The sequence below is a fragment of the Chryseobacterium oranimense genome, from assembly GCF_900129755.1.
GTDB lineage: Bacteria > Bacteroidota > Bacteroidia > Flavobacteriales > Weeksellaceae > Chryseobacterium > Chryseobacterium oranimense.
The window spans coordinates 171,412-382,532 of record NZ_FQWT01000005.1 but is presented as its reverse complement, the minus strand read 5'-3'; the positions used below and the strand labels follow the sequence as shown (position 1 = coordinate 382,532).

Sequence of the window (211,121 nt, the reverse complement as noted above, 5' to 3'; positions counted from 1 at the left end):
GATTGATCAGGAATATTTTGAACTTGGAAAAACAAGGATTGAAAAACTACAGCCATTGCAACCTGAATTGTTTAGGTAGCGGGGTTTTTAATTTAGGGAGTATGGCATGTAACTGTAAAAACATAGACTTTGGATCTGAAGAAAATTTTGCTCAGCAAATAATGGTTGATATTCCATCGCATATGGAAGGGTATAAACAAGCCAGGTTTAAAGAAGGGCTATCTGATAAAATATGCATTGATCCATGTATCATTGATGAGGTTAAAGAGCTATGGAGTTTGGGTATCGAAACACATGGATGCTGCTGCGGACATAATAAGACTGAGTCTTTTGTAAATGTTCATGAAAAGGATATTGAAAAAATGTTGAGTCTTGGATATGTTCAAAACCATCCAGACAAAAGCAGAAAAGACACATTTAGATTAAAATCAGTTTGATATGGCAGAGGGATTGACAGGGAGCGCGGTTAATGAATTGGAGGTTTCGGAAAGAGAGTATGAAAGCCGAATTCGAGCAATTAAAAACCTGGAAAAAATGAAGAAGATAGAGAGCACGTGGTGTCGTGTTGGGGTGTGTTTGTTGAGAGGAAGTATATTAACGACTTTTAAACCGAAGAAGAATGGCAAGACCGTCAGAATATGATTTTGAACTTTGTAAAAAGATTTGTGATGAAGTTGCAAACGGTGAAAACATTATTTCTGTTTTAAAAGAATCGACTTATCCTTCATGGTCCACTTTCAGACGTTGGAAAAACGAGAATGATGAATTACGAACATTGTATGTAAACTCGCAGCAAGATAAGGGTATAGCATTGGAAAATGAAATTGATGATGTAATGCAGTCTTTAAAAGCTGGGGAAATGGAGGCATCAGTTGGTAACGTTCTTATCCAAACATTGAAATGGAAAATGGCTAAGTTCTACCCTAAAATGTTCGGAGATAAAGTTGATGTAACAACGGACGGAGAAAAGATCTCACAAGTAACAATATTCCAGTTGCCGGATAATGGCAGAAAGTAATCATAATATTATAAGACCGCAAGAAGGTTACCAATTAGATTTTGCAAGTACTTCAGCAGATATTTGTATAGGCGGAGGAGCTGCTGGAGTTGGTAAAACCTTTTCATTATTATTAGAGCCTATAAGGCATAAGGATGTGCCAGGGTTTGGTTCTGTTATTTTTAGGCGTACTAACCCCCAGATTAGAAATGAAGGAGGTTTGTGGGATACTTCTGAAGGGCTTTACAATCTATTAGGCGCAAATCCGAAGCAAAGCACATTGGAGTGGGACTTTGGCCAGTCTAAACTTAAATTTTCACATTTAGAACACGAGAAGAATATATACGATTGGCAAGGGTCACAGATTCCTTTTATTGGATTTGATGAGCTTACCCACTTTACTAAGAAAATGTTCTTCTATTTGCTTACTCGTAATCGTTCTGTTTGCGGTGTAAATCCCTATGTAAGAGCAACGTGTAATCCTGATCCTGATAGTTGGGTTGCTGAATTTATATCTTGGTGGATTGATCAAGAAACAGGCTTTGCAATACCGGAAAGGCGAGGCGTGTTAAGGTATTTAATTGTTGACGGTGATAATTACATTTGGGGAGATAGTAAAGAGGAAGTTATTGAAAAAGGATGGCATATACTTGAGGAAGTTGTGAATAGATCTGGTATAGATCCAAATGAGTTCGTTAAATCTGTTACTTTCATAGGTGGAAGTATTTACGATAACAAAGAGTTATTGAAAGAGAATCCGGCTTACTTAGGTAACTTGTTAGCCCAGGATAAAGATGTGCAGGCGGCGTTACTACATTCTAACTGGAAGGTTGTTTTATCTGACAATGATATATACAACTATCATTCATTCTTAGGAATGTTCAACAATGTTTATGATATTCCACATGACGAACGATATATTACCGCTGATATTGCCTTAGAAGGATCGGATAAGTTTTTAATAGGCTGTTGGTATGGGCGAGAATTAATGGACGCTTCAGTAATTGATAAGTCTAATGGCAAAGAGGTTATCGATGCCATCATTTCGATGGCGAAAAACCATAGGGTTCAGAATAAGCATATATGCTACGATAATGACGGTGTTGGAGGTTTTGTTGAAGGGTTTATTCAAGGTGCTATTCCGTTTCACAATGGAGGAACGCCTTTGCCTAATCCAGAATTAACAAGAGAAGATCCAGAATTTAATAAACCTGAAAAATATGAGCATCTAAAAGCACAATGTTATTACAGATCCGGCAAGAATGTTGATAAAGGTTTGTACAAGATAAACGAAAGGGTTGCTAATATGATGTATGATGATAAAATGACCATTAGGCAGCGTTTTTTACACGAAAGAAAGGCAATTAAAAAGGATAAACTAGATCAGGATAAAAAGCTATGCATAATCAAGAAAGGAGAAATGAAAACAAAACTAAATGGACAGTCGCCCGACTTAATGGATATGTTCATGATGCGCGAAAGATTTGATCTTGGTGAAAAGCCTGATGATGTGTTTGTTTTTTAAAAGCATAATTTTCACTATATTAGAGATAAATGAAGTTAGGAAATGGCGAAGGAAAGTTTTTGGGGTAGGCTATGGGGAAACGTAATTGGAACTGCTAAAACGTTTGAAAATGCATTTAATAAGGCATTTTTGCAATTCATGGGTGGACAGGCTGCACAATACGATTATAAAGATTCCACATACTTAGAAAAAGGGTATGGTATTAATCCGGATGTCTTCTCTGTAGTAACGCAAATGTGCGACAAAACAAAAGCAGTTCCTTACGCTGTTAAGAAGGTCAAAGACAAGCAATCACTTTCAAAATTATCCTCATTACGCAATGCAACAAATGGCAACTATTCCACCAAACAATTAGCGAACAAATTCATACTAGAATCAAAGGCATACGAAGATAAGGAAATGCCTTTCCCTCTTGAAAAGCCAAATCCAAATCAAACATGGGGAGATATTCACGCTTTATATAAGCTTTTCCTAAAAATGACGGGTAACTTCTACCTATATATGGTATGGCCTGAAAATGGAGCGAATTCAGGTGTTCCTAAACTTGTTTATGTACTTCCTTCGCATAAAATAAAAATAGTACTTAAAAAGGATGCGGATTTAATTTACGATGAAGACCCGATTGATTATTACATGTTACGTGATGGTGAACAAAACTTAACATTTCCTGCTGAGCAAGTTATTCACATTAAAACTCCCAATCCATTCTTTGACATGCAAGGCGGGCACCTGTATGGATTGTCACCTATTAGAGCATTATTACGAAATATCGAATCATCAAATGAGGCGCTGAATAATAATGTAAAAACACTTAAAAATTCAGGTGTTTTTGGGTTCTTTTCTGGGAAGGATAGCGCAATGACTCCAGACCAAGCAATGCAATTAAAGCAAAGGCTAGTTGATATGGACATGGATGCCGGAAGGCTCGCAAAGATAGCCGGGTTATCTGTACCTATTGAATTTACGAAACTATCGGTAGACACAAAGGATATGCTGCCTTTTGATTATCTAAAATATGATCAAAAAGCAATATGTAATGTGTTGGGTTGGTCTGATGCTTTATTGAATAATGATGATGGTGGCAAGTATGACAAGCAAAAGGAAGAGCGAAAACGGGTTATTACTGATAACATTCAGCCTGATCTTATTCTTTTTGATCAAGCAATGACAGAAAGATTCATCAGAAGGTTTAAAGGTTATGAAAACGCTGTTTTGGAACATGACATTAGTGAGTTGCCAGAAATGCAAGAAGACTACAAAATAATGCTCGAATGGATGGAGAAGGCTTACTACACGCCTAATGAAATTAGAGCAGCAACTAAAGCTGAAACATTAGATATTGATGGTATGAATGTGCCTTGGATTGATGGGGGTAAAAAACGCATTGATGATGTGGGTATAACCGCTTCAGACGTGCAAAAATCTTATGAATACTTAAAAAATGATATAGTATGAAACTAAAAGACGTCAAAATAAACGCAGAAGATCTGCTTAATTTTATCAATAACAATTTTTCTTTTGAAGAACCAACTGTAGATAGTGAAGGACTTAGAGTAGAATTTTTTTACAAAGTAAGACTATCTGATTTTATGGATTTTGTTGTTAAACAGGCTAAAATAGAAAAAGAAAATAATGATGATAACGTAATTGTTTTAGGCGAAACTAAATTCGGGGAAGTTATACAAGGAGAAAAAAAAGAAAATGAAGTAACCTTCAGAATTAAAAACAGTGATTTGATTGAATCGCTGGATACAGTGAAGATAAAAAACAATATTCCAAGACATAGAAACCCACCTAATCCACCTGCTTAATAATGTCAGATAACATTTATCAATCGTTTATTCAGCATCATAACGCTTATGAAGCTAAAGCACTTAAACAGATAATAATTGCAATTAAAGATTTTTTTTCAAATATTCCTTTCAAAAATTTGAACTTTGAAAATGCAAAAAATATTATTCTGCTTAATGGGGATGAAGATTTATTTATAAAAACAATCTTCAAAATCCATTATAAGACTGGTATGGCGTATGGTAGATACATATACAGTCAATTTAAAAAAGAAAATCCAATACAGATAAAAAAATATAAACCATTACCCTTTTTTAATGAAGCATTTCAAAGTTATATTCTTTCATATTTTAATCTATATGCTGGGACGGACATAAGGTCTATACCTGAAAGCCTGGCTGATAATGTGGTAAGAGAAATAAGTAACGGAACATTTGAAAATGAAACAATTGAAGAAATGCAAAAAAGGATTTATAGGACCATAAATAAACCTGACTTTTATATGTGGCAAGCTTTAAGAATTGCAAGAACCGAAGTTTCAGCGGCTATGAACTATTCAAAAGAAATTGCCGGGAATGTTTCCGGAGTTTTGTTTGATAAAGTTTGGATTGGAAGGAATGATGGAAGAGAAAGGGCTTCCCATATTGCGATGAATGGAAAAAAAGTATCTAAAGATGAAGAATTTGAAGTTGGAGGGTATAAAATGAAATATCCATGTGATCGATCAAGCGGAGTTCCAGCCAGGGAAATAATTAATTGTAGATGTACTTACGGATTTGAAGCCAAAAGAGACGAGTTTGGAAGATTAATTTTTACTGATTAAGTTATTTTCATTAGGAAAATTTGCATTTATCCAGTGGTATCCAAATTCATATAGATTAGCATGTAGATCAGGATCGCCAACTGAAGTATCTTCACCATATGCTTGGCCAATTATTTGAAAATAACCATCATCTTCTATAATTTCTGCAAACAAACTAGTCTCCTTTAATATTTTTAAAGACTCTTTCATGCTTGATACAACATTTTCATCATTATGTCTGTTAGTAAAATAAATATACAATTCCATAAAGTAAATTTACAAAAAAGAGTAATGTAATCAAAATAAAATCACTATATTAGAGATAATGACGAGGAAAAATGAAGGGGATTTTAGAAACTAAAAACACAGGGACCATAAAAGATGTCGATGCAACAAATCGAATCGTAACAGGTTACCTTTCTTCTTTCGGAAATGTTGACTATGACAATGACATTATAGTTAAAGGCGCTTTCAGGAAATCGATCAATGAAAGGTTTAATGATATTTTCTTCTTATATCAACATGATTGGTCTAAACCTCTTGGTAAATTCAATAAACTTGAAGAGGACGAAAAAGGGCTCTACTTTGAAGCCGAAATTGTTGAAACATCTTATGGTAAAGATCAGATTCTTTTATATGAAACTGGATTAGTTGCAGAGCATTCAATTGGCTACCAAGTTATTAAAGACGAATGGGACTCGACTAAGCAGATAAGAACCATTAAAGAGCTTAAGTTATACGAGGGGTCCGCCGTTACTTTAGGAGCAAATTCTGAAACTCCATTTACAGGATTCAAATCGCATACTCAACAAAAAGACACTATTTCAAAAATAGTCACATTAATGAAAAATGGCAATTTAACTGATGACACTTTCATTCAGTTAGAATTAGCCTTAAAAATGCTTCAATCTGAAGCCTACGAATTAGGAAAAACTGAAAACACTCAAAGTAAAGATGAGCCGTCCGCAGACACTCAAATGAAAGCTTATGAGCCGTTATTTAATACTATGTTAAATTTTAAAATCAAGTAAATGACAGAATTAGAAACAAAAATGCAGGAGGGGCTTGAAGCAATTAAAAAACAGGTCTCAGAATTTGAAAAATCTGCGGGCGAAAACACAGCGAAGCAGATTAAAGATGCTATTGATCAGAAAATGGCTGATCTTCAAAAGCAAATTGAAGACGGATTAAAAGCCTCAGACAATTCACAAGAAGTTAAAGACTCTTTGGAAAAAATGCAGGATCATCTTGACAAGTTGGATATTAAGCTTCAGAAATCCGGGGCTTCAAAAGGTATTGTAAAAACAATGGACGAAGAGGTAAAGGCTAAATTTGAAGAAAAAGCTGTTCAGGATGCTATTGCAGAGTTAAAAAATAACAGAGCTTCCTCAGTTCCATTTGAAGTAAAAGCGCCTACGACTATGGTTTTAGGAAGTTATACCGGAAACGCATTAACTACCGAAATTGACCGTGTTATTTCTGCAGCACCTAACAGAATGCCTTTGTTTAGAAATATCGTGAATGTTTCTACAATTAGAGGTAACAAGGTTACTTGGGTAAACAAAGAAGCACAAGAAGGTACGGCCGGAATGACAGCGGAAGGGGCTAAAAAGTCTCAAATCAGCTGGACATATACTGAAGAAAGCGCAGACGTTAAAAAGATCACCGCTTTCGTTAAAGTATCAAAAGAAGCACTTGACGATCTTGATTTCTTAAGATCTGAAATTAACACCGATCTTAGGGAGGCTATCGAAATTAAGCTTGACGAGCAAATTTCTGATGGTGATGGAGTTGGCCAAAATCTTAAAGGTATTTTACAATATGCTCCATCGTTCACAGTTACCGGAACTTCTTTTGCTACAGCTGTATTCAATGCTAATAGGCTTGATGTTCTTAGAACGGCAGTTGCTTTGGTTAAAAAGAACAGATTCAATCCTAATTACATTGTGATCAGTCCTATGGATGCCGCCTTAATGGACCTTGAAAAAGGAACAGATGGGCATTATATTTTACCTCCATTCGTTACCGCTGACGGGCAAAGAATTGCCGGAACTTTAGTTATCGAAAATGAGGCGATTGAGGAAGGTTCATTCCTGGTTGGAGATTTTACAAAATCTAACCTACGAATCCGTGAAGAAATCAATATTAATTTAGGTTATGAGAATGATGACTTTACGAAAAACTTGGTGACAATTCTTGCAGAGATGAGAGCTGTGCATTACATCAAAAAACATCATATTCCTGCTTTCTTGCAAGGGACATTTGCTGCAGCGATTACCGCAATCAATAAACCGGAAACAGTTTAATGCTTTTTTCATATTTACAATTTTCCACACCTGTTAAGGGTGTGGTTTTTATTTGAAATTAAACTGAAAATCACTATATTAGATATAAACCTAAAAAGAATTAAGATGAAGATAAAAATAATTCAGCCTGTATCAGACAGAAATGATCAGTCTAAAATGTATGAAGTGGGAACGGAACTTGATTTAGGAGCAGAGAGAAATAAGGCAGCTGTGAATAAAAGAGTGGCGGTTTGGGTTGACAATAAATCGAATGAAAAAGTATCAATTCCAACTGATAAAAAGAAAAAGGTATCTAAAGCCGGATCAGTGATTATTGAAACTAAAAAATCTGAATAATGCCTTTATTTTGCACACAAATGCAGGTTGTCAATCAACAAACAAAGGATTTAGTTTGGATTGATGGCATGAGGATAGAAGCGCCAACATGGGAACTTGCTCAGGAAATAATTGATAAAGAAAACTATCATTATCTGGAAATAACAGGTCAATTGGTAGCAGAAATACCTTGTAAAAAAGGAAGTTTTGAACCTGACTGGAAGAATGCAATAGATTACGATAAATTAAATCAAAATTAATGGCTAACAGTTACAATCATATATTGTCAGTTGATGATGTCAAGAGATATTTAAGACTGGAACCTGAATTCATTGATGATGACCAGGATCTTGAAAGAATGATAGCATCAGCTTTTGGGTATATCGAAAAGCAAACACAGCACATTTTTAAACCACAGGATAAAACTTATATAAAAGACTATTCAAATTACGTAAATATCTATGATCATCCAATTAATACAACTAATTTTCCAGATAGTGAAGTTCCTTTGTATTATCCTGGTTTTGTCAGGTTTTGCGGAATTGATTCTGTCACAGTAAATGTTGGGTATGTATCTAAAGAAAATGCTCCATCTGAATTGATCGATTGTGCTCTTCAAATGATCAAGGTTTGGTACTATGAAGCAGAAAAGATCACCAATACAACTTTACTACCGGAAAATGTAAAACAGATTATAGATACTAATAGACGATTTATAGCATGTTAGCAAGGGAATACAACAGGTTGATTGAGATATGGAATAAAACACATGTTCCTGACGGATTCGGAGGATATTTACCTTCAGATGTATTTGTAAAAAAGGTTTATGCTAAAATAACCACTAGTGCGGGTAATAAGTTTGTTAATTTCGGAATAGAAAATTTTGTGAATCCGGTTATATTTTCAGTAAGGGGCAAAAAGAATGATGTTAATTACACAGAAAACCATTTCGTAAAATATCAAGGGAAAGAATTCTTTATAAAGGGCATTGAACATAAAGGACTCGAACAAATGGAGTTAAATTTATTATGCGATGAGGGTTAGGGGTTTAAGAGAAACGCTTGCTAAACTTAATCAATTTGGAGAGCAAGGGAAGAACCGAATAAAACAAATAACTGCAATTACCGGACAAGAAATTGCTACAAATGCAGCACAAAATATATCAAGCTATTCAGATGTAGATTTAAATGGAACTATTTCGCAATCTATCAATGCTGTTCCAGATGAAAACGGATATAAATCAGTAATATCTGTAAATCAAGTTCCAATGGGAGCTTATATTGAATTTGGAACAGGAACTTTTGTAGAAGTATCAGATGAATGGAAAGACTTGGCCTGGCAATTCTATGTGAACGGCCGAGGACAATTACATCCACATCCTTATTTATATCCTGCATTCAATCAGGGAAGAGAAAGATATAAGGCTGACTTAGACAATGCGCTAGATAATTTAGTTAGACAATTTAATTCCAGATAAGCTTCAATTTTGAGGCTTTTTTTATTTCAAATATTAACGTAATCCATTTTAATTCATTATATTAGAGATAATGAGGTTGTGATTATGAAGAATCCTGATAAATGGATTAGAAAATTCTTTAGTGAGAGGCTCTCCAATATGGTAGTTAACGGATTTACTGTTAAACTATACGATACCACTACACCCAATAATGACAGTTTTTTAATAGTACTTTCCACGCAAAGCGGAAGGGATAATTGGCAAACAAAATGTTCAGTTGATAAACTGAGAGACATTAACATAGACATCATCACCAGGTTTAAGGGTAATGTTGGGAGTAGAGCTTTATTAGATGATATTGTTGAGGAGGTCTTACAAAGGACCGAAGAAATCAAAATTGAAAACTTTGTGTTACAATATTTTAATATCTCATTTCCTTTAGATATTAATCAATCAACCGCAACGGAGACGATTTACAGAAAAATAATTAAATATTCATTAAAACTTAAAGAAGATGGCAGGTGAAAAATCACTATTAGGCGCGAATGAAATTCTTTTCATTTATGGACCTATCAAAGATGCAGCAGGAACAACGGTAGCAGCAAATTACTTCCCGGTAGGTTGCCTGACTACAAATGAATTAACAAAGACTGTTGAAATGCAGGACGGAACCATTACTAAATGTAACGCTTCTCCCGATCCAACCTACGGAAGAAAATCTTACCAGATTACTTTTGAGGCAGTTGCAATTGAAGCAGATGGAATGAAGGCTAGTTATGACGCGGTGTCCGATGCAATGGATGATGCTCATGAAAACAAAAAACCGATTTTCTGGAAAATTGAAACCACTCAATCAGATGGCACAAAAGAAACGAAATTTGGAAAAGGTTTCTTATCAGATCTTTCCAGGACGGCCCCTGTAGAAGGTGAAATTACATTTTCTGGAACAATTCAAGGTAGTGGGGAAATTTCTAATACAGATTTACACGTATAATTATGAATCACACTGTTTTAACCTTTAACGAGGTTCAATATAAGGCTAAATTCGGGTTAACTGTAATTGGACAGACAATTAAAGATTTGAATACTGATTTAACTTCATTTTTCAATGAATTTGCAAATAATGCACCTTTGGTAGCACCTGTTCTAATTTTTAACTCACTTAAAAAAGGCAATCCCGAAGTTGAATTTACTTTAGAACAAGTAGAGGATATGATCGATGAAGATGGAGGTCTTGCATCACCTCAATTAAAAAAATTCCTAGAAGGATTTACGGCATCCATAAAAGTTGATGTGGAGCCGGGAAAGCAGAAGAAAGCTCCAGTAAAGAAAAAATAAATTTTGACATAGATATTCTTTCATTTGCCATCGAGGAACTCGGGTGTATTTCTTTGGAATATGCAGAAGATATGACATGGAGAGAATATCAGTTAAGATTATTGGGCTTTAAAAGAAGGAATAAAGATAAATGGATACATACACGGGAAGTAGCCTATATGGTTTACCTGAATATTCCGGAAAAAGGGAAAAAAGTTTCGAAAGAACAATTTATGCCTTTGGAAGATTTAAGGATTAGAAAATCTGCGGGTATTTCAGAAAGAGGGAAGGAGTTATACATGAAGGCGATTAATGAAGCGGTAAATGGCGGACGAATTAAGGATTGAGATTGGCGCGGATCCTTCACAGCTGGGAAGTGACCTGAATAGGGCCCAGGGAATGCTGCAGAATTTTGTAAGGCAGGCTGAAAGGATTGGAGAGATTGGTAATAAAATTTCTGACTTAGGTCAGAAGTTGACCATGTACGTAACCCTACCAATCGCAGGTTTAGCTGCAGCTTCCGTTAAAGCTTATGGCGATATTGAAGCCTTGCAAAAAGGGTTAGAGGCTGTAATGGGGAGTGCGGCAAGGGCTTCTGGGGAATTTGCTAAACTAAGAGAAGTTGCTAAACTTCCGGGGCTTGGATTAAAAGAGGCAGCGCAAGGGTCTGTTGCCCTTCAATCTGCGGGATTTTCAGCAGGTAAGGCAAGACAGGCATTGCTTTCTTTTGGCAATGCTTTAGCAACAGTCGGCAAAGGGGCTAACGAAATGAACTTTGTTATCCTAGCGCTCACACAACTACAAAATAAAACAACAGGATTTGGCCAAGATCTAAGGCAGCTAATGGAACAACTGCCTCAATTAAGAGGTGCATTAGAGTCAGCTTTTGGAACTTCAGATTCAGAGGCAATTGCAAAGACCGGAGCAACTGGCGCAGAAGTTGTGAATAAACTTATTCTTGAATTTGCCAAGCTACCTAAGGTAACCGGGGGTATCAAAAATGCATTTGAAAATTTAAAGGATTCAATATTTATCAATCTTTCTCGTATTGGAGATGCGATAAATAAGAACTTTAATATTTCAAATATTATTGAAAAGGTTACTAATGCTATTGATAAATTAGTTTCTGCATTTGAAGACTTAAGCCCTGGAATGCAAAAAGCAATTTTAATTATTACGGGAATAATTGCTGTTATTGGACCCCTTATTGTGCTTCTTGGATCAATAATGACCATTCTACCTGTTTTGGTTGCTGGGTTCTCAGCATTAGGCACCGTATTAACAGTTTTATTCACTGTTTTAGGTCCCGAATTAGTTTTATTAGCAGCATTAGGGGTCGCTATTTATAAATATGCTACTGCAGCTGAAACTGCCGCTGAAAGACAGGAAAAATGGACGAAATCACTAGATAAAGCTAAGTCATCTGCACAGGCGGAAATATCCTCTCTTGATCAACTTTATTCTAAGACTCAAAATGTTAAACTTTCAATAGAAGAAAGGAAAAAGGCTGTTGATGATTTGCAAAAACAGTACCCACATTATTTCCAAAATATTAATGATGAAATTATACTTACTGGCAAGGCTACAGGTTCATATAATGAGCTTAGAAAAGCTATTTTTAGAGCATCGACAGCTAGGGCGGCGCAGGCTGAATTAGATAGGAGAGAAGACGGCCGTTTAAAGGAAGAGTTAGCCGTTAGAGAAAAAATAAATGCAGCATTAAAAGTTTATTCAAACCCCAGTTACAAAAATCTTAAGGAATTTAATAGACTTGTCGGTAACTTAAATGTTTCGGAACATATGGTCATTGGCGACAAGTCTATTTTAGAGCAAATGTACGCTTCTCCTGAAGAAATAAAGAAGGCAGCTTCATTAGTTGTTTTTAAATATGTTAAAGAATTAAAAAGTAACTCAAATAAATTCGCTGCAGAAAATAAACCTCTTCTTGATATATTCAAAGCTGGGTCTAATGACATAAGCAATCTTGAAAAAGAAGGTGTTGTAGCAGGGAAATCAGTAGGTAAAGGTTGGAAAGAAGGTTTAGAGGAAAAACTTAAGGGGTTACAGGCGGCCTTAGATAAGGCACCAACTAAAGCTGCAGCTGCTAAAATTGCCGCTCAAATAGCAGCTGTTAAAAAAGAAATTGATTCTATCAACCCTGAAAAAGAATCAGAAAAACAATTAGCAGAAATATTTCCAATAGGTAGTATAAATGATCTTGAAAAAAGAGCACAACTTCTACAAACTGCTATTGATAATGGTGCGAAAGGGCTTGTTAAAATACGTACAACTGATAAATATGGCAGTGAAACTGATAAAAAAGGTAACCCTTACTTAACGGGAGAAGTATTAAGTACAGAACAGGCGTATAAGCGCTTACAAGATCTGAACAAAAAAATAAAGGATCTTCAATATAAATCTTTCCAAGAGAGGAGTGATGAACTTGGCAAACAATGGGCTGATTTTGAACAAATTTCCCAATCATTCGGAAATGATATTGGGAAAAAGCAATATGGTGAGCTTATTAAAGGTTCTAAAAACTATCTGGAATATCTTCAAAAAGAAAAAGATATTTTACTTCAAAAATCAGAAGTAGGAATATTATCTGATGAAGACAAGGACAATATAATTTTCCTAGAAAACAAAATCAATAGCTTGGCCGGAATAAAAAGTCCGTTAGAAAAGTTTCAACAAGATATTGAAAATGCTCTTTCAAGAATGCCCGACTTAGGTGACAAGCTTGCATATTTGAATGATATTTCAAACAAGGAGTTTTCAAAATCAGGAAATAGCAACGCCTTCCTTGATCGTTATCGATTTATTAATGAACAAAATCAAAAGTTTTTACAACAACAGAGAGATTATTATAATGAATTTCTAAAGGATAAGGTAAGCTATGAGGATAATAAAGTACTTGTAGAAAAGAAGTATGCAGATATAACTGATAAAATAAATTCAGACAATGCATTAAGTATTGAACAAAAAGCCAGATACATCAAAGAAGCTCTTAAAGCGAAGGGAAAAGAAATTGCCGATGGTGCTACTGAGATTGTTAAGAATTTTAATGATGAATTCAAAAACCTAGGACAAAATTCTTTTGCTTCAGGACTTACAAATATGTTTTCATCAATTGGTGAAGCAATTGCAAATGGAGGAAATGTAATCGGGGCAGTTGGTAACGGACTGTTGAAAATGTTTGCAGGATTTCTGTCTGATATGGGAGCATTACTGATTAAATACGGAACCTTAGCTATAATGAAAGGTACCCTAGATGAAATTATCAAAACAGGAGGTTATCAGGCTATTGCGGCAGGTATAGCAGCAATTGCTGTCGGTGCTGCCTTGTCAATTGCCGGAAGTGCTATTGGATCAAAAGCCAATTCAAACATGAGCGGATCGGGCGGATCAGTGTCAACCGCAACAGGAGCAAACTATTCAGGTAATACATATAGTTCAAATTATACAACAGGTGGTTCTTCCGGTGGTGAAGTAGTTTTCAGGCTTGCAGGAAGTGATTTAGTGGGAGTGCTAAATAGGGAAATAGCAAAAGGGAACAGACTAAATACTAACTAGAATGGCAAATAAGAGACTCACATTTAACAGGTCATCTATATCTCTAACTTATAATCGATTTACGTCAAGCACAACTGGTGACAACACGTTTGTAGGATACTTAATTGATGGACTTGATCCTGTTACGTCTCAAATTGACTATTATTGTGATCCAATTATTATCATTGGTCCCAATCCATCTGATAGCTCGGACACTGTATTCGTTTATGTTGATGCGGTATCTTTGCCGGTAGGTAACTATGAATATGTTATTACAGCTAAAGCCTTTGATGATACCGTGTCAAAAGATATAAAATTATATTTAAAGGTTATAGATGAAAATACAATTCCTGAGGAAGATAGACCTTATAATTTAAAATATTGGTTTGAAAACGAAGTCTCCCCCGAAGTTAAATATAGATGTGAAATTAAAGAAAGAGGTTATGAAGGTCAAAGTACTGAAATTAATGGAACTGCTGAACATAAATATCAGGAAAAAACAGACCACTTTCAGCCGCTTGTTGCGTCAAGTATTGAACTTAAGCTTTTGGCAGATTCTGGCCTAACCTTACAAGATCTATATTCAGAAGATGAGAAGAATTACAAGGTATTTCTTTTTAGAAATGAGCAGTTAATTTTTGTCGGATTTCTTAAACCCGATGGTATTTGGGAAGATTACGTTTACGATCGCTGGGAATTAAGTATTGATGCTTATGACGGATTATCTACATTAAAAGACATGTCATTTTCCAATGAAAACGGAATGTCGTTTATCGGAAAACAAAATGGGCTAAGTATAATTAAGAATTGTTTGAAAAAGACAGGGCTTGATTTACCTATAAATGTTAATTGCGAAATAGAATACGATGGATTTATAGGGGATATTGCTGAGAGTACAATATTTGAAGGGGCATTTTTCAATATGGAAAGATATTTCCAGGATGCAAAAGAGCCTATGGATTGTGAAAGCGTACTAAAATCTATCATTCAGATCTTTAATTGTACTGTAATGCAGATGCATGGTGAGTGGTTTATCTATCGATCCATAGACACCAAGGAAAACATGTTTTTTACAAGATATGTGAATGGCGCATTCTCTGATTATAATGTTTGGCATCCAGAAATAACAATAGGAAGCCAAATTAATAATTTTGATGTATTTCATTGTAATTCAAATCAGAGAAAAAGCATTTCTCCAAGCGTACAGGCCTATAGAATTTCTTATGAATATGGCGGAGCAAACGCTATATTCAGGAATCCGGAACTTAAGCTTGAAGGAGCAGGATTAGACATTCCGGGATGGGTTGTAGATAATTTGGATGGGCGAGTCGTAAGAAATGAAGATGGATTTGGAGTGGATTCACAAACAAATTGGTTTAACGATGAAATACCAACCCTTTTGAGGCTGGCTCAAGACATTGATATTAGCCAAGGGGCAATATTTAAGCTAATGATAAGATATTCCAACGTGAATCAAAATTCTGTGGGAATAAGGTACTCTGTAGCCGTTGGAAATCAGTGGCTTAATGAAGACGGTAGTTGGTCAACTGCAGGTGGTTCAATATTTGTCAATAACTCAATTGGCACTTACAACCCTCCATACCATGAATACATGGGTAAAGGTGAAGCGGTTGTAGAAGCCTCAATAAAAGCCCCTATAAGCGGCAAGTTAAACATTATCATTTACCGGGACGTTCACCGATTAGGAGGCGGTAGGTTTAAAGTTCATAGTATTTCTTTGACTGGGACAAGTGAAGGTGATGTAAAAGGACGGGTTTACACAGCTCAACGCAAAAAGAAATTATCGACCGTGACAAAATCGGACATTACAGTTTATAATGGCGATAGTGTCTCAGATTTGTTTGTAGGGACAATTTATAAAGATAATGGAGAAACCCCAACAGATAAATGGCACCGTAAAGGCATGGTAGAAACAAAGGAAATATTGGAGATAAATGCCGAAGACAATATTAGAATAGCCCCTCGTCCAATGATTATTTTTGAGGGTGATATTTATGGGTACATACCATACTTAAGCTTGATAAGCTATGATAATATTAGTGGAAATTTCCTTCCGATGAATTACACACTCAATACTTCAGACAATACAATAAGGTTAGTGAGCAGGGAATTTTCAAGTACGAATTTAGATAGCTCAGATTTCTATGTAGACATCAAAGATAACTATGGAAATGAGACAAAAGTAACAATTGTTTAGCTGATTTTCACTATATTAGAGAAAAGGGGTTGTATGGAGCAGATTAAGGGAGAAGAAAACCTTTTTTATATTAAAAAAAATAATGCATGGGTGCCAGTCGCGTGCCTTACAGCTAGTCCTATATCTGAAGAATCAGAGACGATAAAAACCACTACACGGGATAATGAAGGTTGGAATACTGATTATCCAACTAACCAAAGTTATTCAATACAACTTTCCGGAATTATGATCAAGGATGATCTTGACAGTGGAAATAATATAATCTCATACCGCGAACTTAGATCGTACAAAAGGAATAAAATACTGATAGACTGGATGAGAAAAACACTGTCCGGCTGGTATGTTGATTCTGGAAAAGGACATGTTACCTCAATATCAGATTCAGATACAGCAGGTGATTTCATTTCTTTTAACGCAACGATTATAGGCTATGGTAAACCAGATGAAGCGAATGAACGAATTAGGGTGCTTGGGGAAGGTCCAAATACGATAATGGGAGATAAAGACTACGAAATTATTAAAACAGATTAAAATGGGGGTGAATCCAGATTTATTAGTAATAAAAAAGCCAAGTGAATTAGATATTGCAGCAGCTTTTGATCCAGGCAATTTTTTATTTGCTGGAGATGATGACAAATTGAGGAAAATACCAGCAGATGTTTTCTATCCGCTGTTAAACAATGTTGCAAAGCCTATTTCTCCGGCTGACTCAACACCAACATCCGTGGGGTGGTATAAACCACAGGTCAGCTCTGAAGATCCCGGTACAAACTATCCGAATGCTGGAAATCTTAAATCAAAAAGTGGATTTGATACATTATTTTTCTTTGATGGTACCAACTGGATTAAAGCAGAAGTCGCGTTGCCAGGTGTAAACAATGCAACAGATATAGAGTTCAGGAATAAAGTAGATGATAAATCTTTTTCCCCTAAACAATTATTTGATGAAGTAATAGGAGAATTTACATTTGGAGGGACAGTGCAAGATCTTGTAATGAATTTACCTGCTGGGTTTGACATTAATAATGCAAATACAGCAGATTTACCAGGTGCGGCACGGTTTACATACGATCCTAACTTATATAGTGATTTTGAATATTTTACATCAATGGACGTGAAATTTATAACCACGGGAACTATTAATATATACGTCTATTCAAAAACAGATCTAAATACACCGTATCAAACTATCCCGGTAAATGTGACTTCTGTAGGTGTGCAGAATGTACCTTTTTCATCACCAATTGATGCCAGTCAATATCTAATATTCATTTCTGCGGGTGTAGGATATTACGTATTAACAGGCGCAACATCTGCAAGAAACTTATATGCAGGCTCGCTAGGAACCGTTAATGATGTGTTAATAGGTGTCATATTTCGAGGAACAAAAACTATAGGTGAGTCTACCAAGAAAATAATCGATCAAATTAACGAATTAAGAGAATTAAATTTTGATTTTAATAATACTCTTTATCAAAGATCTAATGGTGAAATCGATTCAATTATTTCTGAAAGTGGTTCCAGTACATTCTCAATTGGATCGAATGGATTAACCATTTCTTCCTCTGGGGTTGGCAATGGTGTTATTATTAACAAGCAATATAATTTAGGGCAAAGGTTTATTGAGTTAAAAGTGAAATTTTCTTCGAATACAAAATTTTACATCGGCACACAATATTCTGAAAATAATGTAGGTAAAGCGTTTTCAATAATTGATAGTGTTGCAAAAACTATAACAATTTATAATATCGATTCGACATCATCAGTTGCTACAACCACCACTTTTACCTTTGATATTATTGATGGCAGAGAGTATGTTTTAAGATTATATAAATTAAATAACCTTACTAAAGTTGAGTTTATTGATCCTTTCACTGGAAATAAATCGTCAGCACAAGTGTCGCAATTAGGGCAATTCGACAAATATAAATTCGGATTTGTATCTTCAACAGCAAGTCCTGTAATTTCTTCAATTGCCGTAAAATCAATTATTACAGAACGCCCGTTTATAGGGTTTTATGGGGATTCAATAACAGAAGGAAATACGGTTGGTACATCAGCAAATACGCCATACTATAAGGACCGATTTGCAAACTTGATAGGTTCAAAATTAAATAAGTCTTATTATGTAAGTGGACGTAGTGCAGGAACAATTGATGGTGTTTTATCAAGGGTCCAAAATGAATTACCCTACTTACGACCAAAATATGTTTTTATAACAATTGGCACCAACGGAGGCAATACAGACGCTAAATTAAATCAATTAGTTGAATTCTGTGAATCATACGACTGTAAAGTAATATTGAATTTAATTCCATTATATGATAGTTCTACTGCATCTAAAAACTCAATGATTCAAACTGTCGTTGACGCTCGAAAATTATTATCGGTTAAAATGAATGTTGCAACATCTGTTAACGCTGATGGCGTTACGAAAGATAATGCACTTTTCGCTAATGAGTCGGGGGTTTATATACATCCAAATGTAGCAGGAAATCAAAAGATATATGAAAGATCTTTGATAGATATAGCAGAAGTTTATCAAGATGTTGGTATATACTAATTACCAAGCTCTATCATATTGATTCTTGATAATTGCACTATTAACAATAGAATTAAGCTTGTTTTTAAACTTTATTTTCAATTTTAATTTTAAATTTTCATCACTTGTCCCATCAATATCAATTTCAATTTGCTCTAACTCAGATGTATAACAACCTTCTTCCAATGCTAATTTCTTTAACCTTTGAATATTTCGATTAATGTTTTTAGAAGACGTTGGATTTAGGGTTTCTATGATGTTTTTAAAAAAGTTTTTCATAGGAAAGTTTTTGTAAAAGTAATAAAAATAAAATGATAAAGAATTTATAAAAAATGCAAAATCCTACTAATATAAAAGAATACGGAAATTGGATCTGGGAAATGATCCAGAAGGTCTTTGCATTTTTTATGAAACCATTGGGAGGTATTATGATGGTTCTTGTCACTGTAATTGGTGCTGCTATTTATGGAGATTATAAGAGCCAAACCGGTTATGACCAAGGCATGAAAAATCAGAAAGTAGCTGACAGTATCTATATCAAACAGCTTTCAGAAGTCAATAAAGAATTGAGGTTCGATAAGAAAGAGCTGCAATCAAAAATTGACACTATAAAAAATATAGACTGTATTGAAGAAAACAAAAAAGCCTTTGAGTATGTCGAAAACATGAAGTCATACTTTGAAAAAGAAAATCAGTCTCGGAATCAAAGGTTAAAAAGTGTCAGTCATGAAAATAGAGCCATTAGAAATGAGAATAAAACGTTAGAAAAATTAATTCCTAAAACCCAAAAGCAATGAAAAATTTGATTTTAATATTAGTCAGTTGTTTTGCTTTTGCACAAGAACCGCAAAAGCCAGACACTTCCAAATTGTCTGAAAAAGTTAAAGAAACTATCATAAAAATTGAAGCTGAAAAGATTAAAGCAGAGACTCTGGATAAAAAAATTTCAGAAGCAGAAAAAGAAAACGAGCAATTGAAAAGCAAAAGATCAACTCTTTACTCAAAACTAAAGCATTTTTTTAATGAATATTTTGGACCGGGAGAGTTTAGAAATAATGTTTCTTCAAATTCAAAAGCAGTAAAGGAAGAAAACAGAAACGATCCAGTTGAAGAAATAGAAGTGTATGATGGACAGGACACGATCCGGGCGGGATGGCTGTACCGGCTTTTCCATAAAAATGACTTTGTAATACGTAGATATAAAATAATTGACAATGAAAAAGTTTACCTGGATTAGCTTGATAATCCTTTTTATTTTTAGCTGCGGATCCAGGAAAAAGCAAATGACAAAGGAGTCGAATTCGACCACTTTAGAAAGCAAAGAGTCTGGAGCTCAAAATACGACTTTAAATAGTAAAACTGAATCATTTACTGATCTTTCTCAGTTGCTTTCCGATAAGAGCCTTAAAATAACCTCAAATGGCTCTCCATATCAATTGCAATATGGTAATTTAATTTTTTCAGGTAGTGCAGATGTAGAATTCAAAGATAAGCAAGAGGAAACAAAATTTAAATACAAATATTTCAACCATACTACATATGTCACGGAAACAAAATACGTCCGTAAAATTAGATACGAGACACAAAGGATTTATAGAGTGGTTGATGTAGATCGTAAAGGATTGACGTTTGGAGGCGTTATTTGGATTGTCATTGTTTCTTTGGTTGCCGGCGCTGTATTATGGGAAATTCTTAAAAAATATCTTCCTAATTGGAGATTAAATTTATTTAACAATAAAAATTCTAAAAATGACTAAAGAAATTATAAACCTTACAAAACAAGTTTCGTCGGAATTCGATTTTGACTACCGGGTTATGCTTGCGTTTATTGAAGTTGAAACTGGAGGAAAAGGATTTGATCCAATTACCGGTAAAATAATGATACAATTCGAACCTGCCTGGTTCCGAAAAAAGGCACCATATGCACCGTCAGGAAAATGGAATTTAAATAAAGTTGAAGTTCAGTCTAAGGAATGGCCAGCTTTCAATGATGCTTTCGCAAAAGATCCGGATGCTGCCATGGAAAGTACATCTATAGGCCTGGGCCAGGTTATGGGATTTCATTATAAACGACTTGGATTTGCTACGGTTGGGGAAATGTGGGATCATGCGAAAGAATCTTTGGAGAACCAAATTTGGCAGATTGCAAAATTCATTGACACTGACAGGAATTTAAAGCAGGCAATAATAAATAAGGACTGGTTTACAATCGCTAAAATTTATAACGGTTCCGGATTCATGGAAATCGCCAGAAAGTACGGCCGGGAACCTTACAATATAAGCATGAAAAAAGCTTACGAGAAATATTCGTCTAACTAAACAAATGAGATGTATTTATCTATCCCCACGAGCTGGGGATATTTTTTTTGTGGATAACTTTTTAATGCGTCAAGTTCTGTCGTAATGCGGGTTTTGCTTTGTCCGGAGAAAATTTAACACCACATTGATACTTTTTGGTTCAAAATGTATATAACTTTGCGATATGAAAACGATCGGAAATTTAGAGTTATTTAATTTGGAAAGTATTGAGCCTTTGATTTTACAGCCTTTTAGAGAGACATTAAAGGCCGGAGGTTATCAAGCTTTTCCGAGTGCTGCTTTAGATTTCCCGGATGGAGAGATTGATTTTTTAAAACTATTGGTCAAAGATCCTGATACGACATTTCCGGGAAGAATTTCTGGAGACTCATTAAAGGATATTGGAATTCTAAGTGAAGATTGGTGTTTGATTCAAAAGGGGATTGAAGCCCGACCTAATGATTTGGTGGCTGCTATAATCCAGGATGAATTTTTTATCAAAAGATATAAGCCAAGATACAAAGAAGATAATAGTTTAAAAGAGCTGAAGCTTCAATCAGCGAATGTTGAATATTCAGATTTTGACATTAACGATGAAACAGAATTTTTTCTTTGGGGTGTTGTTACATGGACATTTAGAAATTGGAGGAAACTATGATAGCTTTAATAGATGGGAATAACTTTTACGCTTCCTGTGAACGCATCTTCAATTATGCATGGAGAGGCCGACCCGTTGTTGTACTATCGAATAATGATGGGTGCGCAATTGCCCGGAGCAATGAAGCTAAAGCCTTGGGGATTCCAATGGGAGAACCATACTTTAAACTAAAACATTTTGAAAAAACGCATGGTCTTGTCGTGTGCTCAGCCAATTTTGTTCTGTATGGAGACATAAGTAATAGGGTCGTGAATATAGTTAGGCGATATTGTAATGATATTGAGGTGTATTCAATTGATGAATCTTTTCTTTTTCTTGATGGGTACAATAACCAATACCAGAGAATGGTTGATTTGCGAAGAGATGTTCTGAATGGGCTTGACCTTCCAACAAGTATTGGAATGGCTCCAAGTAAAACACTGGCAAAAGTAGCCAATAAAATAGCTAAAAAATTTCCAGAAAAAACAGGATCGGTTTACATGATCGATTCTCAGAAAAAAATTGAGGCTGCGCTGAAATGGTTTCCTTTGGAAGACATTTGGGGAATTGGCCGAAGGTACTATGAAAGATTTAAAAATTATGGCGCTCATACCGCTTGGGATTTTGCACAGCTTCCTGAAGACTTTCTCCGTGACGAAATGGGAATTCTTGGTGTCAGGATGAAAAAGGAGCTGTTGGGTGAACCACAATATCAAATGAGTATTCCGGAGCCAAAGAAAAACATAGCAACAACCAGGACGTTTGACCGGGGACGCGCTGAATACGGCTACGTGCATGAGCGTGTTTCAACATTCGCTTCAGAATGTGCCCGGAAACTACGTGAACAGAGATCGTGCTGTAAACATGTGACCGTCTTTGTCATGACAGATCGTTTTAAATTAGATCAGCCTCAATACAGCAATTCATTCACGGTTACACTTCCGAATCCAAGTAATTCATCCATTGAGATTTCAAAGTATGCTAAAATAGCTCTGGATAAAATATTTATTGATGGTCCCAAATATAGAAAGGCAGGTGTGATCACAGGTACATTTGTTCCGGAAACGGAAAGGATGACGAGTATGTTTGATATTGACTACCATGAAAAGCATACTCCAATCATGGATGCTATGGACTTAATGAACAGTAGACTCGGAAAACAAAAGGTTAAACTAGCCTCAATGGACGTGCAGACAACCTGGAAAATGGATCAAAAACATCTTTCGCCAAAATACACTTCAAGCTTCAATGAATCAATTATTTTGCGTGCATAAATGAAATTGTACAGTTTTTGTATCTTTTGCATGTAAAATATTAACTATGTGTTATAACGTTGACGCAAAATATACAAAGAAGGATTTAGAGGACACCTTTAATGTTGAAGCAAATTTCAATACCTGGAATGGAGAAAAAATACTTTCAGGATTTAGAGCAAAGGGAACAGTTGAAAAACCTCTGCCGATAATAACAGATGAAAATCCAGATGCTGCAGTTATTGGAGATTGGGGATTACTACCGTTATTTAGTAAGGATAGATCATTTCAGTCTAAAACCCTTAATGCAGTGATTGAAGAGCTGGATATTAAAAATAGTTATAAGAATAGCATCAATAAAAGATGTTTGGTTTTGGTAAATGGTTTCTATGAATGGCGTTCTCTGGATAAGTTTGGTAATCCAGATCCAGAAGGAAAAATCAAGCAATTACATAGGATTCGTCTGAACAATAATGATAAACCATTTGCATTAGCGGGAATTTACAATGTATGGAATGATATTGTTACTTTTTCAATATGCACAACAAAAGCTAATACATTAATGGCAGAAATTCACAATTCAAAAAAAAGAATGCCGGTAGTATTAAATGAAAGAGATCATCAAAACTGGCTATTCAATGAAGACTATATGCACTTTTATCATCCTACCTATAACGTAGATTTAATATTTGAAAACCTGGAACCTAATAAAACACCAAATACTTTATTCTAATGGAAAATATACTTGAAATCCTTTCAAATTACCTGGAAGCAGACCCGGAAGACTTGGAGTGCTTTTATGATGATTCAATGGAACTCATCCGGGGAGCAGCAACACATAAGAATATTGAATTTGATGGTTACTTCCGTGAAAGGTGGGAAATATCCGCAGATACAGTTTTTGAGTTTGATGAAGAGTACTTTGAAAATAAAGATCGAAGAGACTTGTATGTGTTTTTGTCTGCCTTAGTAGATAAGGACATTTACTCGTATCTTGAATATGCCTGGCCATTTACTCAAAACGAAAAATTAACTGAAGTAATCATAAAAGATAAAATACAGCAACTAAAAGAAAAAGGCGTGAGGTTCTAAGTCACGCCTATAATGAATCAATAATTTCTTTATGCACTTTGTCTTTAACGTGATAGGGAAATTTACCCTCATAGATAGAATGTGTGTCATTCTGCGAGTGTCCGGTAAGCTCCTTTACTATATCCCTGTTTAAATAAAGCTCCTTACTGCCAATGTTAATAAATGTATATCTAGGACTTTTAGAATCTACATAAGATTCAATTCCTAACTTTTTAAATTTCTTCCGGATTTCCCTAACGTATTTATCCCTATAGGGTTTGTAAGAAAACTTATGTATTGGTGTAAGGTAGTCTGAATCAGGATCTTCAAAATAATTGATAATTTCCTTAGCTTCTTCAAAAATGCTGTTATCTATTAATTCATTTGTTCCGCCCTTAAACCGAATGAACTTTATTCTGTTATTTTTGATGTCACTTTTCTTTAATGAGGCAATGTCTATAAAATCTAATCCTCCTAAATAAAAGCACAACATGAAATATCGGTAAAAATCATGGTCGATAGGATTAGACTTTAATATTTTCATTTCGTCAATAGTAAGATACTTATCCTTTGTTTTGCCTGTAGTCTCCATAATACCCTCAAATGGGTTTGAAAAGGATTCTGGAGTATATAGCCCTCTTTTAATCGCCTGCTTATATACGGCTCTTAAATTAGCTAAATATGAATTAATTCCACCTGGACTACATGTTTTACTTTTGGATAGCTTAAATTGATATAGGAAATTATAATTTATTTCTGAAAACATCAGTTCCTCTTTATAAGCCTTAAATACACTCAAATTGTTGCTATATTTTCCTGCGGTGCCACCTGTGTTTAAATCTGTTTTTGACCTGTTTTCGCGATGTACTTCAAGTTCCTTAATACGCTCTTCCCAAAAATCATAAATACTATCAGAATTACCTAGTAGATAATTTTCTATTTGTTGGCTTGTTTTAGATTCTCGAGAATTTAGAAGTTTTAGAATCTTCCTTCTGTTTTCATAAAGAAAATCAGATATAGCAGTATAAAGCGGATGACTCTTTTTAGGCTCTTCTTTGATGAAATCCCAATCTTTGGCGAGGGAAGAATATTGAGTAAAGGGATATTTCCTGTCTTTAGAAGATACGTAGATGTAAAGTCTCAAAGGATGCCCCTCTTTTTTAGTAATAGTTTTATCTAAATAGAATCGGATTTTCATGGTTAAATTTATTATGTAAAAATTATGTAAAAACGCACTATTTTATACCTAATTTGTATATAATAAAATTATGAAAATATAATTTATGAACAAAGATGAATAATTGTTTAAATAAGAAAAGCGCTGAAAACCAGCGCTTTAATTTGCAGAGAGGAAGGGATTCGAACCCTCGATACAGTTACCCGTATACTACCTTTCCAGGGTAGCTCCTTCAACCACTCGGACACCTCTCTATTTGAGATTGCAAAAATAGGCTAATTTCTGGAATCTGCAAATTATTCTTTAAAATTACTCAGTTATTTCTCCACAAAGACTTTTGGTGAAGTTCTCGGCAAAGGTTCCGGAGTAGTTCGGATTGTCGATCAGGTGCATGGCTTTACTGATCGCACTTTCTGCCGTCATGTCTTTCCCGCTGATAGCGCCTATTCTCGAGAAAATATTACTGTTTTCATACTTTCCGAACGAGATACCTCCTGATATACACTGACTTACCACTACGATTTCAGTTCCGTTGTTTCTGATCTCCTGCAGCGTTTCCTGTGTTTTTTCACTGCTGAAAATGGTTCCTGAACCGAAAACCTGAAGAATAAGAACCTTCATTTTTGGGATTTCTTTAAAATGGCTCAGGTGCATTCCCGGAAAAATTCTCCAGAACAGAATATCTTCGGAAATATGTTCATCTACATGAAATTGTATTTCCGGATCACAACGATAAAGATTTTCCTTGATAATATTTAAGTGAACCCCGGACTGTCCCAGTATAGGGTAGTTGGGACTGGCGTAAGCGTCAAAATACTCGGCAGAATATTTCAGCGTTCTGTTTCCTCTTAATAGCTTATATTCAAAATAAATGGCCACTTCCTGGATAACGGCCTCATCGTTTTCATAAAGACTGGCATAATAAAGGCTTGTCAGAAGATTTTCCTTTGCATCCGTCCTCAGGTCACCGATCGGCAGCTGTGAACCTGTCATGATCACCGGTTTTCTCAAACCTTTTAGCATAAAGCTTAAAGCAGAAGCGGTATAAGACATTGTATCTGTCCCGTGAAGAATCAGAAAACCGTCGTAAAGCTCATAATTTTTCAGGATATAATTGGCGATCACCTTCCATTCCTCGGGTCCCATATCAGAAGAGTCCAGTGGTTTTGCGAAAGGATGTACGAATACTTCGCATTCCATTAGTTTCATCTCGGGCATTTTTTCGAAAATATTTCCAAAATCAAATGCGCGGAGGCTTCCGGTTTCATAATCTTTTTCCATACCAATGGTTCCTCCGGTATAAATAAGCAGGACTTTTCGTTTCATGAATTATTTTTTAGCAAGAAATTGAGCCTCGTTCAGGTTCATAATCCAAAATTACGTTAATTTGCAAAGATTTGAAAATGAATGGAAGATTTAGAGCAAACTTTTGAATATTTAAAGCAGTTTCTGACAGAGGAAAGATTGGCAAAGATTGAGCATTTTGCACCGGAAAGTTCGGATTTTGTGCTTCCTGTTGTAGAAGATATTTATCAGTTCAGGAATGCTGCAGCCATTGTGCGTTCTGTGGAGGCTTGTGGTTTTCATAAAGTGGTCGCTTTGCAGGAAGAATATAGTTTTGAACCCAATCTTCGTGTTACCAAAGGAGCTGATACATGGGTTGAGGTAGAAAAACTTCCCAGAAATATGGAGTCTTTTCAGAAAATCAAAGACAGAGGCTACAAAATAGTCGTTGTTTCATTAGAAAACAATGCGAAAATGTTGCCTGAATATGAAATTACCGAGCCGATTGCTTTGGTTTTCGGAACTGAAATGGAAGGCGTTTCCCAGGAGATTCTGGATTTTGCAGATGAAACATTGGCCATTCCTATGTATGGCTTTACAAGGAGTTTCAATGTATCTGTTGCCGCTTCCATCTGTATGTATGAATTAAAGCAAAAGCTGATAAAATCGGATATCAATTACAAGCTTGATGAGGAAAAATTATTGAGAATGAAGATCCGCTGGGCTGTAAACTCTATACGAAGCGGGGAGCAGATTTTCGACAAATACCTTAAAGATCACAACCTATCCATATGAACAGAATATTTCCTTTGATCCTGATCGTTTTATGCAGCTGCATTAAAAAAACAGAGCCGAAGGAAGAATCTATTGTTAATGAGCCTGCTCCGGTACAACAGGTAGAAAATGTACCGGCTGAGGACACGGCATCAGTTCCTTTTTCCCAATCTGTGAAAGGAAACGGATTTACCTATACACTTAAAGGATTGAAGAGTCCGGACGGCGAAATCAGTTTTAAGTCAATCAGTATATTCAATAAAAATAAGCTGCATCAGAAAATTATTGTAGATACCATCTCTGTTCTGAATGAAAGAGAAGTAATTTTTAATATTGATAATGATGCTAATTTTGACGGCTATAATGATATAGAACTGATCAACTGGGCCGGAAATTATGCTTCATCTTCAAGCTTTTGGTTATATAATCAGAAAAGCAGGAAATATGATCACTACAAACCTTTGGACACCATCCAGAATATTGGGTTTGATCGGAAAAGAAAAGAAATCACTTCATCCTATCATGTAGGTCCTGTTAATACCTACAGTAAAACTTACCAATGGGAAAAGGATAAACTTCTGATGATGAGCGCCCATATTATTGAAGAAGGAGATGAAATCCATATGTACCGGAAAAATGGGAAAATGGTTGTAGAATAATTCCTGATTCAGTTTCTGGCTTCATCTTCCATTTTCTGGACCTTGCATCTATCCTTTTATCATCTTAAAATAATTCCACGCCGCCACAAATACACCGGCCGTTTCCGTTCTCAGCCTTTGATTTCCAAGAGAAACAGCCTTTATATGGCTTTCGGATAAAAACTGGATTTCCTTTTCCGAAAAATCTCCTTCAGGACCAATTAAAAAAGTGATTTGTTCCATTGAAGGAATAGTATTCAGATCAATCCTTTCAAGATTTTCATGGCAATGGGCTACAAAAGTATGTTCTGCCACAATATTTTTTAAGAAATCAGTCAGCTTTAGCATATCATTGATTACCGGAAAATGAAATCTTAAGCTCTGTTTGGAAGCAGCGATAGCCTGTTTTCTGATTTTATCAATATTAATATTCTTACGCTCAGTTTTTTCCGTAATAATGATACTGATCTCTGATATACCCATTTCTACGGCTTTTTCTACAAAAAACTCGATCCTGTCTATATTTTTTGTAGGTGCAATGGCAATATGAAGTTTAGGATTAAAATCCGGAGCATTTCTTTTGATTTCAGAAACTTCCAGACCGGCTTTCTTTCCTTCAATTATTAATTTTCCGGAAGCAACATTTCCTTTACCGTCTGTTACATGAATGTCCTCACCATTCTTCATCCGAAGAACCTTTACAATATGCTGCTGCTCTTCATCATTGATCGTTACCTGATTTCCCTCAATTTCTCCGTAAAAAAGTTTCATATTTAAATATTTAGAATCTGCCTGAATCTTATTGATAAGTGAGCATTAAAAGTAAGTTTCATTCTCGCTTAAAAATGCCACACCAGTTTTTATTGTGCTGTAAATATCGCCATCACAATCTCTGTATGAACATGTATAAATTTCTTCAATCCATTTGTTATTCAAGAAAATTAAATTCAGATATTCGTTTTTTCTTAAATTATTTTTGATGGACAGATAATCTCCTTCTTTCGGTTCATACTCAAAACTAAAAACATTCTCTGAGTTGATTTTCTCAATAATTTCTTCTTTAATATTCTGAACATACCCTATCTCTGAACTTGCCGGAAAATAATCGGCGGAATGCTCTGAAAATTCATTTTTACCCGTTATTGTTTCTAATATCCAGTAATATTTTGAATTCTTCTTAGAGTGTTTGCCTAGTATTTTTTCTTCTAACAATATTTTCATAAATCGTATTTCGCCGTAGCCGTTGTTCTCAGATCTGTAAATTCACCTCTTTCAAACTTTAACTGAGCCACCATTGCAATCATTGCAGCATTATCCGTTGTGTATTCGAATTTTGGAATGTAAATGTTCCATCCCAGTTTTTCATGGTTATTCTGCATAGCTGTTCTCAAAGCAGAATTGGCAGAAACTCCTCCGGCAATGGCAACTTCTTTTATGTTTAATTCTGCGGCTGCTTTTTCAAGTTTGGCCATTAAAATTTCAATGATGGCTTTTTGAACAGAAGCACACAGATCGTTCAGGTTTTCTTTGATGAAATCCGGATTCTTTTTAACTTCTTTCTGGATAAAATAAAGAACGGAAGTTTTGATTCCGCTGAAAGAATAGTCGTAATTCTCCATTTTAGGCTTGTTGAACTTGAAAGCATCAGGATTGCCTTCCTTAGCCAGGCGGTCTATAATAGGTCCGGCAGGATAGTCCAGGTCAAATACTTTTCCTATTTTGTCAAAAGCTTCTCCTGCGGCATCATCAATTGTTTTCCCGATAATTTCCATATCAAAATAATCTTTGACCAGTACAATCATTGTATGCCCTCCGCTTACCGTAAGACACAGAAAAGGGAATTTTGGCGGCATAGGATTTGCATCGTCAATGAAATGGGCTAAAATGTGGGCCTGGAGATGGTTTACCTCAATTAGCGGAACATTTAAACTCATTGCCAAAGACTTAGCAAATGACGTTCCTACAAGCAGGGATCCTAAAAGTCCGGGACCACGTGTAAATCCTATAGCAGAAATAGCATTTTGTTGTATATTTGCTTTAGTAAGAGATTTTTCAACAACGGGGATTATATTTTGCTGATGCGCGCGCGATGCCAGTTCCGGAACCACACCGCCATATTCTTTGTGGATGGCCTGATTCGCAGCAATGTTAGACAGAATACAGTTTCCCTTGATGATAGCTGCTGAGGTGTCGTCGCAGGACGATTCAATACCTAAAATTATAGAGTCGCTCATAATAATGGCAAAGTTAGAGAATAATAACGAGAATGAGAATAAAAAATCAGTAGCTGAGAACTTAAGTGATCAGGTACAGAAGACTGTTGAAGATGTAGAAGGAGCTGTAAAGGAGACAGTTAAGGAAGCATCCGAACTTGCTTCAGATGCCATTCATCATCCCGTAGAAACTGCTGAAGAATTTGGAAAGCAGGCTGTAAAAGATGTCACCAGCTATTCCTGGTGGGCACGCCTTCTCCTGATCCTTTTCTGGCTGGGAGTTATTCTTGTTGGAGGAGTACTGACCGCCATTAATCTTCCGGCTACCAAACAATGGGCGGCAGATCAGGCGCTTCAGATTGTCAACAGAGACTTTAAATCCGGAATGTCTACCGAAAGCGTTGAAGTGGATTATTTCGGAGATGTAACTATAAAAGGATTAAAAATTAAGGATTACAAAGGCCTTGATTTTATCAAAGCTAAAGAGTTTCGTGCCAATTCAGACTGGATGTCTCTTGCTTATAATGCCATTTCTGGAAACAGCAATTCCCTGAGCTTTAATTCCCTTACCCTTGTTAATGCCGATGTAAAAGTAATTACTTACAAAGGCGACAGTATTTCCAATTTTATCAGATTTACACAGCTCTTCGACAGCGGTAAGAAAAGAGACCCGAATAAACCGCCTTTCCAGCTGGATTCCCGGGTACAGATTATTGATTCGAAGGTTTCCATCATCAGCCAGAACTCTCCCGGAGAACCGGGCAAATGGCTTACTGCAACAAATTTTAATTTAAAAGCACCTAATGTAAAGGTGAACGGAGCCAATATATCGGCACTGATCAATAATATGTCCTTCGTTACCACCAGATGGGGGAAATCTCATTTGGTAGATACTTTTTCTACGGAACTTTCTTTAACCCATGAATTTCTGTCTTTAAAAGATCTTACTTTAAATACAGATCATTCACTGCTTCAGGGAAATATCAAATTTAATCTTCATGACGGATCATGGTCGGATTTTGCGGATCGTGTGCGCTGGGACATGGAAATTCAGCAGGGAAGCCAGCTGAGTGGATATGATATCAGTTACTTTGTGACGAACTGGGATAATTTTAAGCCATTTAACCTGGCCGGAAAAATGACCGGTCCTCTGAATAAATTTCATTTGGAAAACTTCCTCATCAGGAATCCGGATGTTAATATTGCAACCAAAACAATGAAGGTGGACAGACTGCTGAAAGGAAATTTCGCTATTGAAACCAATGACCTTTCTACTGATTTTACCTACAAAGATCTTAAAGCAATGATGCCATCATTTATTTCCAAAAAGATGAAGAACTTTGCTGATGATTTTGGAAAGCTGAAATACAACGGTGCTGCAAGGGTGACTCCTGAGCAGGTGTATGTTTCAAATGGAAACCTGATGACAGGAATAGGGCAGGCGAAGATCTCCAAACTTTCACTTACTCAATATAGTACGGCAATACCCAAATATTCGGGATATCTGGAAGTAAAGGACCTGAACACTTCTGTAATTACTAAAAATAAAAGTGTTGGCCTGATTTCAGGTAAATTTGATCTTAACGGACAAAGCTTTGACGTTAATACCATGCGTCTCACCACCAAATCCCAGATCAGCAGCATCGAAATAATGGATAAAGTGATCAATAACCTCTATCTGGATGGGTTATTGGATCATAAAAAATATAACGGACTCATCACCGTCAATGATGAACAGGCGAAAGCTACGATCAAAGGCCTTATTGATTTCAGTACTTCAAAAGTCAATATGAATGTGAATGCAGATGTCAGTTCGCTGAATCTGAACTACTTTACCAATAAACCGGGAAGCCAGATCGTAAGCGGGCAGGTAGAAGGCAAAATGTCTATGTCCAATATCAATGATCTTACCCTGGATGTAGATGCTAATAACCTGCATTTTGCTACGGCTACCCAGAAATATATTATTCCTAATGCGAAGCTGAAAACTTTTGTAGAAGCAGGAGGACGTGTCATTGATGTCGATGCGCCGGGTGCTGCAAGCGGGAAGATATCGGGAAGATATAACCTTGCTGATCTTGCAGGAATGATGGAGAACGGAATCGGAAGAATCCTGGTAGGACCTCCGCCGAGAAAATTATACAGAGGGCAGAGCTTTAAAATGAACTTTGATGTTCAGCAGGGCGTTGTGAATTATTTTCTTCCTGATCTCAAGCTTCCGCAAGGTGCTGTTATAGAAGGAGAATATAATGGCGATTCCAATGACCTGATCCTGAATCTGGATGCCAATTCTTTGAAATACATTATGACGAAGAAAGAGGAAATTACAGATGCGGATAAAGCCTTGGCAGCAGCCAATCCTGACTATAAAATCAATGACAGGAATAATGTTTCCAGAGACAGCGCAATGATCGACAGTGTTATGGTAAGGATTAATACGGCCAATCTTAACGAACAGCTGTATGCAAGAATCAGCAAGCTTCAATACAATAATAATATCATTAAAGATTTTGAGCTGAAAGGGAAAAACGAAAACAATACAGCCCTTCATCTTGCTACTACCTTCAAACACGGAAGCCCGGACGATGACTTGAATGACAATCTTAAGGCATATGCCATTAATGTGGATCAGTCTACCAATGCAGCCGGGGATTATGTTTTCAGATTTGAACCTACAGAAGTTAAATTCAATCAAGTGACCTGGGCTATAGATACCAGTCCTGAACTGGATCATTCCATTACCTACAGGAAAAATGCAGGTGATTTTGATATCCGGAACCTTCGGATATATTCAGATAAAAGTGCCTTGTTTATCAAAGAAGCACAGTTCAAATCGGCCAAAGATTTTTATGTAGATGCGGATATTGAAGAATTTGCCATTGAAAAGCTTCTTGAAATGCAGTCCGGAGGAAATCCTATGGGTATAAAGGGTCTGGCGAACGGAAGTGTAAAGATCAAAATGGATAAGAGCACTCTGCAGCCACTTGTAGATCTTACCGTAGATAACATCATCATGAACGGGAACCAGATGGGAGATCTTACTATTTCTGCAACCAACAGCTTCTCTCTGAATGTTTATGATGTTGATGTAAAAGTGGCTTCGGCAGGGGTCCTTGGAAATAATAACCTGCATCTGACGGGTACGGTAAATAACAACACAGCTTCTCCTACGATTGATCTTACTGCGGAAATGCGTGATTTCGATCTTGCTTTTACCCAACAGTTTGTACAGGCTATTTTTGGGAACATCAGAGGAAAAGCGACCGGCGATCTGAAAATCAACGGGAAATTAAGCGATCTTGATTACAGCGGCGATATTGCCCTGAAAGGTTTCGGTCTGAAGCTTCTTTTTACCGGGGTGGATTATTCATTTGATGATACGGTGGTTCCGCTTTCCCGCGGACTTGCGCTCCTTAATAATATTGAAGTTCATGACGGAAGATCGAATTCCAAAGGAACGATTTCCGGAGCAATACAATTTGAGACGATCTCTTCAATGGGGGTCAACCTGATTATGCGGGCAGATAATCTCCTGATGCTGAACACTACTCAGAAAGATTACGACCTGTTCTGGGGAAGAGTATATGGGCAGGGAGATCTCTATGTGGACGGGCCGGTTTCAGGGCTCAGCATCACCACACCTAATATGAAAGCTCTGAACGGAAGTAATTTTACCTTTAATTCCAGCTCAACATCCAATGTAGAAGAATTTAAAATGCTGAGGTTCCTGAAAGAAGGAAAAGACGGGCTTATCACTCTGGAAGAAAAGAAAAAGACAGGGGCCAATATGCATATCGACTTCAGTCTTGATGTAGATAAAGGAACTACGGTAAATGTTCTTGTAGGGGATGATGTAGGAAATATTACGGTAAAAGGAACAGCGGACAGGCTGAGGTTCCAGATGGGAAGACAGGGTGCAATTGCTATGAACGGAACCTATAGGGTAGATAGCGGGACCTTTGTTTCCAAAGCCATTCTTAATAAAACCTTCCAGATTGAAAAAAACAGCAGCATCAGATGGGATGGGGATGCCATGAAGCCGGCACTGGATATCACTGCCAATTATGTAAGAATGGTATCCAATGCGGGGGAATATCTGAGTATGGGTAAACTGCAGCCTATCAGTGTATTGTTGCAGGCCAATATTACCCAGTCACTGGTAGACCCGAAAATCGATCTTAATGTGACGGCCCTTGATGTTTCCAGCCAGGTAAGAGAAACATTGGCCGCCAAAATGAGTCAGGAAGGAGAAAAAGTCCTTCAGTTCGGTTCTGTACTCTTATTGAGTTCCTTTAATGTATCCAATAGCGGAGGGGTAGATTTTGACGTGGCGGGAGTAGCGGAATCTTCCGGCTACAATATGCTTCTGAAACAGCTGGGATCTGTGTTGAATACTATGAGTAACGAATTCCAGATCGATTTGAATTATGTAAAAGGTGATCAGAACTCCAATACCGGTGACCGCGCCAATGCAGGGGTAAGCGTAGCTCTTTCTCCAAGGGTGAATATTAAAACCGGACTTGGAATTCCGCTGACGAAAACTGAAGGTACCCAAACCAATTATCTTTCCGGTGAAGGATCAATTGAATATGACGTTTCTAAAAAGAACGACGGAAGTCTTATTTTAAGAGGTTACTCCAAACCTACCAATATCGGAATGGTGAGTACGAATGGTTCTGCAAATCAAGCTTATGGTGGGGGTGTAGTATGGAGTAAAAGCTTTAATTCTCTATTTAAAAAGAGGAAAAAAGATAAAAAGCAGCCTGAAGCCAAGACAGAAATAAAAACAGATTCTACAAAATCAGCAGGTAAATAATCGTAATATTTTAATGATTTTTATCATCCGTGTTAATTATTGTTAATATTTAATATAATTTTTTTAGTTAAATTATTTTTTATAAATTTGCAACAAATACATAGATTTTTTAAGAAAATTGTAATTTAACTAATATGAACTATCAACTGGACGAAATAGACAAGAAGATTCTTGATTTCTTAGTCGAAAACACAAGAATGCCTTTTACTGAAATTGCAAAGCAGATGGATGTTTCTGCTGGAACAATTCACGTAAGAGTGAAAAAAATGGAGGATGCAGGTATTATTTTGGGATCATCTCTTAATATCGATTATGGCAAGCTGGACTATCACTTTACAGCTTTCATTGGGATCCTTTTGACAAAATCAAACCGTACTCAGGAAGTGCTTAAAGAGCTATCTACACTTCCAAACGTAATCGAAGCAAGCGTTATTTCAGGGAAATATAACATTTTCTGTAAAGTAAGAGCGAAGAATACGGATGATGCGAAGAGAATTATTTATCAGATAGATGACATTCAAGATGTAATGAGAACCGAAAGTATGATCTCTATGGAGGAGTACTTGAGCGACAAAAACAGATTGATCAACGCTATTTCTATATAATTCAAATTTTAAACGAAGATTATATTAAAGAACTTATGAATTTACTCATAAGTTCTTTATTTTTGTACCTATGGAAGAATACAGTTACTTTGACGAGGATCCAAAGAAAGGATGGGGCTTTATTTTAGCATTTGCATCACTGATGCTTTTCACCATTATGGGGCTGGGAATTGATATTGATGAATATCTTCAGCACGAGTATCTTCAGATCCCGAGATGGTATTTCTTCGCTATTTTTTCCATTGATGCCCTGATGATCATCGGGCTGGTCCTGATGTTTTTCTACAGGAAAATCGGAATCTTTATGTTTCCGTCGCTATTGGTTCTGCATTTCTTTATGCACAATTATTATCTGTCTACATTTCTGTATACGGATGTAACCAATCTTTTCCTTTTTACAGGATTTGGCATGCTGGCCATTATCCCGAAATGGAAGTTCTTCAGATAGTTTAATGCTTTTGCTGTAAAGGATTTTTACTTCCTGCTTTCCATTTCCCCGTATACGGATTGTAGCCGCATTTCAAAGGTTTGGAGATATCCAGTCCTTCACTGTTTTTATGGTTGTTCTCTGTAAAGGCCCTGCAGTCTGTGCAGATATACCTGAATTCACAGTCGCGGCAGATTTCTATTTTATCCTTGGTGAGATTCCAGTATTTTCTGAATCCCGGATTTGTTAAGGCATCTTCAAGGCTGATATTATTGATATTGCCAAAATTTTCAACCATTAAAGGGCAGTTTTTGATATTACCGTTTACGTCTATCCCTATCTTTTTGTGGAGACAGGAATTATGGTGAAGAGCTTCTGAAACTTTCTGGGAATTGGTATTGAAATACTTTAGATTTACTTTTCCGCACGACGAAATTTTCAGATCTTCAGAACTGAACTGTACATGAAATCTGAACTTATCCCCGGATGTAAAAGGAGTCTTGGCGCAGCTGTAGAATACCAGGCCATAGATTCTTTTTAGTGTTTGATTAAGATGATTAATGAAGTTTTCATCTACATCATCATGGTAAGGTGAAAATATTTCAATACCGTTTAAAACAGAACCGGTAAATTGTAACTCAATATCCTGAAATTCCCTAAGGCTAAGTTTTTTATGGGAATAAATCACTAAGTGCTTTACTCCAAGGTGTTCCACAGACTGTTTTATAGTGTCTAAAACTGAAAGATTATTGATCTCGATGAAAATATTAGTGATTTCATTCGGCTCATGGTATTCATAGGAAATTGGCGGAAAATTCCTGTCCCAGTCTCCTTCGGAAATAAAGCCATATTCTTTTTCAAGCAGCAGCTCTATATATTCATAGATGAATTCCCTGGATTCTGCATCATAATTTTCCAGAATATTTTCGATGGGTTTTGTCCTCAATTCCTCTATAATTTCATAAAATTCCAAAGAATATAATTCTGAAATATTCCTCTGAAGGTCGGAGATCAGTATGCGGCTGGCTCCTTTGGTAACCATGATGTTACTGAACAGATTAAAGTAAGTCATATTAATCTCGTAAGCTGTTTTAAAGGTTTTTCCCTCACATGGTATTCAGTCTGGTATTTTTCGGAGGGTACGGAATATACCATGCTGCTATGGATTTTACTTACGTTCTTTGTTTTGAAGATTTCAATGTATTTAAATGTAAGCGGCAGCTTGTTTTTTTCTTTGTATAGCTTTTTCATAGATATTCAGCTATTTTTTGTTCCAGCGAATAATTGCAGGTATGGGACATTCCCAGAAATTGCCCGATTGGGTTGATTTCCAGGAAATAATATTGATCTCCTTTTTTTATAAAGTCAAGTGATCCGCAGTTCAGATCAAAACAGTTCATCAGTTGCTGTATTTTTGCCTCAATGTGAGGTGGAAGGATATATGGGACGTTGCGGTTAGGCCTTGTCTTGTTGTATTTTCTGAAATCCACTTTGGTTTGTTCGTCGTTCTGGGAAAATATGGCCATAGACCAGCATTGGCCGTTTAAATAAAAAGTTCTTATTTCAAAATCTTTTTCGATCTTCTCCTGAAAGAAAGTGATGAAGAAGTCTCCTTCTTCATGTTCATCAACCACCGATGTATACATAAAGCCGCCTTTGTTTTTCCTGATTTCCTCCAGCATTACATTTCCGTTGATGGTCTTTATAATTGTATTTCCGATTTCTACGTCACAGGTATTTTCTGCCAGATAATAATCAGGAACATCGAATCCGAGCTCTTTTGCTTTGTCAAGTACAAGAAGTTTGTTAATATGGGCATTGCTTTCCTTATTGATGTGCCTTCTGGATTCAAGGTTTTTTCTCACGTAGTCTTCAAGCCAGTGCTGGGTTTCATTCATGTTCAGATTGATGGCTGTATGGGTATATTTTAGCCGTTTAAAGAACAGTCCGCCTCTTCTGTACCAGACACTTGTTATTTCATCAAGAAAAAAAATACTGCGGGCGCTTTGGAGTACAATTCTTTTTTGCTGAACTTTTATTTCAAATACTTCATCTTCATGTACACGGTGGAATTTCTTTCCCATTGCAATTAACTCTTTAATCACTTCAGTAGTTGTGATTTCATTATTTTGAGAGATAATCAGGATCATGGCTAATGGTGGTTTATTTTTCTCTGAAAGTCTTTTATCATTTTAGAAGATAGCTTTAATGAAGGAAAACCTACTGCTTTCCGGTTTTTATCTATCCTTGCAGAATCAGCAGTATCAAAATTCACATCATAATGTGAATGTATGCCGTAAACAGGCTCCAGATTATGTATGTACTGGTATTTGTCAACCATTTCTATATAATCTCTCGGAGGGCATTCACCGGATTTTACATATTCCAGCAGTTTTGTTTTGAAATACTCATAATGTTCTGTCCCTGACATATGATTGAGGAGAATAAGCATAGGCATGAACTGTTCATTACTTCCATAAAGCCCTATTTTTTGTTTTGAAGGGAAACCATAATTTTTGATCGCCCAGATCAGTAATTCGGCATTTTTCCTGTCATTAATGACTACTTGTGAGCCTAAGCGTTTATTTTGCTGATCACGTTCAAAAGCAATGCTGAAAGAATCTATCAGTGTTTTATTTAAGCTTCTTTTCCATTGGATGACTTTTTGCTCAACAGTGATACTGTCGATTCCATACTTTTTATAGAGTTTGAAGAAATCCCGGTCTTCTCTTTTGTATTTCCAGTTGGGTGCGGACTGTACTATAAGCTTATCCAGACTTTTTATGCCGCCAAATTTTTTATGGAACCGGTCTGCATACCTGATGTAGGTTTCGTATTCTTCCAGTCTTTCATTCTGTACAGGGGGATATTTTCTGAACAGCTTTTTATATCGTTTAATGGTGGCTAAAGTATCTTTATCAATCCTATGGGTACTGTCAATGGCATATACTTTATGATAATAGTCTATATAGTTAAGCTTTTTACTTTGACATGAAAATAGAAATAAGACAATTAGCATGGTAAAAAATATATTTCTATAGTTCATCGGGATAAAATTTATCATTAAACAGAGGGGGAAAGTCCCCCTCAAATTAGTCAATTTTTAAAGTGGCTACTTTTACACCATCATCATACAGAACCGTATCTCCTGTATTACCAGGTTCACCACTTGGGCCTGATTCTGATGTTGTTCTGGTGTTAGTTTCAGGAAGTCTTCCGCCAATAATATTGGCAGGGTTGTTCATCTTTTTGTTTTCTAATGAAGAAAAGTCTTTCTTCATACCTTGAAGTTTTTTCATAATTTGATTATTTTTTTATTTAAAAATATTTGTTGTCATATAAACCCTGACATGGGTTTTAGGATTCTTTATTCTATCCCATACTGTACACATATAAGCAGAATACCAAATCTCAATCAACGTTGATGGTTTCAAAACTATAAATAATTACATCACTTAATAGTGATAAAATTTGTAATTATTTTGTGATTTTTTTGTCAGTTTTTTCTGCTTTTGTAGGGGTTTGTACAGTAAAATGAAGATTTAATTTAAATCATATAAGTTCAGAAAGCATGAAAAGATATTGCTCCGTATAAAGTAAAATATCAATCAAAAATATAATACAATATAAAATTTCTATTGTACAATAAAATTTTAATTCAAAATTCAAAACGGCTGAAATATCAGTTACATCTCTACTTTTCGGGCAATTTTATAATGTGTATGAAACTTTAAATTATAGTGCAAAAAATATAATAAAAGGGTAAAAGTGTACAAATCAATAAAGCTTCACTCATCTTAAAAAAAACAGAGTTTAGAGAGTTTTTCAAAAAAATACTAAAAATATCGGAGGTTTTAAATCCATCTTTTATAAGAATAGTTTCAAGTGGTACTGCAAGAATTCCCCTCCTCCGGAGGGGTGGCAAATCGAAGATTTGACGGGGTGGTTCAAAACATTATTAAGTGGTATCTATTTTTCGCCTATTTTTGCATACCATTAAAAAATTACAGATTATTTATTATGAAAACTTATCAATTTTACAAAGAAGAAGGAAACCTTTTTATTTTCAAAAACCAACCCATATTTAGTTCGGTATTAGCAATTATTATGCTCGTTATTGCCGGAGTATCTTACAAGTATAATTTTCCTTTAATGGGGTGGTTTTTAGTGGCTCTGGCAATACTTATTATCGCTAATTTTTTTGCAAAAAAGTTTGTTATTGATCCTCAGCAGCAGACCATTACATGTAAACCCAGTGTTTTTGTTGCTGCAAAGACCTATTCTTTTCAGGATTTTACCAATTTTGAAGTTTTGGCGATGAAATATCTTGGTTTCATTACGACCAACGTATTTCTGAATATTCATTTTGAGGTAAATGGGAAAGAAGCAAAATTTATGATAGGACAAACTCTTACTCATAAAGGCATACAGAAAATGGTGAATGAAACTGAAGATATCATGAGATTAAATGAAAACATACGATGAATACTACAGACCAGTATAAATTCGAGGACAATGGCAACGAAATAAGCTTTATGCCTAATTACAGCTTTCTGCGTACCTTAAAATGGTGGCTTGCCGCTGGTATTCTTACCGTTCCCTTAATCTACTATTTCAGGAATATACTCTCTGAAAATGCTTTTATCATTATTTTTTCTATATGGGTAGTGTATATGGGATATTTTCTGGTAGACTTAGTTTTTAGAGTTCCTGTAAAATATATTTTTGACAAGCGGGAAAAGTGTATTTACAGAAAGTTATTTTTCACCCAAAAAATTATGGACTTTGAAGAGATGACCTATTTCATTAATGAAGACAGTGGAGGATACTACTATGTGATCGGGAAAAAAAGAAATCAGTTTGTTAAAAACTACAGGATCAGTAATTATTTCTCAGGTTCTAAAGCATCCCGGATAAAAGAAGAAGGATTCCTGGAGAACATATTGTACCCGCTTCTTAATGCAATTAATATTCCCATCAATAGATCTCAAGAATAATCTTAGCCTATTATAGGTTATAAACGTCACTATTGGTACTGCGAAATTCTCCTCCTCGGAGGGGTGGCAAATCGAAGATTTTAACGGGGTGGTTAAAAAACTCGGGCGGTTTCGAAGAAACCGCCCGAGCCTATATTATAAAGTGTATCTTAGTTCGCTAAAATTCTCTTCACAGCCTCTTTTACAGCAGCTGCATCGATCTTGTATTTTTTCATCAGTTCCGCAGGGGTAGCAGATTCTCCGAAAGTATCATTTACGGCTACAAATTCCTGTCTTGTAGGTCTTTTTCTTGCAAGCATTCCTGCAACAGATTCACCTAAACCGCCAAGATAGTTGTGCTCTTCAGCAGTAACTATTTTACCTGTTTTTTCAACAGATTTAAGGATGATCTCTTCATCCAGAGGTTTAATGGTGTGGATATTGATCACCTCACAAGAAATTCCTTCTTTTTCAAGCTCGTCAGCAGCTACAAGAGATTCCCATACAAGGTGTCCTGTTGCAACAATCGTTACATCGGTACCCTCCTGAAGAAGAATTCCTTTTCCGATCTCGAAAGGCATGTCTTCCGGTATGAATACAGGAACGGTAGGTCTTCCGAATCTTAAATATACAGGGCCTTCAAAATCAGCAATAGCAAGAGTTGCCGCTTTGGTCTGGTTATAGTCACAAGGGTTGATTACCGTCATTCCAGGAAGCATTTTCATCATCCCGATATCTTCTAGTACCTGGTGGGTAGCTCCGTCTTCCCCTAAAGTAAGTCCGGCGTGAGATGCGCAGATCTTTACGTTTTTCCCTGAATAGGCAATAGACTGACGGATTTGGTCATATACTCTTGAAGTAGAGAAATTGGCGAAAGTTCCTGTAAAAGGAATCTTTCCTGTGATGCTTAAACCTGCGGCAATTCCCATCATGTTCGCTTCTGCAATACCAATCTGGAAGAATCTTTCAGGAGCTTTTTCGATGAATTTTTCCATTTTCAAAGAACCGATAAGGTCTGCACAAAGTGCTACTACATTAGGATTTTTGTCTGCAAGTTCTGCTAATCCGGCTCCGAATCCTGAACGCGTATCCTTTTTTTCTGTATATGTATATTTCATTATTAACTTAAAGATTTAAAAGATTTTAAAATTACTGATTACCAATTACTGATTACTCATCATTAATAGTCAGCAGGAGCTTCCAGATATAGTTGTTTGAATGCCGTTTCAAGCTGCTCATCATTTGGAGCTTTTCCATGCCATGCGTGGGATCCCATCATATAATCTACACCATAACCCATTTCTGTATGAAGTAGGATTACCACAGGCTTTCCTTTTCCTGTTTCAGTTTTTGCCTTCTCCAGGATGGCAATAACAGCTTCAAGGTCGTTACCGTTTTTCTCTTCCAAAACAGTCCATCCGAATGCTTCAAGTTTAGCATGTAAATTTCCTAAACTCAATACATCATCAGTATCTCCGTCGATCTGGCGTCCGTTATAGTCGATTGTTGAAATAATATTGTCAACTTTCTTAGCGGCAGCATACATGAAGGCTTCCCAAACCTGACCTTCCTGAAGTTCCCCGTCTCCGTGAAGCGTGTAAACAATAGATGAGTCACCATCCAGTTTTTTACCCTGAGCTACCCCAAGAGCTACAGAAAGTCCCTGACCTAAAGATCCTGAAGCGATTCTGATTCCCGGAAGACCTTCGTGTGTCGTTGGGTGTCCCTGAAGTCTTGAATTCAGTTTTCGGAAGGTTCTCAGCTCGTCTACCGGAAAGAAATTAAATCTTGCTAAAGTAGAGTAGTAAACCGGCGAAATATGCCCGTTTGAAAGATAAAAATGATCTTCATTTTTGCCCTCCATGGTGAAAGGAAGACTGTAGTTCATTACTTTTCCGTAAAGTGCCGTAAAAAATTCCGTACAACCTAAGCTTCCGCCCGGATGTCCTGAATTTACAGCGTGGACCATTCTTAAAATGTCTCTTCTGATTTGTGTAGTAAGAGATTTCAGCTCTTCGATACTTTTACTCATTATATCTGATTTATTTGCACGCGAATTTACAATTTTTTAGCGGCTTATGGAAATGTAAAAATCCGGATTATGGGTCCGGATTTAGAATTATTTAGTAAAAATGCTGATTTTAACAGCCTTCGTTCAGGTATACTGAAATTTCTGTAATAATATTGTTGACAAATTTAAAGGAAAGCTGGGTTCCTGCATCAAGATCTTCCAGAGTAAAATATCCGGTATCTTTAAGACGTTTTTCACCCTTTTCATCCCACGCCGGATGTACGGTAAAACTTGGATGATTCCTATAAGCATTAATCAGGTCATCTTTGGTGTTCCCGATTCCGATCCCGCTTTTGGTTTTGAATTTTTTACTGGTAGTGGTTAAACCCATAACACTTGCCACATTGGGTTTGGCTTCGCTTATGTAGCTTTCATAAAGATCGATCTGGATCAGTTCTCCGTTATATTTAATGTTGTTTTTAATGGTTCCGTCCGTTATCTTCAGTTTTGTACCTGCTACTTTTTCAGCCTCAGCCCTTTCCATAAAGATCTTGTAGGGCCCGATTCTCAAGGTAGAAACCTCAAAATCCTGTGCATTCATAAAACCGAACGCCAAAATGAATACGAAAAGTGAAATAATTTTTTTCATGGTTAATAAATAAGTTGAATTGAATTTGTTTGATTTTATTTTTTTCCTGCTGCTTTATTGATAGCATTTTTGATCAATGGTTCCATAATCGCATATCCAGCAGGAGTAGGGTGGATGCCATCCTTGGCAAGACCTTCACGCATACCGCCCTTTGCATCACGCATAGCTGTGTTATAATCTACGAAAATCAGTTTGTTGCTTTGGGCATACTGTTTTAATTTACTGTTTAAAGCGTCCACTTTCTGAGGGACATCGGTTATTTCTTTACGCCACGGGAATGCAGCTGCAGGAAGTACAGAGGCGATGATTACTTTTATCCCGTTACTTTTGGCGATATCGGCCATTGCCTTGATATTATTAAAAGTAAAATCAGGGTTATAAATTCCTGTATTTTCAGCAATATCGTTGGTGCCTGCATTGATGACAACCAGTCTTGGTTTTAAAGCGACAACATCATTTTGAAAACGCAGCAGCATCTGTGAAGTGGTTTGCCCGCTGATGCCTCTGCCTGTATAGTTATTTTCAGAGAAAAATTCCGGATGGCTTTTTACCCAGCCTTCTGTAATGGAATTGCCCATAAAGACCACATCCACTTTTTTCTTTGAATTTAAAATAACGGTATTATCATCTTTGTATCTGGCAAGATTAGCAAAATCGACTGCACTTTGAGCATTTACAAATTCACCGAAAAGTAAACCGATGATAAGGAAAACGGATAACTTCATATAAAATATTGTTTGTGGTTACAGGTGCCGGAAAAGCACGCTTCTGCAAAAATACAATGAAACCAATGACCTTCACAAAAAATAAATTAACTTTTGTAAAGATGATTATATTTTAGGAATGTTCATTCAATAGAAACGGGCTAAAGCCCGTTTAAATGAGTATTATTTCTTTCTGATCAGCCAAAGTCCTATGAACGTTAGTAATCCATTGATGATCAGCAGCTCCAGTCCGATTTTAAAATCTCCGAATAAATTTTGCTGGTATTTATCAATGAAAAATGAAATCACAGGTGCGGCAATACATACATACGGAACCAGGTTGTCGCGGACTTTGTATTTTGTGAAAATTCCAAAAGCGAAAAGTCCCAGCAATGGCCCGTAAGTGAATCCGGCAAGCTTAAGGATCAATCCAATCATGGAATTATCATTGATGATCTTAAAAATAACCACCATAATCAGGAAAGAAAGGGCCACGATAAGGTGTATTCTTTTCCTGAATTTTTCCTTTTTGGAATCGTCCCAGTCTTTCTTATCCTTCATCCCGAAAATATCAATGCATATGGAAGAGGTAAGGGCAGTCATGGCACCGTCCGCACTTGGGAATAAGGCTGATATTAAAGCAATAATGAAGATAATGGAAATAAAGCCCGGCATATGGTTTAATGCAACATCAGGGAAAAGCTGATCTCCTGAGCTTGTTACATGTTCCTGAGCCCCGTACAGGTGAAGAAGTCCTCCCATATAAAGGAATAATGAAATGACTCCAAGAAGAATGAAGCCCAGAGTCACCATATTTTTCTGTGAATCTTTCAGTTTGGTTACGGATAAGCTTTTCTGCATCATTTCCTGATCGATTCCCGTCATGGTAATGGTAATAAAAGCTCCTGCCAGGATTTGTTTAATGAAGAAACTCTTCTGGTTAGGATCAAAGTCAAAAATTTTGGTATAGCCTTTTGCCTGCATGGCTGTGAAACTTTCTCCGAAGCTTAACCCTAAATGATTCAGCATATATACTGTACAGATGATCAGTCCTAACAGCATACACGAAGTCTGTAAAGTATCTGTCCATACAATTGTTTTTACACCACCTTCATAGGTATAAAGGATGATCATGGCCAAAATAATCAGTGTAGTTACTATAAACGGAACTCCCAGACTGTCCAGAATGGAAATCTGAAGGATATTCACCACCAGATATAATCTTGCTGTAGCGCCTACCAACCTTGAAACAATGAAAATCCATGCTCCCGATTTATAGGAAAGCTGGCCCATTCTCTGCTGAAGATAACCGTAAATGGAGGTCAGTTTCAAACGGTAGTATAAAGGAAGAAGAACATATGCCACCACAATATACCCGATAAGATAGCCCAATGTGATCTGCAGATAGGCAAATTTGTCATTTCCTACAGCTCCCGGAACACTTACGAACGTTACCCCCGAAAGCGAGGTTCCGATCATTCCGAAAGCTACCAGCATCCAGTTACTCTTACGGTTTCCGATGAAGAAACTCTCATTATCACTTCCTTTTCCTGTTCTGTAGGCTACCCAAAGCAGTAATGCGAAGTAGACGATAATAATAGACAGTAATATAACTGGAGACATAGTTTTTCAATTAAAATTTTACAAATATAGTTTTTTTATGTTCTGATAAGAAAGAAAAAGCCTTTCAGAATAAAACATCCGAAAGGCCTGTATCTTGAGGGCAAAATCATCATCAGTTGACTAGAACATCCTGTAATTCTTCACTTTTCTGAAAGCTTGCTTTGGCAAACGGGCAAAGCGGAATGATTTTTTTATGGTTCTTCCTGGCAAATTCCACTGCTGCCAGAAGCATTTCTTTTCCTACACCTTTGCCGTTGTAGGCTTCTTCCACCTCCGTGTGGTCTATAATAAATCTTTCTTCTCCGGCCCAGGTATACGTCATCATTCCTGCGCGTGTTCCATCTATGAAAGCTTCAAAACTTCCGTGTTTTTCGTCGTTGTTTTGCTTTACTTCGGTCATATTATGAAAATTTGGTTAGTATTTCTATATCGTTGGTTAATATTTTGTGTACCGGGCAGGCATCTGCAATAGTGTGGAGCCTTTTCAGCTGCTCATCATCCAGAAGACCTTCAAAGCTTATTTCTCTTTTAAAAACAGCTCTTTTGGTTAGAGGATAATTTTCAAGCTCAACTTCTACGTTGATGTTTTCCACATCCCATTCCTTTCTTTCAATATACATCCTTAAAGTGGCTGCAGTACAGCTTGCCAGAGAGGTTGCCAGGATTTCCAGTGGATTGAAACCTTTATTCTGACCGCCTTTATCAATAGGCTCATCGGTGATAAGCTTGTTTTCGCCGGCTGTTACCTCAGTATAATATTTTGTTTTTCCTAAGCTTGCTTTTACGGTTACCGCCATTATTTTTGTGTATTGAATTTATAACTTAATGCTCCTGACGGGCACTGGTCTATCTGGTTTTTTAGTTCTTCAGGGCTTGCATTTTCGGCTTTTATCCAGGGTCTGTCTTTAGGATTGTAGACTTTGGGAAGCATTTTTACGCAAACAGCCGAGTGGATGCACTTCTGTGGCTGCCAGATAACCGTAATATTGCCGTTGGGATATTCGTGTGTTTCCATATTAATTTTCTTTTAGGGATTTTTCGATTCTTCTGTCCGGAATCAGCCATATGAGAGCCACGAGATAATAAAAACCTATGGCAATATAGGGATAAAAAAATGAAATAGCGATTCCAAGGACATAAAATACGATCGAGATATATTCTTTAAATTTTGAATGTATAGCTTCTTTCAGCTTTGAATTTTCACCTTCGCACTTAATAATCAGGTTTTCTAAAATGGTATAGGCCACTGCGGACATAATCACACAGATTCCGTAGGCTGCCACCGGATTACTTGCAAAATGCGTTGTTCCTATCCATTCTGTAGCAACAGGCATTAAAGAAAGCCAGAACAGCAGGTGGAGGTTAGCCCAGAGAATGCTTCCGTTTATTTTTTTTACTGCCTGAAACAGGTGATGATGATTATTCCAATAGATTCCCACATAGATAAAACTGAAAATATAAGCGAGGAATTTTGGGAAAAGAGGTCTGAGGCTGGCCCAGCTGTTTCCTTCCGGAACCTTCAGTTCAAGAACCATAATGGTAATGATGATGGCTAAAACACCATCACTGAAAGCTTCCAGTCTCCCCTTAGTCATTGGTTTTAACCTCGTTTTTAAAATTTTCTATCTTGTCTTTAAGATCTTTAAGCATATCAGGATTGATGACACCAGCCTCGAGATCAAAATTTTCATAGAATTTAGGCAGTGAAAAGGTCTCTTTGACGTCTGCCGCAAACTGCGGGAAAAAAGTCTTTGCCGTATTCATCACATTACCGCCGCCGTATCCTCCGGGTGAAGTGCTCATCAGGAACATAGGCTTATTTTGAAAAACTTTCACATTGATCCTTGACGACCAGTCGAAGACATTTTTAAAGGCGGAGCTGTAAGACCTGTTGTGTTCCGCAAGAGAGCATATGATCACATCACATTCTTCAATCTGCTTTAAAAAGTTATGGGCTTCGTCCGGGAAACCTTTCTTTTCAAGATCTACAGAGAAAACTGGCATCGTAAAATCATTAAGGTCGATCAGGTTGATTTCTTCATCCTGGAAATCTTTCAGAACAAATTTTACAAGTTCCCTGTTGATGGAAGTAGAAGATGTGCTTCCTGCAAATGCTAATATTTTCATGGTTTATCTTTCTGTGCTAACGGTTATTTTCTATTTAAAACGGCCTTCGGAAGCGGAACATATTCTTTTTCGTCGCCGGGAACCAAAGGAAAAGCATCGTGGTTCTGGTCATTCCAGTTCACTTTGGCCTGGTCGATCAGTTCCTTGTCTGAATTTACAAAATTCCAGAATATAAAACGCTCCTCGTCAAAAGGCTCTCCACCGAAAAGATACACCGTACCATTTTCGCTCATGTCGAATTCACATAGTTTTGTGTCTTTGGCAATCATTAACTGCTTTGAACCATAAGTATTTCCTTCTGTTGAAACCGTACCGTCCAGCACATACATGGCTGCTTCTCCATAAAGATCTTTCCCGATGCTTATTTTCTTTGCCTCTTTGGTTTTGATCTCAATAAAAAATAATTTGCTGTGAACAGGAACCGCAGATTGTCTTCCGAATGCTTCACCCGCAATCAGTTTATACTGAATTCCATCTTCTTCCCACACCGGAATTTCATCTGCTTCAATATGGTGGAAAGTAGGCTCAGTCTGTTCCAGATGCTTTGGAAGACCTACCCAGATCTGGAATCCGTGGAGTCTTTTATCGCTGTGTCTTAAATATTCAGGAGTTCTTTCCGAATGCACAACGCCCTTTCCGGCAGTCATCCAGTTAACGGCTCCCGGTTTTATTTCAACAGCACTTCCTATGCTGTCTCTGTGAAAAATAGATCCTTCTAAAAGGTAAGTGAGAGTTGATAATCCGATATGGGGATGCGGGGGAACATCAAGGTTCTGATAATCTTTCAGTTCAGAAGGCCCCATATGGTCGATAAATACAAATGGTCCGACTGCTCTTTTTTCACGGAAGGGAAGAAGTCTACCCACCAGGAAATTTCCTATATCTGCTGCTTTTTCCTCTATGATAAGTCCGATATTTGACATAATAAATTAAGTGTTTAAATTTAGATTAATGAAAATAGATTTTTAGTTTGTGGTTACAGTTTATCGTACCCTTCAAATCTTTCATCAACGATACGTTTCCACTCCGGATGTCTTTTAATGTAAGCAAAGACATAGGGACAGAACGGAAGAAGCTTTTTCTCATTTTCTTCAATATAAGCCAGAGTTTTTTCCACGACAGCAACGGCTGCTCCCGTACCTGCCAGTTCGGGAGCAGCTTCGGTATGTACCAGAGCAATCTGGTGGCCCATTTCACGGTAGTCAATAAAGGCGAAATGTCCGTCGATTTCTATTTCAAATCTTTTTCCTGTTTTTACAAGAGGAATATTTTCAAATTCAGGTTTCATAATTCTTTCTGTATAATCAATTAGCTGGCGGATTGCAAAGACACAAAATTTAAATCCATTTCTTTGCAGCTCACCAAACACAAGTATATAAAGTTAATAAAAAAGGAATAATTTAAGATTAAGATAAATTTAAATCTCTTAATCTTCCAGATAGCCGAACTTTCCGGTATTAAAATCTTCAAAGGCCTGCATAATTTCCTCTCTCGTATTCATTACGAAAGGTCCGTGAGGATAGATAGGTTCGTTAATTGGCTCTCCGCTGATGATCAGTACTATTGAATCTTCATGAGCTTCAATACTGAAAGTTTCCCCTTCATTTCTGAATAGGACGAAATGATCTGACGCTGCTTTTTGTTCCCCATTTACAGTAATGCTCCCTTCAATAACCAATGCAGCGGTATTAAAATGAGCAGGGAAACTGAATTCAGCTTTTCCGCCGGCTTTTAATTTTGCATTCATCATGTTCAGGGGGGTAAAAGTGTATGCAGGTCCTTTTTGTCCATTATATTCTCCTGCAATGATTTCCACAAAACCATTATCACCAAGATCAACGCGTTTCATAGCTGAATTTTCTATGGCCTGGTATTTCGGGCAGCTCATTTTATCTTTTGCAGGAAGGTTGACCCATAACTGGACCATCTGGAAAATACCGCCTTTTTTAGACCATTCGGTTTCATGATATTCTTTATGAAGAACTCCTTTGGCTGCCGTCATCCACTGTACATCTCCTTCTCCTATGATCCCGCCGCCGCCGGCACTGTCATGATGTTCTACTTTACCCTGATAAGCTATAGTGACGGTTTCAAAACCTCTGTGAGGATGTACTCCTACACCACGCGGCCTTTCTGAACCATTGAAATGGAATTTCGAATTGTAATCAAGCATAATGAACGGGTCCATTCTTTTCATGTCCAAACCTTGCACGCCCGGGATAAAATTATGAACTCTAAAACCGTCCCCCACAAAATGTGCAGGTTTCGGTGATACCACGATTTCTACTTTTTTCGCTGTCATAATATGAATTTTATATAACAAAAATACTGAAGTGGAAAATCGGGGACATTGATCTGTGTTAAGTTCGTAAAGATGAAAGATGAAAGATGAAAAGGCGAAAGGGCTAAACGGTGAACCCTATGGCGAAGCAAATTTGCTGTTTCGCCTCTTCGCTTTTTCAGCCATCTTTGACTAATCCTCTTTTGATTTCATATTCTTTCCGTCCGAAATATGGAGCCTTCTGAAAACAAAACCGGATATAATCGTCAGTATTCCTACAGTAAGAAAAGTATAGCGGAAGGCGTTGTGGCTCTCCCCCTTGATAAGTTCAGAGCTTTCAAACAATTTTAAAACAATCAGTCCGAAAGCAATCCCGAACCCGATAGCCAGCTGCTGATTGACTGATAGCAGGGAATTCCCGCTACTGGTTTGAAAGTTTCTGAGATCTGCAATGGAAATGGTATTCATTGAGGTAAACTGGATAGAGTTGAAAAATCCTAATACGGCAATAATAGGAACAAACCAGTATAGAGAAGTATGGATATCGGGAATAGCAAGCATGCAGATCAGGGTTCCGATAATGAAGGTATTGACCATTAAGGTTTGACGGTAGCCATATTTATTCAAAATTTTTATAACGGATGATTTTCCGAAGATCGCGGTAAGAGCCATAGGAGCAATGATCCATCCTGAAGTCACTGCCGACTGCTTATAAGCAATCTGGATCATCAGGGGAAGCAGTAAAGGAACAGAACTGATTCCTAAACGTGTGGCAAGGTTCCCGACGATTCCTACCCGGAAAGTTCTTACCTGAAACAGGTCTAAGGGGAAAATAGGATTTCCGCCTCTTCTGGCATGTTTGTAATAATAGTACAGAAATAAAAATCCCAGGATGAATACAACAAGGACCGGGGTGATATTCTGAATATCTCCGAAAAGTTCCAGTGAAATGGAAAGCAGAAGTGATGCGGCAGCAAAGATTAAAAATCCTTTCAGGTCAAAATCGACATCGGTGGATTTGTAATCGGGCATATATTTTAAGCCAAGGATAATTCCTAGAAAACCAATAGGAATGTTAATCAGGAAAATCCAGTGCCATGAAAGATAGTCCACCATATATCCTCCGACCAGCGGACCAAGTACAGGGCCGATGAGGGCAGGAATAATGGCAAAGTTCATAGCTTTAAGCAATTCGTTCTTATCAAAAGTTTTAATGAGTGCCAATTTTCCGACAGGCGTCATTAAACTTCCTCCAACCCCTTGAATAACTCTGGAAATAACAAGGTGGGTAAGATTTTGTGACATGGAGCAGAACAGGGAACCTATGCTGAAAAGCACCAGTGAAAAAATAAATACCTTTTTTGTTCCAAACCGGTCTGCCAGAAAACCGCTTGCAGGCATAAAGACTGCCAGGGTAAGAACGTAGCTGATAATGGCATTCTGCATATTGAGCGGAGATTCATTCAGGTCCTTTGCAATGGAAGGCAGGGAAGTGTTCAGGATGGTGGAATCCAGCATCTGCATAAAAATAGCAGTGGCAAGGATAAGCGGAAGTATTTTTTTTACTGAGGTCTGTTGCGGGCTTGTTTCTATCATTCGATGCAGACTGGAAGTGTCTTTGCTTCCAGATTTTTTTTATTGAAATCGGCTTCCGTGTGAAGCGCTTTAATCCTTAGATAAAGAATTTCATATAAAATTAAAAAAGTCCTGTGAATTTTCACAGGACTTTTTTAATTATTTTTTTGTTTTTTCGACTCCTTTCCACTCGTCACCGGCTTTTCTGTACTGGCTTAAAATGAAAGTTTTGAAATCTTTTGTTTTGTATTCGATATTATCGGTGTTTTGTTCGAACGGCATGATGTAATAGTAATCTACGTCTGTTTTGTCCGATTTGTTTCCTTTTTTTACAGAAGGAACATATTTGGAAAACTTATAGTTGGGAAGATACTGTTTTAATCTTGTATAAAAAGCTTTGTCTTCTTTTTCATCAGGAATGATATCTACAATTTTGAAATCGTCTTTTTTCTTATCGATCCACAGGTAGTAGGTTTTTTCTTCCCCTAAGTTTCTGTTTAAAGAATTGAAGGCGAATAATTCTTTTGGAACCAGTTCTTTGATCTTTTCGGGATCTACTTTAGTATAGTACTGTCCTTTAGACGGATCCACATAGGTTTCAAGGTTGTACATCAACACTGAATTATTCTCGAATTTTTTATTTTTAAAATACTGATTTAAAGATAATTCTGCAGTTGCTCTGAGCTCTTTTCCTCTTTCATCAAGTTTTTTGGTAGGATTCTGAGGATTTACTTTTTTCACAAACTCATATAAAACGACAGGCTTTACATCTTTCAGGTGAGGATACGTTTTAAGCTGTTCTGCTTTTACCAGCCAGTAATACTGCTGATAATAGTCGTCCTTATCTACATCTTTCACACTTTTGTAAGACAAGGCAAGCTTTTTTGAATTTAAGTATTTGCCATATTTTCCCTGTCCAAAAGCAAAACTGATGGATAATAAGGCAAACAAAACAGTAAGATTTCTTCTCATTTTTTTATAATTGATATTTTCGTTGTCCAAATATAATTATTTCTTAGATATTATTTTTGATTGTCGGTTAAATTATATTGATATTATTAACGTTATTCAAAAGAAAATCCTGTATTTCTACAGGATTGATAATTTTATGATTAAAAATAGAAGATGAGATGAGTAATGGTGAATAATTTAACTGTCAACCTACATCCAGCAACATAGATCAGATCCTAAAACCCTTTAACTCTCAACCTTAAACCCGAACCACGCATCACGAAACTCTTTACTCGTAACTCGTCTCATGTACTTTCACTGCTCTTCCGCTCGGATCATTCATCTTTTTGAAAGCCTCATCCCATTCCAGAGCGATAGGAGTGGAGCAGGCTACTGAAGGAACTGAAGGAACGGTTGCTGCCGCTGTTTCACTTGGAAAATGTTCTTCGAAAATGGTTCTGTATCTGTATTCCTCTTTGTTCTGAGGAGTGTTCAGAGGGAATCTGAATCTTGCATTGGCCATCATTTCGTCAGTAACTTCTTTTTCAGCAACTTCTTTTAAGGTATCGATCCAGGAATATCCTACACCGTCTGAGAATTGTTCTTTCTGTCTCCAGACAATGGATTCGGGAAGAATGTCCTCAAAAGCTTTTCTTAATACCCACTTTTCTATTTTTCCTTCTGAAGCACTGATCATTTTGTCTTTTGGGTTTACCTTCATGGCAATATCCATGAATTCTTTGTCCAGGAAAGGAACTCTGCCTTCAATTCCCCAGCTCATCAGTGCCTTGTTAGCTCTTAAGCAGTCATAAAGGTGTAACTTGCTTAGTTTTCTTACCGTTTCATCATGGAATTCTTTTGCACTAGGAGCTTTGTGGAAATACAGATAGCCTCCGAATAATTCATCTGAACCTTCTCCGGACAGTACCATTTTGATTCCCATGGATTTGATTACTCTTGCCAGAAGATACATAGGAGTGGAAGCCCTGATGGTCGTCACATCATAAGTTTCCAGATGATAAATAACGTCTCTCACTGCATCCAGTCCTTCCTGAACGGTAAAATTAACTTCATGGTGTACAGATCCGATATGGTCTGCTGCCTTTCTTGCTGCTGCCAGGTCTGGAGATCCTACCAAACCCACTGCAAAACTGTGAAGTCTTGGGTACCATGCTTCCTGGGTGTCACCGCTTTCCACTCTCTGTCGTGCAAATTTTGCCGTAACTGCTGAAATAACGGATGAATCCAGACCTCCGGAAAGAAGGACACCATAAGGAACATCGCTCATCAGCTGTCTGTGAACAGCATCTTCAAGGCCCTTTCTTATTTTTGATATATCGGTGTCGTTATCTTTTACGTTGTCAAAGCTTTCCCAGTCTCTTTTGTACCATTGCTGAAGTTCTGTTCCGTCAGGGCTGTATACAAAATGTCCGGGAAGGAATGTTTCAATGGTTTTGCAAACACCTTCCAGTGCTTTCAGTTCGGAAGCAACATAATAGTTGCCGTTTTTGTCCCACCCCTGGTAAAGAGGGCAGATTCCCATATGGTCACGGGCAATCAGATAGATCCCGTTTTCTATATCATAAAGCGCAAATGCGAAAATTCCGTTAAGCTTTTCAATGAAATTCTTTCCATATTTTCTATACAGGGCCAGGATTACTTCACAGTCCGACTGGGTCTGAAATTCGAAATCCGGAAATTCTTCTTTTAATTCTCTGTGATTGTAGATTTCTCCGTTCACTGCAAGCACCACTTTTCCGTCTTTGGTAAATAAAGGCTGCTTTCCTGAAGTAGGATCTACAATGGCAAGCCTTTCATGAGAAAATACAACTTTGTCATCCTGATATACACCGCTCCAGTCCGGACCACGGTGACGGATTTTTTTTGACATTTCTAAAACCTGAGGTCTTAGTATTTCGGTCTTTTGTTTGGCGTCAAACAAACATACGATTCCACACATATTGTTACTTATTTGAAGCAAAATTAGTTTTGATGTTTAAAAATAACAATAAAAAATAAATAAAAGTTAAAAATTTTAATCAATTAAATTATTTAAATGAAAAATATTAACTTTTTGCATCAATTAGGCTGTGTTTAATTGATTTTTTTCGCTGAAGAAAAGTAATGTTATATCCTATACAAAATTAAAATGAAATAATTATTAATATATGGTAATTTATTATATGAATTTTAGCCCTTACTTTGTGGCTCGAAATAATTTTTTTTCATCATTTGTGTTTTTACCTTCTTGCAATTCTCTTTGCAAGAAGGTTTTGTTTTATTGGTACCCAAGCAAAAGGCCTGAAACATTCCAGGAGCTGAAACTTGTGCCTTCTGATGCTCCCTGAGGGATCTTTATCTGTATCGTATGCTTTCCGGATTTCAGATCTCCGAGCGGAATAAAGTCAGGATTTGTAACGGTACCGGGACACCAGTTTGATCTGCTGAGGTCTGATGAAGAGAGTCCGTCCGGGAAATTCCCCGATGCAGGATTGTAAAGTCTGTAAGAACCACAATCTGATCTCCACGGAACAAAAGAAAATGTCATTTTTCCGTCTAAGAAAATGGAATTGGTCTTCGGAACAAACTCATCCCCGTTTTCCCAGCCTCCGTGTCCGGTAGTAATATATCTCAGCTGAGCATTTTTTATATCTTTTTTTAAGGTAAACTCTACAAAAAGCCCTTTGTCCTTATCAAACATGGTAGAGTAGTCCTGCCCGGCCATTTCCATGATGTTCAAAGTATTGAATAAAGGAATGGCAACGTTGTTTTTATGAACGGTCTGGTCACTTTTATGAATAGTGATTTCAAGGCTTACTTTATGACCCCCTTTATCATAATTCCCGATAAAAGTGCCTATCCATAGCTCTTTTTCAGAGAGAGAAGGTTTTAATTCTGTGATATCCTGACGGTACGGACTTATGGTTTGCCAGTCTTTTCCCTTCAGTTGAATATGATTGAACTTCTGAATTCCAAAAGCAGTAAAAAATCTCATCATTTCTACCGCAGGACTATAATTTTCAGTGGCTGCTACTCCAAAATACTGTTTTCCGTTTCCGTTCTCGTAAACAGGAAGTGTTTTGGCTCCTTTTTCAAGTCCGTCAAAGAAAGACGAAGCTTTATCCTGTGGAATAAAAAATACGGTTCCTGTTCTGTCGTAAGCATCACCGTTGGATTGCTGCTTTATTTCAGCAAATATATTTTCGCCTTCTTTTATGGCAGGAAATTTTATTTTCTTAAGGATGATTGTTCCGTTGGCGAATCTTTTAATGTGTTCATCCGATTTCGATTCATCTGAAAAATTGATGGTTTCATTTTCAAAAACTTTCAACGTAGTGAAACGGCTTTTCCATAGAAGATCTTTGTATCCCAATAAATCTGTAGATTGTATTGAGCCAGTTAAAATACGGTCAATATCCGTTTTCTTTATTTTTTTGATTGAGCTTGCAGTAACCAGGGAATTTTTATTTCTTTCTACTTCCAGGACAAATCCTAAATTCTGTCCTAAAACAGATGGTCCGCCTGTAATTTTCAGGTCGTTGGTATACCAGATCTCAATTGTATTTGAATTGATCTTGGTAACCGCTTTTTTACAATTATAGCCCAGAATTTTTTTCGTTTCATTCGTTAGCTCAAAGTTTTGCTTTCCCACTGATTCTGCATCCGGAGAGGAAATAATTTCTCCCGGTTTCAGAAATGCATACGAAACAATGGTGTTGGAAGGCTTTTCTACTTTGGTGATCTCAAACGGATAATCACTTTTCTGTTCCCTGATCGTATTGTTCAGAATAAAATTTTCTTTTGCATCGGCCCATACCAGAGTAGGAGGCTGCTCGGTAAGAACTTTTCCGTTATAAGAACTGGTATACTGAACTTCATAAGTTTGCGCATATGAAAGATAACAAATGAGTAGAGCTATGAAGTTAAAAAGAGTTCTTTTGTACATAATAAAAGTTTTCCGCAGATGATTTATTTCCTGATGATGCCTGAAATGACTTACACTATTCTATAAGTAGGGATTTGCGATGCAGATGTTACAAATAATTTATGAATATGGATAAAATTCATATTCAATAAAAAAGCTGCCCTGGAATAAGGCAGCTGTATATTTTAGTGGTTTCAGATCATTAAGAAACTCTTTCGATCAATGCCATATAGAATCCATCGTAGCCTTGACTTGGCATTACTTTGTCTTCTTTAATGAATTTAAAACCTGTATTGTTTTTCAAAAACTCTTCTACCTGTAAATTGTTTTCAGAGGGTAGGATAGAACATGTAGCATACACCATTTTTCCGCCTACTTTAAGCATTTTGGAATAATCCTGAAGAATCTGCTGCTGTTCTTTCTTTATCCTGTCGATAAAATCCTGGTCAATCTTCCATTTACTGTCCGGATTTCTTTTCAAAACACCAAGTCCTGAACATGGGGCGTCAATCAGAAGTCGGTCTACTTTATCATGAAGACGTTTGATTACTTTATTGTCCGTGATCATACGGGTTTCAATATTGTGGGCTCCCGCTCTTTTTGCACGGCGTTTCAGTTCGGCAAGTTTCCATTCGAAGATATCTAAAGCTACAATCTGGCCTTTATTTCCCATCAAAGCAGCCAAATGCAGTGTTTTTCCGCCCGCTCCGGCACATGCGTCCACTACTCTCTGACCTTCTTTTACGTCAAGAAAATATCCGATCTTCTGGGAAGAAGCATCCTGAACTTCAAATAATCCTTCTTTGAAAGCTGTGGTAAGAAACACGTTTTTCTTTTCTTCAAGCTGTACAGCATCCGGATAGTTTCTTACAGTGTAAGCCACCACACCTTCGTCTGAAAGGTCAGAAATAAGTTCTTTGGGTGTTGTTTTCAGGCTGTTGGCTCTTAATACGGTAGGAGCCTGCTCGTTTAAAGCGTGCATTTCCTTTTCCCAGCCAGGACCTAATTCTTTTTCCAAAGTTTCGGCCAGCCATTCAGGAATGGAGTGTTCAATAGCTTTCGTAGGAACGGTATTCTTTTTAAGTTTGGTAAGGATATCTGCGATTTTAATTCCGTCAAATTCCTCAAACTTTTTGTAATTGGTTTTGCTCCAAAGAAGATAGGCGATGATCAGCTTATAAATGTTGTCAGGTTTTACGCCTTCACCCATATAATATTCAAGACGTTTTTTCCAGCGGATGATATTATAGAAAATCTCAGAAACAACGGCTCTGTCCTGGCTTCCCCATTTTTTATGAGCTTTTAAAAGTCTTTCGATCACCTTATCGGCGTATTTGTTTTTCTCGAAAAATGTTTCTTGTAAAGCATCGTGAATTCCGATTGCCAGGTTTCTGTGAATAAGTTCCATAAAATTTGCTTCGCTGTTTGAATCTGCAAAGGTACAAATTATAGTTGAGAGTTGAATCGGGATTCGGGATTCGGGATTCGGGATAGGAGGTTAGTGTTTCGGGTTTTAGAAGTGGGAGAGTTTGAGGGTTTTAGAGTTTGAGAGACTTGATTTATGTTGCCAGATGCTGGTTGGCAGTTAAATTGTTGAGGAAACGGTCTGAAATCTGAAATCTCACATCTGAAGTCTTGATTCTTGGTTCTTGCCTCTTTAATCTTAGTTTCTACATCAGGCTTCTAACTCTGATCCAAAAATCTTACCTTTGCAAAAATCAAAAATATGAGTGATACTGTACTTTGTCCGAAATGCGGCTCCGAATTTACTTACCCAACCGATAATATGATGACCTGTTCTCAGTGCTTCTATGAATGGAGCCCGGAGGAAACAGCTGCTGAAACAGCAAATGAAGGGAAGATACTGGATTCAAACGGGAATGAGCTTCAGGATGGAGATTCTGTAGTGGTTATCAAAGATCTTCCTGTGAAAGGAGCACCAAAACCTGTAAAAGCGGGAACAAAAGTTAAAAATATCCGTCTGAGACCGGAGAGCGACCATAATATCGACTGTAAAATTGATGGTTTCGGATCTATGGCTTTAAAATCAGAATTTGTGAAGAAAGCTTAAGGCCGGAAAATAAAAAAAGGAAAGAATTGGACAGTGTAATCTTTCAAAAGACTTAATTGCAGGGAGGTGCTAATGTCCGTCTTTAAGGCAGAAAGAGAATTAACCAAAAATTTCCTTATGCTGTGGAAATACAAATGTAAGAAAAAGTTTCAAAACGCTTCTTAGATTTGTATTTTTTTTATCCACATATTAACAATAACTATAAGGGAATGTATAAGTTACAGGTTGCTGAAGGGCGAAACAGCAAAAAGGTAAAATGGCTTGAGAGAGTCACTGTAAGGAGAAGAAAGCTAATAAGCTAAGAAAATTAATTGTCTTTTTTCTCTATCGCGATTTTGTTCTTCTGCTGTTTTGCATTACCCAAACGATACTTTAATATTTCCCTCTACTTTAGCATCTGTGTAAACAACAAGTTCTTTATTCCTTACTTTAATCTTGTTCCAGTAATGATTTCCGGCAAACCTGCTTTCCAGAAGTTCAGCTTCAGTTCCGTTGTCTGAAATTTTGATATCTTTAGGATAATAGGAAAATTTAGGAAGCTGGAATTTTGTTTTTTCCTCTTCACTGAATATATTCACTTCTCCAAAAAGTTTGGCAACGTAAGTATTATAAGGACTTTTATAGGTTTCCTCCGGGCTGTCATTCTGGATCAGCCTTCCTTCTTTCAGAATAACAATCTGGTCAAGCCACGGCATAATGTCCTGCAGCTCATGGGTAGAAATGATCAGGGAAATCCGGTGCTGCTTTACATATCTGAAGAGTCTTTCCCTAAGTTCTATTTTTCTGGGAAAATCGAGATTGCTGAAAGGTTCATCCAGAATAAGAAGTTTAGGAAGTACAGATAGAGCCCGGGCAATGGCAACGCGCTGCTGCTGTCCTCCGCTTAGATATTTGGGCAGCACGTGGGCGAATTCCTGAAGGCCCACCACTTCCAGAAGCTCCATAACGGTTGCTTTTTTCTGTGCTAGATTAATATTAGAAATGAATTTCCCTACATTTTCAGCCACGGTGGCATATGGCATCAGATCAAAGTTCTGGGCGACCAGTTTCATCTCAGCTTCCCCGGGAACGAGATTTCCTTTGGGGCCTAAAAGCCGGGTTCCGTTAAAAATAATTTCACCGCTTTGCCAGTCCAGCAGTCCATAAATCAGATTGAGCAATGTAGATTTTCCACAGCCGCTTTCTCCTGCAAGTGCAATGATCCTGCCTTCCTCAAAACTCAGGTTAAGGTTCTGAAACAGGGGCTTATCTTTGGTGTGGGAAAAATATAAATTGTTTATTTCTAAAAGCATAATACAAATGTAAGGTTTTTAGGAAAAAATAAAATTTTTTATTATATTAGCGGAAGTAATAAAAATATATCAAAAATGAGAAAAAAACTGTTTTCTTTAGCTATTCCTGCTTTATTTGTAGCAGCTGTGATGGTTTCTTGTAAAAAAGACAAACCGGTGACCAGCGAAAGCAACGAAGTGACGACTACAAAAGACGGGAACCAGTACACACTGGATACATTGAACAGTAAAGTGGAGTGGAAGGGATATAAAATATTCAAGTCTGAAAGTACAAGCCATTTCGGAACCATCAAATTCGAAAGTGGTGATGTGACGGTAAAAGACGGAAAGCTTGAAAGCGGAAAATTTGTAGCGGATATGAACTCTCTGACGTCTGTAGACCTTAAAGATGATGCCGAGCAGTTAGGAAAACTTAACGGCCACCTTAAGAGCGGTGATTTTTTTGAAGTGGAAAAATTCCCTACAGCTTCTTTTGAAATTACTAAAGTAACACCTTCTGCGGAAGGAGATTATAATACGCTTCTTGATGGAAATTTAACGATCAAGGGGATCTCAAAGCCGGTTCAGTTTAAAGCCAATGTTTCTGTGAAGGACGGTGAAGTGAGTGTGGCTACTGAACCTAAGGATATTAAAAGAGAAGAGTTTGGCGTAAAGTTCCAGGCTCCTGCTGAAAACGGTGTGATTAAGGATGAGGTAACTCTTCAGATCAACGTTAAAGCTTTGGAAAAGAAATAATTTTTTTATTTAAGTGAAATAAGTGATTGAAGTCTGCCTCCCGTAAAGGGGCAGATTTTTTTATCACGGATTCATTATTAAACTTAAAAAACGTATTTTTGCAAAACATTTTGAAAGGGTAAAACAATGATAGAAAAGATAGAAGAACTACTTACCGAAGTAAACAGCTTCCATGCTACATCTAAAGAGGAAATTGAAAACTTCCGGATTAAGTATAATGGTAAAAAAGGTGTTCTGAATGATTTTTTTGAAAAATTTAAAGAAGTTCCAAACGACCAGAAGAAAGAATTCGGACAAAAGATTAATTCTTTAAAACAGGCTGTTGCTATAAAGCTGGAGGATCTGAAAGATGCTTCCCAGTCTGCTGTTGTTACTGAAAAAGAAGACCTTACAAGACCTGCTTTTCCATTGGATCTTGGGTCCAGACACCCGATCAATCTGGTGAAAAACAGGATCATTGAAATTTTTAAATCCATAGGTTTCGCGGTTGCAGACGGTCCGGAAATAGAGGACGACTGGCATAACTTTACGGCACTTAATCTTCCTGAATACCATCCGGCAAGAGATATGCAGGATACATTCTTTATTGAACAGAATCCGGATATCCTTCTTAGAACGCATACCTCTTCTGTACAGATCCGTTATATGGAAGAAAACCAGCCGCCGATCAGAATTCTTTCCCCGGGAAGAGTGTTCAGAAATGAGGCTATTTCTTCACGTTCACACTGTATCTTCCATCAGATTGAAGGATTGTATATTGATGAGAATGTAAGCTTTGCAGATCTGAAGCAAACGATCCAGTTCTTTACAACCGAGCTTTTCGGAAAGTCGAAGATCAGAATGAGGCCTTCTTATTTCCCGTTCACAGAACCTAGTGCTGAAATTGATGTCTATTGGGGATTAAACTCTGAAACCGATTACAGAATCACTAAAGGAACAGGATGGCTGGAGATCATGGGATGCGGAATGGTAGATCCTGCCGTTCTGAAAAATGTAAACATTGACTCTGAAAAATATTCAGGATATGCTTTCGGAATGGGTATTGAAAGAATTACCATGCTGCTTTACCAGATGAGCGATATCAGAATGTTCTTCGAAAATGATATCAGAACTTTGGAACAGTTTAAAACATTATAAAAATCAAACCTCCGGAATTTCCGGAGGTTTTTTGTTTTTAATTACTGACCTAAGAAACAAAACGTAATTAAAAACGATTGTATTGAAAATTACAACGTGTACTTAATAAATATTTAGATTTTACTATCAGGCTGAGTGGATTTGAAGTATTGTATACTATTGTCTTGCCTGCTGTTATTAATAAGACAATCAAAAATCATGATCTATTACATTCTCGAAATAAAAAAGCCGGCAAAAATTTTTTTGCCGGCTTTTTATACATTAAAAAGACTGATAGTCTTACTTATACTTTAAAGGATATTTTACATTTTTAATATCATCAATACTTGCTTTCAGGGAGCCTACGGCCAATTCCGCTTTAAGTAGCATAGGAATATGATTGGCGTCGTTGGTCACCCACATCGTTACTCCTTCTTTTTCCTTGAAAACCCTTCCGCTTTTCACAGACGGGATAATCTTTAAACAGTTGATGGTTCCGAATTTTGTCTTTAAATCTTCTGTTCCCGTCACTTTCAGCTGAAACGGAAACATTTCATCATCAATCCAGACATTCATATTGATCACCGTTCCCACCTTCAGTTCACTTGTACTTTTGCTTCTTAAATAATAAAAGCATGAAAGCATATCCTGAACCCCTTTTACTGATTTAATGACCTTTGAACCGTTGGCGGGCGTCTTTTTATCAGTTAAGATCAGCGTATTGTTACTATGGTTAAAAACCGTCTCGAAATGCTGCCTGTAACTTCCTTCACGCACATTTCTCACATAAAAACTCGGCAGTCCTGTTTCTGTATTGATGAAACTTTCATATAAATCTTCTACTTTAAAGAAAGCTTTTACGGCACCTGTAGTCTGGCCCGTGCCTTTCACATACAGATGGGGAGCTCCCATATAATTGGTTTTCTTTGCGGTAAGATTGGCGGTTCCGGCATTCAGTATTCCGTAATGGATTCTGAATGTAATAGATTCACCGTCAGCAATATTGTCGATCTGAGCATGGCCTAAAAGGAACATGAATATTGCAAAAAGATTTAAAATTTTCTTCATGGTATGACATTTAACAAAAACATTGCCAAATTTAAGATTCTTAAGTATTTACAAGGATTTGACAAATCTCAGGTTTTTATTTAGAATCAATTAAATATGCTTCGCATTAAAATTAGTAAATTTGCACTTACATGTATAATTAAATTATCTTTTTATTATGATAACCACTGATATATTGATCATAGGAGCCGGACCTACCGGGCTTTTTGCTGTTTTTGAAGCAGGTTTACTGAAAATGAAGTGCCATATTATCGATGCGCTTCCACAGCCGGGAGGACAGTTAGCAGAGCTTTATCCTAAAAAACCTATTTTCGATATTCCGGGATATCCTTCAGTGAATGCCGGAGAATTAGTGGATAATTTAATGGAACAGATTAAGCAGTTCCAGCCTGGATTTACTTTGGGAGAAACTGCAGTTTCTTACACAAAAGTAGATGATGAGTGGTTTGAAGTAGTGACCAACAAAGGAACGGTTCACAGATGTAAGGCAATTGCCATTGCCGGTGGACTGGGAACTTTTGAACCAAGAAAGCCTACTTTCGAAAATGTTGCTGATTATGAGGAGAAAGGTCTTGAATATTTCGTAAAAGAACCTGAACATTTCAGAAATAAAAAAGTAGTGATTGCCGGAGGAGGAGATTCTGCACTGGACTGGAGTGTTTTCCTTTCCAACGTTGCAAGTGAAGTGACTTTGATCCACAGAAGAAATGAATTCAGAGGTGCTTTGGATTCAGTGGAAAAAGTTCAGGATCTTAAGAATGAAGGTAAAATTAAATTAATTACCCCTGCTGAAGTTACCGGAATTAAAGGTGACGGAAAAGTGGAAGCGATCACGGTACAGATCGAAGGGCAGGAAGCTTATGATATTGAAACGGATTATTTTATTCCTTTATTCGGACTGACTCCAAAATTGGGTGAGATCGGAAACTGGGGATTAAATATCGAGAAAAATGCCATCGTAGTGAACAATGCATTGGATTATCAAACCAATATTGACGGAATTTACGCGATTGGAGATATCAATACTTATCCCGGAAAATTAAAACTGATCCTTTGTGGTTTCCATGAAGCAACGTTAATGTGTCAGAGTGTTTACAACAGGCTGAATCCAGGGAAGAAATTTGTACTGAAATATACGACCGTAAGCGGGGTAGACGGATTTGACGGAAGCCGTAAGGAAGCGGAAAAAGCAGTTGTGAAAAAAATTGACTAATTTTGCGCTATTATGTCAGATATCAATATTAAGATCACCGACCGGGAAGGGGTAACCCATGATGTTGTAGCACCTACAGATATGTCTATGAACCTGATGGAGATCATCCGTTCTTATGAATTGGCGGAAGAGGGAACGATCGGGGTATGCGGAGGAATGGCGATGTGCGCCTCATGCCAGGTATATGTGATCAATGATCCGGGCCTTGAGCCGATGGGCGATGAAGAAGATGCTATGCTGGGAGAAGCTTTCCATGTTCAAGAGAACAGCAGGCTGGGATGCCAGCTGCATATGATGGATGAAATGGAAGGTCTGGAAGTGGAGATTGCTCCTTATCCTTAGAAAATATTTTTTAATCGTAATAAGAAACCCGTCCGAAATCCGGACGGGTTTGTTTTTTTTATTAACTATTCTATTATCAATAATACAGCGCTTTATATTTCCTCCTTAGAAATCCATTTCCCAACAGTAGGAGCCTGATAATTTCTCATTTTATCCAAAAGTTCGTTAATACTGTCACTTATCAAAAGCATGTCACGATTTATCTGCTTTAGAAATCCTTTATCAACCATCGTTTGAACCAGATTGATCAGATCATCATAAAATCCATCGATGTTTAAAATTCCGATTGGTTTTGTATGAAGTCCAAGCTGTGCCCAGGTGATCATTTCAAAGAATTCTTCCAGAGTTCCGTAGCCGCCGGGAAGAACAATAACGCCGTCACAGAGATCATTCATTTTTGTTTTTCTTTCATGCATGGTTTCTACGATGATAAGTTCGGTAAGATTTTTATGGGCAATTTCTTTAGATTGCAGAAAGTGGGGAAGAACTCCTGTCACTTTTCCGCCTTCATTTAAAGCTCCATCTGCCACAGCTCCCATTAAGCCTACATCTGCGCCGCCATATATAAGCTGAATGTTTTGTTTGGCTAATGTTTTTCCAAGCAAGGTTGCCTGCTCTTTATAAATATCGTCCGAGCCGAAGCTTGAACCGCAGAATACTGTAATATTTTTCATCATCATTTATAGTATACTTTTTCAAAAAGACCGGGATAATTTTCAACTAAACCTGAATCATCAACGGAAATCTGGGCTTTAAAGTTTTTGGGAATATTCTCATAGATATACCCGGACTTACCTATTTTGGTGTATTGTTGCTTGACAGGTATGATTTTGTCCTCTAAAATGTTGATATAGATAACATTTATTTCACTGGATTGCCCTTCAGGTAAATTTAAATTGTTGATAGGTAATGTATTGGTGAAAGGAGTTAATGAAATATCAATGTATTTGAAATCTGAAAATTCGGGACGGTCGGTATCATTAATGTTCCAACTGTTCCCGTTCTTTAGTCCTTTAAGATTGGATTTTTTTCCATTGACTTCATATTCAACGGTGAAATTTTGAACAAGCCAGTTTTTGTCGATCGTTATCTGATAACTAACAAAATAGGCTGTATTTTCAAAAGAACCGATAATTTTTGAGATAACCACATAATTTTCTCTATTTTCAATCAGATTGAAATATTCTAGAGAATGATAGAGTATACCTTTCCAAATTATCGGATCCATTGAGTGTTATTTTTAATTTTTAACAGGAATATTCGCTAAAATATCCTTAGTAAAGCTCCAGAACTTCTGTGCAGAAGGAATATTAGCTTTCTCATCAGGAGAGTGTGCCCCTCTGATGGTAGGGCCGAAGCTTACCATCTCCATTGCAGGATAATTAGCTCCGATAATCCCACATTCCAGGCCTGCATGACATGCTACTACATGAGGTTTCTCGCCAAATTTTTCTGTGTAGATCTTTTCCATCAGCTGTACGATCTCAGAACCCGGTTTTGGTTTCCAGCCCGGATAAGAACCGCTGAATTCAACGTTCATTCCTGCCAGTTCTGCAACGGATTTTAATTGTTCCGCAACAGAATATTTGGATGAATCTACAGATGATCTGGTAAGGTTTAAAATTTTAAGCTCACCGCCCTTCAATTCTACTCTGGCTACGTTGTTGGATGCTTCTACAAGGTCTTTCACATCGGGACTCATTCTGTAAACACCATTATGAAGGGCTTTTAAAGTCAGAATAACCTTTCTTGAGTCTTCTTCAGAAATTGCTTTGTCAGAAGTCGTTGAATTTTCGATATTGATCTGTAAACCAGGCTCAACAGAAGCAAATTCTTCAAGAATTTCTTTTTTCAGAACAGTAACTTCTTCAATGAACTCCTGGGAATTTCTCACAGAGATAATTGCTACACCTTCTCTTGGAATAGCATTCCTCAATCCGCCGCTGTCTACAGAGATCAATTGAATATTCTGTTTGGCCAAGCCACTGTAGAAAAGTCTTCCCAGTATAATATTGGCATTTCCGAAGCCTTTATGGATATCCATTCCCGAATGTCCTCCCTGAAGGCCTTTTACCTCAAGTCTTACAATCTGTCCTTTTACATCTTCTGTTCCGTAATTTTGGGTAATGGTTACGTCTACACCACCTGCACAGCCGATATCGATCTCATCGTCTTCTTCGGTGTCAAGATTTAATAAGATTTCTCCCGTAAGCTGTCCCGGCTTTAAACCTAAGGCGCCTGTCATCCCCGTTTCTTCGTCTATTGTGAAAAGAGCTTCCATAGCCGGATGAGGGATATCTGAACTTTCAAGGATAGACATGATGGTGGCTACTCCTAAACCGTTATCGGCCCCCAAAGTGGTTCCTTTTGCCTTTACCCAGTCTCCGTCAACCTCCATTTTGATTCCTTCGGTTTCGAAATCAAAGTTTACATCATTATTCTTCTGGCATACCATATCCAGATGCGACTGAAGGACAACGGATTTACGGTTTTCCATTCCGGGAGTAGCAGGTTTCTTGATGATTACATTTCCTACCTGATCTACAGTTGTTTCCAATCCCAGATTTTCACCAAATTCTTTGATGAAGGCAATCACCCTTTCTTCTTTTTTAGACGGTCTTGGAACTGCATTTAATTTGGAAAAATTCTTCCAGATTATCTGCGGTTCTATGTTAGATAATTCCATGAAATTTTATTTTTATCAAAATTACAAAATAAAAAATGCTTCCGTGAATCCGGAAGCATTTTTTATAAATAGGAGGAAGGTAATTTATTTTTTTACCCTTTTGTTTTTCTAGCATCCGCATTCTCCATAAATAGGCAATGTTTCCACAGTACCATCCGGTTTTTCAATCGTCAGTGTACCTTCAAATAATAAAGCTTCTTCGTTTTTTATTTTTTTGCCTTTTACAGAAATTTTGTAGTCGTTGCTTTCAATTTCTTTTGTCAGCTCCTCATCTACTTCCATGTCGCTTGATGAAATAAGGTTCATAGCCAATCTTTTGCCGTCAAGCTTCATATAGGCAGTTTTTCCGGCATCGTCGGCATAGATGTATTTCTCTGCTTCAAAATCCGCTTTATTTCTGGCAAAATAGCAGGAACACTCTTTAATCTCTTTTGGAAAAGGGATAATGTCTACCTGTATTTTTCCTGATGCTGTTTCTGCTTTTGCTGAATCCTTAACGACGGTTAAAGAATCTGCAGAAGTGGAACTTTGAATGGTTTCCTTATCTTTTTTACATGCGGTTAAAAGAAACGCTGAAAAGAAAATGATTAAATATTTCATTGTCTGTGTGGTTTTATTTTTTTTAGCCTCTGGCTCTTTCCAGAAGGACCATCATCAATAAAGATAAGATCACTAAACTCTCGTCTTCGTCATCAATATCGATCATTCTGTCAAGCTGGAATCTTCTTCCGAAGAATGAAGGCATTTTTTTCATTTTAAAATAAGCTTTTCCGTCAACTCCCGTTACGGTGTAAGATGGATTCAGGAAATAGCCTGTAAACATTCCGATCAAAGGAATTTCCCCTACGAAACTATCCCAGAATCTTACCCATGCACTGTCTTCCTGAACTTTGAATTTCGGCTGGTCATTCGAATCAAGGATATCATAGCTTGCCTTCCAAAGCGAGCGCATTCCTTTTCTGGCCAATCTACCGTAGTTTTTGTTGTCAGTAAGGTCATTCAGAGAATAAGACGCATTGAAATCGATCCATTGGTTGGCTTTAATTCTGAAAAGTTCCTTAGATTTACTTTCATCATTGAAAACAATAACATCTTCCTTCAGCTTGAACATTTTCTGACGAACGTAGGCCACATAGTTTCCGTTTCTGTCAGTAATATTGAAGTCACTTGCTAAAGTTGAGATTTTGAATTTGAAATCCAGAGGATAATTTAGATTTTTAAGTACCATTTAGTTTATTTTTTTCATATTAGAACCCCAAAGATAAAGGTTTTTTTAGAATCTCGAGTCAAGAGCCAGGAGCCAGGAGTCAAGATTTTAGATATCAGCTGTTAGATTTCATACATGAGAGTGAGGGTAATGGTGACTTCGGGAGCAGATGTTCATTGCAAATTCAATTTCCGAATTGAGAACAGCTTCAAACTTTCTTATCTTATAACAAAGTCTTATTTCGAATCCTGTATTCCGCATCCTGAAACTTGCAACTCAAATCCCGAAATCCATAACCCGAAACCCAGTCTTACCACACGAATTCTCAACAATATTCCTTATTTTTGTATCTATGGATTATCCTAGTAAAGTTTTGGCAAAAGCAGTAGACGAAATTTCGGGGCTGCCGGGCATCGGAAGAAAAACAGCCTTAAGGCTGGCGTTGCATCTTTTGAAACAGCCGAGTTCCAGAGCGGTAATTCTTGGAAACTCTTTAATCAATCTTGTTAACGAAATAAAATATTGTAAGGAATGTCATAATTTTTCGGATTTTGATGTCTGTGAAATCTGCAGTAATGAGAAAAGAAACGGTGAGCTGATCTGCATTGTTGAAGATGTACGTGATGTCATTGCTATTGAAAATACAGGAAAGTTTACCGGGAAATACCTGATCCTGGGCGGGAAAATATCTCCGATGGAAGGAATTGGTCCCAACCAGCTGAATATTCCAAGCATTGAAAGAAAACTGAATGAAGGTGGCGTGAAGGAGTTTATTTTTGCATTAAGTGCCACAATGGAGGGAGATACAACAGCATATTATATCTATAAAAAATTTAAGAATTTTAATGTTACTTTTTCAAGTATCGCCAGGGGAATTGCAGTAGGTGATGAGCTGGAATATGCAGATGAGGTGTCTTTGGGAAGATCAATTATCAACAGGTTACCGTACAACGAAAAGGATTAATATGAAGCTGTCCATCATCATTGTCAATTATAATGTGACCAGGTTGCTGAAAAACTGCCTCCTGTCCATTCAAAAATATACGGAAGGAGAAGATTATGAAGTCATTGTGATTGATAATGCTTCTACGGATGATTCCTGGGGTGATCTTATTCCTGAATTTCCTAAAGTCCGTTTTATCTCTTCGGAACATAACGACGGTTTTGCGATTGCCAATAATAAGGCAGTAAAAACAGCAACGGGAGAATATATTCTTCTTTTAAATCCTGATACCGAACTGGAAGGATTCTATATGAAAGATATTCTGGATTTTGCAGATTCAAAGCAGGATTTCGGATGTCTCGGGATAATGATGCATGATGCAGAAGGAAATTTCCTGCCGGAAAGCAAACGTTCTGTTCCTGATATGTTCAATTCTTTTGAGAAGCTGTTTACCAATTTTAAAAGAAGCAATTCAAAATCTTATTACAGAAGCGATATTGATGAACATGCAGTTGCTGAAGTAGATGTAGTTACCGGAGCTTTTTTACTGATAAAAAAAGAGGTTTACGAAAAAGCTGGAGGTCTTGATGAGAGCTATTTTATGTACGGGGAAGATATTGACCTTTGCTATACGCTGCTAAGAAACGGCTATAAAAACTATTACTACGGGAAAGCTTCCCTTCTTCACCATAAAGGTGAAAGCACTGTTAAAGATGAAGTTTATCTCGAACGTTTCTATGGGGCAATGCAGATCTTTATTGATAAATATTATAAAGAGTCCAGGCCCATGCAGTATTCATTTTTGAAAGCAGGTCTAAAGCTTCGCCACAAAATAGAGAAGATCAAGTTAAAATAAAAAAGCAGTTCAATTTGAACTGCTTTTTGTTTATATAAATAAATCTGTTATTATTTTGCCGGAGCTACAGGTGTCTGAGCCGGAGCAGTAGTAGTTGCTGCCGGAGTCGTTTGCTTAGCCGGAGCCGTAGTTTCTTTCTTTACAGGCTGTTGTTGCGTTGGAGCTGCTGTAGCAGGCTTACCGGTGATCACAACGCTTATAAGGATAAGGACGATAATTACTGCGCCCAGAGTCCATGTTGCTTTTTCCATGAAATCATTGGTTCTCTGTACCCCAAACTGTGCAGATGATGCACCTCCGAAAGTACTGGAAAGGCCTCCTCCCTTAGGATTTTGAGCCATAACGATGATTACCAATAAAACGCTGGCAATCATAATAAGAACCATCAATAGTGTAAATATAGTATCCATTAATTCTGATATCTTTTTGAATGGGCAAATTTAATCTTTTTTTATCGAATGACAAAGAAGATAGAAGAAATGTTGTTAAAAATAAAAACGGCAGCGTGAGCTACCGTTTTTTTATATAAAAGAATTCTTATTTAAAATCGGAATCTTTAGCCTGGTTCACTTCGTATGATTTTACATTCATTACCATGTCCATTCCCATTTGAGTAATAGAGATGGTATATGGCATTTTCACACCGCTTACATCTTTATAATCAGAGAAAGTGGTAGGGATGGTTATTTCCTGTCCCTGTGCTTTTGCCGTTCTGGTTTCTCCTGTTTTCAGTCCTGTGGCTACACTGTAATAATAAGTAGTATTATTCCCTTTTACAACATAAGAGTCTTCACCACCTATTTTCTCGATGCCTGCTACTTTATAGTCTGAAGATTTGGCGAAACCTAACTCTTCGAACAGCTCGGTATTTTTCTGCTTTTCAACAATCTGTTCAGGTTTCATAGGCGTTTTTTGGCCCATTTGTTCGGAGTATCCGTCTTTTCCATCGAAAACCTGCTTCTGAACCACCTGTCCCATTGCAGTAACTGACGTTAATTCTTTTCCGCCCTGAGCTTTTATGATTCTAAAATCAATATTCTGTCCCTGCATAGACATGGAAGCATTCATCGTGTAAGAAGAAATTTTGGCAACGTTTGCTTTTCCTCCGATTGCATTGATGTATTTATCAGCAATAGAAGCTACGCTTACTGCAGCATCTACTTTTTGTGCCGTTGGTTTTGCCACCGGATTGGCTTCCTTGTCATAATATTTTACAGGATAACCCAGCTTTTCAAGTCCTGCAGAAATGTCAGACGCTTTACCTGCAATGAAAATTCTGCTTTGGTTGGGCAAAATAGTAGTCTTCACAGCATTGGAAATGTCTGCAGCAGTTACTTTATCAATTGACTTTAAATAATTGGTATAGAAATCAGAAGGAAGATCCTGAACCTTTTGGTTTAAAGCAAATTTCGCAATTGTTTCCGGCTTTTCCAGGGACATGATGAAAGAACCTTTCAGTTTAGCCTTGGCATTTTCCAGTTCTTCAGGTTTTACAGTAGAAATAGCATTAAGCTCATTCATGAATTCCTTAACCGCTTTATCTGTAACCTCATTTCTTACACTGGCATCAGCAGAGAAATCGGAAGAATATTTACCCGCATTCATACTGGAATAAGCGCCGTAAGTAAACCCGTTCTTCTCACGAAGGTTCATGAAAAGTCTTGCTTCACCGCCTCCGCCTAAGATGTAGTTGGCCATTGTAGCAGCAAAATAGTTCGGATCTTTCATTTTAAGATTATTCAGGTTGTTTACTGAAACCACAGACTGTACAGCCGAAGGAACATCTACGATATTAATTTCCGTTTTGGCAAGATTGGAAGCAGGTTCCAGTGCAGTAGCAGGAGTATTGGCTTTTTTCCATCCGCTGAAAGCTTTTTCTACCAGTGGTTTTATCTTGTCAAATTTCACATCACCCACAATGACCAAATAAGCATTGTCCGGAGCGTAATATTTTTTATAAACGTTTTGTACGTCAGCCAACTGGATCTTGTTGATGGTTTCCACGGTTTCAAATTCACCTCTTGCGGTGTTTTTACCGTACATTAATGCATTGGAAACTTTAGAAGCAATAGAAGAAGCATTTTTTTCTTCAGATTTTAATCCTTCTATGGCTCTTTCTTTGGAATTTTGGATTTCTTCAGCAGAGAATTTAGGATTAATGATCGCATCGGCCATTAAGCTTAATACTTCAGGGAAATATTTTGAAAGAGCGTTGGCAAAAGCACCATTGGAAGAAAAATTAAGATTTGCTCCCAGATAATCCACTTTTTTGTTGAAATCTTCTTTACTAAGGTTGGTTGTTCCGTTTTCGAACTGTTCAGCCATGATAGAGCTTACTCCGGCTACACTTCCTTCAAGAAAAGGAGGTCTGTCCATCGAAAGGGTAGTGTTTACTCTTGGTAGTTTATTATTTTCTACCACCATTACGGTAAGGCCGTTGCTCAGCTGGAAAGTTTTTGGTTTTGCAATATTGATCGCAGGGGTAGGCCCCGGCTTCGGCATTGCATTAATGTCAATTTTTTGTGCTGAAACCGTTCCTGCGAATAAAAACGCTGCAGCTATATATGTTAATTGCTTTTTCATTTGTAAAAATTTAATTTTTAATAACCATCTTTTAAACCTGAAGTTTTTAAATGATTACTTTTTTTCAGGAACGTAATTAATGATGATCCTTTGGTTGGAATTCAGATATTTCTTGGCGGCATTCTGCAGATCCTGTCTTGTGATCGATCTGTAGATATCAATTTCCTTATTGATCAGGTTAGTATCACCCATCAATACATGATTCGTTGCCAATGAAGCGGCAATTCCCTGGATGCTTGAGTTGGCATTGACAAACTGGTTTTCATTCTGGTTCTGAAGCTTCTGATAATCTTCCTCAGAGATCAGAGTGGTCTGCAGTTTTTTTATTTCAGCATCGATGTCAGATTGTAAAGTCTGTTTCGTAGTCTGTCCCATCGGGATGGCGAAGAAAGCAAAAATACTGTAATCTTCAAGCCCCTGGTTGAAAGCCTGTACAGCCAGTGCTTTTTTGTCCTGGTCTACTAATTTTTTATATAAAACCGAAGACTTACCGTTGCTCAGATAAGAGGAAAGCATGTCAAGAACATACGCATCCTTTTCTTTATTAGCCGGAGTTCTGTATGCGAAAATATAGGCAGGAAGCTGAATGTTCGGGTCTGTAGCCGTTACTTCTTTTTCCTGGGTGATAGGAGCGTCTTTCGGGAAATCTTTAGGATAAAGTGTTCCTTTCGGAATGGCTCCGTAATATTCCTGGATCCATTTTTTAGTCTGCTCAGGCTTGATATCTCCTGCAACCACTAATGTAGCATTGTTCGGAACGTAATATTTTTTATAGAAAGCCTGGAATTCTTCCAGCTTTGCCGAATTCAGATCCTCCATAGAACCGATCGTAGGCCAGTTGTACGGGTGATTCGTAAATAAATTTTTCTGAATGGTAGGGAAAAGGTTTCCGTAAGGCTGATTATCCATTCTTAACCTTTTCTCTTCTTTTACAACCTCTCTCTGAGTATCTACTCCTATCTGATTGATCACCGCATGACGCATTCTTTCAGATTCCATCCAAAGGCCAAGCTGCTCGTTGTTGGAAGGGAAAGTTTCGTAGTAATACGTTCTGTCATTCGTTGTGTTTGCGTTATTTTGTCCTCCGTTGGAAGATACGATCTTGAACCAGTCACCTCTCTTGATATTAGGTGTGCCTTCAAAAAGAAGGTGTTCGAAGAAGTGGGCAAATCCTGTTCTTCCTTTTACTTCATCTTTGGCACCTACGTGGTACATAACTCCGGTAGTGACTACCGGTGCAGAATTGTCCTGATGAAGAATGACGTGAAGACCGTTTGGAAGGTCATATTCTTCGAATTTTATTTGCTGTGCATTCAGAATCATTCCGAAGAAAGAGGCCGCTGCAGCAGTAAGAAGTCGCTTTTTCATAAAGTAGAAATTGTTTTGGAACAATTAGTAGAGAAAATATGTTAATTGTTACACTTAAAAGGTAATTTTGAAGAAAAAAATACAAATAGAATTGGAATTTCAAAATGGCAGCATCGCAATGAAACCTTTATGCGTTTTTATATTTTCATCTTTCTTTTTCATGGGATTTTCACAGAGTCTCAAAGATACTGCCAGATGCCATAATATGCAGATAGCGGACAGTGTTTTGTACCGGAAACTTAAGGCAGAATCTGAAGATGTTAATTACAAAAAACTTACACAGAGAATTATAAATGATATAGATGTAAGTAAAATTCCGTTTGATAACCTGATCATTAATTATCATGATAAGGTAACAAGGAATCCTTTTGATAATGAACCTTGTGAATGCTGTTTTGAACGGCTTTCAGACAGTCCTGTTTACAATGACAAAGTTTTCTGGACAAAAAAGAATATAGAAGCTATTGCAAGGATATTAAAGAAAAATATCATTCCTAAAAATGGATTGATCAACAAATTTATCTATGATCTGCCTAACTTAAAACCTACCTCAATCTATGAAAGACAGCCTGCACTCAATCAATTAGTAGTTGCAACAAGGAAACAAAAGAAAGGAACCTATCAAAAAATTAATATTATTGGGACTAAAAGATATATTGACGAAGAAAGTTTTTTTTATTTTCCTTACAAAAATGAAAATCTGATATTAAATTCCACCTCTACTGATACGGGTACCATGGAAAATTTTAATACTTTGGAATTGCTGTTTACCAATGAACCAGGCAGAAAAATTACTGTAGAATTCATATATAATGAACACTATGAAGGAAGTACCTATAAAACCTATGAGTATAAAAATAAAGCTTGGCAGCTTATAAACAAATCTCCTGATAGCAATTAAAATGAAGAAAACAATACTGTTTATATTTTTTAATTTGTCTTTTTTGTCCTCTCTTACAGCCCAGGAATACAAAAATGATTCTATATTTAAAAAATGCATAAAAGAATTCAGTAAAAGGCTTTGTCTTTCTGATGAAGACGGTGATGAAATTCTCTTCTATCTGGATAAATGTTCTAAGGAATATGGGCAGGAAGAGAATGAGGGATGTCCGTGGCCGGATACAGATGGTGACGGAATATTGGACAAGGATGACCAATGTCCTACGATTAAAGGTTTTGAAGAATTTAATGGCTGTCCTAAACCTTATAAGCCGGATTGCAATGCGAGGAGAATAAGTGACAGCCTGAAAATGACAAACCTCAGAGCTGACCATAAAAATATTGATAAGATTTATAATTTACTCAGCAAAAGGATTCTTGATCCTATTAAAAAGTATCATCTAAACAGTATTACGCTTTATACCAGTTTGATCAACTGGGATATTCACTGTGATTTGCCGGGATGCTGCCCGGACTGGAAAAATATGCCATCTAATTATTTAAGTTCAAAGTTTTGGAATAAAACAGCGTTAGAGAATTTTTATAGCCGGAAAGAAATTAATGCCATATTGTTTTCCACCAAATTTGTTCCGGATATCATGCCTGAGTTTAAAGAATTTGCAGAGCCTTCCCTGTATTCGTTCATCATGAAATACTACAAAAAAGATAACCCAAGACTGGCTATTTCTAAAGGTTTAGATGAAAAATCAGTTGTTGTTACAGTAAGAATTGAATTTCATGATCCGTATAAACTTAAGATTTTTCTCTCTGATGGCAATAGGTTTTCAACCGATACGACCTATGAATACGACGGAAAGAAATGGAATATAAATTAATGAATTTCCAAAAATTTGAATTGTCCTCCGAATACATTAATTTTGTGTTTCCAAATTTTTTTGCAGTATGGATTATCTGAAAGGACTCAATGAATCACAATATGAAGCCGTTACCTCTCTACAGGGACCATTAATGGTTCTTGCTGGCGCCGGTTCCGGAAAAACGCGGGTGCTTACCATGCGTATTGCCCACCTGATCCACAACGGAGTGGATCCTTTCAATATCCTGGCATTAACCTTTACCAATAAAGCGGCCCGCGAAATGAAAGAGCGTATCGCAAAAGTGGTAGGAGAGAGCAATGCAAGAAGCTTATGGATGGGAACCTTCCACTCGGTGTTTGCAAGAATCCTGAGGATTGAAGGCCATTACCTTGGATATCCTTCCAATTTTACCATCTATGACCAGCAGGATGCACTGAACGTTATCAGGAAAGTGATCAAGGATATGAATATCGATGCTGATCTTTACAAACCTAAAAAAGTTCAGGCAAGGATTTCCACTTACAAAAATAACCTGATCACGGTAAAAGCTTATTTCAACAATCCCGAGCTGATGGAGGCAGATGAAAAGGCAAACATGAAATTCATCGGCAAGATCTACCAGAAATATGTGGAAGAATGTTTCAAAAACGGAGCGATGGATTTCGATGATTTGCTGTTGAAAACCAATGAGTTGCTGACCCGGTTTCCTGAAGTGCTGGCCAAATATCAGGACAGATTCAGGTATATCATGGTGGATGAGTACCAGGATACTAACCATTCTCAGTACCTTATTGTTAAAGCTCTGGCTTCAAAATTTGAAAATATATGCGTGGTGGGAGATGATGCACAGTCTATCTATTCATTCCGTGGTGCCAATATTTACAATATCTTAAACTTCAAGAAAGATTATCCTGAGGCTTTAACGGTTTCTCTGGAGCAGAATTACCGTTCAACCCAGAATATCGTTAATGCTGCCAATGTGGTTATTGCCAAAAACCTTCAGCAGTTTAAAAAAAATGTATTCAGTGATAATGAAGAAGGAGATAAAATCAAGATTTACCGTTCCCTTTCCGATGCTGATGAAGCCAATTTCGTAGCCGGAAATATCTGGGAGCTTAGGAATACCGAGCAGAGAAAATACAGTGATTTTGCTATTTTATACAGGACAAACTCACAGACCAGGGCATTTGAAGATGCGCTGAGACGTAAAAATATCCCTTATAAAGTATACGGAGGGCTTTCCTTCTACCAAAGAAAAGAAGTGAAGGACCTCATTGCTTACCTGCGTCTTCTGGTCAATGAAAATGACTCAGAAGCGCTGATGAGAATCATTAATTATCCTGCAAGAGGAATCGGGGAAACTACACAGAATAAGCTGATCGTTTTTGCAGACGCTCAGAATATTGCTGTTTCAAAAGTACTCAGCAATTTACCGATGTATGCTCCTCAGCTAGGTCTTAATAATGGTGTTTTAAATAAGCTGAATGACTTCTGGTCTATGATCAAAGCCTTTCAGGTATTGTTGAAAACTGATACAGCATACAGTGTTGCGATGGAAGTGGCTAAACGAAGCGGACTGATTAAATTTTTAAAAGACGATCAGACCCCGGAAGGAATTTCCCGTGTAGAAAACGTCCAGGAATTAATGAACTCCATGCAGGGGTTCATTGAAGAGCAGATGCAGTTGGAAGACGGAGACCCAAGCCTGCCGAACTTCCTTGAGAATATTGCACTTTCTGCGGATACCCAGGATAAAAATACAGATGAAGATATGGTTTCATTAATGACCATTCACCTGTCGAAAGGTCTTGAATTCCCGGTAGTACATCTTGTAGGTCTTGAGGAAAATCTTTTCCCGAGCTTTATGAGCTCAGCAACAAGGGAAGACCTGGAAGAAGAAAGACGTCTTTTCTACGTAGCACTGACAAGAGCTGAAAAGAAAGTGTTTTTCTCTTATGCGGTTTCACGTTTCCAGTGGGGGAAAATCACTGATGCAGAACCTTCAAGATTCTTAAGCGAAATAGATGACGAGTATATTGAATTCCTGAATCCTGCTATGGAAAAGAGGTTCATCAATAATGCCGGGATCAAATCCAATATTTTTGATGATCATCCTTCCGAACAGAAAGCATTCAGAAAGGTTGAAAAGAAAACTATTGACAGAGGAGATACTTCAAAACCGGCACCGGAAGTCAGAAAACTGAAGCCTGTAAGCACCGCTAAAATTATCAACCCTAGTGGAGCCTCTTCTCAGGATATTGAAGTGGGTGATAAGGTAAGGCATGACCGTTTCGGAATCGGAGAGGTTTCTTTCCTGGATGGTACGGATCCGCAGAACATCAAAGCAAAAGTAATTTTCATTCATGAAGGGGAGAAAAACCTTATCTTAAAATACGCCAAGCTTACGAAAATATAAAGCGATCAGTTGCATAGACTGATGATAATATTTAAAACGGATTCTATTTTTAGGATCCGTTTTTTAATTGCAGAGTTTTTTAACGCAAAGTTTCAATTTCAGCCCCTGTTATCTTAAGGAAAGCAAAGATGAATGGCTCTGCCATTGATTAAGCTGCTGGGTAATTCGGTCGCTTAATCGATCAACCGCAGATTGATCTCTTCTTTGCATTCTTAAGATTTTTACTATTAAAATTAAACTTTGCGTTAAAAAAAATGCATGTTTAAAACAATACATTTTCTAAAATTAGCATTCATCAAAATATTATAAAACTTTACCATTCAATGTTCAATAGAAGAAGACTATTATCATTTTTTGCAAAACAAAAGTCTATTGATTTTGTAGACTAATAAATTTGCTATACATTTGCCACTCGAAAAAAGCATAAACTATTAATTGATGTAAGGGTATGAAAAATAAAAAGACTATTTTATCTGCTTCTGTACTTTTTTTCCTCGGAACGTATGCTTTCGGACAGGAAAAAGAAAAAGACAGCGTAAAAACCAATGCGGTGGAAGAAGTTGTAGTACTGGGCTCAAGAGCTGGTGCACGATCCAAAACAGACAGTCCGGTTCCTGTGGACGTCTTCAATATAAAAGAAACTTCGGTGGTACTTCCACAATCCAGTATAGGACAGATTCTGAATGCGGTAGCTCCGTCTTTCACATCAACCATTCAAACCAATTCGGATGGGACAGACCATCTTGATCCTGCTCAGCTGAGAGGATTAGGACCGGATCAGGTGCTGGTTTTAGTGAACGGAAAAAGAAGGCATACTTCTGCTTTGGTGAATGTAAACGGAACACCGGGAAGAGGAACAGTAGGAACCGATTTGAACTCTATTCCTTCATTTGCCTTGAACAGGATTGAGGTACTGCGTGACGGTGCTTCAGCCCAGTATGGATCAGATGCCATTGCAGGGGTAATCAACCTTGAACTGAAAAAGGATATCGGAAAATTAACCGGCCAGGTAAGTTATGGCGGAAATTTAACTCCGACTGCGAATGACCATACCGGGAACTTTGACGGACAGAATATTCAGTTAGACCTTAATTATGGAAATAAGATCGGGAATAAAGGTGGTTTTTATAATATCACATGGTCTTCACAGTTCAGAAATCCGACCTTCAGAGCCGACACGGAAAGCGGGGCAATCTATAATGCATATAATGCTATTGAAAAACGTGCTTTAAATGACGGTGTGAATCTTTCGTCACTTTTTTCCAATATCAACAATGTTCCCAATTCGCAGCAACTTATTAATTATATCCATCAGTATGCGCAGGGGGTAAGCTATTTCTCTCCTCAGTTTCAGAACCAGATTCAGGCAGCCAATACGATCGGTGCCCTGCAAGGCTTATTAAAAGGAGATTTTACAGATCAGGAACTGGCGTACAGAGGACTGGACAGGAAAGATTTCAATATGCAGGTAGGGCAGTCCAAACTGAACAATCATCAGCTTTTTGCCAATATTGAGGTTCCGGTTAATGACAACTGGAAAGTATATACGTTCGGCGGATACAGCTTCAGACACGGAAGTTCAGGTGGATTCTACAGAAAACCTAACCAAAGCAGAACTTTTACAGGGCTGTACCCAGACGGTTACCTGCCACAGATCGGAACGGATATCCAGGATCTGTCGCTTTCAGCAGGAATCAAGGGGAACTGGGACGGCTGGAATATTGATTTCAGTAATACATTCGGACAGAATTCATTTACCTATAACATCAGAAATACAGGGAATACCTCTTTACGTTTTGCTTCTCCTGATGAGTTTGATGCTGGAAGCTTAAGGTTTTCACAGAATACCATCAATCTGGATTTCTCTAAAAAATATGATGTCTGGAACGGGATTAACGTAGCATTTGGTGCAGAACACCGGTATGAGAATTTTAAAATAACGCAGGGTGATGAAGCTTCTTACACCACTTATGATGCAGCAGGAAATGTATGGAATAATACCAGCCCGAGAGGTACAGATTTCTTTGGAAATGCACTTCCCGGAGGATCGCAGGTTTTCAGTGGGTTTAAACCTGTTAATGCTGTAGATAAAAACAGACAGGCAGTGGCAGCTTATGCAGATGTGGAATTCAATTTTACCAACTGGTTATTGGTAGATGTGGCAGCGAGATATGAAAATTATTCAGATTTTGGATCTACATTTAACTATAAATTGGCTTCAAGAATCAAAGTGGCTCCCAATTTTAATGTAAGACTGGCTGGTTCCACAGGGTTCAGAGCGCCATCCATCCACCAGATTTACTATAATGTGACTTCTACTTTGTTTACCAACAGCCAGCTTCTGGAAGTAGGGACTTTCAGCAATGATTCGGAAATTGCAGGGTTGCTGGAAATGCCAAAACTAAAGCAGGAAACTTCTAAATCTGCCAGTGTAGGATTTACTTACAGGATTCCTTCTGCAAGCCTTTCTTTTACAGCAGACGGTTATTTTACAAGAATTAACAACAGGATCATTCTTACAGATCAGTTCTTAAGATCAGAAGTACCTCCTGCTGCACAGGCTGTTTTAGATGCTCAGGGAATCAATGCAGCTCAGTTCTTTACCAATGCTATAGATACGGAAACAAAAGGAATAGACCTTGTGATTTCTCATAACGTAAGATTTTCCGGCATGAAACTGGATAACAGCTTTGCCGCCAATATCAGTGAAACCAGGAAAGTAGGGGATATTCATTCCTCAGGACTTCTGCAGTCACCGAATCTTGAGAAGATCTATTTCTCCGAAAAATCCAGAGTATACCTGGAAGAAGCGGTTCCAAGGGTAAAAGCAAGTTTATCCCACACCCTTACATGGAAGAATGCAAGTTTCTATCTTAGAAATACCTATTTCGGAAAAGTGACAGGGGCAGACATAATTGATGTGAATGGTGACGGAGTTGTAGGATTCAATGAACACCAGCAGATCGGGCATAAAATCATTACCGATCTTTCACTGGCCTACCAGTTTACAAAAAATGTAGGGCTTACATTGGGAGTAAACAATCTTTTTGATATTTATCCTGATAAAAACCTTACAGCCTCTACCAACAATGATCAGTTTATCTATTCCCGTTCAACATCCCAGTTTGGCCAGAACGGAAGATATGTGTTTACAAGGCTCAACTTCAATTTTTAAATAAATAATAATTAGTAAACAAAACCAGCCCGGATGTTCCGGGCTGGTTTTGTTTTTTTTTATGTTAGTTTATTCTGGTTATCTTTCTACAAGTTCTTTTACAGGTTCTCCGTAGAAATCTATTTCTGTGGTTTTGATCTGCAGAAGCTGGTACCATTTGATAAAAGCCCCGATGAACACAATAAGCATTAATACCATGGCTGTAACCGCTAAAGTGGCCAGCAAATACTGTTCTTTAGGAAGATAAATGGCTGTTACCTGAATATATCCGGCCCAGAAAGTAATTCCAGCCATGAAAACTCCGGGAACTGCAGAACATAAGGCATATTTACCTCTGTTCATCCGGATCAGCATCGTTGTACAGACGATCAGGCCACATGCCGCCAACAGCTGGTTGCTGATCCCGAACAACGGCCAGATACTGCTCACATTGCCTGTAAATACCAGATATCCCCAGGCGAAAGTAAATAAAAGACTGCTGATAATAATTCCGGGAACCCAGTTTTTATCATTGAATTTAGGAATGACGGAACCCAGCATTTCCTGCAAAAAGAAACGGCCTACTCTTGTTCCTGCATCAATGGCGGTAAGAATAAATACGGCTTCAAACATAATGGCAAAATTATACCAATAAGCAGTCAGCTGGTCCATATAGGGGATCTTGTTGAAAATATGAGCCATTCCCACAGCCAGAGATACTGCCCCACCGGTTCTTCCGTGAAGCTCGATGCCTATTTTCTGTGAGTAATAATCGATATCTACCCCATGAAGGGAAGGGTGCGCAGCAAGGAAAGCGTCATAAGATTCCTTCGGGGTGTTAATGGCGAAATAATCGCCGGGCATTAATGTACAGGCAGCAATCAAAGCCATTAAAGCAACAAAACCTTCCACCAGCATTGCACCATAGCCTACAAAAAGGATTTCCTTTTCTTTATTAAGCATTTTAGGCGTCGTTCCCGTTGCGATTACAGCATGAAAACCGGAAATTGCTCCGCATGCGATAACAATAAAGATAAAAGGCAGTACAGGCCCACCTATAACAGGCCCGCCACCTTTTATAAACTCTGTAAGGGCAGGCATCTGAATGGTTGGGTGAATGACAATCACACCCACGGCAAGCATAATGATGGTTCCTATTTTAAGATAGGTTGAAAGATAATCTCTAGGAACCAGAAGAAGCCATACAGGTAGTACGGAAGCGAGAAAACCGTACAAAGGAATGGCAATAGAAATCGTTTTGATATCCCACGAAAACAGATTATTCATTGTTTCGTTCTGCATCAGGCTATGACCACCGATGATACCTGCCACCAAAAGTATACCTCCTAAAATACTGGCAAAAAGCACACTGTTTTTTCTGTATCTCATAATAAGACCCATGATCACTGCGATCGGCATTGTGATCACCACGGTAAAGAGCGACCATGAAGCTTCATGCATGGCATTGATACAAGCCAGTGACAACCCGGCAAGCGTAAGTATCAGGATGAATAAAATAGCAAAACCTGCAACAGTTCCGGTTGCCTTGCCTATTTCTTTCGAGGCTATGGTTGCCAGACTTTGTCCTTTATGCCTTACTGAGGCAAATAAAACGACCATATCGTGCACTCCGCCACCGAGTACGCATCCGATCAGGATCCATAATGCCCCGGGCAAATACCCGAACTGGGCGGCAAGAACAGGTCCTACCAAAGGACCGGCTGCTGCAATGGCAGCAAAGTGATGCCCGAAAAGTACATTTTTATTGGTGGCAACATAATCTTTACCATCGGCAAACTCTACTGCAGGAGTCGTGTTTTTATCATTAAGTCTCAGAACCTTATTGGCAATAAAAATACCATAGAAACGATAGGCGATTGCAAAGATCAGTACCGATACAAAAATCAGGGTAAGCGCATTGGTGTTATTCAGAAAATCCATGTCATCTGTTTTTTAAGGATGAATAATTAAAAATATTGGATATTTTGTTAAGAATAATTTAAACAAAAGCCAAGTTAATTATTTTATGAATAAAAAATGATGAAATGTATATTAATCTAGCAATTTTGTAGTTTAAGAACTTGATTTTAACTGTTATACTTTGATTTATAGTTAGTTATTTGTTTTGTTTAATCAGAATGTATATTGTTTATTTTCGTTGAGAATCAACAAAATCCACCATCTGATCAGTCAGTTTGTCCAGGTAGTTTTTATCTGTGGTTTTGAAGCCATGAAGGCCGTCTTCAACAATAATCAGTGAGTTTTGAATATTTTCTCTTTTAAGCTTTCTGTGGAGTTTTTTAGACTGCTTCATAGGAACTATCTTATCTTTATTTCCCTGGACAATTAACGTAGGAACACCTTGTGAAACATACGTTATCGGGGAAATAGTTTTAAAATATTCTATCGCCTTGTTTTTATCTTTTTTAATGTCATATCCTGATAGTCCTTTTACGAGATTGCTCCTGAGATCTACGATTTTCTTTGCTGCCAGGCCGAAAAAGAATACGGGTACTTTTCCCAGTCTGGTATGAAGCAGTTTATTCATATCAGAAGGTCCGTAATGATCTATCACATAATTTACCTTTGAGGAATAAGAAGAAAGCTCAGTGCTTCCGGGAAACTGATGATCAGGTGTGTATGCCGCAAGCATCGAAAGATGTGCCCCTGATGAAGTCCCAAAAAGTCCAATATTATCCGGGTCGAAATTATATTTTGCAGCATTTTTTCTGACCCATCTTACCGCATCCTTGGTATCTTCTAAAGGAAGGGGAAAGTGAATGCTGTCGTTCAGGAGCGTATAGTTGATGCTGATGACTGCATATTTTTTGTCGAGCAATTTAGAAATGAAAGTCTCAATATAGCTGCTATCCGTAACTGTTTTATCGCCTTTTACCCACGCACCGCCATGTACATAAATAACCACGGGCATTTTACCGCCGGAAACTGTTTTAGGAGTATAAATATCCAGGGCAACAGGATTTCCTTTTGCATTGGTCTTATAAACAATATTTTCCGAGGCTGATGATATTTCCGGCAGGAGACTGCTTTTCTTGATTATAGGCTCAGGTGAGCCTTGTGAATAACTTAAATTGAAAAAGCTTAAAAAAAGAACAAAAAACAGGTTTGTAAAAAACCTGTAGATTGATATGTTGTTGGTTGAAGATTTCATAGAATACTTTTTGTAGTGGAGTGTTATTTTACTAACTCCTCAAAAAGTTTACCAAACGTTTTTTCCAGGTCTTTGGATTTTCCCGGATGAGGTCTGGAGGTCTGAATGGAAGAACTCCTTACAGCCGTCAGCCAGCGGAAACGTTCCGGGATATCCATCAGGGCAATAGGCCCTCCTTCTTTATCTCCATTGGCAATTTTCTGGAAACTCTCAAGATTATGGATCACATCATCATAGTCCAGCTTGCTGTGCATCAGTTTAAATTTATCCGGACACAGGTAAAATTCCACACGGATAAATTTCTCCTTTTTGGAAAACATCACCAGCCCGATATTGAAAAACTCTTCTCTTTCAACTTTAGGAACCAGGCGTATAACAGCGTATTCGTATATTTTATCCTCTTGCATTTTTGGCTTCGTTTACAAAGATTTGAGAATTTTCCAACCTGGTCTTCAGGAACTGAAAATAAATTTCACGGATTTCGTCAGGGGTTTCATCGGCATCATCCCAATGGAGCCAGGCTTCCGGAATTAAATTGACAATCTCCCTGAACAACTTATCATTCAGTACTTCATGGGCAAACTGATCTGCTTCATCCAGCATTTTTGCTTTTGGGAGAAGTACATGATCCTTCACGTATTTAAACGGGGTTTTTGCAGCGGCATCAAAATTCTGCCATGAATGATGGAAATAAAACGATGCGCCGTTATCGATCACCCAAAGCTCTTTGTGCCACATCAGGAGATTCGTATTCCTGAAAGTACGGTCAATATTGGTGATAAATGCATCCAGCCAGACGATTTTTGATGCGAGAAGCGGGTCTACCTTTACCCCCGGATCGTAGGTAATGGAACCTGAAAGATAATGCAGACCGAGGTTCAGGCCTTCTGAAAATTTCAGCAGATCCTGGATTTCCTCATCAGCTTCTGTTCTTCCGAAATCAACATCCAGATTTACAAATACAAGCTCGGGAATCTTCAGTCCTAAGGCTTCCGTGATCTTACCGCCCAAAAGTTCGGAAATGAGCATTTTGACTCCGTGACCCGCGCCCCGGAATTTCAGTACATATTTAAAATCATCATCAGCTTCTGCCAAAGCAGGAAGAGATCCGCCTTCTCTCAGCGGCAGGATGTAACGCATGACGGTTACCGTTCTTAAATCCAGCATACGGCAAAAATAAGGTTATTTTTTATACTATTGAATCAATTGCCGGGCAGAAGATTAAGTTTTCCGGGTTAAATTTTTTTTATATATTTAGAGTAAAGTGAATAGTTCAGCCTTGCCGACAACTAAGAATTGTAATTAAATATTCATATGGAACTGATAAAAAAGCTTAATATAAAACTTGAAAACAAAGAAACCAGAGATTTTCTGGCTGATGCTCTATATTCTGAAACCAATGAAAAAATGCCTCTGGTGATTTTTGTACACGGATACAAAGGTTACAAAGACTGGGGAGCCTGGAATCTGATGGCGGAAAAGTTTGCCGAAGCAGGTTTTTTCTTTGTGAAATTCAATTCGTCCCATAACGGAACAACCATTGAAGATCCTTACAATTTTGGTGATCTGGAAGCTTTCGGAAATAATAATTATTCAAAAGAACTTTCGGACCTGGGTGTCGTGATCGATCATTTTGTGCAAGATCCGAATGTAGACGACCAGAGGATTATTCTGATCGGGCACAGCAGGGGAGGAGGGATTTCTATCATCAAAACATTTGAAGATGAAAGAATCAACGGCCTGATCACTCTGGCAAGCGTAGATACTCTGGAACGCTTTCCAAAAGATGAGGCATTGGAGAACTGGAAAAAAGAAGGCGTATATTATGTGCTGAATGGAAGGACAAAGCAGGAAATGCCGCATTACTACCAGTTTTATGAAGATTTTGAAAAAAATATTCACCGTTTCGATGTGGAAAGAGCGACGGAAATGGCAAAAGCCTATGTGCTGATCGTCCACGGAACCCATGATGAAAGTGTAAGTGTGAAAAATGCGGAACATCTTCATATCCTTAACCCTAACTCGGAACTGTTTTTAGTTGAAGGCGCAGATCATACTTTTGGAGCGAAAGAACCCTGGACGGAAAACAGACTTCCTGAACATCTTAAAATCATAACCGAAAAATGCATTGATTTTATTAATAAAAACATGAAATAATATTGGTATATGGCATAAAATTTGAGTGTTAGTTTTTCACATATTAATGAATTATGAAAAAACTGATCTTAAACGCCTGTGCGTTTTCGTTATTAACAGTAGTTTCCTGTAAAAAAGAGACAAAAATTGATCCATCTCCAGCAACAATTAAAGATTCTGTAACAATAAAAGCAGACTCAGCGAGTTCTTCCGCATCTTCTTCCACCCGTAGTATCATTACGAACAATATAGGAAAATACCCTCATGATATCAAACTTTTTGAAAATAAAGATTTTACAGACAGGGTTAAGAGAATTACAGGGGCGCAATACGATGAAATTTTTAACAACTTCAATGTAGAATCCCAAATTGTATCCGAAAACGGAATCTATAAGGTAACAGGATGTAAGCAACATGACTGCCCCGGATATTCAACGTCCATCTTCTATGATTCCAAGAACGATAATCTAAATGTAGCTATTGACAAAAATGGAAAAATAACAGATTTTACTGAGAAAGAAAAAATTAAGATTACTGATGTACTCAAGTCTATGTAAGCAGTTCCAGATCTGTAGAAAGAAAAAAACCAGCCTGATGGCTGGTTTTTCTATTGTGGAATTATTGTATTGTTAAAAGCGCCCAGGCTTCTTCAATTCTGCTTTCCAGAAGTAATTTCTGAGCATCCAGATGAACATTCTCATCTGCATGAAAATCTCCGGAAGGAAGAACTTCTACATTGGCAAGCATTCCCAGGTCGTTTCCTGTAAATACCTTACTGTATTTGATGGCATCCGGCAGAAGATCAAACCCGATTCCTTTTGTTACCAATGGCTTCGGAACTTCAAAAAGGCTGTTCTCATTGCTTCTGGAATACCAGTTGCTTCCCAGACGGGCTACCATATCCAGTTTCTGCTGATCCAAATTTCCTTCTTCGTTCAGGTATTCTTCCCTGATATGGATTTTCTGCACTTCACAGATCACAAGGTTTCCTGCACCTCCCTGATCGCCTAATGATTTTACCTCTAAAACTTTACATTCGAAGTTGACAGGGCATTCTTCAATCAGTTTGGGCTGTACCAGATCTGCCTCTTTCATGGTCAAACCGGACTTAATAAACTCATTGACTCCGGTTTCATATTCTGTGGAAGCTAAAGAAATCTGCTGTACAATCGGAAAATTTACAGTCCCGATTACTACTTCAGGAACTTCCAGTACATTTTCCAAAGTATGTTTTGTGGTATTGTCCCGTACTCTCCTCGAAGGTGAAAAAATCAGAATCGGGGGAACGGTGCTGAACATATTAAAAAAGCTGAAAGGAGATAAATTGATAGTTCCGTTTTTATCAACTGTAGAAGCTAAAGCAATCGGTCGCGGTGACACAGCGGTCTGCATGATGGTCTGGAGCTGTACGGGAGATAATTCGGAGGGTATTACTGTTTTCATATTTTGTTTTTTAACACTCAATTAAACTTAAGTGTTCAAATTATGTAAAAGATGCTTCAACTCCGCTCAGCATAACATTTTTAATACTAACTGTTTTTATTAGCAAATAATTTAATGATGTCATGCTGAGCGGAGTCGAAGCATCCGGATTATTTATTTAAAGTTGAATTAAATCGAAGGAATAATTTTCCCTGAAACTTCACCAAAACCTACTCTCACCCCATCTTTTTCTGCCCAGGCTTTCATGGTAACCGTATCGTTATCTTCAATGAATTTTCTTTCCTGGCCATTGCTTAGCTTTAAAGGGTTTTGTCCTCTCCAGGTAAGCTCAAGCATAGACCCGAATGATTTCGGATCGCGTCCTGAAATGGTTCCGCTTGCATAAAGGTCACCAACCTCTACATTACACCCGTTTACCGTATGGTGAGCCAGCTGCTGGGTCATATTCCAGTACATGTATTTATAATTACTTTCTGAAATCAGGTTTTCTTCGCCATTTTCCGGTTTCAGGTATACTTCAAGATTGATATCATAGTTTTTGTCACCTTCAAACTTTAAATAGTCTAAAACTTCAGGATCCTGTTTTGGAGAAGCTGTTCTGAACGGTTCCAGAGCTTCAAGGGTAACGACCCATGGAGAAATGGATGAACCGAAATTTTTAGCCAGAAAAGGTCCCAGTGGAACATATTCCCAGGACTGGATGTCTCTTGCAGACCAGTCATTGAAAACAACCATTCCGAAAATAGCATCTTCAGCGTCTTTTGTAGAAATGCTTTCTCCCATTTCCGTGTTTCTGTTAAGAATGAAGGCCATTTCCAGTTCAAAATCAAGCTGCTTGCTTGGTCCGAAAATCGGTTTTTCTACATCTGCAGGCTTGGTCTGTCCTTTCGGTCGGTTAATATCCGTTCCTGAAACTACGATGGATGAAGCTCTCCCGTGATAACCTACCGGAAGATGTTTCCAGTTGGGAAGCAGGGCGTTGGCAGGATCGCGGAACATTTTTCCCACATTCGTTGCATGTTCTATGCTGCTGTAAAAATCCGTATAATTCGGGATGTGCACAGGCATCATCATTTTTACTTTGTCAAGGTCGTAAAATGCATCCTCAATCGTTTTTTCGTCTTTTGACAAGGCAGAACCTTCCTGAAGAAGCTCCTGAATTCTGGTACGGACAGCATTGGTAACAGGTTTTCCAAGTTCAATGAACTCGTTGATGGTGTAAGCTTCAAAGACATTATCAGCCAATCCTTCAATATCTTCAAAATAGGCAAGATCGTAAAGGGTAGCAAGATCAATGACCTGATCACCGATCCTTGTACAGCATCCGATATATTCTTTATTAAAAACGGCTACCCCGAAAGGAATATTATGTATAGAAAAGTCTGAATCTGAAGAATATTCTACAAATGATTTCATATTTTTTGGAATTTAAATTAAAACGGTAAGATAACAAATCTATCCAGATCTGCTAACCTGATTTTCCGGGAATTATTTCTTTTTGGAATAAGAGGCTTCATCTATCCATCTGTCTTTTGTGTTGACATCGATAAGATACAGGATATCATCCTGCTTTGTCAGCAGCAGAGTTTTGGTAACAGGCAGCGGAACTTTTTTATTTTCAAGTTTGTCTGCTCTAAGTGAAAGAATGTTTTTTTTCCTGATGATATCCCCCGTGAAAATGTTTGAACTGCTTTCTCCGGTTGCTTTGTCATCAAAAACTTCTACATAAGTAGCTTCTTTACCTTTGATAATAATAAAGTCTCTTTCCGTGTGGTCCTCTGCATCCTTAATGAAGACAAATTTTTTATTGTCTATATTCACTTTTTCAAGATGCTGATTAATGCCTTTTCTTTCTTCCAAACGGTTCAGGATTTCATTAAGGGTTCCATACTGAGCTTTAAGCCCTAATGTTCCGAAAAATAAAACCCCGATTAGTAATTTTCTCATAAATGTGTGTTTTAAAAAAAAGTTTTGTCAGGACTTTTCATCCTGACAAAACTTTATAATTCTATATTTAAATTAAAGATTTCCTCTTCTTTCCTGCTCTCTTTCCAATGCTTCGAATAATGCTTTGAAATTTCCGGCACCAAAACTCTGTGCACCGTGTCTTTCAATGATTTCAAAGAATAGAGTAGGACGGTCTTCTACAGGCTTCGTAAATATCTGAAGCAGGTAGCCTTCTTCATCATGATCAATAAGGATGCCTAAGTCCTGTAATTTTTTAAGATCTTCATCAATATGTCCAACTCTTTCTGGAACCATATCGTAGTAAGCCTCTGGTGGAGCAGAAAGAAACTCTACTCCGCGTTTTTTTAATTCGGTTACTGTATGGATGATATCTTTTGTCGCTACTGCAATGTGCTGTACGCCTTCCCCTTCATAGAAATCAAGATATTCTTCTACCTGGGACTTCTTCTTACCTTCTGCCGGCTCATTGATCGGGAATTTCGCGTATCCGTTTCCGTTGGACATCACTTTAGACATCAATGCAGAATATTCCGTATTGATCTGCTTGTCATCAAAAGAAAGGATGTTCACAAATCCCATTACTTTTTCGTACCATTCTACGGTAGGGAGCATTCTGTTCCAGTCTACGTTTCCTACACAATGGTCTACGTATAATAAGCCTGCTTCTTCAGGGTTGTAATCGCTTTCCCATTTTTCATATCCGGGCATGAAAGCTCCTTTATAGTTTTTTCTTTCAACAAACATGTGGATCGTTTCTCCGTAAGTATAAATTCCGGACATTCTTACCTCACCGTTGTCATCTGTTAAAGTTACTGGCTCCAGATATGGTTTTCCACCTCTTTTGGTAGTTTCTTCAAAAGCTTTGTAAGCGTCGTCTACCCAAAGTGCCAAAACTTTCACTCCATCACCATGTTTTTTTACGTGCTCGCTGATAAGTGAGTCGGATTTAAGCCCTGTTGTTAATACCAGTCTTATTTTCCCCTGCTGAAGAACATAAGAAGCGCGGTCTCTTACTCCTGTTTCAGGACCAGCATACGCTACAGACTGAAAACCGAAAGCGGTTTTGTAATAATGGGCAGCCTGTTTAGCATTTCCTACATAAAACTCAATGTAATCTGTACCGTTGATAGGTAAAAAATTCTCAGCTTGAGCAATTTTTTCGGCAAATGTAAGTGTTGACATATTTCTATTTTTACTTTTATTTTAATGAATGCAAATTACAAAAATCTTAGAAATAGCGAAAGTATTGAAGTAGATTCCTTAAATATAGTTAACATAATGTTAAAGAAGAGTTCATTTAAGTATATTTAAGTTTCTTTATAATAAAATCGGATATTTATCTTTGATACACCAATAAGTGAAAAAAAAATATTTTCGAAAAGAAGAAAGCCGTAGAAATTTCTACGGCTTTCTCTATTTTTTTATTCAGGCTTTTCTGTTTAATCTGCCTGCATCGGGATTATAATTATCCCATATTTTCCATGTATTATCTATTTTACGGATAAAATAAATCTGGGTATTTAGCTGATTCACAAAATGTTCCTCTCCGGTTTCGCCTACTTTGAACAGAAGGTTCCAGAATTCCTGGGTTTCCAGTATTTTTTTTTCTGGCTCATCGGTAACCAGATGAATATCAAAAACCTCGTAGTTGGAACGGTTGTTTTTAGTCACCAGATGAAAGTCTCTTTCACATAATTCTTTGCTGAACCCGGAAGCTCTTTCCAGAAACGGAGAACCGTCAAATACCAGATCTTTAAAAACTTCGGTATTATGTTCCGGGAATTTTTTGTAAAATTCAAATGCTGTAGCACAATAATCGTATACCATTTTGGTGAGAAATTCAAGGTCACCTTCTACCGGTTCCTTTTCCGGCCTTTTCAACTTCATGGACTGTATATAGTCGTTGAGGTCTTTATAGCCCAGAAAAATGCAGATTTTATCCAGTGTTTTCAGAAATCTGAGATCATTATGCGTTTTGTCCTGGTAGTCGTTTTCAAAAAAACGCTGCAGGGTCACATGTGATATTGTATTTCCTATTTCAAATTTTTTTCCCCCTTTTAGTTCTTCAGCTTCAGATAATTCATCTTTTATAATTTCAGAAAGAATAATATAATGGCTTCTTTTCCATTCATCCACATTCCCCAAAACTGAATTTCTTACTTTTTCATGCTTTCCAACTTCTTCTCTTATCGAATTATATATAGTTTTCAATTTCCTTTGGTTTTGAATGAGTTTATCAAAAACACTGCCAAAATGTTAAATTATTTCTAAGACCAGTTTTGTTGAGTTATTAATATGCAATCATAATTTTTTTTAAAAACATTCAAACAGAATAAAGCTGTGATTTTCTTAGTGTTTAAATCGTTCATAAGCAGCCCTTTCCAGCATTTCCCTGTCATCGGGATGTGCGATACTGATAAGCTCCTGAGCCCTTTGGCGGAGATTTTTACCATATAAATAAGCTGTGCCGTATTCTGTCACTACGTAATGGATATGCCCTCTTGTTGTTACCACACCGGCCCCCTGTTTAAGAAAAGGAACGATCCTAGAGACTCCTTTTTTGGTCCTTGAGGTGATGGCAATAATCGGTTTTCCGTCCTCGCTCAATGCTGCACCTCTCATAAAGTCCATCTGGCCTCCGATTCCGCTGTACTGCAATGTCCCGATGGAGTCCGCACATACCTGTCCGGTAAGGTCTATTTCAATGGCAGAATTAATGGCCACCATTTTTTTATTCCTCATGATATTGATGGGGAAGTTCACATCACTTACATCTTTGAATGCAAAAACAGTATTGTCGTCCACATAATCGTAAAGCTTTCTGGTTCCAAAGCAGAAGCTTGTGATGGTTTTATTATCGTTGTAACCTTTGTATTTGTTGTTGATCACATCATTCTGGATCAGGTCTATAACACCGTCACTCAGCATTTCCGTATGAACGCCAAGATCTTTATGATTGGTTAAACATTTCAGAACAGCATCCGGAATAGTCCCGATACCCATCTGTAATGTCGATCTGTCCTCAATAAGTTCTGCTACATTTTTCCCTACTAGCATTTCTTCAGGACCTACTTTTGAACCGTAATCCACGGTAGGAAGTTCTTCTTCGTGCCATACCAGCTTATGAATCCTGCTGATGTGAATCATCCCGTCTCCGTGCGTTCTCGGCATTAAAGGATTAACGATGGCAACAATAGTTTTAGCGGTATCAACAGCCGCTCTTGCTACATCTACGGAAGTTCCCAAAGTACAGAAGCCATGTTTGTCCGGTGGAGAAACGGTTACCAGAGCCACATCAAGCGGAAGGATGTTTTTTCTGAACAGAATAGGGATTTCACTTAAAAACACAGGAACAAAGTCGCCTCTGTCCGAATTCACCGCGTCCCTCACTGGTGTTGATACGAATAAGGAATTGACAAAGAAACTGTCCTTGTATTCCGGTTTAGCAATTTCAACGTTTCCCTGCTGGGTAATGGAAACCATTTCTATATTTTGCAGACGGTGAGATTGTCTCGCCAATTCATCAATTAAATAATTCGGGGTACATGCGCTTCCGTGGAAAAATACACGGTTTCCGCTTTTTACAGTATATATCGCTTCTTCTGCACTAATATAATTGTACATAATGAAATTTTTTATGGGTGATTTTTTTTTATTCCTGGGAACGGTCTTCCATAGTTTTGTCCGATTCTTCCAGCCATGAAGTTTTGTATGAAGGATCTTCTACTTTCAAAGCTTCTTCTGTAATTTTCAATGGACGGAAAGGATCAACCATTACGGCATATTCTTCCGTGAACTTTTTACCGATACTACGTTCCATAGCTCCCGGATGAGGTCCGTGTACGATTCCTCCCGGATGCAGTGTGAAATCCATCAGGTCGATGTGGTTACGGCTCATAAAGTCGCCCTCTGTATAGAATAAAACCTCATCGGAATCAATGTTTGAGTGATTATAAGGTGCAGGAATAGCTAAAGGATGGTAATCATACATTCTGGCGCAGAACGAACAGACTACGAAATTATGGCCTTCAAAGTTCTGGTGTACCGGAGGCGGCTGGTGAATTCTTCCGGTAATAGGCTCAAAGTTTTTTATATTGAATTTATAAGGGTAAAAATATCCGTCCCATCCTACCACATCAAAAGGGTGTGTTGCATAAATGAAATCTGTGATCTGGTTTTGTTTTTTTACTTTAATTAAAAACTCGCCTTTTTCATCTTTAGGCTCTTTAAAAACCGGAGCTATGATGTCTCTTTCGCAGAAAGGTGAATGTTCCAAAAGCTGTCCGAATTCATTTCTGTAACGTTTCGGTGTATAAATAGGAGAGTGGCTTTCCAGTACAAAAAATACGGTATCATCCGATTTCAGTTCCACCTGGTAGATGGTTCCTCTGGGAATAATAAGGTAATCACCGGTAACAAATTCCAGGTCACCAACAAAGGTTTTCAGGATTCCTGTTCCCTGGTGAACATATAAAAGTTCGTCACATTCTGCATTTTTATAGAAATAGTCCATGGACTTTCTCGGCTTCGACAATCCCATTTTCAGGTCGTTGTTCATCAGAAGGATCTTTCTGCTGTCCATAAAATCGTCTTCAGGCTTTACATTCATTCCTTTAAACATTCTTGGGGCAACATTTTTTTCTACTGCGATCTTTGGTGTTACGTCTTTTGCAACTCCAATGGATTTGATCTGTGTAGGTCTGTGTATATGGTATAATAATGAGGAAATCCCGTGAAAGCCTTCCGTTCCGAAAAGCTGTTCATAGTAAAATTTATCTTCCGGCGATTTGAAAATCGTATGTCTTTTTTGTGGGATATTTCCCGCTTGATGATATCTCATTTTACTTTTATATGTAGTTTCTCAAATTTAATCATTTTTCGTGAATTGATTCCAACAACATTTATCATGGTGTTTTGTAATTCAAAAATAATTGTTAGATTTGTCTAACAATTTTAATTTCATGAAGCGAATATTATTTTCTATTACTCTTTTATCCTCTTTTTGTTTTTCCCAGAAGACAGACAGCCTGAATTTACAGCCAACTTTAAATGCCGATTCTGCAACAGTTTTGAAAACAAAAGTGAAAACGAGTACTATTGAAGATGTTGTTATTACCGGAACCATAAAGCCTTTCAGCAGATCAAAAAGTCCCGTAGCTGTAGAGGTTTACAGTCAAAAATTTTTCCAGAAAAATCCTACTCCAAGCATTTTTGAAGCCATAGCAATGGTGAATGGAGTAAAGCCACAGCTGAATTGCTCAGTATGTAATACGGGGGATATCCATATCAACGGCCTGGAAGGACCTTATACAATGATTTTGATTGACGGAATGCCTATTGTAAGCTCTCTTTCCACAGTATACGGTTTAAGCGGAATTCCCAACAGTCTTGTGGACAGAATTGAAGTGGTAAAGGGCCCGGCTTCCTCTATCTATGGTTCCGAAGCCATGGGCGGGGTGATCAATATTATTACCAAGAATGCACTGACGGCCCCTAAATTGAGTGTCGACCTGATGACAAGTACATGGAGTGAAAATAATCTTGATATTTCAACAAAATTTAATATTGGAAAGAGTGCAGCTTCTTTATTAAGCTTAAATTATTTCAGCTTTAAAGAGAAAATAGACCAGAATAATGATAATTTCACGGATGCAGCTTTGCAAAGCAGGATTTCAATCTTTAATAAATGGAATTTTAGAAGAAAAGAAAACCGCCAGGCAAGTATAGCCCTGAGGTATTTATATGAAGACCGTTTCGGCGGTGAAATGCAATGGAATAAATCTTACCGGGGAAGCAGTGATGTGTATGGTGAAAGCATTTATACAAACAGGGCAGAAGTGTTTGGGCTTTACCAGTGGCCCTTAAAAGAATATATCGTAACCCAGTTTTCTTACAATTACCATGACCAGAATTCTTTCTACGGCAGCAATCCTTACGATGCCCTGCAAAAAGTGACATTTGTACAGACCTATTGGAGTAAAAAAGTAGGAAACCACGATCTTACCGGAGGAATTACATTCAAAAGAACGTTTTATGATGATAATACGCCCGGAACTTTATCTTCGGACGGAATCACCAATGCCCCGATGAAATCACCGATCTGGGGAGCTTTTGTACAGGATCAGTGGGAAATTAACGAAAAAAATACGCTATTGCTAGGGTACAGGTTTGATTACGATAAGATCCATCATGAAGTACATTCGCCAAGGCTGGCATGGAAGTATTCTCCCAATCCTTATCATACTTTGCGGTTCAATTTTGGGACCGGTTTCCGTGTAGTGAACCTCTTTACGGAAGATCATGCGGCACTTACAGGTTCCCGTGAAGTACTGATTAAGTCTGATCTGAAACCTGAAAGATCGGTCAACGGAAACCTGAACTATATCTGGAAAATTCCCGTGGGAACCCGCATGCTGCAATTCGATGCTTCTGCATTTTATACCTATTTCAGCAATAAAATTGTTGGCGACTTTGATACCGATCCGGATAAAATTATCTATGATAATCTCCATGGGTACGGAATTTCAAGAGGCGCTTCACTGAATGTGGATTTCAGCTTCAGCTTTCCTTTAAGTGTCGGCCTGGGGGTGACCTATCTGGATGTTTACCAGAAATTTGACGGAGATGATAAAAAATCGCAGCAATTACACGCCCCGAAGTGGAGCGGAACCTATAATCTTTCTTATAAGTTCCCGAATGATTTTAGTATTGATTTCACAGGGCAGTTCTACGGTCCTATGAGGCTTCCGGTACTTCCCAACGACTACCGTCCTGAATATTCACCTTTTTATTCTTTGGCCAATATTCAGGTTTCCAAAAGCTTCAAATCCGGTTTTGAAGTGTATTGCGGAATTAAAAACCTGTTCAATTTTACACCGAAAGATCCTTTAATGAGGCCTTTCGATCCGTTTGACAAGTATGTGGATGATCCTGTCAATAATCCTAACCATTATACCTTTGATACGGCTTACGGATATGCCCCTATGCAGAGTATCCGGGGTTTTCTGGGAGTAAAATATACTCTAAAATGAAAAGGATTATTTTATTTTTAATGTTGGTGCCCTGTTTTTGTCTCTCGCAGATGAAGACAGGCACTTTTTCTGATCTCGAAACTTTAATGGAAAAAGATCCTAAACCGGTTATCATCCATTTGTATACATACTGGTGCTCGGTTTGTAAAATGGAAAAAATTGCTTTGAATAATGACAGGGAAATTACAGATCTCATCAATGCAAATTTTTATCTGATCAATTTTGAGGCTGAAAAAACGAAAGAAACAATAAAATTTCAGGGAAAAGAGTTTGGGTATATTCCGAATGGAAATTCAGGAATTCATGAGCTGGCATTGGCTTTGTCTAAAAATAAGGATCACCCTGTTTATCCCTTGTGGATTGTTCTGGATAAGGATCAGAAGTTAGTATATTATCATGAAGGTCTCTGGATACCGGAAAATATGAAGCAGAAACTTCTGGAAATTTCTGCTTTGTAATTTTTTAGTTTATGGTATTCTGATGTCATTGCGAGGAGCGAAGCGACGAAGCAATCTCAATAGAATTCCTCTTGTTTGAGCTGTTAGATTGTTTCACCTAAAGGTTTGCAATGATGGATAATTTTTCTCGCAGATTTTGCAGATTGATCAGATTTCTTTAATTGCCTGATACTTCTTAGTGGGGTAATTTTTTTTTCAATCTCTCAATCTCTCAATCTTTTAATCTTGATTCTTGATCCTTGATTAGCATCAATAAGTACCGCGAGCTGAATACATGGTTCCTCCGACCGGTTGCTCCAGGCATGATTGGTTCCTCTCTGAATGACAATATCTCCCGGTTGAAGTAAAGTTTCACCTTCTTCCATAATTAGGTAAAGCTCACCGGAAAGAATGATGATGTAATCTAAGGTCTGCGTCTGATGCATCATGGGATGAGGTTCTCCGGCTTTAAATTCCATCCCGAGATCTTTATCGGGAGGGATGACAACATAACGGAAATAAGTCCCGTTTTTTGGTGTTTGTGGAAATCCTGTATTAGGAATTTTCGTTTCAACATTCAGTACTGCCGGCATTTTTTGCGTGTTCCAGATGTCTGAGATAATAAGCCCAGGAAGATGTTCCGCTACGTTTTCTGCCTGCTTGTCTTCAATAATAACAGATTTCCCGTTTTTGATTCCTGTGACAATGCGTCTGGGTATTTTATTCATGTTTCATGATGAGTTTGTGACCTTGGGTCTGGTTATTTTTAAGAATGGAATGGGCTTTTAAAATAGTTTCCAGGGAAAGATTCCCGACTGTTCTGTATTGAGGCGGACTGATAATTCCGGTCTCGATAAGCTTAGAGATTTTCTCCAGATTTCCTTTATAATATTGATAATCCTTGCTCATGGTATAAGAATAATTGGAAATATTCATAATTACAGTTCCTTTATTGAAAAGGGTTTCATGAGCATCTTTTGTGATAAGGGCGGTAACATCGGCGTAGGTTCCATTGATTTTTAAAACATCTGCAGTGACCTCAGACATATAATTCCCGACAAGGTCTATTCCAAAATCGAAAGGTTTATTGTTATTGGCTTTTAATAGATTGTCAACAAGATTTTCTTCTTTATAATTAATGATTTGATGATTTTGTAAACCAATTTTCAATAAAATCTGCCTGTTTTCTTCACTTCCGACAGTTGCCACAACATTTCGGAAATGATTTGCCGTTAAATATTTAACCACAAAAGAACCGACTCCTCCCGTTGCACCGGTTACTAAAATTGTATCGTCAGTGTTTAATTTCAAACGGTTGAAGGTTTGTAGCGCAGTAAGCCCTGCGGAAGGAATGGCTGCTGCCTGTTCAAAAGAAATTCCTTTGGGTTTCAATGCAACGATAGCTTCCGGAACGGCAATATATTCGGCATAAGTACCGTTGCTTCCCATCGAACCGCTTCCACAGAATACTTCATCTCCGATATTGAACTGATGGGCGCTGACCCCTTTCTCCACCACAATCCCGGACAGCTCACGGCCTAAAACAGGTGAACTGACCAGCTTTCGTTCAAGCTCATTCTCAATCATTTGGTAATCAATTGGGTTGAAACCGCTTGCCTTGATCTGAATTAAAACTTCATGATCTTTTGGAACTGGTTTTTCGAACACGGCATTTTCAAGCTGGAAATTTTTATTTAATGCAATAACTTTCATATCAGTAAATTTGATACACAAATGTAAAGTGAGAATAGTTTATATTTGCTACCAGTTAACTATTGGTAACTAGTTACCTTAATGAAACCATTATGGCAAAAATTATTGAAAACGGCATAGAAAGGGAAGCAAGCTGCACAGAAGAACTGTTTGCCATGCGCGACAGCCTGGATGTTTTGGGCGGAAAATGGAAACTGATGATTTTGCGCTACCTGACGAACAGACCGGACCAGCAGATTCATTTTAAAAAATTACAGCGGGGCATTGATGGAATTTCTGCCAAAATGCTCAGCAAAGAACTGAAAGAGCTGGAAATGAATCTTCTTATTACCAGAACAATCCAGGATACAAAACCCATTACAGTAGTGTATGCGGTTACAGAATACGGAAAATCAGTTTTACCGGTCACTGAAACGCTCGTGAACTGGGGGATTATTCATAGGGAGAAAATCAAGGAATCAATGAGTTCTTCTGATCTATAGATAAAAAATCCTCATACCCATGTAGAGTTGAGGATTTTAAATAATACGAAATTTTGTTTTTAATTTTTTTCTAACCACGACTGTACCAGTTCAGAGTGATCTTCCACCCATTGTTGGGCAGTAGCTTCTTTGTTTTTACTCTGTTCCATTTTCATTAAAAGGTCAGACATGTTTTCATCATCAAAATGGAGTTTAGAAAAGAATTTTGCAAGCTCCGGATGATCTTTCGCAAAACTTTTTCTGGAATAGGTTTTAATCTGCTCCGCTTCACCAAATATCTTTTTGGGATCATCAAGAAATTTAAGCTTCATTTTACCAAACATCCAGTGAGGCTGCCATCCGGTTACCACAATCCATTCTTTACGCTGGATGGCATTTTGTAATTCGGTGATCATGGCAATAGTTGAGGAGTTGATCTGTGTGTAATCAAGATTATAATCAATAATTGCTTTATCAGTTCCGGTGGTTAACCCGGCCCCCTTTTCAATTCCTATAATTCTGTGGTTGAATTGTTCCTTATGCTGATTGAGCTCCTCAATGGAATTAATGGTAACGTATTCCGGCACAACCAATCCAATACGGCCGTTATCATAATTGGTTCCAAGATGAGTAAGTCCAGGAAATTTGGCCAGCTTTTTAGCGTGGGTATAAGGAAGCCAGACTCCCAGGAACAGATCTGTATCTTCATTATTCATCGAAGCCAGAATCATATCCGTAGATGCTTTTTGAATAATAACGTGATAGCCTTGTTGGTCCAGAATAGCTTTAGCAACATGGGTCATTGCAACATCTTCTGCCCACCCATCTACCATTCCTATGGTGATGTATTTAGAGTTTTTTATATTTTCACATGAGTTCAATACCGTTAATATCAGCATTAAAACCGGGAAAAAAAGATATTTTAATCGCTTCATCTTATTGTTTTTTCTTTACAAATCCCTGCGTAATACGGTCCAGGATAATGGCTAAAATCACGACGGATAAACCACTTTCAAATCCTAATCCGATATCCAGGTTATTAATTCCTTCCAGTACTTTCTCTCCCAAACCGCCTGCCGCAATCATTCCTGCAATAACGACCATGGATAATGATAAAAGTATAGTTTGATTGATCCCTGTTAAAATCGTTTTCATTGCTAAAGGAAGCTCTACTTTGAACAGAATCTGACGGTTGGTGGCCCCAAAAGCCCTTGCCGCTTCTACAATATCTTTCGGAACGGCTTCAATTCCCAATGTTGTTAACCGAACAGCAGGCGGCATCGCGAAGATAATCGTTGCAAAAGCGCCGGGTACTTTACCGATGCTGAAAAACAGTACAGCCGGAATGAGGTAGACAAATGCGGGCATAGTCTGCATCAGATCCAGTAAAGGACGGATGATTTTTTCTGCTATTGTGCTTTTAGCCGCTAAAATTCCCAGCGGAATAGAAAGAATAAGAGCCGTAATGGTGGAAACAAAAATAAGCGCCAGCGTTTCCATGGTTTCTTTCCAGAGTCCCATTAAAAATATCAGGCTTAATCCCGCTGCGGTCACCACAGCAATACCTTTTCCTGCTTTCCATAATGCCAGGAGGGTAAAAAAGAGAATGATTACATAAAAAGGAGTGTTTGTTAAAACCCATTCAATCCCCATAATGGAGGAGTTTCCCAGATGTTTTATGACATCAAATACAGGCTTTCCGTTTTCTGTGAGCCAATTGATTGCAGTTTCTACATATTGGCCTATATCTATAGTTTTATTCATCTTATTGGTTGTTTGCAATTTCTTTTAATTCTATAATCTCTTCTTCGTTAAATTTGGTAGCTTCTATGATGAGTGATAATTGGGTGACAAGACCTAAAAATTTATTGTCTTCATCGATAACAGCTATGGCTGATTTGCTTCCGGAAATTAATGGTAACATTTCTTCTACAGTTACTTCCGGATAAACCGAAGGCACATTACTATTGATAATGGACTCTACTGTAGGTTCTTTCTTTTTGGCAATGCGGACAACATCGTTTAGCGTCACAAAGCCTAAGAATTTATTCTGAAAATCTACAACAGGCAGGTTTTCCAGACCGGTAGTCCTCATTTTTCTTAAAGCTCCTTCAGGTCCGTCTTTTCTGAAACGTACCACTGTCGCTTTATCAAACATGAGAGATCTTGCGGTGATAATGGTTTTACGGTCCACTTTTTCTACGAACGCTTTTACATAATCACTTGCAGGATTGGTTAAAATATCTTCGGCTGTTCCTATCTGCTCTATAACTCCATCTTTCATGATGACGATACGGTCTCCAATTTTGATGGCTTCATCCAGGTCGTGGGTAATGAAGACTATGGTTTTTTGCAATGTATTCTGCAGTTCAAGCATCTGGTCCTGCATTTCAGATTTTATCAAAGGATCGAGTGCGGAGAAGGCTTCATCCATCAGTAAAACTTCGGGATCGTTTGCCAAAGCTCTTGCCAATCCTACTCTCTGCTGCATTCCCCCTGAAAGCTGGGAAGGATATTGATTTTCGAAACCGTTTAATCCTACAATGTCCAGCGCTTTCTGTGCTTTTTTATCACGGGAAGCTTTATCTTCTCCTCTTATTTCCAGCCCGAAACCGGCATTGTCTAAAACCGTATGATGGGGCAGCAACCCGAATTTCTGGAATACCATACTCATTTCCGTTCTTCTTACTTCCAGTAGTTCTTTGTTGTTTTTGCCGGTAATATCATCGTCATTGATGTATACTTTTCCGGAAGTGGGCTCATTCAGTCTGTTTAGACAGCGCAGCAGGGTAGATTTTCCACTTCCCGACAGTCCCATAATGACAAAAAATTCTCCTTCATAAATTTCAAAACTGGCTTTGTTGATTCCTATGGTACAGCCTGTTTTTTCAAGAATTTCCTTTTTGGAAAAACCTTTGTCCAGAAGTTCCTGCGCTTTTTCTTTGTTTTTACCAAAGATGATGGTCAGGTCTTCCACTTTAAGTTTTACTTTTCTAGTGTTTTCATTTTTTTCCATATTCAGAATTTTTCAATTAATAATTTGATATAAAGAATTGTACACCAATTCATTATATGCATTTAGTTTTAGTTGTCCTGCTGTTGGCAATAGGATAAAATAATTTGCGAAGCCTTTAATGATAAAAGCTTTAAACAAAAAAATAACAGCATAAAGACCTGCTGTGGCCTTATGTTTATTTTAAATATTTCAATAGATTATACTCTAGAAAAAGAGTGTATCATGTAAAAGAAGCTTGTCTTTTACATAGATTCTACAATTAAATTACTGATGAGGTAATTACAGATATGTGTACTGAACAACTTGAATGGCTACATTTGATCAAAATGCTTGCCAGCATCAAAAAACTATATATCAGTTTTTATGACGGTGCAAATTTACGAATTTTATATTAAATGGATTTTTACAGGTGTAAAGTATTGATTTTCAGTATTTTTTAAGGTGGTAATTGCATGGTTTTTTTTCTCTTATCATTAAAGTTAAGAGAATATGGACGCTCAGATTATTTTAGGAAGTTCTCCTATAATTTAGCTTATAAGGCTATTTCAATAAAACAGCAATAATTGCAAGGATGGCAGGCAAAGCCTGAACGAAGAATATTTTTTTGGTAGCAGAAATTGCTCCATAAATTCCGGCTACAGCAACACATCCCAAAAAGAACAGCGCAACATTCGTCTGCCATTGTGGATCTTTAATTAAAAAAGACCAGATAAGTCCGGCAGCTAAGAAACCATTGTAAAGCCCCTGATTGGCAGCCAGTCCTTTTGTAGGTTTAAACATTTCTGCGGGTAATGCAGCTTTGAACACTTCTTTCCCTTTAGTTTCCCAGGCGAACATCTCCATCCAAAGGATATAAAGATGTTCGATTGCAACGACTGCGATCAGAATTTTTGCAACAAGTTCCATTATTTTAATGTTTTTGACATTGTAAAACTAAAAAAATAAAGTTAAGTTTGGTTACTTAATGGCAAATATGGATAGTTTCAAAGTACATTTAAATAAATTTATCAAGATTACAGACGAGGAATTTGCTTCCATATTTTCTTTTTTTAAGGAAGTGGAAGTGAAAAAAAAGCAGAACCTGATGCTTCATGGTGAAATCTGTAAATCAATGTATTTTGTATCTGTGGGCTGTCTCAGAAAGTTTTTTATTAATGAAAAAGGAGCGGAGCAGACCACTGAATTTGCCATAGAAAACTGGTGGATCACGGATACTTTCGCTTTTGAAAGACAGATCAAATCAGATTTTTGTATCCAGGCGGTGGAACGTTCTACCATTCTTATGATAGACAATCAGCAGCAGGAGCTTCTGCTGAAAAAACATCCCGTTATGGAACGCTACTTCAGAATGATCTATCAAAGAGCTTATGCAGCTTCCGAAAGGCGGATCCGTTATTTGTATGAAATGTCCAGAGAAGAATTATATGTCCATTTCAGTACGATGTATCCCTGGTTTATTCAGCGAATTCCCCAGTATTTAATAGCTTCTTTTTTAAACCTCACGCCGGAATACCTGAGCGAAATCAGAGCTAAATTACGTTCTTAAACCAGTTTAAGATTTTTACCGATTATAAGTCGGAGATTTGTCATGTGATTAAAAACCAGTATCATGACAGACAAAAATATCAAGTTTCCACGGCTGTTTTTAAGACTTGCCCTTGCTGTAACCATGCTTTCTGCTGTAGCGGACAGGTTCGGTTTCTGGGGTGCCGGTTCAGCCTGGGGAAACTGGTCAAATTTTGAGGCATATACAAAAAAACTCACCTTTTTTCTTCCGGAAACTTTAAGTATTGTTTCGGCTTATGCAGCTACTTTTTTTGAAATAATTTTTCCTTTAATGCTTCTCGTGGGTTGGAAAACCAGGATTGCAGCTTATGGAGCAGGTTTCTTATTACTGGTATTTGCATTATCCATGACCATGGCATTGGGAATTAAGGCATCGCTTGACTATTCCGTCTGGGTGGGAAGTGCCGGAGCATTTTTACTGGCGGTTCAGCCGAAATATTTTTTTAGTATAGATCATTTAACCCATAAATAATAATAGTATGAGCGCAAGATTAAATATTGCCAGCGTAGATTCAGCGGCTTACAAAGCTATGCTTGGACTGGAAGGATATCTTCAGACCATTTCACTCAACCACATCCAGAAGGAGCTTATTAAGATCAGGGCTTCACAGATCAACAAATGTGCTTTCTGCCTTGATATGCACACAAAAGATGCCCTTAAATATGGTGAAACAACACAAAGAATTTTCATCCTTAACGGCTGGAGAGAAGCGAAAGATTTTTTCACAGAAGAAGAACAGGTTCTTTTGGCGATGACAGAGGAAATTACCCTGATCAGCGATAAAGGCCTTACAGAAGAAACATTCCAGAAAGCAAAACAGTATTTTGATGAAGCAGCCATTGCACAGATCATCATGGCTATTGTGACCATTAATGCATGGAACAGAATTGCTGTAAGTACTCACATGGACATTCCAAAATAGTTTCTGTAAAAAAATTATCAGAATAGCCTTTCAGTTTTTGAAAGGCTATTTTATTGTTGTGATCGGTGTTTGACGATTGTTATGTTTAAAAATTTTATTCCTGTTTTTTGTTAAAAATAATGTGATTTCTATTTTTTTTATCATTAATTGTGATGCTATTTGTAACATTTTTGACATTTTACTACTAACTGCTAAATCAATAAAAAAATATGAAAAGAACAACTACAATTATTAAAACTTTAGCCATCACATTATCTTTGGGATCTGCTCCTCTTGTTTTAATTCACGCACAGGACAGAGAGACCGAGCTTTCTATCAGGAATCTGCCAAAAATTTCCACCTCTTCTGCAATGGGGAATTTTTATGCCAGTTTTAACGGACAGAATATTCCGACGGATTTTCTCACGACGAATTTTAAAAAATGGCTTGGAACGGATGATAACCATACTTTTGAGCTGGTTAGTGCCAAAACGGATGAGTTGGGTTTTAAGCATACTGTTTTTCAGCATTATTTTAAAAATGTGAAAGTTGCAGATGAATTAATCCTTGTACACGAAAAGGATGGTAAAGTAACTTATGTAAACGGGGAATTAACTCCGGATATCAAACTGACTGTTCAGCAGCCTCTTACCCAGGCACAGGTTGAAAGTATTGTCAATGCTGATCTGAGAACACCGGATATAACTTTTGCAGATTTTGAGCAGGTAATAACAAAAGTATATGCCGGTAAAGGAGTAGAGCTGCACTCGGTTTCCCAGATAGATGCCCTTTCTCTGAAAACGTTACAGGGATACATGTACTATATCGATAACGGGACAAAGCAGATTGTAAAGAAATTAGAAAAAATTCATCATCATAATATAACTCCTGTTATTAATAATATTTCAACCGTTAAGCCTTCAGCAGGAATTACATCTGTGGTAAGCCCTTTTCTGGATACTTCTTCCACGAGTGCTACCTACTATAAAGGAAATCAGCAAATTACTGTGGATTCTTACAACGGAGCTTTCCGTCTGAAGGATAATGCAAGAAACGTACATACCCTTGACGGAACAGGCTGGGATGGTAACGGAAGTGCTGCTTCAGGTTTAACAGGTACAATTAATGAATATTCCAGCAGTACGGCCAACTACACGGCAGCGGCAACTAAACCCGCTGTAGAAGTGCATTGGGCAATGGAAAAAGCACATGATTATTATGTAAACAGACATAACCGGAACTCTTATGACGGAAGCGGATCTATCATAAGAAACTATTATAATATTAATTTTAACAGAAATACAACCACCGGTGCAGGCCAAACGCCAATTGACGGGACTAATGCGGCAGCAATTGACCAGCAGGGAATCGTAGCCATGGTGTATGGCAGTGGCTTGTATCAGGGGCAGGCAGGATATTTTGGGCCTATTGTGGGAATAGATGTGGCAGGACACGAATATTCACATTTAATGGTGAGCAGAACAGCTAACCTTGCCTATCAGGCCGAATCCGGAGCCCTGAATGAATCTTTCGCGGATATGTTCGGTACAGCTATAGAATTCTATTCCAATGTAAATCCAAACTGGACTATTGCAGAGGGAATTCCTAATCCTGGTTTAGGAGCTAATTATTTCAGAAATATGGCCAATCCTAATGCCGGTTCCAACCAGATTGGCGGGCAGCAGCCTGATACTTATCAGGGGACTAACTGGGCAAGTACTGCACCTCCATATAACCAGAACAATGATCACGGAGGCGTGCACAAAAACAGTGGAGTAGGAAATTATTGGTTTTATCTGCTTTCCCAGGGTGGTTCAGGGACTAATGATAACGGGACTGCATTCAATGTGACAGGACTTACCATCCAGAAAGCGGAAAAAATCGCATTCAGGACTTTGACTACTTACCTTACGGCGAACAGCGGTTATATTAACGCTTATGATCAATCCAAGCAGGCTGCTATTGATCTTTATGGAGCAAACTCCAACGAACTGCAGCAGGTAGAAAATGCATGGTGTGCTGTAGGAATTGGTAATTGTGCAAAATTGCTCGCTGTTAATGAAATTGCTAAATCTGAACTTCAGAATATTAAAATTTATCCTAATCCGGCTACCAGCGGACAATTTACTATTGAATCCAATATTAAAGGTGCTGCAGATTATGAAATTTATGATCTTTCAGGCAAGCTGATCAAGCCGGCAGAGAAGCTTGAAAAAGGAATCAATAAGGTGAATGGCAGCGGAATACAGTCAGGAGTGTACCTTGTAAAAATAAATGCTGAAGGGAATACTGTTTCCAAGAAAATAGTTATTAAATAATTAATATTTAAAATATTATAAAAATAGCCTTCGAATTTCGAAGGCTATTTTATTTTGATGAATCAGATTCTAATAGATGGCTACAGGATTGATGTTCACCTGTGTAGATCCTACATACAATGGCTGTCCCAGAACAAACAGAAATTCCCAGATCTTATCTTTCACCAATAGGCGGCTGTCAATCAGTTCAAGGTTGTAAATTCCTTTCTTGGCCAGCATAAACTGGTTAATAGGAAATTCTTCCTTAGACTTTGGATTGGGATAAACTTCAGATGCCCAGGTATCTCCTCCAAAGGCAACAATTCCCTGCTCAGCAAGCCATTGTGCGGCTTCCATACCAATTCCCGGTTCGGTTTCCAGGAATTTCTTGTTTTCTTTACCTATCAATTCCAGCCATCCGGTATTGAACAGGACAATATCGCCTTTTCTCAAAGTTAATTTCTGTTTCTTTAAAACGGATTTGATGTCTTCAACAGTAAACTCTGTTCCTCCGGGTACAATTGATTTTCCATAATGAGCCGTCATATCGAGAACGACACCGCGGGTAACGAAAGGCGGTACTTTTTCAACTCCCAGTTTTTTTACTCCTTCCACAGTTACAAAGTCGGTCGCTTTGTTTCCATTGTAGTATATATTATCAATTCCGATGTGGCCGATGCCGTTGAGCTGGGTTCCCACTCCGGTCCATCCGTTCACAAGCTCATCATTGAAGGTAAATTTATTGGGACCTATACTTTTTCCTCCCTGTTCTCCGGGCTGGATATTGTATAAGTTGAAACTTCTGTGTCTGAAAGCCGGAAGATTTTTATCAATAGGGACAGCAAGTGCCAGCGTTTTACCTTGTTTTACCAGTCCTAAAGCTTGTTTTACGACTTCAGGAGTTAACAGATTAGCTGCGCCGATCTCATCTTGTGCACCGTAAGCAGAAGGATACCATGACTGGTCTTCCGGATTGACGAGTGTTTGAGCCTTTAATGTAATGCTGCTGATAGTCAATAGGGTTACTAACCCAAATATTTTGATCAGGTTCTTTTTCATTTTTTAAAGATTTATGAGTTAAAAGAAAGGAAGCTGGAAGAGGAAGTGGAGTTATTGAAATCGGATCAGATAACGGATGGAATTGTATTGATTTGATTTTCCGACGAAGGATGAATCTCTTTTACATTCAGAATAGTAAAACAGAAGTGTGTTGATTATCAATACACTAAAAGACTTTTCATCTTCATATCTCCCTCTTCCAGCCTTTATATTATATCTCGCTCAATGCTGTATTGATGAAATTCAGTTCATCCTGAGAAAGTTCAATAGCCATAGCCTGGGCATTTTCGATAGCCTGCTGGGCATTTCTGGCTCCTGCCAGTACAACGGTAATTGCTGGCTGCATGGTTGTCCAACGTAATACCAGCTGTGAAAGAGAGGCATTTTTTTCCTTTGCAACAGGTTCTATTTTTTCCAGGAAAGTTTTCACTTTATTTAAATCAAATTGCGAAAAATAGCCATTTCTGTGGTCGTTATCCTTTAATTTATCTTCTTTGAAATATTTTCCGGTCAAAAGACCTCTTTCCATCGGGCTGTACACAATAATTCCCGAATTATTTTCTAAAGAGTAGGGAACCAGATCGCCTTCAATAGCTCTGTTCAGCATGCTGTAAGAAACCTGGTTGCTCGCCAGATGAAGGGTTCTGTTAGCTTCCTGCATTTGTGAAACGGTATAATTGCTGACTCCTGCTGCAAGAATTTTTCCCTGCTGGATAAGAAGTTCCATAGCTTCCATTGTTTCGGAGATCGGGGTGGTGCTGTCCGGCCAGTGAAGCTGTAAAAGATCGATGTAATCTGTTCCCAGTCTTTTTAAGCTTTCTTCTACTTCTTTAATTACATTAGCTTTTGAAGCATATTTATAAACCGGAAGGGTTTTCCCTTCATCCTCGGCATCAAAGAAAAATTCTCCTTTTCCGTTGTTGCTTCCGTCCCATACCAGTCCGAATTTGGTCAGCAGCTGGATTTTTGTACGGTCTTTTCCTTTAATAGCTTCTCCGATCATTTCTTCGCTGAGCCCGAATCCATAGAAAGGAGCCGTATCAATAGAAGTTACGCCATGATCCAGAGAGGCATGAATTGAATTGATGGAATCCTGTTTTTCATTTCCGCCCCACATATTTCCTCCGATGGCAAATGCTCCGTGAGTAATAGCAGACAGTTCCAGTTCTGTATTTCCTAATTTTCTGTATTCCATTTTGTTTTGAGTAAAATTATATTTAAAATGTAACCACAAAAGGCAAAAGCTTTACTCTTTTGTGGTTAATGAGTTGATTATTTGCTAAGTTCTTTTAAAATAGCTTCCCCTACGCTTTTGGCAGACTGAGGATTTTGTCCGGTAATCACTCTTTGGTCTGTTACCACATGGTTCTGCCAAAGTCCTGATTTTTCAAATTTTGCCCCTCTTTCTTTTAGCTTTTCCTCCAGAAGGAAAGGAACTACATTGGTAAGCTTTACCTCAGCTTCTTCTTCGTTGGTAAAGGCATTGATTTTTTTGCCATCTACAAGATATTTTCCATTGTTCAGTTTAATATTCACAAGACCGGCCGGACCGTGACATACTGCTGATACAATGCCGCCTTTCTCATAAATTTTTGAAGCAATACCCGCCAGTTCTGTATTATCTGCGAAATCCCACATAGCGCCGTGGCCTCCTGCGTAGAAAATTGCACTGTAATTGTCCGGATTTATCTGAGAAGGCTGTAAAGAATGATCGATCTTGTTTTTGTATTCTGTATTTTCCCAGAATTCTTTATTCACAGGATCTTTTAAATCGAATCCGTCTACCGGAGGAGTTCCGCCTTTCGGACTTACAAAATCAATTTCATATCCTGCTTTGTGAAGAACTTCCCACGGATGGGAAACTTCGCCAAGATAGTATCCGGTGTCTTCGCCGGTGCTTCCTTTTTTGTCATGACTTGTTACGACAAACAAAATTTTCTTTTTCATAAGTTTAGATTTTTGGTGTTGTGCCTGTATAAACCCCACAGTAAGTAAGGCTAAAAATAAAAATGTTAGTTTTCTCATATTAAAGAATATGGGTGGTATAAATTTGCGGTTTTTCCTGTAGTTTTTCGTCAACAATAGCTCCGAAAGCCTGAATGTAAGGCTGCTGGTTATGCTGGGCCAGCCCTTCTTCACTTTTCCAGATCTCATAGAAAACGAACTGGTTTTTATCCTCAATTCCCTGATGAAGACTGTAAAGTTCGCAAGCTTCTTCTTTTCTTGTTTCCTGCACCATATTCTGAAGGGTTTCCAGTACTTCCGTCTGATATTCTTCTTTGGCTTTTATAACTGCTGTAAGATAAATTTTCATATTAAATAAAATTTTCGATGGATTGATATTGAGGATTCCAGCCAAGTTCTGTTTTGGCCTTATCCGAATTACACAAACTGTTTGAGGCAAATCCAAAATATCCTCCCGCAGGACCAAATGTATTGACTGCCTCCTGTACGCTCACAGACTGTGCCGGCTGTAAATTGTATTGTCTGCTTATATTTTCTGCCAGATTTCTGATGGTAGAAGAACCGTTTTCTGCATAATAAAGAGAACCTGGTTTTGCTTTTTCCAATGCAAGTACATAAAGATCGGCAAGGTCCTCGATATGGAGATTTGACCAGATATTTTCGCCTTTTCCAAAGTAAGCTCCATACCCTTTTCCTTTGGAGAAATTAATCAGGGCCGGAAGCTGGATACTGTCTTTTTTTAAACCCAGACCTTCACCATAAACCATTGTAGGTACAATGACAATGCTTCTTATATTTTTCCTGGCAGATTGAAGAACATACTGGTTGATCAGCACTCTTGATGCCATTTCAAGCCTCGGATTCAGGGGAATGTCTTCTGTGTACACAAAATCATTTTTTTCTCCGTTCTCTTTACCTCCGAAAATAGCTGAACCGGAAGTGAAAATAAATGTTTTACCGGTTCCTTCCAGCGCATTGATGAAACTGTCTGCAGCATAAGCATCATCTGCAGAATCTGCGGTATGGATTATGGCATCAGCGTTGGAAATAGCAGCATTCAAAACAGATTCGTCATGGATATTGCCTACAATGGATTCAATTCCTAGTTCCTTTAACTTCTCTGCTGCTTCTGCATTACGAACCAGCCCTGTAACATTGTAGTTACGTTCTGTAAGCTTCTTGGCTACGGAACCCCCGATATAACCGGTGATTCCAGTAATCAGTATATTTTTCATCAGGCTAATTGCGGTTTAAGTTCTTTTTCAAAAACCTGTTCAAGGTGGTCTCTGTAGAGTTTCATATCACGTTCTATATTGGCATTTTTCTCTACGTCGTGGAAGTGAAAGCTTTCCATTTTTTCCAAAGAAACAAAAGCATTCATTCTATGGAATCCAAATAACGGTCCATTATCTACACTGGTCTCATTGAAGAATTCTCCGGGAAGCGTAAAGGCTGTTTCAGGGGCATTCCAGCTTGTGGTTACCATATATTTTCTTCCACCCAGCATTCCTCCGGTTCCATAGTTGATTTCAGGGTTTTCAGCTTTTCTTCCGTCACTCATGTAAATTCCTTTGGCATGACCGGCTGTAAAAACTTCATCAATATATTTCTTGAATCCGTTAGGAAGCTGAAACCACCAGATGGGAGTGTGGTAGATGATAAAATCTGCCCATACAAACTTCTTTACTTCTTCATCCTTATCGAAGCCGTCTGCAATTTGAGTGGTCTTTACTTCTATATTTTCAAATTTATTAAGTACTGCAAGTGTATTTTCTGCAATCGTGTCATTATATTTTCCTCCGGAATGTCCAAAATTTTGTCCTGCGTTAATGATCAATACTTTTTTCATTTTATGATTGTTTAAATTTTATGATGCAAAGTTACATTCAGGTTTTGTATAATAAAAATAGTATGAATTATAAGTAACTATTAGAATAATGATAGTTGAGTTATTTTATTCATGGTTAAATATCATACAGGCAGATGATCCTGTTGTGCGACTTCTCCTGTAATTTTGTTATGAAATAGAATGAATATGATACGGATTGCTATTTTTAGTGATGTGCACGGAAACCTTCCTGCCCTGAATGCAGTGCTTGAAGACATGGAGAAAAGAGGAATTGAGCAGAAGTTCTGCCTGGGTGATCTGGTTGACTTTGCTCCCTGGGGAAATGAAGTGATCGAAAAGATCAGAAATCTGAACATTCCATGTCTTATGGGAAACCATGATGAAAGAATCGCTTTTGATATCCCTGTTGTTCCTTTATCTAAACATTCACCCGAAGAAACAGAAGCGAGATTTATAGCTATTGATCATTCCAAAAAATACATTACAGAACAGAATAAAACGTTTTTATCAGAATTACCTTTTCATATACAATTAAACTATAAGGTAGGAAATAGGCACTGGCGTATTCAATTGGTACATGCAGGTCTATCCAGTAATGATACCTATTGGTATGAAAATGAGAGTGATCATATTTTTACAGGTATGCTGGAAGAATCCCGGTCTGATATCATTGTCATGGGACATACCCATTTATCATTTAAAAAATATTTTGAGACTAAAGGCTGGGCTGTTAACTGTGGCTCTGTAGGCCGTTCCAAAGAGGAAAACCGGCTGGCTTCCTACCTTATTCTGACGATGGAAGAGGATCGTATACTACCAGAGATTATTCAAATTGCTTATCCTGTTGAAGAAACTGCCCTTGCTATCGAAGAAAGCGGAATTCCCGATTATTATGCTTCGTTTCTGAAGAATGAAAAATCATCAGTATTATAATTATTTTGTAACTTTGTATCAGAATATTTATAATTAAAGTTATGGTCAATTTAGAATGGTACCGCACTTTTAAAGCGATATATAAAACTGGAACGCTCACAGGAGCAGCAGATTCTCTGTTCATTTCACAGCCTGGTGTAAGCCTCCATCTAAGCTCACTGGAAGCATATGTAGGATATAAATTATTCGACAGAACCGGAAGAAAAATGATCCCTACAGAAAGGGGAAAAGTATTATTTAATGCTGTTTCAGAACCGATTGCAAAGCTTGAAGATGTAGAGAAGAATTTTCAGAAATCCACGGAAAAACTCACTCCTACCATCAGTGTTGGGATGTGTTTCGAAACCTTTCAGACTACCCTGGAGCAGTATGTTTCTACTTTGCCTTTTAACCTGATCATCAGCTTCGGGGAATATCCGGAAATGCTGGATCAGCTGGATAAAGGAATTCTCGACCTGATTATTACCCCTAAAAAAGGAATTTCTCCCAATATTGAACATGAAGCATTCTCTTCCGAGCAGATTATTCTTGTAGGTGGAAAAGATGTAGATACTGAAAGTTTCCGGGAAACACTCGATACTAAAGGAATAGAACATGCCGAAGAATGGCTGAAACAGGAAAAATGGTACGGCACCACAGGAGACATGGAACATCTGTTTCAGTTCTGGATCATGAATTTCGGGCATAAACCGAATTTCCGTCCCAATTATATAGTTCCTAATTTAAACTCCATCATCCGCTGTCTGAAAGGCGGAACCGGACTAGCTGTTATTCCTAATTTTCTGTGTAAGAACGAAATAGAGAACGGGGATGTCAAAATGATCTGGGAAGGCGAGAAAAAACTGGAAAATACACTCTATTTCGGCTGCAGGAAAAAAACAAATTACCAGTCTGAGATTGATCACATCAAAGGCTTATTCAGAAAGGTCATGGGCAAGAACAACCATGTCGCGCATCTGTAATCCGTTTTCATAAATAGGGAATGGGTAATTATCTGTAAAGAAATCTTTACGTATTCCCTTTTTTATAAAACCGTTCTTTTCGTAGAATTTAATCTGCTGGAAACCCGTGTCCGAAGTTCCTACAGTTAATGTTGTATACCCGTTTTTTCTGGCTATTTCTTTTGTCTTATCTATCAGAATACTGCCGATTCCCCTGCTTCTGTAGCTTTCAATAACTGCAATATTCTTAATTTCCAGTTCTTTATTGCTGTTCGGATGCATTGCCATTACGGCGATATCCTGAATGCCATCGTTTAAAACATAAATAGAAGAATCAAAAATATATCTGTTGATTGCTTCCACAGTTTCGTCAGCAAGCAGCAGCAATTCATACGGAATATCCATTCCTGAAGTGATCTTCTTAAAAACAAAATTTTCCATTTATAAACTCATATGGATCAGCGGATAATTTTTTCCTGAGCCGTCTTTTTCCGATCTCCCGACTCTTTTAAATCCCATTTTTTCATAAAAACCGATGGCCTGAGGGTTTTGTTCATTCACATCTACTTTGGTGAGACCTGTGGTTTCCTTCATCCATTCATACAGCTTTTTACCATAACCTTTTCCCCGTGGATCATCATGAATAAACAGCATTTCTAGGGTGTCCCCGGCAACAGAAGCAAAACCTTTTGCCTCACCATCTTCCGAAATCAGATAAACATCAAGTTGCGGAAGATAATCTCCGGGAATGGCTTCTTTAAAATAGTTAAAATCTTCTTCCGCAAGAAAATCATGGGTTGCTTTAACAGCAGATTCCCAGATTTCCATGATTTTAGGATAATCTTCGGCTTTTGCCAGCCTGATTTGATGTAACATTGTTTTAGTTTCCCACAAAAATAAGGAAAATAAGAGATGTCTCCTTATTGTTTAAACTACCGGAAGCTTCCGGCAACAAACTCGGATAGTTAAAAATAGATGAAAAAACTGTAAAATTGGTAAGCAGAATTTCCAATTTTTATCGCAAATTTGTTAAGCTTAGATTCAGATTAAAAAAATTAAATTAAAGAATAATGCAAAAGAAAACATACACAGGACAGCCTGTAGTAACATTAAATAACGGAGTGGATATCCCTGCTTTAGGCTTTGGAGTATGGCAGATGGAAAACCTGGACGAATGTAAAAAAGCAGTGGTAAAAGCCATTCATACAGGCTACAGAATGATTGATACGGCAGCTATTTATTTAAATGAAACCGCAGTAGGGGAGGCTGTAAAAGAAAGTGGTGTAAGCAGAGACGAGCTGTTTATTACCTCAAAAATCTGGGTTCAGGATCACGGCTACGAAAAAGCAAAAAGTGCATTCCAGAGAACTTTGGACAGATTACAGATGGATTACCTGGATATGTATCTTCTTCACTGGCCTTTCGGAGATTTTCTGGGTGCCTGGAAAGCACTGGAGGAGCTTTACCACGAAGGGAAAATTAAAGCTATCGGGGTATGCAACTTTACAGTAGAGAAATTGGAAGAGCTGAAAGCCAATTCAACGGTTCTTCCTGTGATCAATCAGATCGAGCTTCATCCGGTTTTCCAGCAGAAAGAACTTCAGGTATATGACAGGGAAAATAATATCATAACACAGCCTTGGAGCCCGCTTGGAAACGGAAATGCAGATCTTTTGAACAATTCTCAGCTGAAATCGATTGCAGAAAAATACAATAAAACAGTAGCCCAGGTGATTCTGAGATGGCATCTTCAGGAAGGATTTGTTGTAATCCCGAAATCCGTAACCCCTTCCAGAATTGAAGAAAATTTTAACGTTTTCGATTTTGAACTGACTGAAGATGAAATGAATATCGTCCGCTCTCTGGATACAGGAAAAAGACTGTTCTTTGATCCAAAAGATCCTGAATGGGAGCAAAAGATGCTGAAATCTGTAGCGGATATCTAACAAGCGAACATTAATAATACCTCCCGCAAATTAAACGGACAGCAGATTTTATAATCATTTGTTCAGTCAGTTTAATTAGCGGGATTTTTAATTAAAAAAACATGGCTGCTGGATACTGTGAGCAATATCATGTCTTCTAAACCTAAAGCTGTCGCCAGATTTTTGTAAATTTTAGATAAAATTATTCTTATGTTTTGGCCGGATACCATCAGTAAAATTTTAGAGGTAAAATATCCCATTATTCAGGCTCCGATGTTTGGAGTAAGTACTCCCAAAATGGCTGCAGCAGCTGCAAAAGCAGGATGTCTAGGATCATTGGCCTTGGCTGATCTTCCTGCGGGCAAATCGGCTGAACTGATCAGAGAGACCAGAAAACTCACAGATCAATCTTTTGCGGTTAATATTTTTGTTCACGATATTCCTGAGCTTACCGGATCTCTGAGAGAAAAATTTATTAAAGCAAAGCGGTTTATCACCGATCTGGCAAAGGAAAATCATATAGAAGTGAAACTTCCGGATCTCGAAGAGATTAAGTTGAACAGTTACCATGACCAGGTAGAAGCTATTATTGAGGAAGGCTGCAAAGTATTAAGCTTTACTTTCGGGAATCTGGATGATAAAAGCATTGAAAAGCTGAAAGAAAACCGAGTAACGCTTATCGGAACCTGTACTTCACTGCAAGAAGCATTAGTCCTGGAAAAATCCGGGATTGATATTATTTGTGTGCAGGGAATTGAAGCCGGTGGGCACAGAGGAACATTTGTCGCGGATCATATTCCTGAAATCGGTGGTATTTCCTTGTTTTCCCAAGTTTATGATTATGTAAAAGTTCCCTTAATCTATGCGGGCGGAATTTATAACGGAAAAACTTTAAGAGCGGCAAAAGAGTTGGGTGCGCAGGGCTTTCAGGTAGGAAGTATGTTATTGGCATCCCAGGAAAGTGCTTTGCAGCCTTTTGAAAAAGAGAGGCTGGAAAATGTAACGGAAAAAGAAATTGTTCTGACAAAAAGTTTTTCGGGACGGTATGCAAGAGGGATAAAAAATAAATTCATAGAAAGCATCGAAGATTCCGGCTATATTATGCCGTATCCTTACCAGAATAAGCTGACCAATGAGCTGAGAAGGGTTGCGAAAACGGTAAACAATGCAGAGTTTGTAAGTATCTGGGTAGGGCAGTCTGTTCATAATTACAGCAGACTTTCAACGGAGGATATTTTGAAAAAACTTATCCTGGAAGCAGAATAATTCACCTGTTAAAACCCGGATGAATTCATCGGAAATGTAAATAAAAAACGTTCTTTGATCAAAGAACGTTTTTAAGATATGGGTAATAAAATTATTTATTTTGTAAGATCCAAGCCTCCGAAATTACCGGAGCTCATCATAAGGAAAACACCGTTGGTTTTGTCCAGAGTTTCCCAATAGGCGTGCAGGTCTTCAGCATTGGTGAATACTCTCAAAGTATCATTTTTAAACTTCTCTTTGATGAATTCGGGAGAAATAGGTTCCATTCTTTTAATTTTTAAAGCATCCTCCGAATAGAAAACAACAGCTTCATCCAAACCGTCCATAGCATGGTCATACTGTTCAAGGAACAGGGGATTTAAACTCGAATACGTGTGAAGCTCAAGGAAACCGTATTTCTTTTCCTTTTTAAACTGCTCACAGAACGCTTTTACCGTTGCTTTTACTTTACTCGGTGCATGGGCAAAATCTTTGTATAAAACTCCCTGATCCTGTCTTTCTACTTTTTCAAGACGTTTTGAAGCTCCTTTGAAACTCATAATGGCTTCGTAGAAATCTTCATCCATAATCCCCAGCTGCTGGCAGATATGTCTTGCTCCTTCCATATTTAGCAGATTGTGTGAACCGAAAACAGAAAGTGGAACATCTCCCATTTCAGTTTTCAGATATACTTTTCCGTTGCTGATCTCATATTCAGGAGTTTTGTAAGGGATTTTTCTGAAATAATTTTCAGCGGCTTCCACTACTTTTACCACTTCAGCATCTTCTTCATTGTATACCAGAACACCGCCCGGGGTAATGCTTGCAACGAATTTTCTGAACTGATCTATATAATCATCAAATGTTTTGAATACATTGATGTGATCCCAGGCAATACCGCTCATTAAAGCAATATTCGGCTGGTAAAGAAGAAACTTGGAACGAAGGTCAATAGGAGAGGAAAGATATTCATCGCCTTCCAGGACCATAAAATCGTTTTCCTGCGTTAGTTTTACCATACAGTCAAAACCTTCAAGCTGAGCTCCCACCATGAAATCTACATCTTTCTGATGAAAGTTCAGCACGTGAAGTATCATGGAAGTAATGGTTGTTTTACCGTGCGATCCGGCAATTACCACTCTTGTTTTGTTTTTCGACTGTTCGTAAAGGAACTCAGGATATGAATAAATTTTTAAACCCAGCTCTTTTGCCTTTGCCAGCTCAGGATTATCCTGATGGGCATGCATACCAAGGATAACGGCATCTATATCCGCAGTTATTTTTTCCGGGAACCAGCCCATTTCCTGAGGCAGAATACCTTTCTTTTCCAGTCTGGATCGTGAAGGTTCAAAAATAGCATCATCCGAACCGGTTACCTGATATCCTTTATCCTTTAATGCAATAGCAAGATTATGCATGGCGCTTCCGCCGATAGCAATGAAGTGGGTTTTCAACTTTATTTACTTTTTTTTACATTGTTATTAATGATCTCCTGAAAAGCATTCAGAATGTTGTTCCAGTTCGTTGTAAAGTTAGGCATGATCGTACTGGCATCGGACTTGCTGCCTTCATTCGGGCCTTTTTTTACATTGATGGAAGTGGTTACATTATCATACAGCTTTTTGTGATCTTCCTGTATTCTTCTGAAGTTGTTCTGGGAAAGGGTCTGATCCAGTTTCTTTAAATCTTCATCAGAAACTTTAAAGTCCTGCTTATACTTTTTTCCCCCTTGGTCAAAAGAATAATGGGCAGTATTACCTTTGATGAGCAAATTCTCATACATAGGAGCATAGCCTCCGCTTCTGGAATAGCTTATATCGAAATCTGAATATACTTTCTGGCTGTTACACGAAACTAATACTATGACCGCGAATAAGATCCCTAATATTTTGTTCATAATTTTTCTACTTACTTTAATTATTTGAATCCTTTTGTTCTAATTTTTTAGCTTTAAGTTCTTCATCATAATTGTGCAGTACATTGAAATCTTCTGTCTGCTCTATGGCAGTCATAATTTTCAATAAAATTTCAGGCGCTTTTTCGTTGTCGTAATCTATATCAAGGGGTGCCTTGAACTCCATGGTAGGTTTTACGCCCGTAACCTTTACACGGAGACCTTTTTTATCAAATGCCCTTCTGAAACCGTTGATCTTGATAGGAATCACAATCGGGCGCTGGTTTTTAACCAGTTTGGCTGTACCTCTTCTTCCTTGTGCAAAAGCAGACGTAGTACCCTGAGGGAAGGTAGCTACCCAGCCATTGTCCAAAGCCTTCATAATATTGTCAACTTCAGTAAGATCTACCATTCTGTTTACCGTTTTACCTTCTGCTCTCCATGTTCTTTTTACCGTTACAGCACCGGCGATCTTGAAGATCTTCGGGAGAATCCCTTTATTCATGGTTTCTTCTGCTGCCACATAGTAAAAATCGATCTTTGGGTTGAGCAGGTAAATAGGGTTTTTAATCGTATTCAGATAACCATTGTTTACCGCACAGAATGCATGGTACATTGCTGCCACGTCTGCAAAATACGTTTGATGGTTAGACACGAAAAGCACATTGGAATCGGGAAGATCCACAAGGTGTTCCGTACCGGTTATTTTTAATTTATTAAAGCCGTTGAACCTTCTGTAAGATACAACCCCTAAAATAAAAATAATAAACCTTTTTAAAAAATAAGGTGTCCCGAATGCATCGGTGAAAATATTTTTCTTCGCCATCTCTCAATTAAACACGGTAGTGCAAAGTTACATTTTTTTCAGCAACTGGCTAAACTCGCTCAATATCATTGCTGTAGCACCCCAGATAATATATCCGTTGAAATTAATGACCGGAACTTCATGTCCGGCAGCACCGGGAAGTGCCATGATCTCGGGAGTATCCGGCAGGCTGAGAAAAGAGGTGATAGGAAATTCTATAGTTTCTACCGCCTCACTCTGCTGAAGAACGAAAAGCGGATTCTTTTTGGTATATGAAATATAAGGATATACATAAAAATTACTTGGCGGGATATAGATAGGAGACATTTCCCGGATCACTCTGATATAATGTTTATCTATTCCTATTTCTTCCGAGGTTTCGCGTACGGCGGTTTCGGCAAAGTCTCTATCCATTTCCTCACGCTTTCCGCCGGGTAAAGAGATCTGGCCGCTGTGCCTGTCATGCTCATTGATGGTTCTTTGAATCAGAGGGAAATACCATTCATTATCTTTTAAATAAAGAACAATATTAACGGCTGCAAATTTCGGATTTTTTGCCAGCACTTCATCATAAGTAAATACCGGCCGGGAAGGAGGTGAAAATACTCCATGGGCATTGATCCCCGGCAGCTCTACGTTTGTAATTTTCCTCAATAAATCTTTTCCAAAACTTTCCATACTTCAAATTTAGCAATATATACTGAAGAAAAGAACAGGCATTAACATTAATTAACCATTTAAACATCATTAAAAGATTGAATGATTAAAAAAATAAAAAATAGAATTATTAAAAAATAAGAGGGATTTTTTGAATTGGAAAAATAGAATTACTTATTGTATCTGTATGATAATCAATTTGTAATATACCGTATTTTTACGTAACTGAAACATGTGATACGAAGAAAACAGTAAACGGTTACTTTCAAAACGGTAAACAGTGATTTTAAAAATTTACACTTTAGCAGTGGTTTTTCATTTTAGTATAGCCTATACCTTTGTCATACTATTAACCAATTAATTTTTGTCAAAATGAAAAACTTTATTACTGGTGTATTTACACTAATGGCCATGAGTTTCAGCTTCGCACAATCAAATATTGATGTTACTGCCCAGATCGGAAACTTGAATACCGCTACTGTTAGTCAGACAGGGCTTTTGAATATCAACAGCCTTACACAGGATGGAAACCGTAACACGGCAGATATTGACCAGATAGGTGCTCTGAACGTGAACACCGCTGAAAGTATCGGTAACAGAAACTCAATTGACGTAGACCAAACAGGTCTTGCCAATACCAATGATGTAAGCCAAACGGGAAACAGAAACTCTGCAGTAACCTGGCAGCTTGGTGCATTCAACTCTACAGAACAGACTCAGATCGGAAGAAGAAATGAAGCCTCTTCTACACAATTAGGCTTAGGAAACTCTGTGGTACAATATCAGGACGGAAGAAGAAATGATGCTTCAGCCATTCAGGTGGGTACCGGAAATGATGCTTATCAGATTCAGCTTGGAAGAAGAAATGACGCAAGCGGTCTTCAGGTAGGTAATGCCAACCTTTTAGTACAATATCAGGACGGAAATGATAACAGTGCCACAAACGATCAGGTAGGTAACAATAATGTTGCTGCAGCCGTTCAGATCGGTGATGATAATACAGCTATGGGAGTACAGGTTGGAAACAGCAACCAGTTATATCAACTTCAGTTAGGAGATTCCAATACAGCAATTGATGTTCAGATGGGTAACAATAACTTTACCTGGGTAGCTCAAAGCGGAGATTCCCACATCCATGTAGGAACCCAGATGGGTAACGGAAACTCAATGGTTGTAACTCAATCCAATTAATAATGTACTGTAATGTAAAATAAAAGGAGAAGCTGAGGCTTTCTCCTTTTTTAAGCTTTTCATGATGAACATACCCAGAAACCATGATTTTATATCTGTACCTGCTGGGTGTGTTTTTCTCAATTCTCTATTCATGTACCTTTATTAAAAATTAATACCATGTTTAAACCGGGATGGGGTGCCTTTACACTTTTCGCAGTGCTGTGCGTGAATGCACAACAGCTGGATTGGGACAAGGTCAACAGCAATACGGTTCTTGATCTTATGGGCAGGCAGCAGACGGAGCAGCAGGCGCTTTATGGCTCCAGTGTTCTCCAGACAGGAGATTACAATAATGCAGAACTTTTTCTTAATCCTAAAACCAATATTGCGGTACAGCAATCGGGAGACTTCAATACACTTTATTTTATCAATTCTTTTACAGATCAGGAAACCAAAACAGCCGTAACTGCCCAGGGAAACAACAATATCATTGATATTACCGGCAGCAACAGTGTGTCGGACGGAATGCGGATCAATGTAAAAGGGGATAACAAAACCATTTTCATGAGAAACTATTAAAACACAAGTGATGAAATTTTTATATTCCTTAAATCTGTGTACTTTACTTATCTTCCTGTCCGCCACAGTGAATGGACAGGAAGATAAAAAAGTAAATGCAAAGATTGAGAAGAGTATTCTTGAAAACCAGATCAGGCTTAAAGCAGTGGTCACCAATAATACATCAGTTTATAAAGAACTGAATTACCTGCTGGTTTCCATTAAAAAGGGAAATGCTGGAAATCTTTCCAATAACCGGCAGAGCGGTAAATTTTCCATTAATCCCAATGAAGTAAAAGTTTTATCTGAGATCAGCGTTAATCTTGAACAAAAGGATGCCCTGAAAGCTTTTCTCTATATCAAAGATGAAGAAACCCAGAAACTTGTTGCAAAAGACAGCCTTGAAATTAATACAGACCTGTTCAGGAAAAAAACGGCCAAAGTAGAAGAAGATGCAGTCTTTGAACTGAAAGGACTTACCATTGATGAGACCAAAACTAAGGTTGGAAAAGATTTCTATGATCTTTTTTATATCCAGTACAGTCAGATTCCCGACAAAAGTAACGGTGCGGTTACCATTTCCGAGCTTCCCCTTCGCGGGACCAGCGGGCAGATTAATATCCAGATCGATGATAAAGTGATTTACAGCTTTATGACCAATCCAAACGAAGATTACCTGAAAGAACAGCTGGCAGCCAGCCTGAAATATATCAAAGAATTTAATGCCAAGAAAAACCTTATTAAAAATGAATTTATCTACTAAAAACGTCCGCCATGAAAACTTTTATCATTATTTTAATCTTTATTGCGGGTATTTTCTCCGGAAAATCTCAGCAGCTCGTTTATAAGCCTGTCAATCCGGCATTCGGAGGTGATACCTTTAATTACCAATGGCTTTTGAGCTCAGCAAACGCTCAGAATCAGTTTGATGAAAAAAATGATTTCAGCAGCTTGCTCGATAATGTTAATTCCCTTGACAGTTTCAGCCAGAGCCTGAACAGGCAGATACTGAGTGAGCTGTCCAGGAAATTATTTGAGGATCAGTTCGGGGAAGGCAGTATAAAGCCCGGAAATTATCTTTTCGGATCGCTTTACCTGCAGATTACTACTACAGCCCAGGGACTTTTGATCAATATTTTGGATACCAGTACAGGGGATCAGTCCGAGATCGTCATTCCAAAATAAAAAATAACTAAAAACCAAACTTACCATGAGAACTTATACTTACACCAGAATTTTTTTCTGTGCGTTCCTGCTATGCCTAATGCAGGCCTGCAGTTCGATCCTGGGTCTTCCTTCCGATCCGGAAAGATCTACCATGGGAGAGCTCACCCCTTCTACTGCGGAACTGAGGAATCTTCCTCTTCCCAATGAAAAAATCGTCATAGGCGTCTACAAATTCAGGGACCAGACCGGCCAGTATAAACCGTCAGAAAACGGAAATAACTGGAGTACGGCGGTACCTCAGGGAACTACAACCATCCTGATTAAAGCGCTGGAAGACAGCCGGTGGTTTATTCCCATTGAAAGAGAAAATATTGCCAATCTTTTGAATGAAAGGCAGATTATCCGGTCCACCAGACAGGAATACATGAAAGATGCCGATAAAAACAGCCAGTCTCTTCCCCCGCTTCTCTATGCCGGAATTCTTCTGGAGGGTGGTGTGATCTCTTACGACAGCAATACGATGACCGGAGGCCTCGGAGCAAGATATTTCGGAATAGGGGCATCCACACAATACCGCCAGGACAGGATCACTATTTATCTTCGTGCCGTTTCTACTCTTAACGGTGAAATTCTTAAAACGGTTTATACCTCTAAAACAATCCTTTCTACCAGTGTGAACGGAAGCTTTTTCAGATATATCGATACGGAAAGACTGCTGGAAGCTGAGGTTGGACTTACCCAAAACGAACCTGTACAGCTTGCGGTAACTGAAGCCATAGAAAAAGCGGTAAGATCCCTGATCATTGAAGGGACCAGAGATAAAATATGGGGTAAGGCATCAGAAAACTTAAACGGCTACCAGGCTCTCATCAATGATTACAATAAAGAGCAGGAGGCAAATGTAGGCCGGACAGTCGGGAATAAGTTTCCGGAAAATTACAGACAGAAAATGTCCGTTTTTGCCAGCGTGGAAGCTCAGAAAATCAAGGATGATTATGTAAATGCTAAAATGAATGTCGGTGGAAAAGTAGGAGTAAAATATTTTATAAGTCCCAATTTCAATATTGAAGCCAGCGGCAGTTATTTTACCTTAGAAAATGAAAATATTATTAAAAGAAATTACCTTGTTCCCGAGCTTAACCTCGAATTTCTCCTGTTCCCGAAATACAGACTCAGTCCATACATCTATGGAGGAGCAGGAGCGATGTTTTCAAAATACAAACCTCAGTACAAATGCCAGGTTGGCGGAGGTCTGGAATTTATGATCGGAAATAATACCGCAATCCGGGCTTCTTCCCAGTATGACATCGGTTTTAAAGACAACTGGGAGGGGATGGTGAACGGAAAAAGAAAGGATCAGGCACTCCGGTTCGCCATTGGAATCAATTTTTACCTTGGAAACAAATAAAAACATGAACTATGAAAACTTTAATCAAAATACTCAGCATATTCATCCTTACCTTTTGTCTGTTTTCATGTAATGAAGATCTTATAGAACAGGCTCAGACAGGTTCATTGAAAGGAAAAGTTGTAAAACGGGGCACCAATGTGCCCATTCCGAATGTGAAAATCTTTACAGCACCTACTACACAGACGGTTTTCAGCGGAACGGACGGCACATTTGAAATTGCCGCGATGCCGATAGGAAATTATTCTGTGAAGGCCGAACTCTCCGGCTATCTCACCAATTTTCAGGGTGTCAATATACAAAATCAGAACCAGGTGGTAACCGTGGTTTTCGAAATGGACGATGATGAATCGCTCAATTCTCCTCCTTCTGCACCGCAGTTGCTAAGTCCGGTAGACAATGCGGTGAATCAACCTTTAAACGTTGAGCTGACATGGACCGCTACGGATCCTGATACGGCTGATGTTTTAAGATACAGTTTAACAATTAAAAATAACCTTGATACAAATGTGATCCAGGTTAATGATTTGGCAGCGAAACATTATTCGCTGTCCAATTTGAAGTTTGGTGTTAGTTACTTCTGGCAGGTGTCTGTTTCGGACGGCATTCACCCGCCAGTTTTAAGTACCATCAGTAAATTTACCACCAATACGGTTCCGGCCAACCGCTATCATTATGTACAGAAACAGAACGGAAATTTTGTAATTATGTCAAGCGACGGAGCAGGTAACAGTTTCCAGTTTACCAATTCATCCTATAACAGCTGGAGGCCGAGGAAAAACAACAATGCCGGACTGATAGCTTTTCTGCGGACGGAAGGCGGAAGTACCCATATCTACACCGCGAATCCTGACGGATCTAATCCTTTTAAAGTTACAACGGTACCTGCTGCAGGCTTTAATAATTATGAAATAGATTTTGCCTGGAGTACAAACGGCCAGGAAATTCTTTATTCAAACTTTAATAAATTATACAGGATAAATAAAGACGGAAGCGGATTGACTTTAGTGTACACCACGCCGGACGGCAGCATGATCTCTGAATGCGACTGGAGCTATGACGGAAGCAGAATCGCCTTAAAAACAAATGATTACAGCGGATACAGTACAAAAATTTATATTATAGATATGACGGGAAGTGTACTGAAAACTGTTCTGTCCGGAACAGCAGGAGCTGCCGGAGGACTGAATTTCTCGGTGGACGGCCAAATGCTGGTCTTTACCCGCGATATTTCAGGTTACCAGGACGGAAGCGGTAATTACCGCCAGCTTGATTCCCATATTTTCATCTATAATCTGACGAACGATACCGTTTACGATATTTCTGCGGAAAGCGAAAAACCAATGGGAACCAATGATCTCGATCCAAGATTTTCACCGAATAATGCCCAGGTGATCTTCATGAATACTTCCAATGACAATATTTCCCAGAAAAATGTAATGGTTATTGATCTCAACAGTACACTGACCGATCTTTCAAGGGCTTCTCTTTTCAGCAACGGCGAAATGCCGGATTATGAGTAGGTAGGTTTAAGTGTTTGAGGGTTTAGTTTAAGGTTTAAAGTTTAAAGTTTTAGGTTTTTGAGATCGGGATGCTTTAATGGAAAATAGTTTTAAATTGGAATGACGGATTTGCTGCTTAAGAAACTTGAACTGAAATTTTTTTAATGCTGAAATATTCAAAAGGAAAGCTTATATCTTGTGGCTGAAGTTCCCGAAACGTCAGTATATTACAATAATTAAATGAAAACTCCTTTATTATTTTCTGAAATCCGAATTCTCGCGTCTGACGGGTTATCTTTTAACTCTAAACTTTTTTCAAAGTCAATTTGTTTACGAAACAGAATTCAAGATTGGCTTCTTTTCATTTCAAAAAAAATTCCAAACCGGAGGTTTGGAATTTTTTTTGAAATGATTTTTTTTTCATCAATCGATAATGTGGTTTTCTAAGGCATATTTTACAATTCCTACGGAATTTTTTGCGTTTAATTTTAAGAGAATTCTTTTACGGTGGGTTTCTACAGTATTAATGCTTATAAAAAGCTTTTCAGAAATATCTTTGCTGCTGCAGCCGTCGCATATCAGTTTAAGAATCTCCATTTCTCTGCGCGTAAGAGGTTCTTTAATGTGTGGATTGTGTTTTCCTTCCTCGCTGCTGATAAAGTTGATCATTCTTTCCTTTGCATTGTCGCAGATGTAGATCTCGTTTAAAAGCAGGATGTTTATAGATTTCAGGAATTCATCATATCTGCTGTTTTTGTCAAGATAGCCTTTTATGCCTTTGTTAAAAAGCTTCCGGATGTCAATCATATCATAACTATTGCCTATGACAATAATCTTGATTTTTTTGTTGGTGGAGGTAATGTCTTCTACAAGTCGGAAAATATCTGTAAGCATCAGCATATTGGAGCTTATGATCAGAATTTCCGGAGGATCCAGTTTTAATTGTTCAAATAAGTGTTCATGAGAATTACAAATGTCAATCGTATTAAAAATTTTGCTCTGCGAGAGCAGTTTTGACAAGCCTTCTGTATACAGCAATGGCTCATCAAAAATGGTTAATCTTGGTTTCATCATGGTTAGTTTTATTTATATAAAAATATAAAAAAATATTCACATTATATAAAAAAATAACAATTAATTGCAATTTATTACGATGATAATGATTAAGAAATTGATTTTTTATTAACTATTTGATAAATAATTCTCTTATTGTAGAATTTTAAATGATAATTTTAGAGTTATTTCAAATAAAACATAGTATTGAAGCTTATTTTGATTATGTTTAAGTTAAAATAAAAATTATTTAACTAACAGAGTAGGGATATGTTCCACCGGAAAATTAACCGACCTGGCAATAAAGCAAAACTGACCTGCTTTATGGTGCAGTTCTTTCGCTTTTTCAATCATTGATTCTTCTGTGACGGTAACGGTAGGATGTAAGGTTACAGAAGTGAAATGTCCGCTGCCGTCAGCTGTTTCAGTCATAATGCCGGTGGCTTCATCCTTATAATCGGTAACAATGATGCCTTCTTCCGAGCAGAAATGCAGGTACCAGAGCATATGGCACGAAGAAAGGGAAGAAAGTAACAGATCCTCCGGATTATGCTTGGTCTTATCACCACGAAACGCGGGATCAGAAGAGCCTTCAATAGACGCTTTGTTTTCGATATTGATGGTATGGCTTCTTTCATAATTTCTGTAACTGCTGGTGCCGGTTCCTTTGTTTCCTGTCCAATGGATTGTTGCTTTGTAATGGTGGTCTTTGCTCATTTTAGTCGGAAATAAAAAAAAGTATCTGCTAAAAATAAGCAAATACTTTTTAAAAGAAATCGGTGTTTCTCCTAATTTTTTATAAGTTTTTTTATCGTGGTTTTCCCATTTTCAAAAGTAATTTTTGCCATATAAATTCCTTTCAGTAATTCTGAAACATCAGTATTATTGTCTTTCAGTATTTTTACAATTTTTCCGTCCGGAGAATAGATTTCAATTTTGCTTACTTTTTCATTTGTGCTGAAAACCAGGTTTTGTCTGATAGGATTTTCAAAAGATATATCCATACCCGTTTTTGTAGCGTCAACGGTTGATAATGTTCCAGTATTAAGTAAATATTTTACGATTGCTCCGCTTGCATTTGAAATAATACTATTGTTATTAACAACCATTTCTTCAACACTGGAAAATGAACTGTCCGGATAGTAGCCAAAATCAGGAGCTATTGAACCACTTTGAGTAAGCTTTGTAAAAAAAGCAGGAGATTCATCTGATGAGTAAGGAGTGTAGGGATGAGATGATTGGTTTCCTCCAATGTAATAATATCCGTCTTTTTCAATAATACTTTTAGCCAAAGCGCTGGGAGATATTGCAGATAAGGCAGAATTAAATGTATTATCAAGGGTTCCATCCGGGTTTAGTCTCAAAATTTCATTGGCGGTAGAATTTGATTTTGAAATAACAATTTTATTATTGCTGTCAATCATTGCAGTACCTAAAGGTGAGAACTCTAAATTTGATTGTAAAATGCCGTTATTTCCAAAGCTAGTTACAGGCTGCCCATCCGGATTGAATTTTTCAATCACACCGCTACCATAAGATGAGTTGATCTTACTGATACAGATAAGATTAGATTGATTATCTATCAGTACAAACGCACCATAGTTAAAATTCCCCTGAGTAGTTAAGGAACCGTTGTTTCCAAAAGAAGTATCAATGCTTCCATTAATATTTAATCTGTATATAGTAGTAGGGCTGTGAACGATTATTTTTCCATTCTGTAAGATCAGTCCTAAAGAACGACCGTTTACATCACTGCCAATACCGTTAGGAATTGTCGAAGTACCATTGTTCCCGAAAGTGGGATCTAACTGACCATTCGGAAGCATTCTATATACTATCCATACATCAGAAGAACCAGAAACTCCGTTACTGGTATTTCCATAACCAAAAATGACCAATTTTCCGTCAGGCTGTACTTTTAATTGACATTGATAGGTATAATAAGGGAGCTGAATTTTTCCATTGTTCCCAAAAGCTGAATCCAGAACTCCGTTAGCGGTAAGTTTATATACAAATGTTTCGTTACCATTAGGGATAGAATAAGATGAATAAATACTGCCATTAGAGTCTTGTGCCATATTCCAGGCCAATGTGTAGTTGGCAACGTTAGATACTCCATTAGATGCAAAGGAAGGATCTTTAGAAATAATTTGTGCAAAAGCAGTTTGTGCCGCAAGAAGCAGCACGAAAAATAAATTTTTTATCATTGTGTACGTGTGTTTTTAAGATTGCAAATATAACAAAAAACCTCCGGTACAAGGCCGGAGGTTTAAATTTTGTCTTAGTTAGAAAATTCTATCAATTCTTCTTTCTTCGAATTGTAGATTTTATATTCTAAATATTTAAAAGAATCTCTTGGGATGATGGTTACCCATTTTTTGTATTTCATGAACCATTTCATCTGGATACTTTTGATGCCTTTGGTAAGGTAGGCTTCCACGAAAGGGTGTACATGCAGGAAAACTTTTCCTTTTTCTTTCTGCAGGATGCTTCTGAGCGTTTCACCCATTCTTTCCACGATCACGATCGGAGCTACGATTTCTCCGTCTTTGTTCGGGTTTTCTTCTTTGGTTTCGATCTGTTTTTCCGGACGGTTCCTTTGTCTGGTAATCTGGATAAGTCCAAATTTGCTCGGGGGAAGAATTTTATGGCGTGCTTTGTCGCGTTTCATTTCTTCTTTCAGATGCTCGTACAGATCCCTTCTGTGTTCGGGATTCTGCATATCGATGAAGTCGATTACAATGATGCCTCCCATATCACGGAGACGAAGTTGTCTGGCAATCTCGGTGGCTGCCATTTTGTTCACGTTGAGTGCGTGTTCTTTGTTGGCGGAGTTTCCGGTGGTGATGTTGTTTCCGGAGTTAACATCGATTACGTGAAGTGCTTCTGTGTGCTCAATAACGAGGTAAGCACCTTTTGAACTTGGAATATTAACGTGTTTTCCAAAACTCTGTTTGAGCTGTTTTTCAACGTTGTAATATTCGAGAAGAGGGATGTGTGAATTGTAAAACTGGACAATATTCTTTTTTTCCGGGGCTATAACCTCTACATAGTTGGTCATTTCGTTTACCATCTGTTCATCATCGCAGATGATGCTCACGAAATCCTGGTTGAAATTGTCTCTTAAAATAGCTGAAGCTTTGTCTTCTTCGCTTAAAACTCTTGCCGGAACTTTACTTTTCTGAATGTTTTTGAACGTGCTTTCCCATTTCTGGATCAGCTGATTCATATCATTATGAAGGTCTGCTACTTTTTTGCCTTCCGCTACGGTTCTTATGATGACACCGAAACCTTCAGGCTTGATGCTGTCGATAAGCGTTCTCAGTCTTTCTTTTTCCTCAGTAGTTCTGATTTTTTTAGAAATGGAAACTTTGTTGTCGAAAGGGATCAGGACCAGAAAACGTCCTGTTAAAGAAACCTGGGTAGAGATCCTCGGACCTTTTGTAGAAATGGGCTCTTTAGTGATTTGAAGCAGAACAAGGTCATCTTTGGCAATGACTTTTTCCACGGTTCCGTTTTTGTCTATTTCGGGTTGTATCTCGAAATTTTTTAAGCTTGAAGTGCTCTGTTTTTTAGAAATAGTATCTTTTAAAAACTTTCTGTAGGTAAGATATTGAGGGCCTAAATCCTGGTAATGCAGAAATGCATCCTTATCGTACCCGATGTTTACGAATGCGGCATTCAGGTTAGGTGCCAGTTTTTTTACTCTTCCTACAAACAGATCTCCAACTATAAATTCGCTTTTGTCCTCTTGCTCATGAAGTTCACATAGTCTTCCGTCTTCCAGCAGTGCAATCTTTGTAAGATCATCTTCATGCGAAACTATTAGTTCTTTCTTCATTTTGTATAAGATAAAAATTTATTAAGATTATAGGAAACTGGCGTATTTTTTAGCAAATAAATAATTTTAAATATAAGAATTTAGAATGAAATTGCTGTATATTTTTAAAAAATATCTGCAAAAGCCTTTTATTTTTCCTTTTGAATCTTATCGTTGCAAACAAAAATATAGTCGGTGAACTCTAAATAATTAAAACCACCAACTATATTATTATATTGTAAATCCCGAAAAAAAGAGATTATTTTTTCTTATGTCTGTTTGCTCTTCTTCTTTTCTTTCTTTTGTGAGTTGCAACCTTGTGTCTTTTTCTTTTCTTTCCGCTTGGCATAATTTTAATTTTTTAGTAACTAGTTAATATTCAGTTAATTTTTATTTTACTGCGACTTTTGTCTTTACTTTCTCTACAAAAGATTTTGAAGGCTTGAAAGCAGGAATGTTGTGAGCAGGAATCTCAATTGCAGTGTTCTTAGAAATATTTCTTCCTGTTTTAGCAGCTCTTGTTTTAATGATAAAAGATCCAAAACCTCTCAGATAAACGTTATCCCCATTATACATAGAAGTTCTGATCTCCTGCATAAAAGCTTCTACAACTTTCTGTGTTTCATTCTTTTCTGTTCCCAACTTATTTGAGATGGTGTTTACCAATTCTGCCTTTGTCATTTCCTTTTTTAATTTTAAATTTTAGGTGTGCAAATTTAGTTAAAAAAATTGAATACTAGCAAATTAGTGGTAAAATATTTTTGTTTAAGGAGTTGGAGTTTTTATGTTGAGTCTATATTAATATTACGTTAAATCTTTCTACATGCTGGAATTATAGTAGCCGTTTTCCACACAGAAGCGGATGAGGTGGAGTTTTGTTTTCAGTCCCAGCTTTTCCGTAAGCCTGTTAATATAAGTATCTATGGTACGGGTACTAAGGTTCAGCTTTTCTGCAATTTCTTTATTGCTGTAGCCTTCGTAGCAGAATTTCATAAGCTGTATTTCGGTAGGATTCAGCTCTTCCTGGCCTTTCTTCTGCCTTTCCATATAGTTCTGTACGGCGAGTGGCTGCTGCTCCCATTCCTTGGAGTATTTTTCATAATCGAATCCGTCAGAGGCAATACTTCCTTTGATGAGATCTTTTATGATGGTACTTTTTTTCTGGCAGTAATAAACATTGGGGATTTTTGAAAGAATTTCAGCCATATCCTCCTGGTAAGTGCTGGAATAGGTTACAATAGGAGTTTCCGTATTATTTTTCCTGATGTATTTAATGGCTTCCATACCACTTAATACGGGCATAAACAGTTCTATAATAAACACATCTTCCTGCCTCCTGTAAATCCTGTTCACCAGCTCATGGCCATTGTTACAGTCATTCAGAAGCATATAGAATGGATTTTCCATAAGGGTTTTGATCATGATTTTTTTAAAATAAAAATCACTGTCAGCTATAGAAAATCGCACTGTGTTTGATAATAATTTACTCACTTTTTAATATCGATTTGGTGGTGATATTTAAAATTCAGAGGCCTAATTTATGAAAAACTTATGAAAGTTGAAATTAAACTTCGTTAAATAGGGGTTTTCACGAAACTACATTAGGGAAAATACGTATTGCGCATAAATTTTTTTTTTTATATTTTCACAGGCCAAACAAATCGCAAAAATATGTCTTCTAACAGGGAAAAAAAACTTAACAAATCTGACGTCAGAGTAGGCATTTGGAAGTTTATTCTGTCTTTCGCCGTTCTCTCGGTGGTGTCTTTTCTGTGTTTATTCCTCTTTTTTAAAAGCTATAATATACAGCGGGAAGGAATTGTCAGACAAGCTGATGCATACAAAGAACTTATGATGCGTGGCGATGTCCTCAGGATTCATGTAGATAAAATCTATGAACAGATGAGCCAGCTAAACATTAATAAGGTGGAAAATGATGTTTTTCTCAGAACCAGAATCATGGATGATGTGAGAGAAGTGAAAAACATTATGGGTAAAGACAGTGTGGATAATTTTAAGCATTATGCTGTTCTGATGAAGCAGATAGAGCCGATGCTGAAATTAAAGAATGATATTATAGGAGTAGAATCCAATAAGAAGATCGTCCTCAGGGACCTTGAAGATTGTATTGCAAAAGTAGGAAGGGCCAATGGCCAGCTTAGAAAAGATCCTACAAGGAATTTTACAGGAGGTAAAAGAAGATAATATAAAAAGAAAGCATATGCAGGGATCTATTACACTATCTAAAAAAGAAAGGCATTACCAGTTTTTCTACTTAATACTGATGCTTTTAGCCGCTATGATATTCTTCGGGATCATCTTTTTAAAAGGTTATGACTCTCCGTTCTCGGAAGAAGATGTAAGAGGAATACAAAGCCTGGAACAGAAAGCGGCATTCGACCGCGAACAAAAAGTATTACAGCCTGAAATGGACAGTACTTATACCATGATCAGCAGAATTGCAGACAAGTCTCCGGAGCCTTTTGCGGAAAATAATATCTTCAACGGGATTAACGGCCTTGCCAGCTATTTTCATGGAAACGATGTCATGGATATCCGCAAGGATGCCTATCCGCAGATCGCCAAATTCTACAAAATGTATTTTGAAGACAAAAAGGTGATTTCCACAACCACTGAAGATGTAAAAAGATTTGAAAAAGAGGTGGAAGAATGCAGAATCGGATTCAAAGACAAACAGAACCGGCTTTACGAAAGACAAAATGCATTAAGGGCCAGGACCCAGTAATAAAAAAATAAACATTCAAGGAATAAACACATCACAATCACTTAACTATGAATTATTTTCAAAAAAACAAAAAGAACATTATTATTGGTGTTATCGCAACGTTGCTCATTGCAGCGCTCGTTGCGTTATGGCTGCAGAAAAAGGTGATCCATTCTGCCGATGATATTGTAGGGGTAGTCTATCCTTCTTCACTATCGGTAGGAGATACGCTTTTATTTGAGGATAAGACCCAGTTCGCAAAAACCAAAAGATGGAATTTCGGGGACGGGACTACTTCCGATAAAAGCACGGGAATTCACTTTTACAATAAACCGGGTTATTATTCGGTAAGTTTGATTATAGATAATAAGTATACCAAGACCTTTCCTGTAATGGTTTCGCCAAGATACCAGAAGCCAAAGGACAGCGCGAAGATCAGTACCATCATTGATGCACCCACACAGGCGATGCAAAATGAAAATGTGCAGTTCCGTGCAGTTTCGGAGGCTACACAGTTTGCCTGGAAATTTGGTGAAACGGGTAATATAGACGCTAAAGAAAAAATGGCCATCTATTCTTATAAAAGACCGGGTGACTACCGTGTAGCATTGTTTACAGAAGAAAGCCAGGAACCTATTTACCACCTGATCAAGATTCTTCCTGCTTACAACGCTTTACAGGAGGATGAAATTCCGGTAGAAGATTCTTACAAAAAGGTTGATGATGATTTCAAATATCACCTTCAGCAGATTGCCAACGGAAACAGTTTCAATATGCATTACAACTACCTGCTAAGAACTTACCTGTGTAACAACGAAAACACGGTGGTGAAAGTAAGCGACAGTAAAGCGAATAACTTTTACATGTACTGCGCAGGCCTTCAGTTTGACAAAAATGTTGTGATCCAGAGTGTAAAAGTAAATCTGGACGATAAGCAGAACTGTGTAACCAAGGTTGACATCAACCAAAGCAAATAATAAGTCCGGCCTCCCGGATACACCCACCCAATCATAAAAATAAAATAGGATGAAGAATAAATTTCCTCTAGCAGTATATTATATAGGATTATCAGTTTTGTTAGCAAGCTGTCAGGTGAAGCTGCCATCTAAAAGGACTCCTGAGCCGTCACAGTACGGGCAGGTAGACAACTCGCCGGTTGTAAACGGATACCCTAAAAAATCCGTTCCATGGATCGTTATTTCAGACAGGTCCAGAAATACAGCCTATCTTGATAAAAGCGACGAGAAATCTTACAAAGAAGTTAAATTTCTTGAGCCTTTAATGGTTCTGAAGCATAGAGACGGAATGGTAAAAGTAGCGGAATACGTTCCTGATGCTTTGATGAAAAAAGTTTCGTCAAAATCCATTAAAACCTATGGATGGATTCCTGAAACCGACCTTCTTTTATGGAACAATTCTTTAAAAAGCGAAAAAACAGGTTTCCCTGTAAGAGTAGCTGTAGTTCCCAATCACAGTGAAGTGATCAGGAGCGCAGAAAGATACTATAAGAACGATTCCATTATGGTGTTCAATTCACCAAGTCTTATAGAAGCTGCCAATGTGAAGATTCCAAACGGTCAAATGGTATATGTCTACAAGCAGGCAGAAAACAACAAACGGTTTTTGGTAGGTAAAAAGCCTTCCATTGATATAGACAGCATCAGTACCAACCTTTACGGGTGGGTCAATGCCAATGTGATCTCTGCGTGGGGTGAGCGTTCAGCAGTAAAGCTGAAAAACGATACCAAAGTAACGGAAACAACCTTAGGAATCCATGAAGGATATCCGGGAGCAGCAGATTCAGAAAGCAGAACAGCTATTCTCCTTACAGATACCAACAAAAGAACTCCTCTGGAAAATATTTATCCGGTAAGTCTGCCTCTGAATGAAGCTCCTACACCAGACTCCAAGACAAAATATTTCACCAATATTTTAGATTACAGCAAGAACTATGTATTCAATGTTTTAGGAGAAGAAATCTACTTTGACCGTTACAGAGAGATCACAGAAAGAGATAAAAATATCAATATTGTATTTGCTCTGGATGTAAGCGGCCCGAACGCTCCTTATGCACCGATTGTAAAATCTCTTCTTCAGGATCTGCAGCTTAGATTCGAAAAACCTTCGTATTTCAATGGAGTAAAATATGGTGTTGTTTTGTATAAAAATAACCCGTGCGGGGAAAATGTTCTCGTTTCCAACTTAAGTTCGGATTACAGTAAAATCACCAAATTCATTGACGAAAGAACCAATGAAATGAACTGTGCAAGCAACAGCGGATACCAGCCGGTGGGAGAAGCTCTCTCTGCCGCAGGAAACCTGCTTTCCAATGTTCCGGATGAAACGAATGTGGTGATCACGGTAGGAACCTCTGCCAATCAGAGCGGAAACATGTACAGCGTAATCAGCTCTCTTACCCAGGCTCAGGCCAGGCTGATCATGTTCCAGACCAGTGCAAGGTCATCCGATACCTATAACGATTTCGTATTAATGGCAGAAAATGTAGTCACTAATACTGCAAAGAACATTGCCGAACTTAAAAAACAAAAGATTATCAACCAGAGTGATGTTCTTACTAAAAATAACTTTAACCTTGTAGAGGGCGATGAAGGATTCTTCTCGCTGGATTATCCGAAACAGAGTATGTCCCAGGGATTTGTAATCTTCCCTAAAAAAGGAGACGTAGCAACACCCGGTTACCTGAAAAAATCGGTAGACAGCCTTATAGCACAGGTTACTTTGGATAACCAGACCATTGACAAGTCTCTGAATGACTATTTCCATTCTTCAGTAGGCGCCGGAAGAACAGATGTAGACCTGAAATATAAATACCTGTTCCCAGGCCTTACCAATCCGGTTTCTGCAGGAATTGCAGCCCAGCTGATCAACTACGGGAACCCGTTCCTTGTAAAAGGCTATATCCCGAAAGAGCTGAAAGACTTTAAACCGGGTATAGAAAAAGGAATTCTTATTTCTGAAACAGAATATGATAACCTGAAGAACTTCTACACGGAAGTTTACCTTAAAACAGAGCCGGAAAGAGCAGATTTCAACCAGTCGAGAGCTATTAAAGAATATATCAAGATTCTTAAAAAATACAATCCGACTTTAAAATTCTTAGATAAATCCGAGCTGTATGAAAAACCAATGTCATATGCAGTAGGATTAAGTACCGGATTCGATAACTCTGAAGATGAGCTGATGTCGAAATACAAACTGAAAGGCTGGAAAAAATCTAAGATTGTTTTAAAAGAGACAGCCAGAGCATACTTTAAAAGCTATAAACAGCTGGCAGAGCACATGCTTTCCCACAGAAACAATCCGGCTGTGAAAATCCAGCAGAACGGACAAACCTTCTATTGGCTGAATGAGTACTTTATGCCGACTACCCAAACCGTAGACGAGCCGGAGTACACCAAACATTAATCGTTCATTGAATCATATCAAAAGCAGGAGTATTACTTCTGCTTTTTTATTTTGTAAGGATAAGTGATACATTGGAACAAATTCAGAAAAAGTTTTAAAGCTTTTACTTTTTTAAACATCAGATCTGGAATTCGACATTTTAAAGCTCAATTTTGCATTTAAAAACCAGTGTATTTCTCATTGAAGTGTAAAATGTCTTGTTTTTGGTGTATATCCCTAAAACTGCAAACCCTTTTACAGTGACATCTGGCAAAGATTCTTAAATCAAAAGTCGTAGAATTACTACAAAATATGAAATTTATGGAGAAATACTTTTGAGATAAAAATAACCGTTCTATATTTGTTAAACAATCACACCACATCACAAAATATTAATCATTGATAAAATGCACAATCATGACGGAATTCAAAGAATCATAAATGACGGGGAATAACAGAAGTTATGGAAACTGAAATACAATGATGATCTGCGGATTGTGCCACTTAATGAAGACACACTATTACACATCAACATTCATAAAAAAGATCGTCCCCAAAGGCGGTCTTTTTGTTTAAAAAGTAAAAAACTATTTTGATTTACCATTAAGAAAACTTATTACTTCTCTGATCAAAGAATTAACTACCTTTATCTTACGTACATTTTGCATAAAAAAGATATATTTGTAAAAAGGTAAGTTTTGACAGATAACACCAAATAATCTGATACAAAAGAAACACAAACATATTAATATTAGAAAATTATAATGGGAGTACTAGTAACCAACGAAACAGTAAAACAGCTATTCCATATTGCCCAGTCAATAGCAAAGGAAAATTATAATGCCACCTATGGCGGCCCGCATATCCTGCAGGCATTAATGCATAAAGATATCGGCCTTAATGAATTCCTGAAAAATATTGATAAAGATCCCGGATATTTTTACGAATGGGCAGATGTCCGTATTGAAGAATATCCGAAAACAGCACATCTTCCGGATGAAGTACGCCCGGATGATGCTGTAGATACCCTTACAGAAGAAGCAGACGATATCAGGCTGAAACTCGGGCTGGACGAGATCACACCGATCTGCATCCTTACTGCGATTGTAAAACCTGAAGTTGTTTTTTCCCTGCAACAGCTGAAATCACTCCCTCTTAGAGAACACGAAATTTTCAATTTATACAGAAAAGATACCCCTTTCGCAGTATCCGAAGACGGTAATTTTTCTTCACTTTTTTCAAACGGGTCAGATTATACGGATTCTTCATTTCCGTCAATCAAAAGCTACTGTGTAGACAGAACTGCACAAGCCAGAAAAGGAGACCTTGAAAATATCATAGGAAGAGACAAGGAGCTGAGAATGCTTGTTGAAATCCTTTGCCGAAGAAGCAAACCGAATGTAATCATCATCGGTGAGCCGGGTGTAGGAAAAACCGCTTTGGTAGAAGGCTTTGCCATAGAAATCACCAAAGGGAATGTTCCTGAAATGCTTAAAAACGCAACACTCCTTGAGCTGGACACGGGAGCATTATTGGCCGGAACTTCCTATAAAGGCGAAATCGAAGACCGCCTGAAAAAAGTAATCAATGAATGTAAGAAAATAGAAAAGGCAGTTCTTTTCATAGATGAAATTCATACCCTTTTAGACCCTAAAGGAAGCATCGGAAATGTAGCTAATCTTCTTAAACCGGAACTGGCAAGAGGCGAGATTACAGTAATCGGGGCCACAACCCAGGAAGAATACAGGAAAATTATCGAACCGGAGCAGGCCTTTAACCGTCGTTTTGAAGTATTGACTGTGAACGAGCCAGACGAACAGACCTGTGTGAAAATGATTGACGTTCTTCTGGACGGCTACAAAAAACACCACGGTATCGAAGTAGAAAAAACAGCCATCCCTGAATGTGTACGTCTTGCCAAAAGATATGCAAAAGGAAAAAAGCTGCCCGATGCAGCCATTGATTTGCTGGACCGTACTATGGCCGCCATCAAAATGCTTGATGAACTTTCGGAAAAAGAACTGGCAAGCTGGAAAGAAACCTATGAAGCTATTTTAAAAGAAGAATTTACCGACAGTAAAGACCAGGCTAATGAACTGATCTGGAATTATAACCTTCTGAGAGACAAAATAAGCCCGATTCTGTGGGGTTCACTAAATGAGCAGCCTGTTATTGACAATTCCATGCCTGTGGACCAGATCCACAAGATCATTGACGATACTTATGCTGAACTTTTACAGCATGCCGCTAAAAAAAGAGAAAAAGTAGACCGTCTGGAGCTGGCAGCAGTAATGGCGGCAAAAACCAATATCCCGATCGGGAAAATCCAGGCTCAGGAAAAGGAAAAACTTCTGAATATGGAATCCCTGCTGTTAAACAGGGTAGTAGGACAGGATCATGCCTTAAAGATCCTTTCAGACGCCATCGTTGAAAACCGAAGCGGATTGAACAAACCGGGACAGCCTATCGGGTCATTCTTCCTTCTGGGACCTACCGGAACAGGGAAAACCGAGCTGGCAAAATCTATGGCAGAGCTCCTTTTTAACGACGAAAAAGCTATGGTACGTTTCGATATGTCTGAGTTTAAAGAAGAACATTCCGCAGCGTTACTGTACGGGGCGCCTCCGGGCTATGTCGGTTACGAAGAAGGGGGAATGCTGGTTAATAAGATCAGACAGCAGCCGTATACCGTTGTTTTATTTGATGAAATTGAAAAAGCCCACCATTCCGTGTTTGATGTATTCCTTCAGATCATGGATGAAGGAAAAGTTCACGATAAACTGGGAAAAGAAGGTGACTTCAGCAATGCTCTGATCCTTTTCACTTCCAACATCGGAAGCGAAGAGATTGTGAAGCAGTTTGAAGAAGGAAAAGTTCCGGAATCCTCTTCACTGATGCAGATTATGTCTAATTCAGGAAGATTCAGACCGGAGTTCTTAGCCAGAATTACAGAGATTATTCCTTTTGCACCGATCACCGAATCTATTGCAGAAAGAATTTTCAATATCCAGCTGAAATCACTTCATACATCTTTAACGAGATTGGGAATGACCTTAAAAATCAGTGATGAAGCAGTGAAAAACCTGGCACTGGGAGGATTCAGCAGCAAATACGGAGCAAGACAGATCTCAGGAGTGATCCGTGCCCAACTGGCGAGACCTATCTCCAAAATGATCGTAAGAGAAGAAGTGAAATCCGGGCAGACCATTCATGTAGACTGGAACACGGAAGAAGAAAAGTTAACCTGGAAAGTAGACGGATAATACACAGAAGGCTCATGGGTGGTTTAGCCTCTTAGCCTTTTTGCCTTTTAGCCATAAAAACATATTAAAAAATGAAAACCGCATTCAGAAATATCTTTACAGCACTTATGCTGACAGGAAGTTTTGCGATGATGAACGGACAGTTTCTGGAACCTTCAGACACTTCAGAAAGTAGTGTAAGGAGGTATAACAATATTATCAATGCCAATAAAGAAATCGTTGAATTCATCGAATATTCATTGGTACAGAAGGGACTGCCCAGGCATTTAAGAAACCTTGCCCTGATAGAGTCACATTTCAACAGAAATATAACCTCAGGAGCCGGAGCAGTAGGAATATGGCAGTTTATGACTGCGCACGCCAATCAATACGGACTTACGGAGCAGAACCGTACCGATGTGTATAAAAGTACAAAAACAGCAGTAGTTTCCCTTGGAAATCTCTATAAAAAGTATGGCGACTGGATCACAGTGGTAGCAGCCTATAACTGCGGTGAGGGAAATATTGCCAAAGCAATGCAGAACGCAGGTTCTACACAGTATCACATATATTCCAAATACCTTCCTGCGGAGACAATCAATCACGTAAAAAAATACCTGAATGCCTGTTATGCAACCGGTGAGCTGGAAAGTGTTTTGAATAACTATAATTCTGCAAGGCTTAATAAAGTTTTCTTTACAGAAGGCGGGAGTGGCAGAAACAATGCCGCACCTCTTCAGGAAACCGAAATTAATGCAGGATTCAATCTGGATATCATCGCTGATGAACTGGATGTGGATAAGAGTGAAATTCTTGCCTGGAATCCCGGAATTACTGAAGAATTACAAAAAAAGGGCGAGAGTCTTTTATATCTCCCCACCGATCTTATGCCGGACTTTCTCCTGAAAAAAAATAAAATCCTTTCCCGTTCCATAAGGGAGGGAGCCCATGTACAACAGCAATAAACTAAGATGATTATATTCTACAGCCGTCCTATTTTTAGAGACGGCTTTTTTATATGATTTCAATTTTAAACTTGTTAAAAACAAGCTAATGAATCTTAAAAAAATCTTAATATTTCTCGTTTAAGTGTAAAATGATCTTATTAATCGTAGTTTTTAATTTGATTCAAATAATTAATAATCAATACATTGAGTGTGTTGTTTAAATCTATTGTCGTAGAATTACTACATCAAATCGTAGAATTACTACAAAATTTCAAATTTATATTCAAAAGGTTTTTTATTAAAATATGACGTTTTATCTTTGCTATACAATCAATCACCAAATCACAAAATATTAACGATTAAAATTTACAAATCATGGCAGCAAATTCAAGAGGAATCTTAAAATTCAACGGAGGAGAAGAGCAAAAATTATTAAAGCTTAACTACAGCGTATCCAGATCTACAGACGTTTCAGGACGTGTAGCATCGGATCCCTCCAATGCACTGATCAAAATTACAGTAGAAGCTACTGAAAAATCGGACATCCTTGAAAGCTTACTGAATGGAAAGTACAAGCCTACAACAGGTGAAGTTACTTTCAACAAATCTCACGAAGAAGGTACGCTTACTACCCTGAAGTGGGAAAACGGTTATGTGATCCAGCATGAAGTAGACTTCGACGCTGTTGACGAAAACAGTATGCTGATCAGTTTCGTTGTTAGTGCAGAAGTTATCACTTTAGGTAACTCCGAGTACCGCGGAATGTGGCCTTCATCAGGTCATTAATCCTGAACAATCATCTTAGTAAAAATAAATTGGTACAGGATAGTGTATTCGAAAGAATATACTATTCTGTTTTTGCCATATTTGGACATATCACGTTCAAAATGGTCCTTCGGAATCTTATTATAAGCGTTACGTAAGGATTGAAAGCTGCCTCCGTATTTGCCGGAAGCTATTCAGAATTTATTATAATTTAAACAAAACACTTATTATGTTTAAAGATGATCAATCGATAAAAGTACAGGGTCCGAAAGGCGGTATAAAAGATATAGCAGCAGAGCAGCTTAACAATGCTGAAGATCTTGCTGTACAAAAAGCAGAGGATAAGCTTCACAAAGCGGATGAAGCCATTAAAAAGTCTGCAAAAAAAGCACAGGACATTTATTCCGGCTCTTCCCAGAGCACTAAAATGTTTATGAACCAGACTATGGTTCCCAACGATCCATCCGTTACCGAAAACAAGGTATGGTCCAAACAGCCCACTTCCAAAATACATAACGCACAGGCTATCCCGGAAAGTATTATTGCAGGAATCAACCGGGTGGTTATGCTTGATATTGTAGTGGAAGGGCAGGTAATCAGGCACTTCAAACATTTTAAGCTGGTTCAGAGTGCTTCAAAGCATCACGAATTCAGTCTTGTTCTTGCTTATGACACCTTAGGAAGTGCAGAAAACCATAATTTACAGGAAGCACAAAGCTTTTTAGGAAAAAGAATCACAGTAGTATTTAAATATAAAGACATTGAGCAGGGCCCCGAACGTAACTTTGTGGGCGTTATTACAGAAGTAGGATTCAGTCAGGAAAAAGGAAGCCTTGGAAATATCGTTCTTAAAGGATTCAGCCCGACTGTACTTTTGGATGCCGCACCTCACATTCAGAGTTTCGGGGGCGGGCAGGAAGTGAGCCTGAACAGTATTGCCGATCATGTCATTAAAGAAGGGTTGGGACAAAATAAGTTCGATTTCAGGGTAGATGCCCAGCATGGAAACGTTCCTTACAGCTCCCAATATGAAGAAACCCATTATAATTACCTGGCAAGAATTGCTGAAGCCTACGGTGAGCAGTTTTATTACGACGGGGAAGTCCTTCATTTCGGAAAACTTCCGCCACAGGAAAAACCGGTAAAGCTTACCTATGGAAGCAGTGTAAGCGATATTGCTATCAAAATGAGGGCGCAACATGTAAGCCCTAGCTTTTATGGCTATAACAGCAGTAAAAATGAGAAACTTGTTACAGGCAGCTCGAAGATCAATCATACTTCAGATATTGCCAAACGGGCTTACGAAATATCAGAAAAAACCTTTAAAACCCCTTCTTTACGGGTAGCTCCCATCAAAGCCACATCATTTATGGATATTGATGCTTCCCAGAAAGGAACGGCAGGAAGCAAAGCATCAGAGGTTTTCATTACTTCAGGGTCTACGACTGTTCCGTTCTTATATCCCGGATGTACGGCAGATATTGAAATGCGAAAAACAGATACCAACGATACTTCTTATTTTACCAAATTAATGATCGTGGAAGTGATCCATGAAGTTAATGCAAGAGGTTATTATGACGGTACTTTTGAGGCTATTGCGGCAGATACGGGATTTATTCCCCGCCCGGAATTTGATACCCCGAAAGCAGAACCGCAATTTGCCAAGGTAATTTCCAATACCGATCCTTTAAACCAGGGAAGGGTGAAAGTTCAGTTTGACTGGCAGGGAGGGCCGGACACTACCGAATTTATACGGGTAATGACTCCTGATGCAGGAAGCAGCGATAAAGTAAGTAAGAACAGAGGATTTATGGCTGTTCCGGAGGTTGGCGATCAGGTTATTGTCAATTTTGTGCATCAGCATCCGGACCGTCCGTTTGTTATGGGAGGAATGTTCCATGGTGGAATCGGAGGCGGAGGCGGAACCGGTAATAACATCAAAAGCTTAAGCAGCCGAAGCGGAAATAAGTTAGAATTAAATGATGGTGAAGGTTCTGTTTTTCTGACTGATCAGGGCGGCGCCAATATGAAATTTGACGGTGCTGGAAATGCGCAGACCAATGCCAATAATAACAAAACAGTCAACGTAGGAAACAATAATACAGTCAATGCCGGAAGTACGAGTTCTATTAATGTAGGTGGAAAAGATGGCGGAGCGGCTAATTCGGTTTTAAAAATGGATGCCAGCGGAAACATATCGGTGGAAGGAAAAACAAAAATTGAATTAAAAGTAGGCGAAAACAGCATTACCATCACCAAAGAAGGAATCACTATTTCTGCCAAAGAAGGAATGCTGGATTTGAATTCGCTGCAGAATGCTTTATTGGTAACGCAGGATAAGCTGAGTATTCACAGTCAGTCGATCACTTCCATCAATGCAACAGGGGATCTGTTTATTACCGGAAGTAAAGTCGATATTAACTAGTGTTGGTCAATTTATTCTAAAAAAACTTAGCAAGGCATGGCATTGGAACCGAATCATGAAGAAAACAATGACTTATCAGGATTTAAATATGCCTGGTATAAAAAAGCAGAATATCAAATCAATATAAAGTCCTATCTTACATTAGGAACTGGAAAAGCAAACCAGACAGAAATAGAACAAGACTGGACCATCATACCGGGAGAATACAACCACATCGCTGTTGAGTCTTCTGCCCAGAGATATATTCAGTCAGACGGCCAGATGCAGGCTTTTTATGAAATTCTTGAAAAAATAAATAAAGCGACGGAGGTGGTAGAATTATCTTTGAATACAGATAAAAGCATTAATGAAGTCACCAACAAGGATGAAATTTTAAGGAAGTGGGAAGAGATAAAAAAAGACCTGCACTTTTTTGAGCTGGTAAAAGAAAGTTATAAAACCTTTATTCAGATCTACGATAAAGAGTTTAATAATATAGATCGTAATATAGGACGTAATTTATTGTACCAGATTATGTTTTACCCTTTACCGGTATTTGCAGGAGGAAGTTTTACCTATGAGATTCCTGTAAGAACTACTTTATCTACGCTTTTTCCCGGAGAAGAGTTGAATTACAGCTCTGCTTACAGAATTTCCGGAAACAAAGAAGGAGGATATACGGTAAAGCTGGAAGGAAAAAGTAAGGAAAGCCAATCCCGGTTTGAAAATGTATACAAGGAAAAATACCAGAGAACCCTGGTCAATCCTTTGGAGTACAAGTATGCAATAGAAGGAGAATATATTTATAATCAGGATTCAGTACTCTCGGAAGTCTTATTTCACGTGAAGGAAGAGCTTAATGAAAAAATGATATATGTCTGCAGATATCATATAAGGTTAAATAAAAAGTAACAATTAATCTACGATCGCTATGAGTCAATTATATATCGCACAAGGTACTCCGCTTATCTGTAGTAAAGGCAGAAGGCTTATAGGAATTGGAGTCAGTTCCCAGTCTTCAGTAAATTTGAAAAAAGGGGCCAAACTAATGGCTACGGAGGACGACCGTTTTAAAGACAATTTTATTTGTCCTGAAATGATGATCGCCGGAGCTTTAGCCGGAGTTGCTGTAGCAGCAGCTTTTTCCGGAGGACTTTTTGTTTTAGCCGCCGCGGCCTGGGCTGGAAGTGCTCTTATTGATGACTGCCTGAATATCTGTTCATTTCTATGCAAAGGAAGTGATTGGAAAAACACCCATCCAAAAGTTAGAATTGAAAAGAAAAAACCTTTACTTCAAAATTCCAGTTTACATTGTTTCATAGGAGGAGAGGTTACTTTTCATCTACCGGTTGTCCAATTACAGGAAGCTGTTACTGCCAGTAAAATGGCTCAGGATTCTTACGAAGATAATAAAGGACAAAATACTGCTATAGGCGGATATACCCGAATCAATACTGATGATCAGAATGAATTGGATAAATTATTCGGACCTGGAGTATTAACAAAAAAAGATTTTAATACAAATAAAGATAACGGTTTCTTTTCGTCTTTGTACTACAATAAAGATACTGGAGAATATTTTGTAGCTTTTAGAGGCTCGGAGGCCGGTGATCAGTTTGTAAAAGACTGGGTAATAGAAGATGGAGGACAAGCCTTTGGCTTTAATACACCTCAGATAGAAAAGACGAGAAACCTTGCCAAAAAGATGAATGAGGCAACTAACGGAAAAGTGAAATTTACGGGGCACTCATTAGGAGGAGGAAATAGTGCTATGGCTTCCTACTATACAGGACTTCCTGGTTATACTTTCAATGCCAGAGGAGTACATAGTAATACCCTGAAGTATCTTGATGAAAAGAAAGCTGTAGGATCAACTTCAAATATCATCAACTATAGTACAAGCAATGATATCCTCAACGGATTGCAAAATAACAGGGAAGGATTACTTGCTACATTGGCATTTTCAAGAATTCCCGGCCTTAATAAAATTGCTTTAGTAGGTGGTCTTACTGGAGCGGCACCAAGAGCCTTAGGAGAACAACATGAAATCTTCGGATATATTGAAGATAATGAAGGGCTTGGTATTAAAACCTTAGGAAGTGGACATGGTGCGTATGCAGATGCACTTCAGGCTATGGTAGCCAATATTAATACAGACGTTGTAGCAAATAATTCATAATATGAAACCAATTATTTTACTAATACTTTACACCATGACATTTTTTTCCTGTTCAGATTTTAGTCTCAGATCTCGTAAAAAAGAAAATAGAAACCAGTATCCTCCTTCAAAAATGTTCAAAGGAGACGGTTTATTAGCTGCTCAAAAAATGTTTGATGGAGATCTTGCCGGTATGAAACAAGTTATTAAGGAAAAAAACATTGATCTGAACAAATTACAGGAAGAAACAGGATATACATTGCTTATGTATGCTTCTATCATTGAAAACCTTAATGCAATGGAAGATCTGCTGAAATTGGGTGCTGATCCTAATATTATAGTTCCTAATGAAGGATTAGAATCTCCTCTAAACCATGCAGTAGCCCTTAATAACTATGAAATGCTTCAATTGCTTTTTAAGTATAAAGCTAATCCTAATCCTGCTTTAGGAGATTCCCCGTTATGTGACGCTATGATGATTGGAGGGCTTGAGAATACTGAAAGAAAAATGATCGATTATTTGATTCAGAATGGTGCTGATATTAATAATATCTCTTTTAATGGAAGTAATATTATGGAAGCAGCAGCAAGAGATGATCTAAACATTGCTATTTATTTTTTGGAAAAAGGGGGACAGCCTGTTATTTCTGGAACGAATATTTGTCCGATGGCTAGCTATATTCAGTTTGAGGAAGAAAATCAAAGGAAGTTTAATAAAACGGAAAATTTAAATGAAATATTAGCACTAAAAAAACAGCTCATTGAAAAATACAATGTTCACTTCCCTTACCAAAAAGATACAATAGCAGAAGCTAAGCTTAGAATAAAGTTGTATGAAAATTTAAGCCCTAAAGATAAAATATCAGTAAACTTCAAAAAGAATTACGGTGAAAACCGGTATCAGGAAGATTTGGCTATTGTAAAAGGAAAATAAAGAAAACCGGAACAACACATAATCAAATATAAAAAATCAGATCGGAAGGTCTGATTTTATTTTAATATTTCCCATTATAGTGTAAAAATGTGGGTAGATTAAATCCTCTTAAAAACACTATTTCCACCTTAAACAGGCATTTACAGTATTATGTTAACTCAAAAGTCGTAGAATTACTACATCAAATCGTAGTATTACTACAATATTTCAGATTTGCACCCAAAAACTTTTTCCTTACCCGGATCGGGTCTATCTTTGTTCTGTAATCAATCACTATTCACATAATATATAACATTTAAAACCACCAAACATGGCAGCAAATTCAAGAGGAATCTTAAAATTCAACGGAGGAGAAGGTCAGAAACTATTAAAACTTAACTACAGCGTATCAAGATCTACAGACGTTTCAGGACGTGTAGCATCAGATCCTTCAAACGCGTTGATCAAAGTTACAGTAGAAGCTACCGAAAAATCTGATATTCTGGAAAGTTTATTAAACGGAAAATATAAGCCTACAACTGGAGAAGTTACTTTCAACAAATCTCATGAAGAAGGTACGCTTACTACCCTGAAGTGGGAAAACGGATACGTGATCCAGCACGAAGTGGATTTCGATGCAATTGACAGCAACAGTATGCTAATCAGCTTCGTGATCAGTGCAGAAGTTATCACTCTTGGTACTTCTGAGTATCGTGGAATGTGGCCTTCATCCGGTCATTAAGAAGACCCAAGTCTTTTATTAAAAAATAACATCAGACAGAACAGCAGAAATGCTGTTCTGTTTTTTTATGGAAACTGCAGTATTTTGGATAGCAGATATCAAACATGAGATATAAAAAGGTTGAGATTGAGTTGGACTCTAAAATCCTCCAACTCTTACCCTCACCTCAAAACTCACAATTCATTACTTATTAATCCGAAGAAATATTCCTATTTTCTTATATTTGTTCATTATAGACATTATGGACGCAACACAAGATAAAAGACTCTTTCTCATCGATGCTTATGCGATGATTTTCAGAGGATATTACGCACTGATCAGGAACCCAAGGCTTACCAGCAAGGGGTTGGATACTTCTGCTATTTTCGGGTTTACCAATTCCCTGATCGAGTTGATCAGGAGAGAAAAACCAACCCACCTGGCAGTTGTTTTTGATGTAGGGCAGGCGAGTGTAAGAACGGATGACTATTCGGATTACAAAGCCAACAGAAGCGAAACTCCTGAAGCGATCAAGATTGCTATTCCATACATTCACAGAATTCTGGAGGCGATGCATATTCCCATCCTGGGAGTTGAAGGGTATGAAGCAGATGATGTGATAGGAACCATTGCCTGTAAAGCAGAAAAAGAAGGATATACCACTTTCATGGTTACACCGGACAAAGATTTTGCCCAGTTGGTGACAGATAAAATTAAAATCTATAAACCCGGCTTAAAGGGAGGCGATATAGAAATTCTGGGAGTAGAAGAAGTAAAAGCAAAATACGAAATAGAAGATCCCAAACAGGTCATCGATTTTCTTGCCATGATGGGGGATGCCGTAGATAATATACCCGGATTAGAAGGTGTAGGAGAGAAGACAGCCATGAAGTTCCTAAAAGAATTCGGAAATATAGAAACCCTGCTGGCGAATACGGATAAGCTGAAAGGAAAACTTAAAGAGAAAGTGGAAGCTTCTGCAGAAAGAGGAATTTTATCAAAAAAATTAGCAACGATTATATGCGATGCACCGATAGAATTCCATCAGGAGCAGTATGATCTTGATACACCGGATTTTGAAAAAGTAAAAGAAGTTTTTGATGAAATTGAATTCAGAAGACTGTACGAAAACCTTTACCGTGCCTTTGCCTCGGCTTCTGTAGAAACTGTGGTAGTAAGTGAAGTTGAGATCAAACAGACCGCTGCTGTTACAGAACTAAAAGGACAGGTAATGCAGCTGGATCTTTTTGCCAATTTTGAAGAACTCGATCAGGCAACTTCCACCAAAAGTTCTATTGAGCATAATGACCATCTCTACCAGTTTGTTAACAATCCGAAAGCCCAAAAAGTTTTGGTAGACAATTTATTAAAGCAGAAAGCAGTTTGCTTTGATACAGAAACCACTTCATTGAATGAGCTGGAAGCAGAACTCGTAGGAATGAGTTTTTCCTACAAAAAAGGTCTGGCTTATTACATTCCGCTATCTGAAGATAAAGGAGAAGTGCTTCAGACCCTGGAAATTTTCAGGCCTTTCTTTGAAAAGGAAGACCTTTTGAAAATTGCACATAATCTGAAATTCGATTATAAAATATTAAAGCAGTACGATATCACAGTAAAAGGGGCCATGTTTGATACCATGATTGCCCATTACCTGCTGAACCCGGACGGAAGGCACGGAATGGATTACCTTTCCGAAGTCTATCTCAACTATAAACCGGTTTCCATTGAAACCATTATTGGAAAAAAAGGTAAAAAACAAGGGACTTTCAGAGATGCAGACCTGAGAACACAAACCGATTATGCAGCAGAAGATGCCGACGTAACGTTCCAGCTGTACGAGCTCTTTGCTCCGCAGCTGAAAAAAGAAAATCTGGAAGAGCTTTTCTTCAACATCGAAATGCCGTTGATGGAAGTTCTGGCAAAAATGGAACTCGCCGGTATTTCACTCGATGAAAAATGGCTGGCCCAGGAAAGCGTAGATCTTGAAAATGACCTTAGACAGCTGGAATCTAAAATTTTTGAGCTTTCCGGAGAAGAATTCAATATGAATTCTCCCAAGCAGCTCGGAGAAATCCTTTTTGAAAAAATGCAGCTGGATCCTAAAGCCAAGAAAACAAAAACAGGACAGTATGCAACTTCAGAAGATGTTCTTCAAAAGCTGAGTTCAAAACATGAAATCATCAAGCATATCCTGGAATACAGAACCTACCAGAAATTAAAATCTACCTACGTGGATGCACTTCCTTCGCAGATCGATAAGCAGGATGGCAGGGTACATACCAATTTCTCCCAGACTACAGCTGCTACAGGACGTCTTGCGAGTGTAAACCCCAATCTCCAGAATATTCCGATCAGAACACTGCGCGGACAGCAGATCAGAGGGGCTTTTGTGTCCGGCGAAGGCAAAAAGATCATCTCTGCCGATTATTCGCAGATCGAGCTTCGTTTGATTGCTGAGATTTCAGGAGAAGAGAATATGATCAAAGCTTTCCAGGATGGAGAAGATATTCACGCATCAACGGCTGCTAAATTGTTTAAAATTCCTCTGGAAGAAGTTTCCAAAACCCAGAGAAGCCAGGCCAAGACCGTTAATTTTGGAATTATTTACGGACAGGGAGCCTTTGCATTGGCAGAACAGACCGGTCTTTCAAGGACCGAAGCTAAGCAGATGATCGAAGCCTATTTCGAAACCTATCCGAAACTAAAGGAATATATGGCGGAACAGGTAAGCAAAGCCCGCCAGATAGGGTATGTGGAAACAATTTTAGGAAGAAAACGTCATTTAAAAGATATCAATTCCAATAATTTTGTGGTAAGAGGCCATGCAGAAAGAAATGCCGTAAATGCACCGGTTCAGGGAAGTGCTGCTGATGTAGTGAAGCTCGCTATGATCAAAATTGATAAAGAGCTTAAAGAACAGCAGCTGCAGACTAAAATGCTTCTTCAGGTGCATGACGAACTTATATTTGAAGCTCCGGCAGACGAGATTGAAGCAGCTTCAAAACTGATCAGAACCGAGATGGAAAGTGCTTTGAAAACACAGGTACCTTTACTGGTAGAAGTGGGAGTCGGGAATAACTGGCTGGAAGCACATTAATAAAATAGTACATAATTAAAATAAGGTGGGTTGTTGGCTCACCTTATTTTTTTTGATTTCAATTTTATTCAGATAAATTATTTTAAACAAAAAGAAGACTAAAAACTTTAGCCTTCTAAAACTTCCTGCCTATGCGGAAAATTTTGTGTAATCATTTTTCACCTCATTGATTTTACCTTCGTCTCGGTTTTTTTTAAGATCTGTATTTCAAAAGAATGACGCTTCATTCAATTCAATACCAGATAAAGATAAGAAGTTTTAACTTCCTGTGAAATACTACTTTTGTATTAATTGTAGAAAAAGACTCAAATATTTTCATGATTCTTCATTGACATCCTTCAGTTTTGTAAGGTTTTCAAGAATATTAGGAACAAATCTTTCGGCAAAACCAGCCAGAAATGACCAGACGAGAAGCTTTGCCAGAGCCGCGGGAATGTAAATGATATAGTAAAATTCATCAGCATTGGGAAACAATGTGCCGCCAATCATCTCACCCATGAAAATCAGCGAAAGGATAAAGGCGAAAACCGCACCTATGGTTTGTATGGAAATCAGTTCCCTGATGGTTATTTTATGATTAAAAGCACCCGATCTTCTTGCCCGGGTAATAAGGCTTACTGCTGCACCCAAAGCCCCGAAAGATAAAGCGGCACTGAAAATGGAAACTCTTGTAAGCAGTTTAAACTGCCTGGACTCCGCATTGTCTGTCCAGTTTTTTACAACGATGGTTTTTCCTTCTTCATCCATGTTTTCAAAATTAGAGGAATGGGGCTGGCCCTTCAGATATAAAAAATAAATAAAAGGCAGGCACAGGAAAATGCTGTACAGGATAGCAGTAATGATAAAAGGACTTGTATTTTCCTTACCTAAGAGTCCGAAATGTAGAGTTTTCATGATATTGTTGTTTTTAATTCTATTGTTGTATCTACAAATTTCGAATGATTACAAACGACTATCAATTACCCTTTCTCGCTATTTTTATAACTGTATCATTCAGCATGCACAGATCTGTAGACTTTTTGCACAATATCTTCGGGAGATGTTTTTTCAAATACGTACCTTTCTTTTTTGAGATGAAAAGTTTTGGATTCTGACGGCATTTCCTCTTTCATGGTATTTACCGTTTCAAGGATTAGTTTTCCTTTCACAGGCTCATAATAAAGGGCAGAGTGGGAGCCGGCTCCCATATTGTAAGTCTCGATATAGGTAAGAATAAGGTCTCCGTTCAGGTATTTAAACCTGCTGAACTGGTTTCCATACGGTCCGATATCATAAAGGTTGATATTCAGTTCTCCGTTTTCAATGGAAATATCCTCCGGGTCATGCATTTTATAGCCGGCTTCATTATACTCATCAGGAAGAACCGTATCCGAAATCTTATCCAGTCTATATGTTTTATCAGTATTTTTTATCAGGATCATCATTTTCCTGGCAGCCAGCGTATCTTCTTTTTTTCTGATGACAAGAGCCCTATCAGAAAGTCCATCCAGATTAAGGTCTCCTTCCGCATCGTACTGGATTTCATATCCTGCAGGAACAAGATCAGACGGTTTGTTACTTTTAAAAGAGGAAGTTGATGCTCCAGAAATCCGATAAGTTGCTGTATCTGACTTAATGACGTTTTCTACAGCGTTTTTTTTCTGATCAGTAACCGTTCCTTTCTCTTTCTTGCAGGAATAGAGCAGGAGAAGGAATGAAGCGATTAGATGGATGATCTTTTTCAATGGGTTTTGTTTTTATATAAATTTTAGTCTCTAATAATTGATTGCCTATTTAACTCCCGGGTTCTGTTTTTTCTTCAGGTTGTCAATCTCTTTTTCCATTGTTTTTTTCCAGTCTTTTCCATTCCTTTTTTCAAGGTAGGAATTGGTGATTTCGGTGTACTTTTCCCGGGCTATTATATCCATTGCATCAATAATACACCCGGTGTTTTTTGAAATGATGCCATATTTTTTATAAATTCCATCTATCTTCCGGGTGGTTTCCTCATCATAGGGAGGAAGAAGAAATCCGCCATATCTCATGACGATCTGATCTTTTTTAATATCATTTTCAGCTTCCCGGGTATAGTTTTTTTCCAGGTTGCTAAGCTCTCTTTTATTTTTTACAAAGGCAGTTGTGGCGGTATAAATAAGAAATACCAGAATCAGAGAGTTTAGCACAGGGAAAATTCGTGAAAATTTGTCCTTAAAACTTAAATTCTTGAAATCCAAACTGCTGATAAGGTAAGAAACAAGAGCTGTTATGGCAAAACCAACCAGCAGGTATTGTAACTGAGATTCTTTAAGTACATACCAGAAATCAAACTGTACAGGATAATTGATTAAATAATACCCTGAGATATAAACTGCAGTAACTAAAAGAATTACAGCTATATTAACAGTAATGAGTGTTTTGTACATATTGGTTTGTGTTTTATAAGAAGATTATAATATTTTTATTGCGGGCTTACTTTTGTATATACAACTTCTTTATCCGTCAGGCCATACACGTTACAATCTTCAGGAGTAAGGTCAACAAGGTCAAAAAACAGATGGAAACTATACGTTCTGCCATTCATAAGCTTGGCATATTGGATGGTTTCTCTGATCGGAATTGTATACCTGTAACTTTCTCCCGGTTTTAGCTTTACTGTTTTTTTTATACAGTCGGTGAAGCAGTCTACATCAGCTGTATAGTCTATTTTATTTTCCTTTTCCCTGATTTTGACAAGCTGTAATCTGTAAGGAGAAAAAATTTTATTGATCTTAACTTTTTTGTTTCCTGCATTCATTACAGACAGCTCTATGATTCCTTTTTCCTGCAGATGAGTGGTGCCGGATTCAAGTTTTAACGTACATTTATTCTGTCCAAATGCAGTTGATGTACAAAATATCAGCAAAATAAATAGAATCTGTTTCATCCGTACTTTATTAAGCCTAAGATAATTAAAATTTTAAATTGCCGATAAAGTAATTTTGCTGAATAATCTAATTTTCAATAGGGATAATTCTTTTTAACTGCTTCAAGTCGGATATTCAGATTCTGCTTTGTATTCTCATTGATATCCGGCCATTTATTGTGATTGTTAAGTGTAAAATTTTTGTATATACTAAGCAGATCCAAAAAATTAGTTTTAAAAAGTTGTGATGTTTCATAAACATCATTCAGGTTAAGTTCAACATGTTCATCAAAACGGTAGAGAAGAAACTGCTCGTCAGAAGTGAGGGATTTTTCATAAGAAATAAAAGTAGCGATTTCAAAAACGGTTTTTAAAATCACTTTTCCATCCTGAAGCATATGATACAAAATTCCTAATACAGCTCTGTAAGTAATTTCCGGATCAGCTTCTGCAGAATTCTTCTTTAAGATTTGAGTGGTATCATGACCATTTGTAGCAGTGGAAAGCTCAATGAATTCATATTCAGATTCATCCTCAGAAGCCAAAATAGAATCAGCCCATGAATTAATAGTACTTCTCTTTATTGCTCCATATTCAAGAAGGATCACAAAAACCTTCAGCAGATTTTCATGATCCTTTATTGCAGCTCTTCCCATATAAGGCTAAACATTATATTCAATCTCGCCGATGTAGTATAAAGCATATTCTTCATCGTTCACGGAAACAGGGTTGGGAATCACATGTTTATTGGCGAAAATAATAGCGTTGACCGGAGTTTCCAGGCCCAGCTGGTTGATCTTTTGTTCCACAATCGGAAGCCATTGGTCGGCATAAGAATAATCTGAAAATTTTTCATAAATCCCTAAGCTTTCATCCTCAAAGCCATACTCCATAAAGTCATAGTCAAACCACTGAATATGTTGTGATTCTGCAAATTTTGAAACGTACAGGTCTTCATTTTCCTCTTCGGTGTAATATCTTTCGTCCTCTTCCGCAAAATCATTAAACTCATCTTCATTTTTAAAATATCCCAGCCAGAAGTGTGAAATCTCTTTCTCCATAAATTATTTTTTAATGTATTGTATGTTATTTTAATCTTTTTAATTGTCCGCTTTCCTGAATAACCTTTTCCAGTCTAGAAAGACTTGTTTTTTCCTGTTTGGCACTCATCAGCCAGTGAATGATCGTCCTTTGATAAGACGGGGCCTGTTTTTTGAAAAAAATCCATGCCTTTTCATGGGCTTTGAACCGTTTCTCATATAACGGATCAAGAAAAATATTCTCATTTTCATGCGAATAGATCCCTGTTTTATCTTCTTTTCTTGCCATGAACGCTTTTTGCCCTTCTTCGGTCATCAGGCCGGCTTTTGTAAGCTCTTCCACTTTTTTAATATTGATAAGGCTCCAGGTACTGTTCGGTTTTCTCGGAGTAAAACGGTTGGTATAGCTCTCCGTGTCCAGAGACCTTCTTACGCCGTCTATCCATCCGAAACATAAAGCCTGATCCACAGACTCGGACCAGTTCATAGAAGGTTTTCCGGTCCCTTTTTTATAAAAACCGACCAGAATTTCTTTTTCCTTTGTATGATTTTCTTCCAGCCACTTTCTGAATTCTTCCTTGGTGGCAAAAAAAGTAGGCGTCATTGTGGATCTTTATTGATGATTTATTTAAACTTTACCTTTCTTAGTGGTTTAAGAATATCGAAAACCTTTTAGAAGTGAGCAGATTTGATATTAAAATGTAATATTACAAAACTTTTCCTTTACACCCGGATTTAAACAATACAAAGCATGTATTAAAAAATAGTAAAATAAACTTTTTTATTGTAATTTTATTCAGGTAAAACTCTACACAATGGAATTCCTTCAGGATCACTACACGGTACAGAACGAGCTGCTGCTGATACTGATCTCCGTCCTTCTTGGATTGCTGATCGGCGCAGAACGTGAATACCGGAACAAATCTGCCGGTCTCCGGACCTTTATCCTGGTATGCTTCGGATCCTGCCTCTTTACCATTCTTTCCATAAAGATCGGGGTGGAAAACCCGGACCGTCTGGCGGCCAATATCATTACCGGGATCGGATTTCTGGGAGCGGGAGTGATTTTTAAAGGCGATAATAAGATTGACGGAATTACCACTGCTACTACCATCTGGGCGACTGCTTCAATAGGAATGGCTGTAGGTTCAGGATACGTTTATCTTTCATTGTTAGGAACCACATTGGTCCTTTTGATCCTGAGTGCCCTTATTTATCTTCAGAATTTTATAGATACCAGCCATAAAATCAGGGAATATAGAATAACTGTTGCCGGATCTGAGGATATTAAGCATTGCGAAAAAATATTTGATGAACATCACCTCAGGCATTTCATGTTGAAACTGCAGTACACACAGGGAAATCTTTCCATTACCTTGAGGCTCACCGGGAAGCATGAAAAGCATGATGAGGTTATTAAAAGCCTCATTAACGATTCTAAAATTACAGCTTTTCAATTTTAGCTAAAACAAAAAAATAAAGGCCTGAGCCTTTATTTTTTCTTGAACACATACAGGTCTTTGTTCGGACCTGTTATTTCTTTACCGTCCATATCCAGCTGAATAAGGACATTTTCACCTACTTTATACTTATAGGCGGCAGTTTTTCCTTTTAAAGTAATGATACTTCCTGCAGCATCCCATTCAAAAGTTCCTTTATCCTGGTTTTTGGAGTTTCTTTCAAGATATTCCTCCGTAATGCTGAACGTTTTATCATTGTTAATGGTAAGCGATGTCTTAATTCCGGGGCAGTCTGCACATGGAACAACGGCTTCATAAGTTCCCGGCCAGTCAAGGGCATTTTCCGAAGTATCACCCGGAGCTGTAGGAGTTGCTTTTGCAATGCTGTCAGATGGTGTGGTCTGTACAGCTGCTGAATCCGTTGTGGTATCCGTAGTTTCAGTCGTTTTTTCTTTAGGGTTACACGATGCTAAAAATGCAGCCGATGCAATGCCCAGAATGAACAATTTGCTATTCATCATGATGAGATAATTTAGATATATTAATAATTTAAGTGCTTTATTTGAAACAAAAACCAAGCCATAGAGGGGAGTCGGAGGGGTGTAGAGTTTGGGAGTTTTAGGGTTTGAGAGTTTGATTGATGTTGCCAGATTCTGGTTAATAGTTAAATTATTGAGGAAACAGTCTGAAATCTGAAATCTCACATCTGAAGTCTTGGTTCTTGATTCTTGACTCTTCATCTCTGCCGTGATATTTCCTCGCCCGCGTAAGGCATATGTATAATATTCTTTGTAAATTGGGGCAAAATTTTGATTATGACAAAAAAGATACTTTTATCTGTATTTCTTTTGCCGGCTGCAATGGCATTTGCGCAACAATATGGAGGAATGTGGATTCCTACAGAGCTGAATGAAAAGGAAATGAAGGATTTGGGAATGAAGATCTCTGCCAAAGATATTTTCAATACCCAGAAGCCAAGCATAAAGGATGCAGTGGTACAGTTTAATGGCGGGTGTACTGCAGAGATTATTTCACCTAAAGGATTATTACTGACCAACCACCACTGTGGTTACGGGCAGATCCAGGCACATTCCACGGTTCAGAACGATCTTCTTTCCAATGGATTCTGGGCTAAAAATCCCGACGGAGAACTTCCGAATCCGGGAGTAAAAGTAGACTTCATTGTAGATATCAAAGAAGTGACAGATCAGATCCTGGAAGGTACAGACAACCTTGTAGAGCCTGAACTGACTAAAAAGATCAATAAAAATATCGAAGTTTATAAAAACTCGCAGAAAATAGAATCCTACCAGTCGATCATTGTAAAATCAATGTATTATGGTAACAAATATTATGCTTTTACCACGGAAACTTACAAAGATATCCGTCTGGTTGGAGCACCGCCTCAAAGCATAGGGAAATTCGGAAGTGATACGGACAACTGGGTTTGGCCTAGACATACCGGAGATTTCTCCATGTTCAGAATTTACGCGGGGAAAGACAACAAGCCTGCAGAATATTCAAAAGACAATGTTCCTTATGTTCCGAAGCATTACCTTCCGGTTTCTATAAAAGATAAGACGGAAAACGATTTTACATTCGTATTCGGTTTCCCGGGTAAAACTACCGAATATCTTCCTGCAGTAGCTGTAGAAAAGATCATGACTGATATAGATCCTGCAAGAATTGCCGTACGTGAGGTGGCCCTGAAAACACTGGACGAGAAAATGCGTACAGATAGTGAAACCCGTATTAAATATGCTTCAAAATATGCTTCAGTAGCCAATTACTGGAAAAAATGGATTGGTGAGGTAGAAGGCTTGAAAAAGTCGAATGCAGTGGAGAAAAAAGTAATGTATGAAGGTTCTCTGGTGGCAAAAAACCATGAGATCAAAGCTACTCTGGATCAGCTGAACAAACTTTACAATGATCAGGCACCCTACGCATTAAACAATGCCTATTACACAGAAGTAGTAAGAAATGCTGAAACATTGAAGCTTGCAGGAGATTACTACGACTATATAGCTTCTGTGGAAGCCGGTAAGATGGACGACAAAGAGCTTACCAAATTAAAAACAAAAGTAACGTCTTTCTACAAAGATTACAGTGCAGAACTTGATGCCAAAGTGACGGCAAAATTACTGACCTTATATGCCAATAAAACAGCTCCTCAGTTCTTACCAATAGGTTTTGCCAAATATAAAGACGAAAACCAGAACGTTCCGGTGATCGAAGAAATGTCTAAAAACTCAATCATCACAGGAAGAGCTCAGGTAAACGGGGCAACCCTTACAGGGGATATTGAAAAAGCATTCTCCAATCAGGACAAGCTGATCAAAACGTTGAAAAAAGACCCTATTTATCAGCTGTATGTTTCCATGAAAGAAACGTATATGAAAAATGCAGATCCTCAGTTTACCTCTCTTCAGGGAAAAATTGATGAGCTTCAAAAGAAATTCATGGCTCAGCAGATGGCTACCGATAAAGACAGAAAATTCTTCCCGGATGCCAACTCTACACTTCGTGTAACGTATGGAAAGGTAAAAGGTTCTACACCGAGAGATGCCGTTTCTTATGGCTATCAAACCCATCTGGCAGGAGTGATGGAAAAATATATTCCGGGTGATTATGAGTTTGATGTTCCTAAAAAACTGATTGATCTTTACAACAAGAAAGATTACGGCATCTATAAAGACAAAACAGGAGATGTTCCTGTAGGATTCACGGCTACCAACCATACCACGGGAGGAAACTCGGGAAGCCCGGCTCTTGATGCCAACGGAAACCTTGTAGGTCTTAATTTCGACAGACAGTGGGAGGGAACGATGAGTGATATTAATTATGACCCGCGTTTCAGCCGAAACATCATGGTTGATACGAAATATATCCTTTTCATCATCGATAAATATGCCGATTCCAAATGGCTGATCGACGAAATGAAGGTGATCAAATAATCCATAAAAGTAATACCTTTAAGAATCTATTTAAATTCCATTTGAATAGATTTTTTTATTTAACAGAGATGAAAGATAAGATCATCAGTTTGCTCGCAGCCTTTGAAACGGAAAACATCGGGAACTCTTTTCCGCTGGACTACTGCCTGCCTGTATATCACTGTGTTTCTGATGACAATTTACCACACATTAAACACATCATTCAGTATAAAAACACCAAACAGTTTGAAGAGGATCTGGATTGTCTTTCAAAATATTTCCAGTTTGTCAGCTGGTCAGAATTTAAAGACTTTGTTAAGGGAAATTTTAAGCCTCAGAAAAAAATTGCCCTGCTCACATTTGATGACGGCTTCAGAGAGTTTTATGATACCGTACTTCCTGTTTTGGAACGGAAAGGGTTCTATGCCTGCAATTTTATAAATCCTGCTTTTATTAATAATCAGGAGCTGATGTTCAGATGTAAGGCGAGCTTAATCATTGATGAAGCGGAAAAAGAAAAGATAGCAGATCCGGAAATCTATAAGATGCTTTCCATGGAAAATCCATCAAAAGAAGACTTTAAGCAACAGGTTTTAAAAATCAGCTATCATCAAAGAGACTTATTGGATCAGCTTACCGAAAAAATGGGAATCGACTGTGATACTTATTTAAGAGAGCATACTCCTTATCTTACAACAGAGCAGTTAAAAACATTGACTCAAAAAGGCTATGGAATTTCCTCCCACAGCTGGGACCATCCAAAATATGGTGAACTTTCATTGAAAGAACAGATGGAAAGTACAGACCGGACTTTTAATTATTTGAAAGAAAACAATTTTATGTATGAGAGTTTTGCTTTTCCCTTCACAGATTTTGGAGTAAAGAAAGACTTTTTTGATGAGCTGTTTAAAAATGAAGAACTATTCTGCTGCTTCGGAAGCGCAGGCGTAAAATTGGACAGTGTTGAGCAGCTTTTTCACAGGATTCCGATGGAAATGGGAACAAGCGGAAAAGAAATATTAAAAAAAGAAATTGCTTATTTCAGATTGAAAAAAATAATCAACAAAAATAAAATAGTGAGAAAATGACGGAGCTGAAGACATTTAACAAAAAACAACTGGAAGATTTCATTTCTTCAGGAGATTTCAGCAGCTTTGATTTTCTTCCCATTTCAGCACACCGGGCAAAATCCCAGATCAGGAATCTGAAGGCTCTGGACGACCAGACGCTTTTGGTTCTGGCCTTTTATGACGGTAAACTGGCGGGATATGTAGGCTGTTTTCCCGATAATTATTTAATCGACGGAAAAATCTTCAATTACGCCTGGCTGAGTACCCTTTTTGTGAGCGAAGAATTCCGTGGGAAAAGGATTGCAAAAACATTGCTGAATAAGATGTTTGAAGAATATGACGGCAATATTATCGCGACAGAATTTACCAGAGAAGCAGAAGCCCTTTACAATATGCTTGGCGTCTTCGAATATGTTTATCCAAAAGCAGGAAAAAGATATTATTTCCGCTCGGATGCAGCAGGTGTTATTCCCGAGAAAAAGCCCGGAACAAAGGCGCTGGCACCTCTTTTCCAGGTCGCTGATGCAGTTGCCAATTCTTTAATTTCATTAAAAAATTCAACTGTCAAAAAGCCTAAGTTCAAATTTGAAACCCTTGATTATATTGATGCCGAAAGCTCAGAATTAATGTCAAAATTCCAGAGCAAAAGGAATGCAGATGAAATCAATGTATTTATAAAAAATCCGTGGGTACTGGAAGGCAGGAAGAAGGATGACCATTACCTGTTTTCGAGCTATGCTGAGGTTTTTAAATATGTTTGGGTAAAAATCTATGATGATAAAAATACTTTGATAACGTGTTCTCTGTTGCAGCTCAGGGACGGAAGCCTTAAGATTCCCTATCTGTTTTCGGAAGCTTCCGGTTTAGACTGTTTTATTGAATTCCTCAGTTATTTTATTGTCAAAAATAAAGTGAAAATTTTAACCAGCTACCAGAAAGAGCTGAATAAAAAACTGGAGGAATCTAAAATATTCCCAAAGATTTACGAACGTGATTTTGAGAGAAGATATATGTTTCATAAACTTCTCATTCAACATCTTCCGGAAGGATTCGATCCGCAGTACCAGGATGGTGATGGGGATTGTATGATGACATAATCGTAAAATTCTTCGGAACTCTTTTTCCAGATACCAATAAAAAAATCGAGAACAGTTCTCGATTTTTTTTATTGAATATATTTTTAGTTTAATGCCCGAAAATTTCTTTTAATGTTAACTCCTTAAAAGTTCCCATCTGATTGACTGCTTCCATATCCAGATTCTCTTTTTTGCCGATAATAGCAGTGTTGAAATGGATAGGTTTAATCTCTGTTTGGTAGAATGCCTTCAGATCTTCAAATTTCAGATTTTCGATCTGCGCATAGATATCTTTTCTGAAATCATGGGAGATTCCGAGTTTTTTTAACCGCAGCGTATTGAAAAATATATTGTTACGGGTGATTCTTGTTGATGCAATTTGCTTAAGGGCTGCATTTTTAGCATTTTCAAACTGGATAGGAACCTCGGGAAGTTCACTCATCAGTTCACTCATCGTATTTACGGCGATCTGGAGCTTATCCGGCTGTGTTCCGATGTAAGTAGTAATATAATCAGGATGTCCCAGTTCGGAATTCGCAGCATAGGAAACATAAGCGGAATAGGCTAAACTTTTGCTTTCACGGATTTCCTGGAAAACAATGGAGGAAAGACCTCTTCCGAAATATTCGTTGAAAACATTGATCTTTCCGAAGTTTGAAGTATTTACCTCATGTCCTCTTCCCACTTTGCTCATTTCCATCTGTACCATGTCATAATTCATGAAATAGACATTTCCGCTGGTCTCCGGTTCAGGGTACTGCTTAGGTTCCGGGATCTGAAAAATCTCATTCTCTACATACTTTCCGATGTAATTTTTGAAATTTTCAAGATCCTTTCCATAGAAAAATACCTGGTAAGGATATTTGAAAAGCTTTTTCATCCTGTCTGTAAATACTTCTGCATTGGCGGCTTCAAGTTCTTCCTTCGAAATAATATCGGTGTAGCGGGAGAAGCTGCCCAGCTTGGTATAATTGGTCAGTGCCGTCATAATACGGTTCTTGTCTTTCTTCGTGGCCTGACGGTTTTCCAAAACCGTTTCTACAAACTGCTTATAGATTTCCTGATCAGGTTTTACCTCATACATCCAGTGTTGAAGAAGAGCAATTCCTTTTTCAATATTTTCTTCCAGTCCGCTGAGTGAAATCAGAAGCTGATCATTTGTTGTTTTAAAATCGTTGCTGATCCCGATCTTAAAGAATTCCTTTTTCAGATCCTCAGGCGAAAGGTCTTCAGTTCCGAGATACTGTAAAAGTTGCGTAGAGATTCCAAGATCCCTGTCGTTATCGCTTCCGAAAGGGAAAATAAAGTGCACCTGGGCAATATCATTGTATTTATTGCGGACAAAGCTCAGCTTTTTATCCTTTACTGTATCTGTGAAGATTTCTTTCTTATAATCAATGAATTCCGGCTGTATGTCCTCCGTTTTTTCAGCAGTAATTTCCTTTAAAAATTCAGACTGGGCATCACGGTTGATTTTAATTGGGGTAATTCCGGGGTTTTCAACTCTTACCAGCTGATCGTTTACCCCTTTTTCCTTATAAACCACCACATAATTCTCCTTAAAAAATGTATTGGCAAAATTGATCACATCTTCCTTGGTGAAAGCCTGGTATTCATCCATCTCATTCAGTTCCTGCTCCCAGGATCTTCCTTTGATATAGATGTCATAGAGGTTTGTAGCCAGTCCATCCGCTGTTTCAAGCCCTTTTAAACGCTGAAGTTTAAAATCACTGATGATGGCAGGAAGAATCCAGTCCGGGAAGTCTCCCTTTTTAATCAGTTCAAGCTGTTCCAGAACCATATCTTTTGCCTGATCCAGGGTTTGCGTTTCCTTCGGTACAGCTACGATAGAAAAATATCCGTATTGTTTTAATCCTACAGAGAAAGCCTGTGCCCAAAGCATTTTTTGCGTTTGATTAATATTCAGATCGAGCAGTCCGGCCTCCCCTCTGTTGCTGAGAATATTGGCTGTGATATCTGCCAGCATAGCCTCTTTTGTTCCAAAGCTATCTGTTCTCCATGCCAGTTGAACCCTTGGAGTGGTAGGGCTTTTCACTGTCCTTTTTACAATTTCTGTCAGCGGCTGTTCGGTAACAGGCGTTTTTTTAGGAAGCTCCCTGTACGGAATGGTTCCAAAATACCGATCGACAAGCTGAATCGTTTCTTCAAAATCCAGGTCTCCCACCAAAACCATCGCATAATTGTTGGGGACATAATATTCATCAAAATACTTATGGATAGCCTTCATAGAAGGGTTTTTCAGGTGTTCAGGCTTTCCGAGTGTCGTTTGCTGGCCATTGGGATGGGTTGGAAAAAGGGCAGCCATCAGTTCATAACTGACAAGCCTTGAATCATTGTCCTGAGCCCTGTTAAACTCCTCATATACCGATTCCAGTTCCGTATGGAAAAGACGAAGTACGATCTCTGAAAACCTTTCCTTCTCTATTTTAAGCCACTTTTCAAGCTCATTATTGGGAATATTGTTTTTATAAACCGTTTCATCAAACCAGGTATGCGCATTCGTACCACTGGCGCCAAGTGAAGAAATAGCTTTATCATACTCGTTGGCAATGGCATATTGGCTGGCTTTCTGGGAAACTTCATCTATTTTTTTATAGATTTCCTTCTTTTTATCAGGGTCTTGTTCTGCTTTATGTTCCTCATACAAGGCAGAGATCCGGTCAAGGAGCACCTTTTCTTTTTCCCAGTTCTGCGTGCCTAATTTTGAAGTCCCTTTAAACATCATATGTTCAAGATAATGCGCCAAACCTGTATTGTCAGCCGGATCATTATTGCTTCCTGTTCTCACAGGGATGTACGTCTGGATTCTCGGAGCATCAAAATTCTGGGCAAGAAAAACCTTTAGGCCATTCTTTAAAATATAAATTCTTACCTTGTTTTCGTCATTGGGAATGGTGATATATTCGTAGTTGTTTTTATCTGTATGAACTGTTTCTTTGTATCTTTTGTCAATCATAAGCTAACTCATTTCATTCCTGAAAATCGGAATGCATTACAAATGTAAGGATTCAGAAAAGAACAAACCGGAATTTCCGTATTATTGCATCTATAGTTTTGATTTATATCATACAAGGATTATTCAGATCAGCTGATCCCTAAAGTATATCGTCTCTTTTTATAAATTTTTTATATCGCTTGTTTATAATTTTTAACGTAACAGACAAATGACAGAAAAGTTAATTATCAGCATACAATCTTTTATAGACTTAGATTCAAAGGAAATAGATAATATACGGTTACTGTTTAAAGAAAAATCCGTCAAAAAGGGAGACTTTTTCCTAGCAGAAGGACAGGTTTGTAAACAAGTGGGTTTTATTGTAAGAGGATTAATGCGTTACTATATTAACCATGACGGAGAAGATAAAACCTATGCTTTTGCACAGGAAAATAATTTTATTTGCAACAACGAGAGTTTTATTCCTCAGACTCCATCCACAAAAATTATTCAGGCATTGGAAGACTGCGAAATTTTGCAAATTTCTTATGATGATTTGCAGATATTCTATAAATCTATCAGGCAGGGAGAACGTTTTGGCAGGCTTGTTATCGAACAGGTATTTATCCAGACATTACAAGATCTTAGTTCATTTTATACAGATACACCTGAATACCGGTATGAGAAATTCATTAAAAAACACCCTGATCTGCAGCAGAGAATTTCCCAATATCACATTGCATCATATGTAGGCGTAAAACCTCAATCCCTTAGCCGTATCCGTAAAAGAATTTCAAATCTGAAGTGATTTATTAACCTGGGTGCACGGACTTTGAGCCCAGGTTGTAGAATTTTGCGTTATAATTTAAATACATACAGTTATGACAAAAAATATTTTAATTGCAGTGGCTTTCCTTACAGGATTAGGATTAATTTTCATCGGAGCAAGATTTTTAATAAGTCCGGAAGCAGCAGAAATGAGTTATGGAATACATTTTAATGAGCAGGATGATTATTCTTTCCATTATATTAAAGGAATACGGGATTTATTTTCAGGTTTGCTTATTGGTGTTTTTGTATTGAGTAAGCAGACAAAAGCATTGGCGGTAACTTTATTGTTAGGAACTATTATTCCAACTGTAGATATGTTGATTGTTCTGAATAAAGATTATACAGGTATAATACAGGCTATTCCCCATATTGTTGCAATTATTGTTTGCTTCTTATCCGGAATAATTTTGTTAAAGAGTAAAAAAAGACCTGTTAATGATTTTTCTGGTTTAACGAAAATTATCCAATCGGCAGATGAAAATAAGGAAAGCATCATTGAATTTAATATTCTCCCGGGAGAAAAGACTCCGTGGCATTATCATACACTTTTCTCAGAAACTTTCGAAGTGCTGAAAGGAACATTGGAAGTTGGGCGGAATAATCAGATTCATCAGTTGCGAAAAAATGATCTTATCATAATAGAACCGAACGAAAAACACTATTTTCATAATACTTCAAATGATGAATGTTTAATAAAAGTGACTGTAAGCCCAGGTAATAAAAACTTTGAACATTCAATTCTGATTTTAAACGGACTCGCAAAAGATAAACTGACAAATACATCAGGAACACCTAAAAAATTATCCGATCTTGCACTGTTTATCTATTTGAATAATTCACAAATGATAGGTTTTCAAAAAATGATAGAACCATTATTTACTTATATTGCGAAAAGAGCAATAAAAAATGGAAATCTGAAAAAACTGGAACTACAGTATTGTAAAAAATAACAGCATTGATATATCCGTAGAGTATATTTATATTTCAGATCCTATGAGAATAAGTTAACACTAAGGTGTACAGGTGAAATATTTTTAAGCATGAAACCTTAAGGAGGCATTTGCTGATTTCCCCTTCTTTACTTCTTTTCCAAAATAAATTCAATAAGTTTGCAGTAGTTTTCGAAAAACCACACCATGCACGGAAATATTCTGATCATCGATGACGAGATCAAGCTCCTGAAATTACTAGGAATGATCCTTTCCCAAGAAGATTTTAATGTAAAAGAAGCCTCAACAGCACGTTCAGCAATGACGATGCTTGAACAGTATGATTTTGATGTCGTTTTGTGCGATGTACGCCTTCCTGATGCTTTCGGGGTAGAGCTGGTGAAATCCGTCAAAACAAAATATCCCCATCTGGAAATTATTCTGATGACCGCTTTCGGGAATATCACCGATGCTGTTCAGGCGATGAGAAACGGAGCTTATGACTATTTAGTGAAAGGCGATGATAATGAGAAGATCATTCCGCTGGTATATAAAGCTTTGGAAAAAGTAAAAGATAACCGCTCTAAAATTGTCCAGAAGACCAATACATCAAAAGGATTTGGACAGATCATCGGAACTTCGCCGTCAATTCTGCAGTCTAAAAAATTGGCCGAAAAAGTGGCTTTAACGGATGCCGCTGTCCTTCTGACCGGAGAAACAGGAACCGGAAAAGAAGTTTTTGCTAATGCCATCCACGAAGGAAGCGACAGAAAGAAAAATAATTTTGTAGCGATTAACTGTTCGGCTTTCAGTAAAGAAATCCTGGAAAGTGAGCTTTTTGGTCATAAACAGGGTGCATTTACCGGAGCTGTAAAAGATAAGAAAGGGCTGATAGAAGAAGCTGACGGAGGAACTCTGTTCCTGGATGAAATAGGGGAGATGCCTATAGATCTTCAGGCAAAACTGCTCCGCGTACTGGAAACACACGAGTTTATCAAAATGGGGGAAACAAAAGTCTCTAAGTCGGATTTCAGGCTTATTGCTGCAACCAACAGGGATCTGGAAGATGAAATAAAGCAAGGCCATTTCCGGGAAGATCTTTATTTCAGGCTGAATGTTTTTGAAATTCACCTTCCGCCGCTCCGGGAAAGAAAAGAAGACCTGAAAGTACTGGCCAAACACTTCATTGATATTTTTTCCCGAAAACTGCATCTTTCCGACCTTCAGGTGAGTCCCGATTACTATAAAACCCTGGAAAAAAATGACTGGAAAGGGAATATCCGCGAACTTAGAAATGCTGTAGAGAGAAGCCTTATTTTAATGGAAAATAACACTCTTGATGCAGAAAGCCTTCCGCATTATTCAGATAAAACAATTCCTGAAAGCGATTCTTTAAGCATAAGATCTCTGGAAAAAATTCACATCCAAAAAGTTATTCAGTACACAAAAGGCAATAAAGCCGAAGCTGCAAGATTACTGGAGATAGGCGTTGCGACGCTGTACCGCAAGCTTGAAGAGTATGGATTGAGGTAGCGGGTTTCGGGTTTCGGGTTTGAAAGTTTAATGTTTCAGGTTTAAAATAATTGATGTATAGCTAGTTACTTGTTGGGTGTTGCTGGTTGGGAACAGCTGGCATGAATACTTTTATTGTCTGAATTTGATGTTTCAGGAAATATTGAATAAATACCCGATATCTGATGGCTGAGGTTCTCGAGGCCATCAGTAATAATATTTTTACTTTGAATTCTAGCTTATCATTTCCTCTTCACTTGCGAAGAAAAATTCACATTGACAGTTTCTGTCTGAAATCTTAGCCCTATCATTTCAATAAACGAGCCTATCAAAATGATAGGCTTTTGTATTTCCGGTGAGTACATGTTATTTTGTAAGGTATTGTATAATATACAGTTGTGAATTTTTTTTGAAATTGGACTTTATTTTGGCCTATAGGGTTCAAATAAAATATTTTAAAAATGACAATTTCAAAAAAAACGTCCAAAAAACGTAAGCATGCCGTTTTCAGCCGGCTGATGGTATCGTATGTAATTCTTACCCTTTTAATCCTTATAATTTCGATATGATGCTGATAGGTTTACTCCTGCTTTTTGCAGTGATGTTCTGGCTTCTTTACAAATCCGTTGAATTTTTTGATAAAATATAAAGCTATGTGGAGTTTATTTTTCCTTTCAATACTGGCCTTTGTGTACATCTGCTATGTTTTGATCAAACCTGAAAAATTTTAAGCGGTCATGAATACAGAAATTTTAGGCGTTATTGCCATGTTTATAATAACATTAGTGATCGGAGTGTTTCTTGGAAAATACATTGCTAATGTGTATGGGTATAAAAAGACCTTTTTAGATCCTGTCTTTGAACCTGTTGAAAAAATGATTTATAAAATATCGGGAATCAATCCTGCCCGCCAGATGAACTGGAAACAGAATATGTATGCCATGCTGACCATTAACCTGGTTTGGTTTGTTATAGGTTTCCTGATCCTGCTGAACCAGTCGAGGCTTCCGCTGAATCCTGACGGAAATCCCAATATGTCTCCGGATCTTGCTTTTAATACAGCCATTTCCTTTTTGGTCAACTGTAACCTTCAGCATTATTCCGGAGAAACAGGCGTAAGTTATTTAAGCCAGCTTTACCTGATGTTCCTGCAGTTTGTAACCGCAGCGACCGGAATGGCAGCAATGGCTGTTCTTTTCAAGGCCTTTAAAGAAAAAACAACTACAGAACTAGGGAATTTCTATGATTTCTTTACCAAATCTGTAGTCAGAATATTGGTTCCGATAAGTATTCTTGTTGCCCTGATCCTCTCTTCCAACGGAAGTCCGATGACATTTGAAGGCAAAGACCATATCACAACGCTGGAAGGCCAAAAGTCTGATGTTTCCAGAGGACCTGTGGCTGCTTTTGTAGCGATCAAGCACCTGGGAACAAATGGAGGCGGTTTCTTCGGCGCCAACTCGGCACATCCTCTTGAAAACCCGAACTATGTGACCAATATGACCGAGATGGTCACTCAGATGATCATTCCGTTTGCATTGGTTTTCGCCTTAGGATTTTACCTGAAAAAGAGAAAATTATCTTGGGTGATCTTTACCGTAATGACCGTTGGCTTTCTGGCGCTCGCAGTTCCGAATATTGTGAATGAAACCAATGGCAACCCTCTTATTACCCAAATGGGTGCCGACAGCAGCCTTGGAGCTATGGAAGGTAAAGAAATACGTTTCGGAAGCGCATCTTCAGGATATTGGAGCATTGCAACAACAGTAATTTCAACCGGTTCCGTAAATGCTATGCACGACAGCACCATGCCGCTCTCAGGAATGAACGAGCTGCTGGCCATGATGATCAACTGCTTCTACGGAGGCTGTGGGGTAGGAATTCTGAACTATTTCATATTCATTATTCTTGCGGTATTCATCAGTGGGCTGATGGTAGGAAGAACGCCGGAATTCATGGGTAAAAAGATTGAAGCTAAAGAAATGAAGATCGCCATGATTGTAGCCTTGTTCCATCCGTTTTTAATACTTGTGGGAACTGCTTTAACAGCCTATCTGCCGGAATTCGGTGCCAAAACACTGAATAATCCAGGTTTCCATGGGTTCAGTGAAATGCTCTACGAGTTCACTTCTTCTTCAGCCAACAACGGTTCCGGGTTTGAAGGACTTGGCGACAATACTCCATGGTGGAATATCTCAACAGGAATTGTATTGCTCTTATCCAGGTTTATTCCGATCATAGGGCCCATAGCGATTGCGGGATTATTGGCACAGAAAAAATTCATTCCTGAAAGCTCGGGAACCCTGAAAACAGATACAGCCACTTTTGGTTTTATGACATTGGCGGTAATCCTTCTTATAGCGGCCCTGTCTTTCTTCCCGGCCCTTACATTGGGACCTATTGCAGAACAGATCCAGTATTTCTCTAAGTAAAAATTAAATTAAAAAATTAAAAGATTGAAAAATTAAGAGATTAGGAAATCCGTTGGCTTAAGCCCTGTATTTTGAATTATTATGAATGAAAATTTCAGTACTTAACAGGAGCAGCATCTCATTTATGACTGAGTTTTCTTAATCTCTAAATCACTTAATTTCTAAATTTTCAATTCCATAAGAATTATATAAAATGAAAAATCAATCCCAGACATTGTTTCAAAAAGATTTGGTGAACGAAGCCATCAAGCAGTCCTTCGTGAAACTGAATCCGAAAATTATGTTTAAAAATCCCGTGATGTTCCTGGTAGAAGTCGGAACTGTGGTAATGCTTATCGTAAGCCTTTTCAGTCTTACCGGCGACCGTTCACAGGGAAGCTTTGCCTATAACTTTACCGTATTCATCATATTATTCTTTACTGTTTTGTTTGCCAATTTTGCAGAAGCTATTGCGGAAGCCAGAGGAAAAGCTCAGGCTGATACACTCAGAAAAACCCGTGAAGAAACTCCTGCGAAAGTCGTTCCGGAAAACAAACCCGGGTTTCAGGTAGAAACTGTCCTGAAAAAATCCGCAGACATGAAACTTGGGGATATTTTCCTTTGCGAAACAGGAGATCAGATCCCTATGGACGGAGAAATCATCGAAGGGCTTGCTACCATTGATGAATCCGCGATCACCGGAGAAAGTGCACCCGTGATCCGTGAATCCGGTGGTGATAAAAGTTCTGTAACCGGCGGTACAAAAGTTCTTTCGGACAGAATAAAAGTAAAAGTAACCACCAAACCCGGAGAATCCTTTTTGGATAAAATGATTGCCCTTGTAGAAGGGGCATCAAGACAGAAAACACCTAACGAAATCGCATTAACCATACTTCTGGCAGGCTTTACCCTGACGTTTATCATTGTTACCCTCACATTAAAACCTTTTGCAGACTATGCGCAGACACCCATTACCATTGCGGCATTTATATCACTTTTCGTTTGTTTGATTCCCACAACCATTGGAGGTCTGCTTTCTGCAATCGGAATTGCCGGAATGGATCGGGCCCTGAGAGCCAACGTGATCACCAAAAGCGGTAAAGCAGTGGAAACTGCAGGAGATATTGACGTACTCTTGCTTGATAAAACAGGAACCATTACTATAGGAAACCGTAAAGCGACGGAATTTCACCCTGCGGACGGAATCAGGCTCCCGGATTTCATTAAAGCTTCAGCATTAAGCTCAGTAGCCGATGAAACACCGGAAGGAAAATCTATTATAGAGCTAAGCCAATTAAAATCAGAAGATCTTATTGTTTCAAATCCGGTTTATATAGACTTTACAGCAGAAACAAGAACTTCAGGAATCGATTTTGAGGAAACAAGAATCAGAAAAGGAGCGTACGATACCATAAAAAAACTGACTGAAAAAGCCGGGAATATCTTCCCTAAAGAAACCCAGGATGCTGTGACCAGAATTTCTGAAAACGGAGGAACTCCTCTTGTGGTAAGTGTTAATGAAAAGGTCTGGGGCGTCATTGAACTTCAGGATATCATTAAAACAGGAATCCAGGAACGCTTCCAGAGACTCAGAAAAATGGGAGTAAAAACAGTAATGGTAACCGGTGATAATCCTCTGACCGCAAAGTTCATTGCTGAAAAGGCAGGCGTGGACGATTTCATTGCCGAAGCCAAACCTGAGGACAAAATGAACTACATCAAAAAAGAACAACAGGAAGGAAAACTGGTTGCTATGATGGGCGACGGGACCAATGATGCCCCTGCTTTGGCCCAGGCCGATGTAGGTGTAGCGATGAACAGCGGAACACAAGCTGCAAAAGAAGCAGGAAACATGGTGGATCTTGATAATGACCCTACAAAACTGATCGAGATTGTGGAGATCGGAAAACAGCTCCTGATGACCCGCGGAACGCTCACAACGTTCAGTATTGCGAATGACGTTGCCAAATATTTCGCCATTATTCCTGCTCTATTTATTACCTTCATTCCTTCACTTCAGAAACTGAATATCATGAATCTTCACAGCCCGGAAACCGCTATATTATCAGCCGTTATTTTCAATGCTGTGATCATTCCATTCCTTATTCCGCTTGCTTTAAAAGGAGTGGCTTATAAGCCGATCGGTGCCAGTGCACTATTAAGAAGAAACCTTTTAATTTATGGGTTGGGCGGCGTTATTGTTCCGTTCATAGGTATTAAAATCATTGATTTACTGATCAGTTTATTCTATTAAAATTTAAAAAATGAAAAATCATATTGTTACAGCATTCAGACTAACTTTGGTAATGCTGGCTGTCACCGGAATTTATCTCCTTATTGTGTATGCAGGTTCAAAAGTACTGCCTACTAAAGGAAATGCAGAGATCATCACTCAAAAAGGGCAAAAATTCTATGCTAATATCGGACAGGAATTTAAATCTGAAAAATACTTTCACGGACGTCCTTCATCAGTTAATTACAACGCTGCAGGAAGCGGTGGAAGCAATAAAGGACCAAGCAATGAAGAATACCTGGAAACCGTGAAGAAAAGGATTGATACTTTAAAAATGAATCATCCGGGAATGGGAAATACAAAAGTTCCTGTAGAACTGGTTACTGCAAGCGGCAGCGGCCTGGATCCTGATATTTCTGAAGAAGGCGCTCTGTATCAAATAAAGAAAATAGCACAGGTAAGAAATATCTCTGAGGAAAAACTGAAATATTTAGTCAAAAACCAGACAGAGAAACCGTTTTTAGGACTTTTAGGACCTTCAAAAGTAAATGTACTGAAGCTTAATATCGCTTTGGACCAATTAAAATAATATAGAAATTACCGTGAAAAAATATATCATTACCAGTGCCATGTTATTCGGGATCTTTTTCCCGAAAGCACAATCATCAGATTCCTTGAAAACAGAAAATAAAGTGACTTTTTCTGCCTATGCAGAGCTGTTTTACACCTACGATTTTAATGAGCCGGCCAACCATCTCCGCCAGAGTTTTTTATATTCCTACAACAGGCATAATGAGCTAAACCTGAATTTAGGACTGGTAAAAGCCAATTATCAGAGTGATAATCTCCGCGCAAATGTCGCTTTAATGGCCGGAACCTATGCGCAGGACAATATGGCTGCAGAGCAGGAAGCATTACGCTATGTGAATGAAGCGAATGTAGGAATGAGAATTTCAAAAACTAAAAATTTATGGATCGATGCGGGAATTATGCCCTCACACATCGGCTGGGAAAGTGCCATTGGAAAAGATAATGTGAACCTGATGAGAAGTCTTGCTGCTGAAAATTCCCCTTATTTTGAGACCGGAGCCAAAATTTCATACACTTCGGATAATGGCAAATGGTTTCTGAGCGGGTTGGTCCTGAACGGCTGGCAGCGTATCGCAAAGCCGGAAGGGAACCAAAGCATCTCATTCGGACATCAGGTAACCTATAAGCCCAATGAAAAAATCACCCTGAACAGCAGCTCATTCATAGGAAACGATAAAGCAAAAGATGAAAAAAGAATGCGCTATTTCCATGATCTTTACGGAAATTTTCAGCTGACAGATCAATTTTCCGCTTTGTTTGGGTTCGATATCGGGGCAGAGCAGAAAGAAAAAGGAAGCAGCAGCTATAACATCTGGTACACCCCAAATATCTTAATGAAATATCAGTTTGACAGCAAATGGGCGCTGGCAGGAAGACTTGAGTATTATAACGATAAAAATGGAGTGATCATCAGTACCAAAACGCAAAATGGTTTCCAGACCTTCGGATATTCCCTGAATGTGGATTACGCCATCCTGAAGAATGTAGTATTCCGTACAGAAGCAAGAGGATTTACTTCTAAAGACGCCATTTTTGTGAAAAATGATGAAATGAAACAGGGGAATTTCTTCATTACAACAAGCCTGGCAGCCTGGTTTTAAGAAGTGAAGAGTGAATAATAAATTAAAGTTAACCATAAAGGTTATGAATTTTTTTTTAACACTTAAGTTATTGAAGTTTAAGATTTAATATTTAAAGTTTAATGTCTAAGGATAAAAGTTCACTTAAGTTTCTAAGAAACTAGAGATCTCGTACTGACAAAAATTCGTCGGATCAAATTCCCCTCTTTTGGAGGGGTGGCAAAAATTCAAAGAATTTTTGACGGGGTGGTTCAGAAGAAATATATCTTTTATGGTAAAAAAATAAAGCAAAAAACCAATGTCATCAGCAAAACATTTTTTAGAACTGATCCAGAAATCCCGCAAAGGAAAATTCAAGATCTATATCGGGATGAGTGCAGGCGTAGGAAAAACTTTCCGTATGCTTCAGGAAGCACAGTCTCTGCTGCGTAACGGCATTGACGTTAAAATCGGATATATAGAAACCCATGGCCGGGAAGAAACAGTAGCCCTTACAGAAGGAATCCCCGAAATACCGAGAAGATCTGTTTTCTATAAAGGCAAAAGCCTGGAAGAAATGGATCTTCAGGCTATTATTAACGAGCATCCTGAAGTGGTGCTGGTAGATGAACTGGCCCATACCAATGTAGAAGGTTCAAAAAACAAAAAAAGATGGCAGGATGTGCTGGAAATCCTGGATAGCGGGATTAATGTTATCAGCGCGATGAATATTCAGCATATCGAAAGCCTGAATGAAGAAGTGAAGAATATCACAGGAATAGAAGTTGCGGAACGTGTTCCTGATAAAATATTGGGTCTTGCTGATGAGGTGGTGAATATAGACCTTACCGCCGATGAGCTGCTGACCCGTCTGAAAGAAGGAAAGATCTATAAAAAAGAAAAAATCCAGACGGCACTTACCAACTTTTTTCAGAGCGGTCATATCCTTCAGCTTCGGGAGCTTGCTTTGAAAGAAGTGGCGACTCACGTAGAAAGAAAGGTGGAAACGGAAATAAAAACAGAAAATTTTAAACCGATCAAATTTCTTGCATGCATCAGCAGTAACGAAAAAATTGCTAAAAATATCATCCGGAAAACTGCCCGTCTGGCAAGTTATTACAATAGTCCGTGGACCGTTTTGTATGTACAGAAGCCATCGGAGAATCCTGAAAAAATTGCCCTCGACAAGCAGCGATATCTGATTAATAATTTTAATTTAGCACAGGAATTGGGGGCAAAAGTGATCCGGGTAAAAGAAAGCAGCGTGCACAAAGGAATTCTGGACTACGTGATTGCCCATAATATTACGACAGTCTGCATCGGTAAGCCCCACGCAAAGCTCTGGCAGCGCCTTTCCGGTTACAGCTGGATTTATACACTGATGAACAGGCTGAATGAAAGGCAGATAGATATTATTATTTTATCTTAGAAATAATGAAACTTAAAACAAAACTTACCTTAGGCGTAGGTCTTCTATTCTTACTGATCGTCCTTATGTCAGTGATCGGATCCGTCTATATCAATAAACTGAAATCTGATACTGAAAAGATCCTTACCGCCAATTACAACAGTCTGGAATTTTCCAAAAACATGCTTTTGGCACTCGATAAAATTACTACAGACAGCCTGGTTGCTGTTTCGGATTTTCAGAAAAATAATAAACTTCAGGAGAAAAACCTGACTGAATTCGGAGAAAAAGAAGCTACCCAAAGCCTGAACCTTCACTTCAGCAGCTATCTGAAGCAGCCTTCTCAGGAAAAGGAGAAACTGATCCGTGAAGATCTGGCCAGGATCATGTCGCTGAATATGAAGGGGATTGAAAGAAAAAGTGATATCGCCATCATTACTGCTGAAAATGCTACTTTCTGGATTGTCAGCCTGGGGACTGTATGTTTTCTGATTGCCTTTATTCTTCTTTTTAATCTGCCTCAGACCATTGCAGAACCTATCAGTCAGCTTACATTCAGTATCCGGCAGATTGCCGCTAAAAATTATAACGAAAGAGTACATTTCAAAGGAAGTGAAGAATTTAACGGTCTTGCGGATTCCTTTAACACCATGGCGGAAAAGCTTCAGGAATATGAAAGCAGCAGCCTTTCCAAGCAGCTGATGGATAAAAAACGGATTGAAACGCTGGTAAATAATATGCATGATGCAGTGATCGGGCTGGATGAAAATCATTTTATTTACATGATCAATGATGAAGCATTAAAGATCACCAATCTCCGTAAAGAAGAGATCATAGGCAAGACGGCTCATGAAGTGGCTGTCAATAATGATCTTATGCGCGAACTGCTTAAAAATATCGATCATCCGGTGAAAGAACCCATTAAAATTGTCCGGGATAATAAGGAAAACTATTTTGAGCAGGATATTATTCCCATCAATATTGTAAAAACGGGTGAAAAAGAAACCAGGTATATCGGGAAAGTGATTCTCCTCAGAAATATTACTCCTTTTAAAGAACTGGATTTTGCCAAAACCAATTTCATCGCTACTATTTCGCATGAATTAAAAACGCCGATATCAGCTATAAAAATGGGCGTTCAGCTACTCGGTAACCAAAAGTTCGGAGCACTGAATGACCAGCAGAAAGAACTGCTTAAAAGTATCAATGATGATGGGCAAAGGCTGTTGAACATCACCGGAGAACTCCTGAACCTTTCACAGGTAGAAACGGGAAATATCAGGCTGACCATTGAAAAATGTTCACCAAAGGAAATGGTTCAGGCTGCCGTAAAAAATGTTGAAAAGCTGGCAGAACAGAAAAACGTTCCAATCAATACCGAATATCTTATAGGTGAGAATGATTGGGTGAATGCAGATTTTGACAAAACGGTCTGGGTAATTAATAATTTCCTGACCAATGCAGTAAAACATTCTTTCCAGGATGAAAATATTGAGATCAGGGTAGAAAAGCTGGATTCAATGATTCAGTTCAGCATTACCGATACAGGAAGCGGGATCGATGAGAAATACCACCGCCAGATCTTTGACCGCTATTTTCAGGTTCCGGGAGAACAGCAGAATGGAACCGGGCTTGGCCTGGCTATTTCTAAAAATTTCATTGAAAAACAGAATGGTGAGATAGGCGTGAAAAGCGCTCCAAACCAGGGGAGTACTTTTTATTTCAGGCTGCCGGAAGGATAAAAACTATATTACTTTTTTTCTGATATTTATAATACCGTCCTGCCTTTGACTAAATTTTTCATCAATATAGTCAATCTGCTTATACCGGATTTTCCTGTTTTCATTGCAATATCCAACCGAGCCAGATTGGATAAACCTGAAATATTCTATTGCAGCCAGATATTCATAAAAACAGAGCTATGAAAAAATTCACAGCCCTGCAGATATAGATCATGTTATTAGTTTATTTTTTAATGAACTTCTGAACCATCGTTTTGTCTTTTGTAAACAATTTGATGAGGTAATTTCCTTTAGCCAGTCCGGTTACATTTACAGAATTGGCTTTTACACCTGTGGTATTCAGTATTCTTCCGGAAGCATCATAAATTTCAGCTTTGATGATCTCCTCACCGGATTTGATGTAAAGAGTATCCTCTACCGGATTTGGATAAATGCTTATATTTTCATTGCCTGTCTTGGTCTCAGAAACTGCCAGTACATTTCTTACCGTTGTGGTGTAAGTGTTGGTAATGATTGGCGCATTATAATCAAAATAAATACTGGCCGTATTGCTGAATGCATCTCCCATGTTCAACGTAGATTTTGTTTTGATCTTGAAAGAAATATAGCCGTCATTATTGGCATCGTCAAACGGAAGCTGTATATTATCAAAAATAAATTCAGCCGTATTTCCCGTTATTCTCGTTACAAAACTATGGCTTGCATGTAGAGGGGTAAGCGTAGAGATATCAAATTTTGAAGCATCAATTACATCTTTCACAACAATATTTCTGGCATTGGCGGTTCCCTGATTTTCGAACCGGATCAGGTAATGAACATAATCTCCTACCAGGGTTTGTGCAATCATTGTTCCTTCAAGACAGGTTTTGTCATTCGGATCCAGAGAATTCACGACGGTCTGGTTCAGGGTAAAGGTATTGTCGGATGGGGTATCATCCGGAGCTCCGTTGATCTGTGCCGTATAATTCAGAACATCTCCATCATTTACAGGAGGAGTGTCGGTTGGAGTATTCAGTTCAAATTTAATCTTAACTTCTCTTGTTTCAAAAGGAAGGAGACCGGTAAAATTCCACGTAAGGCTTCCGGTAGATTGAGCATCAGGAGTTACGGTAGAACTTACAAAATCCATAATGCTGTCATTATAGTTGAATCCAACCGTTCCGGACTGCATGGTCGTTCCCTTGTTTTTGTAAACAATTTTATAATCCGAATTGAATCCAGGCACTGCGGAATCTAATGGAATAATCACAATTTCAAGGTCCGGATGAGAACCATTAGCTGTAATGCAGAAATTCTGAGTCAAAGGATTTGCCATTGCAGGGAAATTAGCAGTGAAAGAAGCAGGGGATATGCTGAAGTAGGCAGGGTTTTCAAGAACCGGAGTGATGGTATGAGCTCCTGCCAGCACCGGAATAGAATAGTTTCCTGAATTATTACTTACAATACTTCCTGAAGTTCCGCCTCCTGTAACATTAAATTTCTGAAATGCCTTATTCTGATCGGCCGGATCACAGCCATTTCCGTTAAGATCATATTTTGTATTCCCTTGAATGGTATAAAAAGTTCCGCCCGGAGTGAATGAGCAGTAAGAATTTACAGTTACGTTATTATAACCATTTGAATTATTGTAAGCTATGGTCTGATTAATTTCAGAGTCATCACAGCAGATATAGCTTAAATTGGGATTGTTCTGATAGAGACCGCTCGTATTCCTGCCGTTTTTCATCAATATGCTCTGCAAATTGTTATTAGGAGCATTAAATGAATTCAAGATTGTATTATGGCTGATATCCAGTGAAGTAAGCTGGTTGTTATTGAGGAAAAGCGTCTGCAGTAAAGGAACATTGGAAAGATCGATAGTGGTGAGCTGATTATTGATGATCCTCAGGTAATTCAAAGCCGGACTTTGGCTTAAATTTATAGTGGAAAGATTATTGAAGCTGGCTTCAAGGTATTTTAATTTAGGGGTGTTCTGAAGGTTGATCGAAGTAAGCTGGTTGGCCGGACAGTTCAGGGTTTCAAGCTTCGTCAGATTGCTTACATCAAGGCTCGTTAATAAATTTCCTGTAATATTAAAGCTGTACAGATCTACAAGTGAACTTACATCAATGCTTGAGATTTCATTATCACTGCACAGAAGATATTTCATAGTTGTACTTCCGGCATAGTTAATGGTTTGTAGTTTTCCTCCGTTGCACGTCAGGATATTCATTTTTGGGAGATTGGAAATATCAAGATTAACAATTGCGGAATTGGATACATTAATATTTTCCAGTAAAGGACATCCCGTAAAATTAGCAGAAGTCATATTGACGTTATTGGTAAAGCTGGCCAGTTTTACTGTCAGCATACCGCTGATATCTACAGAAAGGATGCCCGGACAATCCGATACATCAAGGTATTCCAGGTTGGTGAAAGATTTTATCCCTTCTATTGAGGAAATCGGGAATGAGTTACCATTGGAGCTGTAGATGTTTATATTTCTGATATTAGCGGCTTCAGAAAGCTGTATTTCGCCATCGTTATTGAGGTCCATCGATATCCAGTTGCCTGCAAGATTCTGTGTGATATGATTGGTAGCCGTCCCGGAAAGTAGTTTGGCCTTAAATTGCGGATCCGGAATATTGACAATCTGGGCTATGAGAGATAAGTGTGCCAGAAAGAGCACAAAAAAGTAGATTTTTTTCATGGTTGAGTGATTATTTGTTTTGATAAATATATGAAAAATTATATTACGAAAAATAATTACTTTTTGATTTTTATTATTTTATATAATGTTTGTTTTATTTGTTTTTGTTTAAATAATTTATTCAAATATTGTTTTTGTGTTAATTTTATATTCTATGTAAGTGTTACGGAATTGTAGAAATATGGAGAAAAATATGGTTATTTAATAATCTTTACTGCTTTCCAAATAATTTAAATTTTGGCTAAAGCCATTGAACGGAATTTTAAAAAATAAACGGGCTAAAGCCCGTTCCTATTGAATATATTTACCACACTATAAAAATCTGCGTTATCTGTGCAGTCTGCGAAATAAAAAATCTTAAATCATTATAGAATAAAAAAGGAATATCAATTAAAAGCCCGTTCATAATGAAAATATTTGCCACATTATAAAAATCTGCGTTATCCGCGTTATCTGCGAGATAAAAACATCTCCAAGTTTTATAAATCTGTATCAACTATTTGTTTTTGCCATCACAACTCAACACCATGAGGTTTGGATATATAAAAAAAACATTGAAATTGAATCTCAATGGTTTAATTTATTATTTGTTAAGGTATTATTGTTTCTCTATCAGATCCAGGAATTCCTGCTCGTCCAGAATGGTAATAGTTCCGATATCCTGAGCTTTTTTCAGCTTGCTTCCCGCCTTTTCGCCTACTACAAGGAAATTGAGGTTTTTAGAGACGGCAGAAATATTCTTTCCGCCATGCTTTTCCACCATTTCCTCCGCCTGTTCCCTGGTAAATAAAGATAATTTCCCGGTGAAAAGGAAAGTTTTTCCTTCCAGAACATTAGAAAGGACTTCATTGGTGCTTTCTCCCTTTTCAAGCTGCACTCCGTAAGATTTCAGACGTTCGATCATCAGGATGTTTTCCGGGTTGCTGAAGAATTCCACGATACTTACTGCAATCTTGGAACCAATATCTTCCACCTGGCAGAGCTCTTCTACGGTAGCTGCTTTCAGCTCATCAATAGTAGCGAAATTTTTCACCAGTTTTTTGGCAACCGTTTCACCTACGTGCTTGATCCCGATTCCGTACAGAACCTTTTCAAATGCAATCTCTTTCGACTTTTCAATCCCTGAAATAATATTCTGTGCCGATTTTTCTGCCATTCTTTCCAACGGAAGAAGCTGTTCTTTCGTTAAGGCATAAAAATCTGCCGGGTTTTCAATCAAACGTTCTCTGTAAAGCTGTTCGATAGTTTCGCTTCCTAAGTTTTCGATGTTCAAAGCCTTTCTGGAAACGTAATGGATCATTCTTCCTACAACCTGAGGCGGACAGTGAAGATCATTAGGACAGAAATGGATGGCCTGGTCTTCTATTTTTACAAGCTCGGTACCACATTCAGGGCAATGCTTGATATATTCTATTTCTTTGCTTTCTTCAGTTCTTTTTTCCGTATTGACGCCTACAATTTTTGGAATAATCTCGCCGCCTTTTTCCACATACACAAAATCATGTTCGTGCAGATCAAGTTTTTTGATGATATCTTCATTGTGAAGAGAAGCTCTTTTTACGATTGTTCCTGCCAGTAAAACAGGTTTCAGATTAGCCACAGGAGTAATCGCGCCGGTTCTTCCCACCTGGTAAGTTACCGTCTGAAGCTGGGTTTCTACCTTTTCGGCTTTAAACTTATAAGCCATGGCCCATCTTGGTGATTTTGCCGTGTAACCAAGTTGTCTTTGTTGCTGCAAAGAATTCACTTTTAAAACAATTCCGTCAATCTCAAAAGGGAGATTATGCCTTTCCGTATCCCAGAAACTGATGAACTCCTTCACCTCATCCATTGTTTTGCAGAGCTTTGCCTGCTGTGAAGTTTTAAAGCCCCAGCTTTGAGCCTGCTGAAGCAGTTCCCAGTGACTTTGTGCAGGTACATCCTCAGAAATGAACTGATAAAGTACCGACGACAGACCGCGTTTTCTTACCTCGCCGCTGTCCTGCATTTTTAAACTTCCGCTGGCAGTATTCCTCGGATTCATGAAAGGGTCCAGGCCTTCTTCTTCACGCAGTTTGTTGATCTTGTCAAAATTTTTACGGGTCAGATAAATTTCACCTCTCATGAAAAAATGAGGCGGGAAATCACCCTTTAAAGTAAGAGGAATATCTGAAATAGTTCGGACGTTAGCCGTAATTTCATCTCCCTGAAACCCATCACCACGCGTTACAGCCTGAGCAAGCTTTCCGTTTTCATACAGGATAGAAATAGAAGCACCGTCATACTTCAGTTCCGCAACAAATTCCACCGGATCATTGATCGTTTTGATAATTCTTTTCTCCCAGTCTTCAAGATCATCGAAATCATAGGAATTATCCAGGGAATACATTCTGAACTTATGCTGAATGGTAGGGAAAACCTTGGTGATTCCACCTCCTACACGTACAGTAGGCGAATTTTCATCATAAAATTCAGGATGCTTTGCCTCCAGATCACGAAGCTCTTCCAGCAGCATATCAAAATCATAGTCAGAGATGGTGGCTGCATCCAGAAGGTAATAATTTTCGTTATGCTGGTGAAGCTCTTTCCGGAGCCGTTCTATTTTTTGCTGTATGTTTTCAGGCATTGCTTTCTATCTTTTGAGCAAAAATAGCTAAACTAATTTCATTAAAAAATACCATAATTAAATATTATAGGCATATTAAAATACTGTAATATATAATAAGCTGCTGATTATCTTTATTTTAAAACACTTGTTTAAATTAATTTAACATAACGTTATGATTTAATTGAAAATTTGTTAAAACTCCCTTAAACAGGTAGTGGAGAAAGTCAAAATACCTTTGCACATCTAATTTGAAGAGATGAGAAAAGTAAAGATTGTACTAGGATTATTGTTTTTGGGATTTGGAACACTGGCTTATGCGCAGACTACGCAGGCTTCTATTGTGGGAAAAGTAACCGGGCTGGGCAGTACTGCCCAGGAAAAAGTGAAAGTAACGATCGTGAACGAGTCTACAGGGTTCAGGACGGAAACAGAGACCAACTCGAAAGGGGAGTATATTTTCAAAGAAATTCCTTTGGGCGGGCCTTATACGGTTATTGTGAACGAAGAAAAGAAAGAAGGGTATAACGTTAACTTTGGAGATCAGGTGACTGTTAACATGAGCCTGGGCGGAAGCGAGAAGCAGATAGACGAGGTAATTGTTACCGGAAACCTGAAAAACAAGATCGGGAACCTTGGTGCAGCTACAGCTATTTCAGCAAAGAATATCAGCATGCTGCCGGTAAACGGAAGAAACTTCACCAATCTTACAGAGCTTTCCCCGTTAAGTGGAAAAGGCGGAAACCTTTCCGGCCAGCTGGGTTCTTCTACCAACTTTACGATTGATGGAATGACGGCTAAAAACCCAACCTCAGCAGGATCTACAACCAGCAGAAGTGGTGCCCCGTTTTCTATTTCTATTGAAGCTGTCCGTGAGTTTAAAATTACCACCAACCAGTATGATGTAACGCTGGGAAGAAGTGGTGGTGGAACCGTAAGTGCCGTTACGAAATCCGGGACCAATAAATTTTCAGGAAGTGCCTGGGAATATTTAAGAACAAACTGGTTATCCAGCCCGTATGATATCAGAGGAAACAAAAGAGAAAACGACTTCTCCACTTCACAGTTTGGGTTTTCATTAGGCGGACCGATTATTAAAAATAAACTGCACTTCTTTGTAGCGTGGGATCACCAGCTGGATTCAAGGCCGTTGATCATTGCGGATATCAAGTCTCCGGAAGATGAGAAGAGATTTAATACAACCACCCAGACCCTGAACCAGTTTCTGGATATTGCAAGATCAAAATATGGGGTAGGAAATACCCCGCAGTTCGGAAGTTTCGACAAAGTAAGAAATTCAGATGCAGGATTTCTTCGTTTGGACTGGCAAATCAACGAAAAGAACTTATTAACGTTAAGGAATAATTTTACCTATGACCTTAATAAAAACGGATTGGCAGATAATACTGCAATCAATTTCTTTGAATCTTACGGGAATGATAAAAATCTGGATAACAGTTTACTCCTGACTTTAAGAACAAACGTTAAACCGAATATCACGAATGAATTAAAAGCACAGTATTTATATACTTTCCAGGACAGTTACCAGAACAATGAGTTGGGACATCCGGTTCCAAGAGCTGTTGTAGAAGGAGTGGCTTCCAGTGTTGGATCTACCAATATCCAGATCGGGGGACACCGTTTCGGTCAGGAAGGTTTCAGAAATAATGTATTCCAGATTGTAGATAACTTGTATTATAACACGGATAAGGTTAAATATACTTTTGGGGCAGACATTATGTACACCCGATCGAAATCTATCTACGGAAGTGAAGTGAACGGAAGATTCCAGTTCCAGGGAATGACGAATTTCGCCAACCTTACCCCTTATAGATTCTACAGGGAAGTTCCTTTAGTGGAGGACCCAGCTGTAAAATCCAGTATCTGGAATGCAGGAATATACGGACAGATCCAAACCAAAATAGCGACAGGCCTTGACTTCATGGCCGGATTAAGATTCGATTACGGAGGATATCCGAAAGCAGAATTCAATCAGAAACTGTATGACGAAATGGGAATCAGAACAGATAACCAGATCAAATCTTTTGTCATTCAGCCGAGATTTCAGTTTGACTGGAATATTAATGAAGGGAATAAAGATTTCGTGAAATTCGGGGCAGGAATTTTCTCTTCCGATATCAACAACTATATGATCATTAACAACCTTGTATTCGATGGAAATCATCTGGCAACAGTAGATGTGAATCCTACTAAAATTGGCCTGACTCCTGATTTTCCAGCGTACAGAAATGATTACGGAACGGTTCCTTCACTTTCACAATATCAGATTCCTACCATCAATTACACCGGAAAAGATGCAAAAATTCCAATCGTTTATAAAGCGAATATCTCCTATACTCACTTCTTTAATGAAAGATTCAGGGCCGGAATTGCAGGATATATGGCGCTGGGAAGAAACAATTACTTCTATTATGACAGAAACATGGTGGCCAATCCGTTTTTTACTTTAGCTAATGAAGGAGGAAGAGGAGTATATGTACCGGCCGGTACCATCATCAATAACGATAATAAAAGTGTGAGCATCGACTGGAAAGAGGGAAGAATCAACAAAAAATTCGGAAGAGTACTTGAGCTTGTAAGTGAGGGTAAAGTCAACCAGTACTCATTTGTGGTAGATACTAGCTACCGTTACTGGAAAGATGGGGAGATCACGGCAAGTTATACCTGGTCCGATATCAAAGACAATACTTCATACAACGGGAACGTAGCCAATTCGGCAACCCTTTCCACTCCGGTTCAGGGCGATCCCAGAGATTTAAGAATGGGCTATTCCGACAATCAGTTCAGAAATAAAATCGTAGTTTATGGTAACTCACCTACCATTGCAGGATTCACATTGGGAGTTCGTTATTCAGGAATCGGTGGAACGCGTTTCTCGGTAACAGCAGGCGGAAATATCAATGGGGATTTCGTAGATTCCAACGATCTGGCTTACATTTTCCCGGAAATCATTACCCAGCCGCTTCTTAATGATCCTGAAGTAGGACAGGCACTGAAAGATTATGTTGCAAAATATAACAATGCCATTGCAGAGCGTAACGGCGGTAAAAATGGCTTCTACGGAGTATGGGATGTGCGTGTTGCGAAGAAATTTAAGTTTGAAAAAATCGGAGCCCTCGAGCTTTCAGTAGATATTTTCAACCTAGCCAACCTTCTTAACAAAGAATGGGGCGTGAATAAATCTTACGGAAATATGGCTCTTTACAGGGTAACAAAATTCAATCAGGAGACCAAACAGTTTGAGTATGTGAAAAATACAAGCGGCCTGGCACCTCTTTCAGGCAATCCTTACCAGATCCAGATCGGGGCCAAATATAGTTTTTAACATTTAAACACTACCTTTATCAAACGTTTTTAAGTTTTTTATTAATTTATCAAAATTATATTATGAAAAAATATATCTTAGGGTTAGCAGTTTTAAGCACAGTTGTAATGAAGGCACAAACCCAGATTATTGCACACAGAGGCTTTTTCCAGGCCCAGCCGCCTACCACGGAAAATTCCGTAAAGTCTTTGGAAAATGCCCAGAAGTTAAAGATATACGGATCGGAATTTGATGTGAGAATGACCAAAGACGGTGTTCTTGTCATCAATCATGATGAGCATCATGGCGACATGGAGATCTCTGAAACTTCTTTTAAAGAACTGGAAGCAGTGAAACTGTCTAATGGCGAAAAGTTTCCCACCTTAAAAGATTATCTGAAGCAAGGCAAAAAAGATCCTTCATTAAAGCTTATCGTTGAGATCAAGCCTGCCAAAACTCCGGAAATAGAAAATGAGATCACTCAGAAAACCCTGAAAATGATCAGGGATATGAAGCTTGAAAACCAAACTGAATATATTTCATTCAGCTTAAACATCTGCAAGCAGATCAAAAAGCTGGAGCCGAAATTCAAAGTACAGTATTTGAACGGTGAGCTTTCTCCTGAGCAGATCAAAAACGAAGGTCTTGACGGAATGGACTACCACTACAGCGTTTTCCAGAAAAATCCTACATGGATCTCCGAAGCAAAAACTTTAGGTCTTATCACCAACTCATGGACAGTGAATGATCCGGCAGTGTATGAAGAGCTGAAAAAGCAGGGAATAGGTTTTGTAACTACAAATATTCCTGACCAGTTAAAGAATAAATAACAGATTTGCCCTGAAAATCAAGCAAATCTTCAAATGTACAGCCTGTCTCTTTTTAGGGGCAGGCTTTTTTATAATATAAGAAACATAGGATCATACTTTCGCTTAGTCAAATCAATCGAAGATGGATTCCTTCTTTGCATTTTCCAATCCGTGTTATAAAAATTAAACCTTTGCGTTAAACAAAACTTTATCCAGTGCTTGAAGTAGATATTTCTCCTGTTTAAAGAGGTTTTGTTTATTTTCTCAGAGAAAGACAATAAAGATACAGGAATGAGGCTGTAAAATAATATTAAAAATCATTAATTACTTAACTGTTTATTTATCAATTACTTATATTATATGTTAAACTTATGTTCATATTTTGTTTAATAATATTTTAATAAATGTTAAAACCGTGTTAAAGCCATCCCGGTAATGTCGTTTTAATTTTGCGCAAACAAAAAGGATATGCGTAAAGAGACACAAAAACTGCTGGTATTGTCGCTGTTAGGATTAGTCAGCGTCAATCTGGCGGCTCAGCAGAAGGTAAAAAAAGATACTGTAAAAGGCATTGATGAGGTGGTGGTCACCGCTCTGGGAATCAAGAGACATGATAAGTCTTTGGGATATTCTACTCAGACCATCAAATCAGAAGAAATTCTCAAAACCCAGAACAATAACTGGGCGCAGGCTTTGGAAGGAAAAGTAGCCGGGCTGAAAGTTCAGACAGCAGGCGCCGGACCTTTGGGAACCAGCCGTATTACACTTCGTGGAGACGTTTCTATGAACATGGGTAATAACGGGGCGCTGATCGTTGTAGACGGTGTGCCTTTAAGTGACAGGAAAACAGGAACCGGTACTTCGGCCTACGGCGCCGGTTCGGGAGGTGACCTTCCTATCGATTACGGGGACAGTTTCAACAGCATCAACCCGGAAGATATCGAATCCGTTACCGTTCTGAAAGGACCGAGTGCATCGGCATTGTACGGTTCCAGAGGTTCCAGGGGAGCCATTATGATCACCACCAAATCCGGAAAAACAAAAAAAGGGAAAATACAGATCACCTTAAACTCCTATACCAGCTTCGACAGCGTTCTAAAATGGCCGGATTACCAATATGAATACGGACAGGGAACAATGCAGAAAGACAAAGCAGGGAACTATTACTACTCATACGGAGCTTCCGCAGATGGGGTAAATACAGGATCAACCAGCAGCGCATTCGGGCCAAAATTTGACGGGCAGTATTACTTTCAGTACGATCCTTCGGTAGAAGGACAAAGCAAAGAAAGACAGCTCTGGAGACCTTATAAAAATAATATTAAAGATTTCTGGCAGACCGGAAGCACCTATTCAAACAGTTTATCCTTAGAACATTCTAATGAAACTACGGCCTTCAGGTCATCCCTTTCTTATCTTAAAAATGAATGGATGATGCCGAATACAGGCTTCGACAGGCTAAATGCAGCTGTTTCCGTTGATCATAAGATGAGCAGTAAATTAAGAGTGGGGACCAAGTTGAATTTCAGCCAGACCAAAAGTGATAATCTTCCGGCCACGGGCTATAACAACCAGTCGATCTCCTATTTCATGATCTTTCAGAATCCAAACGTAGACCTGGCATGGTACAGACCTATCTGGAAGAACGGGCAGGAGCAGGTAGACCAGATCCATCCATTCAGCTCCTATATCGATAATCCCTATCTTATTGCATATGAGAACCTGAATTCCACAAACAAGAAGATCATTACCGGAAATATTAACCTGAATTACCAGTTTGCAAAAAACTTTGATGTTGCTTTCAAATCCGGTCTGGAATGGAGCAATGAGTTCCGTACCCAGAGAAGGCCCTGGAGCTCTGCTAATTACCTGAAAGGCTATTACAGGGAGCAGTACATCAAGTATTTAGATTTGAATAACGATATTTTATTTACCTATAAAAATAAATTCGGAGACTTTGGCGTAACTGCTTCTGCCGGAGGAAACATAAGATATTATGAGCAGACTATGAGCGATTACAGGGCGATAGGACTTAATAAAGCAGGAGTATACCAGCTGACCAATGCCATTGCACTGGATAATAAGCTTCCGAAGCCTAATGACAATCAGGTGAACAGTATGTATGCACTGGCGAATTTTAGCTATAAAGACCTTGTTTTTGTAGATGTTACCGCAAGAAATGACTGGAGCAGTACACTTCCTAAGCACAACAGGTCTTATTTCTACCCGTCCGTGTCATCATCTTTTGTTCTGTCTGATATTTTTAAAATGAAATCAGACCAGTTTAATTTCTGGAAACTGCGACTTTCATGGTCAAAGGTAGGAAACGATACCTACAATTACATGTTGGATAAATACTATGAAAACAGCTCGTTTACAGGTTCCGTAGAATCTCCGTTGCTGTATCCCAATCCTGATCTGAAACCTGAAATGATCACCAATATGGAAGGCGGGATGGATTTTACGATCCTTAAAAACAGATTAAACTTTAACATTACGGCGTATCAGAACAATTCCAAAAATCAGACTATTGTCATCCCCGTATTGTATGAAGTAGGCTATAACAAAAGGATTATTAATGCAGGAGAGATCAGAAACAGAGGAATTGAAATGACCTTAAATGCTTATCCGGTCAAGAATAAAAACTTCTCCTGGAATGTAAGCGCCAACTGGTCTATGAACAGGAATAAAATTCTTTCCCTTCCTGAAGAATTCCACGGCGAGCCTTACACCATTGGGAGTGTAGGAGGTGTAGTGTATTATAATGCTGTAGTAGGTGGTTCACTGGGAGATATGTACGGTTATGGCCTGATGTATTCTCCGGACGGACAGGTAATTTACGGTAGCGACGGATTGACGGCAAAGCCAACGGAAATGAAAAAGATAGGAAATGCCTATCCGAAATGGAGAGCGGGCCTTCAGAACGAATTTAAATATAAAAATATTACGTTAAGCTTCTCATTTGACGGGCAGTACAAAGGAATTGCATATTCCCAGTCACACCACAAAATGTCTGAGCAGGGGAAACTTGAGCATACCCTTTGGGGAAGAGATAATCCGAATGGCCTTATTGTAGGGCAGGGAGTGGTTCAGAACCCTGACGGAAGCTTTTCACCCAATACGAAAGGGGTTCCTGTGCCCACTTATTACGGCGATTATTACAGAAGAGCGAATGTGGAAACCAATTCATTCGATACATCATTCATCAAGCTTAGAGATGCCAGGATTTCCTATTCATTCCCTAAATCGATCGTTGATCCTTTGAAGGTTACGGATATTACCCTTGCCCTGTTTGGAAGAAACCTTTGGATGTGGACGAAGTTCCCATTGTTTGATCCCGAGGCGGCAACCCTTGATGATTCTACCATTACTCCGGGGATAGAAATGGGGCAGCTGCCTTCTTCAAGAACAGTCGGTATACAGTTAAACGTTAAATTTTAAAAATCAGAACAATGAAAAAACTTATCTATATATCTTCATTTCTCATGCTTTTGGGAGCTGTGTCGTGCGACAGAAGCCTTGATGAGATCAATAAAGACCAGAGCAGGATCAATAAGCCGGTGGCAAGTTCCCTGCTGGTTCCTATTCAGTACAATATGGCCTCAGTAGGCTATAACAGGGCCAATGATTTTACATTCGACCTGATGCAGGTATCTCTGGATTTTCCCAATGAAGGCAACTCTTTGAGCCGTTACTATATCACCGAAAATACAGGTGCCGGATTCTGGAATAATTCTTACCGCTGGCTGAAGCAGGTAGACGACCTGAGAAGAGCCGCTGTTGAAGAAGGGGATAAAAACTACGAAGCCATTGCGTTGGTTCTGAATGCCTGGATCTATTCCAATCTTACAGACACCTATGGTGATGTTCCTTTCTCTGAAGCTTCCAAACTGGATGACGGGATTTTACAGCCTAAATTTGACAGACAAAGAGATATTTATGTACATCTGCTGGATGATCTGAAAACAGCCAATTCTCTTTTCATTACCAATAAAGTGCTTGCAGGGAATGACCTGTTTTATAAAGCGGAATCGGATGCGAACGGAATCACCAACTGGAAAAAATTTTGTAATTCGCTTTCTTTAAGACTGCTGACAAGGATCTTAAGTAAAAATGGTGAAGTGAATGTTTATGCAAGAATTCAGGAAATTATCAGTAATCCTACCGTATATCCTGTTTTTCAAAGTAATGCCGATGGTGCAAAGCTGGATATCACCGGAGTTTCCCCTCTGATGCCGCCTATCGCCAGACCCCAGGATTTTACCACCGGAAGAGCAGCCTCAGAATTTTTTGTAACGACATTGAAAGCCAACAACGATCCGCGTTTAGCGATGTTTTTCTCGCAGGCAAAAGATTTGAACAATGTCAATATAGGGTATAAAGGAGCACCTTCAGGATACGCTTTCGGAACCACTTTCGACTATCAGCCTTCAAACCTTAATCAGAATCTTGCCAAAGCACCTTTGAAAATTCTTGTCTATCCGTATGCTGAACTTCAGTTTATTCTTTCAGAGCTTGCCTTCAAAGGAATCATCCAGGGAAGTGCACAGACGTATTACGAGAATGGAGTAAAAGCAGCCATTGAACAGTGGGGAGCGGTGATGCCGGCTAATTATTTCAGCAATGCCAACGTAGCTTATAAACCTGAAATGGAAAGAATCATGATTCAGAAATATGTGGCACTTTTCTTTGTGGATCAGCAGCAGTGGTTTGAAAAAAGAAGAACCGGATTCCCCGTACTTCCCAATAATGGAGGTCTTCTGAACGGGAGTGCTATGCCAAGCAGGTTAATGTATCCACCCAATCCTAAGGTATTGAATACAGCCAATTACCAGGCTGCAGTTCAGCAGATGGGCGGCGATGATATCAATGTAAAAATGTGGTGGAATAAATAAGCTAAGAATTAATAAATAAAAAATTAAGAAAAGATATGAGTATCAGGATAAAACTTTTAATGCCTTGCGTATTGGTTTCGGCAATGGCGTTTGCACAGGATTCCGTTTCAGGATATGTGTTTGAAGATGGTAATAAGAACCAGAAAAAAGAAAACCGGGAAAAAGGAATTGAAGGCGTTTCAGTATCCAATGGAATCCAGGTGGTCCTTACCGATAAAAACGGGAGATACAGCCTGCCGGTTCAGGAAGATCAGACGATCTTTGTCATCAAGCCGTCAGGATACCAGACTGCTTTGAATGCTAATAATCTTCCGCAATTCTACTACCATCATAAGCCAAAAGGTTCACCTGCTGATTTTAAATACAAAGGAACTGCACCAACAGGGGAGCTTCCGAAAGAACTGAATTTCCCGCTTTATAAAAAAGACGAAAGCAAAAACTTTGATATTCTTGTTTTCGGGGACCCGCAGCCTTACACGGAAAAAGAGCTTGATTATTTCAAAAGAGCGATAGTGAATGAAGTAAAAAGTACCAAGAAAAATGCAGTATTGGGAATCAGTTTAGGGGACCTGGTAGGAGATAATCTGAGTCTCCAAAAACCTTATGCCGATGTGATGAAAGAGATTGGACTTCCGTGGTATAATGTCATGGGAAATCATGATATGAATTACGATGCCAAAGAAGACCGTTTCTCAGATGAAACCTTTGAGTCCAATTTCGGTCCGGCCAATTATTCCTTCAATTATGGAAATGTACACTTTATTATTCTGGATGATATTCTGTATCCGGACCCGAGAGATGGTAAAGGTTACTGGGGCGGATTCCGTGAAGACCAGCTGAAATTTGTTGAAAACGATCTGAAACTGGTTGATAAAAACAAACTCATCGTTGTTTCTTTCCATATTCCTTTGGAACATAAGAACGAAGATAATTTCAGAAACTCAGACCGTCAGAAATTATTCGATTACCTGACTCCTTTTAAGAATGCTCTGATTTTATCGGCGCACACGCACATCCAGCAACAGATTTTCTATGGAAAACAAGCCGGCTGGAACGGTTCAAAAGACCTTCATGAATACAATGTGGGAACCACTTGCGGCGACTGGTGGTCAGGAACATCCGATGAGATAGGACTGCCTACTTCAACCATGAGAGACGGAACTGCAAAAGGATACTCATTCATCAGCTTTAACGATAATCAATATAAGGTTAAATACAAAACAGCCGGAAAACCGGAAGATTATCAGATCAATTTATATGTTCCGAAAGTCATTCCTTTTCCTTCAAAAACTTCTGCGAAAATTCTGGCCAACTTCTTCATAGGAAGCAAAAAAGACAAGGTAGAATACAAAATTGACAACGGAAACTGGGAAGAAATGGAGTACGACGAATCAGTAGATCCGAATTTTGCCCTTTCCGTATTTAAATGGGATTCAACACAAACGTTGTTTCCAGGCAAAAGACCTTCCAATCCTGAACTATCAAAACATATATGGACTGCAGGTTTCCCTAAGAAGTTAGCTTTAGGAAAACATACCCTTGAGGTGAGAGCTTATGATATGTACGGAAATCAGTTTACGGCTTCAGAAGAATTCGAGGTGCAGAATGCGGTTCTTATTCCATAGCTTTTTATTTTTTTTACTATACTTTCTATTCAGAAACCGGTTTCATAAGCCGGTTTTGTTTTTTTGAGAACTTGAAATGGCTATGCTTGTAAACCACCCCGTCAAAAATTCTTTCAATTTTCGCCACCCCTCCATGGGAGGGGAATTTTGATCCGACGAATTTTTGCAGAATGATACCTCCGGTTTCTTAGAACTTACGTGAATTTTATCCTTAAACTTTAAACCTTGGACCTTGGACCTTGAACCTTAAACTTTAAATATTAAACCTTAAACCCTAAAATAACTTAAGTCTTAAAAATCCTTGTTGCTTGTATGAAAACCACAGTTTACTATTAAAATTCGGTTAAATCCGGATTCTATCGGTTCTTTAAAAATGTTCTTTCGTAAATTTGCAGTAACGAAACAATAGTATTATGAATATAAGCGGAAAAAATGCCATCGTAACCGGTGGCGGAAGAGGACTTGGAAAAGCAGTGGCCCTGGCTTTGGCCAATGAAGGAGTGCACGTTGCCATTACCGGCAGAAATGAGGAAAACCTTAAAATGACCGTGGAGGAGATCAAAAAGCTGGGAGTGAACTCTACCTATGCAGTTTTTTCTGTAGATAATGAAATTCAGGTAAAAGCCGGGATAGAATCTTTGGCAGAACAGTTGGGAGGGATTGATATTCTGATCAACAACGCAGGGATCGGGGATTTTGGAACTATCGAGGAAATGCCTTCTGAAACCTGGGAGCAGGTAATTAAAACCAACCTGTTCGGAGTTTACTACGCTGCAAAAGCAGCTTATCCGTTTATGAAAGCTAAAGGAGAAGGAGATATTGTAAATGTGGCTTCTACAGCAGGTTTGAAAGGCGGTCCCAACATGTCAGCCTACGCGGCATCAAAAGCAGCCGTAGTTTCCCTGTCGCAGTCTATGATGGCGGAATGGAGAAAGCAGAATATCCGTGTCATCACTTTAACACCAAGCACAATTGCCTCCGATTTAAGCATCCAGAGTGGACTTACCGACGGAAATCCGGATAAAGTACTTCAGCCTGAAGATTTTGCAGAATGGGTAAGGGATATTTTAAAGATGAACAGAAGAGCACTGATTGCGAACGGTTCTATTTTTTCTACGAATCCTTAGATGTTGCGGGTTACGGGATTCGTGATGCAAGATCATTGAACAAAGTAATTAAAAACGGTAAACATATTTTCAATAGGAGCGGGCTTTAGCCCGCTTTTTTAATGGGTATAAATTCACCAGGCTTTAGCCAAAATAAAAAATTTCACCCGTTGCTAAGTGTAATGCCTTCGCGGTCTTAAAAGATGTAAAGCATATTAAAAAACTTTGCATCCTTGCGATTAAAATAAATGATTATCCTCAAAATAACAATACTCATGTCACTTCAATTTTTTTAACAATAATAACATCCTTATTTTTGCACTAAATTATTTACTACATGCAAAATTATTTAGAATTCAATTTCAAGATTTCTCCATTGCAGCCATGGAACGAGATTCTGATGGCAGAGCTTATTGAAATAGGCTTCGACAGCTTTACCGAAGAAATTGACGGAATTTTAGGATATATTCAGAAAGAACTGTTTAAAGAAGAAGATCTGAAGTCTCTTCCTATTTTTGAAAACGAGAATGTTCAGATCAGCTATACTTTCGAGGAAATGCCGAACATCAACTGGAATGAAGAATGGGAAAAGAACTTTTCACCCATCAATATTGATGATAAAGTGATGATCCGTGCCGAATTCCATGAATCCGTACCAGGCATGCATGAAATTATTATTCAGCCGAAAATGTCATTCGGGACAGGTCACCATCCTACCACACACCTGATGATCCAGCAGATGATGGATATTGATTTTAAAGGTAAAAAAGTACTGGATATGGGTTGCGGAACTTCGGTTCTTGCGATTTATGCAAAGCAGATAGGAGCAGGAGATACCAAAGCGATTGATATTGATGAATGGTCTGTGGAAAATTCAAAAGAAAATGCAGCAAGAAACAATGTTGAGCTTGATATTGAACTGGGAACCGCAGAAAATCTGGGAAAAGAAAAGTTCGATATTATTCTGGCCAATATCAACAGGAATATCCTGATTTCTGACATTCCAACCTATGTTTCTGTAATGAATGACGGTGGAAAATTGCTGTTGTCCGGTCTTTGCTTCTTCGATGTGGATGATATTCTGGAAGTTTGCAAGGAAAGCGGTTTAGAGCTTAAAAAGAAGCTGCAGCGTGAAGAGTGGGTAAGCCTGCTGCTGGAAAAATAATGAAACAAAATAGTATTATGAAATCTTTACTCACCGCTCTGTTTTTAATGATGCTGCAATTTTTTTCCGCGCAGGAAGAAAACATGACCTATCCTGACGGAGTTTTTGGCTTTGAAGAAAATAAGCCCCAAAAAATCTTTACGGATTGGACCCGGGTAAGAAAACAGCCGGATGTAAAATCTGAGGTAACCGATTCATTACAGACTAACCGGCAGGTAATGATCCTTAAAAAGGAGGAAGCGGTTCTGAGATTAGGAGAAAGAGGTGCCAACTGGTATAAAATATCTTATCAGAAAGGAGACCAGGTTTCGGAAGGTTACGTCTGGGGTGGCAATCTTTGTGTGGGCTACCGTAATAAAAACGGCTACGACTTTCTTTTCGGATTGTCTAAAACCGTAGACCGGAAAAATAAAGACTACAATGAAACTGTAAAGCAGAACATTGCCGGAATAAAAGTTATCGAAGGAGGCGCTTTAATTGATGAAGTATACTTCGATACCGGAAAAGGAGAGGAGATGAGCTATGCCACCTTCACTATCGAAAGCAATCATAAACTGCAGAATGTAGAACTGACCCTTAAAGCCATGGTTTCCGGGGAAGCATGCGGAATTGCAAGCTACAGCCAGTATGTTCTTTTTAAAGATAAAAAACTCGTTGCCCTGCCACAGCTGATGAATGTAGGAGATGCCGATGTATATTACCATTCCGAAGAATTTGTCTTTCCTAATGATAAAGGCGGAATTCCCAATGCATTCATCTTTAAAACAGAGGAAATGGAAAGAGATGATAAAGACAGGGAAAAGAAAAAACGATCTTCCAAAACCTACCTTTGGGACGGAAATTCCTATAAGCTAAAGTAAAATTCTGGTTGAAGAATAAAGTAACCGCTGTACAGATTACAGCGGTTTTTTATTGCCCTTTATTCAATGGAACGGCCCTCTCAGGCCTTTATGATCAGGATCATGAACTATTCCGATAATATTCATGAAATTAGTTTATTGTTTAACATATTGTATTAAGAAATATTGAGGTTTATTATGAAAAAGAATTTTTTTGATACTTTCTCGGATTGGGCAGCCTGCTTTACAGGAAGCCCCGGAGCATTTATCGGAGCCAGCATACTGGTGATTATCTGGGCGGCTACAGGGCCGTTATTTAAATTTTCTGAAGTATGGCAGATGGTGATTAATACGGGTACCACCATTGTTACGTTCCTTATGGTATTCTTAATTCAGAAAGCGCAGAACAAGGATTCCAAAGCAATTCAGATCAAGCTAAACGAGCTTATTGCCGCTCATGAAAATGCCAGCAACCGCATCGTGGATATTGAAGACTTGACCGAAGAGGAGCTAGACGAACTCCATAAATTCTATGAAAAAATAGGAAAACTTCCTAAAAAGGCTGCGGGATCTCCAGGAACCCGATCCATTGACAGCCAGGCTGAATCTTCTTAAAAAATCCCGCGGATGTAATAAAATAGGGATTTGTGTGGTAGGCATTGTGATGTACGTCATAAATACTTTGCAGTCATTTTATTTAGTTTTGTCATTTATAAAGAGATTATACGATTTCATTTAAAAACTATTATAAATTTTGATATTTAGCGAAGAAATATTGTCCTCACTGGGGGCTGATGTATTATACTATAAAATTAATGAAACTATATTTTCTGAAGGGCAGTTGCCCAACTACTATTACCAGATCTTCAAAGGAGCTGTCAAATTAACCAAAGACCGGGAAAACGGAACAGAATCTATATTCGGTGTTTTCTTTAAAGGACAGTGTTTTGGAGAGACCTTTCTTTTTGCTGATAAAACTTACCCGTTCAACGCCGTTGCAATGGAAGACGGCGTTATTCTGAGAGTTCCCGGGGAAAAATTTATAGACTTTGTAACAAAAAAGCCTGAATTCCTGCTGCGGCTTTACAGATTCAATGCTGAGAGGATGTATTTCAGATATGCAATGCTTAATTGCTTGTCCATTAATGATTCTATGTTGAGAATCAAGGAGCTGTTTACCATACTGAAAGAACTTCACTCTGTAAAGGGGGCTTTCTCCTATCAGATTCCCTTCACCAGACAGCAGCTCTCTTCTCTTGCTGCCTTAAGGCTTGAAACGGTAATCCGGACTGTAAAAAAGATGGAGAAAGATAATTTAGTGGAAATAAGAAACGGTAAGATCTTTTACTAAGCAGATAGGCTGTTAATAAGTAATTTAATAAAGGATTTTTCTGTTTTCTATCCGGAGTTCCTCTTGTTTTTCCAGGTTTTTTATCGTTCTGATCACTGTTTCCACTCTCAGGCCGGTGATAGAGGCAATTTGTTGCCTTGTAAGCGGTACTTCGAAAGAATATTTGCTTTGATCGGCAAAAAAACTTTTGTAATAATCAAAAGCTCCTTTTATTCTTACGCTGGCATGTATCGACGAATTGTTCTGAAGCATAATGAATTTGAAGTACAGCCTTTCCGACAAAAATTTGTTAACGTCACGGGATACCCCCGGATGATCGTCAAGCATACGTGTGAAATCTGCTTTCGGGAGTTTCCAGATGCTGCTTTGCTCAAGCACTATAGCATTAACAGGATATTTTTTATCTATAAAAAGCAGAAGCTCGCATACACTCAGCCCGGAATTAAGGATCGCAAGGATAAGCTCTTTTCCGTCTTCGTTGTAATGGTTGAGTTTTATTCTTCCATTAATGATCTGATAGTAGTTTTTAGGAGTTTCGTCTTCTTTGAAAATAATATCACCCGGATAAAAAGTCTCGCTTATTGCTCCGTATGAAAGTAAAAGTTCGTTGGGTATTAACATGGATTGATGTTGTTCTAAGTAGGAACAAGATAGGCATTTATTTCAGTAAAAAAGGGTCTTCACGGATATATTATTTTTTTTATTGATAATGTTTACTTTATGATTTGGCTCATAATATATGATGAAATATAATAATAGATTTGAAGATTATTCAGTGTAGAATGATGCTCTCCTACCTAAAATACTTTTTTAGACCCCATATATTCCGAGGGCTTTTCTTAGTAGAAAAGCCCTTTCTTTTTTTAAGAATAAAGTGGTAGTTGGTTTGCTATGGTTATTTTGTTTATTGCTGAATTCTGTGATGTGGTATGTTATTTTTATTTCATTTGTACTAATTTTTTATTATTAATACGAAATTATAATAATTTAATCTTTTTTAACGTTATTTTGATAATCAAAGGTATGGTATTTGCATTATAATTGATACCGATTCTATAAAGTATTCACTAATTCCTACTATTTACCTGTGAAAATTTTATACTACAGTAATAACATTTAAATTATATATTATGGTAATTAGCGAATCAGTTTTATATTCTGCAGGGGCAGACATAAAAAAATATAGGCCAACGGAATTCATTTTCAATGAAGGTGAAGGATCTCATTATTATTATCAGATCATGACAGGAAACATAAAATTAAATAATTATGATTCTGATGGGAAAGAATTTATCCAGAACATTCTTGCGGATGGAGAGAGCTTTGGTGAATCAGTTCTTTTTATCGATCAGGCTTATCCTATGAATGCGGAGGCTATGACAGAATGCAGCATTCTCCGGCTTTGTAAATCCGCTTTCTTTGAGCTGATGGCGAAATTTCCCAAACTCTATCTTGAAATGTGTAAATCTCTTTCCCAGCGGCTGTATTATAAATTTGTTATGATGCAGAATATTTCCTTTCAGAACTCAGCAGCGAGACTTACCGGCCTGATGGAATATTTAAAAGGTTCTCACAATGACCGCAAGCCCTATTCTTTCATGGTGCCGCTTACCAGACAGCAGATGGCCAGCCTTACCGGACTTTGCGTAGAAACAACGATCAGAACTATTAAAACAATGGAAAAACAGCAAATTGTACGGATCAAAGACCGTAAAATTTACTACTGATTGTAGAGCACTGGTTTTTTAATATAAGTAATTCCTATTCTTTATCGATCCAGGATGAGATATATTCCCTGTTCATCCTGGCAATATTATCCAGGGATATATGTTTTGGGCACTCCACTTCACAGGCTCCGATGACAGAACAGTTTCCGAATCCTTCCTCATCCATTGCTTTCACCATATTAAGGACGCGTCTTTTTGCCTCAACTCTTCCCTGAGGGAGTAGGGCGAAATGCGAGACCTTTGCACCTACAAATAACATAGCGGCTCCATTGGGGCAGCAGGCAACGCAGGCACCACAGCTGATGCAGGCGGCGGCATCCATGGCTTTGTCGGCGTCAGCCTTGGGAACTGCGACCGCATTGGCGTCCAGGGTACTCCCTGATGTATTGACGGATATAAACCCGCCGGCAGCCATAATTCTGTCGAAAGCGCTCCTGTCTGTTATAAGATCCTTGATCACCGGAAAAGCAATGCTTCGCCATGGCTCTATAACGATAGTTTCATTATCTTTAAACATTCTCATATGCAGCTGGCAGGTGGTTATTCCTGTATCCGGCCCATGAGCTCTTCCGTTGATGTACAGTGAGCACATTCCGCAGATTCCCTCACGGCAGTCATGGTCGAAAGCCACGGGCTCCTGATTGTTTTCAATAAGTTTTTCATTAAGAATATCAAGCATTTCAAGAAATGAAGCATCTGTAGAAATGTCAGATACCTTGTAGGTTTCGAATTTGCCTTTGGTTTTGCTGTTTTTCTGTCTCCAGATCTTCAGGGTCAGGGTCAGGTTTCTTTTTGTGGCCATATCTATTTTTTTGGATTATATATCAGGCTGCGGTTGGCGGCCTTATTGATGAAGGTTATGTGCTGCCTTTCATGGTTCCATCGTTTAGCTGAAGGCTACAGCCGTCAGTCAGAATGTGTACTTTAAGATTTTCAGCATAGATGGGATCTCCTTTTTCTGCAAAATCTTTATTCGTCTGCTTTAGCTCCTGGGCGTTGATGATCACTACCATTCCGGAGCCTTTACAGGTTGCTTTCTCGCCATTTTCAATAAGTAATGCGGTATCTTCTCCTAATCCTATGCCCAGATGCTTCGGATGCAGGATTGATGCGTGTGCCAACCTGCCAAATCTGCCTCTGCGGACAAAATGAGTATCTATAATGCAGTTTTTAATAAAACCTAATCCGGGGCCCAGCTGAATGTCATGATCTAAGATCGCTTCCCCGTTTAAAGCTTCGCAAATAATAATTTCAGACATGCACATGGCTCCTGCGCTTGTTCCTGCGATGGTAAAGTTTTCTTCATGGGTATACTTTTCCTTTAGCAAATCGGTAATAGCAGATTGTCTGAGCTCTTCACATATTCTGTTCTGATCGCCGCCCGTAAAGAAAACTGCTTTCGCATTTGAAATTCTTTTAAAATGATAATCACTGTGGATATATTCATCACAGATGTGAAGGAAATCAAAATTGGTATAACCCAGATCGGTAAGTGTCTTTTGATATATTTCTTTCATACTTTCCGGCTCCGAGCTTGCAGTGGTGATCACTTCAATACGGTCATCGTTGGATTTTACCAGAAGTTTAAGAATCTCATGAGGTATAAAATCTTTGTTGGCATCTTTTATTTCTACTTTCGTGTCCTTCCGGTCTTCTTTACCTCCTATAATTAGTAATCTTCCTTTTGATGTCATAAATTTTAACTTTTAATATTTTCAATTATTTATTGTAATCAAGCTACTTCACCATTCATTAAATTAATAGTGCATCCGTTGATTAAGATGCGGCCTTTGAGATTTTTTACATAGACTGAACTTTCATTGCTTTCTTTTTTTACATTTCTTGCGTTAATGACCATGATGGTTCCTGTTCCCCTGCAGGATGCGAACCACCCTTTTTCAATAATCAGTGCAGTGTCTGAACCCAGTCCCAGCCCTAAAAATTCACGATGTTGGATAACGGTAGAGGCCAGTTTTTCAAATCTTGTTTTATGCACAAATTGCGAGTCAACAATACAATGGGTAAGAAATCCTAATCCGGGGATCATTCCGCTGCTGCTGTCTTCCCTGCCAACCAGCATAATTCCCGGAATACAGAGGGCACCCAGGCTCATTCCTGCAATCGTAAAACCACTGTCAAACATATATTTTCTGTATAAAAAACGGATGATGCCTGACCTTTTTAAAATATCATAGGTTCTGGACTGGTCTCCGACGAAAAATATGGTTTTGGCTTTGGAAAGTCTTTTCAGGTAATAGTCTTCATCCGGCAGATTCAGATCATGGATGTGCAGGAAATCGAAATTACTGAATCCTGTTTCTGTAAGTGCATCACGGCATTCTTTCTTAAAACTGTCTGAACGCGCATCTGATACAATAATCTCAATACGGTCATCTTTTTCTTTAGCCAAACAATGCAGTATATCCGGGGATAATAGTGGATAACCGGTTTTCTGGGGTGTAATATCAAGATGAGGGGTACATTTTGTATTGCCGATAATTAATAATCTGCCTGCTGGAATCATGGTGAAATTTTTAAATTAATATTAAGGAGCTGTCAGCTTTTTATAAGCATCATCTTTCAGAACCGGGGACTGTATAAACGAGGAGGATGAAATACTTTCATTTGAAACATTTATATCTCCTCCCGATATGACTATGTTGTTGTTCGGTTTTATAAAGATGAAAGATGGGCTTTAAAAACAGATGGTGCTTTAGCTTATTCCAAACTTAGGGAATAATGATCCGCATGTTTTATGATGTGAATCACAATGGAGGTTATTTTTAATTTCCTTAAAGACTGAGTCTTCCCGCAAGGATGTAGCAACCCTCTTCCTGTAAGTAAATTTGATAAGTGAATAACGGATGTAATTTGATTTTATATTGTAAAATATTTAACAATAAATACTATTGAATATTTATTTTCTGATAAAATGTACTTGTTATGACCTATGTCATAAAGGTTCGGTGTTATAAGGCTATACCTTTGAGCTACACCACAAATTTAATATTATGAAACCAATTACCTCACCAACCATTATTACAGGTTACATTTTTATGAGTCCCAAATACGGGGTGAATCTACGGCTCATGCGGAATACTGATGATTCAGGACCCCGGACCTAGACCTCAGTGAGTAAAGACTTATTCAGAATAATGTATCCCATCTCAAGGAATACAAGGACATATCTTATCGACAAAAGGAACAGCCGGAAAATTAATGACGTCAATTGATGATGGGTAGTTGTATACTGATATATGAAATGATCACTATCTCCGGTTTAGCGGAAAGAGGTAATTGCTAAAATTGTAATTCCTAGTCTTTTCCAGTGCCGGGCATTCTTGCCGGGTATGTGCATGGCTCGAAATATTGTATTTTATATCAGGTTTTTAAAAATAAAAAAACTCACTCATATTCGTATGTAACTGCATTAATATTTACCGGTTTTAATCTTTACTGAGATAATAATTAATTACATAAAAAAACAAAAATATTATGATTATTGACCAGGAATTTTTGAAATCAGCAGGGGCGGAAATAAAATATTATGATACAGACGAAACTATTTTTTATGAAGATAATTTACCTCTTTACTATTATCAGATAGTGGAAGGAGAGGTAAAGCTGAATAACTACAGCAGTGAAGGAAAAGAGTTTATTCAGAATATCCTGTCCGCAGGACAAAGTGTAGGAGAATCCCTGCTGTTCGGAGATAAGCGTTATCCTATGAATGCAATTTCCGTAACACCTTCTACGGTCCTTAGAATGAATAAGAACGATTTTTTTGCCATGCTGGATGATCATCCTTATCTGTATCGGGACCTGTGTAAAGGTTTATCAGACCGTCTTTATTACAAATACATCATGCTGCAGAAAAATTCACTGGAAAATCCTGAAGAGCGCCTTAAAGGAGTCATGAGTTATTTAAAAAGTTTCCACAGCAGTTCGGATATTTTCTCTTTTGAAATCCCGCTTACCCGCCAGCAGTTAGCCAGTCTTACCGGTCTCAGGGTAGAAACCGTGATCAGAACGATAAAAAATATGGAAAAGGAAAATGTCTTAAAAATTAAAAACAGAAAAATATTATATTAATATCGCTCATTATGATGCGAATCATAAACGGGCCGTAAATTCAATTGTACATTTGATACATCATTTTTACTCATATTCCATTCACTCTTATATAAAGAGCAATATAAAAGCTTTATAGCTTAATATCATTCAATTTTAAAAAATACCATTGCTGTTCTGATACTAGTTAAGAACAGCAGTACATCACCCAAATATTAATAATAAAAAAATTTTAGTAATGAACACTAGAAATTCAAACAACCGCAGATCTGGAAACAATTCTTCCAACGAAGAAAACTCCACTCTTGAAGAAGTTTACCAATTAGGTTATGACCATGGTTATAGCGATGCATCAGAGGATGAGGATTATGACGATGATTTCTCCGATTATGAGGATTATTTCGATGATTATGATAATGAATATGATGACGATGATGAGTATGACGATGATGAAGATTATGATGATGACGAAGACTACGATGATGACGAAGATTATGATGACGATGAAGATTATGATGACGAAGACGATGATAACAGAGGTCGTGGCTCAAGAGGAGGCAGCAGAGGCGGTTCCAGAGGCGGTAATCAGAATAGAGACAGTCAGGGAAGGTTTACTTCTGGTGGTAGAGGAAATTCAGGAGGAGGTTCCCGTGGTGGCTCACGTTCCGGTTCGGGGTCAGGCTCCGGTTCTGGTTCCAGGTCGGGAGGAAGAGGAAGGTCATCCTCTGGAAGCGGTACTTCAAGAAGAGGTTTTGCTTCCATGAGTAAAGCTGAACGTACAAGAATTGCCCGTATGGGAGGCGAAGCTTCTCATGGTGGTGGAAGATCTTCGGGTTCAGGCTCAAGATCGGGATCAGGATCAAACAGTGGCAGCAGCTCAAGAAGTTCAGGCTCAAGATCCGGCGGCGGTAATAGCAGTTCAGGAAGAGGACGTGGCTCAAATTCCGGATCAGGAAACGGTCGTGGTTCAAACTCAAACTCAAGTTCAAATTCTGGCTCAGGAAGCGGAAGAGGTTCTAACTCAGGAAGCGGTACTTCAAGAAGAGGCTTTGCTTCTATGAGTAAAGCGGAACGTACAAGAATTGCCCGTATGGGAGGCCAGGCTTCTCATGGAGGCGGAAGATCTTCCGGTTCCGGCAGATCAGGCTTTGGAGGCAGACGTAATAATTCATAATTTTTAATGATTGCCTCTTTAATTTTAATTATTGAGGCAATCTTTTCATTCTATACTAAACACCACATTGCATTATGGCAACTAAAACAACAGAAAATACCACTCCTGAAACTTCTCAAACAGGAACTACAGGAAAAAAACTAGCAGTGGATAATGCTACTGTAGATAAAAATGATATGAAAAACTCTTCCCTTCATAAGTTTTTCGTTAGTGCACTTAAGGATATTTATTTTGCAGAAAATGCAATTATTGAGGCACTAACAAAAATGGAAGAGGCAGCAACTACTGAGGAGCTCAAAGAAGCTTTTGAAGATCACCAGCTGCAGACCAAAAAACATGTAAGCCGGTTAGAAAAAGTTTTTAAATTAATCGATGAAAAGCCTGAGAAAAAAGAATGTGAAGCCATCAAAGGCATCATAAAAGAAGGCGAAGAAATCATCAAGTCTACCCAGGAAGGTTCCATGACCCGTGACGCTGCTTTAATTATTGCTGCACAAAAAGTAGAGCACTACGAAATTGCAACATATGGCGGTCTGGCACAGCTGGCCATTACCATGGGGCACGATAAAGTGGCAGACTTACTTGAAAAAACACTTCAGGAAGAAGAAGATACCGACTATAATCTTACCGAGATTGCAGAAACTTTCATCAATTTTGATGCTGAACAGGAAGATTGATTCTCCATATAGTACCCCCGGGCCATATAGAACATGTTCTATGTGGCCTATTTTATCATACATCAGGTAGCATCAGAATTATAGCTCTGATAAACCCGAAAAGGGAATCCTGAAGTATGCTTTATTCTTCAATACCACCAAATCACACTTAAATATAAAATTATGAAAGCTGCAGTTTTTCACGCACCGGGTAAAATTACCTGCGATACAGTAGATGATCCTGTTATTCAGGATCAGAACGATATTATTTTAAAAGTGACTTCCACAGCGATCTGCGGAAGTGACCTGCATATGTATTCCGGAGGGCTGCCACAGCTGCGGCCTATGGTGATGGGCCATGAATTCATGGGAATCGTAGAGGAAACAGGTAAAAATATCACCCATCTGAAGGTAGGAGACAGGGTGGTGGTTCCTTTCCCGATTGCCTGCGGAGGATGCTACTTTTGCCAGCACGGCCTTCCCGTAGCCTGTGAGAACAGTAATCCCGATCATTATGGCCCGGAAGGAGGAATCCTCACGGAAAAAGGAGGTGCATTATTCGGGTATACTGATCTGTATGGTGGCTATAGCGGCGGACAGGCGCAATATGTAAGAGTGCCTTATGCCCATTTTGGACCCAGGAAAGTAGCGGAAGGTTTAACGGATGAGCAGGTTCTATTCCTTACGGACATCTTCCCGACCGGGTATACCGGTGTAATGTGGGGAGAGCTCAAAGGAGGAGAAACAGTGGCTATTTTCGGGGCAGGTCCCGTAGGTTCCATGTCAGTGAAAAGTGCAATTCTGCATAATGCCAAAAAAATAATTGTAATTGATACCCTTCAATACAGGCTTGATCAGATAAAAAACCTCACCGGATGCGAAACCATTCTATGGGAAGATGCAAAAAGTACCATAGAGCAGATCCGGGATATGACCGAAGGAAGAGGAGCCGATCTGTGCATTGATGCAGTAGGTTTTGAACCTGAAAGAGACCTGCTGGACAGGGCTAAAGCGGTTATAAACTTTGAAAAAGGATCGATAAAAGTCCTTGAAGCCTGTATGAGTGCTGTAAGAAGAGGTGGAACAGTTTCTATTCTTGGGGTTTATCCAGTGAACTATGACAATTTCAAATTAGGTCAGATCTTCGACAAAGGGATTACGCTAAAGGCAGGCCAGGCTCCCGTACATCCTATTATAGATAAACTAATGAAATATGTGGAAAATGGTGAAGTAAAACTCGATGATATAATTACCCACCGCCTCGCGTTAGATGAAGTCGCAAAAGGATATGAGATTTTTGATAAAAAAGAAGACGGATGTGTAAAAGTTGTATTAGATCCCTGGAAAATCTGAGCTTGAGCATCATAAAAGAAATCAACAGTTAATTTTAAAAAATACCCATGAATCGTAAAAACCAATATGCCCTGATTACAGGGGCTACCAGCGGAATAGGATATGAACTGGCCAAATTATTTGCAATAAATGGGTACGACCTTGTTATTGTGGCCAGGAATCATGAAAAGCTGCAGACTATAGCAGACGAATTCAAGCAGTATGGCGTTCACGTCATATTTATTTCCAAAAACCTTTTTCTTGAAGAAGAAGCCTATTCCCTTTATGCAGAACTGAAATTAAACGGAATAAGTCCTGCAATTCTGGTCAATAACGCAGGCCAGGGAGCTTATGGAAAATTCTGTGATACGGATATCCATAAGGAAATTGATATCATTAAACTGAATATTATTTCAGTGCTTATATTGACAAAGCTATTCTTAAAAGATCGTTTGCCGCAGGAATCAGGGAAAATTTTAAACCTTGCATCCACGGCGGGTAAAGTTCCGGGACCCTGGCATTCCGTATATCATGGAACAAAATCTTTCATTCTATCCTGGTCTGAAGCTATCCGGGAAGAATTAAAAGATACCGGAATTACCGTTACAGCCCTTTTACCGGGGCCTACCGATACCGATTTCTTTAATAAAGCTGAAATGAACGACAGTAAAATACTTGAAGACAAAGATAGTCTGGCTTCCTCCGGAGAAGTAGCATTGGACGGCTACAATGCCCTTATGAACGGGGATGATAAGGTGATTTCAGGATTAAAGAATAAGCTGACTGTAGCTATGTCCAATATGTCAACGGATAGTATGGCTGCCCACCGAATGGCAGAAATGCAGAAGCCGGCCAACGAAAAATAGTATATCTGTGGAAATTGCGGCTGGTAAAACCGGTACGTATCTTCAAAACAAATAATATAACAAAAAAAATAGAATATTATGAAAACAACCCTTTTATTAGCAGCATTACTGCTCAGTTTTACAGCATGTGGTCCCTGTGATTTGGACGAAGATGAACCAAAAAAAGAATCTGAAAACAAAATTGCAAGTGATACCTTAAAAGTTAAATAATTATGAATCGGGATGGAGCCAGAAAAAGTATATGGCAGGAAGAGATCAAAACGTTTTCTTCAGATGCCGGTTTCGACCAGTTGTTTGATGTAGCCATTGTTGGCGGTGGGATTACCGGTATTTCCACGGCAGTCAGGCTGCAGAAAGAAGGCAAAAAATGTATTATTCTTGAAGCTGCAAACATTGGTTTTGGAACCACCGGAGGTACTACTGCGCATTTAAATGATTTTTTCGATACGACGTATGCGCAGGCAATCAAAGATTTTGGGTTAAATAATGCCAAACTTCTTAAATATGTAGGAATAGAAGCGAAAAATATTATTAAAAACAATATAAGAGAGTACAATATCGACTGTGATTTTGAAAGAAAAACAGCTTATATTTTTGCATTGGATGAAAGCCAGGCCAGACAGCTCGACGAAATGGTGAAAGGATCTGCCCAGGTTGGGCATCAGATGATCCTTACCCAGGATATCCCTTTTCCCATACCCTTTAAAAAAGCAGCCGTAGTTCCGGACCAGGGACAGTTTCATCCTATAAAATACATTAAGGCTCTGATGCAGGCTTTTATTGATCTGGGAGGAGTGCTTGTGGAACAATGTCTTTGCGAAAGCCATGATGAACAGGAAGATCAGGTAGTTTTAAAAACAACAAAAGGTGAAATTAAAGCTGCCCGGGTTATCTACGCTACCCATATCCCTCCCGGTGTTAATGTCCTCCATTTTATGAATGCTCCCTATCGCAGCTATGCCATTGCATTCAGTATAAAAGGAGATCATTATCCGAAAGATCTGGGATATGACCTTATTGATCCTTATCATTATTACAGGACTCAGGAAATCAATGGAGAAGTTCTGCTCATTGCCGGCGGTGAAGATCACAAAACTGGCCATGCAGAAGATACAGGAGAATGTTTCTCGAAACTTGAAAATTATGTCCGGGAATATTTTGATGTGGAAACCGCAGTTTACAGCTGGTCCAGCCAATATTATGAGCCTGTAGACGGGCTTCCTTATATTGGGGTTTTGCCAGGCAGTAACGGACGTATTTACACCGCTACAGGATTCCGGGGTAACGGGATGATATTTGGAACTATTACCTCACAGATCCTTGGGGATCTGATTTTAACGGGTTCAAGTAAATATAAGGAGCTTTTTGATCCGGGAAGAATAAAGCCAATGGCCGGATTTACCACTTTCGTAAAAGAACAGGCCAGTGTAGCCTATGATTTTATAAAGGATAAATTATTTGTTGAAAAGATCAGCTCTCTGGCTGAACTTAAAGACGGGGAAGCAAAAGTTGTAAAATACGACGGAAGTTCATATGCTGTGTATAAAGAATCCAATGGTAAGGCGCATATTCTCAAAAGCGTGTGCCCGCATGCTCAATGTGAAGTCCGTTGGAACAGTGCCGAAATAAGCTGGGATTGCCCATGTCATGGTTCAAGGTTTAATGTCAATGGAAAAATGCTGACCGGACCTACGGTAAAGGATCTGCAGAGGATAGAGACTGATCCTTCAGTCTAACCATTCTGCATAGATCCTAATACACGATTTTCAGTTCAAATAGGAGATGATTCTACTGCTTAAGATAGATTCATAAAAACCTGTGCATAAACCTGATTCAACCAATTATTGCTTGCTGGTATTTCGTTTCGGGTAAAGAATAAGACGTATGGAAGGGTTGTTGGTAATGAACAATCTGAACCAGTCTAATGCCAGCCTTATTTTACTTCTGAATCCAACCAGAGGGATAATGTGGATGAACAGCCAAGTAAGCCATGCTGTAAAGCCTTTAAACGAAAATTTAGGCAGATCCACTACTGCATTGTACTTGGAAATAATGGCCATGCTTCCTTTGTCATTATAGCTGAACGGAACCAGAACTTTTTCATCCTCTATCCGTTTGAAGTTTTCCGCCAGGTTTTTGGCCTGCTGAATCGCGACCTGTGCCAGTTGCGGGTGTCCCTTTGGAAAGTTTTCATCCGTAAGCTGAAGGCATATATCTCCCACAGCATATATATTTTTTGTTCCTTCTACTTTATTGTAAGCATCTACCAAAATACGTCTGCCTTTTCCGATGCTCTCCTCCGGAAGGCCGGGAACTTCTCTGCCAATGACCCCTGAGGTCCAGATCAGCGTTTCTGTTTCTATAGAACTTCCGTCCGAAAGGATTACTTTACTGTCTACATAATCTTTGACAGAAACATTCAGAATGATTTTAACCCCTAAGTTCTTTAAAGTGTCATAAGCTGTTTTCTGCGCTGTTTCACTCATAGGACCCAGCAAAGTAGGCATAGCATCAATTAAATACAGATTCGAAAAGCTTAGCTTGATCTCAGGATATTCCTTTTTAGCTATGTAGTTTCCCATTTCTGCAAGCATTCCGGCAAGCTCTACTCCGGTTGGGCCACCTCCGGCAATCACAATATTCTGTAATTTTTGTGCCTG

201 protein-coding genes and 1 tRNA gene (1 of these 202 running past the window's edge) are annotated in these 211,121 nt (G+C 38.2%); 110 read left to right on the top strand and 92 right to left on the bottom strand.

From position 1 onward, the window contains the following. The 6 genes from BUB03_RS16800 to BUB03_RS16770 form a co-directional block, all read left to right on the top strand. On the top strand, positions 1–437 hold a 437-nt coding region (locus tag BUB03_RS16800), incomplete at its 5' end, for a hypothetical protein (protein WP_228417920.1). Between the two features lie 182 nt (positions 438–619). After that, positions 620–1,018 (top strand): terminase small subunit-like protein, encoded by a 399-nt coding sequence (locus BUB03_RS16790; RefSeq protein ID WP_073065305.1) that lies wholly within the window; start codon positions 620–622, stop codon positions 1,016–1,018. Beyond that, complete coding sequence (locus tag BUB03_RS16785) at positions 1,005–2,522, top strand: terminase large subunit domain-containing protein (protein WP_073065302.1); 1,518 nt, start codon at positions 1,005–1,007, stop codon at positions 2,520–2,522. Before BUB03_RS16790 ends, BUB03_RS16785 begins: the two co-directional genes overlap by 14 nt. Positions 2,523–2,564: 42 nt before the next feature. Beyond that, the gene (locus tag BUB03_RS16780; protein WP_083538974.1) at positions 2,565–3,977 is read left to right on the top strand and encodes a phage portal protein; all 1,413 of its coding nucleotides are present in this window, start codon (positions 2,565–2,567) and stop codon (positions 3,975–3,977) included. Next, positions 3,974–4,333, top strand: coding sequence for a hypothetical protein (locus BUB03_RS16775; protein ID WP_073065300.1), 360 nt, complete (start codon positions 3,974–3,976; stop codon positions 4,331–4,333). Before BUB03_RS16780 ends, BUB03_RS16775 begins: the two co-directional genes overlap by 4 nt. 2 nt (positions 4,334–4,335) lie before the next feature. Next, positions 4,336–5,136 (top strand): phage minor head protein, encoded by an 801-nt coding sequence (locus tag BUB03_RS16770; RefSeq protein ID WP_073065297.1) that lies wholly within the window; start codon positions 4,336–4,338, stop codon positions 5,134–5,136. Here the strand turns inward: BUB03_RS16770 and BUB03_RS16765 are convergent. Then, positions 5,119–5,382, bottom strand: a complete 264-nt coding sequence (locus tag BUB03_RS16765) for a hypothetical protein (RefSeq protein WP_073065294.1) — start codon at positions 5,380–5,382, stop codon at positions 5,119–5,121. The genes BUB03_RS16770 and BUB03_RS16765 overlap by 18 nt on opposite strands. Before the next feature lie 71 nt (positions 5,383–5,453). Between BUB03_RS16765 and BUB03_RS16760 the strand changes: the two genes are divergently transcribed. The 15 genes from BUB03_RS16760 to BUB03_RS16690 all read left to right on the top strand — a co-directional run bounded on the left by BUB03_RS16760 (position 5,454) and on the right by BUB03_RS16690 (position 18,842). Further along, positions 5,454–6,146 carry an HK97 family phage prohead protease gene (locus BUB03_RS16760; protein WP_073065291.1) on the top strand — a complete coding sequence of 231 codons (693 nt, stop codon included), beginning with the start codon at positions 5,454–5,456 and terminating at the stop codon, positions 6,144–6,146. After that, positions 6,147–7,421 carry a phage major capsid protein gene (locus tag BUB03_RS16755; protein WP_073065288.1) on the top strand — a complete coding sequence of 425 codons (1,275 nt, stop codon included), beginning with the start codon at positions 6,147–6,149 and terminating at the stop codon, positions 7,419–7,421. Positions 7,422–7,526: 105 nt separating this feature from the next. Beyond that, a complete protein-coding gene (locus BUB03_RS16750; RefSeq protein WP_139258896.1) occupies positions 7,527–7,757 on the top strand; it encodes a hypothetical protein in 231 nt (76 codons plus the stop codon). Then, the gene (locus BUB03_RS16745; RefSeq protein WP_139258894.1) at positions 7,757–7,996 is read left to right on the top strand and encodes a hypothetical protein; all 240 of its coding nucleotides are present in this window, start codon (positions 7,757–7,759) and stop codon (positions 7,994–7,996) included. Before BUB03_RS16750 ends, BUB03_RS16745 begins: the two co-directional genes overlap by 1 nt. Continuing rightward, positions 7,996–8,463, top strand: coding sequence for a head-tail connector protein (locus tag BUB03_RS16740; RefSeq protein WP_073065280.1), 468 nt, complete (start codon positions 7,996–7,998; stop codon positions 8,461–8,463). Before BUB03_RS16745 ends, BUB03_RS16740 begins: the two co-directional genes overlap by 1 nt. Further along, positions 8,457–8,780 (top strand): phage head closure protein, encoded by a 324-nt coding sequence (locus BUB03_RS16735; RefSeq protein ID WP_073065277.1) that lies wholly within the window; start codon positions 8,457–8,459, stop codon positions 8,778–8,780. Before BUB03_RS16740 ends, BUB03_RS16735 begins: the two co-directional genes overlap by 7 nt. Then, positions 8,770–9,213 (top strand): hypothetical protein, encoded by a 444-nt coding sequence (locus BUB03_RS16730; protein ID WP_073065274.1) that lies wholly within the window; start codon positions 8,770–8,772, stop codon positions 9,211–9,213. The genes BUB03_RS16735 and BUB03_RS16730 overlap by 11 nt, the downstream gene beginning before the upstream one ends. A gap of 84 nt (positions 9,214–9,297) precedes the next feature. Further along, on the top strand, positions 9,298–9,717 hold the full coding sequence (locus tag BUB03_RS16725; protein WP_073065272.1) for a hypothetical protein: 420 nt from the start codon (positions 9,298–9,300) through the stop codon (positions 9,715–9,717). Then, complete coding sequence (locus tag BUB03_RS16720) at positions 9,707–10,186, top strand: phage tail tube protein (RefSeq protein WP_073065269.1); 480 nt, start codon at positions 9,707–9,709, stop codon at positions 10,184–10,186. The genes BUB03_RS16725 and BUB03_RS16720 overlap by 11 nt, the downstream gene beginning before the upstream one ends. Before the next feature lie 2 nt (positions 10,187–10,188). Further along, a complete protein-coding gene (locus BUB03_RS16715; RefSeq protein ID WP_073065266.1) occupies positions 10,189–10,530 on the top strand; it encodes a hypothetical protein in 342 nt (113 codons plus the stop codon). A 53-nt stretch (positions 10,531–10,583) separates the two neighbouring features. Beyond that, entirely contained in the window at positions 10,584–10,856 is a 273-nt protein-coding gene (locus tag BUB03_RS16710; protein ID WP_073065263.1) for a hypothetical protein, read from the top strand. Further along, a complete protein-coding gene (locus BUB03_RS16705) occupies positions 10,834–14,082 on the top strand; it encodes a tape measure protein (protein ID WP_073065260.1) in 3,249 nt (1,082 codons plus the stop codon). Before BUB03_RS16710 ends, BUB03_RS16705 begins: the two co-directional genes overlap by 23 nt. Before the next feature lies 1 nt (position 14,083). Then, a complete protein-coding gene (locus BUB03_RS16700; RefSeq protein WP_073065257.1) occupies positions 14,084–16,279 on the top strand; it encodes a hypothetical protein in 2,196 nt (731 codons plus the stop codon). A 33-nt stretch (positions 16,280–16,312) separates the two neighbouring features. Beyond that, positions 16,313–16,810, top strand: coding sequence for a phage tail tube protein (locus BUB03_RS16695; protein WP_073065255.1), 498 nt, complete (start codon positions 16,313–16,315; stop codon positions 16,808–16,810). Between the two features lies 1 nt (position 16,811). Then, positions 16,812–18,842, top strand: a complete 2,031-nt coding sequence (locus BUB03_RS16690; RefSeq protein WP_073065253.1) for an SGNH/GDSL hydrolase family protein — start codon at positions 16,812–16,814, stop codon at positions 18,840–18,842. On the opposite strand, the gene BUB03_RS16685 is transcribed toward BUB03_RS16690, so the two are convergent. Beyond that, positions 18,843–19,100, bottom strand: a complete 258-nt coding sequence (locus tag BUB03_RS16685) for a hypothetical protein (protein WP_073065250.1) — start codon at positions 19,098–19,100, stop codon at positions 18,843–18,845. A gap of 53 nt (positions 19,101–19,153) precedes the next feature. Here BUB03_RS16685 and BUB03_RS16680 point away from each other — a divergent pair, with 53 nt between their 5' ends. From BUB03_RS16680 to BUB03_RS16645, 8 genes are all read left to right on the top strand, one after another. After that, complete coding sequence (locus BUB03_RS16680) at positions 19,154–19,618, top strand: hypothetical protein (protein ID WP_073065247.1); 465 nt, start codon at positions 19,154–19,156, stop codon at positions 19,616–19,618. Continuing rightward, positions 19,615–20,058: a hypothetical protein gene (locus BUB03_RS16675; protein WP_073065244.1), complete on the top strand. Its 444-nt coding sequence runs from the start codon at positions 19,615–19,617 to the stop codon at positions 20,056–20,058. The genes BUB03_RS16680 and BUB03_RS16675 overlap by 4 nt, the downstream gene beginning before the upstream one ends. Beyond that, positions 20,036–20,578: a hypothetical protein gene (locus BUB03_RS16670; RefSeq protein WP_073065241.1), complete on the top strand. Its 543-nt coding sequence runs from the start codon at positions 20,036–20,038 to the stop codon at positions 20,576–20,578. Before BUB03_RS16675 ends, BUB03_RS16670 begins: the two co-directional genes overlap by 23 nt. After that, positions 20,571–21,140: an N-acetylmuramidase domain-containing protein gene (locus BUB03_RS16665; protein WP_073065239.1), complete on the top strand. Its 570-nt coding sequence runs from the start codon at positions 20,571–20,573 to the stop codon at positions 21,138–21,140. Before BUB03_RS16670 ends, BUB03_RS16665 begins: the two co-directional genes overlap by 8 nt. 163 nt (positions 21,141–21,303) lie before the next feature. Beyond that, positions 21,304–21,777, top strand: coding sequence for a LexA family protein (locus BUB03_RS16660; RefSeq protein ID WP_073065236.1), 474 nt, complete (start codon positions 21,304–21,306; stop codon positions 21,775–21,777). Continuing rightward, positions 21,774–23,030 (top strand): Y-family DNA polymerase, encoded by a 1,257-nt coding sequence (locus tag BUB03_RS16655; protein WP_073065234.1) that lies wholly within the window; start codon positions 21,774–21,776, stop codon positions 23,028–23,030. Before BUB03_RS16660 ends, BUB03_RS16655 begins: the two co-directional genes overlap by 4 nt. 46 nt (positions 23,031–23,076) lie before the next feature. After that, positions 23,077–23,742: an SOS response-associated peptidase gene (locus tag BUB03_RS16650; RefSeq protein ID WP_073065227.1), complete on the top strand. Its 666-nt coding sequence runs from the start codon at positions 23,077–23,079 to the stop codon at positions 23,740–23,742. Continuing rightward, positions 23,742–24,101: a hypothetical protein gene (locus BUB03_RS16645; protein ID WP_073065224.1), complete on the top strand. Its 360-nt coding sequence runs from the start codon at positions 23,742–23,744 to the stop codon at positions 24,099–24,101. Before BUB03_RS16650 ends, BUB03_RS16645 begins: the two co-directional genes overlap by 1 nt. A gap of 7 nt (positions 24,102–24,108) precedes the next feature. Here the strand turns inward: BUB03_RS16645 and BUB03_RS16640 are convergent, their stop codons facing one another. The 3 genes from BUB03_RS16640 to BUB03_RS16630 form a co-directional block, all read right to left on the bottom strand. Further along, complete coding sequence (locus tag BUB03_RS16640) at positions 24,109–25,278, bottom strand: phage integrase SAM-like domain-containing protein (protein ID WP_073065222.1); 1,170 nt, start codon at positions 25,276–25,278, stop codon at positions 24,109–24,111. Between the two features lie 146 nt (positions 25,279–25,424). Next, positions 25,425–25,511: transfer RNA gene (locus BUB03_RS16635), tRNA-Ser, on the bottom strand. 55 nt (positions 25,512–25,566) lie between these two features. Continuing rightward, positions 25,567–26,583 carry an asparaginase gene (locus BUB03_RS16630; protein WP_073065219.1) on the bottom strand — a complete coding sequence of 339 codons (1,017 nt, stop codon included), beginning with the start codon at positions 26,581–26,583 and terminating at the stop codon, positions 25,567–25,569. Between the two features lie 81 nt (positions 26,584–26,664). Here BUB03_RS16630 and BUB03_RS16625 point away from each other — a divergent pair, with 81 nt between their 5' ends. Continuing rightward, positions 26,665–27,336: a TrmH family RNA methyltransferase gene (locus BUB03_RS16625; protein ID WP_073065216.1), complete on the top strand. Its 672-nt coding sequence runs from the start codon at positions 26,665–26,667 to the stop codon at positions 27,334–27,336. After that, positions 27,333–27,974, top strand: a complete 642-nt coding sequence (locus BUB03_RS16620; RefSeq protein ID WP_073065213.1) for an XAC2610-related protein — start codon at positions 27,333–27,335, stop codon at positions 27,972–27,974. Before BUB03_RS16625 ends, BUB03_RS16620 begins: the two co-directional genes overlap by 4 nt. A 48-nt stretch (positions 27,975–28,022) precedes the next feature. Here BUB03_RS16620 and BUB03_RS16615 read toward each other — a convergent pair whose 3' ends face one another. The 3 genes from BUB03_RS16615 to tsaD are packed head-to-tail and all read right to left on the bottom strand — an operon-like array spanning position 28,023 to position 30,187. Beyond that, positions 28,023–28,724: an RsmE family RNA methyltransferase gene (locus BUB03_RS16615; protein WP_073065211.1), complete on the bottom strand. Its 702-nt coding sequence runs from the start codon at positions 28,722–28,724 to the stop codon at positions 28,023–28,025. Positions 28,725–28,769: 45 nt separating this feature from the next. Continuing rightward, complete coding sequence (locus BUB03_RS16610) at positions 28,770–29,174, bottom strand: hypothetical protein (protein ID WP_073065208.1); 405 nt, start codon at positions 29,172–29,174, stop codon at positions 28,770–28,772. Continuing rightward, complete coding sequence (gene tsaD, locus BUB03_RS16605; protein ID WP_073065205.1) at positions 29,171–30,187, bottom strand: tRNA (adenosine(37)-N6)-threonylcarbamoyltransferase complex transferase subunit TsaD; 1,017 nt, start codon at positions 30,185–30,187, stop codon at positions 29,171–29,173. The genes BUB03_RS16610 and tsaD overlap by 4 nt, the downstream gene beginning before the upstream one ends. A 4-nt stretch (positions 30,188–30,191) precedes the next feature. Here tsaD and BUB03_RS16600 point away from each other — a divergent pair, with 4 nt between their 5' ends. The 3 genes from BUB03_RS16600 (at position 30,192) to BUB03_RS16590 (ending at position 36,035) form a co-directional block, all read left to right on the top strand. Further along, a complete protein-coding gene (locus BUB03_RS16600) occupies positions 30,192–34,982 on the top strand; it encodes a translocation/assembly module TamB domain-containing protein (protein ID WP_073065202.1) in 4,791 nt (1,596 codons plus the stop codon). Positions 34,983–35,116: 134 nt separating this feature from the next. Further along, positions 35,117–35,587, top strand: a complete 471-nt coding sequence (locus BUB03_RS16595) for an Lrp/AsnC family transcriptional regulator (RefSeq protein ID WP_040996736.1) — start codon at positions 35,117–35,119, stop codon at positions 35,585–35,587. Positions 35,588–35,657: 70 nt separating this feature from the next. Beyond that, positions 35,658–36,035 carry a hypothetical protein gene (locus BUB03_RS16590; RefSeq protein ID WP_040996734.1) on the top strand — a complete coding sequence of 126 codons (378 nt, stop codon included), beginning with the start codon at positions 35,658–35,660 and terminating at the stop codon, positions 36,033–36,035. Position 36,036: 1 nt separating this feature from the next. Here BUB03_RS16590 and gwsS read toward each other — a convergent pair whose 3' ends face one another. From gwsS to BUB03_RS16565, 5 genes are read right to left on the bottom strand one after another with little or no spacing between them, the layout of a single operon-like run. Next, a complete protein-coding gene (gene gwsS / locus BUB03_RS16585; RefSeq protein WP_073065199.1) occupies positions 36,037–37,086 on the bottom strand; it encodes a grasp-with-spasm system SPASM domain peptide maturase in 1,050 nt (349 codons plus the stop codon). After that, on the bottom strand, positions 37,083–37,265 hold the full coding sequence (locus BUB03_RS16580; RefSeq protein WP_040996732.1) for a hypothetical protein: 183 nt from the start codon (positions 37,263–37,265) through the stop codon (positions 37,083–37,085). Before BUB03_RS16580 ends, gwsS begins: the two co-directional genes overlap by 4 nt. Then, the gene (gene gwsG / locus BUB03_RS16575; protein ID WP_073065196.1) at positions 37,262–38,164 is read right to left on the bottom strand and encodes a grasp-with-spasm system ATP-grasp peptide maturase; all 903 of its coding nucleotides are present in this window, start codon (positions 38,162–38,164) and stop codon (positions 37,262–37,264) included. Before gwsG ends, BUB03_RS16580 begins: the two co-directional genes overlap by 4 nt. A 2-nt stretch (positions 38,165–38,166) precedes the next feature. Then, positions 38,167–39,060, bottom strand: coding sequence for a hypothetical protein (locus BUB03_RS16570; RefSeq protein WP_073065352.1), 894 nt, complete (start codon positions 39,058–39,060; stop codon positions 38,167–38,169). Between the two features lie 46 nt (positions 39,061–39,106). Continuing rightward, a complete protein-coding gene (locus BUB03_RS16565; RefSeq protein ID WP_040996729.1) occupies positions 39,107–39,313 on the bottom strand; it encodes a hypothetical protein in 207 nt (68 codons plus the stop codon). Between the two features lie 721 nt (positions 39,314–40,034). On the opposite strand from BUB03_RS16565, the gene BUB03_RS16560 reads away from it, so the two are divergent. Both BUB03_RS16560 and BUB03_RS22140 read left to right on the top strand, forming a co-directional pair. Next, positions 40,035–40,499: a hypothetical protein gene (locus tag BUB03_RS16560; RefSeq protein WP_073065193.1), complete on the top strand. Its 465-nt coding sequence runs from the start codon at positions 40,035–40,037 to the stop codon at positions 40,497–40,499. Next, entirely contained in the window at positions 40,496–41,011 is a 516-nt protein-coding gene (locus BUB03_RS22140) for a hypothetical protein (RefSeq protein WP_228417918.1), read from the top strand. Before BUB03_RS16560 ends, BUB03_RS22140 begins: the two co-directional genes overlap by 4 nt. A 149-nt stretch (positions 41,012–41,160) precedes the next feature. On the opposite strand, the gene BUB03_RS16550 is transcribed toward BUB03_RS22140, so the two are convergent. The 18 genes from BUB03_RS16550 to BUB03_RS16465 all read right to left on the bottom strand — a co-directional run bounded on the left by BUB03_RS16550 (position 41,161) and on the right by BUB03_RS16465 (position 58,244). Beyond that, positions 41,161–42,108 (bottom strand): transketolase family protein, encoded by a 948-nt coding sequence (locus BUB03_RS16550; protein ID WP_073065191.1) that lies wholly within the window; start codon positions 42,106–42,108, stop codon positions 41,161–41,163. Between the two features lie 62 nt (positions 42,109–42,170). Further along, a complete protein-coding gene (locus BUB03_RS16545; RefSeq protein ID WP_262483333.1) occupies positions 42,171–43,025 on the bottom strand; it encodes a transketolase in 855 nt (284 codons plus the stop codon). A 106-nt stretch (positions 43,026–43,131) separates the two neighbouring features. Beyond that, positions 43,132–43,650 (bottom strand): hypothetical protein, encoded by a 519-nt coding sequence (locus tag BUB03_RS16540; protein ID WP_073065188.1) that lies wholly within the window; start codon positions 43,648–43,650, stop codon positions 43,132–43,134. A 35-nt stretch (positions 43,651–43,685) separates the two neighbouring features. Next, positions 43,686–44,375: an SGNH/GDSL hydrolase family protein gene (locus tag BUB03_RS16535; RefSeq protein ID WP_073065185.1), complete on the bottom strand. Its 690-nt coding sequence runs from the start codon at positions 44,373–44,375 to the stop codon at positions 43,686–43,688. A gap of 162 nt (positions 44,376–44,537) precedes the next feature. Continuing rightward, positions 44,538–45,977, bottom strand: a complete 1,440-nt coding sequence (locus tag BUB03_RS16530) for a sodium:solute symporter (RefSeq protein WP_073065182.1) — start codon at positions 45,975–45,977, stop codon at positions 44,538–44,540. A 112-nt stretch (positions 45,978–46,089) separates the two neighbouring features. Then, positions 46,090–46,377: a GNAT family N-acetyltransferase gene (locus tag BUB03_RS16525; protein WP_040996714.1), complete on the bottom strand. Its 288-nt coding sequence runs from the start codon at positions 46,375–46,377 to the stop codon at positions 46,090–46,092. Between the two features lies 1 nt (position 46,378). Then, entirely contained in the window at positions 46,379–46,774 is a 396-nt protein-coding gene (locus BUB03_RS16520) for an OsmC family protein (RefSeq protein ID WP_040996712.1), read from the bottom strand. Continuing rightward, entirely contained in the window at positions 46,774–46,992 is a 219-nt protein-coding gene (locus BUB03_RS16515) for a (4Fe-4S)-binding protein (RefSeq protein ID WP_040996710.1), read from the bottom strand. Before BUB03_RS16515 ends, BUB03_RS16520 begins: the two co-directional genes overlap by 1 nt. 1 nt (position 46,993) lies before the next feature. Then, the gene (locus BUB03_RS16510; protein ID WP_073065179.1) at positions 46,994–47,572 is read right to left on the bottom strand and encodes a TMEM175 family protein; all 579 of its coding nucleotides are present in this window, start codon (positions 47,570–47,572) and stop codon (positions 46,994–46,996) included. Then, entirely contained in the window at positions 47,565–48,104 is a 540-nt protein-coding gene (locus BUB03_RS16505; RefSeq protein WP_040996706.1) for an NADPH-dependent FMN reductase, read from the bottom strand. The genes BUB03_RS16510 and BUB03_RS16505 overlap by 8 nt, the downstream gene beginning before the upstream one ends. 23 nt (positions 48,105–48,127) lie before the next feature. After that, the gene (locus tag BUB03_RS16500; RefSeq protein ID WP_073065176.1) at positions 48,128–49,027 is read right to left on the bottom strand and encodes a pirin family protein; all 900 of its coding nucleotides are present in this window, start codon (positions 49,025–49,027) and stop codon (positions 48,128–48,130) included. Positions 49,028–49,080: 53 nt separating this feature from the next. Then, complete coding sequence (locus BUB03_RS16495) at positions 49,081–49,392, bottom strand: GNAT family N-acetyltransferase (RefSeq protein ID WP_073065173.1); 312 nt, start codon at positions 49,390–49,392, stop codon at positions 49,081–49,083. Between the two features lie 138 nt (positions 49,393–49,530). After that, positions 49,531–50,406, bottom strand: coding sequence for a pirin family protein (locus BUB03_RS16490; RefSeq protein ID WP_073065170.1), 876 nt, complete (start codon positions 50,404–50,406; stop codon positions 49,531–49,533). 171 nt (positions 50,407–50,577) lie between these two features. After that, a complete protein-coding gene (locus BUB03_RS16485; protein WP_073065167.1) occupies positions 50,578–51,981 on the bottom strand; it encodes an MFS transporter in 1,404 nt (467 codons plus the stop codon). Positions 51,982–52,119: 138 nt separating this feature from the next. Continuing rightward, a complete protein-coding gene (locus tag BUB03_RS16480; RefSeq protein ID WP_040996697.1) occupies positions 52,120–52,932 on the bottom strand; it encodes a hypothetical protein in 813 nt (270 codons plus the stop codon). Between the two features lie 268 nt (positions 52,933–53,200). Next, positions 53,201–54,871, bottom strand: coding sequence for an asparagine synthase B (gene asnB, locus BUB03_RS16475; protein WP_073065164.1), 1,671 nt, complete (start codon positions 54,869–54,871; stop codon positions 53,201–53,203). Between the two features lie 318 nt (positions 54,872–55,189). Continuing rightward, positions 55,190–56,857: a GLPGLI family protein gene (locus BUB03_RS16470; RefSeq protein WP_073065162.1), complete on the bottom strand. Its 1,668-nt coding sequence runs from the start codon at positions 56,855–56,857 to the stop codon at positions 55,190–55,192. Between the two features lie 181 nt (positions 56,858–57,038). After that, the gene (locus BUB03_RS16465) at positions 57,039–58,244 is read right to left on the bottom strand and encodes an RsmB/NOP family class I SAM-dependent RNA methyltransferase (protein ID WP_040996695.1); all 1,206 of its coding nucleotides are present in this window, start codon (positions 58,242–58,244) and stop codon (positions 57,039–57,041) included. A gap of 318 nt (positions 58,245–58,562) precedes the next feature. Between BUB03_RS16465 and BUB03_RS16460 the strand changes: the two genes are divergently transcribed. Next, positions 58,563–58,907, top strand: coding sequence for a zinc ribbon domain-containing protein YjdM (locus BUB03_RS16460; protein WP_073065159.1), 345 nt, complete (start codon positions 58,563–58,565; stop codon positions 58,905–58,907). Between the two features lie 356 nt (positions 58,908–59,263). Here the strand turns inward: BUB03_RS16460 and BUB03_RS16455 are convergent, their stop codons facing one another. After that, positions 59,264–60,199, bottom strand: a complete 936-nt coding sequence (locus tag BUB03_RS16455; RefSeq protein WP_073065156.1) for a sulfate/molybdate ABC transporter ATP-binding protein — start codon at positions 60,197–60,199, stop codon at positions 59,264–59,266. A gap of 75 nt (positions 60,200–60,274) precedes the next feature. On the opposite strand from BUB03_RS16455, the gene BUB03_RS16450 reads away from it, so the two are divergent. Beyond that, positions 60,275–60,934 (top strand): YceI family protein, encoded by a 660-nt coding sequence (locus tag BUB03_RS16450; RefSeq protein ID WP_073065154.1) that lies wholly within the window; start codon positions 60,275–60,277, stop codon positions 60,932–60,934. A 126-nt stretch (positions 60,935–61,060) separates the two neighbouring features. After that, the gene (gene pheS, locus BUB03_RS16445) at positions 61,061–62,071 is read left to right on the top strand and encodes a phenylalanine--tRNA ligase subunit alpha (protein WP_040996687.1); all 1,011 of its coding nucleotides are present in this window, start codon (positions 61,061–61,063) and stop codon (positions 62,069–62,071) included. Positions 62,072–62,350: 279 nt separating this feature from the next. Here the strand turns inward: pheS and BUB03_RS16440 are convergent, their stop codons facing one another. Continuing rightward, positions 62,351–63,118, bottom strand: coding sequence for a DUF3108 domain-containing protein (locus BUB03_RS16440; protein ID WP_040996686.1), 768 nt, complete (start codon positions 63,116–63,118; stop codon positions 62,351–62,353). Positions 63,119–63,275: 157 nt separating this feature from the next. Here BUB03_RS16440 and BUB03_RS16435 point away from each other — a divergent pair, with 157 nt between their 5' ends. After that, a complete protein-coding gene (locus tag BUB03_RS16435) occupies positions 63,276–64,331 on the top strand; it encodes an NAD(P)/FAD-dependent oxidoreductase (RefSeq protein WP_040996684.1) in 1,056 nt (351 codons plus the stop codon). Positions 64,332–64,343: 12 nt separating this feature from the next. After that, positions 64,344–64,673 carry a 2Fe-2S iron-sulfur cluster-binding family protein gene (locus BUB03_RS16430; protein WP_073065151.1) on the top strand — a complete coding sequence of 110 codons (330 nt, stop codon included), beginning with the start codon at positions 64,344–64,346 and terminating at the stop codon, positions 64,671–64,673. Between the two features lie 92 nt (positions 64,674–64,765). On the opposite strand, the gene BUB03_RS16425 is transcribed toward BUB03_RS16430, so the two are convergent. The 5 genes from BUB03_RS16425 to BUB03_RS16405 form a co-directional block, all read right to left on the bottom strand. Beyond that, positions 64,766–65,347: an LOG family protein gene (locus BUB03_RS16425; RefSeq protein WP_073065349.1), complete on the bottom strand. Its 582-nt coding sequence runs from the start codon at positions 65,345–65,347 to the stop codon at positions 64,766–64,768. 2 nt (positions 65,348–65,349) lie between these two features. Continuing rightward, entirely contained in the window at positions 65,350–65,901 is a 552-nt protein-coding gene (locus tag BUB03_RS16420; RefSeq protein ID WP_073065148.1) for a putative glycolipid-binding domain-containing protein, read from the bottom strand. A 12-nt stretch (positions 65,902–65,913) separates the two neighbouring features. After that, the gene (locus BUB03_RS16415) at positions 65,914–67,359 is read right to left on the bottom strand and encodes an aminoacyl-histidine dipeptidase (protein ID WP_073065146.1); all 1,446 of its coding nucleotides are present in this window, start codon (positions 67,357–67,359) and stop codon (positions 65,914–65,916) included. Between the two features lie 108 nt (positions 67,360–67,467). Next, the gene (locus BUB03_RS16410; RefSeq protein WP_040996677.1) at positions 67,468–67,959 is read right to left on the bottom strand and encodes a hypothetical protein; all 492 of its coding nucleotides are present in this window, start codon (positions 67,957–67,959) and stop codon (positions 67,468–67,470) included. 22 nt (positions 67,960–67,981) lie between these two features. After that, positions 67,982–68,587, bottom strand: coding sequence for an LURP-one-related family protein (locus BUB03_RS16405; protein WP_040996675.1), 606 nt, complete (start codon positions 68,585–68,587; stop codon positions 67,982–67,984). Positions 68,588–68,918: 331 nt separating this feature from the next. Between BUB03_RS16405 and recR the strand changes: the two genes are divergently transcribed. Next, on the top strand, positions 68,919–69,530 hold the full coding sequence (gene recR / locus BUB03_RS16400; RefSeq protein WP_040996674.1) for a recombination mediator RecR: 612 nt from the start codon (positions 68,919–68,921) through the stop codon (positions 69,528–69,530). Next, positions 69,526–70,365: a glycosyltransferase family 2 protein gene (locus tag BUB03_RS16395; protein ID WP_139258904.1), complete on the top strand. Its 840-nt coding sequence runs from the start codon at positions 69,526–69,528 to the stop codon at positions 70,363–70,365. Before recR ends, BUB03_RS16395 begins: the two co-directional genes overlap by 5 nt. A gap of 50 nt (positions 70,366–70,415) precedes the next feature. Here BUB03_RS16395 and secG read toward each other — a convergent pair whose 3' ends face one another. The 3 genes from secG to BUB03_RS16380 form a co-directional block, all read right to left on the bottom strand. Next, complete coding sequence (gene secG, locus BUB03_RS16390; protein ID WP_040996670.1) at positions 70,416–70,775, bottom strand: preprotein translocase subunit SecG; 360 nt, start codon at positions 70,773–70,775, stop codon at positions 70,416–70,418. 127 nt (positions 70,776–70,902) lie between these two features. After that, entirely contained in the window at positions 70,903–72,948 is a 2,046-nt protein-coding gene (locus tag BUB03_RS16385; protein ID WP_073065143.1) for a M16 family metallopeptidase, read from the bottom strand. A gap of 54 nt (positions 72,949–73,002) precedes the next feature. Then, the gene (locus BUB03_RS16380; RefSeq protein ID WP_073065141.1) at positions 73,003–74,316 is read right to left on the bottom strand and encodes a M16 family metallopeptidase; all 1,314 of its coding nucleotides are present in this window, start codon (positions 74,314–74,316) and stop codon (positions 73,003–73,005) included. Between the two features lie 118 nt (positions 74,317–74,434). Between BUB03_RS16380 and BUB03_RS16375 the strand changes: the two genes are divergently transcribed. From BUB03_RS16375 to BUB03_RS16360, 4 genes are all read left to right on the top strand, one after another. Continuing rightward, a complete protein-coding gene (locus BUB03_RS16375) occupies positions 74,435–75,217 on the top strand; it encodes a hypothetical protein (protein ID WP_175547510.1) in 783 nt (260 codons plus the stop codon). Positions 75,218–75,260: 43 nt separating this feature from the next. Further along, the gene (locus tag BUB03_RS16370) at positions 75,261–76,091 is read left to right on the top strand and encodes a hypothetical protein (protein WP_073065136.1); all 831 of its coding nucleotides are present in this window, start codon (positions 75,261–75,263) and stop codon (positions 76,089–76,091) included. Positions 76,092–76,158: 67 nt separating this feature from the next. Further along, complete coding sequence (locus tag BUB03_RS16365; RefSeq protein WP_073065133.1) at positions 76,159–78,489, top strand: ATP-dependent helicase; 2,331 nt, start codon at positions 76,159–76,161, stop codon at positions 78,487–78,489. A gap of 448 nt (positions 78,490–78,937) precedes the next feature. Continuing rightward, positions 78,938–81,664 carry a TonB-dependent receptor plug domain-containing protein gene (locus BUB03_RS16360; RefSeq protein ID WP_073065130.1) on the top strand — a complete coding sequence of 909 codons (2,727 nt, stop codon included), beginning with the start codon at positions 78,938–78,940 and terminating at the stop codon, positions 81,662–81,664. Positions 81,665–81,742: 78 nt separating this feature from the next. Here the strand turns inward: BUB03_RS16360 and BUB03_RS16355 are convergent, their stop codons facing one another. The 4 genes from BUB03_RS16355 to BUB03_RS16340 all read right to left on the bottom strand — a co-directional run bounded on the left by BUB03_RS16355 (position 81,743) and on the right by BUB03_RS16340 (position 85,982). Further along, positions 81,743–83,584 (bottom strand): carbon starvation CstA family protein, encoded by a 1,842-nt coding sequence (locus BUB03_RS16355; protein ID WP_073065127.1) that lies wholly within the window; start codon positions 83,582–83,584, stop codon positions 81,743–81,745. 208 nt (positions 83,585–83,792) lie between these two features. Beyond that, complete coding sequence (locus BUB03_RS16350) at positions 83,793–84,815, bottom strand: alpha/beta hydrolase (RefSeq protein ID WP_073065124.1); 1,023 nt, start codon at positions 84,813–84,815, stop codon at positions 83,793–83,795. Positions 84,816–84,838: 23 nt separating this feature from the next. Continuing rightward, on the bottom strand, positions 84,839–85,222 hold the full coding sequence (locus tag BUB03_RS16345) for a DUF3037 domain-containing protein (protein ID WP_073065121.1): 384 nt from the start codon (positions 85,220–85,222) through the stop codon (positions 84,839–84,841). Beyond that, positions 85,209–85,982 carry a HipA family kinase gene (locus tag BUB03_RS16340; RefSeq protein WP_073065119.1) on the bottom strand — a complete coding sequence of 258 codons (774 nt, stop codon included), beginning with the start codon at positions 85,980–85,982 and terminating at the stop codon, positions 85,209–85,211. The genes BUB03_RS16345 and BUB03_RS16340 overlap by 14 nt, the downstream gene beginning before the upstream one ends. Before the next feature lie 147 nt (positions 85,983–86,129). Between BUB03_RS16340 and BUB03_RS16335 the strand changes: the two genes are divergently transcribed. Both BUB03_RS16335 and BUB03_RS16330 read left to right on the top strand, forming a co-directional pair. Next, positions 86,130–86,972: an alpha/beta hydrolase family protein gene (locus BUB03_RS16335; RefSeq protein WP_073065116.1), complete on the top strand. Its 843-nt coding sequence runs from the start codon at positions 86,130–86,132 to the stop codon at positions 86,970–86,972. Positions 86,973–87,025: 53 nt separating this feature from the next. Beyond that, positions 87,026–87,508, top strand: coding sequence for a hypothetical protein (locus BUB03_RS16330; RefSeq protein ID WP_073065115.1), 483 nt, complete (start codon positions 87,026–87,028; stop codon positions 87,506–87,508). A gap of 61 nt (positions 87,509–87,569) precedes the next feature. Here BUB03_RS16330 and BUB03_RS16325 read toward each other — a convergent pair whose 3' ends face one another. The 7 genes from BUB03_RS16325 to BUB03_RS16295 all read right to left on the bottom strand — a co-directional run bounded on the left by BUB03_RS16325 (position 87,570) and on the right by BUB03_RS16295 (position 95,202). Beyond that, complete coding sequence (locus BUB03_RS16325; RefSeq protein ID WP_073065112.1) at positions 87,570–88,394, bottom strand: flavin reductase family protein; 825 nt, start codon at positions 88,392–88,394, stop codon at positions 87,570–87,572. A gap of 168 nt (positions 88,395–88,562) precedes the next feature. Beyond that, complete coding sequence (gene fahA / locus BUB03_RS16320) at positions 88,563–89,810, bottom strand: fumarylacetoacetase (RefSeq protein ID WP_073065110.1); 1,248 nt, start codon at positions 89,808–89,810, stop codon at positions 88,563–88,565. A gap of 72 nt (positions 89,811–89,882) precedes the next feature. After that, positions 89,883–90,341, bottom strand: coding sequence for a hypothetical protein (locus BUB03_RS16315; protein WP_040996645.1), 459 nt, complete (start codon positions 90,339–90,341; stop codon positions 89,883–89,885). 72 nt (positions 90,342–90,413) lie between these two features. Further along, the gene (gene hppD / locus BUB03_RS16310; protein WP_073065107.1) at positions 90,414–91,544 is read right to left on the bottom strand and encodes a 4-hydroxyphenylpyruvate dioxygenase; all 1,131 of its coding nucleotides are present in this window, start codon (positions 91,542–91,544) and stop codon (positions 90,414–90,416) included. Between the two features lie 243 nt (positions 91,545–91,787). Further along, positions 91,788–92,573, bottom strand: a complete 786-nt coding sequence (locus BUB03_RS16305; protein ID WP_073065104.1) for a hypothetical protein — start codon at positions 92,571–92,573, stop codon at positions 91,788–91,790. A gap of 138 nt (positions 92,574–92,711) precedes the next feature. Then, positions 92,712–93,986, bottom strand: coding sequence for an acetyl-CoA hydrolase/transferase family protein (locus BUB03_RS16300; protein WP_073065101.1), 1,275 nt, complete (start codon positions 93,984–93,986; stop codon positions 92,712–92,714). 28 nt (positions 93,987–94,014) lie between these two features. Then, entirely contained in the window at positions 94,015–95,202 is a 1,188-nt protein-coding gene (locus BUB03_RS16295) for a homogentisate 1,2-dioxygenase (protein WP_073065098.1), read from the bottom strand. Positions 95,203–95,323: 121 nt separating this feature from the next. Between BUB03_RS16295 and BUB03_RS16290 the strand changes: the two genes are divergently transcribed. After that, on the top strand, positions 95,324–97,393 hold the full coding sequence (locus BUB03_RS16290) for a TonB-dependent receptor plug domain-containing protein (protein WP_073065095.1): 2,070 nt from the start codon (positions 95,324–95,326) through the stop codon (positions 97,391–97,393). Next, positions 97,390–97,851 carry a thioredoxin family protein gene (locus BUB03_RS16285; RefSeq protein ID WP_073065092.1) on the top strand — a complete coding sequence of 154 codons (462 nt, stop codon included), beginning with the start codon at positions 97,390–97,392 and terminating at the stop codon, positions 97,849–97,851. Before BUB03_RS16290 ends, BUB03_RS16285 begins: the two co-directional genes overlap by 4 nt. Positions 97,852–98,054: 203 nt before the next feature. Here BUB03_RS16285 and BUB03_RS16280 read toward each other — a convergent pair whose 3' ends face one another. Both BUB03_RS16280 and BUB03_RS16275 read right to left on the bottom strand, forming a co-directional pair. Then, positions 98,055–98,558, bottom strand: a complete 504-nt coding sequence (locus BUB03_RS16280) for a cupin domain-containing protein (RefSeq protein ID WP_073065090.1) — start codon at positions 98,556–98,558, stop codon at positions 98,055–98,057. Further along, entirely contained in the window at positions 98,551–99,543 is a 993-nt protein-coding gene (locus tag BUB03_RS16275; RefSeq protein WP_073065087.1) for a quinone oxidoreductase family protein, read from the bottom strand. The genes BUB03_RS16280 and BUB03_RS16275 overlap by 8 nt, the downstream gene beginning before the upstream one ends. 92 nt (positions 99,544–99,635) lie before the next feature. Between BUB03_RS16275 and BUB03_RS16270 the strand changes: the two genes are divergently transcribed. After that, positions 99,636–100,025 carry a winged helix-turn-helix transcriptional regulator gene (locus BUB03_RS16270; RefSeq protein ID WP_073065346.1) on the top strand — a complete coding sequence of 130 codons (390 nt, stop codon included), beginning with the start codon at positions 99,636–99,638 and terminating at the stop codon, positions 100,023–100,025. A gap of 59 nt (positions 100,026–100,084) precedes the next feature. On the opposite strand, the gene BUB03_RS16265 is transcribed toward BUB03_RS16270, so the two are convergent. The 4 genes from BUB03_RS16265 to BUB03_RS16250 form a co-directional block, all read right to left on the bottom strand. Then, complete coding sequence (locus BUB03_RS16265; RefSeq protein WP_073065085.1) at positions 100,085–100,939, bottom strand: glycine betaine ABC transporter substrate-binding protein; 855 nt, start codon at positions 100,937–100,939, stop codon at positions 100,085–100,087. A 1-nt stretch (position 100,940) separates the two neighbouring features. Continuing rightward, positions 100,941–101,768: an ABC transporter permease gene (locus BUB03_RS16260; RefSeq protein ID WP_073065082.1), complete on the bottom strand. Its 828-nt coding sequence runs from the start codon at positions 101,766–101,768 to the stop codon at positions 100,941–100,943. A 1-nt stretch (position 101,769) separates the two neighbouring features. After that, positions 101,770–103,020, bottom strand: a complete 1,251-nt coding sequence (locus BUB03_RS16255) for a quaternary amine ABC transporter ATP-binding protein (protein ID WP_040996622.1) — start codon at positions 103,018–103,020, stop codon at positions 101,770–101,772. Between the two features lie 540 nt (positions 103,021–103,560). Beyond that, on the bottom strand, positions 103,561–103,926 hold the full coding sequence (locus BUB03_RS16250; RefSeq protein WP_040996620.1) for a DUF1304 domain-containing protein: 366 nt from the start codon (positions 103,924–103,926) through the stop codon (positions 103,561–103,563). A gap of 67 nt (positions 103,927–103,993) precedes the next feature. Between BUB03_RS16250 and BUB03_RS16245 the strand changes: the two genes are divergently transcribed. The 4 genes from BUB03_RS16245 (at position 103,994) to BUB03_RS16230 (ending at position 107,806) form a co-directional block, all read left to right on the top strand. Beyond that, positions 103,994–104,566, top strand: a complete 573-nt coding sequence (locus BUB03_RS16245) for a Crp/Fnr family transcriptional regulator (RefSeq protein ID WP_175547509.1) — start codon at positions 103,994–103,996, stop codon at positions 104,564–104,566. Positions 104,567–104,629: 63 nt separating this feature from the next. Then, positions 104,630–105,058, top strand: a complete 429-nt coding sequence (locus BUB03_RS16240; protein WP_073065077.1) for a DoxX family membrane protein — start codon at positions 104,630–104,632, stop codon at positions 105,056–105,058. Between the two features lie 7 nt (positions 105,059–105,065). After that, positions 105,066–105,509: a carboxymuconolactone decarboxylase family protein gene (locus BUB03_RS16235; protein ID WP_040996616.1), complete on the top strand. Its 444-nt coding sequence runs from the start codon at positions 105,066–105,068 to the stop codon at positions 105,507–105,509. 209 nt (positions 105,510–105,718) lie between these two features. Then, positions 105,719–107,806 carry a M4 family metallopeptidase gene (locus BUB03_RS16230; RefSeq protein ID WP_073065074.1) on the top strand — a complete coding sequence of 696 codons (2,088 nt, stop codon included), beginning with the start codon at positions 105,719–105,721 and terminating at the stop codon, positions 107,804–107,806. Between the two features lie 69 nt (positions 107,807–107,875). Here BUB03_RS16230 and BUB03_RS16225 read toward each other — a convergent pair whose 3' ends face one another. From BUB03_RS16225 to BUB03_RS16200, 6 genes are all read right to left on the bottom strand, one after another. Continuing rightward, a complete protein-coding gene (locus tag BUB03_RS16225; protein WP_139258891.1) occupies positions 107,876–108,844 on the bottom strand; it encodes a cyclase family protein in 969 nt (322 codons plus the stop codon). A 211-nt stretch (positions 108,845–109,055) separates the two neighbouring features. Beyond that, on the bottom strand, positions 109,056–110,039 hold the full coding sequence (locus BUB03_RS16220) for an aldo/keto reductase (protein WP_040996607.1): 984 nt from the start codon (positions 110,037–110,039) through the stop codon (positions 109,056–109,058). A 77-nt stretch (positions 110,040–110,116) separates the two neighbouring features. Then, positions 110,117–110,791, bottom strand: a complete 675-nt coding sequence (locus BUB03_RS16215; RefSeq protein WP_073065340.1) for a type 1 glutamine amidotransferase domain-containing protein — start codon at positions 110,789–110,791, stop codon at positions 110,117–110,119. 79 nt (positions 110,792–110,870) lie between these two features. Next, positions 110,871–111,158, bottom strand: coding sequence for a putative quinol monooxygenase (locus BUB03_RS16210; protein ID WP_073065071.1), 288 nt, complete (start codon positions 111,156–111,158; stop codon positions 110,871–110,873). 1 nt (position 111,159) lies between these two features. After that, on the bottom strand, positions 111,160–112,044 hold the full coding sequence (locus BUB03_RS16205) for an NAD-dependent epimerase/dehydratase family protein (protein WP_040996603.1): 885 nt from the start codon (positions 112,042–112,044) through the stop codon (positions 111,160–111,162). Beyond that, complete coding sequence (locus tag BUB03_RS16200) at positions 112,044–112,658, bottom strand: NAD(P)H-dependent oxidoreductase (RefSeq protein WP_040996601.1); 615 nt, start codon at positions 112,656–112,658, stop codon at positions 112,044–112,046. The genes BUB03_RS16205 and BUB03_RS16200 overlap by 1 nt, the downstream gene beginning before the upstream one ends. A gap of 186 nt (positions 112,659–112,844) precedes the next feature. Between BUB03_RS16200 and BUB03_RS16195 the strand changes: the two genes are divergently transcribed. Together BUB03_RS16195 and BUB03_RS16190 are read left to right on the top strand one after the other, a co-directional pair. Next, positions 112,845–113,591 (top strand): metallophosphoesterase family protein, encoded by a 747-nt coding sequence (locus BUB03_RS16195; RefSeq protein ID WP_073065338.1) that lies wholly within the window; start codon positions 112,845–112,847, stop codon positions 113,589–113,591. Positions 113,592–113,632: 41 nt separating this feature from the next. After that, positions 113,633–114,553 (top strand): LysR family transcriptional regulator, encoded by a 921-nt coding sequence (locus tag BUB03_RS16190; protein WP_073065068.1) that lies wholly within the window; start codon positions 113,633–113,635, stop codon positions 114,551–114,553. Here the strand turns inward: BUB03_RS16190 and BUB03_RS16185 are convergent. Together BUB03_RS16185 and BUB03_RS16180 are read right to left on the bottom strand one after the other, a co-directional pair. Beyond that, positions 114,506–114,973: a GNAT family N-acetyltransferase gene (locus BUB03_RS16185; RefSeq protein WP_073065067.1), complete on the bottom strand. Its 468-nt coding sequence runs from the start codon at positions 114,971–114,973 to the stop codon at positions 114,506–114,508. The two genes, BUB03_RS16190 and BUB03_RS16185, sit on opposite strands and share 48 nt — an antisense overlap. Next, positions 114,974–115,408: a GNAT family N-acetyltransferase gene (locus tag BUB03_RS16180; protein ID WP_073065064.1), complete on the bottom strand. Its 435-nt coding sequence runs from the start codon at positions 115,406–115,408 to the stop codon at positions 114,974–114,976. A gap of 194 nt (positions 115,409–115,602) precedes the next feature. Here BUB03_RS16180 and BUB03_RS16175 point away from each other — a divergent pair, with 194 nt between their 5' ends. Both BUB03_RS16175 and BUB03_RS16170 read left to right on the top strand, forming a co-directional pair. Further along, positions 115,603–116,478: an aldo/keto reductase gene (locus BUB03_RS16175; RefSeq protein WP_073065062.1), complete on the top strand. Its 876-nt coding sequence runs from the start codon at positions 115,603–115,605 to the stop codon at positions 116,476–116,478. A gap of 189 nt (positions 116,479–116,667) precedes the next feature. Next, the gene (locus BUB03_RS16170; RefSeq protein ID WP_073065059.1) at positions 116,668–117,723 is read left to right on the top strand and encodes an NAD(P)H-dependent flavin oxidoreductase; all 1,056 of its coding nucleotides are present in this window, start codon (positions 116,668–116,670) and stop codon (positions 117,721–117,723) included. A gap of 95 nt (positions 117,724–117,818) precedes the next feature. Here the strand turns inward: BUB03_RS16170 and BUB03_RS16165 are convergent, their stop codons facing one another. From BUB03_RS16165 to BUB03_RS16150, 4 genes are read right to left on the bottom strand one after another with little or no spacing between them, the layout of a single operon-like run. Then, on the bottom strand, positions 117,819–119,156 hold the full coding sequence (locus BUB03_RS16165; RefSeq protein WP_073065056.1) for a UDP-N-acetylmuramate--L-alanine ligase: 1,338 nt from the start codon (positions 119,154–119,156) through the stop codon (positions 117,819–117,821). Between the two features lie 2 nt (positions 119,157–119,158). Then, on the bottom strand, positions 119,159–119,599 hold the full coding sequence (locus BUB03_RS16160; protein WP_040996589.1) for a hypothetical protein: 441 nt from the start codon (positions 119,597–119,599) through the stop codon (positions 119,159–119,161). A gap of 16 nt (positions 119,600–119,615) precedes the next feature. After that, positions 119,616–120,422 carry a lysophospholipid acyltransferase family protein gene (locus BUB03_RS16155; protein ID WP_073065054.1) on the bottom strand — a complete coding sequence of 269 codons (807 nt, stop codon included), beginning with the start codon at positions 120,420–120,422 and terminating at the stop codon, positions 119,616–119,618. A 27-nt stretch (positions 120,423–120,449) separates the two neighbouring features. Next, the gene (locus tag BUB03_RS16150) at positions 120,450–121,079 is read right to left on the bottom strand and encodes an NUDIX hydrolase (protein WP_040996585.1); all 630 of its coding nucleotides are present in this window, start codon (positions 121,077–121,079) and stop codon (positions 120,450–120,452) included. 351 nt (positions 121,080–121,430) lie between these two features. On the opposite strand from BUB03_RS16150, the gene BUB03_RS16145 reads away from it, so the two are divergent. The 6 genes from BUB03_RS16145 (at position 121,431) to BUB03_RS16120 (ending at position 126,887) form a co-directional block, all read left to right on the top strand. Then, a complete protein-coding gene (locus tag BUB03_RS16145) occupies positions 121,431–122,249 on the top strand; it encodes an RIP homotypic interaction motif-containing protein (protein WP_073065051.1) in 819 nt (272 codons plus the stop codon). Positions 122,250–122,408: 159 nt separating this feature from the next. Beyond that, the gene (locus BUB03_RS16140; protein WP_073065048.1) at positions 122,409–122,810 is read left to right on the top strand and encodes a hypothetical protein; all 402 of its coding nucleotides are present in this window, start codon (positions 122,409–122,411) and stop codon (positions 122,808–122,810) included. Between the two features lie 10 nt (positions 122,811–122,820). Beyond that, positions 122,821–123,552: a curli-like amyloid fiber formation chaperone CsgH gene (csgH, locus tag BUB03_RS16135; RefSeq protein ID WP_073065045.1), complete on the top strand. Its 732-nt coding sequence runs from the start codon at positions 122,821–122,823 to the stop codon at positions 123,550–123,552. Between the two features lie 11 nt (positions 123,553–123,563). Next, positions 123,564–123,974, top strand: coding sequence for a curli production assembly/transport component CsgF (locus BUB03_RS16130; RefSeq protein WP_040996577.1), 411 nt, complete (start codon positions 123,564–123,566; stop codon positions 123,972–123,974). A gap of 25 nt (positions 123,975–123,999) precedes the next feature. Beyond that, the gene (locus BUB03_RS16125; RefSeq protein ID WP_073065042.1) at positions 124,000–125,364 is read left to right on the top strand and encodes a CsgG/HfaB family protein; all 1,365 of its coding nucleotides are present in this window, start codon (positions 124,000–124,002) and stop codon (positions 125,362–125,364) included. Positions 125,365–125,375: 11 nt separating this feature from the next. Beyond that, complete coding sequence (locus BUB03_RS16120; protein ID WP_073065039.1) at positions 125,376–126,887, top strand: carboxypeptidase-like regulatory domain-containing protein; 1,512 nt, start codon at positions 125,376–125,378, stop codon at positions 126,885–126,887. A 402-nt stretch (positions 126,888–127,289) separates the two neighbouring features. Here the strand turns inward: BUB03_RS16120 and BUB03_RS16115 are convergent, their stop codons facing one another. The 6 genes from BUB03_RS16115 to BUB03_RS16090 form a co-directional block, all read right to left on the bottom strand. Continuing rightward, entirely contained in the window at positions 127,290–127,937 is a 648-nt protein-coding gene (locus BUB03_RS16115) for a response regulator transcription factor (RefSeq protein ID WP_040997074.1), read from the bottom strand. Positions 127,938–128,165: 228 nt separating this feature from the next. Then, positions 128,166–128,636 carry an OsmC family protein gene (locus BUB03_RS16110; RefSeq protein WP_073065037.1) on the bottom strand — a complete coding sequence of 157 codons (471 nt, stop codon included), beginning with the start codon at positions 128,634–128,636 and terminating at the stop codon, positions 128,166–128,168. A 71-nt stretch (positions 128,637–128,707) separates the two neighbouring features. Beyond that, on the bottom strand, positions 128,708–130,126 hold the full coding sequence (locus tag BUB03_RS16105) for a T9SS type A sorting domain-containing protein (protein WP_073065035.1): 1,419 nt from the start codon (positions 130,124–130,126) through the stop codon (positions 128,708–128,710). Positions 130,127–130,200: 74 nt separating this feature from the next. Then, positions 130,201–131,760, bottom strand: a complete 1,560-nt coding sequence (locus BUB03_RS16100; RefSeq protein WP_040996574.1) for an Rne/Rng family ribonuclease — start codon at positions 131,758–131,760, stop codon at positions 130,201–130,203. 369 nt (positions 131,761–132,129) lie between these two features. Next, the gene (locus BUB03_RS16095) at positions 132,130–132,420 is read right to left on the bottom strand and encodes an HU family DNA-binding protein (RefSeq protein WP_002984212.1); all 291 of its coding nucleotides are present in this window, start codon (positions 132,418–132,420) and stop codon (positions 132,130–132,132) included. Between the two features lie 138 nt (positions 132,421–132,558). Then, positions 132,559–133,161 (bottom strand): response regulator transcription factor, encoded by a 603-nt coding sequence (locus tag BUB03_RS16090; RefSeq protein WP_228417916.1) that lies wholly within the window; start codon positions 133,159–133,161, stop codon positions 132,559–132,561. Between the two features lie 249 nt (positions 133,162–133,410). Between BUB03_RS16090 and tssO the strand changes: the two genes are divergently transcribed. The 13 genes from tssO to polA all read left to right on the top strand — a co-directional run bounded on the left by tssO (position 133,411) and on the right by polA (position 152,116). Next, on the top strand, positions 133,411–133,944 hold the full coding sequence (gene tssO / locus BUB03_RS16085; RefSeq protein WP_073065030.1) for a type VI secretion system TssO: 534 nt from the start codon (positions 133,411–133,413) through the stop codon (positions 133,942–133,944). Next, positions 133,889–134,485: a type VI secretion system transmembrane protein TssO gene (locus tag BUB03_RS16080; RefSeq protein ID WP_228417914.1), complete on the top strand. Its 597-nt coding sequence runs from the start codon at positions 133,889–133,891 to the stop codon at positions 134,483–134,485. Before tssO ends, BUB03_RS16080 begins: the two co-directional genes overlap by 56 nt. 47 nt (positions 134,486–134,532) lie before the next feature. Beyond that, positions 134,533–135,441 carry a PKD domain-containing protein gene (locus tag BUB03_RS16075; RefSeq protein WP_040996570.1) on the top strand — a complete coding sequence of 303 codons (909 nt, stop codon included), beginning with the start codon at positions 134,533–134,535 and terminating at the stop codon, positions 135,439–135,441. Positions 135,442–135,490: 49 nt separating this feature from the next. After that, positions 135,491–137,890: a type VI secretion system protein TssR domain-containing protein gene (tssR, locus tag BUB03_RS16070; RefSeq protein ID WP_073065027.1), complete on the top strand. Its 2,400-nt coding sequence runs from the start codon at positions 135,491–135,493 to the stop codon at positions 137,888–137,890. A gap of 743 nt (positions 137,891–138,633) precedes the next feature. Continuing rightward, a complete protein-coding gene (locus BUB03_RS16065; protein ID WP_073065025.1) occupies positions 138,634–141,132 on the top strand; it encodes an ATP-dependent Clp protease ATP-binding subunit in 2,499 nt (832 codons plus the stop codon). 71 nt (positions 141,133–141,203) lie between these two features. Next, positions 141,204–142,076: a lytic transglycosylase domain-containing protein gene (locus tag BUB03_RS16060; RefSeq protein ID WP_073065022.1), complete on the top strand. Its 873-nt coding sequence runs from the start codon at positions 141,204–141,206 to the stop codon at positions 142,074–142,076. 357 nt (positions 142,077–142,433) lie between these two features. Then, a complete protein-coding gene (gene tssD / locus BUB03_RS16055) occupies positions 142,434–142,844 on the top strand; it encodes a type VI secretion system tube protein TssD (protein WP_081780206.1) in 411 nt (136 codons plus the stop codon). Between the two features lie 208 nt (positions 142,845–143,052). Next, positions 143,053–145,248 (top strand): type VI secretion system Vgr family protein, encoded by a 2,196-nt coding sequence (locus tag BUB03_RS16050; RefSeq protein WP_073065019.1) that lies wholly within the window; start codon positions 143,053–143,055, stop codon positions 145,246–145,248. 36 nt (positions 145,249–145,284) lie between these two features. Next, a complete protein-coding gene (locus tag BUB03_RS16045; protein ID WP_073065016.1) occupies positions 145,285–146,139 on the top strand; it encodes a hypothetical protein in 855 nt (284 codons plus the stop codon). Between the two features lie 19 nt (positions 146,140–146,158). After that, entirely contained in the window at positions 146,159–147,406 is a 1,248-nt protein-coding gene (locus tag BUB03_RS16040; RefSeq protein WP_073065013.1) for a Tle-like phospholipase domain-containing protein, read from the top strand. A 1-nt stretch (position 147,407) separates the two neighbouring features. Then, positions 147,408–148,319: an ankyrin repeat domain-containing protein gene (locus BUB03_RS16035; RefSeq protein ID WP_228417912.1), complete on the top strand. Its 912-nt coding sequence runs from the start codon at positions 147,408–147,410 to the stop codon at positions 148,317–148,319. A gap of 310 nt (positions 148,320–148,629) precedes the next feature. Beyond that, complete coding sequence (gene tssD / locus BUB03_RS16030; protein ID WP_040996554.1) at positions 148,630–149,040, top strand: type VI secretion system tube protein TssD; 411 nt, start codon at positions 148,630–148,632, stop codon at positions 149,038–149,040. A gap of 241 nt (positions 149,041–149,281) precedes the next feature. Beyond that, positions 149,282–152,116: a DNA polymerase I gene (gene polA / locus BUB03_RS16025; protein ID WP_073065011.1), complete on the top strand. Its 2,835-nt coding sequence runs from the start codon at positions 149,282–149,284 to the stop codon at positions 152,114–152,116. Between the two features lie 315 nt (positions 152,117–152,431). Here polA and BUB03_RS16020 read toward each other — a convergent pair whose 3' ends face one another. From BUB03_RS16020 to BUB03_RS15990, 7 genes are all read right to left on the bottom strand, one after another. Further along, on the bottom strand, positions 152,432–153,010 hold the full coding sequence (locus BUB03_RS16020; RefSeq protein WP_073065008.1) for a hypothetical protein: 579 nt from the start codon (positions 153,008–153,010) through the stop codon (positions 152,432–152,434). A gap of 95 nt (positions 153,011–153,105) precedes the next feature. Further along, positions 153,106–153,840, bottom strand: a complete 735-nt coding sequence (locus BUB03_RS16015; protein WP_073065005.1) for a hypothetical protein — start codon at positions 153,838–153,840, stop codon at positions 153,106–153,108. A gap of 45 nt (positions 153,841–153,885) precedes the next feature. Continuing rightward, positions 153,886–154,518, bottom strand: coding sequence for an FEKKY domain-containing protein (locus tag BUB03_RS16010; protein WP_073065002.1), 633 nt, complete (start codon positions 154,516–154,518; stop codon positions 153,886–153,888). A 35-nt stretch (positions 154,519–154,553) separates the two neighbouring features. Continuing rightward, positions 154,554–155,018: a hypothetical protein gene (locus BUB03_RS16005; RefSeq protein WP_073064999.1), complete on the bottom strand. Its 465-nt coding sequence runs from the start codon at positions 155,016–155,018 to the stop codon at positions 154,554–154,556. Between the two features lie 74 nt (positions 155,019–155,092). Further along, positions 155,093–155,653, bottom strand: a complete 561-nt coding sequence (locus BUB03_RS16000; protein WP_073064996.1) for a hypothetical protein — start codon at positions 155,651–155,653, stop codon at positions 155,093–155,095. A gap of 6 nt (positions 155,654–155,659) precedes the next feature. Further along, positions 155,660–156,058 (bottom strand): immunity 22 family protein, encoded by a 399-nt coding sequence (locus BUB03_RS15995; RefSeq protein WP_040996546.1) that lies wholly within the window; start codon positions 156,056–156,058, stop codon positions 155,660–155,662. 25 nt (positions 156,059–156,083) lie between these two features. Continuing rightward, positions 156,084–156,641, bottom strand: a complete 558-nt coding sequence (locus tag BUB03_RS15990; protein WP_073064993.1) for a YdeI/OmpD-associated family protein — start codon at positions 156,639–156,641, stop codon at positions 156,084–156,086. 211 nt (positions 156,642–156,852) lie between these two features. Between BUB03_RS15990 and BUB03_RS15985 the strand changes: the two genes are divergently transcribed. Further along, entirely contained in the window at positions 156,853–157,500 is a 648-nt protein-coding gene (locus BUB03_RS15985; RefSeq protein WP_073064990.1) for an MgtC/SapB family protein, read from the top strand. A 29-nt stretch (positions 157,501–157,529) separates the two neighbouring features. Here the strand turns inward: BUB03_RS15985 and BUB03_RS15980 are convergent, their stop codons facing one another. Beyond that, a complete protein-coding gene (locus BUB03_RS15980; protein WP_228417910.1) occupies positions 157,530–158,237 on the bottom strand; it encodes a copper resistance protein NlpE in 708 nt (235 codons plus the stop codon). Positions 158,238–158,312: 75 nt separating this feature from the next. On the opposite strand from BUB03_RS15980, the gene BUB03_RS15975 reads away from it, so the two are divergent. From BUB03_RS15975 to BUB03_RS15965, 3 genes are all read left to right on the top strand, one after another. Beyond that, positions 158,313–160,451 carry a S46 family peptidase gene (locus BUB03_RS15975; RefSeq protein ID WP_083538970.1) on the top strand — a complete coding sequence of 713 codons (2,139 nt, stop codon included), beginning with the start codon at positions 158,313–158,315 and terminating at the stop codon, positions 160,449–160,451. Positions 160,452–160,519: 68 nt separating this feature from the next. Then, positions 160,520–161,518: a polysaccharide deacetylase family protein gene (locus BUB03_RS15970; RefSeq protein WP_073064988.1), complete on the top strand. Its 999-nt coding sequence runs from the start codon at positions 160,520–160,522 to the stop codon at positions 161,516–161,518. Continuing rightward, the gene (locus BUB03_RS15965; protein WP_073064986.1) at positions 161,515–162,597 is read left to right on the top strand and encodes a GNAT family N-acetyltransferase; all 1,083 of its coding nucleotides are present in this window, start codon (positions 161,515–161,517) and stop codon (positions 162,595–162,597) included. The genes BUB03_RS15970 and BUB03_RS15965 overlap by 4 nt, the downstream gene beginning before the upstream one ends. A gap of 88 nt (positions 162,598–162,685) precedes the next feature. On the opposite strand, the gene BUB03_RS15960 is transcribed toward BUB03_RS15965, so the two are convergent. Next, positions 162,686–165,553 (bottom strand): M16 family metallopeptidase, encoded by a 2,868-nt coding sequence (locus BUB03_RS15960; RefSeq protein WP_073064983.1) that lies wholly within the window; start codon positions 165,551–165,553, stop codon positions 162,686–162,688. 208 nt (positions 165,554–165,761) lie between these two features. Between BUB03_RS15960 and BUB03_RS15955 the strand changes: the two genes are divergently transcribed. From BUB03_RS15955 to BUB03_RS15915, 9 genes are all read left to right on the top strand, one after another. Next, a complete protein-coding gene (locus BUB03_RS15955) occupies positions 165,762–166,340 on the top strand; it encodes a Crp/Fnr family transcriptional regulator (protein ID WP_073064981.1) in 579 nt (192 codons plus the stop codon). 73 nt (positions 166,341–166,413) lie between these two features. After that, positions 166,414–167,313: a DUF4267 domain-containing protein gene (locus BUB03_RS15950; protein ID WP_073064978.1), complete on the top strand. Its 900-nt coding sequence runs from the start codon at positions 166,414–166,416 to the stop codon at positions 167,311–167,313. 186 nt (positions 167,314–167,499) lie between these two features. Further along, complete coding sequence (locus tag BUB03_RS15945) at positions 167,500–168,825, top strand: sigma-54-dependent transcriptional regulator (protein ID WP_073064976.1); 1,326 nt, start codon at positions 167,500–167,502, stop codon at positions 168,823–168,825. A gap of 716 nt (positions 168,826–169,541) precedes the next feature. Continuing rightward, positions 169,542–171,236 (top strand): potassium-transporting ATPase subunit KdpA, encoded by a 1,695-nt coding sequence (kdpA, locus tag BUB03_RS15940; protein ID WP_073064973.1) that lies wholly within the window; start codon positions 169,542–169,544, stop codon positions 171,234–171,236. Positions 171,237–171,429: 193 nt separating this feature from the next. After that, positions 171,430–173,469 carry a potassium-transporting ATPase subunit KdpB gene (kdpB, locus tag BUB03_RS15935; protein WP_073064970.1) on the top strand — a complete coding sequence of 680 codons (2,040 nt, stop codon included), beginning with the start codon at positions 171,430–171,432 and terminating at the stop codon, positions 173,467–173,469. A gap of 10 nt (positions 173,470–173,479) precedes the next feature. Continuing rightward, complete coding sequence (gene kdpC, locus BUB03_RS15930; protein WP_073064967.1) at positions 173,480–174,037, top strand: K(+)-transporting ATPase subunit C; 558 nt, start codon at positions 173,480–173,482, stop codon at positions 174,035–174,037. A gap of 13 nt (positions 174,038–174,050) precedes the next feature. Further along, positions 174,051–175,139 carry a porin gene (locus tag BUB03_RS15925; protein ID WP_228417908.1) on the top strand — a complete coding sequence of 363 codons (1,089 nt, stop codon included), beginning with the start codon at positions 174,051–174,053 and terminating at the stop codon, positions 175,137–175,139. Between the two features lie 277 nt (positions 175,140–175,416). Next, positions 175,417–176,526, top strand: a complete 1,110-nt coding sequence (locus BUB03_RS15920) for a histidine kinase (protein ID WP_073064964.1) — start codon at positions 175,417–175,419, stop codon at positions 176,524–176,526. 5 nt (positions 176,527–176,531) lie between these two features. Continuing rightward, entirely contained in the window at positions 176,532–178,247 is a 1,716-nt protein-coding gene (locus BUB03_RS15915; protein WP_073064962.1) for a HAMP domain-containing sensor histidine kinase, read from the top strand. A gap of 223 nt (positions 178,248–178,470) precedes the next feature. Here BUB03_RS15915 and BUB03_RS15910 read toward each other — a convergent pair whose 3' ends face one another. Together BUB03_RS15910 and ligA are read right to left on the bottom strand one after the other, a co-directional pair. Then, on the bottom strand, positions 178,471–180,936 hold the full coding sequence (locus BUB03_RS15910; RefSeq protein WP_073064959.1) for a T9SS type A sorting domain-containing protein: 2,466 nt from the start codon (positions 180,934–180,936) through the stop codon (positions 178,471–178,473). 598 nt (positions 180,937–181,534) lie between these two features. Beyond that, positions 181,535–183,541, bottom strand: a complete 2,007-nt coding sequence (gene ligA, locus BUB03_RS15905; protein ID WP_073064957.1) for an NAD-dependent DNA ligase LigA — start codon at positions 183,539–183,541, stop codon at positions 181,535–181,537. Between the two features lie 238 nt (positions 183,542–183,779). On the opposite strand from ligA, the gene BUB03_RS15900 reads away from it, so the two are divergent. From BUB03_RS15900 to BUB03_RS15855, 10 genes are all read left to right on the top strand, one after another. Continuing rightward, positions 183,780–186,866 carry a TonB-dependent receptor gene (locus tag BUB03_RS15900; RefSeq protein ID WP_040996517.1) on the top strand — a complete coding sequence of 1,029 codons (3,087 nt, stop codon included), beginning with the start codon at positions 183,780–183,782 and terminating at the stop codon, positions 186,864–186,866. Positions 186,867–186,928: 62 nt separating this feature from the next. Beyond that, positions 186,929–187,675 (top strand): glycerophosphodiester phosphodiesterase family protein, encoded by a 747-nt coding sequence (locus tag BUB03_RS15895; RefSeq protein ID WP_040996515.1) that lies wholly within the window; start codon positions 186,929–186,931, stop codon positions 187,673–187,675. 447 nt (positions 187,676–188,122) lie between these two features. Further along, the gene (locus tag BUB03_RS15890; protein WP_073064954.1) at positions 188,123–191,095 is read left to right on the top strand and encodes a SusC/RagA family TonB-linked outer membrane protein; all 2,973 of its coding nucleotides are present in this window, start codon (positions 188,123–188,125) and stop codon (positions 191,093–191,095) included. Between the two features lie 11 nt (positions 191,096–191,106). Further along, positions 191,107–192,549, top strand: a complete 1,443-nt coding sequence (locus BUB03_RS15885) for a SusD/RagB family nutrient-binding outer membrane lipoprotein (RefSeq protein WP_139258889.1) — start codon at positions 191,107–191,109, stop codon at positions 192,547–192,549. Positions 192,550–192,608: 59 nt separating this feature from the next. Next, positions 192,609–194,174 (top strand): calcineurin-like phosphoesterase C-terminal domain-containing protein, encoded by a 1,566-nt coding sequence (locus BUB03_RS15880; RefSeq protein ID WP_083538968.1) that lies wholly within the window; start codon positions 192,609–192,611, stop codon positions 194,172–194,174. 413 nt (positions 194,175–194,587) lie between these two features. Beyond that, complete coding sequence (locus BUB03_RS15875; RefSeq protein ID WP_040996513.1) at positions 194,588–195,301, top strand: 3-ketoacyl-ACP reductase; 714 nt, start codon at positions 194,588–194,590, stop codon at positions 195,299–195,301. A 316-nt stretch (positions 195,302–195,617) separates the two neighbouring features. Then, entirely contained in the window at positions 195,618–196,445 is an 828-nt protein-coding gene (prmA, locus tag BUB03_RS15870; protein ID WP_073064948.1) for a 50S ribosomal protein L11 methyltransferase, read from the top strand. 17 nt (positions 196,446–196,462) lie between these two features. After that, on the top strand, positions 196,463–197,305 hold the full coding sequence (locus BUB03_RS15865; RefSeq protein ID WP_073064946.1) for an SH3 domain-containing protein: 843 nt from the start codon (positions 196,463–196,465) through the stop codon (positions 197,303–197,305). A 177-nt stretch (positions 197,306–197,482) separates the two neighbouring features. Continuing rightward, positions 197,483–197,899 (top strand): low affinity iron permease family protein, encoded by a 417-nt coding sequence (locus BUB03_RS15860; protein WP_073064943.1) that lies wholly within the window; start codon positions 197,483–197,485, stop codon positions 197,897–197,899. A gap of 139 nt (positions 197,900–198,038) precedes the next feature. Then, positions 198,039–198,635, top strand: a complete 597-nt coding sequence (locus tag BUB03_RS15855) for a Crp/Fnr family transcriptional regulator (RefSeq protein WP_081780202.1) — start codon at positions 198,039–198,041, stop codon at positions 198,633–198,635. 24 nt (positions 198,636–198,659) lie between these two features. On the opposite strand, the gene BUB03_RS15850 is transcribed toward BUB03_RS15855, so the two are convergent. Then, the gene (locus tag BUB03_RS15850; RefSeq protein ID WP_040996505.1) at positions 198,660–199,256 is read right to left on the bottom strand and encodes a Crp/Fnr family transcriptional regulator; all 597 of its coding nucleotides are present in this window, start codon (positions 199,254–199,256) and stop codon (positions 198,660–198,662) included. 509 nt (positions 199,257–199,765) lie between these two features. Here BUB03_RS15850 and BUB03_RS15845 point away from each other — a divergent pair. Continuing rightward, positions 199,766–200,362 (top strand): Crp/Fnr family transcriptional regulator, encoded by a 597-nt coding sequence (locus tag BUB03_RS15845; RefSeq protein ID WP_073064936.1) that lies wholly within the window; start codon positions 199,766–199,768, stop codon positions 200,360–200,362. Between the two features lie 34 nt (positions 200,363–200,396). On the opposite strand, the gene BUB03_RS15840 is transcribed toward BUB03_RS15845, so the two are convergent. From BUB03_RS15840 to BUB03_RS15830, 3 genes are read right to left on the bottom strand one after another with little or no spacing between them, the layout of a single operon-like run. Further along, complete coding sequence (locus tag BUB03_RS15840; RefSeq protein WP_073064933.1) at positions 200,397–201,164, bottom strand: succinate dehydrogenase/fumarate reductase iron-sulfur subunit; 768 nt, start codon at positions 201,162–201,164, stop codon at positions 200,397–200,399. 55 nt (positions 201,165–201,219) lie between these two features. After that, the gene (locus BUB03_RS15835) at positions 201,220–202,056 is read right to left on the bottom strand and encodes a cyanophycinase (RefSeq protein WP_073064930.1); all 837 of its coding nucleotides are present in this window, start codon (positions 202,054–202,056) and stop codon (positions 201,220–201,222) included. Between the two features lie 38 nt (positions 202,057–202,094). Next, positions 202,095–202,886 (bottom strand): cyanophycinase, encoded by a 792-nt coding sequence (locus BUB03_RS15830; RefSeq protein ID WP_073064927.1) that lies wholly within the window; start codon positions 202,884–202,886, stop codon positions 202,095–202,097. A gap of 971 nt (positions 202,887–203,857) precedes the next feature. Here BUB03_RS15830 and BUB03_RS15825 point away from each other — a divergent pair. The 7 genes from BUB03_RS15825 (at position 203,858) to BUB03_RS15800 (ending at position 210,197) form a co-directional block, all read left to right on the top strand. Then, a complete protein-coding gene (locus BUB03_RS15825) occupies positions 203,858–204,454 on the top strand; it encodes a Crp/Fnr family transcriptional regulator (RefSeq protein ID WP_081780201.1) in 597 nt (198 codons plus the stop codon). A gap of 217 nt (positions 204,455–204,671) precedes the next feature. Then, on the top strand, positions 204,672–205,607 hold the full coding sequence (locus BUB03_RS15820; RefSeq protein ID WP_073064925.1) for a KGG domain-containing protein: 936 nt from the start codon (positions 204,672–204,674) through the stop codon (positions 205,605–205,607). A gap of 74 nt (positions 205,608–205,681) precedes the next feature. Beyond that, positions 205,682–206,284, top strand: a complete 603-nt coding sequence (locus BUB03_RS15815; RefSeq protein WP_073064922.1) for a YciE/YciF ferroxidase family protein — start codon at positions 205,682–205,684, stop codon at positions 206,282–206,284. A gap of 162 nt (positions 206,285–206,446) precedes the next feature. Then, the gene (locus BUB03_RS15810) at positions 206,447–207,616 is read left to right on the top strand and encodes a zinc-dependent alcohol dehydrogenase (protein ID WP_073064919.1); all 1,170 of its coding nucleotides are present in this window, start codon (positions 206,447–206,449) and stop codon (positions 207,614–207,616) included. A gap of 47 nt (positions 207,617–207,663) precedes the next feature. Further along, a complete protein-coding gene (locus BUB03_RS15805; protein ID WP_073064916.1) occupies positions 207,664–208,461 on the top strand; it encodes an SDR family NAD(P)-dependent oxidoreductase in 798 nt (265 codons plus the stop codon). 78 nt (positions 208,462–208,539) lie between these two features. Next, a complete protein-coding gene (locus BUB03_RS22200; protein WP_262483324.1) occupies positions 208,540–208,671 on the top strand; it encodes a hypothetical protein in 132 nt (43 codons plus the stop codon). Between the two features lie 2 nt (positions 208,672–208,673). Continuing rightward, on the top strand, positions 208,674–210,197 hold the full coding sequence (locus tag BUB03_RS15800) for an FAD-dependent oxidoreductase (RefSeq protein ID WP_073064913.1): 1,524 nt from the start codon (positions 208,674–208,676) through the stop codon (positions 210,195–210,197). A gap of 105 nt (positions 210,198–210,302) precedes the next feature. Here BUB03_RS15800 and BUB03_RS15795 read toward each other — a convergent pair whose 3' ends face one another. After that, positions 210,303–211,121 carry the 3' portion of an NAD(P)/FAD-dependent oxidoreductase gene (locus tag BUB03_RS15795; RefSeq protein WP_073064910.1) on the bottom strand. The gene runs 450 nt beyond the window's last position, so 819 of the gene's 1,269 nt are visible here — the last part of the coding sequence; its start codon lies off the right edge, out of view — the gene reads right to left on this strand; the stop codon is at positions 210,303–210,305.

Coding starts and splice junctions, on each gene's coding strand:
- BUB03_RS16790 (WP_073065305.1), top strand. CDS start 620: ATGGCAAGACCGTCAGAATATGATTTTGAACTTTGTAAAAAGATTTGT.
- BUB03_RS16785 (WP_073065302.1), top strand. CDS start 1,005: ATGGCAGAAAGTAATCATAATATTATAAGACCGCAAGAAGGTTACCAA.
- BUB03_RS16780 (WP_083538974.1), top strand. CDS start 2,565: ATGGCGAAGGAAAGTTTTTGGGGTAGGCTATGGGGAAACGTAATTGGA.
- BUB03_RS16775 (WP_073065300.1), top strand. CDS start 3,974: ATGAAACTAAAAGACGTCAAAATAAACGCAGAAGATCTGCTTAATTTT.
- BUB03_RS16770 (WP_073065297.1), top strand. CDS start 4,336: ATGTCAGATAACATTTATCAATCGTTTATTCAGCATCATAACGCTTAT.
- BUB03_RS16765 (WP_073065294.1), bottom strand. CDS start 5,382: ATGGAATTGTATATTTATTTTACTAACAGACATAATGATGAAAATGTT.
- BUB03_RS16760 (WP_073065291.1), top strand. CDS start 5,454: ATGAAGGGGATTTTAGAAACTAAAAACACAGGGACCATAAAAGATGTC.
- BUB03_RS16755 (WP_073065288.1), top strand. CDS start 6,147: ATGACAGAATTAGAAACAAAAATGCAGGAGGGGCTTGAAGCAATTAAA.
- BUB03_RS16750 (WP_139258896.1), top strand. CDS start 7,527: ATGAAGATAAAAATAATTCAGCCTGTATCAGACAGAAATGATCAGTCT.
- BUB03_RS16745 (WP_139258894.1), top strand. CDS start 7,757: ATGCCTTTATTTTGCACACAAATGCAGGTTGTCAATCAACAAACAAAG.
- BUB03_RS16740 (WP_073065280.1), top strand. CDS start 7,996: ATGGCTAACAGTTACAATCATATATTGTCAGTTGATGATGTCAAGAGA.
- BUB03_RS16735 (WP_073065277.1), top strand. CDS start 8,457: ATGTTAGCAAGGGAATACAACAGGTTGATTGAGATATGGAATAAAACA.
- BUB03_RS16730 (WP_073065274.1), top strand. CDS start 8,770: ATGAGGGTTAGGGGTTTAAGAGAAACGCTTGCTAAACTTAATCAATTT.
- BUB03_RS16725 (WP_073065272.1), top strand. CDS start 9,298: ATGAAGAATCCTGATAAATGGATTAGAAAATTCTTTAGTGAGAGGCTC.
- BUB03_RS16720 (WP_073065269.1), top strand. CDS start 9,707: ATGGCAGGTGAAAAATCACTATTAGGCGCGAATGAAATTCTTTTCATT.
- BUB03_RS16715 (WP_073065266.1), top strand. CDS start 10,189: ATGAATCACACTGTTTTAACCTTTAACGAGGTTCAATATAAGGCTAAA.
- BUB03_RS16705 (WP_073065260.1), top strand. CDS start 10,834: ATGGCGGACGAATTAAGGATTGAGATTGGCGCGGATCCTTCACAGCTG.
- BUB03_RS16700 (WP_073065257.1), top strand. CDS start 14,084: ATGGCAAATAAGAGACTCACATTTAACAGGTCATCTATATCTCTAACT.
- BUB03_RS16695 (WP_073065255.1), top strand. CDS start 16,313: ATGGAGCAGATTAAGGGAGAAGAAAACCTTTTTTATATTAAAAAAAAT.
- BUB03_RS16690 (WP_073065253.1), top strand. CDS start 16,812: ATGGGGGTGAATCCAGATTTATTAGTAATAAAAAAGCCAAGTGAATTA.
- BUB03_RS16685 (WP_073065250.1), bottom strand. CDS start 19,100: ATGAAAAACTTTTTTAAAAACATCATAGAAACCCTAAATCCAACGTCT.
- BUB03_RS16680 (WP_073065247.1), top strand. CDS start 19,154: ATGCAAAATCCTACTAATATAAAAGAATACGGAAATTGGATCTGGGAA.
- BUB03_RS16675 (WP_073065244.1), top strand. CDS start 19,615: ATGAAAAATTTGATTTTAATATTAGTCAGTTGTTTTGCTTTTGCACAA.
- BUB03_RS16670 (WP_073065241.1), top strand. CDS start 20,036: ATGAAAAAGTTTACCTGGATTAGCTTGATAATCCTTTTTATTTTTAGC.
- BUB03_RS16665 (WP_073065239.1), top strand. CDS start 20,571: ATGACTAAAGAAATTATAAACCTTACAAAACAAGTTTCGTCGGAATTC.
- BUB03_RS16660 (WP_073065236.1), top strand. CDS start 21,304: ATGAAAACGATCGGAAATTTAGAGTTATTTAATTTGGAAAGTATTGAG.
- BUB03_RS16655 (WP_073065234.1), top strand. CDS start 21,774: ATGATAGCTTTAATAGATGGGAATAACTTTTACGCTTCCTGTGAACGC.
- BUB03_RS16650 (WP_073065227.1), top strand. CDS start 23,077: ATGTGTTATAACGTTGACGCAAAATATACAAAGAAGGATTTAGAGGAC.
- BUB03_RS16645 (WP_073065224.1), top strand. CDS start 23,742: ATGGAAAATATACTTGAAATCCTTTCAAATTACCTGGAAGCAGACCCG.
- BUB03_RS16640 (WP_073065222.1), bottom strand. CDS start 25,278: ATGAAAATCCGATTCTATTTAGATAAAACTATTACTAAAAAAGAGGGG.
- BUB03_RS16630 (WP_073065219.1), bottom strand. CDS start 26,583: ATGAAACGAAAAGTCCTGCTTATTTATACCGGAGGAACCATTGGTATG.
- BUB03_RS16625 (WP_073065216.1), top strand. CDS start 26,665: ATGGAAGATTTAGAGCAAACTTTTGAATATTTAAAGCAGTTTCTGACA.
- BUB03_RS16620 (WP_073065213.1), top strand. CDS start 27,333: ATGAACAGAATATTTCCTTTGATCCTGATCGTTTTATGCAGCTGCATT.
- BUB03_RS16615 (WP_073065211.1), bottom strand. CDS start 28,724: ATGAAACTTTTTTACGGAGAAATTGAGGGAAATCAGGTAACGATCAAT.
- BUB03_RS16610 (WP_073065208.1), bottom strand. CDS start 29,174: ATGAAAATATTGTTAGAAGAAAAAATACTAGGCAAACACTCTAAGAAG.
- tsaD (WP_073065205.1), bottom strand. CDS start 30,187: ATGAGCGACTCTATAATTTTAGGTATTGAATCGTCCTGCGACGACACC.
- BUB03_RS16600 (WP_073065202.1), top strand. CDS start 30,192: ATGGCAAAGTTAGAGAATAATAACGAGAATGAGAATAAAAAATCAGTA.
- BUB03_RS16595 (WP_040996736.1), top strand. CDS start 35,117: ATGAACTATCAACTGGACGAAATAGACAAGAAGATTCTTGATTTCTTA.
- BUB03_RS16590 (WP_040996734.1), top strand. CDS start 35,658: ATGGAAGAATACAGTTACTTTGACGAGGATCCAAAGAAAGGATGGGGC.
- gwsS (WP_073065199.1), bottom strand. CDS start 37,086: ATGACTTACTTTAATCTGTTCAGTAACATCATGGTTACCAAAGGAGCC.
- BUB03_RS16580 (WP_040996732.1), bottom strand. CDS start 37,265: ATGAAAAAGCTATACAAAGAAAAAAACAAGCTGCCGCTTACATTTAAA.
- gwsG (WP_073065196.1), bottom strand. CDS start 38,164: ATGATCCTGATTATCTCTCAAAATAATGAAATCACAACTACTGAAGTG.
- BUB03_RS16570 (WP_073065352.1), bottom strand. CDS start 39,060: ATGAACTATAGAAATATATTTTTTACCATGCTAATTGTCTTATTTCTA.
- BUB03_RS16565 (WP_040996729.1), bottom strand. CDS start 39,313: ATGAAAAAACTTCAAGGTATGAAGAAAGACTTTTCTTCATTAGAAAAC.
- BUB03_RS16560 (WP_073065193.1), top strand. CDS start 40,035: ATGAAAACTTATCAATTTTACAAAGAAGAAGGAAACCTTTTTATTTTC.
- BUB03_RS22140 (WP_228417918.1), top strand. CDS start 40,496: ATGAATACTACAGACCAGTATAAATTCGAGGACAATGGCAACGAAATA.
- BUB03_RS16550 (WP_073065191.1), bottom strand. CDS start 42,108: ATGAAATATACATATACAGAAAAAAAGGATACGCGTTCAGGATTCGGA.
- BUB03_RS16540 (WP_073065188.1), bottom strand. CDS start 43,650: ATGAAAAAAATTATTTCACTTTTCGTATTCATTTTGGCGTTCGGTTTT.
- BUB03_RS16535 (WP_073065185.1), bottom strand. CDS start 44,375: ATGAAGTTATCCGTTTTCCTTATCATCGGTTTACTTTTCGGTGAATTT.
- BUB03_RS16530 (WP_073065182.1), bottom strand. CDS start 45,977: ATGTCTCCAGTTATATTACTGTCTATTATTATCGTCTACTTCGCATTA.
- BUB03_RS16525 (WP_040996714.1), bottom strand. CDS start 46,377: ATGACCGAAGTAAAGCAAAACAACGACGAAAAACACGGAAGTTTTGAA.
- BUB03_RS16520 (WP_040996712.1), bottom strand. CDS start 46,774: ATGGCGGTAACCGTAAAAGCAAGCTTAGGAAAAACAAAATATTATACT.
- BUB03_RS16515 (WP_040996710.1), bottom strand. CDS start 46,992: ATGGAAACACACGAATATCCCAACGGCAATATTACGGTTATCTGGCAG.
- BUB03_RS16510 (WP_073065179.1), bottom strand. CDS start 47,572: ATGACTAAGGGGAGACTGGAAGCTTTCAGTGATGGTGTTTTAGCCATC.
- BUB03_RS16505 (WP_040996706.1), bottom strand. CDS start 48,104: ATGAAAATATTAGCATTTGCAGGAAGCACATCTTCTACTTCCATCAAC.
- BUB03_RS16500 (WP_073065176.1), bottom strand. CDS start 49,027: ATGTCAAATATCGGACTTATCATAGAGGAAAAAGCAGCAGATATAGGA.
- BUB03_RS16495 (WP_073065173.1), bottom strand. CDS start 49,392: ATGAAACCTGAATTTGAAAATATTCCTCTTGTAAAAACAGGAAAAAGA.
- BUB03_RS16490 (WP_073065170.1), bottom strand. CDS start 50,406: ATGACAGCGAAAAAAGTAGAAATCGTGGTATCACCGAAACCTGCACAT.
- BUB03_RS16485 (WP_073065167.1), bottom strand. CDS start 51,981: ATGATAGAAACAAGCCCGCAACAGACCTCAGTAAAAAAAATACTTCCG.
- BUB03_RS16480 (WP_040996697.1), bottom strand. CDS start 52,932: ATGAGAAGAAATCTTACTGTTTTGTTTGCCTTATTATCCATCAGTTTT.
- asnB (WP_073065164.1), bottom strand. CDS start 54,871: ATGTGTGGAATCGTATGTTTGTTTGACGCCAAACAAAAGACCGAAATA.
- BUB03_RS16470 (WP_073065162.1), bottom strand. CDS start 56,857: ATGTACAAAAGAACTCTTTTTAACTTCATAGCTCTACTCATTTGTTAT.
- BUB03_RS16465 (WP_040996695.1), bottom strand. CDS start 58,244: ATGGAACTTATTCACAGAAACCTGGCAATCGGAATTCACGATGCTTTA.
- BUB03_RS16460 (WP_073065159.1), top strand. CDS start 58,563: ATGAGTGATACTGTACTTTGTCCGAAATGCGGCTCCGAATTTACTTAC.
- BUB03_RS16455 (WP_073065156.1), bottom strand. CDS start 60,199: ATGCTTTTAGAAATAAACAATTTATATTTTTCCCACACCAAAGATAAG.
- BUB03_RS16450 (WP_073065154.1), top strand. CDS start 60,275: ATGAGAAAAAAACTGTTTTCTTTAGCTATTCCTGCTTTATTTGTAGCA.
- pheS (WP_040996687.1), top strand. CDS start 61,061: ATGATAGAAAAGATAGAAGAACTACTTACCGAAGTAAACAGCTTCCAT.
- BUB03_RS16440 (WP_040996686.1), bottom strand. CDS start 63,118: ATGAAGAAAATTTTAAATCTTTTTGCAATATTCATGTTCCTTTTAGGC.
- BUB03_RS16435 (WP_040996684.1), top strand. CDS start 63,276: ATGATAACCACTGATATATTGATCATAGGAGCCGGACCTACCGGGCTT.
- BUB03_RS16430 (WP_073065151.1), top strand. CDS start 64,344: ATGTCAGATATCAATATTAAGATCACCGACCGGGAAGGGGTAACCCAT.
- BUB03_RS16425 (WP_073065349.1), bottom strand. CDS start 65,347: ATGAAAAATATTACAGTATTCTGCGGTTCAAGCTTCGGCTCGGACGAT.
- BUB03_RS16420 (WP_073065148.1), bottom strand. CDS start 65,901: ATGGATCCGATAATTTGGAAAGGTATACTCTATCATTCTCTAGAATAT.
- BUB03_RS16415 (WP_073065146.1), bottom strand. CDS start 67,359: ATGGAATTATCTAACATAGAACCGCAGATAATCTGGAAGAATTTTTCC.
- BUB03_RS16410 (WP_040996677.1), bottom strand. CDS start 67,959: ATGAAATATTTAATCATTTTCTTTTCAGCGTTTCTTTTAACCGCATGT.
- BUB03_RS16405 (WP_040996675.1), bottom strand. CDS start 68,587: ATGGTACTTAAAAATCTAAATTATCCTCTGGATTTCAAATTCAAAATC.
- recR (WP_040996674.1), top strand. CDS start 68,919: ATGGATTATCCTAGTAAAGTTTTGGCAAAAGCAGTAGACGAAATTTCG.
- secG (WP_040996670.1), bottom strand. CDS start 70,775: ATGGATACTATATTTACACTATTGATGGTTCTTATTATGATTGCCAGC.
- BUB03_RS16385 (WP_073065143.1), bottom strand. CDS start 72,948: ATGAAAAAGCAATTAACATATATAGCTGCAGCGTTTTTATTCGCAGGA.
- BUB03_RS16380 (WP_073065141.1), bottom strand. CDS start 74,316: ATGAAAAAGCGACTTCTTACTGCTGCAGCGGCCTCTTTCTTCGGAATG.
- BUB03_RS16375 (WP_175547510.1), top strand. CDS start 74,435: ATGAAACCTTTATGCGTTTTTATATTTTCATCTTTCTTTTTCATGGGA.
- BUB03_RS16365 (WP_073065133.1), top strand. CDS start 76,159: ATGGATTATCTGAAAGGACTCAATGAATCACAATATGAAGCCGTTACC.
- BUB03_RS16360 (WP_073065130.1), top strand. CDS start 78,938: ATGAAAAATAAAAAGACTATTTTATCTGCTTCTGTACTTTTTTTCCTC.
- BUB03_RS16355 (WP_073065127.1), bottom strand. CDS start 83,584: ATGGATTTTCTGAATAACACCAATGCGCTTACCCTGATTTTTGTATCG.
- BUB03_RS16350 (WP_073065124.1), bottom strand. CDS start 84,815: ATGAAATCTTCAACCAACAACATATCAATCTACAGGTTTTTTACAAAC.
- BUB03_RS16345 (WP_073065121.1), bottom strand. CDS start 85,222: ATGCAAGAGGATAAAATATACGAATACGCTGTTATACGCCTGGTTCCT.
- BUB03_RS16340 (WP_073065119.1), bottom strand. CDS start 85,982: ATGCTGGATTTAAGAACGGTAACCGTCATGCGTTACATCCTGCCGCTG.
- BUB03_RS16335 (WP_073065116.1), top strand. CDS start 86,130: ATGGAACTGATAAAAAAGCTTAATATAAAACTTGAAAACAAAGAAACC.
- BUB03_RS16330 (WP_073065115.1), top strand. CDS start 87,026: ATGAAAAAACTGATCTTAAACGCCTGTGCGTTTTCGTTATTAACAGTA.
- BUB03_RS16325 (WP_073065112.1), bottom strand. CDS start 88,394: ATGAAAACAGTAATACCCTCCGAATTATCTCCCGTACAGCTCCAGACC.
- fahA (WP_073065110.1), bottom strand. CDS start 89,810: ATGAAATCATTTGTAGAATATTCTTCAGATTCAGACTTTTCTATACAT.
- BUB03_RS16315 (WP_040996645.1), bottom strand. CDS start 90,341: ATGAGAAAATTACTAATCGGGGTTTTATTTTTCGGAACATTAGGGCTT.
- hppD (WP_073065107.1), bottom strand. CDS start 91,544: ATGTCAACACTTACATTTGCCGAAAAAATTGCTCAAGCTGAGAATTTT.
- BUB03_RS16300 (WP_073065101.1), bottom strand. CDS start 93,986: ATGTACAATTATATTAGTGCAGAAGAAGCGATATATACTGTAAAAAGC.
- BUB03_RS16295 (WP_073065098.1), bottom strand. CDS start 95,202: ATGAGATATCATCAAGCGGGAAATATCCCACAAAAAAGACATACGATT.
- BUB03_RS16290 (WP_073065095.1), top strand. CDS start 95,324: ATGAAGCGAATATTATTTTCTATTACTCTTTTATCCTCTTTTTGTTTT.
- BUB03_RS16285 (WP_073065092.1), top strand. CDS start 97,390: ATGAAAAGGATTATTTTATTTTTAATGTTGGTGCCCTGTTTTTGTCTC.
- BUB03_RS16280 (WP_073065090.1), bottom strand. CDS start 98,558: ATGAATAAAATACCCAGACGCATTGTCACAGGAATCAAAAACGGGAAA.
- BUB03_RS16275 (WP_073065087.1), bottom strand. CDS start 99,543: ATGAAAGTTATTGCATTAAATAAAAATTTCCAGCTTGAAAATGCCGTG.
- BUB03_RS16270 (WP_073065346.1), top strand. CDS start 99,636: ATGGCAAAAATTATTGAAAACGGCATAGAAAGGGAAGCAAGCTGCACA.
- BUB03_RS16265 (WP_073065085.1), bottom strand. CDS start 100,939: ATGAAGCGATTAAAATATCTTTTTTTCCCGGTTTTAATGCTGATATTA.
- BUB03_RS16260 (WP_073065082.1), bottom strand. CDS start 101,768: ATGAATAAAACTATAGATATAGGCCAATATGTAGAAACTGCAATCAAT.
- BUB03_RS16255 (WP_040996622.1), bottom strand. CDS start 103,020: ATGGAAAAAAATGAAAACACTAGAAAAGTAAAACTTAAAGTGGAAGAC.
- BUB03_RS16250 (WP_040996620.1), bottom strand. CDS start 103,926: ATGGAACTTGTTGCAAAAATTCTGATCGCAGTCGTTGCAATCGAACAT.
- BUB03_RS16245 (WP_175547509.1), top strand. CDS start 103,994: ATGGATAGTTTCAAAGTACATTTAAATAAATTTATCAAGATTACAGAC.
- BUB03_RS16240 (WP_073065077.1), top strand. CDS start 104,630: ATGACAGACAAAAATATCAAGTTTCCACGGCTGTTTTTAAGACTTGCC.
- BUB03_RS16235 (WP_040996616.1), top strand. CDS start 105,066: ATGAGCGCAAGATTAAATATTGCCAGCGTAGATTCAGCGGCTTACAAA.
- BUB03_RS16230 (WP_073065074.1), top strand. CDS start 105,719: ATGAAAAGAACAACTACAATTATTAAAACTTTAGCCATCACATTATCT.
- BUB03_RS16225 (WP_139258891.1), bottom strand. CDS start 108,844: ATGAAAAAGAACCTGATCAAAATATTTGGGTTAGTAACCCTATTGACT.
- BUB03_RS16220 (WP_040996607.1), bottom strand. CDS start 110,039: ATGGAATACAGAAAATTAGGAAATACAGAACTGGAACTGTCTGCTATT.
- BUB03_RS16215 (WP_073065340.1), bottom strand. CDS start 110,791: ATGAAAAAGAAAATTTTGTTTGTCGTAACAAGTCATGACAAAAAAGGA.
- BUB03_RS16210 (WP_073065071.1), bottom strand. CDS start 111,158: ATGAAAATTTATCTTACAGCAGTTATAAAAGCCAAAGAAGAATATCAG.
- BUB03_RS16205 (WP_040996603.1), bottom strand. CDS start 112,044: ATGAAAAATATACTGATTACTGGAATCACCGGTTATATCGGGGGTTCC.
- BUB03_RS16200 (WP_040996601.1), bottom strand. CDS start 112,658: ATGAAAAAAGTATTGATCATTAACGCAGGACAAAATTTTGGACATTCC.
- BUB03_RS16195 (WP_073065338.1), top strand. CDS start 112,845: ATGATACGGATTGCTATTTTTAGTGATGTGCACGGAAACCTTCCTGCC.
- BUB03_RS16190 (WP_073065068.1), top strand. CDS start 113,633: ATGGTCAATTTAGAATGGTACCGCACTTTTAAAGCGATATATAAAACT.
- BUB03_RS16185 (WP_073065067.1), bottom strand. CDS start 114,973: ATGGAAAATTTTGTTTTTAAGAAGATCACTTCAGGAATGGATATTCCG.
- BUB03_RS16180 (WP_073065064.1), bottom strand. CDS start 115,408: ATGTTACATCAAATCAGGCTGGCAAAAGCCGAAGATTATCCTAAAATC.
- BUB03_RS16175 (WP_073065062.1), top strand. CDS start 115,603: ATGCAAAAGAAAACATACACAGGACAGCCTGTAGTAACATTAAATAAC.
- BUB03_RS16170 (WP_073065059.1), top strand. CDS start 116,668: ATGTTTTGGCCGGATACCATCAGTAAAATTTTAGAGGTAAAATATCCC.
- BUB03_RS16160 (WP_040996589.1), bottom strand. CDS start 119,599: ATGAACAAAATATTAGGGATCTTATTCGCGGTCATAGTATTAGTTTCG.
- BUB03_RS16155 (WP_073065054.1), bottom strand. CDS start 120,422: ATGGCGAAGAAAAATATTTTCACCGATGCATTCGGGACACCTTATTTT.
- BUB03_RS16150 (WP_040996585.1), bottom strand. CDS start 121,079: ATGGAAAGTTTTGGAAAAGATTTATTGAGGAAAATTACAAACGTAGAG.
- BUB03_RS16145 (WP_073065051.1), top strand. CDS start 121,431: ATGAAAAACTTTATTACTGGTGTATTTACACTAATGGCCATGAGTTTC.
- BUB03_RS16140 (WP_073065048.1), top strand. CDS start 122,409: ATGTTTAAACCGGGATGGGGTGCCTTTACACTTTTCGCAGTGCTGTGC.
- csgH (WP_073065045.1), top strand. CDS start 122,821: ATGAAATTTTTATATTCCTTAAATCTGTGTACTTTACTTATCTTCCTG.
- BUB03_RS16130 (WP_040996577.1), top strand. CDS start 123,564: ATGAAAACTTTTATCATTATTTTAATCTTTATTGCGGGTATTTTCTCC.
- BUB03_RS16125 (WP_073065042.1), top strand. CDS start 124,000: ATGAGAACTTATACTTACACCAGAATTTTTTTCTGTGCGTTCCTGCTA.
- BUB03_RS16120 (WP_073065039.1), top strand. CDS start 125,376: ATGAAAACTTTAATCAAAATACTCAGCATATTCATCCTTACCTTTTGT.
- BUB03_RS16115 (WP_040997074.1), bottom strand. CDS start 127,937: ATGAAACCAAGATTAACCATTTTTGATGAGCCATTGCTGTATACAGAA.
- BUB03_RS16110 (WP_073065037.1), bottom strand. CDS start 128,636: ATGAGCAAAGACCACCATTACAAAGCAACAATCCATTGGACAGGAAAC.
- BUB03_RS16105 (WP_073065035.1), bottom strand. CDS start 130,126: ATGATAAAAAATTTATTTTTCGTGCTGCTTCTTGCGGCACAAACTGCT.
- BUB03_RS16100 (WP_040996574.1), bottom strand. CDS start 131,760: ATGAAGAAAGAACTAATAGTTTCGCATGAAGATGATCTTACAAAGATT.
- BUB03_RS16095 (WP_002984212.1), bottom strand. CDS start 132,420: ATGACAAAGGCAGAATTGGTAAACACCATCTCAAATAAGTTGGGAACA.
- BUB03_RS16090 (WP_228417916.1), bottom strand. CDS start 133,161: ATGATCAAAACCCTTATGGAAAATCCATTCTATATGCTTCTGAATGAC.
- tssO (WP_073065030.1), top strand. CDS start 133,411: ATGTCTTCTAACAGGGAAAAAAAACTTAACAAATCTGACGTCAGAGTA.
- BUB03_RS16080 (WP_228417914.1), top strand. CDS start 133,889: ATGGCCAGCTTAGAAAAGATCCTACAAGGAATTTTACAGGAGGTAAAA.
- BUB03_RS16075 (WP_040996570.1), top strand. CDS start 134,533: ATGAATTATTTTCAAAAAAACAAAAAGAACATTATTATTGGTGTTATC.
- tssR (WP_073065027.1), top strand. CDS start 135,491: ATGAAGAATAAATTTCCTCTAGCAGTATATTATATAGGATTATCAGTT.
- BUB03_RS16065 (WP_073065025.1), top strand. CDS start 138,634: ATGGGAGTACTAGTAACCAACGAAACAGTAAAACAGCTATTCCATATT.
- BUB03_RS16060 (WP_073065022.1), top strand. CDS start 141,204: ATGAAAACCGCATTCAGAAATATCTTTACAGCACTTATGCTGACAGGA.
- tssD (WP_081780206.1), top strand. CDS start 142,434: ATGGCAGCAAATTCAAGAGGAATCTTAAAATTCAACGGAGGAGAAGAG.
- BUB03_RS16050 (WP_073065019.1), top strand. CDS start 143,053: ATGTTTAAAGATGATCAATCGATAAAAGTACAGGGTCCGAAAGGCGGT.
- BUB03_RS16045 (WP_073065016.1), top strand. CDS start 145,285: ATGGCATTGGAACCGAATCATGAAGAAAACAATGACTTATCAGGATTT.
- BUB03_RS16040 (WP_073065013.1), top strand. CDS start 146,159: ATGAGTCAATTATATATCGCACAAGGTACTCCGCTTATCTGTAGTAAA.
- BUB03_RS16035 (WP_228417912.1), top strand. CDS start 147,408: ATGAAACCAATTATTTTACTAATACTTTACACCATGACATTTTTTTCC.
- tssD (WP_040996554.1), top strand. CDS start 148,630: ATGGCAGCAAATTCAAGAGGAATCTTAAAATTCAACGGAGGAGAAGGT.
- polA (WP_073065011.1), top strand. CDS start 149,282: ATGGACGCAACACAAGATAAAAGACTCTTTCTCATCGATGCTTATGCG.
- BUB03_RS16020 (WP_073065008.1), bottom strand. CDS start 153,010: ATGAAAACTCTACATTTCGGACTCTTAGGTAAGGAAAATACAAGTCCT.
- BUB03_RS16010 (WP_073065002.1), bottom strand. CDS start 154,518: ATGTACAAAACACTCATTACTGTTAATATAGCTGTAATTCTTTTAGTT.
- BUB03_RS16005 (WP_073064999.1), bottom strand. CDS start 155,018: ATGAAACAGATTCTATTTATTTTGCTGATATTTTGTACATCAACTGCA.
- BUB03_RS16000 (WP_073064996.1), bottom strand. CDS start 155,653: ATGGGAAGAGCTGCAATAAAGGATCATGAAAATCTGCTGAAGGTTTTT.
- BUB03_RS15995 (WP_040996546.1), bottom strand. CDS start 156,058: ATGGAGAAAGAGATTTCACACTTCTGGCTGGGATATTTTAAAAATGAA.
- BUB03_RS15990 (WP_073064993.1), bottom strand. CDS start 156,641: ATGACGCCTACTTTTTTTGCCACCAAGGAAGAATTCAGAAAGTGGCTG.
- BUB03_RS15985 (WP_073064990.1), top strand. CDS start 156,853: ATGGAATTCCTTCAGGATCACTACACGGTACAGAACGAGCTGCTGCTG.
- BUB03_RS15980 (WP_228417910.1), bottom strand. CDS start 158,237: ATGAAGAGTCAAGAATCAAGAACCAAGACTTCAGATGTGAGATTTCAG.
- BUB03_RS15975 (WP_083538970.1), top strand. CDS start 158,313: ATGACAAAAAAGATACTTTTATCTGTATTTCTTTTGCCGGCTGCAATG.
- BUB03_RS15970 (WP_073064988.1), top strand. CDS start 160,520: ATGAAAGATAAGATCATCAGTTTGCTCGCAGCCTTTGAAACGGAAAAC.
- BUB03_RS15965 (WP_073064986.1), top strand. CDS start 161,515: ATGACGGAGCTGAAGACATTTAACAAAAAACAACTGGAAGATTTCATT.
- BUB03_RS15960 (WP_073064983.1), bottom strand. CDS start 165,553: ATGATTGACAAAAGATACAAAGAAACAGTTCATACAGATAAAAACAAC.
- BUB03_RS15955 (WP_073064981.1), top strand. CDS start 165,762: ATGACAGAAAAGTTAATTATCAGCATACAATCTTTTATAGACTTAGAT.
- BUB03_RS15950 (WP_073064978.1), top strand. CDS start 166,414: ATGACAAAAAATATTTTAATTGCAGTGGCTTTCCTTACAGGATTAGGA.
- BUB03_RS15945 (WP_073064976.1), top strand. CDS start 167,500: ATGCACGGAAATATTCTGATCATCGATGACGAGATCAAGCTCCTGAAA.
- kdpA (WP_073064973.1), top strand. CDS start 169,542: ATGAATACAGAAATTTTAGGCGTTATTGCCATGTTTATAATAACATTA.
- kdpB (WP_073064970.1), top strand. CDS start 171,430: ATGAAAAATCAATCCCAGACATTGTTTCAAAAAGATTTGGTGAACGAA.
- kdpC (WP_073064967.1), top strand. CDS start 173,480: ATGAAAAATCATATTGTTACAGCATTCAGACTAACTTTGGTAATGCTG.
- BUB03_RS15920 (WP_073064964.1), top strand. CDS start 175,417: ATGTCATCAGCAAAACATTTTTTAGAACTGATCCAGAAATCCCGCAAA.
- BUB03_RS15915 (WP_073064962.1), top strand. CDS start 176,532: ATGAAACTTAAAACAAAACTTACCTTAGGCGTAGGTCTTCTATTCTTA.
- BUB03_RS15910 (WP_073064959.1), bottom strand. CDS start 180,936: ATGAAAAAAATCTACTTTTTTGTGCTCTTTCTGGCACACTTATCTCTC.
- ligA (WP_073064957.1), bottom strand. CDS start 183,541: ATGCCTGAAAACATACAGCAAAAAATAGAACGGCTCCGGAAAGAGCTT.
- BUB03_RS15900 (WP_040996517.1), top strand. CDS start 183,780: ATGAGAAAAGTAAAGATTGTACTAGGATTATTGTTTTTGGGATTTGGA.
- BUB03_RS15895 (WP_040996515.1), top strand. CDS start 186,929: ATGAAAAAATATATCTTAGGGTTAGCAGTTTTAAGCACAGTTGTAATG.
- BUB03_RS15890 (WP_073064954.1), top strand. CDS start 188,123: ATGCGTAAAGAGACACAAAAACTGCTGGTATTGTCGCTGTTAGGATTA.
- BUB03_RS15885 (WP_139258889.1), top strand. CDS start 191,107: ATGAAAAAACTTATCTATATATCTTCATTTCTCATGCTTTTGGGAGCT.
- BUB03_RS15880 (WP_083538968.1), top strand. CDS start 192,609: ATGCCTTGCGTATTGGTTTCGGCAATGGCGTTTGCACAGGATTCCGTT.
- BUB03_RS15875 (WP_040996513.1), top strand. CDS start 194,588: ATGAATATAAGCGGAAAAAATGCCATCGTAACCGGTGGCGGAAGAGGA.
- prmA (WP_073064948.1), top strand. CDS start 195,618: ATGCAAAATTATTTAGAATTCAATTTCAAGATTTCTCCATTGCAGCCA.
- BUB03_RS15865 (WP_073064946.1), top strand. CDS start 196,463: ATGAAATCTTTACTCACCGCTCTGTTTTTAATGATGCTGCAATTTTTT.
- BUB03_RS15860 (WP_073064943.1), top strand. CDS start 197,483: ATGAAAAAGAATTTTTTTGATACTTTCTCGGATTGGGCAGCCTGCTTT.
- BUB03_RS15850 (WP_040996505.1), bottom strand. CDS start 199,256: ATGTTAATACCCAACGAACTTTTACTTTCATACGGAGCAATAAGCGAG.
- BUB03_RS15845 (WP_073064936.1), top strand. CDS start 199,766: ATGGTAATTAGCGAATCAGTTTTATATTCTGCAGGGGCAGACATAAAA.
- BUB03_RS15840 (WP_073064933.1), bottom strand. CDS start 201,164: ATGGCCACAAAAAGAAACCTGACCCTGACCCTGAAGATCTGGAGACAG.
- BUB03_RS15835 (WP_073064930.1), bottom strand. CDS start 202,056: ATGACATCAAAAGGAAGATTACTAATTATAGGAGGTAAAGAAGACCGG.
- BUB03_RS15830 (WP_073064927.1), bottom strand. CDS start 202,886: ATGATTCCAGCAGGCAGATTATTAATTATCGGCAATACAAAATGTACC.
- BUB03_RS15825 (WP_081780201.1), top strand. CDS start 203,858: ATGATTATTGACCAGGAATTTTTGAAATCAGCAGGGGCGGAAATAAAA.
- BUB03_RS15820 (WP_073064925.1), top strand. CDS start 204,672: ATGAACACTAGAAATTCAAACAACCGCAGATCTGGAAACAATTCTTCC.
- BUB03_RS15815 (WP_073064922.1), top strand. CDS start 205,682: ATGGCAACTAAAACAACAGAAAATACCACTCCTGAAACTTCTCAAACA.
- BUB03_RS15810 (WP_073064919.1), top strand. CDS start 206,447: ATGAAAGCTGCAGTTTTTCACGCACCGGGTAAAATTACCTGCGATACA.
- BUB03_RS15805 (WP_073064916.1), top strand. CDS start 207,664: ATGAATCGTAAAAACCAATATGCCCTGATTACAGGGGCTACCAGCGGA.
- BUB03_RS22200 (WP_262483324.1), top strand. CDS start 208,540: ATGAAAACAACCCTTTTATTAGCAGCATTACTGCTCAGTTTTACAGCA.
- BUB03_RS15800 (WP_073064913.1), top strand. CDS start 208,674: ATGAATCGGGATGGAGCCAGAAAAAGTATATGGCAGGAAGAGATCAAA.